At 52.4% G+C, this 230,686-nt stretch carries 196 protein-coding genes and 8 tRNA genes (2 of these 204 cut by a window edge); 114 read left to right on the plus strand and 90 right to left on the minus strand.

What is annotated here, in order from left to right; translation table 11 throughout:
• On the minus strand, positions 1-649 hold the 5' portion of the coding sequence (locus SK35_RS04685) for a TerC family protein (protein WP_003033961.1). Its footprint begins 65 nt before the window's first position; the window shows 649 of its 714 coding nt (coding positions 1-649); it begins with the start codon at positions 647-649; its stop codon lies off the left edge, out of view.
• A 75-nt stretch (positions 650-724) separates the two neighbouring features.
• The gene (gene mutH / locus SK35_RS04690; RefSeq protein ID WP_003033965.1) at positions 725-1,420 is read right to left on the minus strand and encodes a DNA mismatch repair endonuclease MutH; all 696 of its coding nucleotides are present in this window, start codon (positions 1,418-1,420) and stop codon (positions 725-727) included.
• Positions 1,421-2,104: 684 nt separating this feature from the next.
• On the opposite strand from mutH, the gene rppH reads away from it, so the two are divergent.
• From rppH to recD, 12 genes are all read left to right on the plus strand, one after another.
• Entirely contained in the window at positions 2,105-2,635 is a 531-nt protein-coding gene (rppH, locus tag SK35_RS04695) for an RNA pyrophosphohydrolase (RefSeq protein WP_003825602.1), read from the plus strand.
• A 12-nt stretch (positions 2,636-2,647) separates the two neighbouring features.
• On the plus strand, positions 2,648-4,894 hold the full coding sequence (gene ptsP / locus SK35_RS04700) for a phosphoenolpyruvate--protein phosphotransferase (protein ID WP_003825604.1): 2,247 nt from the start codon (positions 2,648-2,650) through the stop codon (positions 4,892-4,894).
• A 190-nt stretch (positions 4,895-5,084) separates the two neighbouring features.
• Positions 5,085-5,960, plus strand: coding sequence for a prolipoprotein diacylglyceryl transferase (lgt, locus tag SK35_RS04705; RefSeq protein WP_003825606.1), 876 nt, complete (start codon positions 5,085-5,087; stop codon positions 5,958-5,960).
• 6 nt (positions 5,961-5,966) lie between these two features.
• On the plus strand, positions 5,967-6,761 hold the full coding sequence (gene thyA, locus SK35_RS04710) for a thymidylate synthase (protein ID WP_048215627.1): 795 nt from the start codon (positions 5,967-5,969) through the stop codon (positions 6,759-6,761).
• A 183-nt stretch (positions 6,762-6,944) separates the two neighbouring features.
• Entirely contained in the window at positions 6,945-7,415 is a 471-nt protein-coding gene (locus SK35_RS04715) for a prepilin peptidase-dependent protein (RefSeq protein ID WP_048215628.1), read from the plus strand.
• The gene (locus tag SK35_RS04720; RefSeq protein ID WP_048215629.1) at positions 7,406-7,969 is read left to right on the plus strand and encodes a prepilin peptidase-dependent protein; all 564 of its coding nucleotides are present in this window, start codon (positions 7,406-7,408) and stop codon (positions 7,967-7,969) included. Before SK35_RS04715 ends, SK35_RS04720 begins: the two co-directional genes overlap by 10 nt.
• Entirely contained in the window at positions 7,966-8,373 is a 408-nt protein-coding gene (locus tag SK35_RS04725) for a DUF2509 family protein (RefSeq protein WP_048215630.1), read from the plus strand. The genes SK35_RS04720 and SK35_RS04725 overlap by 4 nt, the downstream gene beginning before the upstream one ends.
• Positions 8,358-8,681, plus strand: coding sequence for a prepilin-type N-terminal cleavage/methylation domain-containing protein (locus SK35_RS04730; protein ID WP_003825617.1), 324 nt, complete (start codon positions 8,358-8,360; stop codon positions 8,679-8,681). Before SK35_RS04725 ends, SK35_RS04730 begins: the two co-directional genes overlap by 16 nt.
• Before the next feature lie 12 nt (positions 8,682-8,693).
• Positions 8,694-12,062 (plus strand): exodeoxyribonuclease V subunit gamma, encoded by a 3,369-nt coding sequence (recC, locus tag SK35_RS04735; RefSeq protein ID WP_048215631.1) that lies wholly within the window; start codon positions 8,694-8,696, stop codon positions 12,060-12,062.
• Positions 12,063-12,241: 179 nt separating this feature from the next.
• The gene (ptrA, locus tag SK35_RS04740; RefSeq protein WP_032944851.1) at positions 12,242-15,130 is read left to right on the plus strand and encodes a pitrilysin; all 2,889 of its coding nucleotides are present in this window, start codon (positions 12,242-12,244) and stop codon (positions 15,128-15,130) included.
• Positions 15,123-18,668, plus strand: a complete 3,546-nt coding sequence (recB, locus tag SK35_RS04745; RefSeq protein ID WP_048215632.1) for an exodeoxyribonuclease V subunit beta — start codon at positions 15,123-15,125, stop codon at positions 18,666-18,668. Before ptrA ends, recB begins: the two co-directional genes overlap by 8 nt.
• Entirely contained in the window at positions 18,665-20,494 is a 1,830-nt protein-coding gene (recD, locus tag SK35_RS04750) for an exodeoxyribonuclease V subunit alpha (RefSeq protein WP_048215633.1), read from the plus strand. Before recB ends, recD begins: the two co-directional genes overlap by 4 nt.
• Positions 20,495-20,538: 44 nt before the next feature.
• On the opposite strand, the gene argA is transcribed toward recD, so the two are convergent.
• On the minus strand, positions 20,539-21,870 hold the full coding sequence (argA, locus tag SK35_RS04755; RefSeq protein WP_048215634.1) for an amino-acid N-acetyltransferase: 1,332 nt from the start codon (positions 21,868-21,870) through the stop codon (positions 20,539-20,541).
• 234 nt (positions 21,871-22,104) lie between these two features.
• Here argA and amiC point away from each other — a divergent pair, with 234 nt between their 5' ends.
• Complete coding sequence (gene amiC / locus SK35_RS04760; RefSeq protein ID WP_048215635.1) at positions 22,105-23,358, plus strand: N-acetylmuramoyl-L-alanine amidase AmiC; 1,254 nt, start codon at positions 22,105-22,107, stop codon at positions 23,356-23,358.
• 74 nt (positions 23,359-23,432) lie between these two features.
• On the opposite strand, the gene SK35_RS04765 is transcribed toward amiC, so the two are convergent.
• The 3 genes from SK35_RS04765 to SK35_RS04775 all read right to left on the minus strand — a co-directional run bounded on the left by SK35_RS04765 (position 23,433) and on the right by SK35_RS04775 (position 23,848).
• Positions 23,433-23,509 (minus strand) — tRNA-Met (locus SK35_RS04765).
• Positions 23,510-23,542: 33 nt separating this feature from the next.
• Positions 23,543-23,619: transfer RNA gene (locus tag SK35_RS04770), tRNA-Met, on the minus strand.
• 152 nt (positions 23,620-23,771) lie between these two features.
• A tRNA-Met gene (locus SK35_RS04775) sits at positions 23,772-23,848 on the minus strand.
• A gap of 205 nt (positions 23,849-24,053) precedes the next feature.
• On the opposite strand from SK35_RS04775, the gene mltA reads away from it, so the two are divergent.
• Both mltA and tcdA read left to right on the plus strand, forming a co-directional pair.
• A complete protein-coding gene (gene mltA, locus SK35_RS04780; protein ID WP_048215636.1) occupies positions 24,054-25,151 on the plus strand; it encodes a murein transglycosylase A in 1,098 nt (365 codons plus the stop codon).
• Positions 25,152-25,259: 108 nt separating this feature from the next.
• Positions 25,260-26,066: a tRNA cyclic N6-threonylcarbamoyladenosine(37) synthase TcdA gene (tcdA, locus tag SK35_RS04785; protein WP_003825630.1), complete on the plus strand. Its 807-nt coding sequence runs from the start codon at positions 25,260-25,262 to the stop codon at positions 26,064-26,066.
• A 77-nt stretch (positions 26,067-26,143) separates the two neighbouring features.
• Here tcdA and csdE read toward each other — a convergent pair whose 3' ends face one another.
• Positions 26,144-26,590, minus strand: coding sequence for a cysteine desulfurase sulfur acceptor subunit CsdE (csdE, locus tag SK35_RS04790; RefSeq protein ID WP_048215637.1), 447 nt, complete (start codon positions 26,588-26,590; stop codon positions 26,144-26,146).
• Positions 26,590-27,795: a cysteine desulfurase CsdA gene (gene csdA / locus SK35_RS04795; protein WP_048215638.1), complete on the minus strand. Its 1,206-nt coding sequence runs from the start codon at positions 27,793-27,795 to the stop codon at positions 26,590-26,592. The genes csdE and csdA overlap by 1 nt, the downstream gene beginning before the upstream one ends.
• Positions 27,796-27,986: 191 nt before the next feature.
• Here csdA and SK35_RS04800 point away from each other — a divergent pair, with 191 nt between their 5' ends.
• The 4 genes from SK35_RS04800 (at position 27,987) to rlmM (ending at position 31,003) form a co-directional block, all read left to right on the plus strand.
• On the plus strand, positions 27,987-28,214 hold the full coding sequence (locus SK35_RS04800; protein WP_003840386.1) for a YgdI/YgdR family lipoprotein: 228 nt from the start codon (positions 27,987-27,989) through the stop codon (positions 28,212-28,214).
• A 364-nt stretch (positions 28,215-28,578) separates the two neighbouring features.
• The gene (gcvA, locus tag SK35_RS04805) at positions 28,579-29,496 is read left to right on the plus strand and encodes a glycine cleavage system transcriptional regulator GcvA (protein WP_003034035.1); all 918 of its coding nucleotides are present in this window, start codon (positions 28,579-28,581) and stop codon (positions 29,494-29,496) included.
• A gap of 18 nt (positions 29,497-29,514) precedes the next feature.
• Positions 29,515-29,910: a DUF423 domain-containing protein gene (locus tag SK35_RS04810; protein WP_003034037.1), complete on the plus strand. Its 396-nt coding sequence runs from the start codon at positions 29,515-29,517 to the stop codon at positions 29,908-29,910.
• A complete protein-coding gene (gene rlmM, locus SK35_RS04815; RefSeq protein WP_003034040.1) occupies positions 29,903-31,003 on the plus strand; it encodes a 23S rRNA (cytidine(2498)-2'-O)-methyltransferase RlmM in 1,101 nt (366 codons plus the stop codon). The genes SK35_RS04810 and rlmM overlap by 8 nt, the downstream gene beginning before the upstream one ends.
• A gap of 35 nt (positions 31,004-31,038) precedes the next feature.
• Here the strand turns inward: rlmM and fucR are convergent, their stop codons facing one another.
• The 5 genes from fucR to fucP all read right to left on the minus strand — a co-directional run bounded on the left by fucR (position 31,039) and on the right by fucP (position 36,892).
• A complete protein-coding gene (gene fucR, locus SK35_RS04820; RefSeq protein WP_048215639.1) occupies positions 31,039-31,767 on the minus strand; it encodes an L-fucose operon activator in 729 nt (242 codons plus the stop codon).
• A 57-nt stretch (positions 31,768-31,824) separates the two neighbouring features.
• A complete protein-coding gene (fucU, locus tag SK35_RS04825) occupies positions 31,825-32,247 on the minus strand; it encodes an L-fucose mutarotase (protein WP_048215640.1) in 423 nt (140 codons plus the stop codon).
• A gap of 1 nt (position 32,248) precedes the next feature.
• Positions 32,249-33,667, minus strand: a complete 1,419-nt coding sequence (fucK, locus tag SK35_RS04830) for an L-fuculokinase (protein ID WP_008785697.1) — start codon at positions 33,665-33,667, stop codon at positions 32,249-32,251.
• A 107-nt stretch (positions 33,668-33,774) separates the two neighbouring features.
• Positions 33,775-35,550: an L-fucose isomerase gene (gene fucI / locus SK35_RS04835; RefSeq protein ID WP_003825648.1), complete on the minus strand. Its 1,776-nt coding sequence runs from the start codon at positions 35,548-35,550 to the stop codon at positions 33,775-33,777.
• 31 nt (positions 35,551-35,581) lie between these two features.
• The gene (gene fucP, locus SK35_RS04840; RefSeq protein WP_048215641.1) at positions 35,582-36,892 is read right to left on the minus strand and encodes an L-fucose:H+ symporter permease; all 1,311 of its coding nucleotides are present in this window, start codon (positions 36,890-36,892) and stop codon (positions 35,582-35,584) included.
• A gap of 563 nt (positions 36,893-37,455) precedes the next feature.
• Here fucP and fucA point away from each other — a divergent pair.
• Entirely contained in the window at positions 37,456-38,103 is a 648-nt protein-coding gene (fucA, locus tag SK35_RS04845) for an L-fuculose-phosphate aldolase (RefSeq protein ID WP_003825656.1), read from the plus strand.
• A gap of 11 nt (positions 38,104-38,114) precedes the next feature.
• Positions 38,115-39,263: a lactaldehyde reductase gene (fucO, locus tag SK35_RS04850; RefSeq protein ID WP_048215642.1), complete on the plus strand. Its 1,149-nt coding sequence runs from the start codon at positions 38,115-38,117 to the stop codon at positions 39,261-39,263.
• A 76-nt stretch (positions 39,264-39,339) separates the two neighbouring features.
• On the opposite strand, the gene xni is transcribed toward fucO, so the two are convergent.
• The 5 genes from xni to queF all read right to left on the minus strand — a co-directional run bounded on the left by xni (position 39,340) and on the right by queF (position 45,863).
• Positions 39,340-40,095 (minus strand): flap endonuclease Xni, encoded by a 756-nt coding sequence (xni, locus tag SK35_RS04855; RefSeq protein ID WP_048215643.1) that lies wholly within the window; start codon positions 40,093-40,095, stop codon positions 39,340-39,342.
• 169 nt (positions 40,096-40,264) lie between these two features.
• Positions 40,265-41,632 carry an L-serine ammonia-lyase gene (locus SK35_RS04860; RefSeq protein WP_003034070.1) on the minus strand — a complete coding sequence of 456 codons (1,368 nt, stop codon included), beginning with the start codon at positions 41,630-41,632 and terminating at the stop codon, positions 40,265-40,267.
• A gap of 53 nt (positions 41,633-41,685) precedes the next feature.
• Positions 41,686-42,975: an HAAAP family serine/threonine permease gene (locus tag SK35_RS04865; RefSeq protein WP_003034073.1), complete on the minus strand. Its 1,290-nt coding sequence runs from the start codon at positions 42,973-42,975 to the stop codon at positions 41,686-41,688.
• A gap of 561 nt (positions 42,976-43,536) precedes the next feature.
• Entirely contained in the window at positions 43,537-44,901 is a 1,365-nt protein-coding gene (ppnN, locus tag SK35_RS04870; protein WP_003840366.1) for a nucleotide 5'-monophosphate nucleosidase PpnN, read from the minus strand.
• A gap of 113 nt (positions 44,902-45,014) precedes the next feature.
• Positions 45,015-45,863 carry an NADPH-dependent 7-cyano-7-deazaguanine reductase QueF gene (queF, locus tag SK35_RS04875; RefSeq protein WP_048215644.1) on the minus strand — a complete coding sequence of 283 codons (849 nt, stop codon included), beginning with the start codon at positions 45,861-45,863 and terminating at the stop codon, positions 45,015-45,017.
• Positions 45,864-45,931: 68 nt separating this feature from the next.
• Here queF and syd point away from each other — a divergent pair, with 68 nt between their 5' ends.
• The 8 genes from syd to SK35_RS04915 all read left to right on the plus strand — a co-directional run bounded on the left by syd (position 45,932) and on the right by SK35_RS04915 (position 54,315).
• The gene (gene syd / locus SK35_RS04880) at positions 45,932-46,477 is read left to right on the plus strand and encodes a SecY-interacting protein (protein WP_048215645.1); all 546 of its coding nucleotides are present in this window, start codon (positions 45,932-45,934) and stop codon (positions 46,475-46,477) included.
• 632 nt (positions 46,478-47,109) lie between these two features.
• On the plus strand, positions 47,110-47,439 hold the full coding sequence (locus tag SK35_RS04885; protein ID WP_003825670.1) for a YqcC family protein: 330 nt from the start codon (positions 47,110-47,112) through the stop codon (positions 47,437-47,439).
• Positions 47,439-48,221 (plus strand): tRNA pseudouridine(65) synthase TruC, encoded by a 783-nt coding sequence (gene truC / locus SK35_RS04890; protein WP_003825671.1) that lies wholly within the window; start codon positions 47,439-47,441, stop codon positions 48,219-48,221. Before SK35_RS04885 ends, truC begins: the two co-directional genes overlap by 1 nt.
• Positions 48,222-48,240: 19 nt before the next feature.
• Positions 48,241-48,690 carry a flavodoxin gene (locus SK35_RS04895; RefSeq protein WP_048215646.1) on the plus strand — a complete coding sequence of 150 codons (450 nt, stop codon included), beginning with the start codon at positions 48,241-48,243 and terminating at the stop codon, positions 48,688-48,690.
• 343 nt (positions 48,691-49,033) lie between these two features.
• A complete protein-coding gene (gene gudP, locus SK35_RS04900; protein ID WP_048215647.1) occupies positions 49,034-50,386 on the plus strand; it encodes a galactarate/glucarate/glycerate transporter GudP in 1,353 nt (450 codons plus the stop codon).
• Positions 50,387-50,388: 2 nt separating this feature from the next.
• Positions 50,389-51,729 (plus strand): enolase C-terminal domain-like protein, encoded by a 1,341-nt coding sequence (locus tag SK35_RS04905; RefSeq protein ID WP_048215648.1) that lies wholly within the window; start codon positions 50,389-50,391, stop codon positions 51,727-51,729.
• Positions 51,730-51,749: 20 nt separating this feature from the next.
• Positions 51,750-53,090: a glucarate dehydratase gene (gudD, locus tag SK35_RS04910; protein WP_003034111.1), complete on the plus strand. Its 1,341-nt coding sequence runs from the start codon at positions 51,750-51,752 to the stop codon at positions 53,088-53,090.
• A gap of 82 nt (positions 53,091-53,172) precedes the next feature.
• Entirely contained in the window at positions 53,173-54,315 is a 1,143-nt protein-coding gene (locus SK35_RS04915; protein ID WP_048215649.1) for a glycerate kinase, read from the plus strand.
• Here SK35_RS04915 and SK35_RS04920 read toward each other — a convergent pair.
• Entirely contained in the window at positions 54,207-54,842 is a 636-nt protein-coding gene (locus tag SK35_RS04920) for a hypothetical protein (protein ID WP_187426978.1), read from the minus strand. The genes SK35_RS04915 and SK35_RS04920 overlap by 109 nt on opposite strands.
• The gene (barA, locus tag SK35_RS04925; RefSeq protein WP_048215651.1) at positions 54,839-57,595 is read right to left on the minus strand and encodes a two-component sensor histidine kinase BarA; all 2,757 of its coding nucleotides are present in this window, start codon (positions 57,593-57,595) and stop codon (positions 54,839-54,841) included. Before barA ends, SK35_RS04920 begins: the two co-directional genes overlap by 4 nt.
• Before the next feature lie 57 nt (positions 57,596-57,652).
• Between barA and rlmD the strand changes: the two genes are divergently transcribed.
• The 5 genes from rlmD (at position 57,653) to eno (ending at position 65,582) form a co-directional block, all read left to right on the plus strand.
• Positions 57,653-58,951: a 23S rRNA (uracil(1939)-C(5))-methyltransferase RlmD gene (gene rlmD / locus SK35_RS04930; protein WP_008785684.1), complete on the plus strand. Its 1,299-nt coding sequence runs from the start codon at positions 57,653-57,655 to the stop codon at positions 58,949-58,951.
• A gap of 100 nt (positions 58,952-59,051) precedes the next feature.
• Positions 59,052-61,286: a GTP diphosphokinase gene (gene relA, locus SK35_RS04935; RefSeq protein WP_003825690.1), complete on the plus strand. Its 2,235-nt coding sequence runs from the start codon at positions 59,052-59,054 to the stop codon at positions 61,284-61,286.
• Positions 61,287-61,416: 130 nt separating this feature from the next.
• Positions 61,417-62,208 (plus strand): nucleoside triphosphate pyrophosphohydrolase, encoded by a 792-nt coding sequence (gene mazG, locus SK35_RS04940; protein ID WP_003825693.1) that lies wholly within the window; start codon positions 61,417-61,419, stop codon positions 62,206-62,208.
• A gap of 350 nt (positions 62,209-62,558) precedes the next feature.
• Entirely contained in the window at positions 62,559-64,196 is a 1,638-nt protein-coding gene (gene pyrG, locus SK35_RS04945; RefSeq protein WP_003034127.1) for a glutamine hydrolyzing CTP synthase, read from the plus strand.
• Positions 64,197-64,283: 87 nt separating this feature from the next.
• A complete protein-coding gene (eno, locus tag SK35_RS04950) occupies positions 64,284-65,582 on the plus strand; it encodes a phosphopyruvate hydratase (protein WP_003034129.1) in 1,299 nt (432 codons plus the stop codon).
• A gap of 56 nt (positions 65,583-65,638) precedes the next feature.
• On the opposite strand, the gene SK35_RS04955 is transcribed toward eno, so the two are convergent.
• Positions 65,639-66,463 (minus strand): MurR/RpiR family transcriptional regulator, encoded by an 825-nt coding sequence (locus SK35_RS04955; RefSeq protein WP_048215652.1) that lies wholly within the window; start codon positions 66,461-66,463, stop codon positions 65,639-65,641.
• A 165-nt stretch (positions 66,464-66,628) separates the two neighbouring features.
• On the opposite strand from SK35_RS04955, the gene SK35_RS04960 reads away from it, so the two are divergent.
• The 3 genes from SK35_RS04960 to queE all read left to right on the plus strand — a co-directional run bounded on the left by SK35_RS04960 (position 66,629) and on the right by queE (position 69,617).
• The gene (locus tag SK35_RS04960) at positions 66,629-68,185 is read left to right on the plus strand and encodes a maltose/glucose-specific PTS transporter subunit IIC (RefSeq protein WP_003034134.1); all 1,557 of its coding nucleotides are present in this window, start codon (positions 66,629-66,631) and stop codon (positions 68,183-68,185) included.
• Positions 68,185-68,874, plus strand: a complete 690-nt coding sequence (locus SK35_RS04965; protein ID WP_032944829.1) for an N-acetylmannosamine-6-phosphate 2-epimerase — start codon at positions 68,185-68,187, stop codon at positions 68,872-68,874. The genes SK35_RS04960 and SK35_RS04965 overlap by 1 nt, the downstream gene beginning before the upstream one ends.
• A 71-nt stretch (positions 68,875-68,945) precedes the next feature.
• The gene (gene queE, locus SK35_RS04970) at positions 68,946-69,617 is read left to right on the plus strand and encodes a 7-carboxy-7-deazaguanine synthase QueE (protein ID WP_003034139.1); all 672 of its coding nucleotides are present in this window, start codon (positions 68,946-68,948) and stop codon (positions 69,615-69,617) included.
• A gap of 91 nt (positions 69,618-69,708) precedes the next feature.
• Here the strand turns inward: queE and queD are convergent, their stop codons facing one another.
• Positions 69,709-70,071 carry a 6-carboxytetrahydropterin synthase QueD gene (queD, locus tag SK35_RS04975; RefSeq protein ID WP_003825707.1) on the minus strand — a complete coding sequence of 121 codons (363 nt, stop codon included), beginning with the start codon at positions 70,069-70,071 and terminating at the stop codon, positions 69,709-69,711.
• Between the two features lie 430 nt (positions 70,072-70,501).
• Between queD and cysJ the strand changes: the two genes are divergently transcribed.
• The 3 genes from cysJ to cysH all read left to right on the plus strand — a co-directional run bounded on the left by cysJ (position 70,502) and on the right by cysH (position 74,831).
• Positions 70,502-72,301 carry an NADPH-dependent assimilatory sulfite reductase flavoprotein subunit gene (gene cysJ, locus SK35_RS04980; RefSeq protein WP_048215653.1) on the plus strand — a complete coding sequence of 600 codons (1,800 nt, stop codon included), beginning with the start codon at positions 70,502-70,504 and terminating at the stop codon, positions 72,299-72,301.
• A complete protein-coding gene (cysI, locus tag SK35_RS04985) occupies positions 72,301-74,013 on the plus strand; it encodes an assimilatory sulfite reductase (NADPH) hemoprotein subunit (protein WP_003034148.1) in 1,713 nt (570 codons plus the stop codon). Before cysJ ends, cysI begins: the two co-directional genes overlap by 1 nt.
• An 83-nt stretch (positions 74,014-74,096) precedes the next feature.
• On the plus strand, positions 74,097-74,831 hold the full coding sequence (gene cysH, locus SK35_RS04990) for a phosphoadenosine phosphosulfate reductase (RefSeq protein ID WP_048215654.1): 735 nt from the start codon (positions 74,097-74,099) through the stop codon (positions 74,829-74,831).
• A 45-nt stretch (positions 74,832-74,876) separates the two neighbouring features.
• Here the strand turns inward: cysH and SK35_RS04995 are convergent, their stop codons facing one another.
• Positions 74,877-75,920: an aminopeptidase gene (locus SK35_RS04995; RefSeq protein WP_032944823.1), complete on the minus strand. Its 1,044-nt coding sequence runs from the start codon at positions 75,918-75,920 to the stop codon at positions 74,877-74,879.
• Between the two features lie 254 nt (positions 75,921-76,174).
• Between SK35_RS04995 and cysD the strand changes: the two genes are divergently transcribed.
• The 12 genes from cysD (at position 76,175) to rpoS (ending at position 86,001) form a co-directional block, all read left to right on the plus strand.
• The gene (gene cysD / locus SK35_RS05000) at positions 76,175-77,083 is read left to right on the plus strand and encodes a sulfate adenylyltransferase subunit CysD (RefSeq protein WP_003034152.1); all 909 of its coding nucleotides are present in this window, start codon (positions 76,175-76,177) and stop codon (positions 77,081-77,083) included.
• A gap of 9 nt (positions 77,084-77,092) precedes the next feature.
• A complete protein-coding gene (gene cysN, locus SK35_RS05005; RefSeq protein WP_008785677.1) occupies positions 77,093-78,520 on the plus strand; it encodes a sulfate adenylyltransferase subunit CysN in 1,428 nt (475 codons plus the stop codon).
• Positions 78,520-79,125: an adenylyl-sulfate kinase gene (gene cysC / locus SK35_RS05010; protein WP_003034157.1), complete on the plus strand. Its 606-nt coding sequence runs from the start codon at positions 78,520-78,522 to the stop codon at positions 79,123-79,125. The genes cysN and cysC overlap by 1 nt, the downstream gene beginning before the upstream one ends.
• Positions 79,126-79,172: 47 nt before the next feature.
• On the plus strand, positions 79,173-79,496 hold the full coding sequence (locus SK35_RS05015; RefSeq protein ID WP_020996298.1) for a DUF3561 family protein: 324 nt from the start codon (positions 79,173-79,175) through the stop codon (positions 79,494-79,496).
• A 214-nt stretch (positions 79,497-79,710) separates the two neighbouring features.
• Positions 79,711-80,022, plus strand: a complete 312-nt coding sequence (gene ftsB, locus SK35_RS05020) for a cell division protein FtsB (protein ID WP_003034163.1) — start codon at positions 79,711-79,713, stop codon at positions 80,020-80,022.
• A gap of 18 nt (positions 80,023-80,040) precedes the next feature.
• Entirely contained in the window at positions 80,041-80,736 is a 696-nt protein-coding gene (gene ispD / locus SK35_RS05025; protein ID WP_008785675.1) for a 2-C-methyl-D-erythritol 4-phosphate cytidylyltransferase, read from the plus strand.
• Between the two features lie 55 nt (positions 80,737-80,791).
• Complete coding sequence (ispF, locus tag SK35_RS05030; protein WP_048215655.1) at positions 80,792-81,271, plus strand: 2-C-methyl-D-erythritol 2,4-cyclodiphosphate synthase; 480 nt, start codon at positions 80,792-80,794, stop codon at positions 81,269-81,271.
• Complete coding sequence (gene truD / locus SK35_RS05035; RefSeq protein WP_048215656.1) at positions 81,268-82,317, plus strand: tRNA pseudouridine(13) synthase TruD; 1,050 nt, start codon at positions 81,268-81,270, stop codon at positions 82,315-82,317. Before ispF ends, truD begins: the two co-directional genes overlap by 4 nt.
• Positions 82,298-83,059: a 5'/3'-nucleotidase SurE gene (surE, locus tag SK35_RS05040; RefSeq protein WP_003825728.1), complete on the plus strand. Its 762-nt coding sequence runs from the start codon at positions 82,298-82,300 to the stop codon at positions 83,057-83,059. The genes truD and surE overlap by 20 nt, the downstream gene beginning before the upstream one ends.
• The gene (locus SK35_RS05045) at positions 83,053-83,679 is read left to right on the plus strand and encodes a protein-L-isoaspartate(D-aspartate) O-methyltransferase (protein WP_003034172.1); all 627 of its coding nucleotides are present in this window, start codon (positions 83,053-83,055) and stop codon (positions 83,677-83,679) included. Before surE ends, SK35_RS05045 begins: the two co-directional genes overlap by 7 nt.
• Before the next feature lie 184 nt (positions 83,680-83,863).
• A complete protein-coding gene (gene nlpD, locus SK35_RS05050; RefSeq protein ID WP_223849051.1) occupies positions 83,864-84,946 on the plus strand; it encodes a murein hydrolase activator NlpD in 1,083 nt (360 codons plus the stop codon).
• Between the two features lie 62 nt (positions 84,947-85,008).
• Positions 85,009-86,001 carry an RNA polymerase sigma factor RpoS gene (gene rpoS / locus SK35_RS05055; RefSeq protein WP_000081498.1) on the plus strand — a complete coding sequence of 331 codons (993 nt, stop codon included), beginning with the start codon at positions 85,009-85,011 and terminating at the stop codon, positions 85,999-86,001.
• Between the two features lie 142 nt (positions 86,002-86,143).
• Here the strand turns inward: rpoS and SK35_RS05060 are convergent, their stop codons facing one another.
• The gene (locus SK35_RS05060; RefSeq protein ID WP_032944816.1) at positions 86,144-86,548 is read right to left on the minus strand and encodes a MarR family winged helix-turn-helix transcriptional regulator; all 405 of its coding nucleotides are present in this window, start codon (positions 86,546-86,548) and stop codon (positions 86,144-86,146) included.
• 160 nt (positions 86,549-86,708) lie between these two features.
• Between SK35_RS05060 and SK35_RS05065 the strand changes: the two genes are divergently transcribed.
• From SK35_RS05065 to SK35_RS05075, 3 genes are read left to right on the plus strand one after another with little or no spacing between them, the layout of a single operon-like run.
• The gene (locus SK35_RS05065; RefSeq protein ID WP_048215657.1) at positions 86,709-87,302 is read left to right on the plus strand and encodes a non-oxidative hydroxyarylic acid decarboxylases subunit B; all 594 of its coding nucleotides are present in this window, start codon (positions 86,709-86,711) and stop codon (positions 87,300-87,302) included.
• On the plus strand, positions 87,302-88,729 hold the full coding sequence (locus tag SK35_RS05070) for a non-oxidative hydroxyarylic acid decarboxylases subunit C (protein WP_048215658.1): 1,428 nt from the start codon (positions 87,302-87,304) through the stop codon (positions 88,727-88,729). Before SK35_RS05065 ends, SK35_RS05070 begins: the two co-directional genes overlap by 1 nt.
• A 10-nt stretch (positions 88,730-88,739) precedes the next feature.
• Complete coding sequence (locus SK35_RS05075) at positions 88,740-88,976, plus strand: non-oxidative hydroxyarylic acid decarboxylases subunit D (protein ID WP_032944812.1); 237 nt, start codon at positions 88,740-88,742, stop codon at positions 88,974-88,976.
• Between the two features lie 92 nt (positions 88,977-89,068).
• On the opposite strand, the gene mutS is transcribed toward SK35_RS05075, so the two are convergent.
• The 3 genes from mutS to SK35_RS05090 form a co-directional block, all read right to left on the minus strand.
• Positions 89,069-91,636: a DNA mismatch repair protein MutS gene (gene mutS / locus SK35_RS05080; RefSeq protein WP_048215659.1), complete on the minus strand. Its 2,568-nt coding sequence runs from the start codon at positions 91,634-91,636 to the stop codon at positions 89,069-89,071.
• 206 nt (positions 91,637-91,842) lie between these two features.
• On the minus strand, positions 91,843-92,355 hold the full coding sequence (locus SK35_RS05085) for a hypothetical protein (RefSeq protein WP_003825820.1): 513 nt from the start codon (positions 92,353-92,355) through the stop codon (positions 91,843-91,845).
• Positions 92,355-93,140, minus strand: a complete 786-nt coding sequence (locus tag SK35_RS05090; protein ID WP_048215660.1) for a winged helix-turn-helix domain-containing protein — start codon at positions 93,138-93,140, stop codon at positions 92,355-92,357. Before SK35_RS05090 ends, SK35_RS05085 begins: the two co-directional genes overlap by 1 nt.
• A 455-nt stretch (positions 93,141-93,595) precedes the next feature.
• Here SK35_RS05090 and SK35_RS05095 point away from each other — a divergent pair, with 455 nt between their 5' ends.
• Positions 93,596-94,201 (plus strand): helix-turn-helix domain-containing protein, encoded by a 606-nt coding sequence (locus SK35_RS05095; protein WP_048215661.1) that lies wholly within the window; start codon positions 93,596-93,598, stop codon positions 94,199-94,201.
• Positions 94,202-94,242: 41 nt separating this feature from the next.
• On the opposite strand, the gene SK35_RS05100 is transcribed toward SK35_RS05095, so the two are convergent.
• From SK35_RS05100 to SK35_RS05110, 3 genes are all read right to left on the minus strand, one after another.
• Positions 94,243-95,616, minus strand: coding sequence for an HlyD family type I secretion periplasmic adaptor subunit (locus SK35_RS05100; RefSeq protein WP_053069286.1), 1,374 nt, complete (start codon positions 95,614-95,616; stop codon positions 94,243-94,245).
• Entirely contained in the window at positions 95,603-97,795 is a 2,193-nt protein-coding gene (locus SK35_RS05105; RefSeq protein ID WP_048215662.1) for a type I secretion system permease/ATPase, read from the minus strand. Before SK35_RS05105 ends, SK35_RS05100 begins: the two co-directional genes overlap by 14 nt.
• A gap of 89 nt (positions 97,796-97,884) precedes the next feature.
• Positions 97,885-99,228 carry a TolC family outer membrane protein gene (locus tag SK35_RS05110; protein WP_048215663.1) on the minus strand — a complete coding sequence of 448 codons (1,344 nt, stop codon included), beginning with the start codon at positions 99,226-99,228 and terminating at the stop codon, positions 97,885-97,887.
• 332 nt (positions 99,229-99,560) lie between these two features.
• Here SK35_RS05110 and SK35_RS05115 point away from each other — a divergent pair, with 332 nt between their 5' ends.
• The 3 genes from SK35_RS05115 (at position 99,561) to SK35_RS05125 (ending at position 111,231) form a co-directional block, all read left to right on the plus strand.
• Positions 99,561-104,273 (plus strand): retention module-containing protein, encoded by a 4,713-nt coding sequence (locus SK35_RS05115; RefSeq protein ID WP_251365184.1) that lies wholly within the window; start codon positions 99,561-99,563, stop codon positions 104,271-104,273.
• The gene (locus SK35_RS05120) at positions 104,231-110,893 is read left to right on the plus strand and encodes an Ig-like domain-containing protein (RefSeq protein ID WP_251365191.1); all 6,663 of its coding nucleotides are present in this window, start codon (positions 104,231-104,233) and stop codon (positions 110,891-110,893) included. The genes SK35_RS05115 and SK35_RS05120 overlap by 43 nt, the downstream gene beginning before the upstream one ends.
• A 62-nt stretch (positions 110,894-110,955) precedes the next feature.
• Complete coding sequence (locus SK35_RS05125; RefSeq protein ID WP_048215665.1) at positions 110,956-111,231, plus strand: hypothetical protein; 276 nt, start codon at positions 110,956-110,958, stop codon at positions 111,229-111,231.
• Between the two features lie 77 nt (positions 111,232-111,308).
• Here SK35_RS05125 and SK35_RS05130 read toward each other — a convergent pair whose 3' ends face one another.
• The 5 genes from SK35_RS05130 to SK35_RS05150 are packed head-to-tail and all read right to left on the minus strand — an operon-like array spanning position 111,309 to position 117,942.
• Positions 111,309-113,243 carry a bifunctional diguanylate cyclase/phosphodiesterase gene (locus tag SK35_RS05130; protein ID WP_048215666.1) on the minus strand — a complete coding sequence of 645 codons (1,935 nt, stop codon included), beginning with the start codon at positions 113,241-113,243 and terminating at the stop codon, positions 111,309-111,311.
• A gap of 9 nt (positions 113,244-113,252) precedes the next feature.
• Complete coding sequence (gene lapG / locus SK35_RS05135; RefSeq protein ID WP_071446384.1) at positions 113,253-113,945, minus strand: cysteine protease LapG; 693 nt, start codon at positions 113,943-113,945, stop codon at positions 113,253-113,255.
• 2 nt (positions 113,946-113,947) lie between these two features.
• A complete protein-coding gene (locus SK35_RS05140) occupies positions 113,948-114,841 on the minus strand; it encodes a transporter substrate-binding domain-containing protein (protein ID WP_048215667.1) in 894 nt (297 codons plus the stop codon).
• Positions 114,825-115,727, minus strand: a complete 903-nt coding sequence (locus SK35_RS05145) for an amino acid ABC transporter substrate-binding protein (RefSeq protein ID WP_230320008.1) — start codon at positions 115,725-115,727, stop codon at positions 114,825-114,827. Before SK35_RS05145 ends, SK35_RS05140 begins: the two co-directional genes overlap by 17 nt.
• 22 nt (positions 115,728-115,749) lie before the next feature.
• Positions 115,750-117,942 carry a putative bifunctional diguanylate cyclase/phosphodiesterase gene (locus SK35_RS05150; RefSeq protein ID WP_048215669.1) on the minus strand — a complete coding sequence of 731 codons (2,193 nt, stop codon included), beginning with the start codon at positions 117,940-117,942 and terminating at the stop codon, positions 115,750-115,752.
• A 610-nt stretch (positions 117,943-118,552) separates the two neighbouring features.
• Between SK35_RS05150 and SK35_RS05155 the strand changes: the two genes are divergently transcribed.
• From SK35_RS05155 to SK35_RS05195, 9 genes are read left to right on the plus strand one after another with little or no spacing between them, the layout of a single operon-like run.
• A complete protein-coding gene (locus SK35_RS05155; RefSeq protein WP_048215670.1) occupies positions 118,553-120,763 on the plus strand; it encodes a sensor domain-containing phosphodiesterase in 2,211 nt (736 codons plus the stop codon).
• A gap of 46 nt (positions 120,764-120,809) precedes the next feature.
• Complete coding sequence (locus SK35_RS05160; protein ID WP_048215671.1) at positions 120,810-122,900, plus strand: methyl-accepting chemotaxis protein; 2,091 nt, start codon at positions 120,810-120,812, stop codon at positions 122,898-122,900.
• Complete coding sequence (locus SK35_RS05165; protein WP_048215672.1) at positions 122,897-123,964, plus strand: chemotaxis protein CheB; 1,068 nt, start codon at positions 122,897-122,899, stop codon at positions 123,962-123,964. The genes SK35_RS05160 and SK35_RS05165 overlap by 4 nt, the downstream gene beginning before the upstream one ends.
• A complete protein-coding gene (locus SK35_RS05170; RefSeq protein WP_032944776.1) occupies positions 123,961-125,373 on the plus strand; it encodes a CheR family methyltransferase in 1,413 nt (470 codons plus the stop codon). Before SK35_RS05165 ends, SK35_RS05170 begins: the two co-directional genes overlap by 4 nt.
• Positions 125,374-125,384: 11 nt before the next feature.
• Positions 125,385-127,517, plus strand: coding sequence for a hybrid sensor histidine kinase/response regulator (locus tag SK35_RS05175; RefSeq protein WP_048215673.1), 2,133 nt, complete (start codon positions 125,385-125,387; stop codon positions 127,515-127,517).
• A 22-nt stretch (positions 127,518-127,539) separates the two neighbouring features.
• Positions 127,540-127,899, plus strand: coding sequence for a response regulator (locus SK35_RS05180; protein ID WP_008785648.1), 360 nt, complete (start codon positions 127,540-127,542; stop codon positions 127,897-127,899).
• Positions 127,900-127,916: 17 nt separating this feature from the next.
• Positions 127,917-129,593 (plus strand): diguanylate cyclase, encoded by a 1,677-nt coding sequence (locus SK35_RS05185; protein WP_048215674.1) that lies wholly within the window; start codon positions 127,917-127,919, stop codon positions 129,591-129,593.
• 11 nt (positions 129,594-129,604) lie between these two features.
• Positions 129,605-130,129, plus strand: a complete 525-nt coding sequence (locus tag SK35_RS05190; protein WP_032944769.1) for a chemotaxis protein CheW — start codon at positions 129,605-129,607, stop codon at positions 130,127-130,129.
• On the plus strand, positions 130,113-130,472 hold the full coding sequence (locus SK35_RS05195; protein ID WP_003825861.1) for a hypothetical protein: 360 nt from the start codon (positions 130,113-130,115) through the stop codon (positions 130,470-130,472). Before SK35_RS05190 ends, SK35_RS05195 begins: the two co-directional genes overlap by 17 nt.
• A 59-nt stretch (positions 130,473-130,531) precedes the next feature.
• On the opposite strand, the gene SK35_RS05200 is transcribed toward SK35_RS05195, so the two are convergent.
• The 8 genes from SK35_RS05200 to SK35_RS05235 all read right to left on the minus strand — a co-directional run bounded on the left by SK35_RS05200 (position 130,532) and on the right by SK35_RS05235 (position 138,579).
• Complete coding sequence (locus SK35_RS05200; protein WP_048215675.1) at positions 130,532-132,154, minus strand: serine hydrolase; 1,623 nt, start codon at positions 132,152-132,154, stop codon at positions 130,532-130,534.
• Between the two features lie 94 nt (positions 132,155-132,248).
• On the minus strand, positions 132,249-132,971 hold the full coding sequence (locus SK35_RS05205) for an isochorismatase family cysteine hydrolase (protein WP_082193812.1): 723 nt from the start codon (positions 132,969-132,971) through the stop codon (positions 132,249-132,251).
• 163 nt (positions 132,972-133,134) lie between these two features.
• Positions 133,135-133,986 (minus strand): iron/manganese ABC transporter permease subunit SitD, encoded by an 852-nt coding sequence (gene sitD, locus SK35_RS05210; RefSeq protein WP_032944764.1) that lies wholly within the window; start codon positions 133,984-133,986, stop codon positions 133,135-133,137.
• The gene (gene sitC, locus SK35_RS05215; RefSeq protein ID WP_008785642.1) at positions 133,983-134,840 is read right to left on the minus strand and encodes an iron/manganese ABC transporter permease subunit SitC; all 858 of its coding nucleotides are present in this window, start codon (positions 134,838-134,840) and stop codon (positions 133,983-133,985) included. Before sitC ends, sitD begins: the two co-directional genes overlap by 4 nt.
• Before the next feature lie 2 nt (positions 134,841-134,842).
• Positions 134,843-135,658: an iron/manganese ABC transporter ATP-binding protein SitB gene (gene sitB / locus SK35_RS05220; protein WP_003825870.1), complete on the minus strand. Its 816-nt coding sequence runs from the start codon at positions 135,656-135,658 to the stop codon at positions 134,843-134,845.
• The gene (locus SK35_RS05225) at positions 135,655-136,572 is read right to left on the minus strand and encodes a metal ABC transporter substrate-binding protein (protein WP_048215676.1); all 918 of its coding nucleotides are present in this window, start codon (positions 136,570-136,572) and stop codon (positions 135,655-135,657) included. The genes sitB and SK35_RS05225 overlap by 4 nt, the downstream gene beginning before the upstream one ends.
• A 182-nt stretch (positions 136,573-136,754) precedes the next feature.
• Entirely contained in the window at positions 136,755-137,528 is a 774-nt protein-coding gene (locus tag SK35_RS05230; protein ID WP_048215677.1) for an SGNH/GDSL hydrolase family protein, read from the minus strand.
• A gap of 10 nt (positions 137,529-137,538) precedes the next feature.
• A complete protein-coding gene (locus SK35_RS05235) occupies positions 137,539-138,579 on the minus strand; it encodes a porin (RefSeq protein ID WP_032944758.1) in 1,041 nt (346 codons plus the stop codon).
• Between the two features lie 406 nt (positions 138,580-138,985).
• Here SK35_RS05235 and SK35_RS05240 point away from each other — a divergent pair, with 406 nt between their 5' ends.
• Positions 138,986-140,356 carry a class-II fumarase/aspartase family protein gene (locus SK35_RS05240; protein WP_048215678.1) on the plus strand — a complete coding sequence of 457 codons (1,371 nt, stop codon included), beginning with the start codon at positions 138,986-138,988 and terminating at the stop codon, positions 140,354-140,356.
• A gap of 46 nt (positions 140,357-140,402) precedes the next feature.
• On the opposite strand, the gene SK35_RS05245 is transcribed toward SK35_RS05240, so the two are convergent.
• Positions 140,403-141,296, minus strand: coding sequence for a MurR/RpiR family transcriptional regulator (locus SK35_RS05245; protein WP_003825882.1), 894 nt, complete (start codon positions 141,294-141,296; stop codon positions 140,403-140,405).
• A gap of 354 nt (positions 141,297-141,650) precedes the next feature.
• Between SK35_RS05245 and dcuC the strand changes: the two genes are divergently transcribed.
• The 3 genes from dcuC (at position 141,651) to SK35_RS05260 (ending at position 145,195) form a co-directional block, all read left to right on the plus strand.
• On the plus strand, positions 141,651-143,018 hold the full coding sequence (gene dcuC / locus SK35_RS05250; protein WP_003825883.1) for a C4-dicarboxylate transporter DcuC: 1,368 nt from the start codon (positions 141,651-141,653) through the stop codon (positions 143,016-143,018).
• A 51-nt stretch (positions 143,019-143,069) separates the two neighbouring features.
• A complete protein-coding gene (locus SK35_RS05255) occupies positions 143,070-144,764 on the plus strand; it encodes an NAD-dependent malic enzyme (protein WP_048215679.1) in 1,695 nt (564 codons plus the stop codon).
• A gap of 86 nt (positions 144,765-144,850) precedes the next feature.
• The gene (locus SK35_RS05260) at positions 144,851-145,195 is read left to right on the plus strand and encodes a nitrous oxide-stimulated promoter family protein (protein WP_048215680.1); all 345 of its coding nucleotides are present in this window, start codon (positions 144,851-144,853) and stop codon (positions 145,193-145,195) included.
• Between the two features lie 94 nt (positions 145,196-145,289).
• Here SK35_RS05260 and flhA read toward each other — a convergent pair whose 3' ends face one another.
• The 6 genes from flhA to hypA form a co-directional block, all read right to left on the minus strand.
• On the minus strand, positions 145,290-147,368 hold the full coding sequence (flhA, locus tag SK35_RS05265) for a formate hydrogenlyase transcriptional activator FlhA (protein WP_032944751.1): 2,079 nt from the start codon (positions 147,366-147,368) through the stop codon (positions 145,290-145,292).
• A gap of 218 nt (positions 147,369-147,586) precedes the next feature.
• Positions 147,587-148,597 carry a hydrogenase maturation carbamoyl dehydratase HypE gene (gene hypE, locus SK35_RS05270; RefSeq protein ID WP_048215681.1) on the minus strand — a complete coding sequence of 337 codons (1,011 nt, stop codon included), beginning with the start codon at positions 148,595-148,597 and terminating at the stop codon, positions 147,587-147,589.
• Positions 148,594-149,715, minus strand: a complete 1,122-nt coding sequence (hypD, locus tag SK35_RS05275) for a hydrogenase formation protein HypD (RefSeq protein ID WP_003825899.1) — start codon at positions 149,713-149,715, stop codon at positions 148,594-148,596. The genes hypE and hypD overlap by 4 nt, the downstream gene beginning before the upstream one ends.
• Positions 149,716-149,988, minus strand: a complete 273-nt coding sequence (gene hypC / locus SK35_RS05280; protein ID WP_003037411.1) for a hydrogenase 3 maturation protein HypC — start codon at positions 149,986-149,988, stop codon at positions 149,716-149,718.
• Entirely contained in the window at positions 149,979-150,851 is an 873-nt protein-coding gene (hypB, locus tag SK35_RS05285; RefSeq protein WP_003037409.1) for a hydrogenase nickel incorporation protein HypB, read from the minus strand. Before hypB ends, hypC begins: the two co-directional genes overlap by 10 nt.
• Positions 150,852-150,954: 103 nt before the next feature.
• Positions 150,955-151,326, minus strand: coding sequence for a hydrogenase maturation nickel metallochaperone HypA (gene hypA, locus SK35_RS05290; RefSeq protein WP_008785634.1), 372 nt, complete (start codon positions 151,324-151,326; stop codon positions 150,955-150,957).
• A gap of 198 nt (positions 151,327-151,524) precedes the next feature.
• Here hypA and hycA point away from each other — a divergent pair, with 198 nt between their 5' ends.
• The 9 genes from hycA (at position 151,525) to hycI (ending at position 159,403) form a co-directional block, all read left to right on the plus strand.
• The gene (gene hycA, locus SK35_RS05295; protein ID WP_008785633.1) at positions 151,525-151,983 is read left to right on the plus strand and encodes a formate hydrogenlyase regulator HycA; all 459 of its coding nucleotides are present in this window, start codon (positions 151,525-151,527) and stop codon (positions 151,981-151,983) included.
• A gap of 143 nt (positions 151,984-152,126) precedes the next feature.
• Complete coding sequence (gene hycB / locus SK35_RS05300) at positions 152,127-152,738, plus strand: formate hydrogenlyase subunit HycB (protein ID WP_003825909.1); 612 nt, start codon at positions 152,127-152,129, stop codon at positions 152,736-152,738.
• Positions 152,735-154,561, plus strand: a complete 1,827-nt coding sequence (gene hycC / locus SK35_RS05305; protein ID WP_048215682.1) for a formate hydrogenlyase subunit 3 — start codon at positions 152,735-152,737, stop codon at positions 154,559-154,561. The genes hycB and hycC overlap by 4 nt, the downstream gene beginning before the upstream one ends.
• A 2-nt stretch (positions 154,562-154,563) precedes the next feature.
• Positions 154,564-155,487 carry a respiratory chain complex I subunit 1 family protein gene (locus SK35_RS05310; protein ID WP_048215683.1) on the plus strand — a complete coding sequence of 308 codons (924 nt, stop codon included), beginning with the start codon at positions 154,564-154,566 and terminating at the stop codon, positions 155,485-155,487.
• Positions 155,488-155,504: 17 nt separating this feature from the next.
• A complete protein-coding gene (hycE, locus tag SK35_RS05315) occupies positions 155,505-157,214 on the plus strand; it encodes a formate hydrogenlyase subunit HycE (protein WP_048215684.1) in 1,710 nt (569 codons plus the stop codon).
• 9 nt (positions 157,215-157,223) lie between these two features.
• A complete protein-coding gene (locus SK35_RS05320; RefSeq protein ID WP_032944742.1) occupies positions 157,224-157,766 on the plus strand; it encodes a formate hydrogenlyase complex iron-sulfur subunit in 543 nt (180 codons plus the stop codon).
• Positions 157,766-158,533 carry a formate hydrogenlyase subunit HycG gene (gene hycG / locus SK35_RS05325; RefSeq protein ID WP_003037388.1) on the plus strand — a complete coding sequence of 256 codons (768 nt, stop codon included), beginning with the start codon at positions 157,766-157,768 and terminating at the stop codon, positions 158,531-158,533. Before SK35_RS05320 ends, hycG begins: the two co-directional genes overlap by 1 nt.
• Entirely contained in the window at positions 158,530-158,940 is a 411-nt protein-coding gene (locus SK35_RS05330) for a formate hydrogenlyase maturation HycH family protein (protein WP_048215685.1), read from the plus strand. The genes hycG and SK35_RS05330 overlap by 4 nt, the downstream gene beginning before the upstream one ends.
• Positions 158,933-159,403, plus strand: a complete 471-nt coding sequence (gene hycI, locus SK35_RS05335) for a hydrogenase maturation peptidase HycI (RefSeq protein ID WP_048215686.1) — start codon at positions 158,933-158,935, stop codon at positions 159,401-159,403. Before SK35_RS05330 ends, hycI begins: the two co-directional genes overlap by 8 nt.
• Positions 159,404-159,459: 56 nt before the next feature.
• Here the strand turns inward: hycI and SK35_RS05340 are convergent, their stop codons facing one another.
• The 3 genes from SK35_RS05340 to ascF form a co-directional block, all read right to left on the minus strand.
• Entirely contained in the window at positions 159,460-159,699 is a 240-nt protein-coding gene (locus tag SK35_RS05340) for a SymE family type I addiction module toxin (protein WP_008785630.1), read from the minus strand.
• Positions 159,700-159,871: 172 nt separating this feature from the next.
• Complete coding sequence (locus SK35_RS05345) at positions 159,872-161,296, minus strand: 6-phospho-beta-glucosidase (RefSeq protein WP_048216395.1); 1,425 nt, start codon at positions 161,294-161,296, stop codon at positions 159,872-159,874.
• A 22-nt stretch (positions 161,297-161,318) separates the two neighbouring features.
• Positions 161,319-162,773 carry a PTS cellobiose/arbutin/salicin transporter subunit IIBC gene (gene ascF / locus SK35_RS05350; protein WP_048215687.1) on the minus strand — a complete coding sequence of 485 codons (1,455 nt, stop codon included), beginning with the start codon at positions 162,771-162,773 and terminating at the stop codon, positions 161,319-161,321.
• Positions 162,774-163,037: 264 nt separating this feature from the next.
• On the opposite strand from ascF, the gene SK35_RS05355 reads away from it, so the two are divergent.
• The 3 genes from SK35_RS05355 (at position 163,038) to hypF (ending at position 167,126) form a co-directional block, all read left to right on the plus strand.
• Complete coding sequence (locus SK35_RS05355; RefSeq protein WP_048215688.1) at positions 163,038-164,051, plus strand: LacI family DNA-binding transcriptional regulator; 1,014 nt, start codon at positions 163,038-163,040, stop codon at positions 164,049-164,051.
• Positions 164,052-164,196: 145 nt separating this feature from the next.
• On the plus strand, positions 164,197-164,742 hold the full coding sequence (gene hydN / locus SK35_RS05360) for an electron transport protein HydN (RefSeq protein WP_003037366.1): 546 nt from the start codon (positions 164,197-164,199) through the stop codon (positions 164,740-164,742).
• A 143-nt stretch (positions 164,743-164,885) separates the two neighbouring features.
• Positions 164,886-167,126, plus strand: coding sequence for a carbamoyltransferase HypF (gene hypF / locus SK35_RS05365; RefSeq protein WP_048215689.1), 2,241 nt, complete (start codon positions 164,886-164,888; stop codon positions 167,124-167,126).
• Between the two features lie 161 nt (positions 167,127-167,287).
• Here the strand turns inward: hypF and norW are convergent, their stop codons facing one another.
• Together norW and norV are read right to left on the minus strand one after the other, a co-directional pair.
• Entirely contained in the window at positions 167,288-168,421 is a 1,134-nt protein-coding gene (gene norW / locus SK35_RS05370; RefSeq protein WP_048215690.1) for an NADH:flavorubredoxin reductase NorW, read from the minus strand.
• Positions 168,418-169,866: an anaerobic nitric oxide reductase flavorubredoxin gene (gene norV, locus SK35_RS05375; RefSeq protein ID WP_008785624.1), complete on the minus strand. Its 1,449-nt coding sequence runs from the start codon at positions 169,864-169,866 to the stop codon at positions 168,418-168,420. The genes norW and norV overlap by 4 nt, the downstream gene beginning before the upstream one ends.
• Before the next feature lie 191 nt (positions 169,867-170,057).
• Here norV and norR point away from each other — a divergent pair, with 191 nt between their 5' ends.
• Positions 170,058-171,578, plus strand: coding sequence for a nitric oxide reductase transcriptional regulator NorR (gene norR, locus SK35_RS05380; protein ID WP_048215691.1), 1,521 nt, complete (start codon positions 170,058-170,060; stop codon positions 171,576-171,578).
• Here norR and gutQ read toward each other — a convergent pair.
• From gutQ to srlA, 7 genes are all read right to left on the minus strand, one after another.
• Positions 171,575-172,540, minus strand: a complete 966-nt coding sequence (gutQ, locus tag SK35_RS05385; RefSeq protein WP_003825938.1) for an arabinose-5-phosphate isomerase GutQ — start codon at positions 172,538-172,540, stop codon at positions 171,575-171,577. The genes norR and gutQ overlap by 4 nt on opposite strands.
• Positions 172,533-173,306 carry a glucitol operon DNA-binding transcriptional repressor SrlR gene (srlR, locus tag SK35_RS05390; protein WP_003037350.1) on the minus strand — a complete coding sequence of 258 codons (774 nt, stop codon included), beginning with the start codon at positions 173,304-173,306 and terminating at the stop codon, positions 172,533-172,535. The genes gutQ and srlR overlap by 8 nt, the downstream gene beginning before the upstream one ends.
• 70 nt (positions 173,307-173,376) lie before the next feature.
• Complete coding sequence (gene gutM, locus SK35_RS05395) at positions 173,377-173,736, minus strand: transcriptional regulator GutM (protein ID WP_008785622.1); 360 nt, start codon at positions 173,734-173,736, stop codon at positions 173,377-173,379.
• Between the two features lie 55 nt (positions 173,737-173,791).
• Entirely contained in the window at positions 173,792-174,571 is a 780-nt protein-coding gene (gene srlD, locus SK35_RS05400; RefSeq protein ID WP_048215692.1) for a sorbitol-6-phosphate dehydrogenase, read from the minus strand.
• A 17-nt stretch (positions 174,572-174,588) separates the two neighbouring features.
• Positions 174,589-174,951, minus strand: a complete 363-nt coding sequence (gene srlB / locus SK35_RS05405) for a PTS glucitol/sorbitol transporter subunit IIA (RefSeq protein WP_008785621.1) — start codon at positions 174,949-174,951, stop codon at positions 174,589-174,591.
• 13 nt (positions 174,952-174,964) lie between these two features.
• Positions 174,965-175,936, minus strand: a complete 972-nt coding sequence (gene srlE / locus SK35_RS05410; RefSeq protein ID WP_048215693.1) for a PTS glucitol/sorbitol transporter subunit IIB — start codon at positions 175,934-175,936, stop codon at positions 174,965-174,967.
• Positions 175,933-176,496 carry a PTS glucitol/sorbitol transporter subunit IIC gene (gene srlA, locus SK35_RS05415; RefSeq protein WP_003037339.1) on the minus strand — a complete coding sequence of 188 codons (564 nt, stop codon included), beginning with the start codon at positions 176,494-176,496 and terminating at the stop codon, positions 175,933-175,935. The genes srlE and srlA overlap by 4 nt, the downstream gene beginning before the upstream one ends.
• Before the next feature lie 264 nt (positions 176,497-176,760).
• Here srlA and mltB point away from each other — a divergent pair, with 264 nt between their 5' ends.
• The 16 genes from mltB to SK35_RS05495 all read left to right on the plus strand — a co-directional run bounded on the left by mltB (position 176,761) and on the right by SK35_RS05495 (position 189,828).
• Positions 176,761-177,840 carry a lytic murein transglycosylase B gene (gene mltB / locus SK35_RS05420; protein WP_003037336.1) on the plus strand — a complete coding sequence of 360 codons (1,080 nt, stop codon included), beginning with the start codon at positions 176,761-176,763 and terminating at the stop codon, positions 177,838-177,840.
• Positions 177,841-178,031: 191 nt separating this feature from the next.
• Positions 178,032-178,529 (plus strand): nicotinamide-nucleotide amidase, encoded by a 498-nt coding sequence (pncC, locus tag SK35_RS05425; protein WP_003825955.1) that lies wholly within the window; start codon positions 178,032-178,034, stop codon positions 178,527-178,529.
• Positions 178,530-178,621: 92 nt separating this feature from the next.
• Entirely contained in the window at positions 178,622-179,686 is a 1,065-nt protein-coding gene (recA, locus tag SK35_RS05430) for a recombinase RecA (RefSeq protein WP_003037330.1), read from the plus strand.
• A gap of 86 nt (positions 179,687-179,772) precedes the next feature.
• Positions 179,773-180,273 carry a recombination regulator RecX gene (gene recX, locus SK35_RS05435; RefSeq protein WP_048215694.1) on the plus strand — a complete coding sequence of 167 codons (501 nt, stop codon included), beginning with the start codon at positions 179,773-179,775 and terminating at the stop codon, positions 180,271-180,273.
• A 128-nt stretch (positions 180,274-180,401) separates the two neighbouring features.
• The gene (alaS, locus tag SK35_RS05440) at positions 180,402-183,029 is read left to right on the plus strand and encodes an alanine--tRNA ligase (protein ID WP_048215695.1); all 2,628 of its coding nucleotides are present in this window, start codon (positions 180,402-180,404) and stop codon (positions 183,027-183,029) included.
• A gap of 238 nt (positions 183,030-183,267) precedes the next feature.
• Complete coding sequence (gene csrA / locus SK35_RS05445; protein ID WP_000906486.1) at positions 183,268-183,453, plus strand: carbon storage regulator CsrA; 186 nt, start codon at positions 183,268-183,270, stop codon at positions 183,451-183,453.
• A 366-nt stretch (positions 183,454-183,819) separates the two neighbouring features.
• Positions 183,820-183,912: transfer RNA gene (locus SK35_RS05450), tRNA-Ser, on the plus strand.
• Positions 183,913-183,915: 3 nt separating this feature from the next.
• Positions 183,916-183,992 (plus strand) — tRNA-Arg (locus SK35_RS05455).
• A 60-nt stretch (positions 183,993-184,052) separates the two neighbouring features.
• Positions 184,053-184,129 (plus strand) — tRNA-Arg (locus SK35_RS05460).
• 191 nt (positions 184,130-184,320) lie between these two features.
• Positions 184,321-184,397: transfer RNA gene (locus SK35_RS05465), tRNA-Arg, on the plus strand.
• A gap of 171 nt (positions 184,398-184,568) precedes the next feature.
• Positions 184,569-184,645, plus strand: a tRNA-Arg gene (locus tag SK35_RS05470).
• 176 nt (positions 184,646-184,821) lie between these two features.
• A complete protein-coding gene (gene yqaB / locus SK35_RS05475; protein ID WP_003825960.1) occupies positions 184,822-185,388 on the plus strand; it encodes a fructose-1-phosphate/6-phosphogluconate phosphatase in 567 nt (188 codons plus the stop codon).
• On the plus strand, positions 185,385-185,813 hold the full coding sequence (locus SK35_RS05480; protein ID WP_003825961.1) for a YqaA family protein: 429 nt from the start codon (positions 185,385-185,387) through the stop codon (positions 185,811-185,813). The genes yqaB and SK35_RS05480 overlap by 4 nt, the downstream gene beginning before the upstream one ends.
• A gap of 77 nt (positions 185,814-185,890) precedes the next feature.
• Positions 185,891-187,447: a glutamate--cysteine ligase gene (gene gshA / locus SK35_RS05485; protein ID WP_032944711.1), complete on the plus strand. Its 1,557-nt coding sequence runs from the start codon at positions 185,891-185,893 to the stop codon at positions 187,445-187,447.
• A gap of 149 nt (positions 187,448-187,596) precedes the next feature.
• Positions 187,597-188,112: an S-ribosylhomocysteine lyase gene (luxS, locus tag SK35_RS05490; protein WP_003037312.1), complete on the plus strand. Its 516-nt coding sequence runs from the start codon at positions 187,597-187,599 to the stop codon at positions 188,110-188,112.
• Between the two features lie 345 nt (positions 188,113-188,457).
• Positions 188,458-189,828 carry a carbohydrate porin gene (locus tag SK35_RS05495; RefSeq protein ID WP_008785614.1) on the plus strand — a complete coding sequence of 457 codons (1,371 nt, stop codon included), beginning with the start codon at positions 188,458-188,460 and terminating at the stop codon, positions 189,826-189,828.
• Between the two features lie 48 nt (positions 189,829-189,876).
• Here SK35_RS05495 and emrB read toward each other — a convergent pair whose 3' ends face one another.
• The 14 genes from emrB to SK35_RS05565 all read right to left on the minus strand — a co-directional run bounded on the left by emrB (position 189,877) and on the right by SK35_RS05565 (position 204,165).
• Complete coding sequence (gene emrB / locus SK35_RS05500) at positions 189,877-191,415, minus strand: multidrug efflux MFS transporter permease subunit EmrB (protein ID WP_003825966.1); 1,539 nt, start codon at positions 191,413-191,415, stop codon at positions 189,877-189,879.
• Positions 191,416-191,431: 16 nt separating this feature from the next.
• Complete coding sequence (emrA, locus tag SK35_RS05505; protein WP_003825968.1) at positions 191,432-192,604, minus strand: multidrug efflux MFS transporter periplasmic adaptor subunit EmrA; 1,173 nt, start codon at positions 192,602-192,604, stop codon at positions 191,432-191,434.
• Between the two features lie 129 nt (positions 192,605-192,733).
• A complete protein-coding gene (emrR, locus tag SK35_RS05510; RefSeq protein WP_003037300.1) occupies positions 192,734-193,264 on the minus strand; it encodes a multidrug efflux transporter EmrAB transcriptional repressor EmrR in 531 nt (176 codons plus the stop codon).
• Between the two features lie 90 nt (positions 193,265-193,354).
• On the minus strand, positions 193,355-193,690 hold the full coding sequence (ygaH, locus tag SK35_RS05515) for an L-valine transporter subunit YgaH (protein ID WP_048215696.1): 336 nt from the start codon (positions 193,688-193,690) through the stop codon (positions 193,355-193,357).
• Positions 193,680-194,417 (minus strand): AzlC family ABC transporter permease, encoded by a 738-nt coding sequence (locus SK35_RS05520; RefSeq protein ID WP_003825971.1) that lies wholly within the window; start codon positions 194,415-194,417, stop codon positions 193,680-193,682. The genes ygaH and SK35_RS05520 overlap by 11 nt, the downstream gene beginning before the upstream one ends.
• A gap of 122 nt (positions 194,418-194,539) precedes the next feature.
• Positions 194,540-195,724, minus strand: a complete 1,185-nt coding sequence (locus SK35_RS05525) for an MFS transporter (RefSeq protein ID WP_048215697.1) — start codon at positions 195,722-195,724, stop codon at positions 194,540-194,542.
• A gap of 190 nt (positions 195,725-195,914) precedes the next feature.
• On the minus strand, positions 195,915-196,910 hold the full coding sequence (proX, locus tag SK35_RS05530) for a glycine betaine/L-proline ABC transporter substrate-binding protein ProX (protein ID WP_048215698.1): 996 nt from the start codon (positions 196,908-196,910) through the stop codon (positions 195,915-195,917).
• 188 nt (positions 196,911-197,098) lie between these two features.
• Entirely contained in the window at positions 197,099-198,163 is a 1,065-nt protein-coding gene (gene proW, locus SK35_RS05535; RefSeq protein WP_008785611.1) for a glycine betaine/L-proline ABC transporter permease ProW, read from the minus strand.
• Positions 198,156-199,358, minus strand: a complete 1,203-nt coding sequence (proV, locus tag SK35_RS05540) for a glycine betaine/L-proline ABC transporter ATP-binding protein ProV (protein WP_003825980.1) — start codon at positions 199,356-199,358, stop codon at positions 198,156-198,158. Before proV ends, proW begins: the two co-directional genes overlap by 8 nt.
• A gap of 354 nt (positions 199,359-199,712) precedes the next feature.
• A complete protein-coding gene (gene nrdF / locus SK35_RS05545) occupies positions 199,713-200,672 on the minus strand; it encodes a class 1b ribonucleoside-diphosphate reductase subunit beta (RefSeq protein WP_048215699.1) in 960 nt (319 codons plus the stop codon).
• A 10-nt stretch (positions 200,673-200,682) separates the two neighbouring features.
• Positions 200,683-202,827: a class 1b ribonucleoside-diphosphate reductase subunit alpha gene (nrdE, locus tag SK35_RS05550; protein ID WP_048215700.1), complete on the minus strand. Its 2,145-nt coding sequence runs from the start codon at positions 202,825-202,827 to the stop codon at positions 200,683-200,685.
• Entirely contained in the window at positions 202,800-203,210 is a 411-nt protein-coding gene (gene nrdI, locus SK35_RS05555) for a class Ib ribonucleoside-diphosphate reductase assembly flavoprotein NrdI (protein WP_048215701.1), read from the minus strand. The genes nrdE and nrdI overlap by 28 nt, the downstream gene beginning before the upstream one ends.
• Positions 203,207-203,452 (minus strand): glutaredoxin-like protein NrdH, encoded by a 246-nt coding sequence (gene nrdH / locus SK35_RS05560; RefSeq protein WP_032944700.1) that lies wholly within the window; start codon positions 203,450-203,452, stop codon positions 203,207-203,209. The genes nrdI and nrdH overlap by 4 nt, the downstream gene beginning before the upstream one ends.
• A 281-nt stretch (positions 203,453-203,733) precedes the next feature.
• Positions 203,734-204,165, minus strand: a complete 432-nt coding sequence (locus tag SK35_RS05565; RefSeq protein ID WP_003825991.1) for a carboxymuconolactone decarboxylase family protein — start codon at positions 204,163-204,165, stop codon at positions 203,734-203,736.
• A 90-nt stretch (positions 204,166-204,255) separates the two neighbouring features.
• On the opposite strand from SK35_RS05565, the gene pdxR reads away from it, so the two are divergent.
• Both pdxR and SK35_RS05575 read left to right on the plus strand, forming a co-directional pair.
• Positions 204,256-205,590 carry a MocR-like pyridoxine biosynthesis transcription factor PdxR gene (gene pdxR, locus SK35_RS05570; RefSeq protein ID WP_048215702.1) on the plus strand — a complete coding sequence of 445 codons (1,335 nt, stop codon included), beginning with the start codon at positions 204,256-204,258 and terminating at the stop codon, positions 205,588-205,590.
• A 123-nt stretch (positions 205,591-205,713) separates the two neighbouring features.
• The gene (locus SK35_RS05575; protein ID WP_003037262.1) at positions 205,714-206,064 is read left to right on the plus strand and encodes a DUF2002 family protein; all 351 of its coding nucleotides are present in this window, start codon (positions 205,714-205,716) and stop codon (positions 206,062-206,064) included.
• Positions 206,065-206,100: 36 nt separating this feature from the next.
• Here SK35_RS05575 and alaE read toward each other — a convergent pair whose 3' ends face one another.
• Entirely contained in the window at positions 206,101-206,550 is a 450-nt protein-coding gene (gene alaE, locus SK35_RS05580; protein WP_003037259.1) for an L-alanine exporter AlaE, read from the minus strand.
• A gap of 557 nt (positions 206,551-207,107) precedes the next feature.
• On the opposite strand from alaE, the gene stpA reads away from it, so the two are divergent.
• On the plus strand, positions 207,108-207,509 hold the full coding sequence (gene stpA, locus SK35_RS05585; protein WP_008785604.1) for a DNA-binding protein StpA: 402 nt from the start codon (positions 207,108-207,110) through the stop codon (positions 207,507-207,509).
• 35 nt (positions 207,510-207,544) lie between these two features.
• Here the strand turns inward: stpA and SK35_RS05590 are convergent, their stop codons facing one another.
• The 3 genes from SK35_RS05590 to SK35_RS05600 all read right to left on the minus strand — a co-directional run bounded on the left by SK35_RS05590 (position 207,545) and on the right by SK35_RS05600 (position 208,651).
• Positions 207,545-207,724 carry a hypothetical protein gene (locus SK35_RS05590; RefSeq protein WP_003825999.1) on the minus strand — a complete coding sequence of 60 codons (180 nt, stop codon included), beginning with the start codon at positions 207,722-207,724 and terminating at the stop codon, positions 207,545-207,547.
• Positions 207,725-207,814: 90 nt separating this feature from the next.
• Positions 207,815-208,342 carry a rhodanese family protein gene (locus SK35_RS05595; RefSeq protein WP_048215703.1) on the minus strand — a complete coding sequence of 176 codons (528 nt, stop codon included), beginning with the start codon at positions 208,340-208,342 and terminating at the stop codon, positions 207,815-207,817.
• Between the two features lie 9 nt (positions 208,343-208,351).
• Positions 208,352-208,651 carry an ArsR/SmtB family transcription factor gene (locus SK35_RS05600; RefSeq protein WP_003037247.1) on the minus strand — a complete coding sequence of 100 codons (300 nt, stop codon included), beginning with the start codon at positions 208,649-208,651 and terminating at the stop codon, positions 208,352-208,354.
• A 183-nt stretch (positions 208,652-208,834) separates the two neighbouring features.
• Between SK35_RS05600 and SK35_RS05605 the strand changes: the two genes are divergently transcribed.
• Together SK35_RS05605 and lysM are read left to right on the plus strand one after the other, a co-directional pair.
• Positions 208,835-208,993 (plus strand): YqaE/Pmp3 family membrane protein, encoded by a 159-nt coding sequence (locus SK35_RS05605; RefSeq protein WP_003037242.1) that lies wholly within the window; start codon positions 208,835-208,837, stop codon positions 208,991-208,993.
• A gap of 95 nt (positions 208,994-209,088) precedes the next feature.
• A complete protein-coding gene (lysM, locus tag SK35_RS05610) occupies positions 209,089-209,538 on the plus strand; it encodes a peptidoglycan-binding protein LysM (RefSeq protein WP_048215704.1) in 450 nt (149 codons plus the stop codon).
• A 12-nt stretch (positions 209,539-209,550) separates the two neighbouring features.
• Here lysM and csiR read toward each other — a convergent pair whose 3' ends face one another.
• From csiR to SK35_RS05645, 7 genes are all read right to left on the minus strand, one after another.
• Positions 209,551-210,237 (minus strand): DNA-binding transcriptional regulator CsiR, encoded by a 687-nt coding sequence (csiR, locus tag SK35_RS05615; RefSeq protein WP_020996289.1) that lies wholly within the window; start codon positions 210,235-210,237, stop codon positions 209,551-209,553.
• Positions 210,238-210,282: 45 nt separating this feature from the next.
• Positions 210,283-211,683 (minus strand): GABA permease, encoded by a 1,401-nt coding sequence (gabP, locus tag SK35_RS05620; RefSeq protein WP_032944690.1) that lies wholly within the window; start codon positions 211,681-211,683, stop codon positions 210,283-210,285.
• A gap of 147 nt (positions 211,684-211,830) precedes the next feature.
• Positions 211,831-213,114, minus strand: a complete 1,284-nt coding sequence (gene gabT, locus SK35_RS05625; RefSeq protein WP_048215705.1) for a 4-aminobutyrate--2-oxoglutarate transaminase — start codon at positions 213,112-213,114, stop codon at positions 211,831-211,833.
• Positions 213,115-213,139: 25 nt separating this feature from the next.
• Positions 213,140-214,588, minus strand: coding sequence for an NADP-dependent succinate-semialdehyde dehydrogenase (gene gabD / locus SK35_RS05630; RefSeq protein WP_032944689.1), 1,449 nt, complete (start codon positions 214,586-214,588; stop codon positions 213,140-213,142).
• Between the two features lie 23 nt (positions 214,589-214,611).
• Positions 214,612-215,880, minus strand: coding sequence for an L-2-hydroxyglutarate oxidase (gene lhgO / locus SK35_RS05635; protein ID WP_048215706.1), 1,269 nt, complete (start codon positions 215,878-215,880; stop codon positions 214,612-214,614).
• Between the two features lie 17 nt (positions 215,881-215,897).
• Positions 215,898-216,875: a glutarate dioxygenase GlaH gene (gene glaH / locus SK35_RS05640; protein ID WP_048215707.1), complete on the minus strand. Its 978-nt coding sequence runs from the start codon at positions 216,873-216,875 to the stop codon at positions 215,898-215,900.
• 248 nt (positions 216,876-217,123) lie between these two features.
• Positions 217,124-217,726 (minus strand): short chain dehydrogenase, encoded by a 603-nt coding sequence (locus tag SK35_RS05645; protein WP_048215708.1) that lies wholly within the window; start codon positions 217,724-217,726, stop codon positions 217,124-217,126.
• A gap of 98 nt (positions 217,727-217,824) precedes the next feature.
• On the opposite strand from SK35_RS05645, the gene SK35_RS05650 reads away from it, so the two are divergent.
• The gene (locus tag SK35_RS05650; protein ID WP_048215709.1) at positions 217,825-218,721 is read left to right on the plus strand and encodes a LysR family transcriptional regulator; all 897 of its coding nucleotides are present in this window, start codon (positions 217,825-217,827) and stop codon (positions 218,719-218,721) included.
• A gap of 91 nt (positions 218,722-218,812) precedes the next feature.
• On the opposite strand, the gene SK35_RS05655 is transcribed toward SK35_RS05650, so the two are convergent.
• The 3 genes from SK35_RS05655 to SK35_RS05665 are packed head-to-tail and all read right to left on the minus strand — an operon-like array spanning position 218,813 to position 221,764.
• Positions 218,813-220,327: a tripartite tricarboxylate transporter permease gene (locus tag SK35_RS05655; RefSeq protein ID WP_003846009.1), complete on the minus strand. Its 1,515-nt coding sequence runs from the start codon at positions 220,325-220,327 to the stop codon at positions 218,813-218,815.
• Positions 220,328-220,337: 10 nt separating this feature from the next.
• The gene (locus SK35_RS05660; RefSeq protein WP_008321484.1) at positions 220,338-220,772 is read right to left on the minus strand and encodes a tripartite tricarboxylate transporter TctB family protein; all 435 of its coding nucleotides are present in this window, start codon (positions 220,770-220,772) and stop codon (positions 220,338-220,340) included.
• 14 nt (positions 220,773-220,786) lie between these two features.
• Positions 220,787-221,764: a Bug family tripartite tricarboxylate transporter substrate binding protein gene (locus tag SK35_RS05665; protein WP_048215710.1), complete on the minus strand. Its 978-nt coding sequence runs from the start codon at positions 221,762-221,764 to the stop codon at positions 220,787-220,789.
• 153 nt (positions 221,765-221,917) lie between these two features.
• Between SK35_RS05665 and tctD the strand changes: the two genes are divergently transcribed.
• The 7 genes from tctD to SK35_RS05700 all read left to right on the plus strand — a co-directional run.
• The gene (gene tctD, locus SK35_RS05670) at positions 221,918-222,592 is read left to right on the plus strand and encodes a transcriptional regulator TctD (protein WP_048215711.1); all 675 of its coding nucleotides are present in this window, start codon (positions 221,918-221,920) and stop codon (positions 222,590-222,592) included.
• Entirely contained in the window at positions 222,579-223,991 is a 1,413-nt protein-coding gene (locus tag SK35_RS05675) for a sensor histidine kinase (protein WP_048215712.1), read from the plus strand. Before tctD ends, SK35_RS05675 begins: the two co-directional genes overlap by 14 nt.
• A 454-nt stretch (positions 223,992-224,445) precedes the next feature.
• Positions 224,446-225,861, plus strand: a complete 1,416-nt coding sequence (locus tag SK35_RS05680; protein ID WP_008785590.1) for an undecaprenyl-phosphate glucose phosphotransferase — start codon at positions 224,446-224,448, stop codon at positions 225,859-225,861.
• A complete protein-coding gene (locus tag SK35_RS05685) occupies positions 225,851-227,137 on the plus strand; it encodes an outer membrane beta-barrel protein (RefSeq protein ID WP_008785589.1) in 1,287 nt (428 codons plus the stop codon). Before SK35_RS05680 ends, SK35_RS05685 begins: the two co-directional genes overlap by 11 nt.
• Position 227,138: 1 nt before the next feature.
• The gene (locus SK35_RS05690; RefSeq protein ID WP_003826038.1) at positions 227,139-227,696 is read left to right on the plus strand and encodes a polysaccharide biosynthesis/export family protein; all 558 of its coding nucleotides are present in this window, start codon (positions 227,139-227,141) and stop codon (positions 227,694-227,696) included.
• Positions 227,697-227,698: 2 nt separating this feature from the next.
• On the plus strand, positions 227,699-229,828 hold the full coding sequence (locus tag SK35_RS05695; protein ID WP_048215713.1) for a GumC family protein: 2,130 nt from the start codon (positions 227,699-227,701) through the stop codon (positions 229,826-229,828).
• A protein-coding gene (locus SK35_RS05700; protein WP_048215714.1) for a lipopolysaccharide biosynthesis protein crosses the window boundary here: on the plus strand, positions 229,825-230,686 show its 5' portion. The gene runs 350 nt beyond the window's last position; only the first 862 of its 1,212 coding nucleotides appear in the window; it begins with the start codon at positions 229,825-229,827; its stop codon lies beyond the right edge, outside the window. Before SK35_RS05695 ends, SK35_RS05700 begins: the two co-directional genes overlap by 4 nt.

The following is a 230,686-nucleotide window of genomic DNA, read 5'->3' on the forward strand; positions in this document are numbered from 1 at the left end:
CGAAATAGATATATCCTTTCGGAACGTGGACGTCGAAACTTTCCAGAATCAGCGTAAAACCGACCAGAATCAGAAACGAGAGCGCCAGCATTTTCACCGAAGGGTGGCGATCGACAAACTCGCCAATTGGGCGCGCGGCAAACATCATCACGCCTACGGCAATCACCACCGCCGCCATCATGATAAACAGATGATCGGACAAACCAACCGCAGTAATCACGGAATCCAGACTGAAGATAATGTCTAACAACATGATCTGTACAATCGCGCCCAGGAAAGAAGATACGCGGGTTTTTAACCCCTCTTCCTCACCTTCAATGGATTCGTGGATCTCCTTGCTGGCTTTCCAGATCAGGAACAATCCCCCCAGCAGAAGGATCAGGTCACGTGCTGATATCGCCTCGCCAAACAGCTCGAATAACGGGTTTGTCAGCCGCGTTACCCAGGCGATAGAAGCCAGCAGTGCCAGACGCATGATCATCGCCGCCGCCAGCCCAATACGTCGGGCATGATTGCGTTGCGCTGTCGGGAGTTTGGCTACAACCAGAGAAAGGAAAATAATATTGTCGATCCCAAGAACGATCTCCAGCAGCGTCAGCGTACCGAGCGCAAGCCAGGCGTTAGGATCGGTTATCCATGCAAATAACATCGAACAAAGTCCTGCCAAAAAAAAGAAGCGGTAATTATAGGCCCGTAACGCGGCGGGTGAAAGGCCGGACGGTGCCTATTGCGCCTGGAACAAGAAATGTCGCTCAAGCAATGCGCGGGTGAAGTTCTTTTTCAGGTAAAAGCCGCGTGGCAGGGTCAGGATGGGTTCGCCGTTGGCGCCAATGGCCTCGGTAAGCGCGCGGGCGTTGGCGGCTTTAGGACGCAGTTGCAGTACTTCCCCATGGCGAGCGGTGATGCGTTCGACATGACCTAACACAATCATGTCCATTAACTCTTCCCAGTCCAGACGCAATTGCCGGTCTTCTTCTTCATTCGGGCTCCACAGCAGGGGAGAGCCGACGCGGCGCTCAGCCAGAGGGATGCTGCGTTCGCCTTCTACCGGGATCCACAGAACACGTTTGAGTTTGTGTCGTACATGGCTGGTTTCCCAGGTGACGCCGGTATTGCCGGTTAACGGCGCCACACACACAAAGGTGGTTTCCAGCGGTCTGCCAAGACTGTCCACAGGGATCGTTTTCAGCTCCACGCCCAGCGCCGCAAAATCCTGCTCTGGTTTACTGCCCGCGCTGGCACCGAGCCAGATTTCCAGCAGGACGCCAATCCAGCCTTTATCGCGCTTAAGATCCTTCGGCGTAACGATTCCCGCCATTGCCGCTAATTCTCCTAACGCGTAGCCCGAAAGCTGCCGTGCCTGGCTCAGCAACTGGGCTTCAGATTCAGGGGGAGAAAGCAACGGACGGAGTTCTGGCATCGGGTTAACCCTTAGGTGAAAAAATGAGCAATGATTTTATACCGTGTGGACAGAGTTTATCTTTTTCCACATGCTTTATTCAATTCTATGATTTATATTGGTTTTTAGATTCACGTTCGCGGAGTTGCGCAACAGCGAAGCGGGTTTTCCAATTCTGGTCACTGACAATGAACAGGATCTTACACCATGTTATCCACAGAAAGATGGGATAACTGTGAAAAACCCCCACTACTGTTTCAATTTACAGCCTTGACGTGCGACGAAAATCGAATTTTCACACAAATTGTGCCTAACTTATTGGCATAATCTGTGGATAAAACCAACGCTGGTCGATCTTTCATCAGCGTGAAGATCGTATGCGTGATGCACATCACATTTCTGTGTGTTTATCTGCGTGGATCGGTTTTAACTTTATGAATGTATAAGAGTATTTTTGATATGTGACGAATGTCTTATTCGGACTGTTCTGGGTTTTCCCATAGTAATTCCGTACTTCTTCACAACTATATCCACAGAAAAGGTGAATAAAATCGCCTTGCTTGCCCTTCTTCTGTTTATAACTCGGCCTTTAACTGTGAGTTATTCAATTGTTATTAGAATATCGCACCCTTAACAGAGTGGTTTACCGCCCCTCAGGAGTGTGAAACAATCGTTTGTATATAAGGTTTATGTTGAGGTAGTCCGGTGATTGATGACGATGGCTACCGCCCGAATGTAGGGATAGTAATTTGTAACCGCCAGGGGCAGGTCATGTGGGCCCGGCGATTTGGTCAGCACTCCTGGCAATTCCCACAAGGTGGGATCAACGCAGGAGAGACAGCAGAGCAGGCGATGTACCGGGAACTCTTTGAAGAAGTGGGTCTCAGTCGTAAAGATGTACGGATCCTTGCTTCTACTCGTAACTGGTTGCGTTACAAGTTACCGAAACGTTTGGTGCGTTGGGACACGAAGCCGGTTTGTATCGGCCAGAAACAAAAATGGTTTCTTCTGCAATTGGTCAGCAGCGATGCTGAAATCAATATGCAAACCAGCAGTACACCTGAGTTCGACGGCTGGCGCTGGGTGAGTTACTGGTATCCGGTTCGACAGGTGGTGTCATTTAAACGCGATGTCTATCGCAGGGTGATGAAAGAATTCGCAAGTGTTGTCATGGCGCTTCAGGAGAGCACTCCTAAACCGCAAAGCGCACCTGCGTACAGACGTAAAAGAGGTTAAGCTACGCAAATTATGCTCACCCGCCTGCGCGAAATAGTCGAAAAGGTGGCCAGTGCTCCGCGTCTGAACGAAGCGCTGAATATACTGGTTACCGACATCTGTCTTGCGATGGATACAGAGGTCTGTTCGGTCTATCTGGCCGATCACGATCGACGTTGTTATTACCTCATGGCGACCCGGGGACTAAAAAAACCACGTGGTCGCACTGTCGCACTCGCGTTTGATGAAGGTATCGTTGGCCTGGTTGGCAGGCTGGCGGAACCTATCAACCTCGCCGATGCGCAAAAACATCCCAGCTTTAAATACATTCCTTCAGTAAAAGAAGAGCGTTTTCGTGCATTCTTAGGCGTACCGATCATTCAGCGTCGCCAGCTTTTAGGTGTGCTGGTGGTGCAGCAGCGTGAACTGCGTCAGTACGATGAAAGTGAAGAGTCTTTCCTCGTCACGCTCGCCACGCAAATGGCGGCCATACTTTCGCAGTCGCAGCTAAACGCGCTGTTCGGCCAGTACCGTCAAACGCGCATCCGTGCGCTGCCTGCCGCTCCCGGTGTGGCGATAGCCGAAGGTTGGCAGGATGCGACGCTGCCGTTGATGGAACAGGTCTACCAGGCTTCAACGCTGGATCCTGTGCTTGAGCGCGAGCGACTGACCGGTGCGCTGGAAGAGGCGGCGAACGAATTCCGCCGCTACAGCAAGCGTTTTACCGCTGGGGCGCAGAAAGAAACGGCGGCGATCTTTGATCTTTACTCGCACTTACTTTCCGATACCCGTCTGCGCCGCGAGCTGTTTGCGGAAGTGGATAACGGTTCGGTGGCCGAGTGGGCGGTTAAAACGATCATCGAAAAGTTTGCCGAACAGTTCGCCGCGCTGAGCGATAACTACCTCAAAGAGCGGGCCGGAGATTTACGCGCGCTGGGCCAGCGTCTGCTGTTCCACCTTGATGACTCTATCCAGGGGCCAAATGCCTGGCCGGAACGCTTTGTGCTGGTGGCGGACGAACTTTCGGCGACCACGCTGGCGGAGCTTCCTCAGGACCGGTTAGTTGGCGTGGTTGTCCGGGACGGCGCAGCCAACTCTCATGCGGCAATTATGGTGCGTGCGCTGGGTATCCCTACCGTTATGGGGGCCGATATCCAGCCGTCGGTGCTGCATCGCCGTACGCTGGTGGTGGACGGTTATCGCGGTGAACTGCTGGTCGATCCGGAACCGGTATTGATCCAGGAATACCAGCGTCTTATCAGTGAAGAAATTGAGCTGAGCCGCCTGGCGGAAGACGACGTCAACCAGCCAGCACAGCTGAAAAGCGGCGAGCGCGTGAAGGTGATGCTCAATGCGGGCCTCAGCCCGGAACATGAAGAAAAGCTGGGTAGCCGAATCGACGGCATTGGCCTGTATCGCACCGAAATTCCGTTCATGCTGCAAAGCGGTTTTCCTTCGGAAGAAGAACAGGTTGCGCAGTATCAGGGGATGCTGCAAATGTTTAACGACAAGCCGGTGACCCTGCGTACGCTGGATGTCGGCGCCGATAAACAGCTGCCCTATATGCCGATCAGTGAAGAGAACCCCTGCCTTGGCTGGCGAGGGATCCGCATAACGCTCGATCAGCCGGAGATCTTTTTGATCCAGGTTCGCGCTATGCTGCGTGCGAATGCGGCAACCGGAAACCTGAGCATTTTGCTGCCGATGGTAACCAGCATCGATGAAGTGGACGAAGCGCGACGTTTGATTGAACGCGCCGGACGCGAAGTGGAGGAGATGATCGGTTACGAGATCCCGAAACCGCGCATTGGCATCATGCTGGAAGTTCCGTCGATGGTGTTCATGCTGCCGCATCTGACAAACCGGATAGACTTTATCTCGGTTGGAACCAACGACCTTACCCAGTACATACTGGCCGTCGATCGTAACAACACACGGGTAGCCAGCATTTATGACAGCCTGCATCCGGGGATGTTGCGTGCGCTGGCGATGATTGCGCAGGAAGCCGAAAGAAGCGGTATCGATTTGCGCCTGTGTGGTGAAATGGCGGGCGACCCGATGTGCGTGGCTATTCTGATCGGTCTCGGTTTCCGTCATTTGTCGATGAACGGTCGTTCTGTCGCTCGCGTAAAATATCTGCTGCGCCATATCGATTTTGATGAGGCGCAAACGCTGGCGCAGCGCAGCCTGGAGGCACAGATGGCAACAGAAGTACGCCATCAGGTAGCGGCCTTCATGGAGCGTCGTGGCATGGGGGGCTTGATTCGCGGGGGATTGTAGGTCTGACAAGCGTAGCGCTATCAGGTATTACGGGGGATAGAGATTACCTATACAGATCTTTTACATCTTCCCGGCATCCGCTTCTAACCCCTTGTGCTATCATTCGCACCTTTGGAGCGCCTGCATTATGCAGGCGCGCTTATCAATTGCTGTCTGACTTCAGCGAAATAACAAGAACTTGTGGTGACAGATGACCAGTAGCTATCTGCATTTTCCGGATTTCGATCCGGTCATTTTCTCAATCGGACCCGTCGCGCTTCACTGGTACGGCTTAATGTATTTGGTGGGGTTTATTTTCGCGATGTGGCTGGCGACGCGCCGCGCGAATCGTCCGGGCAGTGGCTGGACCAAAAATGAAGTAGAAAACTTACTGTATGCGGGCTTCCTCGGGGTTTTCCTCGGTGGGCGTATTGGTTACGTACTGTTCTATAACTTCCCGTTATTCCTCGATAATCCCCTGTATCTGTTCCGCGTCTGGGACGGCGGTATGTCCTTCCACGGTGGACTTATCGGTGTGATCCTGGTGATGATTATCTTCGCCAAACGCACTAAGCGTTCGTTCTTCCAGGTTTCTGATTTCATTGCCCCGCTGATTCCGTTTGGCTTGGGTGCAGGGCGTCTGGGCAACTTTATCAATGGTGAGCTGTGGGGACGCGTTGACCCGAACTTCAAGTACGCCATGCTGTTCCCCGGCTCCCGTACCGAAGATATTTTACTGCTGCAAACTAACCCGCAATGGCAGTCTATTTTTGATACCTACGGCTCGCTGCCACGCCACGCCTCACAGCTTTATGAGATGGCGTTGGAAGGCGTTGTGCTGTTTATCATTCTGAACTTGTACATTCGCAAACCGCGCCCGATGGGTTCGGTATCCGGTCTGTTCCTGATTGGTTATGGCGCGTTTCGTATTATTGTTGAATTCTTCCGCCAGCCGGATGCGCAGTTTACCGGCACCTGGGTACAGTACATCAGCATGGGGCAGATCCTCTCTATCCCGATGATTGTCGCAGGCATTATTATGATGGTTTGGGCGTACCGCCGCAGCCCACAGCAACACGTTTCCTGAGGAACCATGAAACAGTATTTAGAACTGATGCAAAAAGTGCTGGATGAAGGCACACAGAAAAACGACCGTACCGGAACCGGAACGCTTTCCATTTTTGGTCATCAGATGCGTTTTAATCTGCAGGAAGGGTTCCCGCTGGTTACGACTAAACGCTGCCATTTACGCTCGATCATTCATGAGCTGCTGTGGTTCTTGCAGGGCGATACTAACGTTGCCTACCTGCATGAAAACAACGTCTCAATCTGGGACGAATGGGCGGATGAAAACGGTAATTTAGGCCCGGTTTACGGCAAACAATGGCGCGCGTGGCCTACGCCAGATGGTCGCCATATCGACCAGATCACCACCGTGCTAAACCAGCTGAAAAATGATCCGGACTCTCGCCGCATCATCGTTTCCGCATGGAACGTCGGTGAGCTGGATAAAATGGCGCTGGCACCGTGCCATGCGTTCTTCCAGTTCTACGTGGCGGATGGCAAGCTCTCCTGCCAGCTGTATCAGCGTTCGTGCGATGTGTTTCTCGGCCTGCCGTTTAACATTGCCAGCTACGCTTTGCTGGTACACATGATGGCGCAGCAGTGCGATCTGGAAGTGGGTGATTTTGTCTGGACCGGCGGCGACACGCACCTGTACAGCAACCATATGGATCAAACGCATCTGCAGCTTAGCCGTGAACCGCGCGTGCTGCCGAAACTGGTTATCAAACGTAAGCCTGAATCAATCTTTGACTATCGCTTCGAAGACTTCGAAATTGAAGGCTACGATCCGCACCCGGGTATTAAAGCACCAGTAGCTATCTAACCTGTTTCATGCTGTCACAACCGACGCCCATGTGCGTCGGTTTTTTTTGTCTCAAATCGCGTTCTTCGGCGTGGATTCCTGAAATATTGCAACGGCCTGTAACGTGCTAAATATTCCCCATAGCTCGCCGTAGAAACCGAATTTCCCGCTCGTTATTCATTTTCCTCACGCCATACTGGCGACATGAAAAAACAACAAGGTTACACGCTTCTCGAAACCCTGATTGCGATGCTGATTGTCGCGGCGCTTGGTGCATCTGGACTGTATGGTTGGCAGCGCTGGCAGCAGCAACAGCGGCTGTGGCAGACCGCCTGCCAGGTGCGGGACTACCTGCTGCAACTGCGTGAAGATGCTAACTGGCGTAACCGCGATCATGTGATAAGCGTGATTCGGGATGGCACATCATGGTGTTTTGTCAGCTCTGCGGCTTCGCAAACCACGTGTCGACCCGCTTCGTCTTTGGTTTTTACATCGCCCTGGGACGACGTCGAAATGGCAGAGATAACACCTTCACTGGCCTTTTTTGGACTGCGCAATACGGCATGGGCCGGACATATACGCCTGAAAAATACGGCAGGGGAATGGCGCGTGGTGGTGTCTGGCTGGGGACGAATCAGGCTTTGCGAGCGCGATGAGGCCAGATTATGTCAGTAAATGAACGGGGATTTTCACTGCTGGAGATGCTCATTGCCATGGCGATTAGCAGTATTTTATTGCTTAGCTCAGCACGATTTTTACCGGCGCTACAGCGAGAGATTCTGCGTAACACACGCCAGTTAGTACTGGAAGATGAAATATGGCAGCGGGTCTACACCGTGGCGAAGCATCTTCAGCGGGCGGGGTATTGCCGGGGACACTGTGTCGGAGAGGGACTGGTGATATCGGCTAAGGGAGACTGTGTTATTGCCCGCTGGGATGCCAACAGCAATGGCGTTTGGGAAAACAGTCCCGTGAAAGAGGCTGATTCTATTGGGTTTCGTTTACAGGACAAGGTGTTGGAAACCGTGCGTGGAGCCACCGGCTGCACTGGCAAAGGATGGGAGAAAATGACCGATCCGGTCACGATGCAGATTGAGGCATTCCAGGTTGAAAGGCTGAATTTCAGCGGATATTCCCCGCTTCTTACGCTGCGTTTGCGTGGAGTGAGCAATGACCAACCACAAAAAGTTGTTGAAGCGGTCTACAGCGTTACGGGATTCAACCTGTGAACCGTGAGAGAGGCGTATCCTCTCTGGCAATGGTCCTGTTGCTGCTGGTGCTCGGTAGTCTGCTGCTGCAAGGCGTTAGCAGACAGGAGGCCAGTTTTGCTGCGCGTGTGGCCACACAAAGTCAGGCGCTGCAGCGTCAGGCGGTAGTGCAATCCGCGATGGAATGGGGGCGTATGCAGCCCTGGCGCTTACAACCCCCCGTACAGTGTCGGCGCGTTCCCACGCAGGATGCCGCGGTTTGCCTGCGCCGGCTTACCAATAATTATGTGCTGCTTATTGCCCACTATGAAGGGATATCGTTATGGCGTCAGGGGGCGTTTATTGATGGCAACATAGAATTCTCGGCGCGTGGCTGGAGCGATTTTTGTCCGCTAAAGGAGCAGACGTTATGCCAGATCCCCTGAACAGACAGCGTGGCTTTAGTCTGCCGGAAGTGATGCTGGCAATGGTACTAATGGTAATGATTGTGACCGCGTTGTCAGGATACCAGCGGGTGCTAATGAACAGCTTTATCATCAGAAACCAGTATCAGCAACTCTGGCGCCACGCCTGGCAGCAAACCCAGCTATACCCGTTTTCATCGCCTGTGAACTGGCAGGTTAACCGAATGCAGACAACGAGAGCGGGATGTGTCAGCATCAACGTTATAATTTCTTCACCCCTCGGCAGGCAGGGTCAGATGACGCGTCTGCATTGCCCGAATCGTCAGTAGTCAGGAGTCGCTATGTTAAGGGTCTACCACTCCAACCGTCTGGATGTGCTGGAAGCGTTAATGGAATTTATCGTTGAGCGCGAGCGGCTGGACGACCCCTTTGAACCTGAGATGATCCTGGTTCAAAGTACCGGTATGGCGCAGTGGCTACAAATGACTCTTGCACAGAAGTTTAGTATTGCCGCCAATATCGATTTTCCGCTGCCCGCGAGTTTTATCTGGGATATGTTTGTGCGCGTGCTGCCGGATATCCCGAAAGAGAGTGCGTTCAGCAAACAGAGTATGAGCTGGAAGTTGATGACGCTGTTGCCACAATTGCTGGATAGCGATGACTTCGCATTGCTACGCCACTATCTGACGGACGATACTGATAAACGTAAGCTTTTTCAGCTTTCCTCGCGCGCGGCTGACCTTTTCGACCAGTATTTAGTCTACCGCCCTGATTGGTTGACCCAGTGGGAATCGGGGCGACTGGTTGAGGGACTCGGCGAGTCTCAGGCCTGGCAGGCACCGTTGTGGAAAGCGCTGGTGGAATACACCGCGGAATTGGGCCAGCCGCGCTGGCATCGTGCCAATTTATACCAACGATTTATTCAGACCCTGGAAAATGCGTCTGAATGTCCGCAGGGGCTGCCTTCTCGCGTCTTTATTTGCGGAATTTCGGCGCTACCGCCGGTTTACCTGCAGGCCTTGCAGGCGTTGGGTAAGCACATTGATATTCATCTGCTGTTTACCAACCCTTGTCGCTACTATTGGGGCGACATTAAAGATCCTGCCTGGCTGGCGAAGCTGATGGCTCGTCAGCGTCGGCACAGCTTTGAAGAACGGCATCTGCCGCTGTTTCGTGATAACCAGAAAGCCGAAGGATTATTTAACAGCGATGGCGAACAGGATGTGGGCAACCCGATGCTGGCCTCGTGGGGCAAGCTGGGGCGTGATTACATTTATTTGCTTTCGGAGCTGGAAAACAGTCAGGAACTGGATGCGTTTGTCGATATTACGCCTGACAACCTTTTGCATAATATTCAATCAGATATTCTGGAACTCGAAAGTAATGCCGTGGCGGGCGTTACGCTGGAAGAATATTCCCGTAGCGACAATAAACGCCGGCTTGAGCTGAACGACACCAGTGTGACTTTCCATGTCTGCCATAGCCCACAGCGCGAGGTGGAAATTCTTCATGACCGGCTGTTGGCCATGCTGGAAGCGGACCCAACGCTGACGCCGCGCGATATTATTGTGATGGTGGCGGACATCGACAGCTACAGCCCATTCATTCAGTCGGTCTTTGGTAGCGCGCCAGCCGAGCGTTACTTACCTTATGCAATATCTGACCGTCGGGCACGCCAGTCTCATCCCGTCTTACAGGCCTTTATCAGCCTGCTGTCGCTGCCGGATAGCCGTTTTGTCTCAGAGGATGTCCTGGCGTTACTGGATGTTCCCGTGCTGGCGGCGCGTTTCAACATTGATGAAGAAGGGTTGCGCTATCTTCGCTTATGGGTCAATGAATCCGGGATTCGTTGGGGAATTGACGACGATAACGTGCGTGAACTGGAACTTCCACCTACAGGTCAGCATACATGGCAATTTGGTTTAACGCGTATGCTGCTCGGCTACGCGATGGAAAGCTCGCAGGGCGAGTGGCAATCGGTATTGCCTTACGATGAGTCCAGCGGCCTGATTGCCGAACTGGTAGGGCATCTGGCCTCGTTGCTGATGCAGCTTAATCTCTGGCGTAGAGGGTTAGCGCAGGAACGACCGCTGGAAGAGTGGCTACCCATTTGTCGGGAAATGCTTAATGATTTCTTCCTACCGGACGCGGACACCGAAGCTGCAATGACGCTGATTGAACAGCAGTGGCAGGCCATTATTACCGAAGGTTTAGGGGCCGAGTACGGCGATGCTATACCGCTCTCTCTGTTGCGTGATGAGCTAGCCCAGCGCCTTGACCAGGAACGCATCAGCCAGCGCTTCCTGGCGGGGCCCGTTAACATTTGTACGCTGATGCCGATGCGCTCCATTCCGTTCAAAGTGGTGTGCCTGCTGGGTATGAACGATGGGGTTTATCCGCGTCAACTTGCGCCGCTGGGCTTTGATTTAATGAGCCAAAAACCGATGCTGGGCGATCGCAGTCGTCGAGATGATGACCGCTATCTGTTCCTCGAAGCATTAATTTCGGCACAGCAGACGCTCTACATCAGCTACATTGGCCGCTCTATTCAGGATAACAGCGAGCGCTTCCCGTCGGTGCTGGTGCAAGAACTGATGGACTACATCGGGCAAAGCCACTACCTGCCGGGCGATGAATCGTTGACCTGCGATCAAAGCGAGGCAAGGGTAAAAGCGCACATAACCCGTTTGCATACCCGTATGCCCTTTGATGCACAAAACTATTTGCCGGGCGAACAGCAAAGCTATGCCCGGGAATGGCTGCCTGCGGCGAGTCTGTCAGGAAAAGCGCACACGGATTTTGTGCAGCCTCTTCCCTTTGAAATGCCAGAAACGCTAACGCTGGAAACGCTGCAGCGATTTTGGGCACATCCGGTACGCGCCTTTTTCCAGATGCGTTTAAGGGTCAACTTCCGCTCTGAAGAGAGTGAGATCCCGGATACGGAACCTTTCACTCTTGAAGGGGTGACCCGCTACCAGCTTAATCAGCAATTGCTTAATACGCTGGTTGAAGAGAACGATGCTGAACGACTGTTCCGCCGTTTTCGTGCGGCGGGCGCGCTACCCTATGGGCCGTTTGGCGAAATTCTGTGGGATACGCAGCGTCAGGAAATGCAGTCGCTGGCTGAACGCATTATCGCCTGTCGTCAGCCCTGTCAGAGCATGGAAATCGATCTTAACTGTCACGGCGTGCAAATCACCGGCTGGCTGCCGCAGGTGCAAGAAGACGGTTTGTTGCGCTGGCGCCCATCTTTGATAAGCATTGCGCAGGGGGTGCAACTTTGGCTGGAACATCTTGTCTATTGTGCCAGTGGCGGTAGGGGAGAGAGCCGATTGTTCCTGCGTAAAGATGGAGAATGGCGTTTTCCGCCGCTGGATGCAGAACAGGCGCTGCTGTACCTGTCGCAACTCATTGAGGGGTATCGGGAAGGCATGTCGTCACCGTTGCTGGTATTACCCGAAAGCAGTGGTGCATGGATAAAAACCTGTTATGACGCCGCAAATGATGCCATGTTAGATGACGATGCAACGTTGCAAAAAGCGCGCAGTAAGTTTCTGCAAGCCTATGAAGGCAACATGATGGTACGTGGCGAAGGTGATGATATCTGGTATCAGCGTCTTTGGCGTCAACTGGATGCTGATACGCTGGAGGCTATTGTTTTACAGTCTCAGCGCTACCTGTTACCGATTTTTCGCTTTAATCAGTCATGATGATTGTATAAAAATTGCGCAATTCGATGGCTTCCACTATGATGCGCATTCTGTCACGGACTGATTCTTACAAAGAGAAGATGCTGGCTCGTTCAGCACATAGTCTTGCCCTGTTCAGATCATGTATTTATGCGTGGTTTGTAGTGAACAGGTGAATTCGTTAATGATGAGGTTTGTGAATGCCCCGCAGCACCTGGTTCAGCGCATTACTGTTGTTCGTCGCCCTTTGGGTTCCCGTAAGTCAGGCAGATACCGGTTGGCAGCCTTTAGCTGAAACCATCCGTAAAAGCGATAAAGACACCCGTCAGTATCAGGCCGTGCGCCTTGATAACGGCATGGTTGTGCTGCTGGTATCCGATCCTCAGGCCGTGAAATCCCTTTCTGCACTGGTAGTCCCCGTGGGCTCGCTGGAAGATCCGGACGATCATCAGGGACTGGCGCACTATCTCGAACACATGTGTCTGATGGGCTCGAAAAAATACCCACAGCCGGACAGCCTGGCTGAATTCCTGAAAATGCACGGCGGTAGCCACAATGCCAGCACTGCGCCTTATCGTACGGCCTTCTATCTTGAAGTCGAAAACGACGCGCTGGTGGGGGCGGTGGATCGCCTGGCGGATGCTATTGCCGATCCATTGCTGGATAAAAAATATGCCGACCGCGAGCGTAACGCGGTTAACTCCGAGCTGACACTGGCGCGTACCCGAGACGGGATGCGTATGGCGCAGGTGAGCGCTGAGACGATCAACCCGGCGCACCCAGGTTCGCGTTTCTCTGGCGGGAATCTTGAGACATTAAGCGATAAACCGGGCAACCCGGTGCTGCAAGCATTACAAAAATTTCATGAAAAGTACTACTCTGCGAACCTGATGAAGGCGGTGATTTATAGCAATAAACCGCTGCCAGAGCTGGCGCGGATAGCGGCTGACACCTTTGGGCGCGTACCGAACAGGAATATCGCAAAGCCTGAGATTACCGTCCCGGTCGTCACTGATGCGCAAAAGGGCATCATCATCCACTATGTTCCGGCAATGCCGCGTAAAGTATTGCGCGTCGAGTTTCGTATCGATAACAACAGCGCGCAGTTCCGCAGTAAAACCGATGAACTGGTGACCTACCTGATTGGCAATCGTAGCCCGGGCACGTTGTCTGACTGGCTGCAAAAGCAGGGCCTGGTTGAAGGTATTCGCGCAGACTCCGATCCGGTGGTCAACGGGAACAGCGGCGTATTAGCCATTTCCGCGACGTTAACCGACAAGGGGCTGGCGAACCGCGATGAAGTTGTCGCGGCAATCTTTAGCTACCTCAATTTGTTACGCGAGAAAGGTGTCGATAAACGCTATTTTGACGAGCTGGCGCACGTGCTGGATCTCGATTTCCGTTATCCCTCCATCACCCGTGATATGGACTACGTGGAATGGCTGGCTGATACCATGATCCGCGTTCCCGTCGAGCATACGCTGGATGCGGTGAATATTGCTGACCAATATGATGCGAAAGCCGTTGAGCAACGTCTGGCAATGATGACGCCGCAGAATGCGCGTATCTGGTATATCAGCGCGAAAGAGCCACATAATAAAACCGCTTATTTTGTCGATGCGCCTTACCAGGTGGATAAAATCAGCGACAAAACCTTTGCCGACTGGCAGCAAAAAGCGCAGGGCATTGCGCTGTCGTTACCGGAGTTGAACCCCTACATTCCGGATGATTTCACGCTGATAAAGACGGATAAAAAATACGCTCACCCAGAGCTGATTGTTGATGAGCCGGATTTACGCGTGGTGTATGCCCCGAGCCAGTATTTTGCCAGCGAGCCGAAGGCTGACGTCAGCGTGATCCTGCGTAACCCGAAAGCCATGGACAGCGCCCGCAACCAGGTCTTATTCGCCCTGAACGATTACCTGGCAGGGATTGCGCTCGATCAGTTAAGTAACCAGGCATCGGTAGGTGGAATTGGTTTCTCTACCAACGCTAACAATGGGTTGATGCTTAACGCCAACGGCTACACTCAACGTCTGCCGCAGCTTTTTCAGGCGCTGCTGAGTGGCTATTTCAGCTATACCTCAACGGACGAACAGCTGGAACAGGCGAAATCCTGGTATGCCCAGATGATGGATTCCGCAGAAAAGGGTAAAGCTTACGATCAGGCTATTATGCCGGTGCAGATGCTTTCTCAGGTGCCGTACTTCTCCCGCGACGAGCGCCGTAAGCTGCTGCCTTCCATCACCCTGAAAGAGGTGATGACCTACCGCGACGCTTTAAAAACCGGTGCGCGACCTGAATTCCTGGTCATTGGCAATATGAGCGAAGCTCAGACGACGAGCATGGCGCGGGATATCCAAAAACAGCTTGGTGCGAACGGATCACAGTGGTGTCGCAACAAAGATGTGGTTGTGGACAAGAAGCAGTCCGTCATCTTTGAAAAAGCAGGCAGCAGCACGGATTCAGCGCTGGCCGCGGTATTTGTGCCAACCGGATACGATGAATACGCCAGTTCAGCCTACAGCGCTATGTTAGGTCAGATTGTTCAGCCGTGGTTCTACAATCAGCTGCGTACTGAAGAACAGTTAGGCTACGCCGTATTTGCTTTCCCGATGAGTGTTGGCCGTCAGTGGGGAATGGGGTTCCTGCTGCAAAGCAGTGATAAGCAGCCGTCTTACCTCTGGGAGCGTTATAAAGCGTTCTTCCCGACGGCGGAAGCGAAGCTGCGGGCGATGAAACCTGAAGAGTTCGCGCAAATTCAGCAGGCGATTATTGCGCAAATGCTGCAGGCGCCGCAAACGCTGGGGGCAGAAGCCTCACAGTTAAGCAAAGATTTTGATCGCGGCAATATGCGCTTCGATTCACGTGATAAAATAGTGGCTCAGATTAAACTGCTGACGCCGCAAAAACTTGCCGACTTCTTCCATCAGGCGGTGGTTGAGCCGCAAGGCATGGCGATATTGTCACAGGTTTCCGGCAGTCAGAATGGGAAAGCAGAATATGTGCACCCGGAAGGCTGGAAAGTGTGGCAGACCGTCAGCGCGTTGCAGCAAACCTTACCCCTGATGAGTGATAAGAATGAATGATGCCGCTGAGTCCCTTGATCCACTGCGCTTGCCCCTGACGGGCGAGCGCCTGATTGAAGCCTCTGCGGGCACCGGTAAAACCTTTACCATCGCCGCCCTATATTTACGTTTACTGCTTGGACTGGGCGGCTCTGCCGCCTTTCCTCGTCCTCTTACCGTCGAAGAACTGCTGGTGGTCACCTTCACCGAGGCGGCTACCGAAGAGTTGCGCGGTCGAATTCGTAGCAATATTCATGAACTGCGAATTGCCTGTCTGCGTGAAACCACCGACAACCCGCTATATGCCCGTTTGTTAGATGAAATTGCCGATAAAAAACAGGCCGCGCAGTGGCTGCTATTGGCTGAAAGACAGATGGATGAAGCGGCGGTGTTTACCATCCACGGCTTTTGTCAGCGTATGCTCAGTCTCAATGCCTTTGAGTCAGGCATGCTGTTCGAACAGCAACTGATAGAAGATGAATCGCTGCTGCGCTATCAGGCCTGCGCGGACTTCTGGCGTCGGCACTGCTACCCGCTGCCCCGCGACATTGCGCAGGTGGTTTTTGAAACGTGGAAAGGACCGCAAGCGCTGCTGAGAGATATCGATCGCTATCTGCAGGGGGAAGCGCCGGTTATCAAGGCGCCACCGTCTGATGACGAAACGCTGGCCTCCCGGCATGAACAAATTCTCGCGCGCATTAACCAGATCAAGCAGCAATGGTGTGATTCTGTTGATGAGCTGGATGGCCTGATGGAAGCCTCCGGAATTGACCGGCGTAAATTTAATCGCGGTAATCAGGGCAAGTGGATCGAAAAGATCAGCGCGTGGGCGCAGGAAGAAACACAAAGTTACCAGCTTCCTGACGCGTTGGAGAAATTCTCACAGCGTTTTCTGGAAGAGCGCACCAAAGCGGGCGGGATAACCCCTCAGCACCCGCTGTTTGTCGCTATTGATGAACTGCTTAGCGAACCGTTAACTCTCCGCGATCTGGTGATCACCCGGGCGCTGGCGGAGATCCGCTCGGCAGTTGCCGAGGAAAAACGTCGCCGTGGCGAGCTGGGTTTTGACGATATGCTCAGCCGTCTGGATGCGGCGTTGCGCAGTGAAAGCGGCGATGCGCTGGCGACGGCTATTCGTACTCGTTTCCCGGTCGCCATGATCGATGAATTCCAGGATACCGATCCACAGCAGTACCGTATTTTTCGTCGGATCTGGCAGCATCAGCCGGATACCGCACTGCTGCTAATTGGTGATCCGAAACAGGCAATTTACGCGTTTCGCGGCGCGGATATCTTCACCTATATGAAGGCGCGCAGCGAAGTCAGCGCACACTATACGCTTGATACCAACTGGCGTTCGGCCCCCGGCATGGTCAATAGCGTGAATACGCTTTTCAGCCAGATGGACGACGCCTTTATGTTCCGCGAAATCCCTTTCAGCCCGGTAAAATCCGCAGAAAAAAACCAGGCGTTACGGTTTGTTTTGCACGGCGAAACGCAGCCAGCTATGAGTATGTGGCTGATGGATGGAGAAAGTTGCGGCGTAGGCGATTATCAGAGCTACATGGCCCAGGTGTGCGCCACACAAATTCGCGACTGGCTTAAGGCCGGGCATTCTGGCGCAGCGCAACTGGTCAGTGGCAAAGCATCCAGCCCGGTACGCGCGTCAGATATCAGCGTACTAGTGAGAAGCCGCCAGGAGGCGGCGCTGGTCCGTGATGCGCTGACGCAACTGGCCATTCCCTCTGTCTACCTCTCCAACCGTGACAGCGTATTTGAAACGCTGGAAGCGCAGGAGTTGCTATGGGTGCTGCAGGCGGTGATGACGCCGGAACGTGAGAACACGTTGCGTAGCGCGCTGGCGACCTCAATGATGGGGTTGAATGCGCAGGATATTGAAGCGTTAAATAACGACGAGAATGCCTGGGATGCGGTGGTCGAAGAATTCGACGGCTATCGTCAGATCTGGCATAAACGCGGCGTGATGCCGATGCTACGTGCGCTGATGACGGCTCGCCAGATTGCAGAGAACCTGCTGGCGACGGCGGGAGGCGAACGTCGACTGACCGACATTTTACATATCAGCGAACTGTTGCAGGAAGCGGGCTCGCAGCTGGAAAGCGAGCATGCGCTGGTGCGCTGGTTGTCCCAGCATATTCTTGAACCCGACAGCAACGCGTCCAGCCAGCAGCTCAGGCTGGAAAGCGACAAGCATCTGGTTAAAATCGTCACCATCCATAAATCGAAAGGGCTGGAGTATCCGCTGGTCTGGCTGCCGTTTATCACCAATTTCCGCGTTCAGGATCAGGCTTTCTACCACGATCGTAGCTCTTTTGAAGCCGTGCTGGATCTCAGCGATGCTGAGGAGAGCGTTGAGCTAGCCGAAGCAGAGCGTCTGGCGGAAGACCTGCGTTTGCTGTATGTCGCGCTAACCCGTTCGGTATGGCACTGCAGCCTTGGCGTTGCGCCGTTGGTACGACGTCGGAGCGATAAAAAAGGGGATACCGATGTGCATCAGAGCGCCCTTGGTCGCCTGTTGCAAAAAGGTGAGCCGATGGATGCCGTGGGTCTGCGTAGCGCGATTGAAGCGCTTTGTAGCAACGATATTGCTTGCCAGACTCCCGCGCAGCCTGACGGTGAACCCTGGCAGGTTGTGCAGGCTGTTAGCAGCGAACTGAGTGCGAAAATACTGCAGCGTAAGCCCGGCGATAGCTGGCGCGTGACCAGTTATTCCGGTCTGCAACAGCGTGGACAGGGTATCGCGCAGGATCTGATCCCGCGACTGGATATCGATGCCGCAGGCGTCGGTGAGGTTATTGAAGAGTCAGGACTTACACCGCATCAGTTCCCGCGCGGCGCTTCGCCGGGTACGTTCTTGCATAGCCTGTTTGAAGATCTCGATTTTACGCAACCGGTGGATCCGCATTGGGTCGAGGAGCAACTGGCGTTGGGCGGTTATGACGCACACTGGACGCCGGTTTTGACCGAATGGCTGGACGCTATTTTGCAGGCGCCTCTCAACGAGACGGGCGTGAGTTTGAGCCAACTTTCCGCGCGAGAAAAACAGGTGGAGATGGAGTTTTATCTGCCGATTTCGCAGCCGTTGATGGCCAACCAGCTTGATGCGTTAATTCGCCAATACGATCCGCTATCGGCGGGGTGCCCTACGTTGGACTTTATGCAGGTTCGCGGCATGCTGAAAGGCTTTATTGACCTGGTATTCCGCCACCAGGGGCGTTATTACCTGCTCGATTACAAATCGAACTGGCTGGGCGAAGACAGCTCCGCCTATACGCAGCAGGCAATGGCCTCTGCCATGCAGGCGCATCGCTACGACCTTCAATACCAACTTTATACCCTCGCGCTGCATCGCTACTTACGCCATCGCATTGCTGATTACGATTATGAACGCCATTTTGGCGGCGTTATCTATCTCTTCCTGCGCGGCGTTGACAGTGAAAATCCGCAGCAGGGAATTTACGCGACCCGACCTGACGGAGAGTTGATTGCGTTGATGGACGAGATGTTTGCCGGTGCGGTGCAGGAGACGATGTTATGACAATCCAGAAACGATTTCTGGAGGCTGTTGAGCAAAAACAGCTCCGGCCTCTGGATGCTCAGTTCGCGCTGGCGGTTGCCGGAAGTGACAACCCTGCCGTTGCGCTGGCTGCGGCGTTGCTCAGTCGTGAAGCGGGAGAAGGGCACGTCTGCTTACCGCTTTCACGGTTATCTCTGAGCGAGGACGCGCATCCTCTGTTAAGCGCCTGGCTCGCTGAAACGGGCGAGCCAGAAGACTGGGCGGAATGTCTGCTGGCTTCCAGTGCGGTAAGCCGTGGCGAGCAACCCACGCCGCTGGTGCTGTACGGCGATCGCTTGTATCTGAACCGGATGTGGCACAACGAACGTACGGTAGCTCGCTTTTTCAGTGAAGTGAACCACGCCATTGAAGTGGATGAACAACGGTTGACCCACACGCTGGCGGCGCTGTTTCCGCCATCGGAGGGGGTTAACTGGCAAAAAGTAGCCGCTGCTGTTGCGCTCACCCGCCGGATATCGGTGATCTCAGGCGGACCGGGGACGGGAAAAACGACAACGGTCGCAAGGCTGCTGGCGGCGTTGATTCAAATGGCAGACGGTGAGCGCTGTCGTATTCGACTGGCGGCGCCAACGGGAAAAGCGGCTGCGCGCCTGACCGCCTCACTAGGCGCGGCGCTACGAGAACTACCGCTAACCGATGAGCAAAAGAAACGCATCCCCGATGACGCCAGTACGCTGCATCGATTATTAGGCGCTCAGCCTGGCAGTCAGCGCCTGCGTCATCATGCGGGAAACCCGCTGCATTTGGATGTGCTGGTGGTGGATGAAGCCTCGATGATTGATTTGCCGATGATGTCGCGCCTTATCGATGCGCTGCCGCCGCACGGACGGGTGATTTTTCTGGGCGATCGCGACCAGCTCGCTTCCGTCGAAGCGGGGGCCGTGCTGGGGGATATCTGTGCTTTCGTTGGTGACGGGTTTACCCCGGAACGCGCCCGCCAGCTCAGTCGCCTGACCGGGAGCGCTATTCCTGCCGGTTCGGGAATTCAGGCAGCAGCGTTGCGCGACAGTCTGTGCCTGCTGCAAAAGAGCTACCGTTTCGGCAGCGATTCCGGAATCGGTCAGTTGGCTGCGGCAATTAATCGCGGCGACAAAACTGCGATAAAAACGGTGTTCCAGCAGGGATTTAGCGACATCGAAAAAAGCACGCTACACAGCAGCGAGGATTATGCCGCGATGCTGGATGAGGCGCTGGCGGGATATGGGCACTACCTGGATTTGTTGCACGAGGGTGCGGAGCCGGGGGCTGTCATTCAGGCCTTCAATGAGTATCAACTGCTATGCGCCCTGCGGGAAGGTCCGTTTGGCGTTAGTGGTTTGAATGAACGCATTGAGCAGGTGATGGCGCAAAAACGTAAAATTCATCGTTCGACGCATAGCCGCTGGTATGAGGGAAGGCCGGTGATGATCGCGCGCAATGACAGTTCGCTGGGATTATTTAACGGTGATATCGGCATTGCCCTCGACCGTGGACAGGGCCTGAGGGTGTGGTTTGCGCTGCCGGATGGTTCTATCAAATCGGTGCAGCCCAGCCGCTTGCCTGAACATGAAACCACCTGGGCGATGACGGTGCACAAATCGCAGGGATCTGAGTTTGACCACGCGGCGTTGATTTTACCCAGCCAGCATTCACCCGTGGTTACCCGCGAGCTGGTTTATACCGCTGTTACCCGTGCGCGTCGTCGTCTGTCGCTGTACGCCGATGAGCGGATATTAAGCCGCGCCATTGCCACCCGCACTGAACGCCGCAGCGGGCTGTCAGCATTATTTAATGACGGCATGATGTAGATGTAGGCCGGATAAGGCAGTTATGCCGCATCCGGCAACCACTCCTATGCCAAATCCGCCATCAGCACTTTTGACCGCCGCTGATAGTTGTACATCTCTTTCTTGCTTTCCGGCAGCAGGTCGATATCCACCGGCGTGAAGCCGCGCTCCTGGAACCAGTGGATGCTGCGTGTGGTTAACACAAACAGCTTGCTCAACCCCATTTGCCGGGCCTGCGCGGCGATTCGTTCCAGCAACACTTCCCCGCGTGACGAGCTACGGTAGTCCGGATGCACTGCTACACACGCCATTTCGCCAATCCTCTCTTCCGGGAAAGGGTACAGAGCGGCGCAGGCGATGGTCAGGTTATCGCGCTGAATAATGGTGAATTTGTCGATCTCCATTTCCAGTTGTTCGCGGGAGCGGCGGACCAGAATGCCTTGTTGTTCCAGCGGGCGGATAAGCTCCAGAATCCCGCCGATATCGTTAATGGTAGCGCGACGGATCTGCTCGGCGCTTTCCATTACGATCTGCGTACCGATCCCGTCGCGGGAGAACAGTTCCTGCAGCAATGCGCCATCTTCCTGATAGCTGATCAGATGGCAACGGCGTACGCCACTGCGACAGGCCTTCACTGCCCCGCGCAGGAAGCGCACCGTGCCGGAGCTGTAATCGCCTTTCTCTTCCTGCAACTCAACGCGAGCCTGAGCTTCGTTAGGGAACAGCTCGGAAATAATATCGCCGTCATCGTTGGTGACACCCTGAGAGGAGCAAAAGCCGATCATTTTCTCGGCCTTCAGTTTGATAGCCAACTGCGTGGCGACCTCTTCTGACGTCAGGTTAAAGCTCTCACCGGTGACGGAAACGGCAACCGGGCCCATCAGCACAATTGCGCCGCTGTCTAACTGGCGGTGAATGGCCTCTTCATCAATACGACGAATACGCCCGCTATGGCAGTAATCTACGCCGTCATCAACACCCAGCGGCTGAGAGATAATAAAATTACCGCTGACCACATTGATGTGAGCACCCTGCAATGGCGTATTATTCAGGCTCATCGACAGACGGGCGGTAATATCAAGCTGAAGTAACCCCGCAGCCTGTTTGACCAGTTCCAGCGTTTTAGCGTCGGTAACGCGCGTATTTTTGTGGTACACCGGTTCATGATGATGTGCCGCAAGATTGGCATCAATCTGCGGTCGTGCGCCATAGACCACGACCAGGCGGATGCCGAGGCTATGAAGAAGCCCAATGTCATTGACGATACTGGAAAAGTTTTCATGCTCGATGGCTTCGCCGCCCAGCATAATGACAAACGTTTTTCCCCGATGGGTATTGATATAGGGAACAGAATGGCGGAATCCCTGTACCAGTTCGGTTCTACGCTCCTTCACCACGGCACACCCTCATTGCATGATTATTCGTAATTTGTGTATTTTTATTCTGTTTTTGCGCTGTGCGCAAGCGTAATTTTTACCCATGCCGAAGATTTTTCTCAGTAATGCCGTGAATATAAAAAGAATGTTTACCCTTTTATAGATGACAGATTATGCGTCATTCGCTAAAGTTTCCGGTCAATTCGGACGTTTTACGTATTACCTCTAAAAAAGATTTCTTTGCTCGGGAGAAGCATGTCGGGATCCAATTCAGCAATCAGTCGCCGCCGTTTATTGAAAGGTGCGGGTGCTATGTGGCTTTTGAGCGTCAGCCAGGTGGGTCTGGCGGCCGTGAGTCAGGTCGTTGCCGTACGTATCTGGCCTGCGTCCAGCTACACTCGCGTCACGGTAGAATCTAACCGTCTGCTGAAATACAAACAGTTTGCCCTGAGTAATCCTGAGCGTGTGGTTGTGGATATTGAAGACGTTAATTTGAACTCGGTGCTCAAGGGCATTGGGACGCAGATTCGTCCTGACGATCCGTATATTAAGTCGGCGCGCGTTGGCCAGTTTGATCCAAAGACCGTGCGGATGGTGTTCGAGCTGAAACAGAATGTGAAGCCGCAACTTTTTGCGCTGGCTCCGGTGGCAGGCTTTAAAGAACGTCTGGTGATGGATCTCTATCCCGCGAATGCCCAGGACGTTCAGGATCCGCTGCTGGCATTGCTGGAAGATTACAATAAGGGCGATCTGGATAAACAGGTGCCACCTGCACAAAGTGGCCCGCAGCCGGGTAAAGCGGGGCGCGATCGTCCCATTGTCATTATGCTGGATCCAGGCCACGGCGGAGAAGACTCCGGTGCGGTGGGGAAATACAAGACGCGTGAAAAGGATGTGGTGCTGCAGATTGCCCGCCGCCTGCGAGCCCTCATAGAGAAAGAGGGCAACATGAAGGTCTTTATGACACGAAATGAAGATATCTTCATTCCGCTTAAAGTCCGCGTGGCGAAAGCGCAGAAGCAGCGTGCTGACCTGTTTGTCTCTATTCACGCCGATGCCTTTACCAGTCGACAACCCAGCGGTTCGTCGGTGTTTGCGCTCTCGACCAAAGGTGCGACCAGTACCGCCGCGAAATATCTGGCGCAGACCCAGAACGCCTCGGATCTCATTGGTGGTGTCAGTAAGAGCGGTGACCGCTACGTCGACCACACCATGTTCGACATGGTGCAGTCGCTGACCATCGCCGACAGCCTGAAGTTTGGTAAAGCGGTATTGAGTAAGCTTGGCAAAATCAACAATCTGCACAAGAACCAGGTTGAACAGGCCGGGTTTGCGGTACTAAAAGCGCCGGATATCCCGTCTATTCTGGTCGAAACGGCATTTATCAGTAACGTTGAGGAAGAGCGCAAACTCAAAACGGCGACCTTCCAGCAGGAAGTTGCAGAGTCTATTCTGGCAGGGATTAAAGCCTACTTCGCCGATGGGGCGACGCTGGCGAGAAGGGGATAACAAAAAAGCGCTGAAAAGCGCTTTTTTTATGGGCGGCAGAAACAAAAAAACACCCGTTAAGGTGTTTAATGTGTTGGTTGCGGGGGCCGGATTTGAACCGACGACCTTCGGGTTATGAGCCCGACGAGCTACCAGGCTGCTCCACCCCGCGTCACCGTACTGCTTATATTTTATCAAATTTGATTGGTTGCGGGGGCCAGATTTGAACTGACGACCTTCGGGTTATGAGCCCGACGAGCTACCAGGCTGCTCCACCCCGCGTCCGTCTTTTTGCTTCGTATTTCAAACCACATCAGCGTTGGCTTTCCTCGTTCACCTCAGTCACTTACTGGAGTAAGCTCCTAAGGATTCACTGCGTCGCCGCCTTGCTGTGATTCGAACTACTTTGCAAAAATCTTACATCAAATTTTAATTGGTTGCGGGGGCCAGATTTGAACTGACGACCTTCGGGTTATGAGCCCGACGAGCTACCAGGCTGCTCCACCCCGCGTCCGTGGATGCGCACTATACTCTGCTCGCATTTTCATGCAACCCTTTTTTCACCTTGATCACGTTTTTAGGGTGAAAATGAACAAAAACAACGCATTCTGGATTATTTTTTGCTCGAAATTTGCGTTCGGGTATGTATACGCATTTCATTAGGTTCGGGGGTTTGTTATCTTCGTCTCGCATTCAGGCAACATAAGACGAGAACAATGAAAGGACGTTGGGCAAAATATCTTCTGGCGGGAGCTGTAGTCGCGATGCTCGCCGCGTGTTCCTCAAAACCCACCGATCGTGGGCAGCAGTATAAAGACGGGAAATTTACCCAGCCTTTCTCACTGGTGAACCAGCCTGATGCGGTTGGCGCGCCAATCAATGCCGGTGATTTCGCCGAGCAGGTTAATCAAATTCGCAGCGCTTCGCCACGTTTGTACGGCAACCAGAGCGACGTCTACAACGCTATCCAGCAATGGTTACGTGCGGGCGGTGATACGCGCAGTATGCGCCAGTTTGGTATTGATGCCTGGCAAATGGAAGGGGCGGACAACTACGGTAACGTCCAGTTTACCGGTTACTACACACCGGTTATCCAGGCGCGCCATACGCGCCAGGGCAAGTTTCAGTATCCTATCTATCGCATGCCGCCAAAACGTGGGCGCTTACCCTCTCGTGCCGAGATCTACGCGGGCGCGCTAAGCGACAATTATATTCTGGCATACAGCAACTCCCTGATGGATAACTTCATTATGGATGTTCAGGGCAGTGGTTACATCGATTTTGGCGATGGCAGCCCGCTCAACTTCTTTAGCTATGCCGGGAAAAACGGCCACGCCTATCGCAGTATCGGTAAAGTGCTTATCGATCGTGGCGAAGTGAAAAAAGAAGATATGTCGATGCAGGCTATTCGCCACTGGGGTGAAACGCACAGCGAAGCCGAAGTGCGTGAGCTGCTGGAGCAGAACCCATCGTTTGTCTTCTTTAAACCGCAATCTTTTGCTCCGGTAAAAGGGGCCAGCGCGGTGCCGCTGATTGGCCGCGCGTCCGTAGCTTCTGACCGTAGTATCATTCCTGCGGGCACAACGTTACTGGCAGAAGTCCCGTTACTGGACAATAACGGCAAGTTTACTGGCCAGTACGAACTGCGCCTGATGGTGGCGTTAGATGTGGGTGGGGCTATTAAAGGGCAACACTTCGATATCTATCAGGGTATTGGCGCTGACGCCGGACACCGTGCCGGGTGGTATAATCACTACGGTCGCGTATGGGTACTAAAAACAGCGCCGGGTGCGGGTAACGTGTTCAGCGGTTAATTGCCGGATGGCGCTTCGCTTATTAAGCCTACATTATTGAGTAGGCCTGATAAGGCGTAGCCGACATCAGGCAGTCAGACTGCTCGGTATTAATGAATTTGAGGTTCTATGTCTGTGGTTATTAGCGATGCCTGGCGCCAACGTTTTGGCGGTACGGCACGTCTGTATGGCGAAAATGCGTTGCAGCTGTTTGCCCAATCGCACGTTTGCGTGGTTGGGATTGGCGGAGTAGGGTCATGGGCGGCGGAAGCGCTGGCGCGAACCGGTATTGGCGCTATCACACTCATTGATATGGATGATGTGTGCGTCACCAATACAAACCGCCAGATCCATGCGCTGCGTGATAACGTCGGTCTGGCAAAAGCTGAAGTGATGGCGGAGCGTATCCGACAAATTAACCCGGAGTGCCGGGTGAACGTGGTCGATGATTTTGTTACGCCAGATAACGTTGCTGAATATATGAACGCGGGATTTTCGTACGTCATCGATGCGATTGATAGCGTGCGCCCAAAAGCGGCACTGATCGCGTACTGTCGGCGTAACAAAATTCCGCTGGTGACCACCGGTGGTGCTGGCGGACAGATCGATCCTACGCAGATTCAGGTCGTTGATTTGGCAAAAACCATCCAGGATCCGCTGGCGGCCAAGCTACGTGAGCGGCTGAAAAGCGATTTTGGCGTGGTGAAAAACAGCAAAGGCAAGCTGGGCGTGGACTGTGTGTTCTCGACCGAAGCGCTGGTTTACCCGCAGGCGGATGGCTCGGTATGTGCGATGAAAGCGACGGCGGAAGGGCCGAAGCGTATGGATTGCGCGTCCGGGTTTGGCGCGGCCACCATGGTGACAGCCACCTTTGGCTTTGTTGCTGTCTCCCATGCGCTGAAGAAGATGATGGCGAAGGCCGCGCGTCAGGCCTGATTGTGTCGGATGTCGCTACGCTTATCCGACCTACGGTTCGTGCAGTGTTGTAGGCCGGATAAGACGTATCTGCGTCGTCATCCGGTTTTCTGGGCCGCCTCGAGAATCGCCTCGTTCAGAGCATGTAGTCCCTGGCTACGCGAGGCGCTGAGCTGAGCGCGTAAACCCAGTTCATCAAATAACGCCATCGGCGCACGCGCCAGTAACTCGGCTGCCGTTTTACCTTCGACCGCGGTGAGTAATACCGCCAACAGCCCACGTACTATTCGACCTTCGCTGTCGCCGAAGAAATGCAGAGTGCCATTCTCATGAAGAGTATGCCCCAGCCAGACGCGGTTTTCGCAGCCCGCAATTTCTTTGGCCTGCGCCTTTAGCGCATCCGGGAGCGCCGGCAACTGCTTACCCAGCAGAATCAACTGGCGATATTTATCTTCCCACTGAGTAAGCGGGATAAAGGTATTGCGTAACGTCTCTTCGGTTACGGTTGTGCCAAACGGGTGTCCGGCGAACAGAGGGCTTGTCATTAATCCACCAATATTTCCAGCGCGCGGTCGACGGCTGCGACCAACGCTTCCACATCGCTTTGGGTATTATAAGGGGCAAATGAGGCGCGTAGTGTTCCGGATACGCCAAGTTCCGCCAGCAGCGGCTGTGCGCAGTGTTGCCCCGCGCGCAGCGCAATGCCATATTCGGCCAGCAGAGTGACCATATCGCTGTGATGAACACCCGCGAAATCAAAGGCTAACAGACTGGAGTCCTGGCAGCGGAAGGAACGAAAGCCAGGGCGTTTCGCCAGGGCATCTTCTGCCAGCGTCGCCAGACCCCGGCTCCAGTTTTCGGCCTGCGCAACGTCGACGTCCGCCAGCCATTCGAGCGCCGCGCTTAGCCCGATAACGCCTGCAACGTTAGGCGTACCGGCTTCCAGCTTCCATGGTGCGGGCTGAGTGGTGAAACCGTCAAAACTGACTTCGCTAATCATCTTACCGCCCCCAAGCCAGGGAGACATGGCTTCCAACAGTTCCGGCTTACCGTACAGCACGCCAATACCGGTGGGGCCATATAGCTTGTGGCCTGAAAACGCATAGAAATCAATATCCAACTGCTGTACATCGGCAGGGTAATGCACAATCCCCTGGGCACCATCAACCATCACCACCATGCCAGCCGCATGGGCGAGCGTAATGGCGCGGGCCAGATCCGGGCAGCCACCGGTGACGTTCGACATTTGCCCGAGCGCCAGAATGCGGCTGCGCGGGGTAATGAGCTGCGTGAGGCGCTCAACGTCTGGCAATAAATGGGGGGTGAGTGGGAGTTTGACGACCTTAGCCCCCGTTTGCTCCGCGACCATCAGCCAGGGAACGAGGTTGGCGTGATGTTCCGCTGCGCTAACGATAATCTCATCACCCGGTTGAAGGCGTGGACGCGCATAGCTTTGGGCAACCATGTTGATCGCTTCCGTTGTGCCGCGGGTCCAGACGATGGTTTTGTCATCCGACGCATTAATCAGGTGTGCGACTTTTTCCCGCGCGGCTTCATAGCGTGCGGTCAGGCGCTGGGCTTCAGCAAACTGGCTGCGATGGACGTTCCCGGCACTCAGGCTATAAAACTGATGGGTAGCCTCAATGACCGCCTGCGGCTTCAGCGCCGTAGCAGCGCTGTCGAGATAAACGCCAGCATCGTTGAGTGCGGGAAATTGTGCGCGAAAGTGCGCGGGGTTAAAAGCGTTCATGGTATTCCTCAGTTCAGTAAACCGATCGTGGCGCAAAAAGGGCATTGATACAAGGGTTGTGCTAACCATCGGAATACTCTGGATATCCTGGCAAAGCCCGTTCAGTGTCTTATGCTAAATAGTGTTAGGCGAATACTTTTGCCTGTTATGGAATTCATTTTTTTAGCATAAATCGCTTTAAGGAGAAGAAGATGAAAAAGACTGCCGCCATTATTTCTGCCTGTATGCTGACTTTTGCCCTGAGCGCCTGTTCTGGTTCGAATTACGTGATGCACACCAATGATGGCCGCTCAATCGTAGCTGATGGTAAACCACAGACCGATAATGAGACGGGGATGATTTCGTATAAAGACGCTAACGGCAACAAACAGCAGATTAACCGTACTGATGTGAAAGAGATGGTAGAACTGGATAACTAACCGGTCGTCCATCGACAAAGAGTCGGACAAAAAAAAAGCACCGCAATTTGGCGGTGCTACATTAATCACTATGGACAGACAGGGTAAATGTACAGGAAGTGAAAAAGGGTAGCTTTGCTACCATGGTCTGAATCGCAGACCAATTGCAAACACAACAACACAACATCACAACCGTAAGCCAAAAGCCCACCAGAACACGCATTCCGATAAAACTTTTCGTTCCGGCTTCAGGAAGTGCCGCCACTATAGGTATTTGCTGGTAGAACCTCAACGGACAATTTATAATGGCTCAGATAAAAAAAACTAATAGGTTACAGCCTGTTAGCTAATTGTTAAATTCATTTAACATCAAAGCCTAAAAGTCATGTCAAAACGATTACCACCCTTAAATGCGTTACGTGTTTTTGATGCTGCAGCGCGTCATTTAAGCTTTACTCGCGCAGCAGAAGAGCTTTTTGTGACGCAGGCCGCAGTAAGTCACCAAATCAAGTCACTTGAGGATTTTTTGGGGCTAAAACTGTTTCGTCGACGCAATCGATCTTTGCTGTTAACGGAAGAAGGTCAAAGCTACTTTCTCGACATTAAAGAGATTTTTTCGCAATTAACCGACGCGACGCGTAAACTTCAGGCACGCAGTGCAAAAGGTGCGCTTACCGTTAGTTTATTGCCCAGTTTTGCGATCCAATGGCTGGTGCCCAGACTCTCTAGCTTTAACTCAGCTTATCCGGGAATCGATGTCAGGATCCAGGCGGTGGACCGTCAGGAAGACAAACTGGCTGATGATGTTGATGTGGCGATTTTCTACGGACGCGGCAACTGGCCGGGTCTGCGCGTTGAAAAATTGTACGCAGAATATTTATTGCCGGTCTGCTCTCCGCTGTTGCTTACCGGTGATAAACCGCTAAAGACACCGGACGACCTGGCAAAACACACGTTATTGCATGATGCGTCGCGACGAGACTGGCAAGCCTATACGCGCCAGCTTGGCCTGAATCATATCAACGTACAGCAGGGACCTATCTTCAGCCATAGCGCCATGGTGCTACAGGCTGCAATCCATGGACAGGGGATCGCGCTGGCTAACAACGTCATGGCGCAGTCCGAAATTGAAGCCGGACGTCTGGTCTGTCCGTTTAACGATGTTCTGGTCAGCAAAAACGCATTTTATCTGGTTTGTCATGACAGTCAGGCAGAACTGGGTAAAATAGCCGCCTTCCGTCAGTGGATTCTGGCGAAAGCGGCCACGGAACAAGAAAAATTCCGCTTTCGTTATGAACAATAATTTACGTAGGGTATTCAAATGACCAGCCGTTTTATGCTGATTTTTGCCGCCGTAAGTGGCTTTATTTTTGTGGCGTTGGGCGCCTTTGGGGCACATGTTCTGAGCAAAACCCTCGGTGTTGTTGAAATGGGGTGGATTCAGACCGGCCTTGAGTATCAGGCGTTTCATACGCTGGCTATCTTTGGCCTGGCCGTCGCCATGCAACGGCGCATTAGTATTTGGTTTTACTGGAGTAGCGTGTTTCTGGCATTAGGTACAGTGCTGTTTAGCGGCAGCCTGTATTGTCTCGCGCTCTCTCATTTACGCCTGTGGGCGTTTGTTACCCCTGTCGGCGGCTTCAGCTTCCTCGTAGGCTGGGCGCTGATGTTAGTGGGCGCTATTCGATTGAAACGTAAGGGCGTTAGCCATGAATAAGGTTGTATTGTTGTGTCGCCCAGGTTTTGAAAAAGAGTGCGCCGCAGAAATTACGGATAAAGCAGGACGCCGGGAAATCTTCGGTTTTGCCCGCGTGAAAGACAATGCGGGTTACGTCATCTTCGAATGCTATCAGCAGGACGATGCTGAAAAGTTAGTGAAAGAGCTGCCGTTTAGTTCGCTGATTTTTGCGCGTCAAATGTTTGTGGTGGGCGAGCTGCTGCAATACTTACCGCCGGAAGATCGTATTACACCGATCGTTGGCATGTTGCAGGGCGTGGTGGAAAAGGGTGGCGATCTGCGAGTAGAAGTTGCCGACACCAATGAAAGCAAAGAGCTGGTTAAATTTTGCCGTAAATTTACCGTACCGTTGCGTGCAGCGCTGCGCGAAGCAGGCGTACTGGCAAAGTATGAAACGCCAAAGCGTCCGGTGGTTCACGTCTTCTTTATCGCCCCTGGTTGTTGTTATACCGGCTATTCCTGGCCTGACAATAACTCACCGTTTTACATGGGGATTCCGCGTCTGAAGTTTCCAGCCGATGCGCCGAGCCGTTCAACGCTCAAGCTGGAAGAAGCGCTGCACGTGTTTATCCCTGCCGATGAATGGGATGAGCGTCTGGCGAACGGAATGTATGCGGTGGATTTAGGCGCCTGCCCGGGCGGATGGACCTATCAGCTGGTTAAACGCAACATGTGGGTTTATTCCGTGGATAACGGCCCGATGGCGCAAAGCCTGATGGATACCGGGCAGGTCACCTGGCTACGTGAAGACGGATTTAAGTACCGTCCGAATCGTAACAACATTTCGTGGATGGTCTGTGACATGGTGGAGAAGCCGGCGAAGGTTGCCGCGCTGATGGCACAATGGCTGGTCAACGGCTGGTGTCGTGAGACGATCTTCAACCTCAAGCTGCCGATGAAAAAACGCTACGAAGAGGTATCACAGAACCTGGCTTACATTCAGGCCCAGCTTGATGAACATGGCGTAAATGCCCAGATTCAGGCGCGTCAGCTGTATCATGACCGTGAAGAAGTAACCGTTCACGTACGTCGTCTGTGGGCTGCCGTCGGCGGTCGTCGCGACGAGCGATAAGGCTACAACCCAGGCCGGATGGCGGCGTAATCGCCCTATTCGGCCTGGATTGCTTCAACCAGCTGTGTATCTGAAACAATATGCGTCACATCATCCAGATGCCCAATTCTGGCCTCTCCCGAACGATTAAATTTACTTTTATCGATCAGTAATAAAGACTGCGATGCACGCTTAAGCAGAATGGATTTGAAGTCTGCGTTGGTTGCATTTGAGTCCCAGAGCGCACCGTCGCTGTCGATCCCTTCGCAGGAAAAAATAAACAGGTCAATCTCGAGTGGTTTTAGCTGCGAGATAAGCGAGGGATTAACGTAGCAACCGTATTTGCGCTCAAGGTGACCGCCGGAGCTGATAAGCTGAATGTGTTCACGTTTAGCCAATTCCTGGCAGATGGGCTGGCTGTTGGTAAAAACGTGAATGTTGATGTCCGGTAACTGTCGCGCCAGATACCAGCAGGTAGAGCTGGCGTCTAAGGCAATCACCATACCTTCTTCGATCCATGCCAACGCTTCACGGGCGATATCCGCTTTGTGCGCATAGTGGCTTTTGAGTCGAATATGAAATGGGTCACCGCTGTCCTGATTTTCCCGGTGAATAACTTTGGCCCGACCGTGGTTGCGTAACACTTTTCCCTGGGTCTGTAACTCGCTGAGATCGCGGCGGATGGTCTCTTTGCTGACGTTAAGCTGCAAAGCCAGGGCTTCGGTTGTCAGGCTTTTGTGGTTAGTAAGCAGATCTACGATTGCCTGCTGGCGCGCCGCTTTCATGTTCTGATCCTCATCTAATGATGAATGCCCGTACCTGACGGGCATTCTGACCAGAGATTACGGCGTTACCCCTTTTTTTAAAAGAATATTCCCGTACTTTGCCCGCTCTCCTGTGATAACGATCGCAAACGCCTTTTGTGCTCGTTCGTAAAAGGCATAGCGGTCAATACGCGTGATGTCCGGGCAGGGGGTCTGTAATGAAAGCGCCTGACGATAGCGAGCCTCAACGTCAGGGTCGAGAGTGTCGCCTTCAACCGCAGCCATCATCACCAGCGGTGGGGCGTAGCTGTCCAGTTCAAATAGCGGAATAAGCGCCCGCAGCAGATCGCTGACCAGCAGACCGTCAGCGCGGATGACCTGTGGCCCCATGCTGTTGGCCGGGAAGTGGGCATCGGAAAAGATAATCTCATCGCCGTGTCCCATTTCGGCCAGCACTTTCAGTAAGTCGGGGGAAATTAAGGGAGATATCGTTTTAAGCATGTTACTCGACTCCTGTGAGTTCGGATTCGGTTTGCGGATAGAAGTAACGGTACTGATAGCGCACCTGTTCGCGCGCCTGCTCCGGGGAGGTAAATTCCCCGATGCCTGACCAGGCAAACATTGCGGCGCCTGCCACGGTGGTTTCGGCATCATCCAGCACTTTGACAGGGATCCCGAGAACGTTCGCTTTGATTTGGTTCCACAAGATGTTGCGGCTGCCCCCGCCAACTAATAGCAGTTCAGTGGCCTGGAAATGGCCGATTTTTTCCAGCGTTTGCAGATTCCGCTGCAGCTGTTCTGTCAGTCCTTCCAGCGCGGCGCGATAAAAGTGTCCACGGGTAGTATTGAGGGTAACCCCTTGCCAGCCCGCATTCTGACAGGCCAGCAGGTCGCAGTGCATCTTCACCCCTTCGGCACCAGCGGGAATATCCCGAGCTTCATCAATCAACGTTTGCCAGGGCGTGTCCGCGGTCCATAACAGCTTTCGAACCCATTCAAGCACGCCGGAGGCCAGCCACTGCATACCGGGATTGTTAAGCCCAGCCTGACTATCCAGCTCACAGGTGGAGCCCGCATAATGACTGAGCAGGGAGGTATTTACCTGCGCACTGCGTACCATCAGAATTTCCCATGTGCCGGAAGAGAGTACCGGTTCATCCTGTTGGGCTCCTGCGCCAAATAGCGCAAACTGTGTGTCGTGTCCGGCAGAGATGACTGGAATACCCTCTGGAAGTCCGAGCTGGCTGGCGGCCTCGCGTTGCAGTACCCCAATTTGTTCGCCTGCTTCAACCAGGCGCGGAAACAGGCGACGCGGTATGCCTGTTGCCTGCAAAATGTCCTGGCTGAAATCACGTTGCTGGATATCCAGCATCTGGCTGGTTCCCGCCATGGTGATGTCAGTTGTGAACTCGCCGGTTAAACGTTGGTTGATAAGCGACGAGATAAACAGCCAGGCGTGCGCCTGTTCCAGTAATTGCGGGTGGTTCTCTTTCAGCCACACCAGTTTGTACAGCGTATTGAAGCTAAACGCCCCAACGCCGGAGATTTCCTGCAGCTGCTGCGGTGACATGTAGCGATGGATATTCTCCATTACCGCTGCGGTACGTGGGCATTTCCAGCTGATCACCGGGTACAGTTGTTTACCGTTCTTATCCACCAGCGCGCCGTCCACGCCGAAGGTGGTGACGGCGATCCCGCGAATTTGGCAGGCGGCCAATTGTGAGGAAAGCCGCTGACAGCAGTCGGCAAAGCGTTGCAGAATGGCCTCCAGCGACCATTGGTGCCAGGCACTGTTTTCTGCGGCGATGTCACTGGCGTTCGGGGTCGCTGCGCGGGCGACAATCTTCCCCTGTCGGTCAACGGCAATGGCCCGTACGTTGGTCGCGCCACAGTCGAGAACCAGAATAACCTCTTGTTTCATAATTGCTCCTGGGAGATTACCTATTACCTGATGGCGGCTTCGCCTTATCCGGCCTACAAAACCGTGTGCTTCGTAGGCCTCGCCGCCATCAGGCAATCGCTCGATGTTTAACGCTTATACAGCGGACCGTAGTTCTGACAAGCGCGGTAATCCTGACCTTCCGTATCCATACCGTGGGCGGCCCAGGAGGAAGGACGATAAATTTTCTCGTCTTCCACGTTGTGCATGCACACCGGGATACGCAGCATGGCAGCCAGAGTGATAAAGTCCGCACCTACGTGACCAATTGTCAGCACCCCGTGGTTAGCGCCCCAGTTAGCCATGACGGAATAGACATCGCTGAACGGGCCCTTGCCGGTTAAGCGCGGAGCAAACCAGGTGGTTGGCCATGTGGAGTTGGTACGCGCATCAAGCTGGTCGTGCATATCTTTCGGCAATTCCACGCTCCAGCCTTCCGCGATTTGCAGCACCGGTCCCAACCCTTTGATGATGTTGATACGGCTCATGGTGAACGGCACACCGCCTTCAGTCAGGAAGCGAGATGAGTAACCGCCCCCGCGGAAGTATTCGTGAATAGCCGGGCACCATTCGGTTGCCGCCAGGCATTCATCCGCCTCTTTCTGCGAGATTTCCCAGTGTGGTTTCATGGTCGGTTTACCTTCGCTGTCGCGCTGTTTGCAGGAACCGTCCAGTGCCGCAGAACCGGAGTTAATCAAGTGAATGATGCCGTGCTCAGCAAGGCCGGTCAGCGGTTTACCCGTCACGCGTTCAACCGCCTCTGGCGACCAGTAGGTGCGCACATCGGCAAAGACCTGGGCCGTGCCGGTGAGTTGATGGCCGAACAGCATCGCTACGCCGTTCAGGCTGTCGTTTTCGGTTGCGACAACGAACGGTTCACGAACGCCATTCCAGTCAAAGGAACTGTTGAGCAACGCTTCGGCGGTATCGCCATTTGGGTATTGATCGGTCCAGTGACGTTGCCCCTGGAAGCCCGCGGCGATCGCGTTATAGCCCAGGGATTCTTCGACCAGACCTTTGTCTGCCAGCTTTTTGTTACCCTGCATCATGTCGCGAATGCACATAGCCATCAGCAGGCTTTCTTTCAGCACTGCGCGGCTTTGTTCAGCGTTACGCTTATATTGCTGCGCGTTCTGATCTTCGCCGTAGCGGAAGTTTTTGTCCGCCCACGCCAGCGCCATTTCCAGCTCGGTTTCATCATAGATTTTCTGGTCAATGCGACGACGCAGCTCGGTCATATCAACCGCCTGCACCTTCATACCCAGCCAGGATTCAAAGAAGTTATGGTCGACGATAGAACCGGCGATGCCCATTGATACACCACCGACAGACAGGTAGCTTTTCCCTTTCATACTGGCGACCGCTAAGCCGGCACGGGCAAAGCGCAGCAGTTTTTCTTCAACATCGGCAGGAATAGATGTGTCGTCTGCATCCTGTACGTCATGACCATAGATGGAGAAGGCAGGAAGGCCTTTTTGGCTGTGAGCTGCCAGTGCGGCGGCAAGGTAAACCGCCCCTGGACGTTCCGTGCCGTTGAAGCCCCAGATCGCTTTTGGGCGCATCGGATCCATGTCGATGGTTTCACTGCCGTAGCACCAACATGGGGTAACGGTAATCGTCACGCCAACATTCTGGCTGCTGAATTTTTCTTCACAGGCTGCGGATTCCGCCATGCCGGCGATACAGGTATCGGCAATCACACATTCAATTTGTGCGCCGCAGGCATGACGAAGTTTTTCAGTGATAAGCGCTGCGGTAGCTTTAGCCATATTCATGGTTTGCTCTTCGAGCGACTCACGTACACCCATACGACGTCCGTCAATAACCGGGCGAATACCAATTTTTGGTAAGCTGATTTTTTTCATCACAGATTCCTCACGTTATTCGGATAAATATTCAGTTGGCTGCCGTTTGTGAACGGAAGCGGGCAAAAATAAAGATGATGGCGAAGCAAAGCGCCGGGACCAGTTCAGCGGTCGGGATATTGCCAGCGGCATCGCTGACAAAGCCCATCACCGGGGTCACAATGCCGCCGCCAATGATGGTCATGACGATAAAAGACGAGCCGTATTTGGTGTCTTGTCCCAGATTTTTGATCCCCAGAGAAAAAATGGTTGGGTACTGAATCGACATAAATGCGCTGCACAACGTCAGGGCCAGCAGGCCGATCTGGCCACCGGTGAAGGCGGAAATCAGGCACAGAATCATGGCAAGCAGGGCATATGCGGCCAGCACTTTATGCGGCGCAAAGCGACTGATAAGCCAGGTGCCGGAGAAACGACCGATAAAGAAGCACACCATGGTGCCGGTCAGGTAGTTGGCGGCGAAACCTGGCGTCATGCCTGGGATCTCTTCGATTGCGTAGCGAATCAGGTAGCTCCAGCAGGCAGTTTGTGCACCGACGTAGCAGAACTGCGCCAGTACCGCCCAACGCCAGTGACGAATGCGCACCAGGCGGGAAAGAGACGCGGAGAATGAACTCTGAGCGTTGTCACTGTGATCGTCACTTTGCAGGGTCGGAAACTTGGTAAACATGATCAGCAGGGCGACCAGCAAAACGACCGCGACGATGATCATATAAGGGGTTTGAACCGATAACACCAGGCTGTGATTGTAGGCGCTTAGCTGTTCTGGCGCCATCTTATCGAGTACGTCTTGAGATTGATGTGGCACATTAGACAAAATAAGACTTTGCCCAAAAACAACCGCAATAATGGCACCAAATGAGTTAAAAGTTTGCGCGAGATTTAATCGGAAATGACCGCCGCTTTCCGGGCCCAGTACGGTTACAAAGGGGTTGGCAGCCGTTTCCAGACAACCTAAGCCCGCCGCAATAATAAATAGGCCAATCAGGAATAAGGTGTAATTCATTACCTCTGCCGCTGGCCAGAATAATGCTGCGCCGATGGCATATAAGAATAATCCGGTAATAATGCCTGCTTTATAACTTAGTTTTTTCATCAAGATCCCGGCTGGGATTGGAATGACGAAATAACCAAAATAAAAAGCAGATTGAATCAGACCAGCCTGAAAGTTTGTTAATGTAAAAGCTTGCTGAAATTGTGGTAATAAAATGTCATTAAGATTATTGGCAACCGCCCAAAGGAAAAACAGTGAACAGAGCAACGCGAAGGGAATGACATAATTTTTTGTCTGCCCCCGCTCTACCGCATGAAAACTTTGTGTTTGTATTGATGTGTTTCCCATAGCATCCTCATCAGTTCATAAGCATGTTCAACAGCTTAAGAGTACGATTGGTGATTTTTACCAACCTGCTAATCCAGGTGAGTTCCGGTAACCTGCCAGATAAAATTGGCCTTCATGAATGAACTCATGAATTCATTTTCAAATAAAAACCGGCCATTAATATGATGGTGGTCACATTTATGCTCAGGGTGTGGGTTTATGTGATTATCATCACTTTAATTTCTTTAAAACAATGACCGTTTGAGAAAAATAAATTAAAAAGCCACAGGGATAATGCCCGAATTAATTAGTTAAGTGGAAAACGGGCAATGGTAACAATTTATTCGCAAATGACCGTTTTACAATGGTTTTATTAAGAACGGACATTTTGCAATTGTAATATTATGCCTGCATGTTTTTATTCAGCGTTATTAGTTGATGAACATCACAAAATCCAGTGCTAAAAATTCCCTTCTCTTTATTCAGCATGATGATAGTTAGCAAATACCCGCTTAAATCAACAGAGCGTCGAGGTATTAGCAATGTTCTGTTGTCGCATTTTGACTCACTGAGAGAGGTAAGTAATGGAACGAAATACGCTGGCACGGCAGATTATCAATACCTGCCTGGAAATGACCCGTCTGGGGTTGAATCAGGGGACTGCGGGTAATGTAAGTGTGCGTTACCAGGACGGGATGTTAATTACCCCGACGGGTATTCCGTATGACAAACTCACCGAATCCCACATTGTGTACATCAATGCTGAGGGGCAGCACGAAGAAGGGAAATTACCTTCCAGCGAGTGGCGGTTCCATATGGCCGCTTATCAGACGCGTCCCGATGCTCAGGCGGTGGTCCATAATCATGCCGTGCATTGTACTGCTGTTTCTATTCTCAACCGGCCAATCCCGGCAATCCATTACATGATTGCGGCGGCTGGCGGTAACTCAATTCCCTGTGCGCCATATGCGACATTTGGCACGCGTGAGCTTTCCGAGCACGTTGCGGTGGCGCTGAAAAACCGAAAAGCAACGCTGTTGCAGCATCATGGGCTGATCGCCTGCGAGGAAAATCTGGAAAAAGCCCTGTGGTTAGCGCATGAAGTGGAAGTGCTGGCGCAGCTTTATCTCAGCACGCTGGCGATTACCGATCCGGTTCCGGTACTGGACGATGAGGCTATCGCTATTGTGCTGGAAAAATTCAAAACATATGGATTGCGTATTGAAGAATAGGAGATAAAACGATGGCGAACAGAATGATTCTGAACGAAACGGCATGGTTTGGCCGGGGAGCTGTTGGCGCATTAACCGATGAAGTTATTCGTCGTGGTTATCGCAAAGCGTTGATTGTGACTGATAAAAATCTGGTGCAGTGCGGCGTTGTTGAGAAGGTGACTTCCCGAATGGATGCTGCAGGTCTGGCATGGGAAATCTATTCAGGCGTTATTCCTAATCCAACCATTGCGGTAGTGCAGGAAGGATTGAGTGTCTTTCAGCAAAGCGGCGCAGACTATCTGGTCGCCATTGGTGGAGGCTCCCCGCAGGATACCTGTAAAGCGATTGGCATTATTAACAATAACCCGGAGTTTGCGGATGTACGCAGCCTTGAAGGGTTATCGCCGACACGCTTCCCGAGCGTGCCAGTTATGGCTATCCCAACCACTGCGGGAACGGCGGCGGAAGTGACCATTAACTACGTGATCACTGACGAAGAGAATCGGCGTAAGTTTGTTTGTGTCGATCCACATGACATCCCGCAGGTGGCGTTCATTGATGCTGACATGATGGACGGCATGCCTGCTGCATTAAAAGCGGCTACTGGCGTAGATGCACTGACTCATGCCATTGAAGGCTACATTACGCGGGCTGCTTGGGCGCTTACCGATGCGCTGCACATTAAAGCCATCGAAATTATTGCCGGGTCATTACGCGGTTCTGTTGCGGGCGACAGCAAGGCGGGGGAAGCGATGGCTCTGGGCCAGTACGTTGCCGGGATGGGTTTCTCCAACGTAGGTCTGGGATTAGTGCATGGCATGGCACACCCGTTAGGCGCGTTCTACAACACGCCGCACGGCGTCGCGAATGCCATTTTGCTGCCGCACGTGATGCACTATAACGCCGAATTCACCGGGGAAAAATTCCGCGATATCGCCCGGATAATGGGGGTTAAGGTTGAAGGACTGACGCTGGCAGAGGCACGCAAAGCGGCGGTGGATGCCGTCTTCGCCCTTAATCGCGATGTAGGTATCCCACTGCATCTACGCGATGTTGGCGTCCGTAAAGAGGATATTCCTGCGCTGGCGCAAGCCGCATTTGACGATGTTTGTACCGGGGGAAACCCGCGTGAAGCGAGCCTTGGGGATATCGTTGAGCTGTACCATACCGCCTGGTAATCACCTGGTGTTTATCTGGCCTACAGGGTTGTACAATAAGTAGGCCGGATAAGCGCAGCGCCATCAGGAAATAAGGCTACCGCGCCAGCCGTAGCTGTTGTAGGTTTCCGTCGATATGTAAGTCTGTTTGCAGCCGCGCGATATCGCGGCACAAAAACGCCATCTCCCGATGTTCTTCGAGTTTCTTACGCCATTTCTCCGGTACGTCATCCAGATGTTCATACAGCGCTTCCAGCGTTGGAAACTGTGCCAGCAGTTGTGTGGCACTTTTAGGACCAATACCGGCAACCCCCGGTATTTTAGAACTGCTGATCCCGGCCAGTCCCCAGTAATCTGGCAGCTGTTGCGGTAGTACGCCAAACTCTTTCTCGATAAACGGCGCATCCAGCCAGCGTTTCTGGAAATAATCACGAATACGCAGCGTCGGGGAGAGTAGCTGGCAGTAGCCTTTATCGGTTGAGACGATAGTCGCCTGGTGTCCCGCCTGGCTAACTTTCACCGCCAGAGTGGCGGCTAAATCATCGGCTTCATTCCCGCTGGATACCCAGCAGCAGACGCCGCGCTGTTCAAAAGCGGCGCGTAAGGCGGGCATTTCCTGGTGTAAATCGTCAGGCATCGGCGGGCGACCGGCTTTGTAGTCAAGTAACCGTTGGTGACGCCAGCCGCTGTTACGCGCTTCGTCATCAAATACCGCCACGGCGTGCGTGGGCTGACTGTGCATAATCAGCTGATCGAGCGCGTGCTGGCATGCCTCCACGCAGGGGGAGCCCTGTACGGCGTGAATACGGCGGATGAGATTCAGTGCATCAACAATGAGTAGGTGGACGGCCACGGTGTTCTCCCTAACAAATTAGTCTGTAGGGTAACATTCACGACGAGTGGAGACGAGCATTGCGAAAGAGCGCTATCCGTAAGCCTGATAAGCGAAGCGCCATCAGGCAATAAAAGCCGGATGCGGCGAGCGCCTTATCCGGCCTACAGATACGAAAATGTGCTGAGAATTAATCGCAGGTGACAATCTTCATCGCCAGACCACCACGAGAGGTTTCGCGGTATTTGGCGTTCATGTCTTTACCGGTTTCGTACATGGTCTCGATAACTTTATCGAGGCACACGCGTGGTTCACTGGTACGGCGCAGCGCCATACGTGCAGCGTTCACCGCTTTAACCGAAGCAATGGCATTACGCTCAATGCACGGTACCTGAACCTGGCCGGCAACCGGGTCGCAGGTCAGACCCAGGTTGTGTTCCATACCGATTTCTGCCGCGATGCACACCTGCATTGGGCTACCACCCAGCAGTTCAGCCAGACCAGCCGCTGCCATGGAGCAGGCGACGCCAACTTCACCCTGACAACCGACTTCGGCACCAGAGATAGAGGCGTTCATCTTGTACAGTGAACCAATGGCGCTCGCGACCAGCATGTAGCGTGCCAGCGAGTTAGCGTTCACTTCACGGATAAACTTGTCGTAATACGCCAGTACGGCAGGAACAATCCCGCATGCACCGTTGGTTGGTGCAGTCACCACGCGTCCACCGGCTGCGTTTTCTTCGTTCACGGCCAGCGCGAACATGTTGATCCAGTCAACAACCGCCATCGGGTCGGTGGTGGTTTTGTCGCTGCTGACCAGCATGCGACGCAGCGCAGCAGCACGACGCGGAACGCGCAGTTTGCCCGGCAATACACCTTCGGTGGTGATGCCGCGTTCAATCCCGCTACGCATCACTTCCCAGACGTTAGCAAAGTGCTGTTCCAGCTCTTCTTTGCTGTGCAGCGCCAGTTCATTTTGCATCATCAGACCGGAAAGCGACAGGCCGGTTTCCTGGCAATGACGTTGCAAATCAGCTGCGGATTTATACGGATATGGCACGTTTACCGGAGAGTTGTTCGGTAAACCAAAGTGTTCTTCATCAACGATGAACCCACCGCCAATGGAATAGTAAGTCTGGCTGTAAATGGCCTTTTCGCCCGCCAGTGCGGTAATGCGCATCCCGTTTTCGTGCAGGGACAGATTGTCCGCATGGAAATTCATGCACTTGTCGACCGGGAACTCGACCTCATGTTGACCGTCTGCCAGCAGCAAACGCCCATGAGTATTCACATCCTGGATAAAGGACGGAATGGCATCAATGTCTACGGTATCCGGCAGATTACCCGCCAGGCCCATAATAATCGCGATGTCGGTATGGTGACCTTTCCCCGTCAGAGATAAAGAGCCATAGACATCAACCACTACGCGGGTTACGTCAGTGAGAATTCCGCGTGCAATCAGGTCATCCGTGAATTGTTTGCCTGCTTTCATCGGGCCAACAGTGTGGGAGCTGGAAGGGCCAATGCCGATTTTGAAAATATCGAATACGCTAATCATGAGGCGTCCATTGTGTATCGAGGTGCGCCGCCCCGAGGAGCGGCGCAGGGGAATTAACTGAACAGAGAGTAGAAAATAGCGGAGATAGCGATCAGGCCCATAATCACAACGAAGACGTTGCTGATATGGCCGCTGTACTTACGCATTGCCGGTACTTTCTGAATGGCATACATCGGCATCAGGAACAGAATCATCGCGATGATTGGGCCACCCAGGGTCTCAATCATGCCGAGGATGCTTGGGTTCAGCGTCGCCACAATCCAGGTGGTTACCAGCATGAACAGAGCAGTGATTTTGTTCAGTTTGTTGATTTCGATGGATTTGCCTTTGCCACGCAGAGACTTAATCACCATACCATTGAAGCCTTCACGCGCGCCCAGGTAGTGGCCCAGGAAGGATTTGGTGATAGCGATAATCGCGATGATAGGTGCCATCCAGGCAATAATCGGCGCGTTAAAGTGGTTCGCCAGGTAAGACAGAATCGAGATGTTCTGCTCTTTCGCTGCTGCCAGGTCTGCCGGAGTCAGGCTGAACACGCAGCTGAAGACGAAGAACATAACGGTCAGTACCATCATGATGTGAGCGAATGCCAGAATCTTGGAGCATTTTTTCTCTGCTTCATCACCGTACTCTTCACGCTTCGCCACGGCGAAGGAGGAGATGATCGGAGAGTGGTTGAAGGAGAAAACCATTACCGGAATTGCCAGCCACAGGGTCAACAGCAGGCCGTTGCCGGTGGTTGCCGCAGAGTCAAATGACATGGTTTCCAGAATCGCACCGCTCCACTGAGGGATCAGGTACAGCGCCAGCAGCATCAGAGCCGCAACGAACGGGAATACCAGGATGCTCATCGCCTTAACGATCATCTGCTCACCGAAGCGCACGATGGTCATCATGCCGACAATCAGGATCAGTGACAGGATTGCGCGCGGCGGCGGCGTAATCGCCAGCTGGTGGGTCAGGAAGCTTTCAACCGTGTTGGTGATTGCTACGCTGTAAACCAACAGAATCGGGTAGATAGCGAAGAAGTAGAGTAGGGTAATCAGTTTACCTGCACCAACACCAAAGTGTTCTTCTACAACTTCGGTGATGTCTTCACCCGGATTTTTACCGGACAGCACAAAGCGAGTCAGGCCGCGGTGTGCAAAGAAAGTCATTGGGAAGGCAAGGATCGCCATGATGATCAGCGGGATCATACCGCCTACGCCTGCGTTAATCGGCAGGAACAATACACCCGCGCCAATCGCCGTGCCGTAAAGGCCCAGCATCCACATGGTGTCTGTCTTGCGCCATGCGCTGCGGGTCTGGCCCGTAACGATAGTGCTGGTTTGAGTGTTTTCCATCTATTTCTCCTGGAGGAAGCTTAAAAAGTCGGGTTTGGGTTCAATCCAATGAGAAAGCACCCGACTGTAAATCGAAATTCGTTGAGCGATTTTTTATATAATTTTTCGCCGTAATAATTTGCGGGCGGAAAGATACATTTTAGTAATGAATGTATCAGTGATCGGGATCCCAAATGCAATAATCCACCTTTTATGTGGATAAATTTGGGCCATTAATCTGTTAAAAAATAGTCAAAGCGAATTTACGGGCGCGAAGGCTAACATTAACGACATATCTCATGAAAGCGAAGGCGCGAAGATACGAGCGTTGCGCTGTAAAAACTGTTGTTTTTAGATGATTTCGGCGACTAATAATAATTTTCTAAGATAAATCACGGTTGGTTTTTCAAGGTAATCGTTTGCGTATCGCGTTATATTTAACGACATATCATTGGTATTTATATAATCGTCTGAGCTATGTGACTGGTATCACTAAAAAAAGCCGGGAGGCGCATGCGCCAAACCCGGCTTTGATATGGACAAAACTGTCACCGCTATAGCGCTGCTAGCGGGTGTTGAAGGTCAGGCGCAGATCTCGTAGCAAGGGATGTACGCGGAGCCTGGCAACTTCATGCGATGTTGTGCAACAAAGCCCTGCAGGAGATCGTCCATGCGGCGCATCATTTCGCGGTCACCGTGGATTTTGTACGGGCCAAACTCTTCGATGGCGCGAATGCCGACCTCCTTCACGTTACCGGCCACAATACCCGAGAATGCACGACGCAGGTCGGCGGCCAATACTTCAACGGGTTGATCCGGGTACAGCTTCAGGTTGGCCATGTTTTCATGGGACGGCTCGAACGGCATCTGCAAATCAGGTGCGATACGAATCGACCAGTTAAAACTGTAGGCATCTCCGGTGTCGCGACGGTTTTCTTTCACCAGCGGCATCGCTTTTTTCATCAGACGCGCCACTTCTGCCGCATCGTCAATGATAATGCGATAGTGGCGACGCGCATCTTCCCCCAGCGTGTGCACGATAAATTCGTCCAACACGCGGAAGTAATCCGCACTCTCTTTTGGTCCGGTCAGGATCAGCGGCAGCACTTGATCTTTGTTGGCCGGATTCATCAGGATCCCCAGCAGATACAGCAGCTCTTCTGCTGTCCCTACGCCACCCGGGAAGATGATAATACCGTGGGCGATACGCACGAACGCTTCCAGACGTTTTTCAATGTCCGGCATGATGATCAGTTCGTTTACCAGCGGGTTAGGCGGTTCAGCGGCGATGATTGACGGTTCGGTCATGCCAATAAAGCGGCTGTCTTTGTATCGCTGCTGGGCGTGGCCGACCGCAGCGCCTTTCATTGGCGCTTCCATCGCCCCCGGACCGCAGCCGGTACAGATGTTCAGTTCGCGCAGACCCAGTTGGGTGCCGACGCGACGGGCATACAGGTACTCATTTTCGTTGATTGAGTGACCGCCCCAGCAGACGACCATGTTCGGCGCTTCACCGACGTGCAGCGCCCGGGCATTACGCAGGATCGAGAATACGAGGTTGGTAATATGCACCGAGCTTTCGAGATCCAGATGCTGAAAACGACCGGCGTTATGGATCTGTCCATTTACGAACAGAATGTCGCGCAGTACGGCAAACAGGTTAGCCTGTAGCGCACGAATAATGCGTCCATCAACAAACGCATCTTCAGGTGGGTTGATCAGTTCCAGCTTCACGCCCCGTTCGCGGCGCAGTACGTTAATATCGAAACTTTCAAAGCGGGACAGCAGTTCTTTACTGTTGTCAGTCAAACTGCCGGAGTTCAGAACGGCAAGCGAACAGTTACGAAACAGTTGATACAGGTCGCTGCTGGCCGTGCGTTTAAGCATATCGACTTCCAGCTGCGACAACATGTCCATTGAGCCAAGCGGGCTAATATGTGTAATCAAGTAAACTCCTTATGGGACGCAACACGTCATTCCCTATTGATTACAATAGCCCTGGCTTATGACCTTTCACAACCTTGCGCGCGGAATCCGGCACGCAAAATTGAGAAAAAAGATTACTGACGTACCAGACGACCGGTTGCCGGAGTGAAATCGGTGTTGGTGCGCCATGGGTTAATGTCCAGACCACCACGTCGCGTGTAGCGTGCATAGACGCTCAGTTTCTCTGGCTGGCAGAAGCGCAGAATGTCATTGAAAATACGTTCCACGCACTGCTCATGAAATTCATTATGGTGGCGGAAGGAGACCAGATAACGCAGCAGCATCTCTCTGTCGATTTTCCGTCCACGATACTGAATTTGTATGGAGCCCCAGTCGGGCTGATGGGTGATCAGACAGTTGGATTTCAGCAGGTGGCTGACCAGCGTCTCTTCGACTGCCTTTTCACCGCTCACGGCATTTTCCAGATACGCAGTGCTGAACTGATAGTTGTCGATGACGATATCCTGATTGTCGATACAGGTCCCATTAAAGTGGGCTATCGGCTGCCCTTCCAGTTCGTCAAGGCGGTACAGCGCCACGCTGACATCGCCCTGAGCGCAGGCGCGAAGATCGTTTTCCAGTGTCTGGCGTACCGCGTCCCAGGAATCAAAACGCGTCTGGTTAAAACTGTTCAGGTAAAGCTTAAAGCTTTTCGACTCAATCAGATTTACGCTGGTGTAATCCAGTTCCACGTGACCGATCGCGACTTGTGGTAAGCCGTTGGCATTCAGCCACGACAGTTCATACAGCGTCCAGATATCCGCACCGTGAAAAGGCAAGTTATCGGCCTTTAAATCCAGCGGGTCGCGATTCAGGCTGCGCGGAACGCCCTGCAACAGACTTGCATCGTAACTGTCTCGGTAATCCGTTGATTTACCGAGAGTCAGGCCGTTAAGCGCCTGATGATTTTCATAAGAGGACATGTTTCACCGTCATAAACCAGATACACTATGCGACAAGTGTATCCTGGCTTTTGTGAAGAGAGAAATCAGTGAACGAATTGACAGCGCAGGCGTTGATAGCCTTTACGACGCGTTATTGCGACGCATGGCATGAAAAAAACAACAGTTGGCCGCTCAGCGAAGAGCTGTATGGCGTACCTTCTCCGTGCATCATTTCTTCCACAGACGATGCCGTATTTTGGCAGCCTCAACCTTTTGTCGGCGAAAATAACCTCAATGCGGTTGAACGGGCCTTTGATATTGTGGTACAATCTGCCGTTCACGCTTTTTACACCACTCAGTTTGCTGGTGATATGCACGCGCAGTTTGCGGATGAAAAGCTCACGCTGCTGCAAACCTGGAGTGAAGATGACTTCAGGCGCGTTCAGGAAAACCTGATTGGTCATCTGGTTACGCAAAAGCGCCTCAAGCTATCACCTACGCTTTTTATTGCCACACAAGATAATGAGCTTGACGTCATTTCGGTGTGCAATCTGTCCGGTGAAGTGTGCAAAGAAACGCTGGGAACCCGTAAACGAACGGTGCTGGCGGCCTCACTTGCGGAATTCCTCACTCAACTTAAGCCAGTTCTGTAATCCAGTTTGCCCTGAACCTTGTGAGAGATCTCTTACAAACCCTGTAGGACATTGCCAGGTGATAAGTAAAGACTTAATGAATTGATAAAATAATAATTTATTATTATTCAATTGGTTAGTGTTTTATTGTCAACTTTCATACGAAAATAATCGTAAGGGTAAGCCTGTAAGCATCTTGTAAGACAAAGCGAAACAGGCGATTCTATATCTGTCGACAAGGAGTCGCACAACGAAGAGAACATCAGGATGATGGCTCTTCGCCAGGACACACCAGGACGGTGTTGCAAGGACAGGTTTCAGGACGAAGCAAAGAGGAAGACGCTGGATGCGTTAAAGGACACCTCCAGGATGGAGAATGAGAGCCGGTCAGGATGTTCGGCGGGTCTGGATGGCCAGGATACTTCAGGATGAAGTTTTCACATCGGGGTGATGTGAGCAGGATGCAAAAGTTCAGGATGAACACGGTCGCAAGACCACAGGAAAAGTTGTCACGGATGAGCAGGGAGCACTAAAAGTAGCTGGAATGCTGCGAAACGAACCGGGAGCACTGTTTTTACAGTGCTCCCTTTTTTTATTTCCCTTCACTAGTGCTATTCTTCGCGCCAGATTTTTTCATCATTGAGGTTAATTTCATGACGACTCATGACCGTGTGCGCCAGCAGTTACACGCACTTGAAGCGCTACTGCGTGAACATCATCACTGGCGGATGGATGAGCCAGCAGAGCATCTGTTTACCAGTACGCAGCCTTTTTGTATGGATACCATGGAGCCGGTCGAGTGGCTGCAGTGGGTGTTGATTCCCCGCATGCATACGTTGATTGATAACGCGCAGCCGCTTCCGCAAGCTTTTGCCGTCGCACCGTATTACGAAATGGCGCTGGCAGCCGATCACCCGCAACGCGACATTCTTCTGGCGGCATTGCAGGAGCTGGATGCGCTGTTTACAAGTGATAACGCCTGATGCTGGAAATTCTTTATCAGGACGAATGGCTGGTCGCCGTCAATAAACCTTCGGGCTGGTTGGTTCACCGCAGTTGGCTTGACCGGGATGAGAAAGTGGTGGTGATGCAAACGGTGCGCGACCAAATTGGTCAGCACGTATTTACCGCCCATCGTCTCGACAGACCAACCTCCGGCGTGCTGCTGATGGGACTGTCCAGCGAAGCCGGGCGTTTGCTGTCCCAGCAGTTTGAACATCATCAAATTCAGAAACGCTATCATGCGATTGTGCGTGGCTGGCTGATGGATGATGCCGTGCTGGATTACCCGCTGGTCGAAGAGCTGGATAAGATTGCCGATAAGTTTGCCCGTGATGATAAAGGCCCGCAGCCTGCTGTCACCCATTATCGTGGCCTGGCAACGGTAGAAATGCCGGTAGCGACCGGGCGTTATCCGACTACCCGTTACGGGCTGGTGGAACTGGACCCTAAAACCGGTCGCAAGCACCAGCTCAGACGCCATCTGGCGCACTTGCGCCATCCGATTATCGGCGACAGCAAGCACGGTGATTTGCGGCAAAACCGCAGCGCCGCAGAGCATTTCGGTTGCCAGAGATTGATGCTGCATGCCAGCCAGCTTGCGCTGACCCATCCTTTCACCGGCGAACCGCTGGTTATTCGAGCCGGACTGGATGACGTCTGGATGCAGGCGTTATCACAGTTTGGCTGGCGTGGACTTCTCCCTGAGAATGAAAGGGTTGAGTTCAGCGGGCTGTCAGGTCAGGATGAGCAGATAGATTCTTAAGTCCCAGGAGATTACGGTTATGGCGGAAATTGGAATTTTTGTCGGCACGATGTACGGAAACGCGCTGCTGGTTGCCGAAGAGGCCGAAGCTATTTTGACGGCGCAGGGTCATAAAGCTACGGTGTTCGAAGATCCGGAGCTTAGCGACTGGCAGGCATATCAGGATAAATATGTACTGGTGGTGACTTCCACGACCGGGCAGGGCGATCTGCCGGATAGCATCGTGCCGCTGTTTCAAGGGATCAAAGATAATCTCGGTTTCCAGCCAAATCTGCATTACGGGGTAATTGGGCTGGGCGACAGTAGCTACGTTAATTTCTGCAATGGCGGCAAACAGTTCGATGCCTTGTTGCAGGAACAAAGCGCCCACCGTGTAGGAGAAATGCTGCTGATTGATGCCAGCGAGCATCCTGAACCGGAAAGCGAATCCAATCCCTGGGTAAAAAACTGGGGAACCTTGCTTAAATAACTCCCTCGCTCGTACGGGCATGCAACCCCCCTTTGAACCGCAAGCCGGGCCAGGCGAAGCCGCCACCCGGCAATAAAACCCTAATTACGTGAACTAACTTCCACTACTTTGGGCTTATGCCCCAAACAACTTCTCACTGCCTCCCTAATGTTGTGTTCATGCACGGTGAGGGCAAGTGGCACTCCTTCATATACTTTTCCCGTCAGTTCCCGGAATGGCAGCGAGTCAGAATAAAACGGCCCTGAGCTGTACCAACACTGCCACACACTAACCTCTCATTCTGATCACCCTACAGGTGCTGTACAGAATGAACTGGCGAAAGCCAGGATTCAGGAGTGCAACAATGAGTTCATTAAGTCAGGCGGCGAGCAGCGCGGAAAAACGCACTAACGCTCGCTACTGGATAGTGGTGATGCTGTTTATCGTCACATCCTTCAACTACGGCGATCGCGCCACCTTATCCATTGCCGGTTCGGAGATGGCCAAAGACATTGGTCTGGATGCGGTAGGGATGGGGTATGTATTCTCCGCTTTCTCATGGGCCTATGTTATCGGCCAGATCCCCGGCGGCTGGTTGCTCGACCGCTTTGGTTCAAAACGCGTTTATTTCTGGTCCATCTTTATTTGGTCCATGTTTACCCTGCTGCAGGGTTTTGTCGATATCTTCAGTGGTTTCGGCATTATCGTTGCGCTGTTTACTTTGCGCTTCCTCGTTGGTTTAGCTGAAGCGCCCTCCTTCCCCGGCAACAGTCGTATTGTGGCGGCGTGGTTCCCGGCACAGGAAAGGGGCACAGCGGTCGCTATCTTTAACTCTGCGCAATACTTTGCCACCGTTATCTTCGCGCCAATCATGGGTTGGCTGACCCACGAAGTGGGTTGGTCGCACGTGTTCTTCTTTATGGGCGGTCTTGGGATTGTTATCAGCTTCGTCTGGCTGAAGGTGATTCATGAACCGAACCAGCACCCGGGCGTAAACCAAAAAGAGCTGGAGTACATTGCCGAAGGTGGGGCGCTGATCAACATGGATCAGGCGGCAGCCAAAACAAAAGTGCCGTTTAGCGTGAAGTGGGGGCAAATCAAACAGCTGCTGGGTTCACGGATGATGATCGGGATTTACATCGGCCAATACTGCATTAACGCGCTGACCTACTTCTTTATCACCTGGTTCCCGGTTTATCTGGTGCAGGCTCGCGGTATGTCGATTTTGAAAGCCGGTTTTGTTGCTTCGGTTCCGGCCATTTGCGGATTCGCCGGCGGCGTGCTCGGCGGCATTATTTCCGACTGGTTGATGCGCCGTACCGGTTCGCTGAATATCGCCCGTAAAACGCCAATCGTACTCGGTATGCTGCTGTCGATGGTGATGGTGTTCTGTAACTACGTCAATGTGGAGTGGATGATCATCGGCTTTATGGCGCTGGCCTTCTTCGGCAAAGGTATCGGCGCGTTGGGATGGGCAGTGATGGCTGATACCGCACCTAAAGAGATCAGCGGTCTGAGCGGCGGTTTGTTCAACATGTTTGGCAACATCTCCGGCATCGTCACGCCAATTGCTATCGGCTACATCGTCGGGACTACCGGCTCGTTTAACGGCGCGTTGATTTACGTCGGGGTACATGCGCTGATTGCGGTGGTGAGCTATCTGGTGCTGGTGGGCGATATTAAACGTATCGAACTGAAACCTGTCGCAGGACAATGATGATGACAACACAATCGAGTCCCGTTATTACCGATATGAAGGTCATCCCGGTGGCCGGTCATGACAGCATGCTGCTCAATATTGGCGGCGCGCATAACGCATACTTTACTCGTAATATCGTGGTGCTCACCGATAATGCCGGAAACACCGGTGTCGGTGAAGCGCCTGGTGGTGAAGTGATTTATCAGACGCTGGTGGATGCGATTCCGCAGGTGCTGGGCCAGGAAGTGGCGCGCCTGAATAAGGTGGTGCAGCAGGTGCATAAAGGCAACCAGGCCGCTGATTTTGACACCTTTGGCAAAGGCGCCTGGACCTTTGAACTGCGGGTCAATGCGGTAGCGGCGCTGGAAGCCGCATTGCTCGACCTGCTGGGTAAGGCGCTGAACGTGCCGGTTTGTGAACTGTTAGGGCCGGGCAAGCAGCGCGATGCGGTCACCGTACTCGGCTATCTGTTCTACGTGGGCGATCGCACAAAGACCGATTTACCGTATCTGGAAAGTACGCCGGGAAACCATGAGTGGTATCACCTGCGTCATCAGCAAGCGATGAACAGTGAGGCTGTGGTACGTCTGGCTCAGGCTTCGCAGGATCGCTACGGCTTTAAAGATTTCAAACTCAAGGGCGGTGTACTGCCTGGCGAGCAGGAAATCGACACCGCTCGTGCGCTGAAAAAATGCTTCCCGGATGCGCGTATTACGGTTGATCCCAACGGTGCCTGGCTGCTGGATGAAGCCATCTCCCTGTGTAAAGGGCTGAACGATGTTCTGACCTACGCCGAAGATCCATGCGGCGCTGAACAGGGTTTTTCTGGCCGTGAAGTGATGGCCGAGTTCCGCCGTGCAACCGGTCTGCCGGTAGCAACGAACATGATAGCTACCAACTGGCGTGAAATGGGCCATGCGGTGATGCTGAATTCAGTAGATATTCCGCTGGCCGATCCGCACTTCTGGACCCTTTCTGGCGCGGTACGCGTGGCACAGTTATGCGATGACTGGGGCCTGACCTGGGGCTGCCATTCTAACAATCATTTTGATATTTCCCTGGCGATGTTCACCCACGTTGGTGCGGCTGCACCGGGTAATCCAACGGCTATTGATACCCACTGGATCTGGCAGGAGGGCGATTGCCGTCTGACCAAAAATCCGCTGGAGATTAAAAACGGAAAAATTGCGGTACCCGATGCGCCCGGTCTGGGCGTGGAACTGGACTGGGATCAGGTACAGAAAGCGCATGAAGCCTATAAGGCGCTGCCCGGCGGCGCGCGTAATGACGCAGGCCCAATGCAGTATCTGATCCCCGGATGGACTTTTGACCGTAAACGTCCCGTTTTCGGCCGCCACTAATTTTGAATAAGGACTTAATTATGAGCGCACAATTTTCTACCCCATTGGTTACCTCTATGCAGGTTATTCCGGTTGCGGGTCATGACAGCATGTTGATGAACCTGAGCGGCGCACATGCTCCGTTCTTCACGCGCAATATTGTGATTATTAAAGATAACTCCGGTCATACCGGCGTGGGTGAAATTCCCGGCGGCGAAAAAATCCGCAAAACGCTGGAAGATGCGATCCCGCTGGTGGTAGGCAAAACGTTAGGTGAATACAAAAATGTGCTGAATGCAGTACGCAATACTTTTGCCGATCGTGATGCGGGCGGTCGCGGTTTGCAGACCTTCGATTTACGTACCACTATTCATGTGGTTACAGGGATCGAAGCGGCGATGTTGGATCTGTTAGGTCAGCATCTGGGCGTAAACGTCGCCTCTTTGCTGGGGGATGGCCAGCAGCGTAGCGAAGTTGAAATGTTGGGTTATCTGTTCTTCGTGGGTAACCGTAAGGCAACGCCGCTGCCGTACCAGAGTCAGCCGGATGAGAAATGCGACTGGTATCGTCTGCGTCATGAAGAAGCGATGACCCCGGATGCGGTAGTGCGCCTGGCGGAAGCCGCGTATGAGAAGTATGGTTTCAACGACTTTAAACTGAAAGGCGGTGTGCTGGCCGGGGAAGAGGAAGCAGAATCTATCGTTGCGCTGGCGAAGCGCTTCCCGCAGGCCCGCGTCACGCTGGATCCGAACGGCGCGTGGTCGCTAAATGAAGCGATTAAGATCGGCAAATATCTGAAGGGGTCTCTGGCCTATGCGGAAGATCCGTGCGGTGCCGAGCAGGGTTTCTCCGGTCGTGAAGTGATGGCGGAGTTCCGCCGCGCCACCGGTCTGCCGACCGCCACCAACATGATCGCCACCGACTGGCGTCAGATGGGGCATACACTGTCGTTACAGTCCGTGGATATACCACTGGCGGACCCGCACTTCTGGACTATGCAGGGTTCTGTCCGTGTGGCGCAGATGTGCCATGAGTTCGGGCTGACCTGGGGATCGCACTCTAACAACCATTTTGATATTTCGCTGGCGATGTTTACGCATGTCGCGGCGGCGGCTCCGGGAAAAATTACCGCTATCGACACCCACTGGATCTGGCAGGAAGGCAACCAGCGCTTGACCAAAGAGCCGTTTGAAATCAAAGGCGGCATGGTGCAGGTTCCGGCAAAACCGGGTCTGGGCGTGGAACTGGATATGGATCAGGTCATGAAAGCGCATGAGCTGTACCAGCAACATGGACTGGGGGCTCGTGATGATGCGATGGGAATGCAGTATCTGATCCCGAACTGGACGTTTGATAATAAGCGTCCGTGCATGGTACGCTAAGCGAACTGGGACCGCTCCCATAAAGTGAGCGGTTTTTCTCCTGGTGTATGCTTAACACAGTCAACATGCGTAAGGATGCTTTATGAAAATAGTAATCGCACCGGATTCCTATAAGGAAAGTTTGAGTGCGCTTGAAGTGGCAACGGCTATTGAGCAGGGGTTTCGTGAGATCTGGCCCGATGCGGATTACGTGAAGATCCCAGTCGCGGACGGCGGTGAAGGAACGGTCGAAGCGATGGTTGCCGCAACGCAAGGTCACCTTGTGCATGTTGATGTTACCGGCCCTTTGGGCAACACAATTCAGGCATTTTATGGTTTATCTGGTGATGAGCGCTCGGCGTTTATCGAAATGGCGGCCGCCAGCGGACTGGAACAGGTTCCTGTGGGTTTACGCGATCCGCTGAAAACGACGTCCTGGGGAACCGGGGAGTTAATCCGTCATGCGCTGGACGCTGGCGTTGAGCATATCATCATTGGGATTGGCGGTAGCGCCACCAATGATGGCGGTGCCGGGATGGTGCAAGCGCTGGGAGCAAAACTGCTGGATGCGCAAAATAACGAAATTGCGCAAGGCGGAATCGGTCTGGAATCTCTGTCCCAGATTGATATTTCTCAGTTAGACAGCCGTCTTGCCGGGTGCCTTATAGAAGTGGCTTGCGATGTGACCAACCCGTTGACTGGAAAAGAGGGCGCATCCGCGGTTTTTGGTCCGCAAAAAGGGGCGACGCCGGAGATGATTACCCGCCTGGATCGGGCGCTCACGCACTATGCGCGACTTATTGCCCGCGATCTGGACATCAACGTGCTGGATCTGGCCGGTGGTGGTGCGGCGGGTGGTATGGGGGCGGCGCTGTATGCGTTTTGCGGCGCACAGTTACGCTGCGGTATTGAGATAGTGACCGATGCGTTACACCTTGATGCCTGCGTTGCGGATGCGGATTTAGTGGTCACAGGTGAAGGGCGCATTGATAGTCAGACCATTCACGGTAAGGTTCCGGTTGGCGTGGCGAAGGTCGCAAAGCGTTACAACAAGCCGGTTATCGGTATCGCAGGTAGCCTGACGGCCGATGTGGGGGTCGTACACGAGCATGGACTGGATGCGGTTTTCAGCGTCATCTATACCATCTGTACCCTGGATGAGGCGCTAAAGAACGCGAGCGACAACGTACGAATGACGGCGCGAAACGTAGCCGCAACGCTTAAAGCAGGGCAGCAATTACGCTGAATTGTTAGCCGCATTCGTCGATGTGCCCGATGCGCGACGCTTATCGGGCCTACGGCAAACAGCGAAACCTGTAGGCCGGATAAGGCGTTTACTGCCCGATGCGCGACGCTTATCGGGCCTACGGCAAACAGCGAAACCTGTAGGCCGGATAAGGCGTTTACTGCCCGATGCGCGACGCTTATCGGGCCTACGGCAAACAGCGAAACCTGTAGGCCGGATAAGGCGTTTACTGCCCGATGCGCGACGCTTATCGGGCCTACGGCAAACAGCGAAACCTGTAGGCCGGATAAGGCGTTTACTGCCCGATGCGCGACGCTTATCGGCTCTACGGTAAACAGTGAAACCTGTAGGCCGGATAAGGCGTTTACTGCCCGATGCGCGACGCTTATCGGGCCTACGGCAAACAGCGAAGCCTGTAGGCTGGATAAGGCGTTTACTGCCCGATGCGCGATGCTTATTGGGCCTACGGCAAACAGCGAAACCTGTAGGCCGGATAAGGCGTTTACGCCGCATCCGGCGAATATCACCCCAATATCCGTTTCGCTTCGCGTGCAACGTTGTCCATTTCATCCAGAAGCTCTAAAAACTCAGGTTCCAGCTCTTCTTCTTTGGTTCCACTGCGTAGCTGTTGTTCAATGAGCTGACACAGGTTTTTCATGCGGGGGACACCACTATAACCGCAACTGCCGTGCAGCTTGTGAATCATATCCACCAGCCCTTCGGGGTTCTCTCCGACCAGTTGCTCTTCGATTTTGTTACGCACCTCAGGCAGAAAATCGATCAGCATTTGCAGCATATCCCGCGCCAAATCGTTCTTACCCGCGGCTTGCCTTAATGCCAGTTGCCAGTCGAGCGTCGTGTTCGGATTGACGACCGGCTCAAGAGGTTCTGCTGTGAGTGCCCGCAGCGATGTGCTTGCGCCCGGTTTGTAACGTAACAGCAGATTATGCAGCTTATCTTCCTCGATAGGCTTCGCCAGGTAATCGTTCATCCCGGCGCTGAGCAGCTTCTCTTTCTGCCCGGCCATGGCGTGTGCGGTGACCGCAATGACCGGTGTCTGCTGTTGATGAGGAAGCTGGTGGATCAGTTCGCAGGCACGAATACCGTCCATGTCTGGCATCTGAATATCCATCAGGATCAGGTCAAACGGCATTTGTCTGGCGCGATCCACCGCCTGATGCCCGCTGTCACACAGCACGACGTGCTGTACCTTATCTTCCAGCAATGCGCCAATCAGCTTGAGGTTCGCCGGGTTGTCGTCTACCGCCATGACGGTCATCGCAATTTTGCTTTCATCTAACAGCAGCGGATCCGCGCTGTGGTTTAGCTGACAATACTCTGTCAGCGCAGGCAGTAAGCGGGTTGAGGTGAGAGGTTTCAACAGACACGCCGCCGCGCCGCCCTGTTTCAATTTCTCAGCGTTAATTTGTGCATGACAAGGCAAGGCTAGCAACAAGAAGTCGGTCATCGCTGCTGCGCTTGCCAGCCGCTCATGCTGCATGGTGAGTGGTTCGCGCAAAGTGACCGGAATGCCGAGCAGCAGAATGTCGTAGTGCTCCGCTGGCAACCCGGAGAACGAAGGGCTGTAAATCACCTCCAGCGGTGTTTCACTCAAGATATCTAACGTGCATTGTGCGGCGGTGGCGTTAGGTTCGACGTAGGCCAGTCGTTTACCGGCAAGGCATCGGGTTGTCGAACGATCAATAAGCACGTTAGGGTTGAGATCGAGGCTGATATGGAACCAGAACGTGGAACCCCGATTAGGTTGGCTGTGGAAGGAGATATCTCCACCCATTTCGTTGACCAGTTTTTGCGTAATGACCAGACCTAGCCCGGTTCCGCCATGACGCCGGGAAATACTGGCATCCGCCTGACGGAAAGCCTGGAACAGGCGTGACTGATCGCGCTCAGGAATACCGATCCCGGTATCGCGGATTTGCACTTCAATTTGCACTTTCGTGTTACTGAGGGCTCGCTTCTCGACCAGAATGTCGATGTTGCCGCCTTCGGTAAATTTGATGGCATTGCCGACCAGATTGGTGATCACCTGCTGTAAACGCAGCGGGTCACCGATGACGTTGTCCGGTACGTCATTCTTAATATTCAGCGTCAGCTCAAGCCCTTTATCATGGGATGAATGCGCTAACAGCGTAACGACGTCATCCAGCGTGCTGCGCAGCGGGAACGGAATGCTTTCCAGAATCAGCTTGCCCGCCTCAAGTTTGGAGAAGTCGAGTACATCATTGATGATGGCCAGCAGATTGTTAGCCGAGCGTTCAATGGTATTCAGGTGATCGCGCTGTGTGGTGTTGAGCTCGGTTTTTAGCGTCAGACGGGTGAAGCCAATCACGCCATTCAGCGGTGTTCGCAGCTCGTGGGACATGTTTGCCAGAAACTCAGACTTAATACGTGCCGCTTCCTGGGCGCGTTTCTTCGCCAGATCCAGCTCGACGTTCTGGATTTCCATCTGCTCCAGCGTTTCGCGCAGGTCAGAGGTGGCCTGATCGATGTTGTGCTGCATCTCTTCATGGTAAGCAGCGAGAGACATAGCCATCGAGTTGATGCCATTTTTAAGCATATCCAGCTCGCCCAGCATGAAACCTTCCACGCGGCTGTCGAGCTGTCCTCTACGTATTCGGTCAACGGTATTCACCATATTGCGAATCGGGCCGGTCACGTCGCGCATCAGACGCCAGCCGAAAATTAACGCAATACCAATACAAAACAGCATCATTACGCTGGAGATAAAGATCTCTTTGTACTGCTGCAATCGTACGGACTTAAGGTCCAGCTCAAGCGCCACATACCCCAGCATATTTTTGGTGTTTTTGGCGTCGCTTACGGCGGATTCATCCGGTGAATAGCTTTCCGATATAATAGGGGTTCGCAGGATCATGATATCCCCGTGCCGGGTGACGCTCAGCTTCCGGGGAAACGGTGAACCTGTCGCCAACTGCATTTCAGACGGATCGAGATGAAAATTAGAGGTGACGAACAGTCGGTTATTTTCGTCATAAACAGAAATTGCCCGCACAATATCGGAATGGCGACGATGCAGCACGCTGATAAGCTGGCCGATGGATTCCCTGTTTTGCAGGTTCATGCCATATTCGCTGGAGACCGCGAGTGGTTCAATGATGCTGGCACCAGCATCTTCCAGTTGACGCTGCAAGTCGTTATAGCGATGCACAACAAAAAAGATACTGAGCAACAAACCTATCAGGACGGTCGGGGCCAGGATCAGAATCATCATGCGTGCGCGCAGGCTGTAGTTGGTCATGGAGTTCCGTTATGGGACAATTAGGGTCACACTGTTAAATAGAGAAATATCTCGTCGATGGCGCAATTCTACTCTGCAAAACGACGCGTGACGACGCGTCAGATCATAACCGTTACCGTCAATGACCTTGATCCTTTCGGTCAGGGCGTCGCTCGCCATAACGGAAAGGCGTTGTTTATACCGGAATTGCTACCCCAGGAAAGCGCCGAGGTGGTGATTACCGAAGATAAAAAACAGTTTGCCCGCGCGCAAGTAAAACGACGTTTAAACGACAGCCCACAGCGTGAAGTGCCACGTTGTCCGCATTTTGGCGTGTGCGGCGGTTGCCAGCAGCAGCATGCCAGCATCTCATTGCAGCAGCGTAGCAAAAGCGCGGCGTTGTCGCGTTTAATGAAATGTGAGGTGTCTGATGTTATAGCTGATGCCCCATGGGGCTATCGTCGTCGCGCACGTTTGAGTCTGAACTATCGGCCAAAAGAACAAAAATTGCAGATGGGGTTTCGCAAATCCGGTTCCAGCGACATTATCGATGTCAAACAATGCCCTATTTTGGTGCCCCAGCTTGAGGCGTTATTGCCCCATCTCAGAGCGTGTCTGGAAAGTCTGCAAGGGTTACGCCATCTAGGCCATGTTGAGCTGGTACAGGCGGGAAGCGGAACCCTGATGATTTTGCGCCACACGGCGCCATTGAGTGCTGCGGATAAAGAAAAACTGGAATGCTTTTCGCATTCTCAGGGGCTGTCTTTGTTTCTGGCCCCGCAAAGCGAGATACTGGAATCAATATCAGAAGAATCGCCCTGGTATGATTCAAATGGACTACGGTTAACCTTCAGCCCGCGCGATTTTATTCAGGTCAATGAAGGGGTAAACCAACAAATGGTCGCCCGTGCGCTGGAATGGCTGGATGTGCAACCTGAAGATCGTGTACTCGATCTGTTCTGTGGAATGGGAAATTTTACCCTACCGCTGGCAACTCGGGCAGCAAGCGTGGTTGGCGTGGAAGGTGTTCCGGCGTTGGTGGAAAAAGGCCGAGAAAACGCGCTGAATAACGGATTACACAATGTGACATTCTTTCATGAAAACCTTGAGGAAGATGTTACCCGACAGCCGTGGGCGAAAAACGGATTTGACAAAGTATTGCTCGATCCTGCGCGTGCGGGGGCTGCAGGTGTGATGCAACATATTATAAAATTAGAACCTATACGCGTTGTTTATGTATCCTGTAACCCAGCAACGCTGGCTCGTGACAGCGATGCTTTGCTCAACGCTGGATACGCCATACGGCGACTGGCGATGCTCGATATGTTTCCGCACACTGGACACCTGGAATCAATGGTCCTGTTTGAGCGTTTGTAATGAATTTTGTACCCATTGGATTTCGGGTTGTAATGCAGCATGAAAGACAATGGGTAGGGCTTGTCGACTTCGACAGGCCTGGCCCCTTAAGGAGAGGACAATGGTTGCGGTAAGAAGTGCACATATAAATAAAGCTGGTGAGTTTGATCCAAAGAAATGGATCGCGAGTCTGGGGATCTCCAGCCAGCAGTCGTGTGAACGCTTAGCCGAAACCTGGGCGTACTGCCTCCAGCAGACACAGGGGCATCCGGATGCGGATCTGCTGCTGTGGCGTGGCGTGGAGATGGTAGAAATTCTCTCCATGTTGAGCATGGATATCGACACGCTGCGTGCAGCAATGCTGTTCCCTCTGGCTGATGCCAACGTGGTCAGTGAAGACATCCTGCGCGAGAGCGTGGGCAAATCCATTGTTCATCTTATCCACGGTGTGCGTGATATGGCGGCAATACGCCAGCTTAAAGCCACGCATACCGATTCAGTTTCTTCCGAGCAGGTCGATAACGTCCGCCGTATGCTGCTGGCAATGGTAGATGACTTCCGCTGTGTGGTCATCAAGCTGGCAGAGCGGATTGCCCATCTGCGTGAAGTGAAAGACGCGCCGGAAGATGAACGCGTTCTGGCGGCAAAAGAGTGCACCAATATCTATGCGCCGCTGGCCAACCGTTTGGGAATCGGGCAATTAAAATGGGAGCTGGAAGATTATTGCTTCCGTTATCTGCACCCGGCTGAATACAAACGCATAGCCAAGCTGCTGCATGAACGTCGTATCGACAGGGAACATTACATTGATGAGTTCGTCGGTCATTTGCGCTCAGAGATGAAAACGGAAGGCGTCAAAGCCGAAGTGTATGGACGTCCGAAGCATATCTACAGCATCTGGCGCAAAATGCAGAAAAAGCAGTTGGCCTTCGATGAACTGTTCGATGTACGCGCAGTGCGTATCGTGGCAGAGCGTTTACAGGACTGCTATGCCGCACTCGGGATAGTACATACTCACTATCGCCATCTGCCGGATGAGTTCGATGATTACGTTGCTAATCCGAAACCCAATGGCTACCAGTCAATCCATACGGTTGTACTGGGGCCGGGCGGGAAAACCATCGAAATTCAGATCCGTACCAAACAGATGCACGAAGATGCCGAACTGGGCGTCGCGGCGCACTGGAAGTACAAGGAGGGCACCGCTTCAGGCGCGGCGCGTTCTGGTCATGAAGATCGCATTGCGTGGCTGCGTAAGCTGATTGCCTGGCAGGAAGAGATGGCGGATTCCGGTGAAATGCTGGATGAAGTCCGTAGCCAGGTCTTTGATGACCGCGTGTACGTCTTTACGCCAAAAGGGGACGTTGTAGACTTACCTGCGGGCTCCACGCCGCTCGATTTTGCTTACCACATTCATAGCGATGTGGGGCATCGTTGCATTGGCGCGAAAATTGGTGGGCGCATCGTACCGTTTACTTACCAGCTGCAGATGGGCGATCAAATTGAAATTATCACCCAGAAACAGCCAAACCCAAGCCGCGACTGGCTGAATCCTAACCTTGGCTACGTAACCACCAGTCGTGGGCGTTCGAAGATCCACGCCTGGTTCCGTAAACAGGACCGCGACAAAAACATCCTTGCTGGTCGCCAGATCCTCGACGATGAGCTGGCGCATTTAGGTATCAGCCTGAAAGAGGCGGAAAAACACCTGCTACCGCGCTACAGCTTCAATGAGCTGGACGAGTTGCTGGCGGCGATTGGCGGAGGAGACATCCGCCTCAACCAAATGGTGAACTTCCTGCAGGCGCAGTTTAATAAGCCAAGCGCTGCCGAACAGGATGCCGCCGCGCTGAAACAGCTTCAGCAGAAAACGCAAGCACCGCAGAGCCGTCGTAAAGACGACGGTCGTGTGGTGGTGGAAGGGGTAGGTAACCTGATGCACCACATCGCCCGCTGCTGCCAGCCGATTCCTGGCGATGAGATTGTCGGGTTTATTACCCAGGGACGCGGTATTTCCGTGCACCGGGCGGATTGTGAACAGCTGGCTGAGCTGCGCTCCCATGCGCCGGAACGTATTGTTGATGCAGTCTGGGGCGAAAGCTACTCGGCAGGGTATTCGCTGGTGGTTCGCGTCCAGGCCAACGATCGCAGCGGCTTGTTACGTGATATCACTACGATTCTCGCCAACGAGAAGGTGAACGTGCTGGGCGTTGCCAGCCGAAGTGATACCAAACAACAGCTGGCCACTATCGATATGACCATCGAAATTTATAACCTGCAGGTGCTCGGGCGCGTGCTTGGCAAGCTGAACCAGGTACCGGATGTGATCGACGCACGTCGCTTGCACGGTAATTAATTATTTTGTAGGCCGGATAACCTTGTAGGCCTGATAAGACGCGTTAGCGTTGCCATCAGGCATTGCTATGTTGCCGGATGTCGGCTATCGCCTTATCCGGTCTACTGTATTGAAATTTCAGGATATCCCAATGAATCAAATCGACCGACTGCTCGGTATTATGCAGCGCCTGCGCGACCCGGAAAACGGCTGTCCGTGGGACAAAGAGCAGACATTCTCCACTATTGCCCCTTACACCCTCGAAGAAACCTATGAAGTGCTGGACGCGATTGCGCGTGAAGACTTTGACGACCTGCGCGGAGAGCTGGGCGACCTGCTGTTCCAGGTTGTGTTTTACGCCCAGATGGCGCAGGAAGAAGGACGCTTCAACTTTGATGATATTTGTGCTGCGATAAGCGATAAACTTGAACGCCGTCACCCACATGTTTTTGCTGATGTTTCTGCCAGTAACAGTACTGAGGTTTTGACCCGTTGGGAAAAAATCAAAAGTGAAGAACGCGCCCAGAAGGCACAGCATTCCGCACTCGACGATATTCCCCGCAGTTTACCGGCATTAATGCGCGCCCAAAAAATCCAGAAACGCTGCTCAAATGTTGGCTTTGACTGGAAAACGTTAGGACCGGTTGTCGACAAGGTTTACGAAGAGATCGACGAAGTCATGTTTGAGGCTAAGCAGGCTGTTGTCGACCAGGCTAAACTGGAGGAGGAAATGGGCGATCTGCTGTTTGCTACGGTTAATATGGCCCGGCATTTAGGCACTAAAGCAGAGACCGCATTGCAGAAAGCGAACGAGAAGTTTGAGCGGCGTTTTCGTGAAGTTGAGCGAATTGTGGCTTCGCGCGGTCTGGAAATGACTGGTGTTGATTTGGAAACTATGGAAGAAGTCTGGCAACAGGTAAAACGGCAGGAAATTGATCTCTAAGGGATTTCGTCGGTCAAGGGCGATTTGTGTGATTTTTTAAATAACAAGCGCTTGATTTACGTCAAAAACATTTACCCAAAAGAGGCTATTTTCTCTTCCCGTTATGTTGATGAAACACCTTGTATACTGCCTCTTCGAGTTATTCGAGTCGCAACAAGGCGGCGACTGAAAGAATCTCCAGGAACATAGAAATGCTATGTGACTGGGGTGAGTGAAGGAAGCCAACACCGGTGCGGCTTGAAGAACGAAGGAGAGGGGATAATGAAAGTTTGTGGCGCTCGTCATGTTCGGGTATACTACTTTCCCGTCTTGGTAATTCCATCGTTTCACCCTAACTTCTCAGGTCCAGCATGACAACGAACTATATTTTTGTGACCGGCGGGGTCGTATCCTCTCTGGGAAAAGGCATTGCCGCAGCCTCCCTGGCAGCCATTCTTGAAGCCCGTGGCCTCAATGTAACCATGATGAAACTGGATCCGTACATCAACGTCGATCCAGGTACTATGAGCCCAATCCAACACGGGGAAGTGTTCGTTACCGAAGACGGCGCTGAAACCGACCTGGACCTGGGTCACTATGAGCGTTTCATTCGTACCAAAATGAGCCGCCGCAACAACTTCACTACGGGTCGTATCTACTCCGACGTTCTGCGTAAAGAGCGCCGTGGCGACTACCTGGGCGCAACAGTTCAGGTTATCCCGCACATCACGAATGCCATTAAAGAGCGCGTTCTGGAAGGCGGTGAAGGTCATGATGTTGTTCTGGTCGAAATCGGCGGAACCGTTGGGGATATCGAATCTCTGCCGTTCCTTGAAGCGATTCGCCAGATGGCCGTAGAAATTGGCCGTGAGCACACGCTGTTTATGCATCTGACGCTGGTTCCGTACATGGCGGCGGCAGGTGAAGTCAAAACTAAACCGACTCAGCACTCTGTAAAAGAGCTGCTTTCTATCGGTATTCAGCCAGATATCCTGATTTGCCGCTCCGATCGCGCAGTTCCGGCTAATGAACGTGCAAAAATTGCATTGTTCTGTAACGTTCCAGAAAAAGCGGTGATTTCTCTGAAAGATGTCGATTCCATCTATAAAATCCCGGGCCTGTTGAAATCTCAGGGCCTTGACGATTATATTTGTAAACGATTCAGCTTGAACTGTCCGGAAGCTAATCTGTCAGAATGGGAACAGGTTATCTACGAAGAAGCGAATCCGGCAGGCGAAGTGACTATCGGTATGGTCGGCAAGTACATTGAACTGCCGGATGCCTATAAGTCAGTTATCGAAGCGCTGAAGCACGGTGGTCTGAAGAATCGTGTCACCGTCAACATCAAGCTGATCGATTCGCAAGATGTCGAAACGCGTGGCGTTGAGATCCTGAAAGGTCTTGATGCAATCCTGATCCCAGGCGGCTTCGGCTACCGTGGTGTTGAAGGTAAAATCGCGACGGCGCGCTTTGCGCGTGAGAACAATATTCCTTATCTGGGCATTTGCCTGGGTATGCAGGTTGCGTTGATTGAGTTTGCACGTAACGTAGTGGGTATGGACAACGCCAACTCCACGGAATTTGTGCCAGACTGTAAGTACCCGGTGGTGGCCCTGATTACCGAATGGCGCGATGAAGACGGCAACGTCGAAGTCCGTACCGAGAAGAGCGATCTGGGCGGCACAATGCGCCTTGGCGCGCAGCAGTGTCAGTTGAGCGACGATAGCCTGGTTCGTCAGCTGTACGGCGCGCCGACAATTGTTGAACGCCATCGCCACCGTTACGAAGTCAACAATATGCTGTTGAAACAGATTGAAGCTGCGGGTCTGCGTATTGCAGGCCGTTCCGGTGATGATCAGTTGGTCGAGATCATTGAGGTACCGAATCATCCGTGGTTCGTGGCCTGTCAGTTCCACCCGGAATTTACTTCCACGCCACGTGATGGGCACCCGCTGTTTGCCGGCTTTGTGAAAGCCGCCAGTGAACATCAGAAGCGTCAGGCGAAGTAAGAAGTAAATAAGTTAGAACGGCAATGCACCCATTAGGGTGCATTGTTTGTCTGGAGTTTTAGTTTAACTTGTACTGAGGAAAATCTAATGTCCAAAATCGTTAAAATCATCGGTCGTGAAATCATCGACTCCCGTGGTAACCCGACTGTTGAAGCCGAAGTACACCTGGAAGGTGGTTTCGTTGGTATGGCAGCAGCTCCGTCAGGTGCTTCTACTGGTTCCCGCGAAGCACTGGAACTGCGCGATGGCGACAAATCCCGTTTCATGGGTAAAGGCGTACTGAAAGCTGTTGCAGCTGTTAACGGCCCAATTGCTCAGGCTCTGCTGGGTAAAGATGCTAAAGATCAGGCTGGCATCGACAAGATCATGATCGATCTGGACGGTACTGAAAACAAATCCAACTTCGGTGCAAACGCCATCCTGGCTGTGTCCCTGGCTAACGCCAAAGCAGCAGCTGCTGCAAAAGGCCTGCCGCTGTATGCACACATCGCTGAACTGAACGGTACTCCTGGTAAATACTCCATGCCGGTTCCGATGATGAACATCATCAACGGTGGTGAGCACGCTGACAACAACGTCGACATCCAGGAATTCATGATTCAGCCGGTTGGCGCTAAGACTCTGAAAGAAGCCGTTCGTATGGGTTCTGAAGTGTTCCACAACCTGGCTAAAGTTCTGAAAGCTAAAGGTATGAACACTGCAGTTGGTGACGAAGGTGGCTACGCGCCGAACCTGGGTTCCAACGCTGAAGCTCTGGCTGTAATCGCTGAAGCGGTTAAAGCAGCTGGCTACGAGCTGGGCAAAGACATCACCCTGGCGATGGACTGTGCAGCTTCTGAATTCTACAAAGACGGTAAATACGTTCTGGCTGGCGAAGGCAACAAAGCATTCACCTCCGAAGAATTCACTCACTTCCTGGAAGAACTGACCAAACAGTACCCGATCGTATCCATCGAAGATGGTCTGGACGAGTCTGACTGGGACGGTTTCGCATACCAGACTAAAGTACTGGGCGACAAAATCCAGCTGGTTGGTGACGATCTGTTCGTAACTAACACCAAGATCCTGAAAGAAGGCATCGAAAAAGGCATCGTTAACTCCATCCTGATCAAATTCAACCAGATCGGTTCTCTGACCGAAACTCTGGCTGCGATCAAAATGGCGAAAGACGCTGGCTACACCGCTGTCATCTCTCACCGTTCTGGCGAAACTGAAGACGCTACCATCGCTGACCTGGCTGTTGGTACCGCTGCAGGCCAGATCAAAACTGGTTCTATGAGCCGTTCTGACCGCGTTGCTAAGTACAACCAGCTGATTCGTATCGAAGAAGCTCTGGGTGAACAAGCACCGTACAACGGTCGTAAAGAGATCAAAGGTCAGGCGTAATCCTGTTCTTTAACTCTTAACGTAAAAACCCGCTGCGGCGGGTTTTTTTTATGCTCTTAAAGCAGTAGAGGAAGGGTTGCGCTGGCGGTTTGCTGGCTCACATCGCTGTACTTTTCATCCAGTCCAATCAGCGACGTGGTGAGCAGTTCCACTAACAGCATGACACCCACCTTGGCGTTTAGCGCGCCGGCGCTCAACGGACCTTCTGGTTTGGCTGCGACCAGTTGAATATCACTCAGCGAAGCCAGCGGACTGCGTGGTGTATTACTCAGCGCCAGTACGCGTACGCCTTGCTTACGCGCCAGCTTTACGACATGCAGCAGATCGCGCGTGGATCCCGAACTGGATATCGCCACTACCAGCGTATCTTTGCTTAGCGTTGTAGCGTTCATAGCAGCACGATGCATGTCACTGAACAATTGTGCAGGTTTGCCGAGGCGCAGGAGTTTGTAATGTAAATACTCACCCAGAATAGCGCTGGCCGCTACGCCATAAATCTGTACCGACTGGGCCTGATGCAGTGCCAAAGCGGCGGATTCCAGTAATGTCCTGTCGAGTAATTTTGCTGTGTCCTGCAGTGCTTGTACGGATTCATTGACCACATTGTCAATTTCATCCCCGCTGTGTTCTACCGGCTGTCCTTGCTGGAGATCGAGTGCCAGCGCCATTTTGAATTCGTTATAACCCTTACACCCAAGTGCGCGGCACAGACGTGTGACGCTCGCCTCGCTGGTGTCACTTTCACGCGCCAGTTCGGTAATCGTCAGGTAGACAACTTTTGCCGGATCGCTGAGCACAAACTCTCCCAGCTTCTGCTGTGTTCGGCTATATCCGTCAACGCCCTGGCGCAATCTCAGCAGCAGGTTTTCATTTTCTGACATGCAAAATCCTTAATGCGTTTATCTGTTGATAGTGTGGCGGAAAGCAGGGGAGAGATGCCAGTCATTTTAAAAAAGTATGATCGGCTTCCTGGATTTTGATGATAATTTTCATTTTATATATTAAATATGGTAAAAATTTTCATCATTAATCGGGGAGATGAAAAAATGATGCAAATGTTTAGCGGCGCTTCATCGGGCGCATGGTTCGAAAAGGCACAGCGGTTCGGCAAATCGTTCATGCTGCCGATTGCGGTACTGCCCGCTGCGGGGCTGTTGTTAGGGATTGGCGGCGCGCTGTCGAATCCAAACACATTGACTGCTTATCCGTTTTTGGACGTTGACTGGTTACAGGCAATCTTCACGATCATGACCAGCGCAGGTTCTATTGTGTTTGCCAACCTGTCGGTGCTCTTTGCGGTAGGTGTCGCAGTGGGACTGGCGAAAACGGATAAAGGCACCGCCGGGCTTGCGGCATTGCTGGCATTTCTGGTGATGAACGCCACCATCAACGCTTTATTGACGCTCAACGGAACGCTGGCACACGAGAATCCCGGTGCCGTAGGCCAGGGGATGACGCTGGGTATTCAGACACTGGAAACGGGTGTGTTCGGTGGGGTGGTGATTGGGCTTGTCACCTGCGCGCTGCATAGCCGTTTCAATAAAGTCTCATTACCTCAGTTCCTTGGTTTCTTCAGCGGTTCGCGCTTTGTACCGATTATTAGCTCCCTTGCCGCGATTGTCGTGGGTGCGGTCATGACGGTGGTTTGGCCGCATTTCCAGAAACTCATTTTTGGACTGGGTGGTCTGGTGGATGCGACAGGCTATCTGGGGACGCTGTTGTACGGCTTCATCCTGCGTATGCTTGGCCCACTGGGTTTACACCATATCTTTTATTTGCCGTTCTGGACGACAGCGCTTGGCGGTAGTGAAATCGTCAACGGCCAGTTAGTTGAAGGTACGCAGCGTATTTTCTTCGCGCAACTTGCCGATCCGAATACGCAGCAGTTCTATGCGGGCACCTCGCGCTTTATGTCCGGGCGCTTCATCACCATGATGTTTGGCCTGCTTGGCGCATGTCTGGCGATGTACCACACCGCCAAGCCTGAGAACAGAAAACTTGTCGCTGGTCTGCTGTTGTCAGCGGCCCTGACCTCTTTCCTGACAGGCATCACTGAGCCTATCGAGTTCTCCTTCCTGTTTGTCGCACCCGTGTTATACGTCATTCACGCCTTCTTCGATGGGCTGGCGTTTATGATGGCGCATATTTTACATATCACCATCGGGCAAACCTTTTCGGGTGGGCTTATCGATTTCCTCCTTTTCGGCGTGCTACAGGGGGAAGCTAAAACCAACTGGATGTACGTCCCCATGGTGGGGATCCCGTGGTTCTTCCTTTACTACTTCACCTTCCGCTATTTGATTAACCGCTTTAACTGGTTGACACCAGGTCGTGAAAACGCAGCGCCGACTGAATCCGGCCTGCCGCAAAGTGAGCGAGCAGCGGCAGTGATCGCCGGGCTGGGAGGCAAAGAGAATCTGGAAGAGGTGGATTGTTGTGCCACACGCCTGCGCGTGACGGTGAAAGAGAGCAGCAAGGTCGATGAAGCGGCGCTGAAAGCGACCGGAGCCCGTGGCGTAATTATTCGCGGTAACGGTGTTCAGGTGATTTATGGTCCGCATGTCACCATCATTAAAAACGAAGTCGAAGAGATCTTATCGTAATGAAAACTGTACTGGATTCCCTGAAAGGTAAATTAATTGTTTCCTGTCAGGCGCTGGAAAATGAGCCCCTGCACAGCCCGTTTATTATGTCACGTATGGCGCTGGCGGCAGCGCAGGGCGGTGCGGTAGGTATTCGTGCGAACAGCGTGGTGGACATTCGCGCGATCAAAGAGAGCGTCTCCCTGCCGGTGATTGGGATTATCAAGCGTGATTATCCGGGTAGCGATGTCTTTATCACGGCCACTTTACAGGAAGTCGATGAACTGATGACCGTTGAGCCGGAAATTATTGCTCTGGATGCGACAGCGCGCCCGCGCCCCGGTGGGCAAACGCTGGAAGAACTGGTCACGCAGATCCGCGCTCGCTATCCGTCCGTACTGCTGATGGCGGATATTGCCACTGTAGACGAAGCGGTGACCGCTGAGCGCCTGGGTTTTGACTGTGTGGGCACCACGCTCTACGGTTATACCGCTGACACTGCCGGGCATGTGCTGGCGGAAAACGACTGCGGTTTTTTACGTGATGTGTTGGCTGCAGTTAGCGTACCGGTTGTGGCAGAAGGAAACGTCGATACTCCGGAACGTGCTGCACGATGCCTGGCATTAGGCGCCCATACCGTGGTGGTTGGTGGGGCTATCACCCGTCCGCAGCAGATAACGGCACGCTTTGTCGCAGCGATCGCCTCGTAAAGCATCGATGGGGCATGATACTTTGGCGGGGATCTGCGATAATTATCGTTTATCCCCATATTGAGAGCGCTATGCAGTACCCGATTAACGAGATGTTCCAGACCCTGCAAGGTGAGGGTTACTTTACCGGCGTCCCCGCCATTTTTATTCGTTTACAGGGATGCCCGGTTGGCTGTGCCTGGTGCGATACCAAACATACCTGGGATAAGCTTGAGGATCGGGAAGTCTCCCTGTACAGCATCCTGGCCAAGACCAAAGAAAGCGATAAATGGGGTGCTGCGAGCAGCGAAGATCTGCTGGCGGTCATTTCGCGTCAGGGCTATACCGCCCGTCACGTGGTGATCACCGGTGGCGAGCCCTGCATTCATGACCTGATGCCGCTGACTGACCTGCTGGAAAAGAACGGTTTTAGCTGCCAGATTGAGACCAGCGGCACGCACGAAGTACGCTGTACGCCGAATACCTGGGTGACCGTATCGCCGAAGGTGAATATGCGCGGTGGCTATGATGTGCTGTCACAGGCGCTGGAGCGCGCGAATGAAATCAAGCATCCGGTTGGCCGTGTCCGCGATATTGAAGCACTGGATGAACTGCTGGCGACGTTGAGTGACGACAAACCGCGAATCATCGCCTTACAGCCAATCAGCCAGAAAGAAGATGCGACGCGTTTGTGCATTGATACCTGTATTGCGCGTAACTGGCGTCTGTCGATGCAGACCCATAAGTATCTGAATATTGCCTGATAACTTTGCCGGGGGCGTTTCGCTTACCCGGCCATAGTTTATTGCTCAATGCAGGCCGGAGAAGATGCGTTGCCATCCGGCAAGCCTAAAATCACTCGCCGCGATAAACGCAGCCCGCTGTGCAGGTTTCTTTCACCATTACAGCACTCAGCAGAGGGACCACAGGTTTAACCTGATCCCAAATCCATTTGGCCAGCACTTCGCTGGTTGGATTTTCTAAGCCAGGAATATCGTTCAAATAGTAGTGATCGAGTCTGTCGTAAGTCGGCTTAAACGCGGCTTTTAACTCAGCAAAATCCATGATCCAACCGGTATGCGGATCGACTTCACCGGTAATTTCAAGACGCACCATAAATGAGTGACCATGCAGACGGCCACACTTATGCCCTTCCGGTACATGCGGCAGGTGGTGAGCGGCTTCGAAGGTGAAATCTTTAAACAAGGTGGTGGACATTTTTTACTCTCAAGAATGCGAAAAACCGCGGTAGGGTACCGTAAAGAGCAAATTTTATCATTATTTATACACGTCATTCTTTAAGCTGCTTCTTTGTTGGCTGCCTTTGCTCGCCCCAGTCACTTACTCATGTAAGCTCCCGGGGACTTGCTCAGTTGCCGCCTCGATGCATCTTAAATTATTTTGTGTATAAAAGGATGCTCAGCACCAAAGCTACATATTCATACAATCAATATTGATTAATTATTTATATATCAAATGTTTATGTAATCTGTTTTGCTGTTAATAACTATAACTAAAACAGGTTAGTCCATTTGGTTATTTGTTATTTCCATCCCTTCTTTAATTGTTACTATCCCCGCCGTTAACCTTATCTTCAGTTTGGGTTTTATTGCTGAAATCCGCTTTGCTTACTGGAACATGACAACGCATGACGACACAGGCCCCACCTTCCGCTTTGCTACCGCTAAACCCGGAGCAACTGGCACGCCTTCAGGCGGCCACGACCGATTTCACTCCCGCACAGCTTGCGTGGGTTTCTGGCTATTTTTGGGGCGTGCTGAATCAGCAGCCTGGCAGCAATGTGGTGGCGACTGCGCCTGTCGCTGAAATGCCTGGCATTACGCTTATCTCCGCCTCGCAAACTGGTAATGCGCGTCGTGTGGCGGAAGCCCTGCGCGATGATCTGATCGCCGCGAAGCTCAACGTCACTCTCATCAACGCTGGCGACTATAAATTCAAACAAATCGCCAATGAAAAACTGCTGATCGTGGTGGCGTCGACGCAAGGGGAAGGTGAACCGGCGGAAGAAGCCGTGGCGTTGCATAAATTCCTGTTCTCGAAAAAAGCGCCGAAGCTTGATAACACCGCTTTTGCCGTATTTGGTCTTGGCGATACCTCTTATGAGTTTTTCTGCCAGGCAGGAAAAGACTTCGATGCGAAACTGGCTGAGCTGGGCGGTGAACGTCTGCTCGACCGCGTCGACGCCGACGTCGAATACCAGGCCGCCGCCGCGCAGTGGCGTGCTCGTCTGGTTGATGTCCTGAAAGCGCGTGCGCCTGCGGCACCGTCTGTGCAAGTTGCCGCCAGCGGTGCAGTAAATGAAGTACACACCAGCCCATACACCAAAGAAGCGCCGCTAACGGCGTCCATTGCGGTGAATCAGAAAATTACCGGCCGCGACTCTGAAAAAGATGTGCGCCATATTGAAATTGATTTAGGCGATTCCGGACTGCGTTATCAGCCGGGCGATGCGCTGGGCGTCTGGTATCAGAATGACCCGGCTCTGGTTAAAGAGCTGGTTGAACTGCTGTGGCTGAAAGGTGATGAGCCGGTCACGGTTGAAGGCAAAACCCTGTCGCTCGCTGAAGCGTTGCAGTGGCATTTCGAGCTGACGGTTAACACCGGCAATATCGTAGAAAACTATGCCACCTTAACCCGCAGCGAAACTTTGCTGCCGTTAGTGGGTGACAAAGCACAGTTGCAGCATTACGCCGCAACCACGCCCATCGTCGATATGGTGCGCTTCTCTCCGGCGCAACTGGATGCTCAGGCGTTAGTTGATCTTCTGCGTCCGCTGACGCCGCGTTTGTACTCCATTGCTTCTTCCCAGGCGGAAGTGGAAAGCGAAGTGCACGTCACCGTGGGCGTGGTGCGTTATGAGATAGAAGGTCGCGCCCGTGCTGGTGGCGCTTCCAGTTTCCTCGCCGACCGCGTGGAAGAAGAAGGTGAAGTTCGCGTGTTCATTGAACACAACGACAACTTCCGTCTGCCGGCGAACCCGCAGACACCGGTAATTATGATTGGACCGGGTACGGGGATTGCGCCGTTTCGTGCATTCATGCAGCAACGTGCGGCTGACGGAGCCGAAGGCAAAAACTGGCTGTTTTTTGGTAACCCACACTTTACCGAAGATTTCCTGTATCAGGTGGAATGGCAGCGTTACGTCAAAGAGGGCGTACTGAGCCGTATCGATCTCGCCTGGTCCCGCGATCAAAAAGAAAAAGTCTACGTACAAGATAAACTGCGCCAACAGGGCGCGGAACTGTGGCGCTGGATTAACGACGGTGCGCACATTTATGTCTGCGGCGACGCCAATCGCATGGCGAAAGACGTTGAGCAGGCGTTGTTGGAAGTGATTGCCGAATTCGGTGGTATGGATATCGAAGCGGCGGATGAATTTTTAAGTGAGCTGCGCATTGAGCGCCGTTATCAGCGAGATGTCTACTAATGAGCGAAAAACATCCAGGACCATTGGTGGTCGAAGGCAAACTGTCCGACGCTGAGCGTATGAAGCTGGAAAGCAACTATCTGCGCGGTACCATTGCCGAAGATTTAAACGACGGCCTGACCGGCGGGTTTAAAGGCGACAACTTCCTGCTGATCCGTTTTCACGGTATGTACCAGCAGGACGACCGCGATATCCGCGCCGAACGTGCCGAGCAAAAGCTGGAGCCGCGTCACGCGATGCTGCTGCGCTGTCGTCTGCCGGGTGGGGTGATCACCACCAAACAGTGGCAGGCGATCGACAAGTTCGCCCATGACAACACCATATACGGCAGCATTCGTCTGACCAACCGTCAGACCTTCCAGTTTCACGGTATTCTGAAGAAGAACGTTAAGCCGGTACACCAGATGCTGCATTCAGTCGGGCTTGACGCTCTGGCGACCGCCAACGACATGAACCGTAACGTGCTGTGCACCTCGAATCCGTATGAATCTGAGCTGCATGCCGAAGCCTATGAATGGGCGAAGAAAATTTCCGAGCACCTGTTGCCGCGCACCCGCGCCTATGCAGAGATCTGGCTCGATCAGGAAAAAGTCGCGACCACCGACGAAGAGCCGATCCTCGGTCAAACCTATCTGCCGCGTAAGTTTAAAACCACGGTCGTGATCCCACCGCAGAATGACATCGATCTGCACGCCAACGACATGAACTTCGTGGCGATTGCGGAAAACGGCAAGCTGGTGGGCTTTAACCTGCTGGTGGGCGGTGGTTTATCGATTGAGCACGGCAACAAGAAAACCTATGCCCGTACGGCAAGCGAGTTTGGTTATCTGCCGCTTGAGCATACGCTGGCCGTGGCGGAGGCTGTGGTGACCACGCAGCGTGACTGGGGTAACCGTACCGATCGTAAAAACGCGAAAACCAAATACACGCTGGAACGCGTAGGCGTTGAGACCTTTAAAGCTGAAGTTGAGCGCCGGGCGGGGATCAAATTTGAGCCGATCCGTCCGTACGAGTTCACCGGTCGCGGCGATCGTATCGGCTGGGTGAAAGGGATCGACAATAAATGGCATCTGACGTTGTTTATTGAAAACGGACGAATCCTCGATTATCCGGGCCGACCGCTGAAAACCGGTCTGCTTGAGATCGCGAAGATCCACAAAGGTGAGTTCCGCATTACCGCGAACCAGAACCTGATCATTGCCGGTGTTCCTGAGAGTGAAAAGGCGAAGATCGAGAAGATTGCGCAGAAGAGTGGCTTAATGAACGCGGTCACTCCGCAGCGTGAAAACTCGATGGCCTGCGTCTCGTTCCCGACCTGTCCGCTGGCGATGGCGGAAGCCGAGCGCTTCCTGCCAACGTTTATCGACAACATCGACACGCTGATGGCGAAGCACAGCCTGAGTGATGAAAACATTGTCATGCGTGTGACCGGCTGCCCTAACGGCTGCGGCCGCGCGATGCTGGCGGAAGTTGGTCTGGTGGGTAAAGCACCCGGGCGTTATAACCTCCATTTAGGGGGGAACCGTATCGGAACCCGTATTCCCCGGATGTTTAAAGAGAACATCACCGAGCCGGAAATTCTGGCATCGCTGGATGAACTGATTGGGCGCTGGGCGAAAGAGCGCGAAGCGGGTGAAGGCTTCGGTGACTTTACGGTGCGTGCGGGCATTATTCGCCCGGTGCTCGATCCCGCCCGGGATTTCTGGGAATAATGTGAAATTGACTTATCGGGTCTGCTGAATCGGTAGGCCTGATAAGCGCAGCGCCATCAGGCAAGGCAAACAGTGAGGAACTTATGTCCAAACTCGATCTCAACGCGTTGAACGAACTGCCGAAAGTTGAACGCGTTATGGCGTTGGCACAAACCAACGACCAACTGGAAAAATTGAGCGCCGAGGATCGCGTAGCGTGGGCGCTGGAAAACCTGCCTGGTGAATATGTACTGTCATCAAGTTTTGGTATCCAGGCGGCAGTGAGCCTGCATCTGGTAAATCAGATTCGCCCGGATATCCCGGTGATCCTCACCGATACTGGCTACCTGTTCCCGGAAACCTATCAGTTTATTGATGAGTTAACGGACAAGCTTAAGCTTAATTTGCAAGTCTACCGGGCAAAGGAAAGTGCGGCCTGGCAGGAAGCACGCTACGGCAAACTGTGGGAGCAGGGCGTTGAAGGCATTGAAAAATACAATGACATCAACAAGGTCGAGCCGATGAACCGGGCGCTGCAGGAGCTGAACGCGCAAACCTGGTTTGCCGGTCTGCGTCGAGAGCAATCGGGCAGTCGTGCGCATTTGCCGGTGCTGGCTATCCAGCGCGGCGTGTTTAAAGTTCTCCCAATCATCGACTGGGATAACCGTACTGTTTACCAGTATCTGCAAAAACACGGTTTGAAATACCATCCGTTGTGGGATCAGGGCTATCTGTCGGTAGGCGATACCCACACCACCCGCAAATGGGAGCCGGGTATGGCGGAAGAAGAGACGCGCTTCTTCGGATTGAAGCGTGAGTGCGGACTGCACGAAGGGTAACAGGAAAGTGGTCCGGTAAGATTTACATCCTACCGGACCACTTCTTCAGGATTTACCCGCTTTTGCCAGTTCTTTTACCAGTGGCAGCATAATGCGTACCACGTCGCGGCTACGGTGCTCTATCCGGCCTGGTAACGCTTTATCAATGTGCTGCTGGTTATCCAGTCGCACATCGTGCCAGCTGTTGCCTGCCGGGAATGAGGCGCTTTTGGCGCGCTGTTGATAGCCATCTTTCTTACCCAGGTTCCAGTTGGTCGCTTCAACTGAAAGAACGGCAATCCCCGCGTTGTCGAAGACCTCTGCATCGTTACAACATCCAGTGCCTTTCGGATAGTCTTTGTTCAGACCTGGATTGGTGCTGGCAACGATACCGCGGCTGTGCGCGATAGCCAGTGCCCGGTCGCGCGTCAGTTTTCGCACCGCTTCCGGGGTTTTCTTACCGCTATTGAAATAGAGCTTATCGCCGACGATCAGGTTATCGAGGTTGATAACCAGCAGCGTGTTTTTCTTCTCGGCGGCGCTCATTCGCTTCAGGATGTTCTCCGCGCCCAGTTTGCCTTCTTCCTCGCCGCTGGTGGCGATAAATCGAATACCGTACTGCGTCGGCACGTTTTTGAGTTTTTCCGCCAGTTCCAGCATTACGCCAACACCTGCGGCGTTGTCATCGATACCTTGCAGGGTTAATCCACCCAGATTGGCATCGGAGTCGGCGTCGCTTTGTGCGGCGTAGGTGTCGAGGTGCGCCATAATAATAATCTGCTGCGGCGCTTTGCCTTCATGTGCAGCAATAACGGTGCTTCCCGTTACGTTATGCCAGTTTTTACGGTTATCTTTGGCGGTATAAACATAACGGCTATTAAACGTCCGAATATCGCTGCTATAACCCATCTGCTGAAATTGTTGACGTATATAATCAGCAGACAACATTTCTGCCGGAGATCCCGTCACGCGGCCTGGGAAAAACGTTGCGATATATCGAGCCTGGGTATTTGCGATATCTCCGGGCTTCGAAGATGTTGCCTGTGCGGGAAGGATGAAGCACGCGCCGAGCGCCATGGCTGCAAGAAGGTGGCGCAATGCGAGAAACATGATGAGTCCTTAAATACCAAGCAGAAATTTTCAGCCGCTAGTATGAAACCGTGATCGAGGTAAAACAATTTCATTTGCTCCTAAATGCCCGAATTCCGGTAGCTTAAGCACTTTTTGATATTTGCTTTTCCGGATCGTTATTCCTTTGAGGAACTACTCATTCCAATTCGTAATTTCATTCGCCCTCTTGCCCTCCCTATAGTCAGGTTATCTGAGCATCGTTAGCAAAATAACGGCATTACATAGGAACGGTTATGGATCAAAAACGACTTACCCACCTGCGGCAACTGGAAGCGGAAAGCATCCATATCATTCGCGAGGTGGCCGCCGAGTTTTCTAATCCGGTGATGATGTATTCCATCGGCAAAGATTCCAGCGTAATGCTGCATCTGGCGCGTAAAGCGTTTTATCCGGGCACGCTGCCGTTCCCATTGCTGCACGTTGACACCGGCTGGAAATTCAGCGAAATGTACGAGTTTCGTGACCGCACGGCGAAAGCCTACGGCTGCGAACTGCTGGTGCATAAAAACCCGGAAGGGGTGGCGATGGGTATCAACCCGTTTGTCCACGGTAGCGCCAAGCATACCGACATTATGAAAACTGAAGGGCTGAAGCAGGCACTGAATAAATACGGTTTCGATGCCGCGTTTGGCGGTGCTCGTCGTGACGAAGAGAAATCGCGTGCCAAAGAGCGTATTTACTCTTTCCGCGATCGTTTTCATCGCTGGGATCCTAAAAATCAGCGCCCGGAGCTGTGGCACAACTACAACGGGCAGATTAACAAAGGCGAAAGTATTCGCGTCTTCCCGCTCTCTAACTGGACTGAACAGGATATCTGGCAGTACATCTGGCTGGAAAATATCGATATCGTGCCGCTGTATCTGGCGGCGGAGCGTCCGGTGCTGGAACGCGACGGCATGCTGATGATGATTGATGACGACAGAATCGATCTGCAACCCGGTGAAGTGATTAAAAAACGCATGGTGCGTTTCCGTACGCTCGGTTGCTGGCCGCTGACAGGCGCGGTGGAGTCGAATGCGCAGACGCTGCCGGAAATCATCGAAGAGATGCTGGTTTCAACCACCAGTGAACGTCAGGGCCGCGTGATTGACCGCGACCAGGCGGGCTCCATGGAGCTGAAGAAACGTCAGGGGTATTTCTAAGGAGCCGCCATGAATACGACACTTGCACAACAAATTGCTAATGAAGGCGGCGTTGAAGCTTGGATGGTTGCCCAGCAACACAAAAGTCTGCTGCGCTTTTTAACCTGCGGTAGCGTGGATGATGGGAAAAGTACCCTGATTGGCCGCCTGCTGCACGACACGCGTCAGATTTATGAAGACCAGCTTTCATCGCTGCACAATGACAGTAAACGTCACGGCACTCAGGGCGAAAAGCTTGATCTGGCGTTATTGGTTGACGGCTTGCAGGCCGAGCGTGAGCAGGGCATCACCATCGACGTGGCGTATCGTTATTTCTCTACCGAGAAGCGTAAATTTATTATTGCGGACACTCCCGGGCATGAGCAGTACACCCGTAACATGGCGACCGGTGCGTCGACCTGCGACCTGGCGATCCTACTGATCGATGCGCGTAAAGGCGTGCTGGATCAGACTCGTCGTCATAGCTTTATCTCCACGCTGCTTGGGATCAAACACCTGGTGGTGGCGATCAACAAAATGGATCTGGTGGACTTTAGCGAAGAGACATTTAACCGCATTCGCGAAGACTATCTTACTTTTGCTGAACAACTGCCGGGCAACCTGGATATCCGGTTTGTGCCGCTCTCTGCGCTGGAAGGCGATAACGTGGCTTCGCAAAGCGCCAGTATGCCGTGGTACAGCGGTCCGACGCTGCTGGAAGTGCTGGAAACCGTTGAGATCCAGCGCATTGTTGATACTCAGCCGATGCGCTTCCCGGTGCAGTATGTGAACCGACCGAATCTGGATTTCCGTGGTTATGCCGGAACGCTGGCCTCCGGTAGCGTGAAGGTTGGACAGCGCGTCAAAGTGTTGCCGTCCGGCGTGGAGTCGAGCGTGGCGCGGATCGTAACCTTTGATGGCGATTTACAGGAAGCGCATGCGGGTGAAGCGATCACCCTGGTGCTGAAAGATGAGATCGATATCAGCCGGGGCGACCTGCTGCTTGATGCCGGTGAAACGCTGCCGACAGTACAAAGCGCTGCAGTTGATGTGGTGTGGATGGCGGAACAACCGTTGTCGCCCGGGCAGAGCTACGACATAAAAGTCGCAGGCAAGAAGACCCGCGCACGCGTTGATAGCGTGCAGTATCAGGTCGATATAAACAACCTGACCCAACGTGACGTTGAAGCGCTGCCGCTGAACGGCATCGGTCTGGTTAATCTGACTTTTGATGAGCCGCTGGTGCTGGATACCTATCAGCAGAATCCGGTTACGGGCGGGCTGATTATCATTGACCGCCTGACTAACGTTACCGTTGGCGCGGGACTGGTGCGTGAGCCAATCGTCCAGGAGCTTGCCACAGCTTCTCAGTTCAGCGCGTTTGAGCTGGAGCTTAATGCACTGGTGCGTCGCCACTTCCCACACTGGGGTGCGCGCGATCTGCTGGGAGGAAAATAATGGCGCTGCATGACGAAAACGTCGTCTGGCATGCCCATCCTGTTACACCGCAACAGCGGGAACAACGCCACGGTCATCGTGGTGTTGTGCTGTGGTTTACCGGGCTGTCAGGTTCCGGTAAATCCACGGTAGCAGGGGCGCTGGAAGAGGCGCTGCATAAGCTAGGGGTGAGCACCTATCTGCTGGATGGCGATAACGTGCGTCACGGTCTGTGCAGCGATCTTGGGTTTAGCGATGCCGATCGTAAGGAGAATATTCGTCGGGTTGGTGAAGTGGCTAACCTAATGGTAGACGCCGGCCTGGTGGTGTTGACTGCGTTTATCTCTCCACATCGCGCCGAGCGAAAAATGGTTCGCGAGCGCGTGGGTGAAGGGCGTTTTATTGAGGTTTTTGTCGATACGCCATTAGCAACGTGCGAAGCTCGCGATCCAAAAGGGCTGTATAAAAAAGCGCGTGCGGGAGAGTTGCGCAATTTCACCGGAATTGACTCGGTTTACGAAGCGCCTGAATCGCCAGAGATTCATCTTGATGGTGAACAATTGGTAACAAATTTGGTTCCTCAATTATTAGACCTGCTGAGGCAGGAAGATATTATCAGATCCTGAGACACCCGAGCTTGCACGCCCGGTCAGTCACGGTCACAGGATTAGATATGCGTAACAGCCATAACATTACTATTACAGAGTCAGATACCTTCGCCGCCGACGACGAAACTACCTGGTCACTCCCAGGAGCCGTGGTCGGTTTTGTCGCATGGTTGCTGGCGCTGGGATTCCCGTGTCTGATGTATGGCCCTAACACACTGTTTTTCTTCCTCTATACCTGGCCCTTTTTCCTTGCGTTGTTGCCCGTGGCGATTGTCGCGGGTATTGCCCTGCATTCGCTATTGAAGGGGAGATTGCTGCTGAGTATTGCCTGTACCCTGCTGGTGGTTGGCGCAATGTTTGGCGCACTGTTCCTGTGGCTACTGGGTTAGGCATACATCCTTTCACGCGATCGCCGCTGTTGTTCACTGTCTGGCCATAATTCAAACCGTAACCAACAATGAGATTATGTTCTCCTTACATGGGGTATACGTAACAACGGGCAAATGTGGTACATTTGCCCGCGTTGTCGCGGCATTCCCGTCCGTTGATGTAAAGTTGTCAGCGGAGTTTATGGGATGTTGATGCCGTTTTTCAGGGGGCAGGATGGGTAAACTTACGTTGCTGTTGCTGGCTTTATTAGTCTGGCTACAGTATTCGCTGTGGTTCGGTAAGAACGGCATACATGACTATAGTCGCGTCAACGATGATGTTGCGGCGCAGCAAGCTACAAACGCGAAACTGAAAGCGCGTAACGATCAGCTTTTTGCCGAAATTGACGATCTCAATGGCGGGCAAGAGGCTATCGAAGAGCGCGCGCGTAACGAACTCAGTATGACTAAGCCAGGCGAAACCTTTTATCGTCTGGTGCCTGACGCGTCTAAACGCGCTCAGACTGCAGGGCAAAACAATCGATAAACCGTCCAGGGATTTAACATGGCAGCCACTTTAATGGACGTTTGCGCCGTGGTGCCGGCTGCCGGGTTTGGCCGCCGAATGCAAACAGAGTGTCCTAAGCAGTACCTCTCTATTGGCAATAAAACCATTCTCGAACACTCGGTTGATGCGCTGCTGGCTCATCCCCGGGTGACGCGAGTCGTCATCGCTATTAGCCCAGGCGACAGTCGCTTTGCCCAACTTCCACTCGCAGCGCACCCGCAAATTACCGTGGTGGATGGTGGCAACGAGCGTGCCGATTCTGTCCTTGCTGGTTTGCAAGCCGCAGGTGAGGCCAGTTGGGTTCTGGTGCATGATGCCGCGCGTCCGTGTCTGCATCAGGAAGATTTATCTCGTTTGCTGGCAATAAGTGAAACCAGCCGCATCGGCGGGATCCTTGCTGCGCCGGTGCGCGACACGATGAAACGCGCGGAGCCGGGCCGAACAGACATCGCCCATACGGTCGATCGCACCGATTTATGGCATGCGTTGACGCCGCAGTTTTTCCCTCGCGAGCTGTTGCATGACTGTCTGACCCGTGCGCTAAACGAAGGCGCAACCATTACGGACGAAGCCTCGGCGCTGGAATATTGCGGTTTTCATCCGCAGCTGGTCGAAGGACGCGCTGACAACATCAAAGTCACCCGCCCGGAAGATCTGGCTCTGGCGGAATTTTATCTGACCCGAACTATCTAGATACATCATTCTTCAGGCTGCCTGGAGGATGTTGTGTATATCAGGAGAAGGCATAATGCGAATTGGACACGGTTTCGACGTACACGCTTTTGGCGGAGTTGGCCCAATTATCATTGGTGGTGTGCGCATCCCGTATGAAAAAGGATTGCTGGCGCATTCTGATGGCGACGTGGCGTTACACGCGTTAACCGATGCACTGCTGGGCGCGGCTGCGCTGGGGGATATCGGTAAACTCTTCCCGGACACCGACCCGGCCTTTAAAGGTGCAGATAGTCGTGAATTATTGCGTGAAGCCTGGCGGCGTATTCAGGCCAAAGGCTATACGCTTGGTAATGTGGATGTGACGATTATTGCTCAGGCGCCGAAGATGCTGCCGCACATTCCGCAAATGCGCGTGTTTATTGCCGAAGATCTCGGCTGCCATATGGATGATGTTAACGTGAAAGCGACCACCACGGAAAAACTCGGTTTTACCGGGCGTGGGGAAGGGGTTGCCTGTGAAGCGGTGGCGTTACTCATTAAGGCAACGAAATGACTGCGTTTGAAGATCTGACGTATCTCCATGGCAAACCACAAGGCCATGGCGTTCTGAAAGCGAATCCGGAAGACTTTGTCGTCGTCGAAGATTTAGGCTTCGAACCGGATGGCGAAGGTGAGCACATTTTGGTGCGTATCCTGAAAAACGGCTGTAATACCCGTTTTGTGGCTGACGCGCTAGCGAAGTTCCTGAAAATTCACGCCCGTGAAGTGAGCTTTGCTGGCCAGAAAGACAAGCATGCAGTCACGGAACAGTGGCTGTGCGCGCGCGTGCCGGGCAATGCAATGCCTGATTTAAGCAAATTTGAACTCGAAGGCTGTAAAGTGCTGGAGTACGCGCGCCACAAGCGTAAGCTGCGTTTAGGGGCGCTGAAAGGTAACGAATTTACGCTGGTGCTGCGTGAAGTGAGCCAGCGAAATGACGTTGAAGCGCGTTTGCAGGCGATTAGCGAGCGCGGCGTACCGAACTATTTTGGCGCTCAGCGTTTTGGTATTGGCGGCAGCAACCTGCAAGGGGCGCTGCGTTGGGCGCAAAGCGATGCGCCGGTGCGCGATCGAAATAAGCGCAGTTTTTGGTTGTCGGCGGCCCGTAGTGCGTTGTTTAATCAGATAGTCAGTGAACGCTTGAAAAAAACAGACTTTAATCAAGTTGTTGACGGCGATGCGCTACAATTGTCGGGACGCGGAAGTTGGTTTGTCGCCACGCAGGAAGAACAGACCGAATTACAGCGTCGCGTCGATGATAAAGAATTGATGATTACAGCAGCATTACCGGGCAGCGGTGAGTGGGGAACTCAGCGCGACGCACTGGCGTTTGAAGAAGCCGCTATTGCTGATGAAACCGCGCTGCAGTCGCTGTTGTTGCGCGAGAAAGTCGACGCATCGCGTCGTGCTATGTTGCTGTATCCACAACAATTAAGCTGGAACTGGTGGGATGATGTAACCGTTGAGTTACGTTTCTGGCTACCGGCAGGTAGCTTCGCCACCAGTGTTGTAAGGGAACTTATTAACACAATGGGTGATTATGCGTATATTGCTGAGTAACGATGATGGGGTCCACGCACCCGGTATACAAACGCTGGCGAAAGCGCTGCGTGAGTTTGCTGACGTACAGGTGGTTGCCCCGGATCGTAACCGCAGTGGCGCGTCTAACTCGCTGACGCTGGAATCCTCACTTCGCACGTTCACCTATGATAACGGTGATATCGCCGTACAAATGGGTACACCTACCGATTGCGTCTATCTGGGCGTGAACGCATTAATGCGTCCGCGTCCGGACATTGTCGTGTCTGGTATTAACGCAGGTCCTAATCTGGGCGATGATGTTATCTATTCCGGTACCGTTGCGGCGGCGATGGAAGGTCGTCACCTGGGCTTTCCTGCGCTGGCGGTCTCACTTGATGGGCATAAACACTACGATACTGCTGCCGCAGTAACCTGCCGTATCTTAAGGGCGCTGAGTCGCGAACCGCTGCGCACCGGGCGCATTTTGAATATCAACGTGCCGGATTTACCGCTGGATCAGATTAAAGGTATCCGCGTCACCCGCTGCGGTAGCCGCCATCCTGCGGATCAGGTGATACCACAGCAGGACCCGCGCGGTAATACGCTGTACTGGATCGGGCCGCCGGGCGAAAAGTGCGACGCCGGACCGGATACAGATTTTGCCGCCGTCGATGAAGGCTATGTTTCCATTACGCCGCTGCATGTCGATTTAACCGCATATGGCGCGCATGAAGTTGTTTCTGACTGGTTAGACAGCGTGGGAGCCGACACGCAATGGTAAGCAGACGCGTACACACTCTTCTTGAACAATTACGTGCGCAGGGCATCAGAGATGAGCTTGTTCTCGATGCACTTGCCGCCGTGCCGCGTGAAAAATTCATTGATGAGGCGTTTGAACATAAGGCCTGGGACAATATTGCTCTGCCGATTGGTCAGGGGCAGACGATTTCGCAGCCCTATATGGTTGCGCGGATGACCGAGCTGCTTGAGTTAACGCCGCAGTCTCGGGTGCTGGAAATTGGTACCGGCTCTGGCTACCAAACGGCGATTCTGGCACACCTGGTGCACCATGTGTGCTCTGTTGAGCGCATTAAAGGTTTGCAGTGGCAGGCGCGTCGTCGACTTAAACAGCTTGATTTACATAATGTTTCTACCCGTCATGGTGATGGATGGCAGGGCTGGCAAGCGCGAGCCCCGTTTGACGCTATCATTGTTACGGCAGCGCCGCCTGAGATTCCAACTGCGCTAATGATGCAGTTGGATGAAGGCGGTATTCTCGTCTTACCCGTGGGCGACGAGCACCAGTTTCTGAAACGGGTGCGTCGTCGGGGAGGCGAATTTATTATCGATACCGTGGAGGCCGTACGTTTCGTTCCCTTAGTAAAAGGGGAGCTTGCGTAGATACTGGCTCTGAATACCTGGAGTTTTCCTGGATATTCTGGAATTAGTAAGCGTATCGTGGTCACGTTTCCAGTGCCCAGTCCGATGCCTTGCACGGTGATTACGTCACTGGTTTTAACCAAATTTTCCTGGGGGATAAATGAGCGCGGGAAGCCACAAATTTACCGTTCGCCGCATTGCGGCATTGTCACTGGTTTCATTATGGCTGGCAGGTTGTTCAAATACCTCGAATCCACCTGCACCGGTCAGTTCCGTTGATGGCGGTGCATCAACGAACACCAATTCCGGCATGCTGATTACGCCTCCACCAAAAATGGGCTCGACGTCGACAGTACAGCAAACGCCACAGATCCAGCCGGTGCAGCGTCCGACCACACAGTCAACACAGATCCAGCCTGTTGCGGAACAGCCTGTGCAGATGGAAAACGGTCGTATTGTGTACAACCGTAAGTATGGGAACATTCCGAAAGGTAGCTATACGGGCGGCAGTACCTATACTGTTAAGAAAGGCGATACCCTTTTCTATATCGCCTGGATTACCGGGAACGATTTCCGTGATCTCGCACAACGCAATAACGTTCCGGCCCCGTATGGCCTGAATGTTGGTCAAACTCTGCAAGTGGGCAACGCGTCGGGTACACCGATTACTGGTGGGAATGCCATCACCCAGGCGGATGCAGCACAGCAAGGAGTTGTGACCAACCCTGCACAAAATTCCACCGTTGCTGTTGCTTCGAAACCAACAATTACGTATTCTGAGGATTCAGGTGAACAAAGTGCTAATAAAATGTTGCCGAACAACAAGCCTGCTGGGACCGTTGTCACAGCGCCTGTAACGGCTCCAGCAGTTAGCGCAACCGAATCAACTGCAAGCTCAACGTCAACCAGCTCGCCAATCTCTACCTGGCGCTGGCCGACTGACGGCAAAGTAATCGAAAACTTCGCGGCTACTGAAGGTGGCAATAAAGGGATCGATATTGCAGGCAGTAAAGGACAGGCTATTGTCGCGACCGCAGATGGACGCGTCGTATATGCCGGTAACGCACTGCGCGGTTACGGTAATCTTATTATCATCAAACACAACGATGATTACCTGAGTGCCTACGCCCATAACGATACAATGCTGGTCCGGGAACAACAAGAAATCAAGGCGGGGCAGAAAATAGCTACCATGGGTAGCACCGGAACCAGTTCAACACGCTTGCATTTTGAAATTCGTTACAAGGGGAAATCCGTAAACCCGCTGCGCTATTTACCGCAGCGATAATTCGGCGGAACCAGGCTTTCACGTGCTAGTTCCGTTAGGGATCACGGGTAGGAGCCACCTTTATGAGTCAGAATACGCTGAAAGTTCATGATTTAAATGAAGATGCGGAATTTGATGAGAACGGAGTAGAGGCTTTTGATGAAAAAGCCTTGAGTGAAGAGGAACCCAGTGATAACGACCTGGCTGAAGAAGAGCTGTTATCGCAGGGGGCCACACAGCGTGTGTTGGACGCGACTCAGCTTTACCTTGGTGAGATTGGTTATTCACCACTGTTAACAGCCGAAGAAGAAGTTTATTTTGCGCGTCGCGCACTGCGTGGGGATGTCGCTTCTCGCCGTCGCATGATTGAAAGTAACCTGCGTCTGGTGGTGAAAATTGCTCGTCGTTATGGCAATCGTGGTCTGGCATTGCTGGACCTGATTGAAGAGGGCAATCTGGGACTGATCCGTGCAGTCGAGAAGTTTGACCCGGAACGCGGGTTCCGCTTCTCAACATACGCAACCTGGTGGATCCGCCAGACGATCGAACGGGCGATTATGAACCAAACCCGTACGATCCGACTGCCGATTCATATTGTAAAAGAGCTGAACGTCTATCTGCGTACCGCGCGTGAGTTGTCGCATAAACTGGACCACGAACCGAGCGCAGAAGAGATTGCTGAACAACTGGATAAACCGGTTGATGACGTCAGCCGTATGCTCCGACTCAACGAGCGTATTACCTCGGTAGACACCCCGCTGGGTGGCGATTCCGAAAAAGCGTTGCTGGATATTCTGGCCGATGAAAAAGAAAACGGCCCGGAAGACACCACGCAAGACGATGATATGAAACAGAGCATCGTCAAATGGCTGTTCGAACTGAACGCCAAACAGCGTGAAGTGCTGGCACGTCGTTTTGGTCTGCTGGGGTACGAAGCTGCGACACTGGAAGATGTGGGCCGTGAAATTGGTCTCACCCGTGAACGTGTTCGCCAGATTCAGGTTGAAGGTCTGCGTCGTCTGCGTGAAATCCTGCAGACTCAGGGACTGAATATCGAAGCGTTATTCCGCGAGTAAGCACAAGTTCTATCAAGAAAGGCCAGTCTCATTGGGACTGGCCTTTTTCTATGTTTGTTGCCTGATGGCACTGCGTTTATCAGGCCTACGGGGAGCTGGACTTTGTAGGCCGGATAAGACATTTATGTCGCCATCCGGCAGATTAGTTCATCATCTTACGCACCAGACGTGTGAACTGCTCACGTTCTTCTTCGCTAAGTCTGCCCAGAAACTCATCATCCACGCTATCGCCTAACGGAGTTGCGCTGGCCAGTAATGCTTCTCCTTGCGCGGTCAAATAAACAAACCGTCGACGCTTATCTGCCGGGTCATGTTCACGCCTGACCAGCTCCCGTTTTTCCATTCGGCTCAGCATTTCCGCAAGGGTTGCCTTGGTACAGACTGCGGCTTCGGTCAGGTCAACCTGCTCAATGCCGGGACGTTCAGCAATGGCGCGCATTACCGCATACTGTGGTTTGGTCAGGTCCGGTAATTCATGTTGCCAGCGGGATGTATGCTGCTGGAAGAGCTGACGTAAAAGGTGAAATGCTTTATTTCGTAACGGCATGAGCGCTCCGGAATTCCTGTCAGTCTCTATCATAGCGGGTTACGCATCTTTTTTTAACAATTGCGGCTTTAGCGATCTGTGCTCGATGACCTTGCCCGAAATGTTATGTGAGAGTATTTTAATCAAAACGTTCGTATACGAACAAAAATTGAGAGGCTAAATGAGACTAATTGTCGGAATGACCGGGGCAACCGGCGCTCCCCTTGGTGTGTCGCTATTGCAGGCGCTGCGAGAAATGCCCGAGGTGGAAACCCATCTGGTGCTGTCAAAGTGGGCCAAAACCACTATTGAACTGGAAACGCCGTACAGCGTCCGCGATGTGTCTGCGTTGGCCGATTTTTGCCACAACCCGGCGGACCAGGCGGCGACCATCTCCTCTGGATCGTTTCGCACTGACGGCATGATCATTATCCCCTGCAGTATGAAAACCCTGGCCGGTATTCGTGCAGGCTACGCGGAAGGGCTGGTGGGGCGCGCTGCCGATGTGGTGCTGAAAGAAGGGCGCAAGCTGGTGCTGGTTCCGCGTGAAATGCCGCTTAGCACTATTCATCTGGAAAACATGCTCGCGCTTTCCCGCATGGGCGTGGCGATGGTCCCGCCCATGCCCGCGTATTACAACCACCCGCAAACGGTCGATGACATCACTCAGCATATCGTTGCGCGTGTGCTCGATCAGTTTGGTCTGGAACACCCCAACGCCCGTCGCTGGCAGGGTTTACGGCAGGCGCAGAATTTTTCACAGGAGAATGAATAATGGCATTTGATGATTTGCGCAGCTTTTTACAAGCGCTGGACGACCAGGGACAATTGCTGAAAATCAGTGAAGAAGTTAACGCCGAGCCGGATCTGGCTGCGGCAGCCAATGCGACCGGACGCATTGGTGACGGTGCGCCAGCGCTGTGGTTTGACAATATTCGTGGTTTTACCGACGCCCGTGTGGCGATGAACACTATTGGTTCGTGGCAGAATCACGCCATCTCTTTAGGCCTGCCGCCAAATACCCCAGTGAAAAAACAGATTGATGAGTTTATTCGCCGTTGGGATAAATTTCCGGTTACGCCGGAGCGTCGCGCCAATCCGGCGTGGGCTGAAAACTGTGTTGATGGTGATGAGATCAACCTGTTTGATATTCTGCCGCTGTTTCGCCTGAACGATGGCGACGGCGGTTTCTATCTTGATAAAGCCTGCGTGGTGTCGCGCGATCCGCTGGATCCGGACAACTTTGGCAAACAGAACGTCGGCATTTATCGTATGGAAGTGAAGGGTAAACGCAAGCTTGGCCTGCAGCCGGTGCCGATGCACGATATCGCGCTGCACCTGCATAAAGCCGAAGAGCGTGGTGAAGATCTGCCGATTGCCATCACGCTGGGTAACGATCCGATCATCACCCTGATGGGGGCCACGCCGCTGAAGTACGATCAGTCGGAATACGAAATGGCGGGAGCACTGCGTGAAAGCCCGTATCCGATCGCTACCGCGCCGCTCACCGGCTTTGACGTGCCATGGGGTTCAGAAGTGATCCTCGAAGGGGTCATTGAAGGTCGTAAGCGTGAAATCGAAGGGCCGTTTGGCGAGTTTACCGGGCACTATTCCGGTGGACGTAATATGACGGTCGTGCGTATCGATAAAGTCTCTTATCGCACCAAACCTATTTTTGAATCGCTGTATCTGGGGATGCCGTGGACGGAGATTGACTACCTGATGGGGCCGGCAACCTGCGTACCGCTTTATCAACAGTTGAAAGCCGAATTCCCGGAAGTGCAGGCGGTGAATGCCATGTATACCCACGGTTTGCTGGCGATTATCTCCACCAAAAAACGCTACGGTGGCTTTGCCCGCGCGGTGGGGCTGCGCGCAATGACGACGCCGCATGGCCTGGGTTACGTGAAAATGGTGATTATGGTTGATGAGGATGTAGATCCGTTCAACCTGCCGCAGGTGATGTGGGCGCTGTCTTCGAAGGTCAATCCGGCGGGCGATCTGGTGCAATTGCCGAATATGTCGGTGCTGGAGCTTGATCCGGGTTCCAGTCCGGCGGGGATTACCGACAAGTTAATTATTGATGCGACCACGCCGGTTGCGCCGGATAACCGTGGGCACTACAGCCAGCCGGTATGCGATTTACCGGAAACGAAAGCTTGGGCAGAAAAACTGACCGCCATGCTGGCCAACCGTAAATAAGGAGTAGCAGATGATTTGTCCACGTTGTGCCGATGAACATATTGAAGTGATGGCAAACTCGCCGGTAAAAGGTGTCTGGACGGTATATCAGTGCCAGCATTGTCTATACACCTGGCGTGATACTGAGCCGCTACGCCGTACCAGCCGCGAGCACTACCCGCAAGCGTTTCGCATGACGCAGAAGGATATTGATGACGCACCGATGGTGCCAAGTATTCCACCGCTGCTGGCAGAAGATAAGCGCTAATCAACACGCTGGGTGCGGCTTCGCCTTACCCGGCCTAAATACAGCGATATTTTGCAGGCCCGATAAGTGTATCACTATCGGGCATTACGGCGTTACACCAGACTCTTCAACCGGTAGATCCACTCCAGCGCCTGGCGAGGCGTTAGCGAATCCGGGTCGAGATTTTCCAGTGCTTCAACAGCGGGCGACGTTTCTTCCGGAGCTGTCAGGAGCGACATCTGTGTGCCGTCGACCTGGGTCGCAGCAACATTCGGCGCGATGCTTTCCAGTTCGCGCAGTTTTTGCCGCGCGCGTTTGATAACCTCTTTTGGTACACCTGCCAGGGCAGCTACCGCCAGACCATAGCTCTTGCTCGCCGCACCATCTTGTACGCTGTGCATGAAGGCGATGGTATCGCCGTGCTCTAACGCATCAAGATGCACATTTGCGACGCCTTCCATTTTCTCCGGTAACTGAGTCAGTTCGAAGTAGTGGGTGGCAAACAACGTTAATGCTTTGATTTTATTGGCCAGATTTTCCGCACACGCCCACGCCAGCGACAGGCCGTCGTAGGTGGAGGTGCCGCGTCCAATCTCATCCATCAGCACCAGGCTGTTCTCGGTGGCGTTATGCAGAATGTTGGCGGTTTCGGTCATTTCTACCATGAAGGTGGAACGGCCGGAGGCCAGATCATCTGCCGCGCCCACGCGGGTAAAGATGCGGTCGATAGGCCCAATCTCTACTTTCTGCGCCGGAACGTAGCTGCCGATGTAGGCCAGCAGCGCAATTAACGCAGTCTGGCGCATATAGGTACTTTTACCCCCCATGTTCGGGCCGGTGATGATCAGCATCCGTCGCTGAGGCGAGAGGTTAAGTGGGTTGGCGATAAACGGCTCGGTCAGCACCTGTTCAACCACCGGATGACGTCCCTCGGCAATACGAATACCTGGCTTGTCGGTGAAGGTTGGGCAGGTGTAATTCAGGGTATAAGCGCGTTCCGCAAGGTTGACCAGTACGTCCAGTTCTGCCAGCGCGCTGGCGCTTTGTTGCAAATCAGCCAGGTGCGGCAGCAGCATATCGAACAGCTCATCGTACAGCTGTTTTTCCAGCGCCAGCGCTTTACCTTTTGATGTCAGAACTTTGTCTTCGTACTCTTTCAGCTCCGGAATAATGTAGCGTTCGGCGTTTTTCAGCGTCTGGCGACGCACATAGTTAATCGGCGCCAGATGACTTTGCCCGCGACTGATCTGAATGTAGTAGCCGTGAACGGCGTTAAACCCAACCTTCAGCGTATCAAGGCCGGTGCGCTCGCGCTCACGGATTTCCAGTCTGTCCAGATAGTCAGTTGCGCCATCAGCCAGCGCTCGCCACTCGTCCAGCTCTTCGTTATAGCCGGGGGCGATGACGCCACCGTCGCGAACCAGCACAGGTGGAGCTTCCACTACGGCACGTTCCAGCAGTTCACGCAGCTCAGCAAACTCACCCATTTTCTCGCGCAGCATCTGCACGGGGGCACTGTCTACGCTTTCCAGTTGTGCGCGCAGTTCTGGTAATTGCTGGAAGGCATGACGCATACGGGCCAGATCGCGCGGGCGCGCGGTACGCAGGGCCAGACGAGCAAGGATACGTTCCAGATCGCCGACCTGACGCAGCACGGGTTGCAATTCACCGGTGGAATCCTGTAGCGCGCCGATGGTCTGTTGGCGCTCAGTGAGGACTTTGGTGTCACGGACCGGCATATGCAGCCAGCGTTTGAGCATACGGCTGCCCATCGGCGTCACGGTGCAGTCGAGTACTGAAGCCAGCGTGTTTTCAACACCGCCCGCCAGGTTCTGGGTAATTTCCAGATTGCGGCGCGTGGCGGCATCCATAATGATGCTGTCCTGCTGACGTTCCATGGTGATGGAACGAATATGCGGCAGCGAGGTACGCTGGGTATCTTTTACGTATTGCAGCAGGCAGCCAGCCGCGCATAATCCACGCGGGGCGTTTTCCACGCCAAAGCCAATCAGATCCCGTGTGCCAAACTGCAGGTTTAGCTGCTGGCGAGCGGTATCGATTTCAAATTCCCATAGTGGACGACGACGTAATCCTCGACGTCCCTCAATCAGTGAAGTTTCAGCGAAATCTTCGGCATACAGCAGTTCAGCTGGATTGGTGCGCTGCAATTCTGCGGCCATGGTCTCGCGGTCGGCGGGTTCGCTAACACGAAAACGCCCGGAGCTGATATCCAGCGTGGCGTAACCATAACCTTTACTGTCCTGCCAGATAGCGGCCAGCAGGTTGTCCTGGCGTTCCTGTAACAGCGCTTCATCACTGATGGTGCCTGGCGTGACAATACGCACCACTTTGCGCTCAACTGGACCTTTGCTGGTCGCCGGATCGCCAATCTGTTCACAAATAGCGACTGATTCACCCTGGTTGACCAGCTTGGCGAGGTAGTTTTCTACCGCATGGTGAGGAATGCCCGCCATCGGGATTGGCTCGCCCGCAGACGCGCCGCGTTTGGTCAGGGAAATATCAAGCAGCTGAGATGCACGTTTCGCATCGTCATAAAACAGTTCGTAAAAGTCGCCCATGCGGTAAAACAACAGTATCTCCGGGTGCTGGGCTTTCAGCTTGAGATACTGCTGCATCATTGGGGTGTGGTTCGTGAAGTCCGTATCAAGTGACTCTTTCATATCGCTTTTGCTCTTTTTTTAATCTTTTTGGGGACCTGGGCAGTCTCACGTGAGCCCCTGGAAACTCACATAAACCCACAAATTTGTCATTCGAAAGCCGCCTGAAGGGCAGTAACGACGAGCGTTGGCTCGGCCTGAATGGTCTATCTTATCACCGACAACGACTGAGATTCATCCGTAGGTTTTGCCGCCAGAACGCTTATTGATTATTCATTTTCCGGCAAAGCATAATTCTGGCAGTACAGATAGGGGATCCCCTCTTTGGTAATCAGGTATGTCGCGCTGTTCAGCGCAAAAAAATCGACGTTGGATACGCTGGTGTTGGTCAGGAAAAAGTCGGGGAGGAGTTCCTGAATAAGGCTGGCGGGAGCCGTTTCTCGATTGGAAATTTGGATTTTCTGTGAAATCCAGACCGGGCTTGAGCCGTAGCTGGATTGTGTAAAAAGTACCATGCGTTGCACGGTTTGCTCATTATTTTCGGCATCTTTGATAATACCATCAATATTCACAATACCTTTACTGCCCCCGGTTTTAATATCAATAATCCCTCGGAACGAGCTTGTATTGCGTACAATTTCGATGGCAGAGCGGCAGGTGAGATCATGTAACTCGCCATTGTTCTTACTGTACCGATAGACGACAGTAAGAATAAGCGCAGCAAAACAAAGCAGCAGGATAATACCTGTCTGGATGCGGGACGTTCGGGGATATAAGTTCATTAGCTATCATACCGTGGGTAATATACCGACTGACAGGCATTTTCTTGCCTGGCTTTTATCGGTGAGCGACACACCAGTACGGACAGTTTCTTAGACTCAGGATAGGTCGTGATATAGATAAATTTATGGCTCTGACACAGTCCTGGGTTTTTGTCGATAAACGCGGTATGCCGGGAGAAATTACTGGCATCGTTATTGAAATAATACTGACAGTCAGTGGGTGCTTTATCCGTAGTGATATAGCCGGAGAAATAATCATCGCTGGCTTGCCACGGATATAATATCAGCACACAAATTATCAGGGTAAGTGCCAACATTACTGTTTCTGCAGCCGTTATCAAAGGTTGACGCGGTCTGTCAGCCAAAAATTCCTCAATGGTGGCATCTGGCGCTAAGGATTCTTCAGCAGAAGCTGAGTTCTCCTCGAGTGTTTCAATGACCTGAATATCAAACTCTTCTTGAATGATCAGCCCTTTGCGGGGGATCGTTGTGATCAGCGGTTGTTCAAGCTCCAGCTGCAGTAAGCTTTTACGCAACGAGAGAATGCTTTGATAAAAGGCGTTGAAACTCACCTGCCGGTGATTTTTACCCCAACCGAATTCCAGTAATTCGTTTTGAGAAACCACTTGCCCGCGATGTTGAATAAGTAATAAAAGACATAACGACGCTGAGTGTTTGAGTTTTATCCGCTGATTGGGGTGATCTACCCGCGCCAGACATTGTGTGGCTGGCGTAAATATTATTCTATTTTCAATCAGATAACTGACATTGCCAGTCTCAGACATATTGTCTCTACTCTTGATGATGCGTCTGGTGGTTGTTTAGTCATGATACCACTGAGCCTATAAAGACCACCAGCATGGACCTGATTCCACAGCGAGAACCGCGAAGTGTTGCAAATTGGTATCATGATATAACAAGAATGAAAACTTTTTAATGAAAATAAAATCCATTAAAATCAATTGATTGTATCTTTTTGGCTACTCTGCAAAGAACAGAAAGATGAAAAAATGTCGACAAAGATGATTGCCATTAATTCTTTATGGACAGCGCCATATACTGCCTGGCACCACCACGCGAAAACAGCATGAACCTTAACGCGTCAATGGCACCAGGGAATGCCGGTGGTAGATGTAGATGGGAATAAATGTCAGCTTGTTTGCGAGCTGACATTTATTTTTAGTGCCGAGTAAATTTAACCATCTTTTTGACTAAGCCATAATTTGCGGTAGAGAGTCCCATGTTCCAGAAAGAAATTGAAAATGCTGTAGTGCTCGTTGGCGATGAAATGAAGAAGTCGGATAATGCCTGGCTGTCATTACGTAAAAAACGTCAGCGTATTGATTTGAAGACCGATGGACATATCTTATTTCTGGAGAAAGGGACTGTCTCTGTTTATCGTGTGGAAAACGATTTAGTCACGGTGAGTATTTCTGCACCTGCTATTCTCGGCCTGCCACAAATGCGTACGGAAGTGGCTGGTCACTATTTACGTTGTGATACCGATTGTGAAATGTGGGCGATGAGCGTACAAAATGCCGATCACCTGTTTACGACAAAAAACTTATGGAAGCAGGCGTTTGATATCTTAACGCATCATCTTCAACGTTATTTTCAGCGTGAAGCGTTGCAGTCGCACCGTACTATTCGTGAGCAGATTATTGAACACGTAAAATATATCTGGTCGATGGAGCCAGAGGTTCGCGAGAAAACATCCGTGTATACTTTTATTTTGACCCGTAACCATATTTCACGTAGTGCCATCCATAAGGTGTTACAGGAGCTGGTTAATGACGGGAAAATCACCCTGAATCGTGGGAAGCTCTCTTTTTGCACGCCGTTATAAATTCATGCGCTCCCCGGCAAAATGTAAGGGAGCGCATCCGATCAACGTTCTCTGAGTGCTTCCGCGCGTGCGCGAATAATCGGTTTTAACAGGTAGCTCAGAATCGTTTTCTTGCCGGTGAGAATATCGACGCTCGCCACCATGCCGGGAATGATCAGCATCGGATGCTCTTTTGTTCCCAGGTAATTTTTGTCCGTCTGCAAACGCACAATATAAAAGCTTCGCCCCTGCTTGTCGGTAACGGTGTCCGGGCTTATCTGCACTACTTCGCCTTGCAGACCGCCATAGATGGTGTAATCGTAAGCGGTAAATTTCACCATCGCATGTTGACCCGGATGGAGGAAGGCGATATCGCGCGGCTGGATTTTGGCTTCGATTAACAGTTTGTCATCCAGCGGAACGATTTCCACCAGATCGCTGCCCGGTTGAATGACGCCGCCGATAGTATTCACCATCACCTGCTGGACGATACCCCGCACCGGTGAGGTGACCATGGTACGGTTCACCCGATCCTCCAGTGCTTTAACGCTTGCCTGGGTTTTACTCAGATTGGTGCGAGCTTCATTGAGTTGGGCCAGCGCATCGCTCTGGAAACGGCCACGGCTTTCACCGATTTTATTCTCAATCTCTTTAATTTCTGACGTGGCCTTGGGCAGCGACAGGCTAATAGAATTGAGCTGCCCGGCGGTTTCCACTTCGGTACGACGCAGGCGCAGCAGTTCGACTTTTGAAATGGCGCCTGAAGCGAGCAGCGGCTCGGACATTTTGATTTCCTGACGGATTAACCCGAGGCTGTGCTTAAACTGATCCTCCTTTGACTCAAAGTCGCGCAGCTCCTGTTTTTTCTGTACCAGCTGTTCTTCAAGCCCGGAAATTTCGTTGTGAAATTGTTCCCGACGGCTGTTGTACAGCTCGGTTTCTCCCCGGGCGACATCCGGCGCCTGGCTGGCTATCTCGGGTGAAATCACAAAGTCCCGGCTTTCAACCTCAGCCGTCAGGCGTTCTACCTTGGCGCGCAGACCGAGTTTGTCGGCTTCAGTTTCGCCAACGTTGGAGGCGAAGCGCGTGTCATCGAGGTGCAGTAGTGGAGTTCCGGCGTTAACGATTTGCCCTTCATGCACGTACAGCTCGGTGACAATTCCCCCTTCCAGGTTCTGGATTTTTTGCAGTTTTGATGAAGGGATCGCTTTGCCTTCACCGCGTGTCACTTCATCAATTTTTGCAAAACCAGCCCAGATGAAGGACAGCACCACCAGCGCGAGGATCACCCACAACGTCAGTCGTATCACTCTTGGGGCATCATCAATTATGGCCTGGCTAACCTCATTAATACTGTCGGTTTGATTTTCATCACGACCGCGAAAATAGTGCTGCATGTGACTGCGGGCACGAGTCAGGAGATCAGCGAGACGCATTAATTTGCCCCTTTTTCAACGCATCCATCACTACCCCTTTCGGACCGTCTGCGATGATGCGACCTTTATCAACAATAATCAGACGGTCAACCAGCGACAGCATGGAAGCGCGGTGCGTGACCAGTAATAACGTTTTTCCCGCAATACAGGGGGCCAGCGCGTGTTTGATCTTCTCTTCGCTGGTGTTGTCCATTGAACTGGTGGGTTCATCCAGTAGCAGGAGAGGAGGATCAAGCAACAGTGCACGCGCGAGCGCCACCGCCTGCCGTTGCCCACCGGAAAGCTGGGAGCCGCGTTCGCCGACCTGCAGGTTATAGCCGTCGGGATGCAGGCGTGCGAATTCGTTGACGCCAGCCAGTTCTGCCGCTCGCAACATAGTTTCGTCATCGACATAGCGCGCTCCGCACAGCAGGTTATCGCGCAGCGTGCCGTTGAATAGCTGGATGTCCTGCGGCACGTAGCCGATGCTGTGGCGCAGATCGTTCACATCCAGCTGGCGAGAGTCGATACCATCGATCAGCAGGTTCCCGGCGCTCGGCTGGTATAAATTGACGATAAGTTTACTCAGTGAACTTTTACCGGAACCGCTGCGCCCGATAATGCCGATGCGCTCACCGGGCTGAATGGTCAGGTTAATTTTGTGCAGCGACAGGTTTTGTTGCTCCGGGTAGCTGAAATCCACATCGCGAAATTCAATGCTGCCCTGTAACTGTTCACGCTTGAGCGGGTTTTCATCCGCACGGCGCTCCTGCGTCAGCGACATCATTTTCTCAGTATTTTTGATGGTCAGCTTCGCCTGCTGATAGCGGGCGATAAGGCCGGTGAGCTGACCCAGCGGCATCAAGGCGCGACCATTGAGCATGTAGCAGGCGATCAAGCCACCCATGCTCAGTTTGCCGTCGATAATCATGTACACCCCGACGATGATCATCACCACGCCTGAAATTTGCTGGAACCAGCCGGTAAGGTTGCTGGCCAGGCTGGATAAGGTTTTCACCCGCAGTTCGAGACGGCTCAGGCTGCCCAGCGTTTGTTCCCACTGGAACTGGCGTTCGCTTTGGGCATTATTCACTTTGATGGCATCCAGACTGCTCAGGGTTTCAATCAGTAGCGCCTGACGTTCGCTGGCGAGGCTCATGGTTTTTGCCACAGCAGCGTTGACCGGCTTTTGTAGTGCCCAACTGCACAATAGGGCAATCGGTAATGTCAGTACCGGGATCCATGCCAGCGCGCCGCCGATAATGCCAATAACAATCAGCAGTAACAGGGTGAAGGGCAAATCGATAATCGTCGTCAAAGTGAGGGATGAGAGGAAATCACGCAGTGACTGAAACTCGTGAATGTTTTGTGCAAAGCTGCCCACGCGTGCCGGGCGCTCTTTCATCTCCATACCGACAATGCGCTCAAACAGGGTCGAAGAGATGATGAGATCGCTTTTCTTACCTGCAATATCAAGGCAGATACCGCGCAGCATTTTTAAAATCAGATCAAAGACAAAAGCCAGGCAGATGCCGACTGCCAGCACCCATAATGTGACCGTTGCCTGGTTTGGCACGACGCGGTCATACACATTCATGGTAAAGAGCGGTGTGCCGAGCGCAATCAGGTTGATTAACAGACTGGCCAATACCGCATCCATATACAGAAAACGCGACAGCTTCAGCGTGTCTTTAAACCAGGATTTGGTGCGCGGCAAAAAGGCCTCTGCCTGCAAATCGAATTCGTGGCGCGGATGCGCAAAAATGACTTTGCCCGCATAGTTTTGCTCAAGCGTGGCAGCATCAACGCAAATTTCCCCACCTTCGCTTTCGCTGGGCATAAAACGGGCGCTACCGTCATCGTTCCAGGCCAACAACACCCCGGTTCCCCCTGCATTCAATAACAAGACAGCAGGCAGAGACATTGCCGGAATTTTATCGAGCGTGCGCGTGACGACTCGCGCCTTTAAACCGGCCCTTGCCGCCGCGCGTGGAAATATATTTAGCGTGAGCCGATCGTTTTCTAATGGCAGGCCACTGCTTAATGTTGAACGACTCGCCGGTTTACCGTGCAGAGAACACAGAATCAGTAAGCTATCTAATAACGGGTCGTCATTATGGCTACGTGGGTCGTGATGTTGAGAATTAGGGGTAGCGTAATTCTCAGGGACGTCATTTAATAATTCGGCTTGTGCACTCATTTTCGCAACCATTCTGACCGTGCACTATTAAATAATAGCAAGCTAATAATAAGCGTGCAGGTCAGAGATTTATTGGGGATTAATAATTATTAATGAAGTTCCGGTAAGCTATTTTCTTCTGCTGAATCTACCGGTTGTCCTGAAGGCGGCGGTGTGATTTTTAGAATGTTCATTAATTCCCCGGTGCGTTCGCTAATACGGTAGCCACTGGTCATGGCCAGATAACGTAATTCAACAAGACGGCGTTTAGAGGAGAACACTTCATTTTCACTATCGAGTAAATCCAGCAGCGTACGCTCGCCAAGACTAAATTGATCCTGATAAGCCGTGCGTACTTTGACGCTGCGGTCAGCATATTCTTCCGCCGAAGGAATCTGAGCGCGTGCGTTTTGCAGTGCGGTCCAGGCCAGGCGCAGCTCCTGATTCAGCTGGCGCAGTGTGTTATTACGTACATCCTGAGCCTGCTTGTGCAGATAAGCGCGGGAGTTCATGTTGGCTTTGTCGCTGCCGCCCTGGTACAGGTTGTAGTGCAGTTTTACCATCGCTTCCCACTCTTCGGTGTGTGCGCGAGTGGTATCGGTGTTGTTGCTAATCCCGCGGGAAAGCTCAACGTCCACACGTGGATAGAAGGTTGATTTCGACGCTTCATACTGCTGGTGCGCAGCTTCGATATCCGCATTGGCAGACTTCAGTAATGGATTATTTTTTTCCATCCGACTTTTGGCATCTTCCAGCGAGGTTGGCAACTGAGAGTCAATGCTCTCTGGCTGGCTTAAGCCCTGCGGATCCATGCCCGTCACGCTGACAAAGGTGGTTTTCGCATCTTCAAGGTTAGTCTGCTCGGTCAGCAGGTTGTTTCGCGCCTGCGCCAGACGCGCTTCGGCCTGCATAAAATCCCCGGAGCGCCCAACGCCCTGATCGGTACGCAGTTTTATCTGGTCATAAATGCGCTCGTGGTTCGCCAGATCGTCTTCAGCAAGGCGCACAAATTCTTCGCGTTGCAGCACGTCGAAATAGGCCTGAATCACCGCATAAGCGGTGCTTTCGCTGGTGTTCATCACGCTGTAAGCGCGTGAGTCTACGGTCGCTTTTTGTCGCGCCACTTCGCTGTTGGTCGCAAAGCCGTTAAACACATTTTGCTCGAGGCTGATAGTCGCCTCGTTAGGTGATTGAGTCAGACCGTTATTGCGTCCTGCAGCGCGGGTAGTTGCATCATCAACATTTTTGCGCCCGGCCTCGGCATTTAAATTCAGTGATGGCAAATAGCCACCTTGTGCCGCACGCAGATCTTGCTCCGAGGAATAACGGCTATTTATTGCAGCATTAACTTCAGGATGATTCGCTAATGCATCTTTAACGGTATTTTGTAAGTCTTCTGCGTTTACTGCATTTATTGAAAAACATGAAAGCAGAAAAACTAAAAACTTCTTCATGACATGAATGCCCTATATCTCACGGTTATGACATCCAGGTGTCGTCGCTATCATCCATTTTTACAAACACGTTATATTAATTAACAAATATGAATTGTCTTAATTGATGGCTGTAATCAGCTATTCAGCGACATGTTTTGTCACATCGTGTTTTATTTTTGGTTATTTTTTATTATATTCATTTGCCAGTCAAGTCTCATGTAATTGCATTCTATAAAATGTGTTTTTTTCTACATTGAGATATTAATGTTTACATTAATTGAATGTGATATTTGTTCGTTAATGTATTAACAAGTTTATAAAAATAATGATGGTAATTAAGTGAGGTTACGGTGAGCAAATTACTCGGTGTGATCAAAGCAATTATTGGACAGGTTTACGTAGTTGATGCCAATGGTGCACAACGACTGGTTCATGAAGGCGACAGGGTATATAGCGGTGAAGAAATTGTGACCGGTGCCAGCGGCGCGGTAAGTATCTCTTTACCAGACGGAAAAACGCTGGATATAGGCCGTAATAGCCATTGGGGTGAGCACGGGCTACAGGTTAGCCATCATCCGGAAAGTAGTGCTCAGGATATTGCCGCCGCACAAAAGGCCATTGCCGATGGCGCTGACCCGACGCAGGTGCTGGAAGCCACCGCGGCGGGTAATGAAGCACCGGCAACATTAGAAGGTGGCGGCGGGGGGCACACTCTGGTTCAGCTTGAATTGACCGGGCAGGTGGTTGATCCGACAGCAGGTTTTAACACTAAAGGTCTGGGAAGCCCGAACTGGGATATCAATCTGCCGATAGGGGGAGTTACCGCAGGTTCCGCGAGTGTTTTCCCGCCTGAGGTACAAATTACCGAGTTTGCCGGCAACGACGGTTTCATTAACAAAAGCGAATTCCATCAGACCCATTTAAGCGGCACCAGTAATCAAAATCACATCACACTCACCTTCACCGATAGCCAAAAAAACACATTCACCGTTACTGTTCCGGTGAGCAACGGGCACTGGAATATTGATACCGATCTGGGGGGACTGGTCCCGGGAAATGTAACAGTGGTGGCAATAGCCACCGATGTGACGGGACGAACGGCAGAAAGTTTTGATCATGCGCTGATTGATATTACCGGACCACACATCGACATTACCGTTGATAACGTCACGCCGGATAACCTCATTAACTACGAAGAGTCGCGTCAACCGCAAACCCTGATCCACGGGTCGGTCGGCGGCGATACTAAACCCGGCGATATCGTTACTTTATTGGTTGATGGTAAAGAATATACCGGTGTTGTTACCGACCCCGGAAATGGGACTCTGACTTATACCATCCCGGTACTGACCCAGGGGTTACTGCATGACCCGAACATTCACGCCACATTAATTTCTACTGACGACGCAGGAAACACCACCATTGTTTCCACGGATCATCACGTCAATAACGACCTGTATGCGCAAAATGCCGTGACCATTGAAACGGTGGCGAATGATGATGTCGTCAACGCTAATGAGTCTCGTATGCCGACCATTATTTCTGGCATTGCCAGCGGTGATGCGAAAGCGGGTGATCCGGTTACGTTGACCATTCAGGGCAAAGCGTTTCACGGCACGGTTTTCGACGATCATGGCCAGCTACGCTATGAAATCGTTGTGCCTTCCGCAACTCTCAAAGAGGGGGCTAACGATGTGCAGGTGACGCTGGTAAGCCATGACGCGGTAGGCAATGAAGCCACTGCAGTGACGCACCGCACCGTGGTGCTTGATACCCAGGCGGCCAACGCCATCAGCATTGATACCGTGGCAGGGGATAATATCGTGAACCGCAGTGAATCGCGGATGCCGACGCTGATCAGCGGGGCGGTGACCGGGGATGCGCAGCCGGGCGATAACGTTGCGGTGGCGGTGAACGGCAGGACCTTTACCGGCCTGGTGGTGACCGATGAACACGGGGCGCTGCGCTATGAAGTGGCGGTGGACTCGTCGGTACTGACCGAAGGCAGTAACAATGTAGAAGTGACAGTGACCGGGGTGGATACGGCAGGCAACACCGCGGTGGCGGTGCAGCACACCACGGTGGTACTGGATACCCAGGCGGCCAACGCCATCAGCATTGATACCGTGGCAGGGGATAATGTCGTGAACCGCAGTGAGTCGCGGATGCCGACGCTGATCAGCGGGGCGGTGACCGGGGATGCGCAGCCGGGCGATAACGTTGCGGTGGCGGTGAACGGCAGGACCTTTACCGGCCTGGTGGTGACCGATGAACACGGGGCGCTGCGCTATGAAGTGGCGGTGGACTCGTCGGTACTGACCGAAGGCAGTAACAATGTAGAAGTGACAGTGACCGGGGTGGATACGGCAGGCAACACCGCGGTGGCGGTGCAGCACACCACGGTGGTACTGGATACCCAGGCGGCCAACGCCATCAGCATTGATACCGTGGCAGGGGATAATGTCGTGAACCGCAGTGAGTCGCGGATGCCGACGCTGATCAGCGGGGCGGTGACCGGGGATGCGCAGCCGGGCGATAACGTTGCGGTGGCGGTGAACGGCAGGACCTTTACCGGCCTGGTGGTGACCGATGAACACGGGGCGCTGCGCTATGAAGTGGCGGTGGACTCGTCGGTACTGACCGAAGGCAGTAACAATGTAGAAGTGACAGTGACCGGGGTGGATACGGCAGGCAACACCGCGGTGGCGGTGCAGCACACCACGGTGGTACTGGATACCCAGGCGGCCAACGCCATCAGCATTGATACCGTGGCAGGGGATAATGTCGTGAACCGCAGTGAGTCGCGGATGCCGACGCTGATCAGCGGGGCGGTGACCGGGGATGCGCAGCCGGGCGATAACGTTGCGGTGGCGGTGAACGGCAGGACCTTTACCGGCCTGGTGGTGACCGATGAACACGGGGCGCTGCGCTATGAAGTGGCGGTGGACTCGTCGGTACTGACCGAAGGCAGTAACAATGTAGAAGTGACAGTGACCGGGGTGGATACGGCAGGCAACACCGCGGTGGCGGTACAGCACACCACGGTGGTACTGGATACCCAGGCGGCCAACGCCATCAGCATTGATACCGTGGCAGGGAATAATGTCGTGAACCGCAGTGAGTCGCGGATGCCGACGCTGATCAGCGGGGCCGTGACCGGGGATGCACAGCCGGGCGATAACGTTGCGGTGGCGGTGAACGGCAGGACCTTTACCGGCCTGGTGGTGACTGATGAACACGGGGCGCTGCGCTATGAAGTGGCGGTGGACTCGTCGGTACTGACCGAAGGCAGTAACAATGTAGAAGTGACAGTGACCGGGGTGGATACGGCAGGCAACACCGCGGTGGCGGTGCAGCACACCACGGTGGTACTGGACACCCAGGCGGCCAACGCCATCAGCATTGATACCGTGGCAGGGGATAATGTCGTGAACCGCAGTGAGTCGCGGATGCCGACGCTGATCAGCGGGGCGGTGACCGGGGATGCGCAGCCGGGCGATAACGTTGCGGTGGCGGTGAACGGCAGGACCTTTACCGGCCTGGTGGTGACCGATGAACACGGGGCGCTGCGCTATGAAGTGGCGGTGGACTCGTCGGTACTGACCGAAGGCAGTAACAATGTAGAAGTGACAGTGACCGGGGTGGATACGGCAGGCAACACCGCGGTGGCGGTGCAGCACACCACGGTGGTACTGGATACCCAGGCGGCCAACGCCATCAGCATTGATACCGTGGCAGGGGATAATGTCGTGAACCGCAGTGAGTCGCGGATGCCGACGCTGATCAGCGGGGCGGTGACCGGGGATGCGCAGCCGGGCGATAACGTTGCGGTGGCGGTGAACGGCAGGACCTTTACCGGCCTGGTGGTGACCGATGAACACGGGGCGCTGCGCTATGAAGTGGCGGTGGACTCGTCGGTACTGACCGAAGGCAGTAACAATGTAGAAGTGACAGTGACCGGGGTGGATACGGCAGGCAACACCGCGGTGGCGGTGCAGCACACCACGGTGGTACTGGACACTAAAGCACATAACACCGTCAATATTCATGATGTCACTGCCGACAACACCCTGAACTTTACTGAGCTGTCGGCGGCGAAGCAGGTGATTACCGGAAACGTGCGCGGGGAAGACGCGAAAGCGGGCGACCCGGTGCTGGTGGAGATTAACGGCCACCAGTATCACGGCCAGGTGATTGATACCGGGAAAAATACCCTCGGTTATCGCATCGAGGTGGATTCTGCGGCGTTTTCTGACAACGTCGGTCATGTGCTGAAAGAGGTGACGGTCCATGTCAGCGTCACCTCCCACGATGCGGCGGGCAACCTGGCGATTGCCACCGACACCCACAGCGTGCATGTCGACAATTTCGCGGAAAACACGGTACATATCGATACCGTCGCGAACGACAATGTGGTCAACGCCATTGAAAACCGCATGACCACGCTGATAAGCGGCGTGGCAGGCGGCGATGCCAAAGCGGGGGATACCGTTACCGTCAGCGTGCGGGGGCAGAATTTTACCGGAACGGTGGTCGATGATAACGGCGAACTGCGCTACGAAGTGGCGGTGCCGGTCGGCACGCTGAAGGAAGGTAAAAATGCGGTGGTGGTGACGCTGGTCAGCCACGATGCGGTGGGTAACGAAGTGACCGCGCTGGCGCACCGTACCGTGGTGCTGGACACTAAAGCGCATAACACCGTCAATATTCATGATGTCACCGCCGACAACACCCTGAACTTTACTGAGCTGTCGGCGGCGAAGCAGACGATTACCGGAAACGTGCGCGGGGAAGACGCGAAAGCGGGCGACCCGGTTCTGGTGGAGATTAACGGCCACCAGTATCACGGCCAGGTGATTGATACCGGGAAAAATACCCTCGGTTATCGCATCGAGGTGGATTCTGCGGCGTTCTCTGACAACGTCGGTCATGTGCTGAAAGAGGCGACGGTCCATGTCAGCGTCACCTCCCACGATGCAGCGGGCAACCTGCGATCGCCACCAGCAGCCACGACGTACACATTGATAACTTCGCCACTAACCAGCTCAGCATCGACACGGTAGCGACGGAGGATGTGGTGAATGCTATTGAAAACCGCATGACCACGCTGATCAGCGGTGCCGTTGGCGGCGATGCGTCCGTCAACGATCCGGTGACCGTTAGTGTACAGGGGCAAGACTTTACCGGCAAAGTCGTCAACATAAATGGCGAACTGCGCTACGAAGTGGCGGTGCCGGTCGGTACGCTGCAGGAAGGTAAAAATGCGGTGGTGGTGACGCTGATCAGCCACGATGCGGTGGGTAATGAAGTGACCACTCTGGCGCATCACGCCATCACGTTGGACACTCAGGCACATAATACTGTCCGTATACATGATGTCACTGCCGATAACACATTGAATTACCAAGAGCTACTTGCGGCTAAACAGACCATTACCGGTTTTGTTGGCGGTGAGGATGCGAAGGTCAACGATCCTGTCTTACTGGAGATAAATGGCCATCAGTACAGCGGTAAGGTGGTTGATTTTGGCCGCGGTAAGCTGGGTTATAGCATTGATGTGGACTCTTCTGCATTTGCCGATAACAGCGGCCATGTGCTGACGAATGTGAAAATTACCGCGATGGTGACATCTCATGACGCCGCGGGTAACCTGGCGATCGCGACGGATTCCCATAAAGTTCATATCGATAACTACGCGGAAAACACCATCAAGATTGACGCAGTGGCGACGGACAATGTGGTTAACGCCAGTGAAAACCGGATGCCGACGATTATTAGCATCGTCGCCGGTGGCGATGCCAAAGTGGGCGATGCGGTAAAAATAAGCGTTCATGGGCAAGACTTTAACGGCACGGTGATCAACGATAACGGTCAGTTACGCTATGAAGTGGTTCTGCCGCATGGAACCTTGCATGAAGGAAAGAACGCGGTGGTCGCGACGCTAGTCAGCCATGACGCGCTGGGCAATGAAGTGACCAGTGAGTCGCACCGTATTATCACTCTTGATACTCATGCGCAAAACACCATCTCGCTGGATAACATTGCTACAGACAATGTTATCAATTACCAGGAACTGTCCGCGGCGACTCAGCGCATTACCGGCATCGTTGATGGTGAAGATGCGAAGGTCGGCGATCCCATTCAGCTGGAAGTTAATGGCCATCAGTACGGTAGCCAGGTCATTGACCTTGGTAACGGGCATCTGGGTTACCGCATTGATGTGGACTCATCGGCCTTTGCGAACAATGGCGTCCATGTGTTGACGGATGTCGACGTGCACGTCACGGTCACCTCTCATGACGCGGCGGGGAACCTCGCCATCGCTACCGATAGCCATAAAGTTCATATTGATAACTTTGCCAAAAACGTGGTGACGACTGATGTGGTGGCATCGGATGATGTGGTGAACGCCATTGAAAACCGCATGCCGACGCTGATTAGCGGTATCGCGAAAGGCCTGGATGCCAAAGTGGGCGATGTGGTGACCATCCACGTACAGGGACATAATCAGGACTTTAGCGGCACGGTAGTTAACGATCACGGCGTTCTGCGCTACGAAGTGTTTGTTCCAACAGGTGTGTTGCAGGAAGGCAGCAACGACGTAATGGTTAAGCTGGTCAGCCACGATGCTGCGGGCAATCAGGCAGTGGCGGTGGAGCATCGAACCGTTACGCTGGATACCCAGGCGCACAGCACTGTGACTATTGATCATGTGACTGACGATAACACGCTCAACCACTTAGAGTTGGATACACCGATGCAGCTCATCAGCGGTAAGGTGGATGGTGATGCGCAGGTTGGCGATGCGGTGATCGTAGAAATCAATCACCAGACGTTTAACGGCAAGGTGATTGATCTTGGCGGCGGTCAGTTAGGTTATCAGGTCCCGGTCAAATCAACGGCGTTCAGCGATAACAAAGGCACCCAGGATAAAAACGTGACCGTGAGCGTCACGATTATCTCCCACGATGCGGTGCAAAATGAGATCATTACCACCGCAACCCATGATGTACATATTGATAACCATGCCGCGGCTAAAATCACCGTTGATACGGTGGCGGGCGATGACAAGCTGAACGGCGCAGAAGCTGCGAAACACCTCACAGAGATCATGGGGACGGTTTCGGGCGATGTGCATGTAGGGACTAAAGTTCAGGTTATCGTCAACGGCCATACTTACGACACAACTGTTCAGCGACTCCCGGAACATAATAATGCGCTGGGATATAAGCTGGACGTTCTGAGCCGCGATCTGGTCAAAGACCCGCATATCGTGGCCCGCGTAGTCGGCGAAGATAATGTGCATAATTTCCAGAAAGCGGAGATATCGCACGATCTGGTGGTTGATTTACATGCTAAGGCAATGCTGACGATCGATCCCGTTACTGGCGATAACATGGTCAATGGCGATGAATCAAAACAGCCATTCACCTGGATAACCGGGAAAGTGGCAGGGGATGTTCACGTAAATGACGTCGTTTACCTCACCGTTAATGGTCACGTTCTTACAGGGAAAGTGCACGATGTGGGGGGCGGGGTTCTCGGCTACAGCATTAAAGTCAGCACCGCAGATCTGATCTCCGATCCGCATTTAACCGCGACGGTGAGCACTACCGATGGTGCGGGCAACCCAGCCACGGCCAATGCAGAAACCACCGTTATTATCGATACCCGTGTCGATGCGCAGATAACCATTGATGCCGTGACGCCGGATAATACGCTGAACCTCGCTGAGCAAATGCATGGCTATACGATAGTGAGCGGTACGGTGAGCGGTGAAGTTCATCCGGGCGATTCATTCACCATGACCATCAACGGCCACAACTATGCCGGGGTGGTGGAAGATCGTGGCAATCATCAGATGGGTTTCCACGTACCCGTTGCTACGGCCGATCTGGTTGCCGATCCGCATATCGACGTCACCATGGATATCACGGACGATGCCCTGAACCATGCACAAATTACAGCGCATCATACCGTTACGCTGGACGCTGACGCGAAGGCCTCTATCACTATCGATCCGGTAACGGGCGATGATGTATTGAATAAGATTGAATTGGGGCAAAAGACGACAGTTGTCAGTGGTACAGTCGGTGGCGATGCGAAAATTGATGATGTGGTGCACCTGAATATTGGTGGCCATATGGTTGATGCTATAGTGGTGGACCTGCCGAATCTGGGAACGTTGGGTTACTCCATCAAGGTGGATACGCATTGGCTGCAAAACGATCCGCATATTACTGCAACAATCACCACTACCGATGCGGCGGGTAATAACGCGACGGCAGATGCGCACAGTACCGTGGTCATTGATGAAAAGATTGACGCGATTGTGCATATTGATCCGATTGTTACCGATAGCGGTGATGCGGTGATTAACCATGACGAGGCCCTGAAGCAGCAAACGACGGTTACGGGGACGGTAGGCGGGGATGTCAAAATCGGTGATATGGTTGAACTGACCATCAACCATCAGACCTATTTTGCGCGGGTGGAAAATCAAAACGGTCAGCATGTATTCAGTACAAAGGTTTCGACCTTAGATCTGCTCATGGATCCGAATATTCATGCTGAAGTGACGGCAAAAGACGACGCAGGTAACATCGCGCGTGGGTACGATGATATGCCGGTGCTGGTTGATACCGTTGCTGATGCCGGGATAACGATTGATTCTGCTGTTTCCGAGGGCAACCAAGCCTTGGATCCCGGAAGCCGCCCCGAATTCGTCACGGTAACGGGACATGTTGCTCCAGATGCACAGTCTGGCGATGTGGTTACGGTCGATGTCGGCGGTAGCCAACTGCAAACAAATGTGATCACTCTGCCGGATGGAAAGCTGGGTTACACGTTTAATGTTGTTTCAGGGGGCTGGCATGATGACGGTAATATCACGGTATCCATCACCACACATGATGATCATGGCAATACAGCAACTGCGGTAGAACATAAGTTTATTGACCTTCCGTGGTTAGGCAATATCGCTATTCCAGCCAACACTCCTTATGGTATGCACAACCCGCTGACAACACCGGGCACCGGAACCACACAACCTCACCAACCGACCGTGCATCTCACCGTTGATCAAGTGGCGGGCGATGACGTTCTCAACCACGATGAAGCGCAAAAAGGAACGACAGCAATTCGTGGTCTGGTCACCGGCGACGTTCAGGCCGGGGACGAAGTGATTGTTACCATCAATTATGTGCAGTACTCCGGGCACGTCATGACTATCCCGACGATGCCGGGACAGCTGGCATACGAAGTGGATGTGCCAACGAATGAACTGCAGGCGCACCCAACGTTTGATGTCTCCATCAAGGCGGGAACAGCGACAGATTCGGTGCAGAAAACCATCACTGTCGATACGGATAACCCGCTGCAGATAACGATGGATAAGGTTGCTGGTGATGATGTTATCAATGCTGCCGAGGCGCAAAGCGGTAAAACAACCATCAGCGGCACGGTAAGCGGTGAAGGGATCCATGACGGCAGCGTGGTGAGTCTGCAGGTCAATGGCAATACGCTAACTGCAGTCGTGCATGATGATAAACATGGTCACCAGGCCTGGTCGACGAAGGTCAGTATCAACGATCTGCACAATGATCCACATATTGTCGCGACGGTATTGGCGACGGATGATCATGGTAACCTGGGGAGTGCCTCTGCCAGCAGCAATGTCGTGGTCGATCTGAGCGCTAATGCTGGCGTGACGATAGATAACATTGCCGGTGACAATGTGCTGAACGCGCGGGAATCGCTGCAACCTAAGATGACAGTAACGGGGTCGGTATCCGGAGATGTGCACCCCGGCGATAAGGTGACTCTGACGGTTAACGGAAACCCTTATGCGGCGACTGTCGATAATAATCATCGCTACTCCGTTGATATCTACACCAAAGACCTGTTGGCCGATCACGCTATTGTCGCGACAGTCTTAGGATATGACGATCACGGCAATGTACAGCCAGCCAGTTTCACGCAGGGCTATTCGATTGATAAAACGGCAAGCGGCAGCATTACCATCAATACCGTTGGTGGTGACGATGTTATCAATGCCGATGAGGTAAAAGCAGGAAGCGTAGAGGTGAGTGGTACGGTGGATGGCGACGTGCATCTCGGTGATAAAGTCGCCATTCTCGTCGATGGCGTCACAGTACATACGCGTGTCATTGAGCTGCCGCATATGAACGGGCAACTGGGCTACAAAGCGATGGTGAGTACGGTCGGGTTGCAAAATGACCCGAATATTCACGTCAGCGTAGAAGGGCAGGATTCGGCGTTGAACCCAATGCATGCCGTAAACGACAAAACGGTCACTATCGATACGCAGGTTGATGCCAGCATCGTGCTGGATAAGGTGTCAGTCGATGATGTGCTGAATAACGAGGAAACTCAGCATGCGAAAACCACCATCAGCGGTTATGTGACCGGGGACGTGGATGTTGGCGATCAGGTGACCATCACCGTTAATGGTAAAGATCTGGTTGCTGATGTGAAAAATAGCGGTGGTCAGAAGGTATTTAGCGTGGATGCTAGTACGATTGACCTGATTCACGATCAAAAGATCCTTGCTCACGTTATCGCCCATGACGACGCCGGTAACCGCGATAAGGTCGATATCGATAAGACCATTACCATCGACAGAACCGCTGTGGGAACGATGGGTATTGATAATGTTACCCATGATAACGTCCTGAATCATCAGGAACTCCAGGGAGCGACGGTGAGGGTAACCGGGCCTCTTGGCGGTGATGTGGATGTGTGGGATTCGATCAAATTAAAAATTGGCGGTCAGGAATTTAGCGGTTCGGTAGACACGTTGAGCAATGGCGATCGGGTTTATCACGTAGATGTGGACAGTCATATCATGGAAGTGAACACCACATTTTCGGTTGAGGTTAAAGGTCATGATACGCCGGGCAACCCATATTCACAGACAACTTCCCACAGCTATTCGGTTGATCAGCAGGCAGACGCCACGCTTATCGTCGATAAGGTTACCGGGGATAACCATATTTCACGTGCGGAATCACAGGACACCGTCACGCATATTACCGGCAGCGTGAGCGGTGATGTGAATGATGGCGATCATATTAAAGCGCTGGTAAATGGTCATCAGTACGATGCCATTCTTCATCAGGGCAATAATGGGTTGACCTATGATATTGAGGTTGAGACTTCCGCATTCCGGGCAGGTCATAACCGGGTGAACGTATTGGTTGAGGCGAATGATAACCACGGCAATATTACGCCTTATACCCAAACGCTGAACGTGACGATGGACGATCCCGCGCCAGTGAAAGGGCATACGGTGGATAAAGGAAATCATGCTGCGATGCAACATGCGCTGCACAACCTGTTCGATGACAACGCATTATCTCTGTCTTACGCACCAGCTGCGACCGGACACGGCCAGACGACAGCGGTACTCAGCGCTGACGATAAGGCGAAGGGGGTGCTTGAAAAAGTCGATCTCAGCGATCTGGCCCGTGAACTGCATGAAGGCGTGGATATTGCGAAGTACATTCAAAGCGGCGGCGATCATCACCTGATCGCCAGTCCGGCGAAAGTGGCGCATGGCATTGATACTGCGCTGTCGACTCCGACAAGCGGCGATCTGCATTCTCCGACCTACTCGTTGGATCACCTGATTGCTAAACCCGATCAAAACCACACTCACTAACGATTGCCTGCTGCCCTGTGTAAACAGGGCAGCAGCATCGTGCAAAATGAAAAGGCACTGATATGAATTCTGATTCATCTGCTGCAAACGTGCAGGCAGAAGGCGTGGCAAAAAGTCCTGAAAATGACAATCAGCAGGCTTTAGCGATGCTGCAAAAAAGCGACCTGGAGATGGTTCGCGTGCTCGACGACCTGATTAACCTGTTGATTCGTAAGGGCGTGATTGCCATTACCGATCTTCCGCCGATGGCGCAGGTTAAATTAATGAATCGCGCAAACGCGCGCCAGGAACTTGGCGGGTTAGAACAGCTGCTTGGTAACGATGAACGTATATTTTAGCTGATGCAGGCAGTTTGTAGGCCGGATAAGCGCAGCGCCATCCGGCTATACAAAGGCGTATCAAGACGCCAGTTTTATCACAATGGCGCGGGCTCACCTAATAATTGCCCCATTGCACCATCAATCCCTAATTCTTGCAGCACCATAAGCTCACCTTTCGTTTCAACACGTTCAGCAATGAGCGGCAAATCAATACTGCGCGTGGCGTTGGATAACACTTCAATAAATAACCGTTTATCGTTTTCTTCATTAATATTGCGGATATAGCTGCTGTCGATTTTCAGATAAGCCAGTCCCCACTGCGACAGATGACCAATCATATCGAAACGGCTGCCGAAGTGTTGCAGACCCAGCGAGCAGCGATGCTGACCGACGGTTTTAACAAATGCCGCCATCTGATGGGGACCGGGTAACTGATTTTCATCCAGTTCCAGAATCAACTGACTGGCTAATTTCGGTGAATAGCGCAGCGGGGTGAGTAGCTCAGCAGTGGCGGCCGCACTGGCGACAGAACTGCCGGAGATACTCAACGCCAATTTTCCGGGCGCGGTTTTCAACTGGTTCAATGTCAGTTTCAACATGGCTTTATCGAGGCGATGACTCCAGCCAAAGCGGTGGATCCAGGGCAGGAACCGTCCCGCGGTAATGGCGTTACCCTGCTCATCAAAAATGCGCGACAGCACCTTGTAATGCAGGATTTTGTCCGGCTGGCGGCAATCGACTACCGGCTGATAAACCAGCTGGAACTGCTGATTTTCCAGTGCATGCTCCAGACGCACAAACCACAAATGCTGATCTTCTGTACTCGCAGGAACTTCAGTGGTGGGAACCACCTGATGGTCGGTGTGTGTTTCCGCTTCAACCAGCAGGCGATCGGCCTGGATCAGCAATGATTGAGCATTATCTCCGGCGTTAAACGGCACCATGCTGGTATAGGCCACCGGCTGTTGGTCTGACATTCCGGTGGCGTAAAAGGCTGTCAGTTTTTGGCACAGCGAATTGCACAAATCCAACATCTCACCATGTGTGACGCCAGGGCAGAGTAGGGCGAACTCACCGCCGCGAATGCGGGCAAGCGTGCTGTCGAGAGGGGCATACTTTTCTCTGTGCGCGTTCAGCAGGTTGGCGATGTTGAGCAACAGCTTATCAGTATGCGGTCCGCCAAAGCGCTGATTCAGACCGCCTAAATCCTGAACGCGGACCAGCATCAGATATCCCGGTGCGGTATCGGCATCGCTTAGCCGCGCCTGGAGCTGCATATCGAAAGCCCGGCGATTGGCAATTCCGGTTTGGCTGTCGAGATAAGCTTCATTATGCAGGCGTTCGCTGTAGATAGCTTGTTCTTCAAATAACGATTTAAGCTTCGCGGCCATTAAATTCATGGCGCCTACAACGCGGCGTAATTCCGGCGTTTTGGGTAACTCGTGGAGCGTCAGAAACTCGCGACGAGTAATAGCTTCGGATTGTTTTGCCATGTAATTGAGTGGGCGCAGCAGTTTGCGCAGCAGCAGAATACCGGCGATTAAGCTGGCGAGGCTACAGGACAGCATCCACAGCAGGTTGCCTAAGGTATTGTCCCACAGACGCTGCACGGCAAAGATAGGATCGCTGGTCACTTCCACGCGAGCTGCCTGCTGCCAGCCGCGCATAATCGTTGCTTCACCGGTTTGCGGGGTAACATCCACCAGATCGACGAACCAGGCCGGGACGTTGGGAATTGACGCTGCCGCACTGCGCTCAAGCATTATTTTGCCGTTCGCCAGATCGACAATGCGGATTTTTTTGTAGTAACCACTATCGAAAATGGAACTGACCATCAGCTCGATCATTGCCGGGTCGTTGACGTTGGGCGTTAGCGAAACGCCTAGCGCCGTTGCGGCATCCTGGGCATGTGAAAGGAGTTGGTTATTGGACTGATTGCGAGAACTCTCCAGCGTCACAATAAAATTGCCGCTGAACACAACCATCATAAAGAGAGAGATTGCCAGAAGTAACTGTTTAAAAAGAGACACGGGCGATTCCTATTTATCCATCGGGAAGCCTTCTTCCCGCATTTTGGTGAAAACTTGCTGCCAGCGAGAAAGCCTCTTGCTGTCCCCAACGCGTTTATTGTTTTGATTGCCGGGAAGCCAAAGGCCGGTGTTGTTAAAGGAGTAGACGGGTAATAGATCCATGCGCTGCGTCGCAGGAGAAATAGTGCTGGTCAGACTGTCGAGTACCAGAGGAATCGCCTCAGGGGTGGCGTACCAGGTCAGCACCATGTGTGCGCGGTTTAAACGCAGGGCTTTAACATAGGTGATGCGAAGTTTGTCTTCTGATACTCCCAACTGGCGGAGGGTGAAATATTTGGCGATCGCGTAGTCTTCACAATCTGCCTCACCCTTGCGCAGCGACTCGATAGGGGTTGCCCAGTAATCGACGTTATGCCAGACATCAATGTCTTCGGTATAGCGGATCTTATCGTTAAAAAATTGATTTACAGCGCGTAATTGCGTTTGCTCGTCAGCATTACGCAACTGGAGCAGAAGCTGTTGCCAGGCGTGGATCCGTTGCTGCGCTTCTGGCGTTGCCGGGCCATAAAGCGCATCGGATTTTTGTTGAATATTGGCAAAATCCCAGGCCGCGCGCAGCGAATGGACTGACAGCAATAGCAGCAGCGCCCCGGGGATTTTCCACAGGCGCAGCAGGCGGTGGCGTAAGCAGCGGCGGATAATGTTCAATGGCTATGCTGACAACTGCCCGGTGACGGGTTTTTCAGCTTTTCGCAGGACCAGGGAGACAACCACTTTTTACGTAATTGCACGTTGGCCGGCGAGGCAAAAAAATCTTTCAGCGTACTGTCAACAAACGTCACAAACTGCTGATCGTTTTTCCTCATCATAATGGCATAGTGCATATCATTACCGATGCTCTCAGAAGAGACGCTGAACAGTTCAGGTTGCTCGCTATGATTAATTAGCGGCCAGGCCAGAATATCATCAATAAAGAAAGCGGCGGATTCATTATGCGCCATCTTCTCAAATGCGCCCTTAATGGTGGTGCTGGTAATCGTTGAAATATTAAGATGTTGCTCTCTGTTGGCTTTATTAAATTCCAGCAAATCTTTTGAACTTCCGGTCAGACTCACCGTGCGACCTTTAAGATCGGAAATTGACCGTATATTATTTTTACGTAAAGAGATGATGCGCATTTTTGCGGTGTAATAGTTTTCAGAAAACGACACGCTGGCGGTCCGCTCCGGCGCATTGGTATTTACGCCACAGTCCATATCTATTTTACGCGAGTTTAATGCGGAGAAACGTTCGGCAAAATTCACGGGAATGTAATGAATGGTTAAATTGTTGAGCTTCAGATACTGGCGCAATTTATCGGCAATCATGTTGCATACCGCAATGGTATAACCCGTGACTTTGCCATTGTGGTCAGTAAAAGAAAACGGCGGCAGCTGGCGGTAACCCACGTTGAGCACGCTGCTACTCTGAATATGATCGAGTGTCGCAGCGTTCTGTTGCGCCATCAGCGCGGGGGTGATACCGATGCCTGCCAGTAAAAACAGCCATTGCGTCGTACGCTTCACCCTTGTCATCTCACGATTAATTATATTTTTCATAATCAAAACTGATCTTCTTTTTAGCAGACGTTAATGCTTTCAGGTTATCTGACATGGGAATCTTTAAATTAATGGCCTTCGGCGGAATCGGTGACTGAAACCATTTATTGTACAGCGCAGTAAATTCGTTGCTGGTCATCAGGGAAGAGAGCGTGTCATCAACAAATTCTTTAAATTCTTTATCGTGTAACGGGAGTAACAAGCCGGCCGGCAACGGGGCGCTGAGCGCAATATCGGAAAGTTTATAGTCTTCAGGATTTTGTGTTTGCGCGATCATCCCTTTGAGTAGAACCGTACTGGAGATCAGTGCAGAATACTCACCACTCTTCAGTTCATTGAATGCGGTAATATTGTTGGTATCGAGTTGAATATTAATATCCAGGTCATTGGCAGTATTCACTTTTTGCAACTGTTCAACGTAAATCGTGCCGCTTTTTACCAGTACGCTATGTCCAGAAAGTTCTGTCAGATTGTCGTTGCTCTCATTTTTACGCATGACGAAACGGGTACTTGAAAAATAAAACGGCAGCGAGAACTCGCTAACGCTGTGGCGACTTTTCGAATAAAAGGCCGGGATACACATGATATCTGCCATGTGATTTTTAATCAGGACAAATTGCGATGCCGAGTTAGCTTTTACCCACTCGACCTTCAGATTTTTAAGCTGAAGTTTTGTCTTGAGTGCGCTGACGATACTGTTGCAAATATCAATGGAATAGCCGGCTGGTACGTTGCCATTCTGCCAGGAGAAAGGAAACGCATCATCCTGATAACCAAGGGTAATGCTTTTCTTGCTGGCGATCTGCTCCAGCGTGTGCAACGGCAGGGCAGAGCCTGCTAAGCATGGCGTTGCTGAAACTATTAACAGGGCAAAAATCGTCAGCATGCGCTTTACCGGGCGAAAGAAGTCAGACATTGCACAGTCCTTCTTCAATGGCCTCTTTAGTAAATGCGGAAAGCACTTCACGCTCGCGCAGCGGATAGCTAAAGAAATAGCCCTGAACATTCTGGCACTCAATGTCGCGCAGAATGTCGCGTTGCTGCGCGGTTTCTACCCCTTCAGCGGTGACCGACATATTGTACTTATGGGCAAACTGAATCAGCATCACAATCAAATACTGACTGGCATTATCCTGCTGCAGTTTATCGACCAGCGTGCGCGCTATCTTGATGCGAGTGAAAGGATAGATCAGCAGATAATCCAGTGCCGCGTAGCCGGTGCCTAAATCATCCATCGCAATTTCAATGCCCAGAGAGCGGATCTCTTGCAGCACGGGTAAGGCAATCGACTTATCCAGCTTTTCGGATTCGGTAATTTCTATTTCAAGACGTTCGGCTGAAAGTTGACTGATGCGTAACGCATCTTTGATCACGTCAACCAGTCCTGGGCTGTGCAGCTGGTAGGCCGATATATTGACGGCTACCCTGATACGTTCCGGCCATTTGGCAGCGGCTTCACAGGACTGACGAATAATCCATTCGCCCAAACGCACGATCAGACCGGAGTTCTCGGCAATGTTGATAAAATAATCAGGGTAAATCAGTCCTTTAGTTGGATGATTCCAGCGGATCAGTGATTCGTAGCCATACACGCTTTCATCTTCCAGATTGATGATTGGCTGGTAATGAAGTTCGAACTCCTTGTTATCAATACCATCGATAATTTCCTGATTAATAAACAGGCTGTGAGTTTGCATCATCACCATGCCGTCTTCGAAGAAATGGAAGCAACCCCGGCCGTGATGTTTAGACGCGTACATGGCAAGGTCGGCATTAATCATGAGCGTAGAGCTATTATTGCCCTGCCTGGGCGCGGTGGTAATACCGATGCTGCAGCTGATGGAAAAAGTATGCGTGCTCCAGGTAAATGGGGTGCTCAGCGCGCGGATGATTCGCTTCGCCAGGCGATGTGCTTCTTTGATGGCGTTGTCATCGACATGTTGCAAAATGGCGAATTCATCACCGCCCAGACGCGCCACGATATCGTTGGGTCCCAGCAAGAGCTGCAGGCGCTGGGCAACGCTGATTAACAGTTCATCGCCCGCTTTATGGCCAAAGGTGTCGTTCACCGGCTTGAAGTTGTCGAGGTCAATCAACAGCAGGTTGAACGCTCTGTCCTCCTGATGAAGTTCACTGACGCGCTTATCTAAAGCCAGACCAAACGATACGCGGTTGGGCAATCCGGTCAGCGAATCATGATGGGCCATATGCTCCATCTTTTGCGACATTTCATGCATACGTTGCAGATAGCCGCGTTCTTTCATGGCGACGCGCAATTTTTCAATCGCCCCGGCCAGATGTCCAATCTCATCGTCCTGATCGAGATAGGGCGTTATACAGTCCGTCTCTTCATGGGCGATGCGGGTAAGGGAGTTAATTAGCAGCGGAACCGGACGGAATAAACGGCGCATAAATATCGTGACCAGCGCCAGCGTTACCAGCAAAATCAGGACAAAAATGATACTGCTCTTTTTCAGCATCGCATCGTAGGTGGCGTACAGATCGCTTTTTTTACCGATGCTGCTTATCAGGCTACCGAGGATCTCACCTGAAGGCGTCAGAATAGGGACGGCGCTGATAAAGCACTCTTCGCCATTAATCTGGGCGAAGCCAACATAGTAGTTACCCAGCACATCGCGCGGCAGACGACCGGGGAAAGAGATGATCCCATCACCCTCTTCTGACTTGTTGTTGATGCCAACAAACCCTTTCTCCGGCGTATACAGAAACAACCATGTAGGGCTATGGGTCTGTACTGAAGCCAGTGCCAGAACGTCAACCGGGTTATAACCGGTTTGCATAATAGAGTCGGTGTCACCAATCTGTCTGTCGGAGACAATGCGGGATATCTGCCCTGCATCGCTGGTTTCGACCGAAACGGTGGTATACACGTTGCGGATGATGTAGGTCATAATCTGTGCATTCGCCTCAGCCCGTTGCACCCACTGCTGATAAGAAAAGTTATCTATCAGGCTCCAGTTGGTAAACGCGCCAGCACTAAACGCAATAACGATACCCGCCAGCAAGAATTGCGTTATTTTGCCAGTGATTGAATGTTGCCACCCTTTTATTGCTTTAAGGGAAAACAGAGACTTTGCCACGGATTATGTTAATTCCTGAAAAGATTATTCGGTGCTAAAATTAATTTCTGTTATTACTTGATGGAATATTATTGTTGCAAATAAGTAGATGAAAGATGTGAAACGTAATGACGTAACAAATAACTAACATTGAACCATGGTGAGTAATGACAAAAATAACGGTATGCGAATATAGATAACGCAGCTCTTTTCGTCAATAGGCAAAAGTGTACATAAAAATACATTTTCTGAATGCCCCTTTCAGGATATTAATGTTGACATTCATGGCGCCTGAGAAGGTTTTTTATACGTACTGGTTGGAGGTGTTGGGAAACTGACAAAGGCTTTTTTGTTTTTTAATAAACATCAATGAATTAGCTGTTTTTCTGACAAGCGTTTTAGTGATTTCATCCCCGCCGGATGTCCATTTTTGTCTATAAATGGGTATTTATTTCCTTATTTGATATGAATAATATGCTCTCTTCATTATAGAACCTTATTTTATTTTCTCAGTGCGCGGTCAATGTTGACAATTTTGCTATGGTTCATCGGCTGACCCAAAAGGATTTGTTTGTGACATTCGAGTCTGGATTAAAGTCCTATTGGTATAGTGCATAGCGGATAAATTGATTTGGACGCAATAATAAATTCAAACACGATAAAAAACATTCGGGAATGGTGCCTGCCACTTGTCTTACCTGGCCTTTTTTACCCGCTGGCACAATATCTTAACGGTTATAGCATTCTCAATAATACTATTTTAACAGTTTACGATCTCAAGCTAGCCGTATTTTCTGCCGCATTGGTCTTGTTTGGTTTTCGGGTGTTGCCGGGATTTCTTCTGTTCCTGACGGTCATGTTTGTGGTCGGTCCGCAAAATGAACGGGTAGATGCGTTGTGCCTGATCATCGCGTCGACCTTAAGTTATGCCGCGTACCGCAAATTCACCGGCAGACGCAGCTGCGTTAGCTTTGGTCGCATCAAAATTAGCTTTAATCGTCTGCTCTGGCTTTGTGGCTACAACGTCCTGCTGTATCTGGTGTTCAGCAAACTCTTTGCAATGTTTGTCGCCCACGGACAACGCCCCGATGTGGATAACATTCCGGCGTTGAGTCTGGGCATGCTGGTACGTATTCAGGGGATCATCAACGGTTGCCTGACGGGGATCCCTTTATTTTACAAGATTTACCGCATCATTCGTCGACCGTCTTTCCTGCTGACCTTTCTGCGGGCCATTGCCGAACAGTGTAAAGGCAATGTTGGCGTCTACGGCGTTATATCCTGGTGCATCTTGCTGTTTTTTCTGATGTTCTTCTTAACATCACCGGATAATTTGGATGTTTTTTTCTCTATCTATAGCCTGATCCTGTTATTTCCGTTGATGCTGTGGGGAGCAATCAAGATTGGCCACTTGTTCACAATGCTGGTGTGGACGATCGTATTAATCATCTTAGGCAAACATAACGACAGCTATATCGCCAGCAATGTTAACTTCATGCTGCATCAGGCGCTGGTTTCGACGTTGATCTTTGTCTTTTCACTCACCATTGTGATCATGGGGGTACTGGCAAAATTTACCCGTCAGCGTTTTAACCAAGCGCTGCTGCTGGGGCTGACTGACCCGATGACAGGCATGGCAAATTTACGGGCGCTGAAGACGGAGCTATTTACCACTGAACGTGCGACCGTATGTCTGATACAGATCCCCGAGCTGGAGCTTTTTTCGCGTCGCTATGGTTTTCATTTCCGCGCCCGCTACCAGAAGATCCTTGCTGAGCATTTGCGCAGACATCTGGTGAAAAGCGAGAAAGTCTATTACCACGCGGGTTATGATCTGCTCATCCGGCTGGAAAATGGCACCTGGGAGCGGCTATGCGATCTGTATCAGGCCGCCAACAGTTTTCGTCTCTTTTACAACAACCATCGGTTGGGTTTTCGCAGTGGTTTGGGCTATTGCCTGATTAACGATCTGAGTGATGATATTTATCAGCTGGTGGGGAAACTGGGCATGGTGGCGGGTTTATCTCTCACCAACGGCAGGCCGGAAAACCTTGAGGCGCAGCATAGCCGGATCCTTGGCAACCACATTGTTGATAAAACGGAAATTCGCACTGCGCTGCAAAATGCGCTGGATAACAATGCGTTTGTCCTGATGGCACAGCCAATAGTCAGTACCCACGGTGAAGCGCCGTATCATGAAATATTGATCCGTATGCTTAACGAACGGGGAGAATTTATTCCACCGAACAGTTTCCTGCCGGTTGCTCATGATGCGGGGCTGGCACCGGATATCGATCTCTGGGTTATCGAAAACACCCTCAAATTTATGCGTAGCCACCCGCAGCGTTGTTTTTCTATTAACCTGGCACCAGTAACGGTGTGTCGTTCAAATATTGTTACGAAGATCACCCAACTCCTGCACGACTACGCGGTGGAGCCACAGCGGATTATTTTTGAAATAACGGAAGCAGATACGTTATCAGACAAAGAACAAACCGTGGAAACGCTACGTTTAATACGTCAGCTGGGATGTCGGGTGGCAATTGATGACTTTGGCACCGGGTTTGCGAGTCATGCGCGCTTGATGAATATCGAAGCAGATATCCTGAAAATAGATGGCTCTTTTATTCGACGGATCACCGAAAGTGAAATTAGTTACTACATCGTTGAGTCATTCTGCCGCGTTGCTGAAATGAAAAAAATGCAGGTGGTCGCTGAATTTGTCGAGAACGCCACTATTCAGGCCTGTCTGGAAAAAATGAATGTGGGCTGGTTACAGGGATATCACATTGGCAAACCTACGCCGCTGTTCACACTCGAATCACAGGGCGCTAGCTCCTGATGACCAAAAAAAAGAGTAATTTCTTCTCAGGTAGAGAATAAAAATCATGAGTGACATTATTAAAGTAAAAAATCGAACGGCGAATACCACCAGTGAGGGACCGCGCGCTCGACTATTGTCCTGGCTGCACAACATCCATCCCGGTGTGGCGATGAAGCTCGGTATGATTTTGGTTGTTTGTATCGCAACGTTGCTGATTGGCGCCTCTTTTATATTATCGTCTTATCTTTCCAGAGAATTGCAGGTCAATGCGCTGGAGATGATTAAAACCAACACGCGGATATTCCACAACAGTATTTCTAACGAGTTTCAGCGCGTGACTCGCGATGCGGAACATTACAGCAATGTTTATATTAATAATTATCAAAACGTTGCCAATAAACCGCTGCGTTATATGGACTCTACTGAATTAAAAACGGTGCTGAGCAACCCAAATACTAACTCACATTTCACCGAGTTAACCAGCGTATTTGCCAGTACGTTTATTCTGCAAGGCGAGCAATTTGTGCGTGTCAGCAGTACGTTACTGGCGAGTTCAGGCAATACGGCAACAGCAACAGCGCTAGGGCATGATAATCCGGCATTGCCGCTGCTTTTGAAAAATAAACCTTTTTCCGGTGTGGTCACACTGTTCGGTAAACAGTTTATTAGTCACTACGAACCGATTGCCGACAAATATGGTCAGGTCGTGGGGGCCGTCGCGGTGGGTTTCGACGTCAAACAGAGTTTGCAACCAATCATTCAGCGTTTGTTGAATGTGCATATTGGTAAAGATGGCTACGCCTATGTGCTGGATGCCGGATTTGAACCAGGTCGTATGCTGGTCCATCCCTCGTTGAGCAACCAGCAGGCAATTAATATTACCGATGCTAATGGTTTTAAGCTGTTTGCCGACATGCTCGAACACAAGAATGGCATCACTTACTACAACTGGGTGAGCGGTTATGGCGCATTGCCGAAGACCAAAGTTGCCGTTTATGAATACGTTGAAGGGATTAACTGGATAATCGCCACCACCAACTATGTTGATGATGTCGCCAAGAGCAGCAATCTGGTGCGTAACGGTCTGCTGCTGTTCACCGCGCTGCTGCTGCCCATCATTTTACTGCTGATTGCTGTGGCCAGCCGTTTCCTGATTTCCCGGCGCTTAAACCGTGTCCTGGGGATTGCACAAACCATTGCCGAAGGCGACTTAACGGTGGATGTTCAGGTTGATCACCACGATGAGATCGGCGAACTGCTGAGTGCGGTGGAGATGATGCGTCAGCGTCTGCACTCGTTGGTAGGCGGTATGGTTTCTCATGCAAATTCGGTACATCAGGCATCTTTGCATATTACCGAAGCGGTCGATGGGCAGGCATCAACCAGCGTGGAAACCTCATCTTCAGTAGCTGAAATTACCTCCACCATGGAAGAGCTGTCTGCCTCATCGACACAGATAGCCGAACACTCACGGGCGGTTGTGGATATTGCCAACCAGACGCTCGAGGATTGCAATAAAGGCTCCGAGTCGATGTCGCAATTGCTGATGCGTATGACGGATATTGATACCGACAATCAGCAAAACATGCGTGAAATCATGATGCTCGGTAGTAAGTCGACGGAAATCAGTCGCGTGATGGTGATCATTAACAGCGTCGCGGATCAGACGAAACTTATCGCCTTTAACGCAGCGCTCGAAGCTGCCAGCGCCGGGGAAGCCGGTAAGCGTTTCTCGGTTGTGGCGGCTGAAATCCGCCGTCTGGCGGATTCGGTGACGGAATCGACGGTTGAAATTGAAAATAAGATCAGCGAGATCCAAAACGCGATTAATCGTCTGGTGCTGAACGCGGAAAAAGGCGGCGAGAGCATTAAAGCGGGCGCAATAGCCTGTAAAGTCAGTGCCGAGCATCTGAACGATATCGTTGTTACGGCCGAGCAAACCTCTACGGCTGCGCTGCAAATATCGCTTTCAACACAGCAACAGAAAACGGCGAGTAATCAGGTGGTCATGGCGCTGCGTGAGATAGTTGTTGCCAGTAACTATACCTCGCAATCTATCAAAGACATTCTGGTTGTCAGTCAGGATATGACACAACTGTCGAAAGCGCTGAAAGAGGCTTCGTCCTCATTCACACTGACGGAAACAGATGCATGAATAGCAGCAACATTCGGGTGCTGATCCTCGACCTGGGCAGCGCATCGCGTAATGAGCTGGTCAGGCAACTGGAGGATCACCCGCACATTAAGGTGGTAGGGCAAGCAGCCCATCGCAGGCAGGCGATCCGACTGTTGCAACAGCTGATGCCTGACCTGCTGATTCTGACGCTGGATATTTCGGGCGCCGATAACGTCGAAATCGTGGAAACGATCATGGCAACCAGCGCAATCCCGATCCTTGTCATGAGATTTTGTCCAGAGAATCAATGGGATGATGACTACATTTCCCGTGGTGCGTTGGCGGTGTTGCACCATAGCAGTGATTCACCACTCTCAACGGATGCTTTGCATCGTAAAGTAGAATTATTGGTCGGTGTGAAAGTCATTCGACATATCAAGGGATTACGCTATCCAGGCGAACCGGTAATCCCCACTGCACGACCGATGATAGACGTTGTAAAAACGCCACAGGACTGGCCTTTTGTGCTGGCGATTGCCTGCTCGACGGGCGGGCCGCAGGCGCTCAGTAAACTGTTACAGAAGCTGCCCGGTACGTTCCCGTGCCCGGTACTTATTGCCCAACATATTGCCGATGGCTTCGCGAAAAATATGGTGCATTGGCTGGATAGCGTGACCGATCTGAAGGTGCGACTGGCGCAGGAGGACGATCGGGTGGAAGCGGGGTATGTGTATATATTGCCGCCGGAGCAGCACCTGATCGTCAAAAGCAACCAGCGTTTAGCGGCGATCCCAAGACAGGAAAGCGACGTTTACCATCCCAGTTGCAACCTGTTGCTGGAGTCGGTGGCTGAGGTGTTTCGCGAAAAAGCCGTCGGACTGATTATGACCGGCATGGGCAGCGATGGCTGCCGCGGCATTGAGCTTATTGTCCGCCGTGGCGGAACAACGCTGGCGCAGGACGAAGAAAGTTCGGTGGTATTCGGTATGAATAAGAACGCGATCGACAAGCAACTGATACACCGCACGATCCCCCTGGATGGTCTTGCTGCGGTACTGCTTTCGATGGCTTGCCACGGGCATGTTGAGAGTAAATTGCCATGATCCCTAATCTTCCTGATTACGCTCGCCTGATCAAAGAACGGGTCGGTTTGCACTTCGATAACGCCATGGAAGCATTGCTGAAAACGGCGCTGGGTCGGCGAATGGCCGAGCGAAAAATCAATGATTACTATGAATACTATGAACAACTGCGTAGCTCGCAGAATGAGTTTGATAGTTTCATCACGCTGATTACGATTAACGAAACCTATTTTTTCCGTGAAAGCGATACGCTGGATTTAATCTGCGATAAATGGATCCCGCGTCTGTTGCAACAGCGCAGCGGCCCGGTGCGTATTCTGAGTGCCGGATGCTCTTCCGGAGAGGAAGCCTACTCGTTGGCGATCAAGCTGCATGAGAAATACCTCGGCGGGATGGCCCAGCGCATCGAAATTTACGGCTGTGATATTGACCCGGCAATCCTGGCAAAAGCCCGCAACGCCTGCTATTCAAGCTACTCGTTTCGCGGCGTCGACCCGAGTATTCAGCAACGCTACTTTACCCGCTCGGGAAACCTCTACCGGCTGCATGATGAGATCCGTGAGAAGGTCTCCTTCCATCGCACCAACATTATAAAAGAACAGTTACTGCCGGAAGTGGACATCATTTTGCTGCGCAATGTGTCCATCTATTTTGATACGCCAACGCGTCGCGAGCTGCACGGTAATTTGCTGAAGATGTTGCAACCACAGGGAGCCTTATTTTTTGGCAATGCGGAAACGCTGGCTAACAATTTCGACATTCTGAAGCTGGAGCAGGAAGAGGGGATTTTCTATTTTTGCCACCATCGTGAAGCGGCAAGGGTTGTGCCTGTCCCCAGAGTTGCGGTGCGCATTCCGCAGTCGAGAGCGGTGGTTGAACAGGTTCCTCTGGTGCCCACGGCGCAGCAGAGTAATGACTGGCTGAAGAAAGCACGCGCCAGCCTGGATGAAAAATGTTTTTCTGAAGCTGAAAAGTGTATCGCCTGTGTGTTACGTGACGATCCCCGTAATCAGGATGCGCTTTTGATCCAGGGCGTTATTGCCCTCGAGCAGCGTGAATTTTCTCAAACAGCCGGAAACGCACAGCAGATCCTCGCCCAGGATGAGTGGTCGGCAGAGGCCAAAATGCTGCTCGGCCTGGCGATGATGTGGCAACACCAGACCCAGCAGGCCATCGCCTGGTTCAAGCAGGTGGTTTATCAGGAACCCGGCTACTGGCCTGCGCACTATTATCTGGCTGAAATGTACCGGCAAAGCGAGTTATACCAGCCTGCTCAACGGACTTATCGTGTGGTGATGCAGTTACTGAACGACGAGATAAACAATCCGTCATCGGTTTGTCGTCTGCGTTTGCCAATGGTATTTCCTGGCAATACGTTTCGTTTCCTGTGTGAACATCAACTGGCGCAATTCGCCCATCAAAGTGGCTAATAAGAGCGATTATGGCTATCGATCTGAAAAAATTCGTTCTGCGCTTTATTGATGAAGGGAGAGGTCATTTGCAGACGATCAGCGAAGGGGCGTTTCTCCTCTCCGCTGATGAACATACCGACGCCTGGATAGGTGAGATGTTTCGCGCTGCGCATACCCTGAAAGGGGGCGCGCGGATGCTGAAGCTGCAAAGTATTGCCGATGTCACGCATCATCTTGAAGATGTATTGAGTGAACTACGTGATAACAAACTGACGCCGGACAGGGCGCTGGGCAATCTAATCCATGAGTCTGTGGAATATCTTTCTGGTCAGCTTACCCAGCTTTTTGTCAGCGAAGGGGATAATCAGTTGCCACCGGCGGATGCCGGGCTGTGCGAACGTCTTGCCCGCGCCAGTCGGGGAGAGGATATCACGCTGGCTGTTGAAACTGCCGGGGCAACAGAAAAACCGGTAGTCCCTGCGCCCGCGACGCTAGCCAGTATAGATTCCGGTATTAAGCAGGCTGATTTCGTTCGGGTAAAACTGAACAAGCTCGATGGCCTGATCGACATTCTGGGGGAGGTGCTCGCCGGACATGATCGCCTGGAACAGCAGATACAAAACCTGAGTCAACTGGTACCACGGTTACCGGGATTAAGCGCTGAACAGCTTCGCCAGCAGATCCATGACTTTAGCGCCCAGCTAAAAGAAAGCGTTCAGCTCCAGCATTTGCAGATGTTTGAACTATACGATGTGGCGGCGCGGATCCGTATGCTGCCACTTTCAACGTTGTTTGAACCCATTTCGCTGCAGGTCAGCGAACTGGCTTCCACACTGAACAAGCAGGTGGTGTGCCGCTTTGTTGGCGGAGAAGTGGAAATCGACCGCCAGCTCATTGATCGGCTTTCGGAGTCGCTGACTCATCTACTGCGTAATGCCGTCGATCACGGGATTGGTGAGATCGACGAACGTCTGGCGCTCGGTAAATCCACTCGCGGCACGATTACCATAACCACCCAGCAGGACGGCAGCGGGATACTACTGCGTATCGAAGATGATGGCCGTGGTCTGAACTATGAGGCCATCAGCGCGAAGGCGGTCAGTAAAGGTCTTGTTCCTGCTTCAATGGCCGGGCAGCTCTCCGAGCAGGAATGTAATGAGCTGATTTTTCATCCCGGCTTTTCGACCAGCAAGATAGTCTCCGAGCTTTCTGGTCGCGGCGTTGGTCTTGATGTGGTGCGCAAAACGGTGGTGACTGACCTGCAAGGCGATTTGCAGGTTTATAGCCGTCCGGGAGTCGGAACCAGCTTTAACCTGCGGTTGCCTGTTTCGTTAACCATGATGCGGATTCTGCAATTTGAAGAGCAGGGGCACCTGTTTGGACTGGCTGCGCAGTATGTGGTTGAGGTGGTGGAATGCACGCCACAGGGGATCAGCGATATCGCCGGACGTCCTGCCATTATCTTACATAACGAGTTTATCCCAGTGGTTTGCGTAGGCAGCTTGCTGGGCATTCATGAACGCCAGAGCAGCTTTTCAACGCCTGGACAGCGATTAATCGTGGTACAGAACCAGTACAGCAAAATGGCGCTGCAGGTGGATAAGCTGCTCGATGAACGCAAGATGATGATCAAACCGTTACCGAAACATATGCAACAGCAGTCGCTGGTCTCCGGGATGGTACAAACACCGGATAACCAACTGGTCAGCATCCTGCACGTTCCCGCGCTGATGGCGATGGCGCAACAATCACGGCAAACCAGCACACCAGCGCCCGCCACGAGCGTAACGCAGGATGCCTGGCATGTGCTGGTGGTTGATGACTCACTGAATACCCGTGAGATAGAAAAGAACGTGCTGGAAGCGCACGGCTATCAGGTGACTCTGGCAGAAGACGGGCTGTCGGGGCTGCAAAAAGCGAAGCTGACCCAGTTTGATGCCGTACTGACGGATGTCGAAATGCCGTTTATGGATGGTTTCACCTTCACCAAATCGTTGCGTGGGGAGAAAAACTACCAGCATACGCCAATCATCATCGTGACGTCCCGCGCGAAGGAAGAAGACCGGCGACGGGGGATTCAGGTGGGTGCGGATGCCTACATCGCCAAGGGCGATTTCGAGCAGGACAGTTTGATAAAAACATTAAAAATGCTTTTGTGCTGATGGAGCAAAATCGAGAGAGAAAATGCGAATTTTATTAGTTGATGATGATCTTTTTGCGGCTGAACTGGCATCCATATTTTTGCAAATGGACGGCTACGATGTGGTGATTGTGGAAAGCGCGATTTCCGCCCTGGCGTGCCTGGACTCGGATAACAACATCGACCTGGTGATTAGCGATCTGCATATGCCAGAGATCAGTGGTTTGGATTTGCTGGCGCTGTTACGCGCTCAGGATTGGGCTAAGCCTTTTATTTTACTAAGTGCCAATGAAGTAACGGGCAGCGACGCTCTGTACGACCGTTGGGTGAAAAAAGATGAAAACCTCGCGGAAAATCTGGGGGCTGCTGTCAATGCGCTACTGCAACCATCTGCGATTAACTGAATAAGCCTACGTGTTTGATGAAACAAGAAAATAAGCATATAGCGATGGCGGCAGCGCAGGAAAAAATAGCGCGTTTGCGGCAGGGGTTTCTACGCCGAATTCCCGACATGCTGGCACAAGCGGAAAGATTACTCGTTCAACTGGTCGCAGAGCCTAGCGAAGCCTGTCGCAAACAGCTACATATCCTGCTGCACAGTATTCACGGTTCGGCAGGGTCCTTTGGCTTTAGCCCGCTGGCGAATGCCTCAGCAGAAGGTGAGCGTTTACTAATAGAGCCGGAAACAGAGCAAAGCACATTGCATTACGATGAGCTGCGACGAATCATCAGGTGGTTGTACACCCTGACCCAGGAGCAGCTCAATCTTGAACATCGTATCAGCGATACGGAGTTCACATTACCGATCACCGAGCAGCGCCCGGAAGAGGGATATGTTCGGCGGGCCAGTAAGCCTATCTACCTGTGTGATGATGATATTGACCAGGTCGAGCTGCTCGCGACCCAACTGCGCTGTTTTGGTTTTACCTGCCATGTGTTCGCGAACACGCAGGATTTCACTCAGGCCGTATTGTCGCAACCGCCCGCCGTGGTGATTATGGATGTTAGCTTTCCGGACAACGCCTACGGTGGACCGCTGGCAATGTCGGATTTGAAACAAAAAGTGGGCAAACCTTTCCCTGTGCTGTTCCTCTCGTGTCATAGCGATTTCAATGCCCGCGTCAACGCCATCAAATCTGGCTGCGATGGCTACTACGTAAAACCTGCGTCTATCACCGATTTAGTCCAGGAACTTCATCGCCTGACTCAACCGTCGCTGAAAAAGCCTTACCAGGTATTGTTGATTGATGACGAACCCGCGGTGGCGGAATACAACGCGGAGATGCTGCGCATGGCGGGCATGGAAGTGCATGTGCTGGAAAAACCTCACTATCTACTGCATGTACTGAATGCGCAGCCGATCGATCTGGTGTTGATGGATTATCACATGCCGGAGTTCAGCGGTGAGGAACTGACAAAACTGATTCGCCAAATACCGCAGCATATTGGCCTGCCTATCGCCTATCTCTCCAGCGAGACCAACAAGCATGCGCAGTTAGGAGCAATGAGCATCGGCGCGGAGGATTTTATCCTCAAACAGAGCGACCCGGAGGAGCTGATCCGCGCTGTATCGATCCGCGCGGAAAGAATGCGCGTCCTGCGTGCCCGCATGTCGCAGGACAGTCTGAGCGGGTTATATAACCACTCAACGACCACCCATTTTCTCAAAAGCGCGATTGCCGAGTCGAACTACAGCGGCAACCCATTTTGTATGGTAATGGTGGACCTGGATCGCTTCAAAAGCGTTAACGATACCTACGGTCATGCGGTCGGTGACCAGGTAATTGTCGGTATTTCGCAGTTGTTCTCCCATCGATTACGCAGCACCGATATCGTTGGCCGTTACGGTGGTGAAGAGTTTGTCATCATTATGCCCAATACCAGCAGTGACAAGGCTGCTCGCGTGGTCGAACGATTGCGCAGGGATTACGAGCAGGTCACGTTTTCCGTTAGCGACGCCAGTTTTCACAGTACCTTCAGCGCGGGCATTGCCCAGTGGCAGTTTGGCGATCGGATTGAAACGCTGCGCGAGCGTGCCGATCAGGCGCTGTATGCCGCGAAGCAAAATGGCCGTAACACTTTCTGCATTGCCGAGTAAAAGGAGTCAATATGAGCCAACAGCTGGAGCAGATTCTTGCGCTGAACCATGGTGAAAAGCCGGAGTGTGAAAACGTTGATGAACCCCAGCGTACGCTGGTGTTATTTCAACTGGCGGGTAAAAATTTTGCCTTCTATGGGGCGCAAATTAAAGAGATCCTTGCTGAGCGCCCGATCTCCTGGGTTCCCTGTTGCGCGCCAATGCTTGAAGGGGTCATCAACTATCGTGGACGGGTGGAATCGGTAATGAGACTGGACAGCCTGATCGATAAACCTACCGTCAATTCGGCAGGTAAGCGCACTATTTTGATTGGATGCGCCGAGAAAATGCAAAGTGGGATCCTGATAGATAAACTGATTGATGTGTTGGAAGTCGCCGAAAGCCAGATTCATTTGCCAGGAGATTCGTTGCCCCCGGCGTTACAAAGCATCGCTGTGGGGGTGGTTAACGTGATGGAAACCTGGTACACGCTGCTCGATCTGAATCTGGTCTTTGAGCGTTATCAGGAGACCAGCGGTTATGACGGCTCCCACTAATCTGGCGGCGGTACGTATTACTTTGGGAGCGCTAACGTTGTATATACCGGCAAACCAGGTTGGTGTGTGTTCGTTAGTGACTCAGGTTGTGCCTGAAATCCCCCGATTTAGCCAATGGCTGGGGATTGCTGATGAGCCGCAGGAGGGATGGCATTTGCATTTACGCGTCCCGGACAGTGGCGTTGAAACCGGCTGGTACCTATGGGGACAACTTGAGAATGTGATGCTCTCCGGCGACATTATTTTTGCCGTACCTCCGCTTCTGGCGCGTAACTGTCATCTGCCTGCGCTTCGTGCCCTGGTGGGCCGCGAGGCGTTTAGCCCGCTATTAAGCTGGCGCTGACACGCTGCGGGAGCTTTAACGGTCCCGCAGCATGAGAAGACTGGGAGTGCTATATCCCGTTACTGGATATAAGCATCAACAGCCCGACTGACCAGCTTAGTCATAAAGTTGTCAATCTTATCAATGGTCTGCTTGTCCTGAAGATCATAGGTTTTTGCTACGTCATCCAGGTTTTCATAACCGACCCAAACTCGCCCGATCTTATCCTGCCATACGGAGACACGTAACGGCAGATCCAGCGCGACACCCTGTTTATCCTGCATCAGTTTTGTGCCGACTTTAGGGTTACCAAATACCAGGACTTTCGTTGGCCTCAGGTTCATTCCCGCGCCCTCGGCATTTTTCTCGTGATCAATTTCAGTGAATACCGGAACGCCTTCGCTTTTCAGAATGGCTTTCAGTCGGGAGACCGTCTCATCGACAGAGAATTTACTTTCCTGGTTTTTGATCTTCTCTGAATTTAACCCAGAACCCAGCCCGATTTTATAGGCTTCAGCGATATCACGAGCCACCTGAGTCATGTCTACGCCTTCTTTATTGGTCAGCATTGTCACGCAAACCAGTTCATCACCGGCGGTAAAGCGGCTCAGATAGGCACTAAAGCCACCTGTGGTTCCTTTGATTTCCAGAAAACCAGGATGGCGGGTAAATTCCCAGCCGGCCATGGCAGGCACGACTTTGCCATTTTTCAGTTTTGCCGGGCTATAGATAATGTCGCGTAGCTTTTTGTCTTTAACCAGCGTGCTGCCGGCAAGACCGATATCCCACTTACTGATGTCTTCCGCTGACGACCACAGACCACCGTAGGCGAACAGATTATCAGTGGCGATCGCGCTGACAGGCGCCAGTTTGTCACCCGCTGCGACGTAACCTGTTGCAGGCTCAACAGGGTTGATCCAGTCAATTTCTGACTTAAATTTCGAATGCTGATTATGTTGCTTATCAGGCGTCGGGCGATCAAGGAATGCTTTCGTTGGCATGTCTTTTGCAAACATGGTGCTTTGCAGACCTAACGGCGCAATTTGGTATTTGTTGACGAAGTCTACGTAACTCATTCCGCTGACTTTCTCGATAGCCATTCCTAACAGGATAAAGTCAGTTGCGCTGGAGTTGATGTCCGTGCCATTTTTAAATTCGAGCGGTTTATCTTTAACAAGATCAACCAGCTGCGCAGGTGTATATTTTTGCTCTTGTTTATAGCCGAAAGATCTGAAATCAGGGATCCCGGATGAGTGCTGCATTAATTCCAGAATCGTAATGTTATGCCAGCTTTCCGGCAGGCCAGGCAAATAAACACTCACAGGAGTATTAAGATCCAATTTACCTTGCTCTACCAGTTGCATTACTGCGACTGCAGTAAAAGCTTGCGTGATAGGGCCAATTCCCCACATGGTTTTGGTGGAAGCAAGCTCATCATTGGCTGCCGTTGCCAGACCGTATCCCGCTGAGCGCGGAATATAAGGCGCCTGAACAATCGCCATGGATAAACCCGGCAGATTATTTTTCGCCATTACCTCGGCAATGATCTGATCGATATATTTGCCGTTGACCTTTAATTGTGGATCACCACGGTTAACTAAGTAAGTAGTCTCATTTGTATTGGCAGCGGCCAACACCTGAGTAGCTGAAACTGACATGGAAAGTAAAATACATGCCGAAATAACCTTTAACTTAAGATTCATGGAAAAGCTCCGCGCTTAATGAAATTTATTTTGATGGCTAATGGATGAGCGATGTTGTACATACAATTACCCTCGGTAACCGTACTCATAGCTATTACTTAGCTGCTGCCTTTACCTTTTCAACCGTGGTGTCGGTGTCCCATAAATCATTGGCAATGATGCGGTAGTTGGTTAGAGCGGCGAGATAACCGTCACCTTCCGGAATGCGCGGACCCGCTGTCGCATCTTTAACGACGACAACTTCAAAACCTTGCTCAATCAATTCACGCATATGGGATTCAATACACAGATTGGCAGCCATACCGGCGAGAATGACCTGTGAGACACCGCGTTTTCTTAATTGCAGTACCAGGTCGTTGGTTTCTGGTCCGAAAATCTTATGCGGTGAGGCAATGACCGTTTCGCCATCATAAATATATGGCTTAAACTGCGGTAAAAAATCTGCGCCGGAATTTTCAAAATTCTCCATCGTCAGTGGACCTTTACGATTGAACATTCCAGTGCCGTGCATAAATGTTTCTCCCGGTGCGGTAGATTGCCATTTATGGTCGTGCGGAAAGTAATAATGTGGAGAAATAAAAACAGGCATTTGTGATTCTTTTGCCATTTTGAACAACGTCTCGAGATTTTCTACAGTATTATTTTCAATGATGCTGTTTTTAAAAACCTCCCAGCCAATACCCTGAGGACTTAAAAAATCGTTCTGTGGATCGACTACCACCAACGCAGCTTCCTTATTATTAAGTGTTATACCTTTGCGTGGTAAGCCATAGGCCTCTGGTTCAGAATAGATTTCAGACATGCTCATCTTGCTCATAAAATTTACCTGTATTTTTATCTAATGTGATAGTGACTATCTGATTATTAAATAGCGCTGGTAAATATGGCATGGTTTCAGAACGGGGCATTTGTTCAGGACGCTGGGAATATTGTCATTACGTATTCTAATAACGATAGCGGGCATATCACTGCCCACTCCGTCAGAGGTCGTATTGCTGGCGTCGCCGTTCTAAACGACGATCGCGCAGGGTGGAATAAATAAAGGTCATCACAAACAGTAGTGAAAATAGTACGACGATGGTGGGGGCCGGTGCACTGTCGATGAAAAAAGACAGGTACACGCCCATAAACGAGGTAACGACCGACATAATCACCGCCAGCCACAAGGCGTGGGAAAATTTCCGCGTCATTAAAATCGCAATGGCGCCAGGCGCAATCAGTAAGGAGATCGACAAAATAATCCCTACTGATTTTAGCGTGGCGACAATCGTCAGGGCGATCATGCACAGTAGGCCGTAATGTAGCAGTGCAGTGTTAAGCCCACTGGCCTTTGCCTGATGCGGGTCGAACGCATGCAGAAGCAGATCTTTCCACTTAAGCCCAATAATAAGCGCTATCCCAAGCGTAATAACCGCGGTTTGTATGATGTCGCTGAACGATACGCCCAGCATGTCGCCGAACAGAATATGATCGAGATGGACCTCTGACTGGATAGAGACGTACAGCACCAGCCCTGCGCCAAACATGCCGGAAAAGACGATTCCCATCAGGGTATCGCGTTTGATGCGGCTGTTATCGTCGAGATAACCCGTCGCCACCGCACAGAACAGCCCGGCGATAAATGCGCCAATTGCCAGTGGGATGCCCGCAATCCACGCCAGTACAATTCCCGGGAAAACCGCGTGGCTCATTGCATCGCCCATCAGCGCCCAGCCTTTGAGTACTAAAAATACAGACAGCAGCGCGCAGGGCACGGCGACAATGGTGGAGATGACCAGCGCATTGACCATAAAACCAAACTGAAAGGGTTCCAGCAGCGTTGTTAAGATCATACTGACTCCTTGTTCACCAGACGGGCGCGGCGGCGATTCGCCAGCAGACCGTGTTTTGGCGCGAAGACAAATGCCAGCAGGAACAGCAGCGTTTGCAGAACGACAATAATTCCGCCGGTTGCACCGTCCAGCCAGTAGCTCAGCCAGGCGCCGAAAAAGCTGGTCAGGCTGCCAATAGCTACGGCGATAGTGAGCAGGCGTGGAAAACGATCGGTCAGCAGCCAGGCCGTTGCACCGGGCGTAACCACCAGGCAAATCACCAGAAATGCGCCGACGGTTTGCAGCGCGGCGACCGTGGAAACGGAGAGCAGCGTAAAAAATAACAGCTTCAACCGGCCCGGATTCAGACCGATAGAGCGCGCGTGGTTTTCATCAAAAAAAACCACCATCAGATCTTTCCACTTCAAAAACAGGATGGTTAGCGAAATAACCCCGATGATGGCCAGTTGTAGAATATCTTCTGGCGCAATCGCCAGCACGTTGCCGAGAATGATGGTCTGAATGTTCACCGACATCGGATTGAGCGACACCATAAACAGCCCGATACCGAAAAAAGACGAAAAAATCAGTCCGATAATCGCATCTTCCTTCAGGCGCGAACGTTGATTAAGAAACAGCATACTGCCCGCCGCCAGTCCGCCGGAAAGGAATGCGCCAAGCGCGAAGGGAAGCCCTAACATATAAGCGCCTGCCACGCCCGGCACGATAGAGTGCGACAGTGCATCGCCAATCAGCGACCAGCCTTTGAGCATCAGATAGCAGGAGAGAAACGCACACAGGCCACCGACCATCGCCGAGACCCACATGGCGTTGAGCATGTACTGGTAGCCAAACGGCTCCGTTAGCCAGTTCATGGTTATTCCCCCTCGTTTGCCGTGCGTCGCGAAATAAACGGGCGTTCATCATCGGTAATTACGTGCTGTTCACCGCCGCTCAGCGCAACGTGACGCAGTACGCCGCTGAATGCCAGTTCGAGATTCTCGGGGGTAAAGGTGGTTTCGGTGGGGCCACTTGCCAGCACCGTGCCCTTAATCATCACCGTGTAATCACAAAACTCGGTGACGGATCCCAAATTATGGGTAGAGACCAGCATGGTTCGACCCTCATCACGCAGTTCACGCAGCAGGTCGATGATCCGGGCCTCGGTTTTTACATCCACACCGGTAAAGGGTTCATCCAGTAAAATAACCTGTCCGTCCTGTGCGATGGCCCTTGCCAGAAAAACACGCTTTTTCTGCCCACCGGACAGTTCACCTATCTGACGATGGCGATAATCCAGCATATCAACCCGCGCCAGCGCCGCATCTACGCAGGCGTGGTCAATTTGTTTTGGTCGACGCAGCCAGCCCATATGGCCAAAGCGTCCCATCATCACCACATCTTCCACCAGTACCGGAAACGACCAGTCCACCTCTTCTGACTGGGGGACATAGGCGATCAGATTCTGTTTGAGCGCCTTATTTACCGGCTGTTGCAGAATTGAGATTTCCCCCTGCGCCAGGCGGACAAAACCCATCAGCGCTTTAAAAAGCGTTGATTTTCCCGAACCGTTTACGCCGACCAGAGCGGCAATTGAGCCGCCCGGAACCTGAAAAGTGGCGTCCCGCAATGCGGTATGACCGTTGCGATACGTCACCGTAACCTGATTTACGGTAATCGCAGAGTGACTCATGGTTGGCTCTCCAGACCCTTGTTGATGCCGTTAACAATGGTTTGCGTGGTGACGCGCAGTAAATCCAGATAGGTCGGTACCGGACCATCGGTAGCGCTGAGCGAATCGACATACAGCACGCCGCCGTAATGCGCGCCAGACTCACGGGCAACCTGACGCGCTGGTTTGTCGGACACGGTGCTTTCGCTAAATACCGTTGGGATATGATGCTCTCTGATGGCATCGATAACCTTGCGTACCTGCTTGGGCGTACCCTGCTGATCGGCATTGATCGGCCACAGATACAGCTCCTTGAGATTGTTATCACGAGCTAAATAAGAGAATGCGCCTTCGCTGGTGACCAGCCAGCGTTTTTCAGCAGGGAGCTTTGCCAGTTCTGTATGTAGTGGCGCCAGGGTCTGCTGGATTTTCGCTTTATAATTCTGCGCATTATTCTGGTAGGTTGCGGCATTGTCCGGATCGTATTTGATCAGCGCATCACGAATGTTATCCACGTAGATAAGCGCGTTCTCTGCTGACATCCAGGCATGCGGGTTTGGTTTACCGTTGTACGGCCCTTCGCTGATGCCCATTGGCTGCACGCCGTTTGAGACCATCACTTCCGGTACGCCGGACAAATTTTGGTAGAAGCGGGCAAACCATAGTTCGAGGTTTAGACCGTTGGAGAGAATAAGCTGTGCGCCTTGCGCCCGTTTGATATCGCCTGGGGTTGGTTGATATTCGTGAATTTCAGCCCCCGGTTTGGTGATAGAACTAACGTCCGCCGCGTCACCTGCTACATTGCTTGCCATATCGGCAATCACCGTAAAGGTGGTTACCACTTTGAATTTTTCTTTCGCCCAGGCGGGTGACAGCGTCAGCGCTGTTAACACGCTGGCAAGGAGAAATGACTTCAGATGGGGCAGATGCGGCATAGTATCCCTCGCAACAAGGTGGTTAATTTATCATCGAATATAGCCTTTGCTATGTTATATAGCACATGGCATAAACAAATGAAAATAATTCTTATTTGTGTAGGTTGCTAAGGAATAGAGGGGGGATAATGTATTTTACGCCGGCACGATTGCCGGCGTGTTGGGGATGAATAACCCGGTGATTATGACTTTTGGAACTCAGTAACGGTTTCCCATGCTACCTGTTGTAACGCTTTGGCGGTGGCAGGGGTCATGTCCGTATCAACAGGAAGCGCGCCGCCGACAGGAGACTGGTTGTACAGGGTGGCGAAGAATACGCAAGCGGCGAGATATGTACCAGAAATAGAAGGGTGTACACCATCATGATAATACAAGTTAATTTCCGGATGGGTCTTGCGCGCTTTCACGAAAGCGAGACCTACCGGAGCCACATATCCCCCCGTTTTTTGCGCAATGGAGATATAAGCATCCGCCAGCTTTTGGCTATCTTCGGGTTTAGCTTTCTTCGGCCAGGTCATGAAATAGACAACTTTTGCACCTGCTTTATGCGCCATCTCAGCCATTTGGGTTGCAGAGTCAACGAAATTTTTCCGGGTACTTTCTTTCTTTGAAATTGTTTCTGTGGAGTTCCCCTGTAATACCACTACATCCCATTTCTGTAACGTGTTCTGGTAGCGCATATTCTCAATTTGCCAGCCTAAATGACCGCTGGAAATCGTGATCCCCCGATATTTATAGCCTTTGGCATGGTCAGGCAGTAAAGACTGCGTCAAATCCCGTAATCGGGTATTGATATTATTGTTATAGAACGTGAACGAGTTACCATAAAGCGCGACGATTTTATTCTCGCCATCCATTTTAGCATGTGCGGAAGGCGCTAATAACGTATCAGCGTGAGCGCAGATACTACTCAGTGCCAGGACCGTTGCTGCGGCAAGCAAAGTTATCTTTTTCATCGATTATCTCTTAGAAGTCGTAACGGAGTCCAACGATGAGCGCATCATCATTGGTTTTTTTGTTCTTACTGGCGAATTCTTTATCGTAAGTAAATGATAACCACGTATCCTCAGCCAATGTTAATTGCGCCTCAGCACGCCAGTCTTCTTTTTCAGCAATATCTTTACCATCTTCATTTAAAAAACTATATCCGGTGAGAACCTTGACGGTGCCAAAATTGTAGGAAATGAGTGAATCCATCCCTTTATAATTATTATCGCTTTTGTTATCGCGAGAAATAGAAGTACGCAATGCGGTTACCGCGACTTCATAGGCTTTATAACTGAGTTGTAATCCTCCCATAATTTGATCGTTTTGATTACGCCCATCGGTGGTCACTACGCCATCCTGTCGTTTGTAACGACTGGCCGCGAGTGCGGGTGTAATTCTAAAATCACCAAATTTGAAAGACTTGCGGTAGCTGGCCATCGCGCCGTAATCCAGGGCTTCGTTATCGCTGTTGCCATTACCGGAGACCCATGCCAGTTGAATTTCGTTACCGGCAAATTTGGCATTCCACTGGACGGTGCCGTCCTGGCGGTTGAACTGGTATGAATCATCAATGGTTGTAATGCCATAGCTATAGATATTAGGGGTGAAATTTTTGTACTTATCGGTCATTTTCATTACCTGATACAACGGATTTTTGGTTCTCCCGGTGATCAGTTCACCCCATGTTTTATTTGACAGACCGACATAGGAATAACGGGCCTCCATATCGCTTTCACCGGTATTGTTATCATTTTTTTCGGTACGCACCTGCCATTCCAGTCGACCCACGATTTTGGTATCTGGCAGAAGATCCAGATCTCGGGTGAGGTAAATACCTACACGGCCACCCAGATCGCTTCGGCTTTCACTGCCAGCAAATGAATTCTGACCACTTGCTATTTTTCCCTCAACGCGGCCATAGATATCCAGAGTATTGCCATCCTTATTATAGACGTTTAAGGCGAACGCCGAGGAACTCATACCCATAAGTAATATTAGTGAATAATTTTTTAGCTTCATGTCATCCCTCAAACCAGCATTAGTTTCCTGACCATAAAATAAAGTTCACAGCGAGGTAATTGTTTGTGGAAAAAGAGTGTCAGCGGTATGGGAATTATTTTTTCTCGTAATGAAATGTGATTATTCACGCATAAATATCACTAATTTCACTATTGTATTAATGGTTCTTATATTTAATGCGCATTTCTGCTGAAATATTACGCCTGCTTGGAATGTAATTCACAAATTACTGTGAAGTACATCTCATTTCTACTTGGTGGAAAAAACGAAAATGGGAATATTGTATTCTCATGGCCGTTTTTTGGGTGGGAATACTATTTTCCCCTATAATCTGGAAAACAGATCCTGCAAAATTGATTAATCACATTTTCGATTATGATGCATTCATTGGCCGGAGAGGCGCTGTATGTTCGGTAAGCAAACAACGGTATTTGATTCTGATCTTTATTCTTCATTGTTCACCCAAGGTCGGATGCGGGAAATATGGTCTGACGACAATCTGCTGCGGTGTTGGTTGCGATTTGAGGCAACTGTCGCTCGAGTGCAAGGTGAGCAGGGGATTATCCCTGAGCAAGCCGCCGTCGAAATTGAAAAAACGTGCAGGGAAATACGGATAGATTGGCCGGCTCTTGCACAGGAAACACAGACGGTTGGTATGGCGATAAAACCGCTGATCGATCAGATCTCTGCTTGCGGTACACCTTTAGTAAGTCAGTTTTTGCACTGGGGATGTACTACCCAGGATCTGCTGGACTCTGGCATGGCGATGAGACTGCAACAAACGTTGCAGCTGCTGCGCGAGCAATTGCTCGATGTTGGCGAGGCAATGAAAGCGATGGCAATACGTCATACCCGAACGGTGATGGTTGCACGCACCAATTCAGTGGATGCTTCTGCGACAACGTGGGGGCTGCATGTTTGCAGTTATCTGGCAGAGATTAACCGCCATCTGATAAGACTTCAGCAGCTGTACCCGCGAGCTGTAACCGGGCTCTTTGGCGGCGCGGTAGGTAATTTGGCCTCCGTAGGAGAGCAGGGAATGGAAACACGTGAACGACTGATGTTGGCACTGGGTCTGAACGTACCCTGCGGCATTAATAATGCCAGCCAGGATGCGGTTGTTGAAGTTGTGCAGTTTTTTGCCCTTGTTCACGGCACGCTATGTCGTCTGGCCAACGATGTCGAAACAATGGGACGCACGCCGATTGCTGAAGTGCTTGAGGGAGAAGGTGGTGGAGGGTCGAGCACGATGCCGCACAAGGTTAATCCGCGCGCCAGTAACATGATGCAAACGCTGGCAAGGATGGGATGGATGTATGCGTCTGGCGCCCCAGCAATGCTGGATCAACAGGATGTGCGAGCCGCCTCAATGAGGGTATTAAACTGGACAATCCTCCCGGAGGCCTCAAATGCTTTATCGACCAGCCTGACACGCGCAAAGAATCTGCTTTCGCATCTCATCATTAATGAAGAGAAGATGCGTGCTAATTTCGATTGCTCAAAGCACTTTATTATGTCGGAATCACTGACGATGAGACTTGCCGCCAAAATCGGCAGAGAGTCCGCCTATAACTTAGTGAAAAACCTGCTAAAGCATGCAACTGGAGAGCACAGCTTCATGGAGATCGTGCAGGCTAGCCCGGAAATCCGCGCATCATTGTCTGTAGAGGAAATTACCGCCGCCTGCGAGCCGCTGTCATATATCGGGGCTAACGACGCGCTAATCGCTGAAACTTTAGCTGAGTTCGAGCGCGTGAAAACGGTAGAGATTGCCTGATTTGTCTTGCTGCCGGGAGGGATAACTCTCCTGGCGGCTGGCGGTGCTAAGTGTTGTGTGCTGATGCAGAAAACGTTTCGAAAAAGACAAATAACTCTTCCAGTTGTGCAAAATTCCCCTCGTTATCTCCTTTCTCATAAGCCAGATGCAATATGAGTTCGATAAAAAAGAAGCCGAGTATACGGCTTTGAAAAATGGACTGTACGTCGCTGGGAAGAACAAACTGCAGATCGCAAAATTTACCGTAAGGGTTCGCTTCTGAGTTGGTAACCAGTACCACGACGGCGTTCTTTTTTCTGAACCACTTTGCAATATTGAGGGCAACCCGATTAAATCGATAGTAGGAGAACACAATCAGGACATCCTCTTCCTCAATATTGATGAGACATTTGGGGAGTTCGCTGATGTCCGTCGGTAAAAGGGTGATGTCACTGCGAAAGTACTTTAACAGTGTACAAAAATGCGTTGCCATTGCATGAGATGATGACGGACCGACGACATAAATATGACGTTGATTGTTCAGTACCAGATCGATAAACGCATTAAGGCTTTCAATGTCGATATTATTTTTAAATTGATTAAATAATTCTGATACTTTATGGGTGAAATCAGTAACGATACTTTCAGTGGTAATGCTGGGATTGTTACGTAGTTTGATGTTTTTCTCAAAAGGTGCGGATATTTTATTTTTTGACAGCGTAATGTCTAATGCTTTGCGAAAAGCGGCGTAACCCGTAAACCCAATCTTATTTAAAAATCGGCCAATGGTTGCTTTGCTTACCATCGCATTTTGCGAGAGGTCAACAATGCCATGATAGGGAAGTTCATTGAAGTGTTTATTAATGTACTCATTGAGTCGGCACTCAGATTCAGTTAGATCACCCATATTAAGAGTAAGTAAGTTATACTCATCCAGACTTAACGTGTTTTTTTTGTACATGGATAACACCCGATGACTATTGTATATCAACGTTGTTATAGGGTAATACACTTTCGACGTCAATCATAGAATGAATATGTTGGAAACCCGCATCCAGCCTTTTCTGAGGTCTGCGACTACATTCAGATGTAGTTGCGATCTTACTCACAAAAAGAGGTGGGAAAACACCTTTCCCGTATTTTACAACCACACAACCCATTACAATTAAATCTCAATATTTGAGTATGTAATACGATAAATTTACGTACATATTATAGCTGCTTATATATGGGGTTGATTTTTTACTATCCTATATAAGCTATGATGATATGACAGGTAACCCTACCCGATTTGTATGGCATAGGAATTGTTATTATGACAGCGTTTATTATAGCAATAGTGATAACAGTTATTGCTGCATGGTTAATTGTGAAAAATTATCAGCCGCAAACTGTTTTATTACTCGCTGGACTGGCATTATTGACCATTACCGTACTGTTTTATCCTGAAAACAGCATTCTCTACGATAAAGCAAAATCCACGGGGTCAACCTGGTTGGATATCTTTAGCTTTGCAAAAGAATCGCTCACCACACAAATTGCAGGTATTGGTCTTATCATCATGGCTGCGGGTGGATTTGCCAGCTATATGGATCACATTAAAGCGTCGAATGCGATGGTCAATATGTGCATTCGACCGCTGCAGGTGATTAAAGCGCCTTACCTGATCCTTGCGCTGGGGTATATCTGCGCACAGCTTCTGCATGTGGCAATTTCAAGTGCGGCGGGACTGGCGATGTTGCTGCTGGTGACATTCTTCCCGGTTCTGGTTCGTCTGGGGGTCAGTAAAGCCTCTGCGGCCGCGATGATTGGTCTGTGCGCGTTTATGGATCTAGGGCCCGCGGTAGGTACTGCGAATCTGGCGGCTAAACATGCTGGCATGGAAAGCGCGATCTACTTTGCGCATTACCAGATGCCGGTGGCGGTGGTGGTGATGCTGGCCGTTGCGGTGGTGATTTACTTTACCGCGAAGTATTTCGACAAAAAAGATGGCTTCGTACCGGGGGCGCAAAGCGTGGCGCAAGCGGAAGAAGAAGGCCGAAAGGTACCCGCTATTTACGCGCTGTTACCCGTCCTGCCTGTCGTACTGGTGCTGGTCTTTAGCCCTTTGGTTATCAAGTCCATCAAAATAGACGTGGTCACAGCGATGATCCTTGGCGCTGTCGTCGCATTTTTCTTTGAATTGGTGGCTACCCGAGATTTCAAAAGCTGCTGCAAAGGGATACAGGTCTTTTTCAAAGGGATGGGCAGCATGTTTACCAGCATCGTTTCCTTGCTGGTGTGTGCGGATATCTATGCCCAGGGGCTGCAGAAAATTGGCGCGGTGGACTACCTGTTACAGTCAGTGCAAAACGCAGGACTGGGCTTTACCAGCATGACCCTGGTGATGACCGCACTGGTGGGTGTAACCGCCGTCCTGACGGGCTCTGGCGTTGCCGCCTTTTTCTCCTTCTCCGGCCTGGCCCCCTCCATTGCAGCAAAATTTGGTGAGAGTGCAGTCAATATGATCCTGCCTATGCAGTTAATGGCGGGAATGGGGCGCTCAATGTCCCCAGTGGCTGGAATCATTATTGCGGTGAGTAAAGCAGGAGAATGTTCACCGTTTATGATCGTCAGAAGAACGCTGCTTCCAGCGCTGGCCGGTATCGCGGCGATGCTGGTTGCCAACTATGTCCTGATTTGAATCCCTGGAGCCTGCTAATGCAGGCTCTTATTTTTTATCTGGTTGTAATTTATGGATGGCAACGTGACAAACGATGTTTTATACGTCCCGTTTACGGGGAAGTTACTGCTTGAATCTCCGTTATTAAACAAGGGAAGCAGCTTCACGCAGCAAGAAAGGTATGACTTTAACCTGAGTGGGCTACTGCCTTGTGCCATTGAGAATATTGATGAACAAGCCGAACGGGCGTATCAACAATATCTTGAGGCTGAATCCCACAACGCTCGACATATTTACTTGCGTAATATCCAGGATACTAACGAAACGTTATTTTATTACCTGTTGAAAAAGCATCTTCCAGAGATGCTGCCCATCGTTTATACCCCGGTAGTCGGGGCCGCCTGTGAAAAATTCTCGTGGATATATCGTCGTGCACGCGGTGTCTTTATCTCCTGGCCCGATCGCGATCGTATTGACGATATTTTGCATGATATTCCACGGCACGATATCAAGGTCATCGTCGTCACCGATGGTGAGCGCATTCTGGGGCTAGGTGACCAGGGCGTTGGCGGTATGGGGATTCCTATCGGGAAACTGTCGCTCTATACCGTCTGTGGCGGGGTAAATCCGGCGAATACGCTACCTATTTTACTGGATGTCGGCACGAATAATGCGCGACTGCTGGACGATCCGCGCTATATCGGCTGGCGTCATCCGCGCATAACTGGTGAAGACTATTTCGCATTTATTGGAATGTTTATTGCCGCCGTAAAACGGCGCTGGCCTAACGTTCTGCTGCAGTTTGAAGATTTTGCCCAGCATACTGCGGTGCCGCTGCTGGACCGTTATCGCGATGAGATGTGCTGTTTTAACGATGACATTCAGGGCACGGCGTCGGTGGCTCTGGCGACTCTGGTTGCGGCCTGCCGAGGCAGCGGTCGTGACTTCCGTCAGCAATCAATCGTAATTGTGGGGGCGGGGGCTGCAGGATGTGGGATCGCCCGGCATATTATTGCCTGCCGCATCAGTGAAGGAATGAGCGAGGCCGAAGCCAGACGGACCATTTTTATGGTGGATCGCGACGGTCTGGTGATGACCACCAATAATGCCTTAGCTGATTTCCAGCAACCGCTGGCGCAGTCTCCCGAGGCCGTATCTGACTGGCAGTTTGAGGGGCTGGCACCGTCGCTACTGGAGGTTATCCACAATGCCAAACCCACGGTGATGCTGGGTGTGTCGGGTCAGGCTGGATTGTTCTCGCAGGAGGTCATTAGCACGATGTACCAATACTGCGGCCGCCCGATCGTTATGCCGTTGTCGAATCCCACTTCGAGAATGGAAGCGCGACCAGAAGATATCATTCGCTGGACCGAGGGACAGGCCATTATCGCGACCGGTAGTCCCTGCGGTGTGATTGAATTTAATGGACGCTCCATTCCGGTGGCGCAGTGTAATAACGTGTATGTTTTCCCGGCCATCGGTCTGGGGGCTATCGCCAGTGGTGCGACACGCGTAACAGAGGCTATGCTGATGGCGGCAAGCCGTGCGCTAGCCGATGCTTCCCCGTTGGTGCGTAACGGGGAAGGTGCTCTGTTGCCGGAGATTGAGACAATCTGTGAGGTGACCCGCAGCATTGCCTTTGAGGTCGGTAAGGCAGCGCAGCTGTCGGGCGTGGCAGAGAAGATGAGCGACGACGCGCTGTTGCAAAGCATAAAAGATAACTTTTGGTTACCACACTACCGTCCTTATAAACGCAGGGCAATTTAGCCGTTGTGACGAGTAAGTGGTACTCGGGTCTTGGTTGCCTTCATGATTAAGGTGTATTATTTATGCAACTTAATTGTGGAGGCATCATGTCCGGCAAACGCATTGCACGTGAAAAAATGACGATCCAGAGAATGATTTCGCTCTACGAGAGCCAGTGTCCGCAGGCTTCAGACGAGCCGGGGCATTACGATGCGTTATTTGCCTATGCGCAAAAACGCCTCGACAAGTGCGTATTTGGTGAGGAAAAACCGGCCTGTAAACAGTGTCCTGTGCACTGTTATCAACCTGCTAAACGCGAAGAGATGAAGCAAATTATGCGTTGGGCTGGACCGAGAATGCTCTGGCGTCACCCGATTCTGACCGTACGTCACCTGATTGATGACAAACGTCCAGTGCCGGCGTTACCGGAGAAGTACCAGCGGAAGAAGTAATTCTATGCCGGATGGCGGCGATGCCTTATCCGGCCTACGAGGTAAACGCCTCCGTCATGTAGGCCCGATAAGCGTAGCGCTATCGGGCAATCAGTTAAACCAGTGCATCCTTATCAATGCCTAATCTCTTCATGCGTGAGAGTAACGTTGTACGTTTCAGCCCCAGCCTTTGTGCCGCGCCTTTGGGACCGGCAACCACCCCGTTGGTTTCTTTCAGTACGCGCATAATCAACTGGTATTCATCTTCACCGTCCTGTGCGACTTCGGTTGCCACCGGAGGCGTAGACGGCGTCAAAGGGGCAATATCCGGAAGGGATAGTTGCAGCACGTTGCCCCGGGTAAGCAGAACCGCACGTTCTACCACGTTTTCCAGCTCACGCACGTTACCCGGCCATTCCATACAGCTCAGCGTGCGCAGAGCCTCGGCAGGAATACTGTCGATATTGCGTCCCATCCGACGAGCAATTTTAAAGGTGAAGGCTTTTACCAGCAGCGGAATATCTTCCGGGCGCTCACGCAGCGGCGGCAGATGGATCGGGAAGACGTTCAGTCGGTAATACAGATCGTTACGAAATTCGCGATCGGCAACCATCTTCTTCAGATCGCGGTTGGTGGCGGCGATCAAACGGACATCGGTCTGGATCAGCTTATTACTGCCCAGACGTTCAAATTCCTGCTCTTGCAGAACCCGCAGTAGCTTAGGCTGAAGCTCCAGCGGCATATCGCCAACTTCATCGAGGAACAGCGAACTTTTATCTGCCAGCTCGAAACGACCAATCCGCTGCGTGCTGGCACCGGTAAACGCGCCACGCTCATGACCAAACAGATCGCTTTCCAGTAATCCGGCAGGCATTGCCGCGCAGTTCATCTTCACCATCCGGCGGGCGTTACGTCCGCTCAGGTTGTGAATGGCTCGTGCGATCAGCTCTTTACCCGTTCCGGTCTCACCCAGAATCAAGACGGTGCTGTCGCTTTGCGCCACCATTTCGACCTGCTTGAGTACGCTGTACATAGCTTCGCTGCGACCAATGATTTCGCCGAACTCACTCTCTACGTTGTTGAGTTGTTCAGTCAACGCCAGGTTTTCATCGACCAGACGTTCCTTCAGGCGGTGAATTTCCTGGTAGGCTAGCGCGTTATCCACGGCAATTGCCACACGCTCGGCAATCTGGCGCAATAGCTTGAGGTTGGCGGTAGTGAAAACTTTCTCTTCGCACTGTGCCAGCTTGAGTACGCCGAGCATAGTATTGCCGGACATCAGCGGTAGCAGACACAGGGTTTGTAGCTGGTTGCCCCAGGTTTCGAACAGCATCCGTTCGTAAGGGGCAAGGATGTCACGTTCGCTCAGGTTGATCAGCAGCATCTCTTTGCTTTTGAAGACCCGTTCAGAGAGCGTTCCCGCTTCGTCCACTTCACTCTGTTCGTGTGCCGGATGATGTTCATCCAGATAGTGAGTGGAATAGATACTGAGTTTATTTTTGCGATCGCTGCGTAACACGATGCTGATGGCATCGATGTCGAAGTAGTGGTGGATCTCTTTGGCGACTTCGCTGACCAGCTCATCAATATCCAGTCGGGAGAGCACGGCATTGGTGATGGCGACCAGGATGCGAAAGTTGTCACGCTCACGACACAGCAGATCGTAATCGACGTTGTTGCTGACTCTGCTTTGAATTTGTTCAGCAACGACGCCGACTATCTGAGTGAAGGTCTGTAGACGGTTATATTCTTTTTCACTCCACGGACGGTCTTCGTTACGGATGAATTCGCAACCGCCAAAGATGCGCCCATCTGCCGCCAGTGGCAGCAGGCAGTAGTGGCCAAATTCAGAATACAGTCCACCTGAAGCCAATTGTGGCCATGTTTCCGTAAACTCATGATAGTTGCAGTGCAACGCATCAGGGCGAGACAAAATGCGGCGTACCGGACCATGTGCCAGCACCGTTTCGTCTTCATAATCGATGGGTTTACCATTTTCACGCGTTGCAAAATAACGCGCACGTTGCGTTTGTGCCTGCCATAAGACAATAGCCGCGCAGTCGGCCAGCGCTGAACGCTTGACCAGCTGCGAAAGCGCCTCGCTAAGAGACGGGAGATCGGGCTGCTGTAATAATGTACGAGTAATATCGAACAGGCCTTGCTGTCCGAGGTCACTCATCGGTGTATACGACATATTGCTTTTCCAGGGAAAGCACCGCAGAACGGTGCGAAAACGGTAAATGAATTATAGGTATAAGTCGTAAATTATTGCCGGATGGCTGACCGCAAACTCGCTGGTCACGCAATCCGTAGGCCTGATAAGCAAAGCGCCATCAGGCGTTATGCAGCGTTAATGCCGGATAGTGACACAAATGCGTCTTATCCGGCCTACAGCATGCTGCCAACCGGCTGCTAGCATATACGAGGTAATGGTTCGGCGTGTGGTAAATCGAGGGTTCGTTTCACGCCGTAGAGTCCGGCAAGACGAACACCTTTGCGTTCGACCACTTCACCAATCATTGCAGCATCGCACCCTAACGGATGCGCGCGCAGCGCGGCAAGCACGGTTTCAGCGGCCTGGCGTTCAACGGCAATCACCAGTTTGCCTTCGTTGGCAAAGTTGAGCGCATCCAGACCCAGCAGCTCGCAAACGCCACGCACCGCTGGCTTCACGGGCAGGGCAGCTTCAGACAACTCAATACCAAATCCACATGCAGCGGCAAATTCATGCGTGACCGCATTCACGCCGCCACGGGTGGCGTCACGAAGCGCCTTCACGCCAGGAATATCACGCAGCGTCTGGATAAGAGGTGTTAACACCGCGCAGTCGCTGACCAGTTCGCCATCCAGACCCAATTGCTCGCGTAGGTTAAGGATAGTTGCGCCGTGATCGCCAAGCGAACCACTGACCAGCAGCACATCACCCACACCGAGAGTCTGTGCACCCCAGTGAATGTTGGCGGGAATTGCCCCCATTCCGGCAGTGTTAATGAACAGCTTGTCTGCTGCACCACGCTGCACGACTTTGGTATCGCCAGTCACGATGGCGATACCTGCTTCGCGCGCGGTTGCTGCCATGCTGTTAACAACGGTTTTCAGTGTCTCCATCGGCAGGCCCTCTTCGAGGATAAAACCGCAGGAGAGGTAGCGTGGAATAGCTCCGCTGACCGCCACGTCGTTAGCCGTACCGCAGATGGCCAGCTTGCCAATATTGCCGCCGGGGAAGAACAACGGATCGATAACGTAGCTGTCAGTTGAAAACGCCAGACGGTCGCCTTCTGCCACCAGTTGTGCCAGTTCCAGACGCGCCTGATCTTCTTGTTCCGCCAGCCACGGATTCGCGAAAGCCTCCATAAACAGACTGTTGATCAACTGCTGCATAGCCTGACCGCCGCTACCGTGGGCGAGTTGTACGCTGCTCATGCTTCACACTCCTGCTGACGATACTGATACCAGGCGGCACATGCGCCTTCTGAGGAGACCATCAGGGCGCCAAACGCGGTCTCCGGGTTACACGTTTTGCCAAATAACGGGCACTGATGTGGTTTACATCTGCCCGTCAGCACTTCCCCACAACGCGCGCGCGGATCGTCATACACCTGCTGCGGCGCTGGCTGGAAATGTGCTTCGGCATCAAAGCGCTGATAGTCCGGCGTCAGGTGAACGCCAGAGGATTCGATAACGCCCAGACCGCGCCATTCGCTGTCACCATTGACGCAGAACACCTCGGCAATGGCCTGTTGCGCTAACGCGTTACCGGCATCCGGTACCACGCGGCGGTACTGGTTTTCTACCTGGCTTTGGGCTGCAATTTTCTGCTCAATTAACATCACTACGCCTTGCAGGAGATCAAGCGGTTCGAAACCGGCGACCACCAGCGGGCGATGGAAATCTGAAGCAATGAAGTTGTAGGCGTCGGTGCCAATCACCATGCTGACGTGGCCCGGCGCTAAAAAGGCGTCGATACCGTTGTCCGGCTGTTCCAGCAGGCTGCGCAGCGTAGGGATAAGCGTGATGTGCTGGCAGAAAAAGTAAAAGTTCTGCACGTCACGCTGCTTTGCCTGTTGCAGGGTGATAGCGGTCGTTGGCATTGTGGTTTCAAAACCCAGGCCAAAGAACACCACTTTACGCGTTGGGTTTTCCTGCGCCAGCTTCAGTGCATCCATCGGTGAATAGACGATGCGGATATCCGCGCCGCGCGCTTTGGCCTGTAGTAGTGAGCCTTGTTTTCCTGGCACGCGCATGGCGTCGCCAAAGGTGCAGAAAATTACTTCTGGATGGCTGGCAATTTCTACACAGCTGTCGATTCTGCCCATCGGCAGAACGCAAACCGGGCAACCCGGACCATGAATAAACTCCACGTTTTCCGGTAACAACTGGTCGAGCCCGAATTTGAAGATAGCGTGGGTATGACCACCACAAACTTCCATGATCCGCAGCGGGCGTTCAGCCGTGTAGGAGAGGTGGGCGGCACGTTCACACAGGTGCTCTATCAACTGCATCACCTGTTCTGGTGCGCGGTATTCGTCAACAAAACGCATTTATTTTTCCTCGCCGTACAGCAACGCGCCGACATCCGGCTCAACGTCAAACATGTTTTGCAGCGCGTCGAGCGTATCGCGCGCTTCAGCTTCATTAATGATGCTCATGGCAAAACCGACGTGGACCAGTACCCACTGGCCGAGGCGCGGTTGGCCATGTTCATCACAGCTACCGACCAGCGTCAGGTCGACGTCGCGCTGAATACCGCAAACGTCGACTTTGGCCTGGTTGCCATCAATGGTGCGGATTTGACCCGGAACACCTATGCACATCGCTGCGTCTCCAGCCAGGAGAGCCATTGATCCATCCCTTCACCACTGGTGGCGGAAATTAGGATAATCTCAATCCCCGGGTTCACTTCCCGGGCGCTGGCAATGCATTTTTCAACGTCAAAATTGAGGTACGGCAGTAGATCCACTTTGTTGAGCAGCATCAGCGATGCGGCGGCAAACATATGCGGGTATTTCAGCGGTTTGTCTTCACCTTCGGTTACTGAAAGCACGGCCACTTTATGGCGCTCGCCGAGGTCGAAGCTGGCCGGGCAGACCAGGTTGCCGACGTTTTCAATGAACAGAATACCGTTATCGTCAAGCGGCAAACGCGGCGCGGCGTCAGCAATCATTTGTGCGTCAAGGTGGCAACCTTTACCTGTGTTGACCTGAATGGCGGGCGTGCCTGTGGCGCGAATACGGGCGGCATCGTTCACCGTCTGCTGGTCACCTTCGATAACGGCGCACGGCACGCTATCTTTCAGCTTCATCAGCGTTTCGGTCAGCAGGGTAGTTTTACCAGAGCCCGGGCTTGAAACAAGGTTCAGCACCAGATGCTGACGGGCCGCAAAGCGGGCACGGTTGCGCTCGGCGAGGCGGTTGTTTTTGTCCAGTACGTCAATTTCCACTTCCAGCATACGGCGTTGGCTCATACCTGGTGCGTGGGTTCCGGCCTCACCGTGACCGTAGTGCAAATCGCCTTCTTCGGTCTGGCTCGGTGTGAAATTTGAGGTCTTCACACCGGTAATATTCAGCGCCGGACGAGCCGCCGGGGCAAATGGCGCGCTGCGAAACGCCGAGTGGGGATTATGCTCATCACCCTCTATATATAGGTTGCCTTCAGCGCAACCACATGTCGTACACATCGCTCACTCCTGATCTTTTTACTTGCGATACATCTGTTGCCGGATGGCTACGTTGCCTTATCCGGCCTACAAACGAGCTCTTTCTGTAGGCTGGATAAGACGCTTAAGCGTCGCCATCCGGCGCTGGAGTTTCATCTATTTCAATACGTCGAATCTGTAAGCCGTCATCGGCCACAATTCTCAGCATATCGCTGTTGCATTGCGGACATCGGCGCACGCGTTGCGTCAGTAACGTGACGTATTGCTGACAAGATTCGCACCAACATTCGGCTTCTTGTTCTTCGAGGTGGAGTTTACAACCTTCTGCAAGGGTCCCGCGGCATACCAGATCAAAACAAAAGGAGAGAGCGCTGGTTTCTACGCAAGAAAATGCGCCAATTTTGAGCCAGACCCCAGTTACTCGCTTAGCACCGTGTTGCGTGGCCTGTTGTTCAATCAATTCCAGTGCCCGTTGGCAGAGGGTTATTTCGTGCATACCGCCTCCTGTGAAGTTGCCGTAGTAAAAGCAATAAGCATGCCAGGTTGATTTTTTTCATTCGTGACAATGACGACGATGACGAAATGACATGTCGTCACCCGCCTTTGATTTTTTATCTATATGAAAATTAAGTAATTTAATTTTGGCATGAAATGTGCTTAAGGCTGTTCATCTCTGCTAAACGGGTAACCTGACATGACTATTTGGGAAATAAGCGAAAAAGCCGATTACATCGCTGAACGGCATCGTCGCCTACAGGACCAGTGGCGTATTTACTGCAACTCGCTGGTTCAGGGGATCACCCTGTCAAAAGCGCGTTTGCATCATGCGATGAGCTGCGCACCGGACAAGGATCTCTGCTTCGTCCTTTTTGAACACTTCACTATCTACGTCACGCTGGCGGACGGCTTTAACAGCCATACCATCGAATACTACGTCGAAACGAAAGACGGTGATGATAAGCAGCTGATTGCACAGGCAGAATTGACTATCGACGGTAAGGTCGATGAGCGTATTAGCAACCGCGATCGCGAGCAGGTGCTGGAGCACTATCTCGAAAAAATCGCCACCGTCTACGACAGCCTGTACACCGCGGTTGAGAACAATATGCCGGTGAATTTAAGCCAGCTGGTTGAGGGACATAGCCCGGCTTAAGCCTCGGGTGCTGCCCACTTTGTCATGGTGCGGTCTACATACTGCGTCACGACGTTTTAGGGAATGGGCATGTCGAAAAATGTCGAAATGACATTTGGTAGACATGTTTTCGTCAAAAATGACTATCACCTGAGGAATGCCTGGTGAATCGTTTTGTAATTGCTGACTCCACTCTTTGTATTGGCTGCCACACCTGTGAAGCCGCCTGCTCAGAGACACATCGCCAGCATGGCCTGCAGTCAATGCCGCGCCTGAAAGTGATGTTAAATGAAAAAGAATCCGCGCCGCAGCTTTGCCACCAGTGTGAAGATGCGCCTTGCGCCACCGTGTGTCCGGTTAATGCCATTAACCGCGTTGATGGCGCCGTACAGCTGAACGAAAGCCTGTGCGTAAGCTGCAAACTGTGCGGGATCGCTTGTCCGTTTGGCGCGATAGAGTTTTCCGGTAGCCGTCCGCTACACATTCCGGCAAACGCCAATACGCCAAAAGCGCCTCCGGCTCCGCCAGCGCCTGCTCGCGTGAGTTCGCTGTTGGACTGGGTTCCTGGCGTTCGTGCCATCGCGGTGAAATGCGATCTGTGTAGTTTTGACGAGCAAGGTCCTGCCTGCGTGCGCATGTGTCCGACCAAAGCCCTGCATCTGGTGAGCAACATGGATATCGCCCGCGCCAGCAAACGTAAGCGTGAGCTGACTTTCAATACCGATTTCGGCGATCTCACCTTGTTTCAGCAGGCTCAGAGTGGGGATGCAAAATGAGCGCAATTTCACTGATTAACAGCGGCGTGGCCTGGTTTACAGCGGCTGCGGTTCTGGCATTTCTGTTTTCATTTCATAAATCGCTGAGCGGCTGGATTGCTGGGGTTGGCGGTGCGGTCGGCAGCCTGTGTACGGCAGCCGCGGGTTTTACCGTTCTGACTAATGCGCTGGCAGTGAGCGGCGTGATGCCGTTTATTGGTCACAGTCTGCAAATTACTCCGCTGAATGCTATCTGGCTGATTACACTGGGCCTGTGCGGCCTGTTTGTCAGCCTGTACAACATTGACTGGCATCGTCATCCGCAGGTGAAAGCTAACGGCCTGCTGGTGAATCTGCTGATGGCCGCGGCGGTATGTGCGGTGGTTGCCAGTAACCTCGGTACGCTGGTGGTGATGGAGGAAATCATGGCGCTGTGTGCCGTGTTCCTCACCGGATGCAGTAAAGAAGGCAAACTGTGGTTTGCGCTGGGGCGTATTGGTACGCTGCTGCTGGCGGTCGCCTGCTACCTGGTGTGGCAACGTTACGGCACTCTGGAGCTGCGTCTGCTAGACCTGCGCACCCAGGAGCTGCCGCTCGGATCTGACATCTGGCTGCTGGGCGTGGCAGGTTTTGGCCTGCTGGCCGGGATTATTCCGCTCCACGGTTGGGTGCCACAGGCACACGCCAATGCCAGCGCACCGGCTGCGGCGCTGTTCTCTACCGTCGTCATGAAGGTTGGTCTGCTGGGTATTCTCTCCCTGTCGCTGCTGGGCGGTAACGCGCCGCTGTGGTGGGGGATTACGCTGCTGGTGCTGGGCATGATCACCGCGTTTGTTGGCGGTCTGTATGCGCTGATGGAACACAACATCCAGCGCCTGCTGGCGTACCACACGCTGGAAAACATCGGCATTATTCTGCTGGGTCTGGGCGCTGGCGTGACCGGAATTTCCCTGAATCAACCGGCGCTGATCGCGCTGGGTTTGACCGGCGGTCTGTACCACCTGGTAAACCACAGCCTGTTCAAAAGCGTTCTGTTCCTGGGTGCAGGCAGCATCTGGTTCCGTACCGGTCATCGTGATATCGAAAAACTGGGCGGTATCGGTAAACGTATGCCGGTTATCTCGCTGGCGATGCTGGTTGGTCTGATGGCGATGGCCGCACTGCCGCCGCTGAACGGTTTTGCCGGTGAGTGGGTTATCTACCAATCCTTCTTTAAGCTTGGCAACAGCGGCGCGTTTGTCGGTAGCCTGTTAGGACCGTTGCTTGCGGTAGGGCTGGCAATTACCGGCGCGCTGGCGGTGATGTGTATGGCGAAAGTCTATGGCGTTACGTTCCTTGGCGCACCGCGCACGAAGGAAGCTGAAAATGCCTGCTGCGCGCCAATCCTGATGGGAGTGAGCGTCGTCGCGCTGGCTATCTGCTGCGTGATTGGCGGCGTTGCTGCGCCGTGGCTGCTGCCGATGATCTCCTCTGCCGTTCCGCTGCCGTTGGAAACCGCGAACACCACCGTTTCTCAGCCAATGATCACGCTGCTGCTGATCGCGTGTCCGCTGCTGCCGTTCATCATCATGGCCATTTTCAAAGGCAACCGTCTGCCGTCGCGTTCACGCGGTGCGGCATGGGTGTGTGGTTACGATCACGAGCAGTCAATGGTGATTACCGCGCACGGTTTTGCCATGCCGGTGAAAGAAGCCTTTGCCCCGGTACTCAAACTGCGTAAATGGCTGAACCCGGTATCACTGGTTCCGGGCTGGCATAATGCGGCTGCACCGGTGCTGTTCCGTCGCCTGGCGCTGATTGAGCTGGCGGTGCTGGTGGTGATTGTGGTTTCACGAGGAGCCTGAGAATGAGTGTTTTATATCCGTTAATTCAGGCGCTGGTGCTGTTTGCCGTTGCGCCGCTGCTGTCCGGTGTTACCCGCGTGGCGCGTGCGCGTTTGCACAATCGCCGCGGTCCGGGCGTTTTGCAGGAATACCGCGACATTATCAAACTGCTGGGCCGTCAGAGCATTGCGCCTGCGGATTCCAGCTGGGTTTTCCGCCTGACGCCGTTTGTGATGGTGGGCGTGATGCTGACTATCGCCACTGCGTTGCCGGTAGTGACCGTTGGCTCGCCGCTGCCACAACTTGGCGATCTGATCACCTTAATTTACCTGTTCGCCATCGCCCGTTTCTTCTTCTCTATCGCGGGACTGGATACCGGTAGCCCGTTTACCGCCATTGGCGCCAGCCGTGAAGCGATGCTCGGTGTGCTGGTTGAACCTATCCTGCTGCTGGGGCTGTGGGTAGCGGCACAGGTTGCGGGTTCAACCCATATCAGCAATATCGCCGATACCATTTACCACTGGCCTGCTGCGCGCAGCATCCCGCTGATTCTGGCACTGTGCGCCTGTGCTTTCGCCACCTTTATCGAAATGGGCAAACTGCCGTTCGATCTGGCGGAAGCAGAGCAGGAGCTGCAGGAAGGTCCATTGACTGAATACAGCGGCAGCGGTTTTGCCGTGCTGAAGTGGGGCATTAGCCTCAAACAGCTGGTCGTTCTGCAAATGTTCGTTGGCGTGTTCCTGCCGTGGGGACAGATGGAAACCTTCACCGCCGGTGGACTGCTGCTGGCGCTGGTGATTGCCGTCGTCAAGCTGGTCCTCGGCGTGCTGGTCATCGCCCTGTTCGAAAACAGCATGGCGCGTCTGCGTTTTTGCGCCACTTCACGCGTGACCTGGGCCGGTTTTGGGTTTTCGTTTTTAGCGTTCGTCTCCTTGCTGGTGGCGTGATTTAAGAGAGTTTGAGCATGTCTGAAGAAAAATTAGGTCAACAATATCTCGCTGCGCTGCACCAGGCCTTTCCGGGCGTGGTGCTGGATGAAGCCTGGCAGACCAAAGATCAGCTGACGATCACCGTCAAGGTGAACTACCTGCCGGAAGTGGTGGAGTTCCTGTACTACAAACAGGGCGGCTGGTTATCCGTGCTGTTTGGTAACGACGAACGTCAGCTGTGCGGTCATTACGCCGTTTATTACGTGATGTCGATGGAGCAGGGCACCAAGTGCTGGATAACCGTCCGCGTTGAAGTCGATGCCAATAAACTGGAGTTCCCGTCCGTCACGCCGCGCGTTCCAGCAGCGGTCTGGGGCGAGCGTGAAGTGCGCGACATGTACGGTTTGATCCCGGTTGGTTTACCGGATGAGCGCCGTCTGGTGTTACCGGATGACTGGCCGGACGAACTCTATCCGCTGCGTAAAGACAGCATGGATTATCGTCAGCGCCCAGCGCCGACTACCGATGCTGAAACCTACGAGTTCATCAACGAACTGGGCGACAAGAAAAATAACGTGGTGCCGATTGGCCCGTTGCACGTCACCTCCGATGAACCCGGTCACTTCCGCCTGTTTGTTGACGGCGAGAACATCATCGACGCCGACTATCGTCTGTTCTATGTCCACCGCGGCATGGAGAAACTGGCGGAAACCCGTATGGGTTACAACGAAGTGACGTTCCTGTCGGACCGTGTGTGCGGCATCTGCGGTTTTGCCCACAGCACCGCCTATACCACCTCCGTAGAGAATGCGATGGGTATCGTGGTGCCGGAACGCGCGCAGATGATCCGCGCCATTCTGCTGGAAGTGGAGCGTTTGCACTCGCATCTGCTGAACCTCGGCCTGGCCTGTCACTTCACCGGTTTTGACTCCGGCTTTATGCAGTTCTTCCGCGTGCGTGAAACGTCGATGAAGATGGCGGAGATCCTCACCGGGGCGCGTAAAACTTACGGTATGAACCTGATCGGCGGTATCCGTCGTGACCTGCTGAAAGACGATATGATCCAGACCCGTCAACTGGCGCAGCAGATGCGTCGTGAGGTGCAGGAACTGGTCGATATGCTGCTCAGTACGCCGAACATGGAACAGCGTACCGTGGGTATTGGTCGTTTGGATCCAGAAATCGCTCGCGACTTTAGTAACGTCGGTCCGATGGTTCGCGCCAGCGGTCACGCGCGTGACACCCGCGCCGATCACCCGTTTGTAGGCTATGGCCTGCTGCCGATGGAAGTTCACAGCGAGCAGGGCTGCGACGTTATTTCTCGCCTGAAAGTCCGTATCAATGAAGTCTATACCGCACTGAACATGATCGACTTTGGTCTGGACAACCTGCCGGGCGGACCGCTGGCGGTGGAAGGCTTTACCTATATTCCTCACCGTTTTGCACTGGGCTTTGCTGAAGCGCCGCGTGGAGATGACATCCACTGGAGCATGACCGGCGACAACCAGAAACTGTATCGCTGGCGCTGCCGTGCGGCGACTTACGCCAACTGGCCGACGCTGCGCTACATGCTGCGTGGCAATACCGTTTCCGATGCCCCGCTGATTATCGGTAGCCTCGATCCTTGCTACTCCTGTACTGACCGTATGACTGTGGTCGATGTGCGTAAGAAGAAGAGCAAAGTCGTGCCGTACAAAGAACTTGAGCGCTACAGCATCGAGCGTAAAAACTCGCCGCTGAAATAAGGAATCGCCATGTTTACCTTTATCAAAAAAGTCATCAAAACCGGGGCGCCGACGTCGTCGTATCCGCTGGAGCCAATTGCGGTCGATAAAAATTTCCGCGGTAAACCCGAGCACAATCCGCAGCAGTGCATCGGCTGTGCGGCCTGTGTCAATGCGTGCCCGTCGAACGCTCTGACGGTAGAAACCGATCTGGTCACCAATGAGCTGGCGTGGCAGTTCAACCTTGGGCGCTGCATTTTCTGCGCCCGCTGCGAAGAAGTCTGCCCGACAGCGGCAATCAAGCTGTCGCAGGAGTATGAGCTGGCGGTGTGGAAGAAAGATGATTTCCTGCAGCAGTCTCGTTTTGCGCTGTGCAATTGCCGCGTATGTAACCGTCCGTTTGCGGTGCAAAAAGAGATTGATTACGCCATTGCGCTGCTTAAGCACAACGGTGATACCCGCGCGGAAAACCACCGTGAAAGCTTTGAGACCTGCCCGGATTGTAAGCGCCAGAAATGCCTGGTGCCGTCTGACCGTATTGAACTGACTCGCCATATGAAAGAGGCCAGCTGATGAGCAATTTATTAGGCCCACGTGACGCCAACGGTATTCCGGTACCGATGACGGTGGATGAATCCATTGCCAGCATGAAAGCATCGCTGCTGAAAAGCATCAAGCGTTCAGCGTATGTTTACCGCGTGGACTGCGGCGGCTGCAACGGTTGCGAAATCGAAATCTTTGCTACGCTTTCTCCGCTGTTTGATGCCGAACGTTTTGGCATCAAAGTCGTACCGTCACCGCGCCATGCGGATATTCTGCTGTTTACCGGCGCGGTAACCCGTGCCATGCGCTCTCCGGCGCTGCGTGCCTGGCAGTCTGCGCCAGATCCGAAAATTTGTATCTCTTACGGTGCCTGCGGTAACAGCGGCGGTATCTTCCACGACTTATATTGCGTATGGGGCGGCACGGACAAAATCGTACCGGTGGACGTGTATATTCCAGGTTGTCCGCCGACGCCTGCGGCAACGCTGTATGGTTTTGCCATGGCGCTGGGTCTGCTGGAGCAAAAAATTCACGCGCGTGCGCCGGGTGAACTGGACGAACAGCCGGCGGAAATTCTGCATCCGGACATGGTTCAGCCGCTGCGCGTCAAGGTAGACCGCGAAGCTCGCCGTCTGGCGGGATACCGCTACGGCCGTCAGATTGCTGATGACTATATGACGCAGTTAGGGCAGGGTGAACATCAGGTGGCGCGCTGGCTGGAAGCGGAAAACGATCCGCGTCTGACCGAGATCGTCACGCATCTTAACCATGTTGTCGAAGAGGCGCGTATCCGATGAGTGAAACGGTGGTGTTCAGTCAACTGAGCCGTAAATTTATTGATGAGAACGATGCGACGCCCGCTGAGGCGCAGCAGGTTGTCTATTACAGCCTGGCGATTGGTCACCACCTTGGGATCATCGATTGCCTGGAATCGGCGTTAACTTGTCCATGGGACGAATATTTGGCATGGATTGCTACCCTTGCAGAGGGAAGCGAAGCCCGCCGGAAAATGGAAGGCGTGCCGAAATACGGCGAGATCGTTATCGATTTCAACCATGTACAAATGCTGGCGCGCGCGTTCGATGATGCGCGTGCCGTGCAGACCCCGCAGCAGCAGGAGTGGAGCAAGCTGATGCTTAGCATGCTGCACGACATACACCAGGAAAGCGCCATCTATCTGATGGTGAGGAGACACCGTGACTGACGTTTTATTATGTGTGGGTAACAGCATGATGGGCGATGACGGCGCGGGCCCGCTGCTGGCTGAAATGTGTGCTGCAAATCCTCAAGGCAACTGGGTTGTCATCGACGGCGGTAGCGCGCCGGAGAACGATATTATCGCCATCCGAGAACTGCGTCCGCAACGTTTGTTGATTGTTGATGCCACCGATATGGGGCTGAACCCCGGTGAAATCCGCATTATCGATCCCGATGACATTGCCGAGATGTTCATGATGACCACCCACAACATGCCGCTGAACTACCTGGTAGATCAGCTGAAAGACGATGTTGGTGAGGTAATTTTCCTCGGCATTCAACCGGACATCGTCGGTTTTTACTACCCGATGACACAGCCGATCAAAGATGCTGTTGATACCGTCTATCAGCGATTAGCCGGTTGGGAAGGACACGGTGGATTCTCCGAGCTGGAAGCACCAGAAGAGTAAACCGTATCAGTGCCGGATGTGAACGACATCCGGCCTGTTTTCCCAGTGTATCCTCGTCATTCAATTGCCTGCTCAATAATTAATTTCCCCTGCATCACTGATACATTCACTGCTGTACCGGTCGGAAATCCAGCTTGTTCCAGCCAGTCGCCGTTCAGCGTGAGTGAGGCGTGACGACTGATTCGTCGCGTATAACCCGTTTTTGGATCTTCATGGCGTTTTCTGACATAGCTGACTTTCAAGCGACGTACCGGTTTGGTGATTGCCACCGCTGTTTTGCCCTTTTTATCAAACATGCACGCTTCCTTGTGGTGAACGGCCTGGATTAAAAACTACTGAATAAAATGCCAGTAAAAAAGGGGGAGGGCAAACCTGAAACTGGAAGGACGATTCCAAATCTGGAATGTAATAAATGAAATGAAAATAAGCACTTCTGCCGGAAGGCTGTAACCCCCTCCGGCAGATTCGTCATGCCAGATCGGCACCGTTACTGGCGATGACTTTTTTGTACCACCAGAATGATTTCTTACGGGTACGTGCCAGCGTGCCGTTGCCCGCGTCATCGCGGTCCACATAGACAAAACCGTAGCGTTTGCTCATCTCACCGGTTGAGGCAGAAACCAGATCGATACAGCCCCAGGAGGTGTAACCCATCAGCGGCACGCCATCTTCAATCGCGTCTGCCATGGCGCGAATATGTTCGCGTAAATAGCTGATGCGATAGTCGTCATTGATCTCACCGTTAGCATCGATTTCATCTTTCGCTCCCAGCCCGTTTTCCACCAGAAACAGCGGCTTCTGGTAGCGGTCATACATCATATTCATGGTGATGCGCAGGCCGAGCGGATCGATTCCCCAGCCCCATTCACTGGCGGCAATGTACGGATTACGCAGCGACTTCACCACGTTGGCGGCGCTGGTATTGCCCGTGTTCATTTCAGCGGAGGCGCAGCGCGATGCGTAATAGCTGAACGAGACGAAATCGACGGTGTTTTTCAGGATGTCGTCGTCTTCCGGGGCTTTTTCGATTACCACGCCTTTTTCGCGAAACACGCGGGCAGAGTAAGCCGGGTAGGCCCCGCGCGCCTGCACATCAATAAAGAACAGGTTTTCACGGTCTTTTTCCAGTGCGGTCCACACATCTTCCGGCTTACACGAGTAAGGATAAAAATTACCGCCAGCCAGCATACAACCGACCTGGTTTTGCGGATTAATTTCATGGGCTATTTTAGTCGCCAGGGCGCTGGCTATCAGTTCGTGGTGAGCGGACTGATATTTCACCTGATCCTGATTTTCACCTTCTTCAAATACCAGCCCGGCGCCTGAAAAGGGGCTGTGCAGCATAATGTTGATTTCGTTGAACGTCAGCCAGTACTTCACCAGACCGTCAAAGGCCTCGAAGCAGGTACGGGCGTAGCGGGTAAAGAACTCCACCATTTTGCGGTTACGCCAGGAGCCGTACTCGGTGACCAGATGCATAGGCACATCGAAGTGACACAGCGTGACTAATGGCTCAATACCGTATTTTTTACACTCTGCAAACACGGCCCGATAAAACGCGATTCCGTCTTCATTCGGCGTCAGCTCGTCGCCGTTAGGGTAGAGGCGGCTCCAGGCAATGGAAGTACGAAAAACCGTAAACCCCATTTCCGCCATCAGCGCGATATCTTCTTTATAGCGATGATAAAAGTCGATCGCCTGATGGCTGGGATAAAATTCTTCATCCCGCAGCGTAAGGCGCTTTTCCTGACCCAGTTTGACGGGCATGCGGTGTGTGCCGTGGGGGATCATATCGACGGTAGTCAGCCCTTTGCCGCCTTCCCGGTATGCCCCTTCAGACTGGTTGGCGGCCAGTGCGCCGCCCCATAAAAATCCTTGCGGAAAAACAGACATAATTAACCTCAGTTCATACCAGTCAAATGCTGGCTCCATTGATATTGCCCGGTTGTGCGGCCTGGTTTTTTCTGGCCTGCGCGGCTGCATCTTCGACAGGAATATCTTCAAAGCCGAGAATCAGCGTTAGTACAAAAGAAAGCACTACCGCCAGTGCCATCACGCCAAATACCCAAACGATGGTCATCGGATTGGCCGGATCGAAAAACTGGACGCTGGTGAACAGACCTGGAGCCGCCATGGAGTGGCTTGCAAGCCCGGCCATTCCAGCAACAGCACCGCAGATAAAACCGCTGATAAGGCTCGCAATCAGCGGACGTTTCAAGCGGATTGCCACGCCATATAGCGCGGGTTCGGAAATGCCCGCCATGATGGCTGAGGCGGCAGCTGCTAACGCAGTCTGGCGCAGCTCCGGGTTTTTGGTTTTCCATGCCACTGCCAGCGATGAACCACCTAACGACAAATTGGCGCCAATTTCCGATGGCATTACCATGCCTTCTTTTCCGGTTTCGGCAATCGTCTGAATAATGGTTGGCGTAAAGACACGGTGCATACCGGTCATTACCAGCAGCGGCCACAGCGCGCCCATAATGGCCACTGACAGCCAGCCGAGATAGCCGTGGATGGTATAGACCAGCGCTGAAATCGCGCTACCGATCCAGATACCGATCGGGCCAATGATGACGATGGCGAGCGGGGCAGCGATCAGCACGATCAGCATCGGTTTGAGGAAGTTTTTGGTCACCGCCGGAGTTATACGATCGACCCTGCGTTCGATGTATGACAAGCACCAGGTCATGACCAGCGCCGGGATCACCGTGTAGGTGTATTTCACCGCCGTCACTGGGATCAGGGCAAACTCAACGTGCTCACCCTGCGCGGCTTTTGCCATCAGATCGATAAAGCTGGGATGGACCAGCACACCCGCAATAGCAATTGCCAGCGACATGTTGGTTTTGAATTTAATGGCTGCCGAAGCGGCGACCATCAGCGGCAGGAAGAAAAATGCGCCGTCGCCGATAACGGTCAGAATGGTGAGGGTGGACGATCCTTTCACCAGCACGCCGGTCATTTCCAGAACCATTGCCAGCAGCTTGAGCATTGATCCACCGATAATTGCCGGGATCAGCGGTGACATCGTGCCGATCAGCGCATCAAGGATCCCCGCGCCAATTCGCTTCAGCGTCAGTCGGGGTTTGATTTGCGGCTCAGCAGGCTGCATGTTGGCAGGCAACAGGCTGACCACTTCACGATATGCCTGCGAAACGGTGTTGCCGATAATCACCTGACACTGGTTCTCGTTGCGCACCACGCCCAGCACGCCAGTGAGGGTTTTCAGCGTCGCGCTGTCGACCTGCGAGTCATCTTTGATAACGAAACGCAAACGGGTCATACAGTGGGTCACTGCTGTGATGTTGTCGACGCCTCCCAGAGCCGTCACAACGGAGCGCGCCAGCGCTGCATAATTCTTGGACATCGGATTTAATCCTGTTTTATCAGTAGAGTACGTTATTTTTTATCCGTTTACGTGGGTCGCTTTTCTGGGTTGATGAAACGCAGATAGGAAACCGGTTCCACAAAAGCATGTTTAAATTGAATTAACTGATCAAGATTTAATTTTGATCAATTTTTGTAATTGTGACGCAGATCACCAGATGTCAGCGTCTGCGATTTAGCAGCAAGGACAGCGGCAAAACGGTGCAGTACACTGCGTCACATTGAGAGAAAAGGGATGAGTAATATGACCACGATGCTGGAGGTGGCGAAGCGGGCCGGAGTGTCGAAAGCGACGGTTTCCCGGGTGCTTTCCGGAAACGGCTATGTCAGCCAGGAAACCAAAGACCGGGTGTTTCAGGCTATTGAAGAGAGTGGTTACCGCCCAAATTTGCTGGCGCGCAGTCTCGCGGCGAAAACCACGCAGACACTGGGTCTGGTGGTAACAAACACCCTTTATCACGGCGTCTATTTCAGCGAACTGCTGTTTCATACCGCGCGGATGGCGGAAGATAAAGGGCGCCAGCTGTTACTGGCTGACGGTAAGCATAGCGCTGAGGAAGAGCGCCAGGCGATCCAGTATCTGCTCGACCTGCGCTGTGACGCGATTATGATATATCCGCGTTTTCTCAGCGTGGATGAGATAGATGACATCATCGATGCCCACAGCCAGCCGATTATGGTGCTTAATCGACGCCTGCGGAAAAACAGTAGCCACAGCGTATGGTGCGATCAAAAGCAGACCAGCTTTAACGCCGTTACTCAGCTCATTGCCACCGGGCATAAAGAGATTGGTTTTATTACCGGCTCGATGGATTCGCCAACCGGCGTGGAGCGACTTTCAGGCTATAAAGACGCGCTGGCACATCATGGGATCGCGCTAAATAATGATCTGATTGTTAAAGGAAAATGGACGCCAGCCTGCGGCGCAGCGGGTGTGGATACTTTGCTTTCGCGCAAGGTCAATTTTACCGCATTGGTGGCCAGCAATGACGATATGGCGATCGGCGCGATGAAGCAGTTGCACGAGCATGGTGTGAGTGTTCCCGCACAGGTGTCGGTGATTGGCTTTGATGATATCGCCCTCGCGCCATACACTATTCCGGCGCTTTCCAGCGTTAAAATTCCGGTAACAGAAATGATTCAGGAAACGATTGGGCGCCTGATCTTTATGTTAGGTGACGGGGCGTTTACGCCGTCAAAGACCTTCACCGGTGAACTCATTGCGCGCGACTCAGTTGCGCCGCCCGTTTCGCGCTGACAGCTGTCATTTGTCATCGTCACTAGTGACGATGACACGCCCTTCTTGCGTTCTTCAGAATAAAACACCTTTAAAAACAGTAAATTAAATTCTGGCACGATTTGTGTATGCTTCGGCAGATATTCTGTCATTGCTGGAGAAATTGATGAACCGTTTCATCATTGCAGACGCCAATAAATGCATTGGTTGCCGTACCTGTGAAGTGGCCTGCGTGGTATCCCATCAGGATAACCAGGACTGCGCATCGCTGACCCCTGAAACCTTTTTACCCCGCATTCACGTCATCAAAGGTGTTAATGTCTCCACGGCGACGCTGTGCCGCCAGTGCGAAGACGCGCCGTGCGCTAACGTCTGTCCGAACGGTGCGATCAGCCGTGATAAAGGTTTTGTCCACGTAATGCAGGAACGCTGCATTGGCTGTAAAACCTGCGTTGTGGCTTGTCCTTACGGCGCAATGGAAGTGGTCGTGCGTCCGGTCGTGCGTAACAGCGGCGCAGGTCTGAACGTCCGTGCAGAAAAAGCTGAAGCCAATAAGTGCGACCTGTGCCACCATCGTGAGGCCGGTCCTGCCTGTATGGAAGTGTGCCCGACTCACGCACTGATATATGTGGATCGCAATAAGCTTGAGCAACTGAGCGCGGAAAAACGTCGTCGCGCCGCGCTGGATTCCACCGCATCTTTGCTGTTCTGATATCTGAAAATCCGCGTAAAATACGGTAGTACTTATGCCGGATGGCGGCTTTGCCTTATCCGGCCTACTGTTCGCATCCACGTAGGCCTGATAAGCGTAGCGCCATCAGGCAAACCGGGATAGATGACTGCGGGAACGACTTAATGACAATAAACAACCACTCCGGCGTACAGCTGCGTATTCGCGGCAAAGTACAGGGCGTCGGATTTCGCCCCTACGTCTGGCAACTGGCGCAGCGCTTACAACTGCATGGCGATGTGTGTAACGACGGTGACGGTGTGGTTGTGCGCTTACAGGAAGATCCGGCGGAGTTTATTGCGCAGTTGCATCAACACTGCCCACCGCTGGCGCGCATTGACAGCGTTGAGAGTGAACCATTCGCCTGGACGCAGCAGCCTGCCGATTTCTCGATTCGTCAAAGTGCTGCCGGTACGATGAATACGCAAATCGTTCCGGACGCCGCGACCTGTCCCGAATGCCTTGTTGAAATGAACACCCACGGTGAACGTCGTTACCGATACCCCTTTATCAACTGCACCCACTGTGGTCCGCGTTTTACGATTATCCGCGCGATGCCCTACGATCGTCCGTTTACCGTAATGGCGTCATTCCCACTCTGCGCGCAATGTGACAAAGAGTATCGCGATCCGTACGACCGTCGCTTCCACGCCCAGCCAGTGGCTTGTCCGGCATGCGGCCCTCATCTGGAGTGGTTCTGTGCAGGTGAGCGAGCGGAGAAAGAAGAGGCGCTGCAGGCGGCGGTAACGCGGCTGAAAGCAGGCGGTATTGTGGCGGTTAAAGGCATTGGTGGGTTTCATCTGGTGTGCGATGCGCGAAATGATAACGCCGTAGCGCTACTCAGGCTGCGCAAACACCGTCCGGCGAAACCTCTGGCAGTGATGCTGCCCTCTGATGAAGGATTGTCTGAACCCGCTCGTCGTTTGCTGACTACCCCTGCTGCGCCGATCGTGCTGGTGCAGAAACGCTATGTCGCTGCATTGAGCGAGGGCATTGCGCCGGGGTTAACGGAGGTTGGCGTCATGCTGCCAGCGAATCCGTTACAGCATTTGCTCTTACAAGAGATGAATTGTCCGCTGGTGATGACGTCTGGCAACCTCAGCGGCAGGCCTCCGGCCATTACCAACGCCCAGGCGCTGGAAGATTTACACGACATTGCCGACGGTTTCCTGCTGCATAATCGCGAAATTGTGCAGCGGATGGATGACTCCGTGGTGCGTGACAGTGGGGAAATGCTGCGTCGTTCCCGGGGTTATGTGCCGGATGCGGTCGCACTACCACCAGGATTTCTCGACGTGCCGCCGATGCTGTGCTTAGGTGCGGATCTGAAAAATACTTTCTGTCTGGTGCGCGGCGAGCAGGCGGTTATCAGCCAGCATTTGGGCGATCTTAGCGATGACGGCATTCAGCAACAGTGGCGTGATGCGCTACGCCTGATCCAGAACATTTATGACTTTACGCCGCAGCGTATCGTGCATGATGCACACCCTGGCTATGTTTCCAGCCAGTGGGCCAGTGAAATGGAGCTGCCAACTGAAACGGTGCTGCATCACCATGCGCATGCCGCTGCGTGTCTTGCGGAGCACGGCTGGCCGCTCAATGGCGGTGATGTGATTGCTCTGACGCTAGACGGTATCGGTATGGGGGAAAACGGCGCGCTGTGGGGGGGAGAGTGTTTGCGGGTCAACTATCGTGAATGCGAACACCTTGGCGGCTTACCGGCGGTAGCGCTGGCGGGCGGCGATCTGGCGGCAAAACAGCCGTGGCGTAATCTGCTCGCGCAGTGCCTGCGTTTTGTTCCTGACTGGCAGCGTTATCCGGAAACATCGGTGCTGCAACATCAAAACTGGAACGTGCTGGCGCGCGCTATTGAACGGGGAGTTAACGCTCCGCTGGCGTCATCGTGCGGACGACTGTTTGATGCCGTTGCCGCCGCGTTGCAATGTGCACCGGAATCATTGAGTTATGAAGGTGAAGCGGCCTGTGCGCTTGAGGCGATGGCATCGCAATGTAATGGCGTTGATCACCCAGTCACGGTGCCGCTTGATGACAATCAGCTGGACTTAGCGGTTTTTTGGCAGCAATGGCTTAACTGGCAGGCCAAACCAGCAGAAAGGGCATGGGCGTTTCACGACGCGCTGGCGCGTGGTTTTGCCACTCTGATGCGAATGCAGGCCGAAGCGCGCGGGATTAAGACGTTAGTATTTAGCGGTGGCGTGATGCATAACCGCTTATTGTCGGCCCGTCTGGCGTTTTATCTGCGTGATTTTACCTTACTGTTCCCGCAGCGTTTACCGGCGGGCGACGGCGGGTTGTCATTGGGGCAGGGCGTGATTGCCGCGGCGCGAGCGTTGGCGCAAAAATAAAAAAAGCCCCGGGACTGGCGGGGCAAGAAAAACATGTCGGGGCATACCGACAAGTGGCAACGCACATCCATGTGCGTGAGGTTAATAAATCAGTAGCAGCGTTGCCGGGCAAAGTCGTAGGCCGGATAAGACGCGAAGCGGCGCCATCCGGTATCCCAGACTTACACAGGCAACGTTTTCAGCAGCGCAAAGGCCTCTTTCATGCGGTCTTCACTGACGACAAACGCACACAGCTGGCCTTCGTCGTTCATCCCTCTGGCAACCATTCCCTGCGCTTCGGCGGCGATGTGCCAGTTCAGATCGCGGCGCTGGGTTTCCCCGGCCAAATGCAGAGGCAGTTCTGGCGTTTTGACTTTTACCAGCATGGCTGGCAGTTTCAATGGCGCATTGCCGCCGAGCAGGTTTTTCGCCAGATACATGGCGCTCAGCTGAATCGGCTGCAGGAACGGGAGCACCTGACCGTTAATCTCCGCACAGTCGCCGAGAGCATAAATGTCCGGGTGGCTGGTTTGCAGGTAGCTATCGACGCAGACGCCACGATTGATGTTCAATCCGGCACGACGCGCCAGTGCGGTCTCCGGGCGTAAGCCGGTGGCGGCGATCACCGCATCGACTTCTACGCTGCGGCTACGATCGAGCGTGGCACGAATACCTGACGCCGTTTTCTCCAGCCCCTGAAGCTGTGATTTCAGCAGCAGGTGTACGCCCATATCGGTCAGACGATGCTGTAAGCGACTGCTGACTTCCGGCGGCATCAGCGAAGCCAGAATGCTGGCGGCGTTGTCGATAAGCGTTACCGCTTTACCGGCACGACAAAAATCCATCGCCAGTTCACTGCCAATCAAGCCGCCGCCGACTATCAGTACCCGCTGGGCGTCACGCAGCTGCGTTTCACAAGCGCGATACTCTTGTTGGCTGTTCAACGTGAGCATTAACTCACGTCCGGTAACCGGCGGTACAAAGGCTGAAGCGCCCGTCGCCAGCACCAGTTTGTCATACTGCCACTGCTGATCCTGGCTTTTCACTACGTGGGCATCAGCATCGATGTCGGTTACCCAGGTGTGCGGGAACAGGCGCAAATTAAACTGTTCGGCAAACTCCCCCGCCGACTGGCGGGTGAGGTCGTCTGCACGCTGTGACTGACTGATAACATGGCTGAGATCGGGCTTGTTGTACTCATCCATGCTGTCCGCAGCAATCAGGGTCAGCGGGACATTTGCATCCTGCTTACGGATATTTTTGACTAACTGGCGGGCGGCGAAGCCCGAACCAATAATGACAATTCCGCGGCTCATTTTGCCTCCGTTGCCAGGACGTCGAAGACGTCTTTACCTAATGAACATTCCGGGCACAGGAAGTTGTCAGGCACGTCGCTCCACGGCGTTCCCGGCGCAACATCCTGCAGCGGTTCACCTTTTGCCGGGTCGTAAATCCACTGGCACACGCTGCACTGCATGCTAGGGCCAAGATCGGCGGCAGCCGCAGCGGCGCAAGCGCATTCTTCTTCTTTGGATGCGGCTTTTACGGTTGTTTCCGGCAGTGGAGCAAGCGCCCACTGACGCGCGATTTCACGGCCGTGCTGGCGGCATAGTTCCAGCGCATCCAGGTCCGGACGCCATTTCGCTTTCAGGCTCAGCGACATTTCGAAACCAGCATCCTGCAAACGCGTAGACAAACGGTCTACTGCGCCGCCGCTCCAGCCGTGTGAGCCAAAGGCGCTGGCGCGTTTGTTACGAAAACGCAGGCCGGTCATCTCTTCCACCAAACCGGCGATTTTTGGCATCATCACGTTGTTCATCGTCGAAGTACCGACCAGCACGCCTTTAGAGCGGAAGACGTTAGTCAGAACTTCGTTCTTATCGCTACGGGCGACGTTAAAGATTTTCACCGCCACGTTCGGGTCAACTTCGTTGATGCCCTGGGCTATGGCGTCCGCCATCATGCGGGTGTTGTTGGACATGGTGTCGTAGAAAATGGTGATGCGGTCTTCCTGATAATCCGCCGCCCATTTCAGATACATTTCCACGATTTGCGTCGGGTTGTCGCGCCAAACCACGCCGTGGGAAGTAGCAATCATATCGACAGGCAGGTTGAAGCCGAGGATCTCAGTAATTTTCGGTGTAACCAGACGGCTGAACGGCGTCAGAATGTTGGCGTAGTAACGCTGGCACTGTTCGAACAGTTCGGTCTGGTCAACTTCGTCGTTAAACAGACGTTCGTCGCAGTAGTGCTGACCGAAGGCGTCGTTACTGAACAGCACCGCGTCGCCGGTCATGTAGGTCATCATGCTGTCAGGCCAGTGCAGCATTGGCGTTTCAACGAAGATCAGCTGTTTGCCGTTACCAATGTCCAGTGAATCACCGGTTTTCACCACGTTAAAGTTCCACTCCGGGTGATGGTGATGCCCGTTGATGGAGTCAATGGCGTTGGCTGTGCAGTAAATCGGCGTGTCCGGGATGCAGGACATCAGCTCAGTCAGCGCCCCTGCATGGTCTTCTTCCGCGTGGTTAATGATGATGTAGTCGATATCCGCGAGGTCAATTTCACTGCGCAGGTTCTGCACGAATTCACGGCTAAACTTGTGGTCTACTGTATCGATCAGGACATTTTTTTCTTCACGGATGAGATAGCTGTTGTAGCTGCTGCCGCGCAGCGTTTTGTATTCAGTCCCGTGGAAATCACGAACTTCCCAGTCACGTTGGCCAACCCAATGAATGTTATTTTTAACCAGAATAGACATAGCAACCTCAGTAATTAATTCAGCGTTTTTCTAAAAAAGATGTTTTGCTTATTGCAGGTTGCGTGCCAACTTTTTATCTTTTTGATTTTAATGGTTTTATTGTTTCCTGCTTATTAAGTGGTAGTCAAAATGACTATTCATTTTATTGTCAATATGACAATATGAATTGTCAAAATGACAATGAGGTAGTCATGAGCTTTTCCGTAGACGTGCTGGCGGGCATCGCCATTGAATTACAAAGCGGTATTGGACATCAGGACCGTTTTCAACGTCTGATAACCACTTTGCGTCAGGTGCTGGAGTGCGACGCGTCGGCACTGCTGCGCTATGAGTCGCGACAGTTTATTCCGCTGGCGATCGATGGGCTGGCGCAGGATGTTCTCGGCAGACGCTTTACTCTGGAAGGGCATCCGCGTCTGGAGGCGATTGCCCGCGCCGGAGACGTGGTTCGTTTCCCTGCCGACAGCGATTTGCCAGACCCATATGATGGTCTGATTCCGGGGCAGGAGAGTCTGAAGGTGCATGCCTGTATTGGGCTGCCGTTGTTCGCCGGTCAAAATTTGATTGGTGCGTTAACCCTGGATGGCATGGAGCCCGATCAGTTCGATGTTTTCAGCGATGAGGAACTTAGGCTGATTGCCGCGCTGGCGGCGGGTGCGCTGAGCAATGCGCTGCTGATTGAACAACTGGAAAGCCAGAATATGCTGCCAGGTTCGTCAACCAACTTTGAGCAGGTGACGGAAACCCAGATGATTGGCCTGTCGCCCAATATGATGCAGTTGAAAAAAGAAATTGAGATTGTGGCGGGGTCCGATCTCAACGTGCTGATTAGCGGCGAAACAGGAACCGGGAAGGAGCTGGTGGCTAAAGCTATCCATGAAGGTTCGCCGCGCGCGGTGAATCCACTGGTGTATCTGAACTGCGCGGCGTTGCCGGAAACCGTAGCCGAAAGTGAGCTGTTTGGTCACGTAAAAGGTGCATTTACCGGGGCTATCAGCAATCGTAGCGGTAAGTTTGAAATGGCCGACAATGGGACGCTGTTTCTCGACGAGATAGGCGAACTCTCGCTGGCGCTACAGGCTAAGCTGCTGCGCGTATTGCAGTACGGCGATATTCAGCGCGTGGGTGACGATCGCAGCCTGCGCGTGGATGTGCGGGTGCTGGCGGCGACGAACCGTGATTTACGCGAAGAGGTGCTGGCCGGGAATTTCCGCGCGGATTTGTTCCACCGTCTGAGCGTTTTCCCCCTTTCTGTACCGCCTCTTCGTGAGCGCGGCGAAGATGTGGTGCTGCTGGCCGGCTATTTTTGCGAGCAATGCCGACTACGGCTGGGTCTTTCCCGCGTGGTGCTAAGCCCCGGAGCGCGTAGTCATCTGCTGAATTACGGCTGGCCCGGAAACGTGCGCGAGCTGGAACATGCCATTCACCGGGCGGTTGTTCTGGCCAGGGCTACCAGGGCAGGGGATGAAGTGGTGCTGGAGGCGCAGCATTTTGCCTTGCAGGATGAAGGTCCGGCTCCGCAGGTGGCGGAAGTTGTTGCGGAGATCCCACAACATCACAATCTGCGTGAAGCAACAGAGTCGTTCCAGCGGGAGATGATCCGCCGGGCACTGGCGCAAAATAATCACAGTTGGGCGGCAAGCGCGCGGGCGCTGGAAACAGACGTCGCCAACCTGCACCGGCTGGCGAAACGTCTGGGTCTGAAGGATTAGATAATACCGGCCTGATAGAAATCCTGCAGGTTGATAGCACCGGTGAGTTTACCGTTTTCATCGACAACCGGTGCGGCAGTGATTTTACGCTTCATCAGGATCTCTTTGGCGTCAATCGCGCGGCTCTGCGCCTGTAGCGTAATGCCATTCTGAGTCATAGCTTCGCTAACCTGGGTGGTGAGCGCTCCGCCGCCAACCAGCCAGCGGCGCAGGTCACCGTCGGTAAAGACCCCTTTCACCAGTGACTGGTCGTCGCAGACCGCGACCAGGCCAAGACCCGTGCGGCTGAGTTCCAGCATCGCGTCCATAACGCTGGTGGTGAGCTTCACCTGAGGTATGGCATCGTCACGGCGCATCAGATGATGCACTTTATTTAACAGACGAGCGCCCAGCGCACCTGCCGGATGTGAGCGGGCAAAATCTTCTTCGTTAAAGCCGCGCGCCTGCATTACGGCGATCGCCAGCGCGTCGCCCATCATCAACGTATTTACGGTGCTGGACGTCGGTGCCAGGCGCATCGGACAGGCTTCGCGCTCAACGGAAATATCCAGCACGGCTTTGGCTGCCAGACCCAACGGTGAGGTCGGTTTTCCGGTCATTGCCAGCAGTGCGACGGATTTGTCTTCCAGGCGTGGGATGATGAGATCCAGCTCTTTCGCACCGCCGGAGTAGGAGATAAACAGCATGACATCACGGCTTTCGATCATCCCTAAGTCACCGTGCAGCGCTTCCGCCGGATGCACAAAAAAGGCGGGCGTGCCGGTACTGGCGAGGGTCGCCGCAATTTTTTTGCCAATATGACCTGATTTACCAATACCGGAGACAATGACTTTGCCTTCACAGTGGATAATCGTATTAGCGGCGCGGACAAAATCATCGCCCAGGCGTTCTGGCAGTCGGCTGGCTTCCTGTAGTTCCAGCATTAACGTCTGACGGCCCGCGTTCAGTAGTGCATCACTCATTGGTTTCTCCGGTTATGATCACTTCAATCCCTTTTGCTTCCAGCGCCTGACGAAACGCAGGGTCTATGCCCGCATCGGTAATCAGCTTGTCGACGCTTTCCAGACTGCATACAACATTAGGGCTTTTGCGCCCAAATTTTGACGAGTCAGCCATCAGAATCACTTCGCGAGCGGCATTGCACATCGCTTTACTGACGCTAAACACCTCATTAAAGGTGGTCACGCCGGCATTGAGGTCAATGCCGTCGGTGCCCATGAAGAGTTTATCAAAGCTGAACTGCTCAAAGGCGTTTTCTGCCAGCTGACCGTGAAATGACGCAGATTTTTTGCGAAAGGTCCCGCCGGGCATCAGGATAGTTTGCTCGTTGTCCAGCTCCGAAAGGGCGTTAACAATGTGCAGACTGTTGGTCATGACGGTGATGTTGCTAAAGCGCGTGAGCATCGGCACCATCTGCAGTACGGTGCTACCTGCATCCAGAATAATAGAGTCGCCATCGTGTATAAAACGGACGGCGGCCTCGGCAATCTGCTCTTTTTTATGCGTATTGATTAGCGTTTTGTGATCGATTGGCGGGTCGGATTCGTCTTTATTTAATACCACACCGCCATAGGTACGAATGACGGTTCCGGCATTTTCCAGAATGACCAGGTCTTTGCGAATGGTCGTGCCGGTCGTGTCAAAGTAGTGGGCCAGTTCTTCAACCGAGCATTTGCCCTGCTTTTGCAGATGCTCCAGTATGGCAGCCTGACGCTGACGAGGTTTCATAGGCGTGATTACCCTGACTTAATAAGTTGCAAAATGATAATTTCGCAAGCTATTAGCATTCACAACGAAATTACCCATGTTTCAGTTTAAGCGCCAATGATAGTGCATTCTGTGATAACGGATCATGGGGAAAGATCACATCAGGCTGTAAATCATCAAGATGTTTGCCCATTATCGTGGCAATTTTGCCTGGTCGGGCGAATACCGTAAGACCTTTCATAAATAACGTGTCGGTCACCCGTTGCTGCTCATCCAGCGCGATGGCTACCACCACGCGCGGTTTAAAACGCCCACCGGAGCGACCAACACCAACCCGACCTTGCTGGCAGAGTTGATCAAACGCCCGGTTAAAGCGGGATATTTGCCAGCCACCAAGCGCCAGTTGCAGGCACCAGGCGATAGCGGCGACGGTAATCAGTGCGGAAACCATTATGTACTCCTTTGATTTTGCCGGATAAGCGCAGCCGCCATCCGGCAATTCAACATTAAAACATCACCTGACCGCCGGTCACGTTGATGGACTGCCCGGTGCAGTAAGAGGCTTTTGGACTGGCGTAAAACAGCAGCATGTTCAGTACGTCCTGATAATCGCAGCCGCGTTTAAGCGGAACCTTATCAATGTAGTACTGCTCCACCTCATCTGGCTTAAGGCCCAGCTTGGTTGCATATTGCGGTAATAACGACTGAAACATTGGTGATTTCAGCAGGTTGCCGAGCATCAGCGAATGTACGGTGATCCCATACTCCGCCAGATCCAGTGCCAGCGACTGGGTTAAGCCCACGCCGCCAAATTTTGCCGCGCTGTAGCCTGAATTGTGTTTGCTGCCCACTTTCCCTGATTTTGAGTTGATCTGGATAATGCGTCCCTGCACGCCATCGCGGATCATCAGGCGTGAAAATTCACGAGCACAGAGGAAGTAGCCGACCAGATTGACCTGCAGCGAGCGGTCGAAATCCCCAAGCTGAAAGTCGCTGATAAACGCGGCTTTAGCGATACCCGCGCTGTAAACCAGCAGATCGGCACGACCGAATATTTCATCCACTCCGCGCGACAGCGCCAGCACGCTCTGTTCGCTGGTGGCATCTGCGCCAAAACCGTACGCGGTACCTTCGCCAAACTCGGCGTTAATTTCTTGCGCGACGTTGGCAGCTTTATCGCTTTGAATATCCACCACCGCGACGCGGTATCCTTCTGTCGCAAGCCCACGGCAAAGGAATGCCCCCAGGGTCTGGCCTCCACCAATGACAACGGCAACCTGATTCATTTTTATCTCCTTCAATCTTAAGCAACAAACTTCAAAATACAGCCCGGGGTGATACCGTCCGGGACGGGGCCCGCAACGTGTACAGTGCCGGGGAATTCCGCTTCGCTCTGCCCGTCAAAGCGCAGGGTGATATGCCCGAGTTCACGTAAGTTTTGTTCCGCCACGCTGCCAACGGCGGTGACCGGGTAGTGGTGCTGGCCCAGTTCAAACTGGATCCCGGCTTGTAAAGAGCCGTTCAGGTCCCCGTGGCAATGGATGAAACAAAACTCTTCGATATCCGCTGGCGCGCCTTCACGAAAGGTAATCAGCATCTGGTCGCACAGTGCATCCGGGGCGCTCTGGCCGATACGGGTGATGGTGGTTTGATAAATGACGGTCATTTTTGAGTGCCCCTTATTGGTAAATAAAGCCAGAAACAAACCAGGCGATGAGAACGGTAGGTGCGCCGGTCAGAAAACGGCTCACCAGTACGGATGGCACGCCGACGCGGACCGTGTCCTGACGTGCTTCGGCCAGCGACAATCCGACCGGAATAAAGTCACATGCAGCCTGGGCGTTAATGGCGAACAGGGCAGGTAGCGCCAGATGCGGAGGAATGTTCCCCAGACCAATCTGTACACCGATCAGCACGCCGATAACCTGGGCGATAACCGCACCGGGGCCGAGGAAAGGCGACAGCAGCGGGAAAGAGCAGATCAGCGCCAGAGTAACCAGTCCCAACGGATGGCTGGCCAGCGGCGCGAGTCCATGGGCAATCCAGTCTCCCAGACCCGAAGCCATAATGATGCCGATCAGTGCCGAGACGAACGCCATAAATGGCAGAATAGTTTTCAGGACGGTATCGATGGTGTCACGTCCGGACTGGAACAGAACCGCAACGGCTGAACCCATGCCCATTCCCACTTTTGCCAACAGGCCGTCGCTTTGTTCGGTAATCTTTTTACTGGTGTCGTAATCGCGACCGATAGTGCTGCTTGCAGGTTGCGGCGCAGCGGATGCCTCGCCGACAATCGTGATGTTTTCTTCTTTCACGCCAGAGACATAGATATCTTCGACAATGTACTGAGCCAGCGGGCCGGATTTACCCGTAGCGTGAATATTCACCGTCGGTATACGGCGTTTGGGATAGATACCACAGCGCAGCGTGCCGCCGCAGTCGATGATCGCCACACCAATTTCGTTCTCCGGCGGCTCGCCTTCTTTGAAGCCATCAACTGCCTGCCAACCGGTCAGGCTTGCTATCCTGTCGACTATTACGGGGCGAGTTCCGGCGGTGATATAGACAATTTTCTTGCCCGGTACAGCATCCAGTTCAAGGGGGCCACCCCAGCCACCGGTGCCTTTTTCAATACGAATACGTGTCATGATGTTGCTCCCGCCAGATGCACCTTCTGCTCAAGTTGAATGCCCATTTTTTTCTCGAAGATAGTGGTGGTGAAATCGGTCACCCAGCCGCGGAAGAAGTTAGTCACCAAACCGACCAGCAGGTAGCTCACCGCCAGTGGGCCAAGCGGAAGCCCCAGCGTGGTCAGGCCGCTGGCGATCCCCAGATAGACAAACAGTTCGCCGGGGTTGATGTGCGGGAATAAGCCGTTCATGGAATGGCAACTGTAAGAGGCGGCGGCGTAGTAGCTGGGCTTGTATTTTTCTGGCATAAAGCGACCCAGACTCAGCGTCATCGGGTTACAAAATACAAATGTGCCGATGCACGGCAGTAGCAAATAGCGGGACAGTGGATTTCCGGCGCAGCGCTGAGCAAAACGTTCAATACGTTGCTGGCCGATAAAGTTAATCAGCGCATTCATGATGACCAGCAGGCTAATCAGCAGGGGAAGAATACCGGTCACCATACCGGTAAACACTTCTCCGCCTTTCTGGAACAGCCCGATAAACCACTCAGCACCGAGTGTGATGGTGTCGATCATTATTCTCTCCTGTAGGGATTTTAGTTATCTTGCCAAACGGTGGTTAATTTTAATCAGATCGAAAGATATAAAAGTGTTATTTTGATCTCAAAATGAAAGATAAATATTTTAATTTGAAAGTTATTACGTGAAAGCTCGCAAATGTGAAGGTCAGAGATGAAAGGGGATGTAAATTCTGTGAAGGAGAGCGACTACCGCTTCCTTGTATGGCGGAGGATGCTTTACCATACTTCTCCCAGGCTGAATTTGTTTAATGGATGTCTCATGTTCAAGCGTCGTTATGTAGCGTTACTCCCCCTTTTCGTACTGCTCGCTGCCTGTAGCAGCAAACCTAAACCTTCAGAGACTCAAACGACTACGGGGGCGCCATCCGGCGGCTTCCTGCTTGAGCCACAGCACAACGTCATGCAAACGGGCGGTGATTTTGCCAATAATCCGAACGCGCAGCAGTTCATCGAGAAAATGGTCAACAAGCACGGCTTTGACCGCCAGCAGCTGCAGGAGATCCTGTCGCAGGCCAAGCGTCTGGACTCGGTATTGCGTTTGATGGATCGCCAGGCACCGACGACTCAGCCGCCAGCCGGTCCTAACGGTGCATGGCTGCGCTACCGCAAACAGTTCATCACACCTGACAACGTGCAAAATGGCGTGGCCTTCTGGAATCAATATGAAGATGCGCTGAACCGTGCGTGGCAGGTCTATGGTGTTCCGCCGGAAATTATCGTTGGCATTATCGGCGTTGAAACGCGCTGGGGCCGCGTGATGGGCAAAACCCGTATTCTGGATGCGCTGGCGACGCTGTCGTTTAACTATCCTCGTCGTGCGGAATACTTCTCTGGTGAACTGGAAACCTTCCTGCTGATGGCGCGAGATGAAAGCGACGATCCGCTCGATTTGAAAGGTTCTTTTGCCGGCGCGATGGGTTACGGCCAGTTTATGCCGTCTTCCTATAAACAATATGCCGTTGATTTTAATGGTGATGGCCACATTAACCTGTGGGATCCGGTTGATGCCATCGGTAGCGTGGCGAATTACTTCAAGGGCCACGGCTGGGTGAAAGGCGATACGGTCGCGGTGCCGGCAAATGGTCAGGCACCTGGGCTGGCGAACGGCTTTAAAACCCAGTACAGCATTTCTCAGCTTGCTGCCGCGGGTCTGACGCCACAGCAGTCGTTGGGTAATCATCAGCAGGCCAGCCTGCTGCGCCTGGATATTGGTACCGGCTATCAGTACTGGTATGGACTGCCGAACTTCTACACCATCACCCGCTACAACCACAGTACCCACTATGCGATGGCCGTGTGGCAGTTGGGTCAGGCGGTCGCGCTGGCGCGCGTGCAGTAATCGCTCCACCGGCCTACAGGAAGAAATCTCTTGTAGGCCGGATAAGATGCCCTGACATCGTCATCCGGCAGGTCTTATTTATGCAACGGAGCAATTTTTGGAATCCCCCTCGTAAAACGTTCTCTCCATCCCCACATTGGTTATGAAAGTGCTATCTTGTCCGGCATATTTTTTAACTGACAGAGGCTGAAATGACCGACAGTGAACTGATGCAGTTAAGTGAGCAGGTTGGCCTGGCACTGAAAGCGCGTGGGGCGACCGTTACGACGGCGGAGTCCTGCACCGGCGGCTGGGTGGCCAAAGCGATTACGGATATTGCCGGAAGCTCCGCCTGGTTTGAACGCGGGTTTGTGACCTACAGCAACGAAGCTAAAGCACAAATGATTGGCGTGCGCGAAGAGACGCTGGCCCAGCATGGGGCGGTGAGCGAGCCTGTGGTGGTGGAGATGGCGATTGGCGCGCTAAAAGCTGCCCGCGCGCATTTCGCAGTCTCGATCAGCGGTATTGCCGGGCCGGATGGCGGCAGTGAAGAAAAGCCCGTAGGTACCGTATGGTTCGCCTTTGCCAGCGTGAGCGGTGAGGGGATTACGCGTAGGGAATGCTTCAGCGGCGATCGCGACGCGGTACGTCGACAGGCGACCGTCTACGCGTTACAAACCCTGTGGCAACAATTTCTACAAAATACTTGATACTGTATGAGCATACAGTATAATTGCTTCAACAGAACATTATCTATCACGTTTCGCGGTTTAACCCGAAAGCGGCATGACAGGAGTAATTAATGGCTATCGACGAAAACAAACAGAAAGCGTTGGCTGCAGCGCTGGGTCAGATCGAAAAGCAATTCGGTAAAGGCTCCATCATGCGCCTGGGTGAAGACCGTTCCATGGATGTGGAAACTATCTCCACCGGTTCGCTGTCTCTGGATATCGCATTGGGCGCGGGCGGTTTGCCAATGGGCCGTATCGTCGAAATCTACGGGCCTGAATCCTCCGGTAAAACAACGCTGACCCTGCAGGTTATTGCCGCTGCGCAGCGTGAAGGTAAAACCTGTGCATTTATCGATGCGGAACACGCGCTGGATCCGGTCTATGCCCGTAAGCTTGGCGTTGATATCGACAACCTGCTGTGTTCTCAGCCGGATACCGGTGAACAAGCGCTGGAAATCTGTGATGCGCTGGCGCGCTCCGGTGCGGTTGACGTTATCGTTGTCGACTCCGTTGCCGCATTGACGCCGAAGGCAGAAATCGAAGGCGAGATTGGCGACTCTCACATGGGCCTTGCGGCGCGTATGATGAGCCAGGCAATGCGTAAGCTGGCCGGTAACCTGAAGCAGTCCAACACGCTGCTGATTTTCATCAACCAGATCCGTATGAAGATTGGCGTTATGTTTGGTAACCCGGAAACCACCACCGGTGGTAACGCCCTGAAATTCTATGCGTCTGTTCGTCTGGACATCCGTCGTATTGGCGCGGTGAAAGAAGGCGACAACGTGGTCGGCAGCGAAACCCGCGTTAAGGTTGTGAAAAACAAAATTGCAGCGCCGTTCAAACAGGCTGAATTCCAGATCCTTTACGGTGAAGGCATCAACTTCTACGGCGAACTGGTTGACCTGGGCGTGAAAGAGAAGCTGATTGAAAAAGCCGGTGCATGGTACAGCTACAACGGTGAGAAAATCGGTCAGGGTAAAGCGAATGCGACCAACTGGCTGAAAGAAAATCCGGCAACTGCGAAAGAAATTGAGAAGAAATTGCGTGAGTTACTGCTCAATAACCAGGATTCAACGCCTGATTTCTCCGTTGATGACAGCGGCGAAGACGTAAAAGAAACGAACGAAGATTTCTGATAATCTGTTTTGAATCGCATGTTGTGAATCACATATAGTAAAGGGCTGCATATCATGCAGCCCTTTTTCATTTCTGAAGGCTTACTATGACAGAAGCAACTTCCCGCCGTTCCGCTTATTCCCGACTGCTTGACCGCGCTGTACGTATTCTGGCGATGCGCGACCACAGCGAGCAGGAACTGCGGCGCAAGCTGGCCGCTCCGGTGATGGGGAAAAATGGACCAGAAGAAATTGATGCCACGCCGGAGGATTACGACAAGGTCATCGCCTGGTGTATTGAAAGTCGTTATCTGGATGATGATCGTTTCGTGCGGCAGTTTATCGCCAGCCGTAGCCGCAAAGGTTATGGACCAGCCCGAGTGCGCCAGGAATTAAACCAAAAAGGGATCGCGCGTGAAGCTATCGAGCGGGCCATGCGTGAGTGCGAAATTGACTGGGCAGTGCTTGCACGCGAGCAGGCCATTCGGAAGTACGGTGAACCTTTACCTGTCGATTTTTCAGATAAAGTAAAGGTCCAGCGTTTTTTGCTCTATCGCGGCTATCTGATGGAAGATATTCTGGCAATATGGCGAAATTTTGACGATTGACCGCATACGGGATTTTACTTCCCAGTAAAGAAAACTTATCTTATTCCCACTTTTCGATTGCCAGAGGCGCAGTTTGCGTGCCGATGCTGGTAATGACATTTCGTTAGCTTGATTTCTTCAGGATAATTATGAGCAAGAGCACCGCTGAGATCCGTCAGGCGTTTCTCGATTTTTTCCATAGTAAAGGACACCAGGTAGTTGCCAGCAGCTCCCTGGTACCGAACAATGACCCTACTTTGTTGTTTACCAACGCCGGGATGAACCAGTTCAAGGATGTTTTCCTTGGCCTCGACAAGCGTAATTATTCCCGCGCAACCACCTCGCAGCGTTGTGTACGTGCGGGCGGTAAACACAATGACCTGGAAAACGTCGGTTACACTGCACGTCACCACACTTTCTTCGAAATGCTGGGCAACTTCAGCTTCGGCGATTACTTCAAACACGACGCTATTCAATATGCATGGGAACTGCTGACCGGTGAAAACTGGTTTGCTCTGCCAAAAGAGCGTCTGTGGGTAACCGTCTATGAAACTGACGATGAAGCCTATGAAATCTGGGAAAAAGAAGTCGGTATTCCGCGCGAACGTATCATCCGTATCGGTGATAACAAAGGTGCGGCTTATGCTTCAGACAACTTCTGGCAGATGGGTGATACCGGTCCTTGCGGTCCATGTACCGAAATTTTCTACGACCACGGTGACCATATCTGGGGTGGACCTCCGGGAAGCGCAGAAGAGGATGGGGATCGCTACATTGAGATCTGGAACATCGTCTTCATGCAGTTCAACCGTCAGGCTGACGGCACCATGGAACCGCTGCCGAAACCGTCCGTGGATACCGGTATGGGTCTGGAGCGTATTGCGGCCGTGCTGCAACACGTTAACTCCAACTATGAAATCGACCTGTTCCGCTCACTGATTGAATCCGTGGCGAAAGTCACTGGCGCAACCGATCTGAGCAACAAGTCTCTGCGCGTTATCGCTGACCATATCCGTTCCTGTGCATTCCTGATTGCCGATGGCGTTGTCCCGTCGAATGAAAACCGTGGCTATGTGCTGCGCCGTATCATTCGTCGTGCGGTACGTCATGGCAACATGCTGGGCGCGAAGGATACCTTCTTCTACAAGCTGGTTGGTCCGTTGGTGGACGTGATGGGCTCTGCAGGTGAAGAACTGAAGCGTCAGCAGGCTATGGTTGAACAGGTTCTGAAAACCGAAGAAGAGCAGTTTGCGCGTACTCTGGAGCGTGGTCTGGCGCTGCTGGACGAAGAACTGGCAAAACTGTCTGGCGATACGCTGGATGGCGAAACCGCATTCCGTCTGTATGACACCTACGGTTTCCCGGTTGATCTGACGGCAGACGTTTGCCGCGAGCGTAACATTAAGGTTGACGAAGCAGGCTTTGAAGCTGCAATGGAAGAACAGCGCCGTCGTGCGCGTGAAGCCAGCGGCTTCGGCGCAGACTACAATGCGATGATTCGCGTTGATGGCGCCTCTGAATTTAAAGGCTACGAGCACCTGGAACTGAACGGCAAAGTGACCGCGCTGTTTGTTGATGGTAAAGCGGTAGACGCAATTAACGCAGGTCAGGAAGCCGTTGTCGTACTGGATCAGACGCCGTTCTATGCGGAATCTGGTGGTCAGGTTGGCGACAAGGGTGAACTGAAAGGCGCAGGCTTCGCGTTTGCCGTTAGCGACACGCAGAAATATGGCCAGGCCATTGGTCACATTGGCAAGCTGTCTGCGGGTTCTCTGAAAATTGGTGATGCGGTACAGGCTGATGTGGATGAAGCCCGTCGTGCGCGTATTCGTTTGAACCACTCCGCAACGCATCTGATGCACGCGGCGCTGCGCCAGGTTCTGGGCACGCATGTGGCACAGAAAGGTTCGTTGGTTAACGATAAACTGCTGCGCTTCGACTTCTCTCATACCGAAGCAATGAAGCCTGCTGAAATCCGTGCCGTTGAAGATCTGGTGAACGCGCAAATCCGTCGCAACTTGCCGATTGAAACGAACATCATGGATCTCGAAGCGGCAAAAGCCAAAGGCGCAATGGCACTGTTTGGCGAGAAATATGACGACCATGTGCGCGTTCTGAGCATGGGTGATTTCTCTACCGAGTTGTGTGGCGGTACTCACGCCAGCCGTACGGGTGATATCGGTCTGTTCCGCATTGTGTCCGAGTCAGGTACTGCGGCAGGCGTTCGTCGTATTGAAGCCGTAACCGGTGAAGGTGCTATCCAAACCGTGCATGCTGAGAGCGATCGCTTAAGCGATATTGCGCAGCTGCTGAAAGGCGATAGCCAGAATATCGGTGACAAAGTTCGTTCCGTGCTGGAGCGTACACGTCAACTGGAAAAAGAATTGCAGCAATTGAAGGAACAGGCTGCGGCGCAGGAGAGTGCAAATCTTTCCAGCAAAGCGGTTGATATCAACGGCGTGAAGCTGCTGGTCAGCGAACTCGCGGACGTTGAGCCGAAAATGTTGCGTACCATGGTTGATGATCTGAAAAATCAACTGGGGTCTACCGTTATCGTTCTGGCAACGGTAGTGGAAGGTAAGGTTTCTCTGATTGCGGGTGTGTCTAAGGACGTGACAGATCGCGTGAAAGCAGGGGAACTGGTTGGAATGGTCGCTCAGCAGGTCGGCGGTAAGGGTGGCGGTCGTCCGGACATGGCGCAAGCCGGTGGTACGGATGCAGCGGCTCTGCCTGCAGCGTTAGCCAGTGTGAAAGGCTGGGTCAGCGCAAAACTGTAATAATTATAAGCGTAAGTCGACGCTGCGGACTTCAATCCGCAGCGTTTGTATCAACGCTATCGACAACGATAAAGTCAGGTTGAAGTTGTGTATATCGGCTAAACTTAGGTTTAACAGAATGTGATGCCGTGACTGCTTACACTTAGGTGTTTGTCATCGCTTACTTTTTGGCGTTATATGATGGATAATGCCGGGATACAGAGAGACCCGACTCTTTTAATCTTTCAAGGAGCAAAGAATGCTGATTCTGACTCGTCGAGTTGGTGAGACCCTCATGATAGGCGATGAGGTCACCGTGACAGTTTTAGGGGTGAAGGGCAACCAGGTACGCATTGGCGTAAACGCCCCGAAAGAAGTTTCTGTCCATCGTGAAGAGATCTACCAGCGTATCCAGGCTGAAAAATCCCAGCAGTCCAGTTACTAAGGTTTTCGCGTCTCACCTTTCTGGTGAGGCGCAACCTGATTGAGTTACTCTTTTTCTTCTCTTTTCTTCTCTTTTCTTCTCTTTTCTTCTCTTTTCTTCTTCGTCTTCCCCATTTTTTCGATTCCACTGCGCGTAATGCCTTTTCCTGCGAAGTTTCCGTTTGTTCACTCCTTCAGGAAATTGCCAATTTATCTGTTGATAAAACACTCTTTTTGCCGTTTTTGCAGACTAATTGCGCGTGAAATGTGCAAACGATAAAAGCTCTGGAAAAATTGTTTGACTTATAAGTCCCAGAAAGTAATATGTGCGCCACGCAGCGACGATGAGCAGAAACAAGTTCTTCGAAGCACTCGCAAGAGGCGTGTTGGTGAGGTGGCCGAGAGGCTGAAGGCGCTCCCCTGCTAAGGGAGTATGCGGTCAAAAGCTGCATCCGGGGTTCGAATCCCCGCCTCACCGCCATTTGCATCCGTAGCTCAGCTGGATAGAGTACTCGGCTACGAACCGAGCGGTCGGAGGTTCGAATCCTCCCGGATGCACCATATTACTTGATAGCGCTTTAGCAGCGACATCAAATCTGCAGTAAAGTAAGTTTCCCTGATGCATCCGTAGCTCAGCTGGATAGAGTACTCGGCTACGAACCGAGCGGTCGGAGGTTCGAATCCTCCCGGATGCACCATCTTCTCCGAGGCAACAGCAAACTGTTGTTTCATGGTCTGCGAGATAATCGCGAGCACCGGGGAGGATAACGTTGCTTTAGTAACGGCCCGCAGGGCGAGGCGCAGCCGAGTAATCCTCCCGGATGCACCATCTCTTACTTGATATCGCTTATCACGATATCAATATCGGCAGTAAAGCAAGTTTTCCGATGCATCCGTAGCTCAGCTGGATAGAGTACTCGGCTACGAACCGAGCGGTCGGAGGTTCGAATCCTCCCGGATGCACCATATTCTCCGAGACAACAGCAAAACTGTTGTTTCATGGTCTGCGCGATAATCGCGAGCACCAGGGAGGATAACGTTGCTTCAGCAACGGCCCGCAGGGCGAGGCGCAGCCGAGTAATCCTCCCGGATGCACCATCTTCTTTGCAGTATCAGTAGTAATCAGCAATTCCCGATGCATCCGTAGCTCAGCTGGATAGAGTACTCGGCTACGAACCGAGCGGTCGGAGGTTCGAATCCTCCCGGATGCACCATCTTCTCCTGAATAATAGCGAAACTGTTGTTTCACGGTCTGCGAGATAATCGGCAGCACCATCTCCCCCTCAAATCATTTCCACATACTCTCTGAACACCCCTCAATTCGCTGTCAGCGACAAAATCAATCAATTACGATAAAATAACGTCTGGTCACTCGGCTTGTGAGAAGACGATGTACGAACGTTATGCGGGTTTGATTTTTGATATGGATGGTACCATCCTGGATACCGAGCCTACGCATCGTAAGGCGTGGCATGAGGTATTGGGGCATTATGGACTACGGTTTGATGAACATGCCATGGTCGCTCTTAATGGTTCCCCAACGTGGCGTATTGCGCAGTCGGTAATTGAATTGAACCATGCCGATCTTGATCCTCATGCACTGGCACGTGAAAAAACCGACAAGGTGAGAAGCATGCTGCTGGATAGCGTCCAGCCTTTGCCGTTGGTTGATGTCGTGAAAGCCTGGCATGGTCGTCGTCCTATGTCGGTAGGTACGGGGAGTGAAAGCGCAATTGCAGAAGCGCTGCTCGCTCACCTTGGTCTGCGTCGCTATTTTGATGCTGTAGTCGCAGCCGATCACGTACAACACCATAAACCGGCTCCTGATACGTTTTTGCTTTGTGCCGAACGTATGGGGGTTGTTCCGGCTCGTTGCGTCGTGTTTGAAGATGCCGATTTTGGAATACAGGCGGCGCATGCCGCGGGAATGGATGCCGTGGATGTCCGGTTATTGTGAGTGATGGACTGTCGCTCCTGTCACTGTTTGCCAGCAGTTTTCTCAGTGCCACGCTATTACCCGGCAATTCTGAAGTTGTTCTGGTTGCTTTGTTGGTTTCCGGGGTCAGTCATCCCTGGGTCTTAGTCTTAACAGCAACAATGGGTAATAGCCTTGGAGGGTTAACTAACGTTATCCTTGGGCGTTTCTTTCCATTGCGTAAAACATCGCGCTGGCAAGAAAAAGCCACAGGCTGGTTGCGGCGCTATGGCGCTGTCACACTATTATTAAGCTGGATGCCGGTTGTGGGGGATTTGCTGTGCCTGTTAGCCGGGTGGATGCGCATCTCGTGGGGCCCAGTTCTCTTTTTCTTATGCCTTGGCAAGGCGCTGCGCTATGTTGTTGTCGCAGCGGTTACGACACAAGGCATTATGTGGTGGCACTAATTGTGTTGTGGGATAGCCTTCAGGGTAACCAATACCATTATGCTAATTAAAACGATTTTGACAGGCGGGAGGTCAATTTGATCCCGGACGTATCACAGGCGCTGGCCTGGCTGGAAAACCATCCTCAGGCGTTAAAGGGGATTCAACGTGGTCTGGAGCGCGAAACGCTGCGTGTTAATGCAGATGGGTCATTAGCAACGACAGGCCATCCTGAGGTGTTAGGCTCAGCGCTAACGCATAAGTGGATAACCACTGACTTTGCCGAAGCATTGCTGGAGTTCATTACTCCTCCCGGTGACGACATTGAGAAAATGCTCACGTTCATGCGCGACTTACATCGTTATACCGCCAGAAACCTTGGCGACGAGCGTATGTGGCCGTTGAGCATGCCTTGCTATATTGCCGAAGGTCAGGATATCGAACTGGCGCAGTATGGTACGTCAAATACCGGTCGCCTGAAGACGCTGTACCGTGAAGGCCTCAAAAACCGTTACGGCGCGTTGATGCAGACAATCTCGGGCGTACACTACAATTTCTCGCTGCCTATGGCTTTCTGGCAGGCGAAATGCGGTGTAACCGAAGGTGAGGATGCAAAAGAGAAGATCTCCGCGGGCTACTTCCGTCTGATCCGCAACTACTACCGTTTTGGTTGGGTGATCCCGTATTTGTTTGGTGCCTCTCCGGCCATTTGTTCCTCATTCCTGCAAGGAAAACCGACAACTCTGCCGTTTGAAAAAACCGACTGTGGGATGTATTACCTGCCGTACGCAACGTCGCTGCGTCTGAGTGATTTGGGCTATACCAATAAGTCGCAAAGCAATCTCGGAATTACGTTTAACGATTTGCATGAGTATGTGGCAGGATTAAAGCGCGCGATTAAGACGCCTTCCGAGGAGTACGCGGCGATCGGTCTGGAGAAAGACGGTAAGCGTCTGCAAATCAACAGCAACGTTCTGCAGATTGAAAATGAGCTGTATGCGCCTATTCGCCCGAAACGCGTCACTCGTCGTGGAGAAACGCCATCAGATGCGCTTCTACGTGGCGGTATCGAGTACATCGAAGTACGCTCGCTGGATATCAACCCGTTCTCGCCTATCGGCGTGGACGAGCAGCAGGTGCGTTTCCTCGATCTGTTTATGGTCTGGTGTGCACTGGCTGATGCCCCGGAAATGAGCAGCGATGAATTGCTGTGTACGCGTAAAAACTGGAATCGCGTGATTCTCGAAGGGCGTAAGCCTGGGCTGACGTTAGGTATTGGCTGTGAAACAGCCCAGTTCCCGCTGCCGAAGGTTGGGAAAGATTTGTTCCGCGATCTGAAACGCGTGGCACAAACGCTGGACAGCATCGATGGGGGAGAGGAGTATCAGAAGGTCTGTGATGAACTGGTTGCCTGTTTTGACAATCCTGAACTGACTTTCTCTGCCCGGATCCTACGGTCTATGATTGATGAAGGCATTGGCGGCACGGGCAAAGCGTTGGGTGAGGCTTACCGAAATCTGCTGCGTGAAGAGCCGTTAGAAATAGTGCAGGAAGCTGAATTTATTGCTGAAACCGAGGCTTCAAAGCGTCGTCAGCAGGAGATCGAAGCGGCTGATACTGAGCCGTTTAGCGTGTGGCTGGAAAAGCACGCTTGATACAAAAGAAAAAGGCCACTCGGGAGTGGCCAAAATTTCATCTCTGAAAACAGGGATGATGATAACAAATGCGCGTCTTTCATATACTCAGACTCGCCCCGGAACAAAGAGTTCAGATTATTTTTAAAAAATTTATCGGAGGTGGCTAAATGCCGTTGTTAGATAGTTTTACTGTCGATCACACCCGGATGGAAGCTCCCGCGGTCCGGGTTGCAAAAACGATGAACACCCCGCATGGCGACGCAATCACCGTGTTTGATCTGCGTTTCTGCATTCCGAACAAAGAAGTGATGCCTGAGAAAGGTATCCATACGCTGGAACACCTGTTTGCAGGTTTTATGCGTAACCACCTTAACGGTAACGGCGTTGAGATTATTGATATCTCTCCGATGGGATGCCGTACTGGCTTCTACATGAGCCTGATTGGTACGCCGGACGAACAGCGTGTAGCCGACGCGTGGAAAGCGGCAATGGCGGACGTGCTGAAAGTACAGGATCAGAACCAGATCCCGGAGCTGAACGTTTACCAGTGCGGTACGTATCAGATGCACTCTCTTAGCGAAGCACAGGATATCGCGCGTCATATTCTGGAGCGTGATGTACGCGTGAACAGCAATGAAGAGCTGGCGCTACCGAAAGAGAAACTGCAGGAACTGCATATTTAGTCTTATTGATTAGCTGTTCCAGTATTTAAATTAACCCCGGTTTATGTCCGGGGTTTTTTATTGCTTAATATAATGTGCGTTTATTATATTTGCGGCGAGAATATATTTTAATTTAAATGATGCCTGACCTGTTAAATAATAAAATGTGATCTGGCAAGCAGAAAGAGGTGGATAATTAACGATGCCAGAGTGTATTGATCACATAAACTAAAAAACATAAATAATTAATAGAAAAACATAATGGAATACGCCAGATATCCGGGTAATAACAAGACTCTTTTAATAGCCGGTAGATAGGGTTTTTATCAAATCTTATCTGGTATACATTAAACTTTAGGGATGAAAATGAAGGCTAAATATTTGGCGCTGATGATCGGTGCTTGCTTTTCTCATAACCTTTGGGCAGCAAATAATATCACTATTGAGCAGCGTCTGGCTGAACTGGAGCAACGTGTTGTTAATGCCGAAAAACGGGCATCCGATGCTGAGGCACAAATTCGCTCACTGAAGCAGCAGCAGGTCGCCGCTACGCCGACGGTGAATGTCCAGTCTGCCGAGCCGATTGCAGCAGGTGAAACTCCGCCTAAGCTGACATTATCTGGCTTCAGCGATATTAAGTTCTATGGCGATGTCGAATTTAATATGGATGCGGCAAGCCGTTCCGGTAGCCTGACATCGACGAGAACGTCAGCGAATAAAGATTGGGCACCAGGAACCAATGAACGCTGGGATATTAACGGACGCCTGTTGCTGGGCTTTGATGGCTACCAGCGGCGGGACAACGGTAATTTTGCAGGGTTCTCGGTACAGCCTCTGGCGGACCTGACCGGAAAAATGAACCTCGATGATGCCGTTTTCTTCTTTGGTCGTGAGAATGACTGGAAAATTAAGGTTGGTCGTTTTGAAGCCTACGATATGTTCCCGCTGAATCAGGATACGTTTGTTGAATATTCGGGGAATACAGCGAACGATCTCTACAGTGACGGTTACGGCTATATCTATATGATGAAAGAAGGACGGGGACGTAGCGACAGCGGGGGTAACTTCCTGCTGAGCAAAACCATCGACAACTGGTATTTCGAAGTTAACACATTGCTGGAAAATGGCAGTACGTTATATACCGAGAAGCAGTACCACGGAATGGATTTAACCAACGATAAAAACGTGGCTTACGTCCGTCCGGTTATCGCCTGGCAAAATGGGCGTTTTTCAACGGCGATAGCGATGGAAAGTAACGTCGTTAACAACGCCTACGGTTATTACCAAAATGGGACGTGGATCGATCAGTCAGATCGTACGGGCTATGGTTTTACCATGACCTGGAATGGTCAAAAAACGGACCCGGAAGATGGCGCAGTGATTAACCTGAATACCGCCTATATGGATGCGACCGATGAGACAGATTTTACCGCTGGGGTGAATGCGTTGTGGCATCGATTTGAACTGGGTTATATCTATGCGCATAACAAAATCGAAGCTTTCAATGCTACCAATATCGATGCCGTTTGTGAGGACGATTGCTGGATCACCGATCCCGGCAATTATGACATTCACACTATTCATGCCTCATATTTATTCCCCAATGTGATGGATATGAAAAACTTTAACATCTACCTCGGTGCCTATGCTTCATGGGTAGAGGCCAATCCGAATAATGGTGATAACAGCGAAGATGCGCGTTACGGCGGGCGTCTGAGATTCAAATATTACTTCTGATTGTAGGTCTAATAAAAAAGGGATCCGCAGATCCCTTTTATCAGATAGTTAGTGTGCGCCACCACCGCCGCCGCCCGCACCGAAGGGCGGTTTGGCGAACCACACCAGGCCAAGCAGGACCAGGAAGATCCCCGCCGACATCCAGAAGATTTCGTTAGCGGAAATAATCAGCCCCTGATTAGTGATCTGCTGAGCTATCCAACCTGAAGCCTGCTGGTGCGTCATCCCTAAATCCTGCAGCTTATCGTACATAGCCTGTGCATTTGGGTTGTAGGGGTTAACAGATTCCGTTAGCTGAGCATGGTGCAGCGACTCGCGGTTTGTCCACATTGTCGTCGTAATCGATGTGCCAATGGAACCTGCCAGCGTTCGCGTAAAGTTCGACAAGCTGGACGCCGCCGCCAGACGCTCTGGTGGTAAGCCGGACAGCGTAATGGTGGTTAGCGGCATAAAGAAGCAGGCTACCGCGAACCCCTGAATAAACTGCGGCCAGGCCGATGCGCCAAAGTCCATACCCGGCTCGAACGTCCACGCACGCCAGTAGAAACAGACGGCGTACATAATAAAACTGAACGTTACCAGCCGACGCATATCCAGCTTGTGCGCGAAGCGGCCGATAATCGGAGACAGGATCACCGGAATCACCCCAACCGGCGCTGACGCCAGACCAGCCCAGGTTGCTGTATAGCCGTATACCTCCTGCAACAGCTGCGGCAGCAGGACGATTGCGCCGAAGTAAAGCATATAGGCCAGGCTGATACACAGGCAGCCGATGGTAAAGTTGCGCGACTTAAACAGCGAGAGATCGACAATGGGGTGCTCGTCGGTAAGCTCCCAGACGATCAGGAAGCTGATAGCAACCACGGCAACCACAGTCAGGATGATAATCTCCTGCGAGGCGAACCAGTCCAGCTCTTTGCCGCGGTCGAGCATAATCTGCAAACTGCCGATACCGATGACCAGCAGTGCCAGACCAATGGCGTCAATGCGCCGCTGCTCGGTTTTGGTTTCCCGACCGCGCAGGGTTTGCAGTGTCATCAATACCACCACAGCCCCGATTGGCACGTTGATAAAAAATATCCAGCCCCAGTGATAGTTGTCGCTGATATAGCCCCCAAGAATAGGACCACATATCGGGGCAACAATCACCGTCATTGACCATAGCGCGAGGGCGATGGAACGCTTGGCGGGTGGATAGTTATTCAGCAACAGGCTCTGTGACAGCGGAATTAATGGACCGGCGACAATACCCTGGATTACGCGGAAGAAAATCAGCATGTTCAGGCTGGTGGACATCCCGCATGCCCATGACGCAATGACGAAGGCGATAGTTGACCACATAAAGAGTCTTACTTCGCCAAAGCGTTTTGCCAGCCAGCCGGTGATCGGAATAGAGATAGCGTTCGCCACCCCGAATGAGGTGATCACCCAGGTCCCCTGGCTCAGTGAAGAGCCGAGGTTCCCGGCGATAGTGGGGATCGCCACGTTAGCAATGGTGGAGTCCAGCACCTGCATGAATGTCGCCAGGGACAGCGCGATCGTCATAATGACGAGCTGCGCGCCTTCCAGCGGTTTTTGCTGTTGCATCACACGCACCTTTGAATTAACCCGCGTTGGCCCGCACGATCTCTTCGATCATCTTATTGACCGGAGCAAGGTTGATTTCACGTGCATTACTTTCTGATACCGGCGTGGTGCGAACCTGGCTTGCCAGAATTTGTCCGTCACGATTTGAGGTGTCTACCGTAACCAGCGTAGACAAACCAATACGTAATGGATGCTGTGCCAGTTGCTGCGCATCCAGTTCGATACGTACCGGCAGACGCTGGACGACTTTGATCCAGTTGCCGGTTGCGTTTTGCGCTGGCAGCAGGGAGAAGGCGCTGCCCGTACCCATATCGAGACCGACAACTTTACCGGTATATTTTACGTCATCGCCGTAAATATCGCTGATAACGGTCGCCGGTTGGCCGATACGCATGTGCGCGAGCTGTGTTTCTTTGAAGTTGGCATCTACCCACAGGTTAGTGGCCGGAACAACCGCCATCAGCGGCGTGGTTGGGCTAATTTGCGCACCAGGCTGTACGGCGCGACGGGATACATAACCGGTCATTGGGCTGACAATTCTGGTACGTTCCAGCGCCAGCCAGGCATTGCGCACTTCGGTGGCAGCCTGTTGCACAGCGGGCTGATCTTCCAGCTTGCTACCCAGAATCATCGCCTGGTTAGCATTATATTGTTGGATCGCGACATCAAGCTGGGCCTGAGCGCTGGCGACGGCATCACGAGCGTGTTGCAGCTCTTCGCGGCCAATCAGGTTGGCATTACCCAGCGGAACTCGGCGATTAAAGTCGCTTTGTGCCTGCGCCAGTGCGGTTTTCTGCACTTCAATACTTGCCTGTAACTGCTTGCTGTTGATCATCAACTGGTGCGTCTGACGCACGCTGGAAGCCAGCGCAGTTTTGGCTTTTTCAAATGCCTGCTTTGCGTCTGTCTGGTCGAGGGTGACCAGCACATCGCCTTGTTTTACAAAGTCAGTGTTATCAGCCCAGACTTTCGTCACGCTGCCTGATACCTGAGCCATGATTTGAACCTGGTTCCCTGCCACGTAAGCATCGTCTGTCTCTTCGACATGACGAAGTACTAAAAACCAATAAATCCCATATGCCACGGCAATGATAATAAAGAGCAAGGTCAGAAGGAGCAGCATACTTTTACGTTTGCCATTCTTCTTGACCGGTTGCTGCGGGGTTTGAGTCTCCGCATTTGCGCTCATGTTGTTCTCCACGATCTTATTTTTTTCACATCGGCTGAGCCGACCTGTTTATCAGACAGGCCAGCAGTATGCGTGCTGGCCTGTCGGTTTTTTCATTTATAAATCTGGATTTCTGAGCGAGTCGGCGCGTTAGCGCAGCGCTTCTAACACCGCGCCATCCTGCTCCATCTGATCAAGACGGGTCAGAAGTTTACGGGTAATTTGCTCAAGCTGATCTTTTTCGGTGGTGCTAAGAGACGACCAGAGCTGATGCAGGCAGTTATGCTGAGGCGGTAACACCTCTTGCAAAAATGCATGGCCTTTCTCGGTCAATTGCAGATGCAGACAGCGGCGATCGTTATCGCTTTCACGACGTTCGATCCAGCCACGTTTTTCTAACTCATCCGCAATGCGGGTAGCGTTAGTGCGTGACGAGCCAAGCGCACAACTCAGTTCAGAAGGCTGAATACTGTGGTTTTCCTGAGACTCCAGCGTAATCAACGCCATAAACAACGTCTCGTTAATCCCTTGAGCTTTCAGCATCTTATTGCGGTTTTCCAGCAGCTTGCCCTGCATGTGCATGCATAGGCGGGTCAGAAGCACTTCCTGATAAGGGAACTCTTCGTAGCGGCTGGCGCGAAATTTTAGCATTTGTTCAATGGGCGTAAACGAACTATCCATTTGGGTATAACCTCATTAATTTCAGCCGATATAGTAACGACAGTGACAAATAAAGTAAATGTATTATTTATTTAAAATGATTGTTTTTATCTATAAGACAACCAGCATTTTCCAGGCTAATCCATAGCCCAGAGCACTCAGTAACGTTGGAATGATGATGCTGCGGGTCTTATAGAAGCTTGCGCCCAGTATGACAAACCCCACCAGCGTAGGCACGAACCGACGAGCGTCGTGCATAACTTCTGGTGCGGTAGACACCACCAGCAGGGCGCAAATAGATGCAATGCCAATAGTGTCGAGTAGTATGCCCGTCGCGCCGTGCTTCGTCGGGCGAACATTGCCTACCCCAAGACGGAGCGGCAAATAACGAAAACAGTAATTAACGCAGCCGACCAACAGGCCAAGTAGCAGAACCTCATAGCTCATCAGGACCTCCCTGCCAAAATGACTGGATGAGCGCCGTCAGGCATCCGCAGACAATACCTGCAAGGATAGCGGCAGGTATGGAAAACAGCATGACGCCAGCCAGCGCCCCGGCCAGGGAGGCAGTCACGCAGAGCGCTTGTTTACGTTGGAATGACGCGAGCAGGAAGCTCATAAACAGCGCCGGGAGCATGAATCCCAGTGCCGCTTCAACCGCCGGGTAATCCTTGAGTAAACCACTGCCGGAAAACGCGCCGATCACCGTACCAAACACCCAGGAGGCCCAAGAGCACAGTGCGATGCCGATCATCCAGTTTTCACTCCAGCGCCGATTATCCCGGACCAGTTTTGCCGTTGCGGCGGCAAAGACTTCATCGGTAAGGCCAAAAGCCCAGAGTGCACTTTTGGGTTTACTCAGTCGCTGGGCTATTCGGCTGCGCAGGGAAGGGCCGTACAAAACATGACGGACATCCATGGCCATGACGGTAAGGGCGGCGACCCACAGCGAACTGCCCGCAGCGAGCATGGTGGTAATGACAAACTGGCTGGCTCCCGCATAGATAATGCAGGAGAAAAAGACGCTTTCAACCGGCGTAAAGCCAAGGCGAGTGGCATTGAGACCAAATGCAAAAGCGACCGGAATATAGCTGATGACTATTGGCAGGCTGTCTTTGAATCCTTCCGTTAACGTTGCCGAACAGGATTCAGACTGGGGTACAGGGCTTTCCATAGGGTTATAGGTTTCATTACCGAAATTAATATAACTTGGTTCAATGAGTTATAACCTTAGCAGACTGATGGGCTCCTTAACACCCTGTGGAGCCCAATCAGCGGTAAACATGCGCTATACGCTTAATTTACGGCTTCCTGACGGTGAAAACCTCGCCACCAGACCACCAGGTTGAGTACGGCAACGGTCGTACCCGCCAGACAAACGCCAGCCCACCCGGCATGCTGCCAGGCAGAGGCTGAAATTAGCGAACCTGCCGCTCCGCCAATAAAATAGCTGGTCATGTATCCGGCGGTCAGGCGATTACGCGCATCCGGATGAATGCGATAGATAACCGTCTGGTTGGTGATGTGTACTCCCTGAACGGTGAGGTCCAACACCAGAATACCGATAATCAGCATGGGGACTGAAGTGTGCCCAAACCAAATAGCAAGCCAGGAAAGCAGCAGTAAGAGCAGCCCCATGGTTGTGGTCAGGTGGGATTTACCTTTATCGGCAAAACCGCCCGCAGGACGTGCGCCTAACGCCCCTGCGGCACCCGCCAGACCGAACAGACCAATCATTCCTTCCGAATAGTTAAACGGCGGCGCGGCGAGCAAAAACGCCATCGAGGTCCACAGGATACTGAAATTGGCAAAAGTCAGGCAGCCCAGCATCGCGCGGGTACGCAGCAATTTATCGTGAATAAACAGGCTGAATACCGAGCCTAACAGCTGAGGATAGTTAAGATGAGTATCGGATTTCATCTTCGGCAGGCCGCGCCACAGCGCAACCGCCATCAGCGCCATTAATACTGATGCGACCCAAAATACGGTGCGCCAGCCGCCAAGATTCGCCAGTAATCCCGCCACGGTGCGCGCCAGCAGAATACCCAGCAGCAGGCCGCTCATAATCGTGCCGACAACCTTCCCGCGCTTGTCCGGTGTGGCAAGCGTTGCCGCCAGCGGAACCAAAATCTGTGCCACTACCGAGAACAACCCGGTCAGAGCGGTGCCGAGAATCAGCATACCCAGCGACTGGCTGCTGGCGGTGATCAGCATGCCGCCAGCCGCGAGCAACGTCATGGAGACAATCAGCATCCGACGTTCAAACATATCGCCGAGCGGCACTAAGAACAGCAGGCCGGCAGCGTAGCCGAGCTGGGCCGCAGTGACGATAAACCCTGCAGTACTGGCAGATAGCGAAAAGTTGCGCGCGATGGTGTCGAGCAGCGGTTGCGCGTAATAGTTACTGGCGACGGCAAGGCCGGTGGCGATAGACATTAACAGGATCAGCGAAGGGCTAAGTCCCTGAGTGGTTTTCGTCATGGTTTTCAACTGAATAATGGGTTGCAGAAAACAATCATAACGGAAGTGATTAACTGTTGCTGATTTGTTGAGTGATGGATTGTGCGATTGGGGGAGGGAGGATAGGCCGGATTAGGTGCATCGCGCCACCATCCGGCATTTATGCGGTTACAGGCCTGATGGCGCTACACTCATCAGGCCTGCGAGTGGGTTATTTCTGCGCGGCCAGCGCTTCGTTCACCCAGCCGTCAAACTGCTGCTGGTGGGCTTTGATCCAGCCGTCAACGTGACCCTGTACGTCGGCTTCAGACGCTTTCCCGTCGTGCATCATTGCGTTCTGCGCGTTGATATCCGCCAGCGGCAGCTTCATGATGGCAAACAGTTTCGCCGCAGCCGGGTTTTTCTCCGCCCAGGCTTTATTGGCGACAATATGCATAGTGTTCACCGGGAAGCCGTAGTTGGCGCCGTTTGGCAGTTTGGTATCAATATCTTTCTGCTCGCCTGGCAGGGAAGAGAACGGCACCTGCAGCCAGACCACATCTTTACCTGGTTTCATGACGTCGCTCACCCAGTACGGTGTCCAGGTGTAGTAAAGAATGGGTTTACCTTCTTTGAAGCGGGTAATGGTGTCGGCCATCATCGCCGCATAGTTACCGTGGCTGACCTCGACGGTTTTTTCCAGATCGAAAGCTTTGTTCTGGTGGTTGATTACTGCTTCACAGCCCCAGCCCGGTGAACAGCCCATCATATCGGCTTTTCCGTCACCGTTGGTGTCAAAGATTTTGGCGATCTTCGGATCTTTTAACTGGGCGATATTGGTGATTTTATACTGCTCAGCGGTTTTCTTGTCGATCAGATAACCCTGCGCGGCACCCGTAACGAATACCCCCTCGCGATAAAACTTTTTGTCTCCGCCCGCAGCGGCGTACATATCATCATGCAGCGGCTGCCAGTTCACGGCGGTAAAAGTTGCATCGCCAGAGGCAATGGAGGTATAGCCGACGTTGTAGTCAACTTCGCTGGTTTTGTTAACGGTGTAACCCAGTTTCTCCAGCGCACGGGCGACTAACTGCGTCTGGAAGGATTCTTCAGAGATAGTGCTCTGGATTGGCTGTACGGTGATGCCTTTGCCCGGCAGGTCGGCAGCGAAAGCGCTGGTGGAGACAAGGGTGGCAAACGCTGTGGCAATAATTACTTTCTGTCGCATCGTTGTTCCTTATTACACTTCATCCTTCAAGCGGCCTCTTTGTTGGCTGCACTCATGCACCCCAGTCACGTACTACTTGTACGCTCCTGGAGATACATTCGTTTGCCGCCGCGATGCAACTTGAATGATTTTGTGTAAGTTAATGAATTGTAAGCCCGGTAAGCATGCGTCACCGGGCAACGGGTGTATTACTTCGTGAAAGGGCGAGTGATAAGCCCAATGGGACCGGTGGTATACCAGCGACGGTTGCCACGACTACGCGAGTCGCGACCGACGGCCTGCGTCAGGCGGTCGAGAATGATAGCGAGGATCACAATCCCAACCCCGCCGACGGTGGCAAGCCCCATATCCAGACGACCGATTCCGCGCAGAACCATCTGGCCCAGTCCGCCGACGGCAATCATCGATGCGATGACGACCATTGAGAGCGCCAGCATCAGCGTCTGGTTAACCCCAGCCATAATGGTGGGCATTGCCAGCGGGAGCTGCACTTTAAACAGCATCTGACGCGGGCTGGCGCCAAACGAGCGCGAGGCTTCAATCAGATCGGCTGGCACCTGGTTAATCCCCAGAATAGTCAGACGCACGATTGGCGGCAGGGCGAAGATAATCGTCACCACTACGCCCGGGACGTTACCAATACCGAACAGCATGACAATCGGCACCAGATAGACAAACGCGGGTGTGGTTTGCATGGCGTCCAGCAGCGGGCGAACAATTTTTGCTGCCCGTGGACTGCGCGCCAACCAGATCCCCATCGGCAGACCGATAACCACGCAGAACAGCAGCGCGGTCAACACCAGCGCCAGGGTTATCATGGCCTGCGACCACGCGCCGATGGCACCGATGGCAATTAAGGAAATCAGCGTAGCAACGCCCATCCCCACGCCGGAAATCTGCCAGGCAATCAGCGCGAACAGGATAATCGCTACCGGGGCTGGCATACCTAACAGCAGCTGTTGAAAGCCGTTGAGAATGTAATCCACCGGGACACGAATGCCCTGGAAGACCGGACGGAAATGGGTAACGACCCAGTCGATCCCCTCTGTGACCCAACTGTCCAGCGGGATCAGCGTTTTATGGAACGGATCCATAATATTGAAATGCTCTGGTGCCGGCGCGGGTGCGCTGGTCAGCCAGTCCGCGCCACCACCGTCAGTGGGTGCGCCTGATGGCGTACTCCAGGCATCAGCATTTTGTGCGGCACTATCGGCCGCTGGTGTGGTGTCCCACGGATTAGTTTGATCAGCCATTGTTTACCCCCTCACGATCTAAAGCCTGTAACAGCATGCGTTTTGAAATGACGCCCACATACTGCTGTTCCTCATCTACAACCGGCACCGCGCACGGGGCCTGACCGACATGAGAAAGCAACTCGCTGAGAGGGGTTTGTGCATCTACGGCTAACGGCTCATCGATCAATGCCGCTTCAATACCTTGCGCCTGACTTAACGCTGTTTTTAATGAGTCGATAGAGACAACGCCAACGAATTTATTGCCGCGTTCGATCACGTAACCATATTCGCGATCTTTGTCCTGCAATAATTGCAGCGCAGAACGTGGACCCACCCCGGGGTTTTTACGAATCAAACCTTCAGGACTACGGCGTGAAATATCTTTCGCGCTAAAGACCTGGCTAATATCGACGCCACGGAAGAAGGTGCGTACATAATCATTGGCCGGATTATTCAGGATTTCATCTGGCGTGCCGACCTGGACCACTTCACCGTTTTGCATAATGGCAATTCTGTCGCCAATACGCATGGCTTCGTCGAGGTCATGCGATATAAAGACCACGGTACGTTGATGCTTCGCCTGTAGTTTTACCAGTTCATCCTGCATCTCAGTACGAATTAATGGATCGAGGGCTGAGAAGGCCTCATCCATTAATAAGATGTCAGGGTTAATGGCTAATGCGCGGGCGAGGCCTACACGCTGGCGCATCCCCCCGGAAAGTTCATCCGGGTAGCCGTGAGCATAATTCTCCAGACCAACCTGACGCAGTGCATCTAACGCTTTTTCACGACGTTCATCTGCACCTACGCCGGCTAATTCCATGCCAAATGCCGTATTGTCGAGAACCGTCATGTGCGGCATCAGGGCAAAGGACTGGAACACCATCGCAATCTTTTTTCTGCGCACCTCGCGAAGCTCAGCATCGGATATCCGGGCGATGTCTACGCCGTCAATCAATACCTGTCCGCGGGTGGGTTCAATCAGGCGATTGAGAAGGCGTACCATTGTGGATTTACCCGAACCGGATAATCCCATGATGACAAATATCTCGCCTTCTTCAATGGCCAGACTGGCGTTCTTAACGCCAAGCGATAGCCCCGTTTTATCCAGAATCTGCTCTTTTGAAAGTCCTTTTTCAATATATTTGAAGGCTCTCTGGGGATGCTCTCCAAATATCTTATAGAGATTTTTAACTTCTAATTTAATTGCCATGCAATAGAATGATTCCTGTTATTTGTTTATATCGATATATTACCTGATGGAAATAGTGACCTTTTTCTACCCTAACATACTGAGAATCTGAGACAACCCTGAATTTGGTTGTGGCATGAATATTGCCAAAGGCCAAGTGGCGGGACTTCCCGTGATATAAGGGCTGAGCGCGAATGTGAACGGGGTAATATTTTTTGTAAATGGCAATGAAAAATCGCCTGAATTGCTGGAATGCAGGCGAATAATGCGGCTGATATTGAGTGTAGATCACACAATTATATTTGCACGACAAAAGTGTGATCCTGTTAAAATATTTCCGCGAAAAATGTACGGTATTTCCCGCGAAAATGAGCGCTAGAAATTCCAGTCGTCATCTTCGGTTTCGACCGCTTTTCCCATCACATAAGATGAGCCGGAGCCCGAGAAGAAATCGTGGTTTTCATCAGCGTTGGGCGACAGTGCGGCAAGGATTGCCGGGTTAACTTCCGCCATTTCAGGCGGAAATAGCGCCTCATATCCCAAATTCATTAATGCCTTATTGGCGTTGTAACAAAGGAAGGCTTTGACGTCATCCACCCAGCCGGTTTCTGCATACAACTCTTCCGTATAACGCGCTTCGTTATCATACAATTCCATCAGCAGGTCAAAGGCAAAATTCTTTAACTCCTCGCGTGCGGATTCGGAAATATGCTCCAGACCTTTTTGATATTTATAACCAATGTAATACCCATGAACCGCTTCATCACGAATGATCAGACGAATGAGATCGGCGGTATTGGTCAGTTTACCGCGGCTGGAGAAATACATCGGTAACCAGAAGCCAGAATAGAAGAGGAAGGATTCCAGAAACACGCTGGCTATTTTTTTCTTCAACGGTTCGTCGCTGGCGTAATGTGTCAAAACGATCTGCGCTTTGCGCTGGAGTGGGGTATTTTCTTCACTCCAGGCGTAGGCTGCATCCACGTCTTTGGTCTGGCAAAGGGTGGAGAATATTGAGCTGTATGAACGGGCGTGCACCGCCTCCATAAAGCTGATATTCGACAGCACCGCCTCTTCATGCGGCGTTAACGAATCAGCCATTAACGCTGGCGCTCCGGCAACATTCTGAATGGTGTCGAGCAGCGTCAGCCCGGTAAAAACGCGGATTGTTAACTGCTGTTCGGCGGCGTTCAAAGTTTGCCAGGCCGGAATGTCATTGGAGAGCGGGACCTTTTCCGGGAGCCAGAAGTTACTGGTCAGACGGTTCCATACCTCAAGATCTTTATCATCCTCAATCTTGTTCCAGTTGATGGCGCTCACGCGGGATAATGTCATTTTCTCCTCCTTACAGCGCGCATGACACGCAGCCTTCGATTTCGGTGCCTTCCAGCGCCAGCTGGCGTAGTCGGATGTAGTACAGGGATTTGATGCCCTTACGCCAGGCGTAAATCTGCGCTTTATTGATATCGCGCGTGGTGGCGGTATCGGGGAAAAAGAGCGTCAGTGAAAGCCCCTGATCGACATGGCGAGTAGCTTCTGCGTAGGTATCAATGATTTTTTGTGGGCCGATCTCGTAGGCATCCTGATACAAGGCCAGATTCTCATTGGTCATAAATGGGGCAGGGTAGTAAACGCGCCCGGTTTTGCCCTCTTTGCGAATCTCCACTTTCGACACGATCGGGTGAATGCTTGACGTGGCATGATTGATGTAGGAGATAGAACCGGTGGGGGGAACCGCCTGTAAATTCTGGTTATAAATGCCGTAGTGCATCACATCTTCACGCAGCTGTGACCACATCTCGCGCGTCGGCAGCGTAATGCCGCTGGCGGCAAACAGGACGCGAACCTTGTCGGTTTTTGGCTGCCAGTCGCCCTGCAGATACTGCTTAAAATACTCACCGCTGGCGTAGCGCGACTGTTTGAATCCGGCAAAGGTTTGGCCGCGCTCGCGGGCGATCTTCATTGACGTATTCAGAGCATGCCAGGTGATGGTATAGAAATAGAGATTGGTAAAATCCAGCCCTTCCGGTGAACCGTAGGCGATCCCTTCCCGCGCCAGATACCCGTGCAGATTCATCTGCCCAAGACCAATTGCGTGCGATGCGTTGTTCCCGGCCTCAATCGAGGGCACGCTGCGGATATGGCTCATGTCCGAAACGGCGGTTAAGCCACGAACCGCCGTTTCCACGGTACGACCAAAGTCGGGTGAATCCATAGTATGGGCAATGTTCAACGAGCCGAGATTGCAGCAAATATCGTGCCCGGTCTGCGCGTAATTGAGATTTTCATCGTAGGTGGAGGCACTGTTAACCTGCAAAATCTCCGAGCACAGGTTGCTCATATTGATCCGACCGGCAATTGGATTGGCGCGATTCACCGTATCTTCAAACATGATATAAGGATAGCCAGACTCAAACTGGATCTCGGCCAGCCGCTGGAAGAAATCGCGGGCGTTAATGAATTTTTTGCGCACACGTTCGTCGGCAAGCAGTTCGTCATAGCGTTCACTGACGGCGATATCGCCGAACGCTTTGCCGTAAATGCGTTCCACGTCATAGGGTGAGAACAGCGCCATGTCGGCATTCTCTTTGGCCAGCTTAAAGGTGATATCCGGGATCACCACGCCAAGCGACAGGGTTTTGATGCGGATTTTCTCGTCGGCGTTTTCACGTTTGGTATCCAGAAAACGTAAAATATCCGGATGGTGTGCGTGCAGGTACACTGCGCCCGCACCCTGACGCGCGCCGAGTTGATTGGCATAAGAAAACGCATCTTCCAGCATTTTCATTACCGGGATTACGCCGGAGGACTGATTCTCAATGCGTTTAATCGGCGCACCTGCTTCGCGCAGGTTGGAGAGCAAAAATGCCACGCCGCCACCGCGTTTGGAGAGCTGAAGAGCGGAGTTGACCGCCCGACCAATAGACTCCATGTTGTCTTCAATGCGTAACAGGAAGCAGGAGACCAGCTCACCGCGTTGCTGTTTGCCGCAGTTTAAAAAGGTTGGTGTGGCGGGCTGAAAGCGCCCGGAGAGCATTTCATCGGTCAGCTGCATCGCGAGCGTTTCATCTCCCTGCGCCAGCGTGAGCGCCACCATCGTGACCCGATCCTCAAAGTCTTCGAGATAGCGCTTACCGTCGAACGTTTTCAGCGTATAGCTGGTGTAGAACTTCCATGCGCCGAGGAACGTCTGGAAACGGAATCCGCTGGCGTGGGCGTGGTCGAATAGCTTCAGCACGAACCCGCGATCGTAGCGGGCTAACACGCTGGCATCGTAATAGCCTTCATCCACCAACGTTTCCAGGCGCTCCTGCTGGCTGGCAAACGCCACCGAGTTTGGGCGGACGTGGGCGGCAAAGAAAGCCTCCACCGCCTGATGGTCTTTGTCGAACTGAATGCGCCCGGCTTTATCGTACAGATTTAGCATGGCGTTCAGGGCGTGATAATCCAGCGTTGGCTGCATTACACGTTCTGCGGTTGTCGTTGCCAAAATTCGCTCACTCCTTTTCGAACGTTGTCGATATCGCCTTGGGTGCCCATCAGCTCAAAGCGATAGAGCCACGGCACGCCGCATTTTTGTGAGATGACATCACCCGCGCGACCGTAGGCGTCACCGAAATTACGATTGCCGGAGGCGATCACCCCACGGATTAACGCCCGGTTGTGCGTATCGTTTAAAAAGCGGATCACCTGTCTTGGGACCGCGCCAGCAGTGCCGCCACCGCCGTAGGATGGCACGATTAATATGTAAGGTTCGTCTACCCGGATCCGCTCGCGTTCGTTAAGCGGAATGCGGATGGCTGGCAGCCCCAGACGCTGCATAAAGCGGTGCGTATTTTCGGAGCTGCTGGAGAAGTAGACGAGCTGACTCATGCGCTGGCCACACGGTGTTCCGGATGCAGACGGTTGATCATGTCCGGGCGAAACCCTGACCAACTGGTTTCACCCGCGACCACGACCGGTAGCTGGCGAAACCCTTGATCGCGCAGGCTATCAGCCAAATCGGGTTGTAAATCGACGTTTACCATCTCAAAGTCAAAACCACGGCTTTCCATTGCCCGTTTGGTGGCGTGGCACTGAACACAGTTATTGCGAGTGTAAATAATAATGCTCATGATTCGTATTTCCATTTAAAAATAAAGGATCGGCGCGATAGAGGGCGTCGGGTTGTGTGTGTCCTGATAGGAAAGATACTAGATGTAGTTTTAAAAAGATTCAACCATACAAGATATGGGAATTTTAGATTGATAATGAGCAAGGTGATGAGCGTGGCGGGGGAAGGCTAACGGGTGGTTATAAATTGCCCGATGGCGCTAAGCTTATCGGGCCTACGGGCAACAGGAGAGCACAACGTAGGCCGGATAAGGCATTTATGCCGCCATCCGGCAGCGCAAAATCACATGCGCATCCCCACCGCCAGACGGTTAAAGCAGTTCATCAGACTAATGGCAAATGTCAGGTCGCTAATTTCTTTCGCGCTGAAATGGTCTAGCAGCGGCAGATAAACGTCATCTTCGGCGTGAGTAGTGGCAATCTGGGTGACCGATTCGGCCCACGCCAGCGCCGCACGTTCCTGTTCGCTGAAATGGTGACTCACCCGCCAGCCTGCCAGTGCGTCCAGTTTGGCCTGCGCAACACCGGATTTGCGCAGTGCTTTACTGTGCATTTCCAGACAAAAGGCGCAGCCGTTGATTTGCGAGACCCGCAGGTAAATCAGTTCCGTCAACGTAGGTTCCAGCGCGCAGTTTTCCAGCGCTTGGCTTGCCTGAACCAGAGCGTTATAGATTTCGGGACTGAGTTCGTAATAGGGCTGGCGTAACATTGTCATGGTATTTCTCCTCGTTTGGATGACCCGCAATGTAGCACTATAATGGACTGCAACAGAGAGCCATATTGTTGCCAAAAAAGCAGACCATAAATGCCACGTTATCAGCAAATCGCCCGTCAGTTAAAAAACGCAATTGAGAAAGGTGAACTCAAGCCCGGTACCAGATTGCCCTCCAGCAGGACCTGGGCCCAGGAGCTGGGAGTATCACGCTCGACGGTGGAAAATGCCTATGCCGAGCTGGTGGCGCAGGGCTGGCTCGCGCGGCGTGGACAGGCAGGGACGTTTGTCAGTGAGCAACTGCGACCAGAAAGGGCGCCTGCATCGCCTGCCATCTTCGCCGGAGAAAATCCCAGACCGCAACCTTTTCAGATGGGATTACCCGCACTCGATCTTTTTCCGCGTGAAGTCTGGGCACGGGTGATGGGACGGCGTTTACGCACCCAAACGCGTTTTGATCTGGCGGTGGGCGATGTATGTGGCGAACGGGTGTTACGCCAGGCAATTGTTGATTATCTGCGCGTTTCACGCAGCATTGAATGCCAGCCAGAGCAGATTTTTATCACTTCAGGCTATGCGGCATCAATGACGTTAATCCTGCGCGCTCTGGCGCATCCCGGTGAGGGAATGTGGGTCGAAGATCCCGGTTTTCCGCTGATCCGGCCCGTGGTGGCTCAGGAACGCATTGAGTTGATGCCGGTAGTGGTGGATGCCGATGGTCTGGATGTCAGCGCCGGGATCCGCGACTACCCGCAGGCGCGTTTTGTACTGCTCACTCCCGCTCATCAAAGCCCTCTGGGGGTAGCACTGTCTTTGGACCGTCGCCACCAGTTGCTGGAGTGGGCGACTCGTGCGCAGGCGTGGGTAATCGAAGATGACTATGACAGTGAATTTCGTTACCACGGTAAGCCGTTGCCGCCGCTAAAAAGTCTGGATGCGCCTCAGCGGGTGATTTATGCCGGAACGTTCAGCAAATCGATGTTTCCGGCTTTGCGTACGGCATGGCTGGTGGTGCCTCTGACCCAGGTTGAACGCTTTCGCCAACAAGCGGCGCTAACGGCCTGTAGCGTCCCGGTTCTATGGCAGCAAACGCTGGCGGATTTCATGCGAGACGGCCACTTCTGGCGACACTTAAAACGTATGCGACAGCATTATGCCGAACGACGACAATGGATGGAAAACGCCCTGACCGAACAAGGATTTAGCGTCATTCCTCAGGAAGGTGGGATTCAACTGGTGATGAGTGTAGACGGAGATGATACTGCGCTGGTGCGCAAAGCGAATCAGGCCGGGTTAGCGGTTCAGGCGCTAAGCCGCTGGCGAATAACGTCAGAAGGAAAGGGGGGAATATTGCTGTCATTTACTAATATCAGCTCGGCGGAAATGGCGCAACAGGCGGCCTACCAACTGAGGTTGGCGCTGACATAAATCTGTACGTTACTTAAGATATTCGTCTCATCGTGTTCACTCGTTTATGGACTTTTCTGAAAGCGTTGCTAATGCTGAATCAGGTAAGGTAAGCCCGCAGTAAAAGATAACGAGGAAAATAATATGTATTTACGACCTGATGAGGTGGCGCGCGTACTTGAAAAAGTGGGCTTTACCGTTGATGTAGTGACGCAGAAAACGTACGGCTATCGGCGTGGCGAAAATTATGTGTATGTTAATCGTGAAGCTCGCATGGGGCGTACCGCATTAATTATCCATCCCACGTTGAAAGAGCGTAGCTCTTCGCTGGCGGAACCGGCAACGGATATTAAAACTTGCGATCATTACCAGCAATTCCCGCTGTATTTAGCCGGAGAGACTCATGAGCATTATGGTATTCCGCACGGCTTTAGCTCGCGTATTGCGCTTGAACGTTATCTGAGCGGGCTGTTTGGCGACGTTAATTCTAACTAATAACGCGACTGGCAGTGCCAGTCGCGAAGAAGCGTGTCAGGCTTTAGCCTGATGATAGCTGCTGACCTTAAACAAGCGGCGGCAATAATCAAGAAAGTAGCCATAGACAGCGCCCATCAGCATTGACACCACGATGTTCGAACTTACTGCAGCCGTAATCTGATGCCAGTCTGCGCCAACCGTCAGTAGAATAATCACATACACCGGCGACTGGAAGGTGACATAAGCCAGCACATCCGCCAGATTTTTTGCCCATCCTGCCTGCGTGGCTTTACGGGCCGCGCGCATGAACAAATCACGATACATGCCGTATGGCCACGCGATCAGTATGTTGACAGGGATAGCGACTAATCTGGAATACAGCGACTGTTCGAAGCTCATTCCAGAAAGGAATATTTCGATCAACATGTTCACGACAGAACAATAAACAACCATCGCGAACGTGTCTGCTACTGCATGACGCAAGCGTGACTGCGGAGAGAACATGTTAATGCTCCTTGTAAAAAGGGGAAAAAAGGTTTTGAATACCTTAACTGCTAGTGATTTGTCTTGCTGCTTTTGCGTTTTAATAGGATATCTGCCTGGATAATAACTAGCAACTAGCTTAAAATTTTTATTTATTGTCTTTTTGTCGATAAAATGCTCTGCAATGGTTTGTTTTTTGTTCGTTTTGGTGTTTTCGTTGCTGTGTTAATTAAAGTCTTTTTAGATCAAAGAGTTATTGTTGCTTGTTTTTCTGAATTTTTTGCGCTCCTTTTCTGAATGTTGACTGATGTGCAATAGGTATACTCGTTGGTTCCACGAGATACTGTGGCTTGTTTCTTAAGTGACGCGCTGAGATACCTTGCAGGTATATTCAAAGCTGCAATCAGGGTAATAGAATATATTTTCTGGGCGATAGCAGAATGGATGCTATAAATATCAGAGTTGGCTATTTGTTTAATGATAAACGAATAAATTAGACTGGAATTATAATAATCAGTTGCATACAATATTTAGCGTAATACCATTTTTATGTTTTACGTTAAAGAGGTTTTGTTAATATGAGTTCAATGTTAAAAAACTTAAATAATATCCGCTCGCTGCGTGCAATGGCGCGTGAATTTTCCGTTGATGTACTGGAAGATATGCTTGAAAAATTCAGGGTAGTGACCAAAGAACGACGCGATGAAGAAGAACAGCTACAGCGCCAACGGGCAGAACAGCAGGCAAAAATTAATGCCTTGCTGGCACAGATGCAGGCAGACGGGATCAGCCCGGAGGAGCTGCTGAGCATAACACCTGCGACGGCACGTTCAGTTAAAAAACGCCAACCGCGCCCGGCGAAATATCGTTTTATCGATCTCAATGGTGAAACGAAAACATGGACCGGACAAGGTCGCACACCGAAGCCAATTGCCCAGGCGCTGGCGGCCGGCAAATCTCTTGATGACTTTTTGATCTAATTGCGAAGGCGGTGAGGAGATCTCACCGCTTATTTTCAGCAAACTCCGAAATCACCCTCTTCGGTATATCGCGTGACATCAGCTGCTTTCAGCGTGAATTTATCACCGCTTTCATTACTGGCTTGTACCGCCACAATTTGATCGTCATTGACTTCAACAACCTTCAGTTTTGGACCGCCCATACGCGGTTGAACCAGATCGCCAGGTTTAAACATATTGTTGTGCTCCTTTATTTATCATTTATCGCAGAACTCACCATAGATCACGTCAACCGGCGGGTACAGTGCTGTTTCAATGATTACCGCTTAATGAGTACGTCGGTTCCAGGGCATGATGTCCAGTAATCGCGCCATACCGCAAAAGCCAGTTACACCAGCGAGTATCAGCCCGGCGCCCACAAAACCGCTCAGCAGGAAGAAGGCGCTACTAACGCTATAGCCCAGAATAACGCCGAGTAGGGCAAGGCTGCCTGCGGCTATCTGCACCTGACGCATCAGCGGTAACGGTTGTGAACTGTCTTTCGCCACCGGCAACCCTGCGGCTTTCCAGCCGTCAATTCCACCTTCCAGCAACCAGACCTGCGCGGGTGCGGCGATGGCGCTTAGTTTTGTTGCTGTATTTTGTGTACGTTTGCCTGACTGGCAGTGAAAAATCACCTGCTCGGCGCGTAAATTCGCAGGCAGCGATCCCTGCTCAAGCGCGGGTAATGGCGCCAGATGTGCCTCAGGAATATGCTCGTGCAGATACTCGTCAGCATCGCGGATATCAATCAGTTTTGCACCCTGCGCGACCAGTGTCTGCGCCTCGTGTGGGGAAATCGTCCCAATAGTCATGATGGCTCCTTATGGGCAATACAGTGTTTTTAATGTGGCGATCAGCGAATTCACGGCCGCATTTTTAATGGAGTAGAGGATGCGCTGGGCATCGCGCTGGCTTTCTATCAGACCTTCTTCACGCATACGCGCCAGATGCTGGGAAGTGGCGGAAGGACTAAGGCCGGTAACACGGGCTAACTCACCCGCGCTGGTACCGGGTGAACCACAGAGCATGCACAAAATCAGCAACCGTTTCGGGTTACTCATCGCTTTGAGCAGGGCGGCAGCCTGTTCAGCGCTGGCCTGGAGTTGTTCAAGTTCAGTCATATGTATTTAAGTGTTGTCTAAATTAAGTATATTCTAAAATAAACGGCCAACGTACGCCAGCGTAAAGAGCGTAAAGGAGGGTAAAACAGCAGGGCGAGACGGGAGGAGTTAGCTACACTGATTAATCTTAGAGATAAAATCTCTTTTTAAACAATGATTAATTTTTGCTTGTAGGGAGTGTGTATGGGTTTCTGGAGAATCGTTTTTACTATTATTCTGCCCCCGCTTGGCGTGCTGCTGGGGAAGGGATTCGGCTGGGCATTTATCCTCAATATCGTTCTGACGCTGCTGGGCTACATTCCTGGTTTGATCCATGCCTTCTGGATACAGACGCGTAATTAATTCCTTTCTACTACGGCGCTTCGGCGCCGTTTTCTTTGTGTCCCTTTCTCCTCTGCTACACTTTTGGGTGTTGATTGTTAATTACCGAGGTGGATATGGGACTCTTCAATTTCGTAAAAGATGCAGGTGAAAAACTGTGGGATGCGGTCACTGGAAACCATGACACAGCCGATCTGGCAAAAAGAGTGCAGGAACACCTGAACAAAACCGGCATCCCTGATGCGGATAAAGTGGACGTGCAAATTAATGAAGGCAAAGCCACTGTTTCTGGTGATGGATTAAGTCAGGAAGCGAAAGAAAAAATTCTGATCGCGATTGGTAATATCTCTGGTATCGCCAGCGTAGATGATCAGGTTAAAACTTCTGCACCCGCGAGCGAAAGCCAGTTTTATACCGTGAAATCAGGGGATACCCTGAGCGCTATTGCCAAACAGGTTTACGGTAATGCCAACCTGTATAACCAGATATTTGAAGCGAATAAACCAATGCTGAAAAGCCCGGATAAAATCTATCCTGGGCAGGTTTTACGTATTCCGGAACAGTAATATTATTCAGGCTTATTGCGTCAGCAATTTACCGCTCATAGCCTGTTGAATAATCGGAATCGGCGTCAGCAAGTGCTGGCGCATTAATTCGCTGGCGCGCGCGGCATCACGTGCCAGAATCGCTTCGGTCAGCGTCTTGTGCTGATCGTGTTTGTCTTCCAGCATTTCAACCGACAGCACCGTTTTACGTAGCCAGATAAACCGGTAGCGCGCCGCCAGAGAGAACAGCCGTTCGCGCATTTGCAGCAGATATTGTGAACCACAGCCAGCGACAATCGCCGAGTGAAATGCCTGATGGCGCTGATCCCACTCGTCGAGCATCTGTTCGCTGGCGTCAATGGCTTCAAGCTTACTGAGCATATGCGCGCGCGCCAGAATTTCAGCTTCCCAGGCGTCGTCGCCGCGTTCAATGGCCAGCGCGACCAGCATGGCTTCCATATTGGCGCGGGCATCGAAAATATCGAGCAACTCCTGCTCTGACATCGGGGCGACACGATACCCTTTCTGATTAACCACTGTCACTAACCGCTCGGCAACTAACTGCGAAAGCGCTTCGCGCAGCGGTCCCACGCCTAGCTCATAGCGGGAGGTTAGCAGACTCATACGCAGTTTTTCATCAGGCTGATACACACCGCGGATGATGTCGTTCTTCAGCCAGCGGTATCCATCAATGGCCGTCGGTTGGGGAATGGCGGTCATGGTCATACTCCTGAAAGGATTTCCCGGCCTGCGCCGGGAACAGGTTTAATGCGTATTTTGCAATGGTGCTTTTTGCCACGATAGCAGTTTTTTCCAGCGTGACATAATGGGCACGGTGCAAATAATTCCTATGGCTAACAACCCGGTAGAGATAACTTCCAGCTGTTGGGCCGGGCGAAACAGCATGACCACCAGCACAAAGATAATAAACGCGATGACCAGCCAGGTAAGCCACGGATAGAGCCACATTTTCAGTTTAATTTCACCGCCTCGCGCCAGCAGGATTTTGCGCATCCGCAGTTGAGAAACGGCAATGACCAGATACACCAGCAGCGCGATGGCACCGGAGCTGTCGATCAGGAATTTAAACACCTTGGCCGGGGCGTAATAGTTGACGATGACGGTGAGGAACGCAGCACCTGTCGACAGTAATACCGCCACATAAGGTGTTTTGCTGCGGTTCGTTTTACCCATAAAGGCGGGGGCATCGCCACGGCGGCTCAGGGAGTAGAGCATACGCGATGACGTATACAGCGCGGAGTTAAGACAGCTGGTCACCGACAGCAAAATGACGCAGTCCATGATCAATTTCGCGTGCGGGATATGCAGTAGCTCCAGCACCGAGCGGTAAGAACCGACTTCTTTCAGGCCCGGCATGTTCCACGGGATCAGCGCCACCACCACAAAAATAGAGCACAGATAGAAGATAGAGATACGCCAGATAACCGAGTTGGTGGCGCGAACGATATGTTTATCCGGGGTATCGGATTCGGCGGCGGCGATGGTAACTATCTCTGCGCCCATAAAGGAGAACATGGTGATTAACATCGCGCTGATCACGGCGCCAAAACCGTTGGGCATAAAGCCGCCCTGATCCCACAGGCGTGAAACTCCGCTAACCTCGGCATAAGGGTAGAAACCGCTAATCGCCGCCGCACCGAGGGTAATAAACGCCAGAATGGCAACCACTTTGCACAGCGCCAGCCAGAACTCGAACTCACCGTAATTTTTGACGCTCAGCAAATTACTGCCGGTTAACGCCAGCGTGATAACCAGAGAAAACAGCCAGATAGGAATACCTGGTACCCAGGAGTGCAGAATGATGGCGGCGATATTCGCTTCCAGAGGGATAACTAACACCCAGAACCACCAGTACAGCCAGCCGATGGTATAACCTGCCCACGGGCCAATGGCCTTATCGGCGTAAGTGGAAAAAGAACCGGTATCCGGGGTGGCAACGGCCATTTCGGCCAGCATGCGCATAATCATCACCACCAGCAATCCGGCGAACAGATAGGCTAATAATACTGCGGGACCGGCCTCTGCAATCGCCACACTTGAACCGACGAACAGACTTGCGCCGATTACCCCGGCAATAGACAGCATGGTGACGTGGCGTGATTTCAGCCCGCCCCCTAAATCATGTGATTGTGACACTTGCCCCATCTTTAAACCTCGTTATTGTTATTGACGTCGCTTCCTGCACCTTACCCGTAGGCCCGGTAAGCGTAGCGCCACCGGGCATCACAACATTGCCGGATGGCAGCGTTTGCGCTTTATCCGGCCTACAATTTCCCGTTTTTATTCGGGGGTTTAACTCTGCTTTGCCTCGGCAAAACACTGGGCGATAATGTCCAGCCCCTGGCTGATTTGCGCATCTTCAATAGTCAGCGGGACAAGAATGCGCAGCACGTTGTAGTAAGGTCCGCAGGAGAGCAGGATCAGTCCTTTCTCGCGTGCACGCGCCACCACTTCCGCAGTCAGTTTGGCGTCTGGTTTCGTGTGGTCGCCGTTTTCGAACAGTTCGATAGCAATCATCGCGCCCAGCCCGCGTACGTCGCCAATCTCGCGATGGGTTTCCGCGATAGCCAGCAGGCCTTCGCGCAGGGTTTGCCCCAGCTCGTTGGCTTTTTGCAGCAGATTTTCCTGTTCAAAAATGTTCAGTACCGCCAGCGCGGCGGCGCAGGCAATTGGGTTACCGGCATAGGTACCGCCCAGACCGCCCGGTGGGATTGCGTCCATGACTTCGGCGCGTCCGGTCACGCCCGCCAGCGGGAAGCCTCCGGCGATGGATTTGGCGAAGGTGGTGAGATCGGGCGCAACGCCCATCTGCTCCATGGCAAACAGCGTACCGGTACGGCCCGCACCGCTCTGTACTTCATCGGCAATCAGCATGATCCCGTGTTCGTCACAAATGGCGCGCAGCCGTTGCATAAAGGAAGGAGAGGCTGCGTAAAAGCCACCTTCGCCCTGAACGGGTTCAATCACGATGGCGGCGACGTCTTCTGGCGCGGCATCGTTTTTGAAAATGCGGTGAATGCTGGCGATAGCATCATCTTCACTGATGCCGTGCAGAGGGCAAGGATAAAGCGCGCGATAGACGTGACCCGGCATCAGCCCCATTCCGGCGGAGTACGGATTGACTTTCCCGGTCAGTGACAGGGTGTAGTGGGTACGACCGTGGTAAGCGCCGCTAAAGGCGATAGTCCCCGTACGCTTGGTGGCGGCGCGGGCGATTTTCACCGCGTTTTCTACCGCTTCAGAACCGGTGGTCACCAGCAGGGTTTTCTTGGCGAAATCACCCGGCACTTTCTTATTCATGATTTCACACAGCTCCAGGTACGGCTCATAGGCCAGCACCTGGAAACAGGTATGGGACAGCTTTTTCAACTGCGCTTCTACCGCAGAGACGATCTGCGGATGCAGGTGACCGGTGTTCAGTACCGCAATACCGCCAGCAAAGTCGAGGAATTCCCGGCCTTCAACGTCCCAGACCCGACAGTTTTCTGCCCGCTCGGCAAAAATAGGGTGGATCTGTCCTACGCCACGGGGAACGGCGTTGCTGCGACGTTGCATAAGTTCTTTGTTGGTGCTCATCAGGTGTTCTCCAGTATTTGTTTTATTAAAGGCCGATGCACATATATTTGATTTCTAAGTAGTCTTCGATGCCGTATTTCGATCCTTCACGGCCAAGACCGGAGGCTTTTATCCCCCCAAACGGGGCGACTTCGTTGGAGATAATGCCGGTGTTAATCCCGACGATGCCGTACTCCAGCGCTTCGCCAACGCGGAAGACGCGGCTTAAATCACGGGCGTAGAAATAGGCGGCCAGACCAAACTCGGTGTCGTTGGCCTGAGCGATGACGTCAGCTTCGTCTTTAAAACGAAACAGCGGAGCCAGCGGGCCGAAGGTTTCCTCTTTGGCGACCTTCGCGTTATCAGGCACATCTACCAGAATGGTGGGCTGGAAGAAGTTACCGCCGAGCGCATGAGGTTTACCGCCCGCGATAATGCGTGCGCCTTTATCCAGAGCGTCGGCGATGTGTTCCTGCACTTTGGCAACCGCTTTCTCGTCGATCAGCGGTCCGGTGGTGACGTCAGGTTGCAGACCATCGCCGAGATGCAGCTTGCTCACCGCCTGCTGGAGTTTTTCAGCAAAGCGCTCATACACGCCGTCCTGCACGTACAGGCGGTTGGCGCAGACGCAGGTTTGACCAGCGTTACGGAACTTCGATGCCAGCGCGCCTTCCACGGCTTTATCAAGATCGGCATCGTCAAAGACGATAAACGGCGCATTGCCGCCCAGCTCCAGCGATACTTTTTTGATGTCTTTGGCGCACTGCTGCATTAACTGACGGCCGATTTCGGTCGAGCCGGTAAATGACAGCTTGCGTACCAGCGGGTTGCCTGTTAGCTCGTTGCCGACCGCGCTCGCAGAACCAGTCACCACGCTGAAAACGCCAGCCGGGATCCCGGCGCGATTAGCCAGTTCTGCCAGCGCCAGTGCGGAGTAGGGGGTTTGACTGGCGGGTTTAAGCACCATCGTACAGCCTGCTGCCAGCGCCGGACCGGCTTTACGGGTGATCATCGCTGAGGGGAAGTTCCACGGCGTAATCGCGGCGGTAACGCCGATCGGCTGCTTAATGACGATCAGGCGTTTATCAGCCTGATGGCCAGGGATCGTATCGCCATAGATGCGTTTGCCCTCTTCGGCAAACCACTCAATAAATGAGGCTGCATAGGTGATTTCGCCTTTGGCCTCCGCCAGCGGTTTACCCTGTTCCAGGGTCATCAAGCGGGCGAGATCGTCCTGATGCTCAATCATCAGGTTGAACCAGCGGCGCAGGATATTGGCTCGCTCTTTGGCGGTCAGCGCACGCCAAGCCGGCAGGGCGCGGTTAGCGGCGTTAATCGCTTCGCGGGTTTCATCTGCCCCCATTTTAGGTACGCTACCCAATTGCTGACCGTTGGCGGGATTGGTCACCGCGATGGTCTCGCCGCTGTTGGCGTCACGCCAGTTGCCGTCGATCAGTGCCTGCTGGCGAAATAAGGTTGGATCGTTAAGTTGCATGATTGCTTCCTGTCTTAATCGGTTTAACGGGTAAATGCGGCGTGTAATGTCTCCACGCTACGTGCCGCACGCAGCGTGCGTCCGGGGTTACTCTGGTTCTCCAGCAGCGCATGAACTTTGCTGACAATATGTGCGCCGATAGGGATTGCCGACGTTGCTGCCGGAGAAGGGGCGTTACAGGTGTGAATTGAGCGTGGCGTGGTGACAAACAGAAAATCGTCGATAAGCTTGCCATCAGGTGACACCGCCTGTGCCCGTACGCCCGCAGGCCACGGTTGCAGATCCTTAAGCGTCAGGCTCGGGCAGTACTTTTGTACCAGCCGCAGATAACCGCTTTTGCACAGCGAATTCTTCATTTCGCCAAGCCCTGAGCGCAGGTTGTTTTGCAGCACGCGGCGAATACCAGAAGAGCCGAGGATCTCCAGCGTATCGCTGAGCGAGAAGTCACGTTTACGATAGCCTTCACGTTTAAATGCCAGTACCGCGTTGGGGCCGACGGTGACGCTGCCGTCAATCATCCGGGTCAGATGAACGCCGAGAAACGGCATCGCCGGGTCGGGGATGGGGTAGATCAAATGGTTAACTATCTGATTATGTTCTGGCGCCAGGCGGAAATATTCGCCCCGGAACGGACAGATGATAAAGCCAGGTTCAACGCCGAGCATTTTTACCAGTCGGTCCGCCATCAGGCCAGAACAGCTAATCAGAGTCGCGCCTTCATATTCCTGGCCCTGACGGGTACGGACAATCACGCCCGCAGCATGCTCTTTCAGCGCGGTGACCTCGGCGTTGTAAATAATCTCACCGCCTTTGGCCTGGAAAATCTTCGCCATCGCGGCGGTGACTTCGCGATAGCTGACAATCCCGCTCGACGGGACAAAAATGCCGCCCAGTCCGGTGATATTGGGTTCACGCTCGCGAAGTTCCTGCGCATTTAGCCATTCGCGCTCCAGACCGTTAGCGGCGGTGCGATCCCAAAGCGCGCGCATGCGCTCCATTTCCAGAGCGGAGGTGGCAACCAGCATTTTTCCGCAGACGTCGTAGCGGATGCCGTTTTGGTCGCAAAAGGCTTTTGTGGCGCGATTTCCGGCCAGGCAAAATTGTGCCTTCAGGCTGCCGGGGGTGTAATAGACCCCGGCATGAATGACGCCGCTGTTGTGGCCCGTCTGGTGGCAGGCCGGGCCGGACTCTTTTTCCAGTAGCGCGATTCTGGCGTCCGGATAGACATCAATCAGTTGCATGGCGGTCGACATGCCGATAATGCCGCCGCCAATAATCACAAAATCATACATCCGCTTTTCCTTCGCGCTTACTGATGGGTCTGGTAGTGGTTGGTCGCGTACGCAAAATAACCACGCTGGCGCATCAGTTCGCGGCGCAAGTCCGGATGCGAAGTGAAACGATCGCGCCCGTGCAGCCAGAACAGGTTGTTGATCAGCAGGAATTTACCTACTGAAACCGGAACGGAAATAATGTTCTTGCTGGTTTCCAGCGCATCGGACAGGTCGCTCAGCCAGACGCCTTCTTCATAGTCTTTTGGCTGGACGAACTGGTCGATGTAGCGCATTACCGGGCGGCCCTGCTGGTCAACGTCAAATACCGGATGGAACACTTCCTGACTGACGTTTTTGCTTGGCGGTGCGGCAAAGCGCATGGCGCGACGTGCCAGAGGATGGGTAAAGTACTGCTCCAGATGCTCCCAGTCGTCGAGGTGCAGCAGCAGCGAGTTACCGCCGGTCATGTTCTGCTCGTCGATCTTCATCATCAGCACGTAATCGGTGATTTCTTCGAGGTAGGTTCCGTCGTTGTGCAATTCCATCACTCGATGAGGCTGGCGCAGATAGCTGTCTGAGTTATCGACGTTTTTCACCACAAAACGTGCGTAATATTGACCGCTCATCGCATCAAAATTAGAGCGTCCGATGAGGTGCGCTACCGCCGTTGCCAGCTTGACCATCTCTTCCGCCTGCGCCACGTCGTCTACGCCAACGGCATTGATTAGCAGTGCGCCTTCGGCACGATCGAGCAGGGTTTTCAGCAGCAGGGGCTGTAACTGATTGCCGCACAGGTCGTCGAGGATCTTGCCCACTTTGAAGCGCAAGAAGGATTTGTATTCCAGAGCCTGAACCGGCCACTGTGCGACGGCCTGCAGAAATTGCTCAGTGGTCTCAGCAGAAAAAGTCAGCTCCAGCAGGCGTGGGGATTGGGCTGACGGTTTCAGCGTGAAACCGCTGTAGTGCTGGGCTGGATCTTCAGCGTTCGGTTTTACGGCAGTCAGTGCGTTCATCAAATCGTTCCTCTCAGTAGATTGTCAGGGAGATATGGCGCAGCTCGTTTCGTAGCCATAAATTAAAAATATCTACATTTTTGAAAAACGCGCACAGAATGAGCTTGTTTGTTTATTATTTGTGATCAAAAACAACAAATATTTAACATTATGAAGGGTGTGGGTTAATGCGAGGGAAAAGATAAAGTATTTTAAAACAGTGGGTTAATCACGCTGCCGTGGGTGATGTGTCAACGGCAGCGGCAAAGTCAGTAACCGACTTTATAAATACGCCCGGTTTGGATGCCTTCCACACTGCGGCGGTAGGCGTTGGCGACGGTGGTGGCGGGCACGCTTTCAAAGCCCGGGAAGAAACTGTCGTAAGCTTCGGCGGACTCACTCAGCACGGTCGGACTTATCAGGTTAATGCGTTGACCATGGCCCAGTTCACAGGCCGCGGCGCGAACAAACCCTTCCAGCCCGGCATTGATCGTTGCGGCGTTTGTCCCCTGGGCGATGGGCTCGTGGGCGATAATGCCGCTAATTAACGTTATCGATCCGCCATCATTCAGGAAATGCTGCCCGGTTAATGCCAGGCGTATCTGGCCTAATAGTTTATCCTGAAGCCCCTGATTAAAGTCCTGGTCGGTCATTGTCGACAGCGGCCCAAAGAACAGATTACCGGTGGCGGAAACGATCGCATCTACCCGACCGACTTTTTCAAACAAGGCCTTGACACTCTCCTGCGAGGTGATATCGACCTGGTAATCACCCTGAGTGCGACCCACGCGGACCACCTCATGTTTACGGCTCAATGCTTGCGTAACTGCGCGACCCACTGTACCACTGGCACCAATAATGACGATTTTCATAACCACCTCCGCAATAGTGTGAGCCGCTATTCTTTAATGAAAATGAAATCAGATAAACTGGCTAAAAGTTAGATGATTACTAACCAGGGGTTTGTAATATGGATAAACTGCGCGGCATGGAAACGTTTGTCGCCGTGGTAGAGAGTGGGAGCTTTACTTCTGCGGCGACGAGGCTCGAAATGTCTGCGGTGATGGTGGGAAAATATATCACCCAACTGGAAGCGCAGCTCGGCACGCGTTTGCTGGAGCGCAATACGCGCCGCCAGAGTCTGACCGATGCCGGACGCGTCTATTTTGAAGAAGCCCGTCGCGTGCTGGAGCAAGTATCGATAGCCGAACGTTCGGTAGAGCGTCTGCGGCTGGCACCTGCGGGGACGCTGCGCATTAGCGCGCCCACTTCTTTTGGCGCTTGCGTGATCTCGCCGCTGGCCGCTGCGTTTTTACAGACCTGGCCAGAGGTGCGCATTGAACTGGATCTCACCAACCGGATGGTTGATCTGGTGAATGAAGGTGTCGATCTGGCGATCCGCATTGGCGATATCCATCAGACTGACGTGGTGGCGAAATACCTGTGTCCCTACCGTATGGCAATTTGTGCTTCGCCAGATTATCTTGCCCGTCATGGCACCCCCCGGACACCCGTGGATCTGGTGGATCATCTGTGCCTGTCCCATACCGTGTGGACGGCTCGCAACGAGTGGATACTGCCTGGCGTGACGGGGGAGGTCAGATGGAAGCGCGATGCGATCCTGCGCTGTAACGATGGTCATGGCCTGCGTATGGCAGCGGTAGCGGGGGCTGGGCTGTTATTGCAACCTGAGGTGCTGCTGGCGCAAGAACTGGCTACGGGGAAATTGATTCGGATCCTGGAAGGGTTTACGCCGCAGCCGCGGCCAATTCATTTGCTGTGGCGACAGGATTTGCGTCCTTTGCCTAAGCTGACACGGTTTGTTGAACATGTGCTGGAAGGAACGCAGGGGCTGCGCGGAAAATAAAAATGCCGGATGGCGTTGCACTTATCCGGCCTACAACCGAGCCAAATTGTAGGCCGGATAGGGCGCAATAGCGCCGCCATCCGGCATATTATTAACTGATATCCACCTGCGGTTTGCTGTTGCGTTTACGGATCATGCGCAGCACCGGCGGGACCACGATAACCAGTACCGCCATCACCAGCAGCACTTTCGCCACGCCGCTGGCCCAAAGAATATCCATACTGCCGTTACTGATAGACAGCGCCCGGCGCAGGTTCTGCTCCAGCATTTCCCCGAGAACGAAGCCCAGAATCAATGGCGACATTGGGAAGTGCATTTTACGCAGGATGTAGCCCAGCACGCCGAGGGCGACCATCAATACCAAATCGAAGGTGGTGCTGTGAACGGCGTACACGCCAACCGCGGAAACTGCCGCGATAGCCGGTACCAAAAACCAAAGCGGGATGGTCAGCATGCGGGTAAACAGACCGATCAGCGGAATGTTCATCACCAGCAGCATTACGTTAGCAATCAGCAGCGCCGCAATCAGCCCCCAAACGATATCCGGCTGCTCGGTAAACATGGCTGGACCCGGGGTGATGTTGTACAGCGTCAGCGCGCCCATCATCACCGCCGTAGTACCGGAGCCCGGCACGCCGAGCGTCAGCATCGGAATAAAAGAGCCGCAGGCCGAGGCGTTATTGGCGGCTTCTGGCGCCGCTACGCCACGAATATCCCCCTTGCCAAAGCTGTCGCTGTTGCCGCTGAGCTTTTTCTCGGTCATGTAGGTGATGGCACTGGCAATGGTGGCGCCAGCGCCAGGCAGAACGCCGACGAAAAAGCCGATCACTGATGAACGCAGGGTGGCCCCTACGCACTGTGCGCCTTCTTTGGCGTTGAACAACATGCGGCCCGTTTTACGCACCAGCGTCTGGCCACTGCTGGTATGTTCCAGCATTAACAATATTTCAGAGACAGAGAACAGCCCAATTACCACCACGATAAACTGCACACCGTCGGAGAGATGGACACTGTCAAAAGTAAAGCGATAAACCCCGGTGTTGGCGTCTACGCCGACGGTCGCAAGTCCGAGACCGATAAGCGCTGCCAGAAATGATTTCAGCGGATTTTGCGCCATCATGCTGCCGAGACAGGCAATGGCGAAAACCATTAAGGCAAAGTATTCCGCCGGACCGAAGGCCAGCGACCATTGGGCTAGCGCTGGGGCAAACAGAATGATGCCGCCGATGGCGATAAGCGAACCAAAGAAAGAGCTGACCGCCGAGATAGAGAGCGCCACGCCACCGCGCCCTTGCTGCGCCATCGGGTAGCCATCCAGCGCGGTCATAATTGCTGCCGCATCGCCGGGCACGTTCAGCAGGATGGAGGAGATGCGCCCGCCATATTCACAGCCAATGTAGACCGTAGCCAGCAGGATCAGCGCGGATTCTGCGGGCAGATGCAGCGCAAAGGCCAACGGCAGCAGAATCGCCACGCCGTTGATCGGCCCAAGGCCAGGCAACAAACCCACAATGGTGCCAACAAAACAGCCTATCAAGGCGATGACCAGGTTTTCCGGCGTCATTGCCACCGCGAAACCCTGAGAAAGATAAATCCAGGTATCCATCGTTTCTCCGTTAACCCAGCCAGGCGCCGAGTGGTAAGGTGACGTCAAGCAGTCTGTCAAAGGCATACCACAGCAGAATGCCTAGCACCGCGCCGGAAATTCCTGCAGCCGGGATGGTTGCGCCGAACAGCATGCCAATCACCACGGTGAGAATGGCGGTGGCGATGGGAAAACCGAGCCACTCAAAACCCCAGGCGTACATCAACAGAACAATCACCATCGTCAGCAGCTTTTGCAGCACGTGGCGACGGGGCCAACTGATGGTGTCCGGATGGCGCAACAGCAGCGCCACGGCGCAGACCAGCATCAGACTGATAATGCCAAGCGGGAAGGGACGCGGGCCAACCGGCTCATAGCTGTATTCGCTGCTGATTTGCCAGGCTACGAACAGCCCGGCTATGCAGAGCAACAGCCAGATACCTGCGAAAATACGATCGCTCATCATCTTTGCCTCTGCGTTTACTTCGCCAGACCGAAGGCTTTAGCCTGCTCACGATAATCCGTGACCTGCTTTTTCACGTAGTCGTCGAGCTGTTTGCCGCTCATGTTGAACTCAAACAGACCGCGTAGATCGCGCTGCTTTTTAAACTCATCGGTCTGCTGGAGTTTGTTAAAGGCATCAACCCACCACTGGTATTCGGCATCGCTGACTTTTGGTCCAACGTAGAAGCCACGAATGATCGGCCACACCAGGTCGTAACCCTGCTCTTTGGCGGTTGGCACATTGGCTAACTGACCCGGCAGGCGTTCTTCAGAGAACACCGCGAGCACGCGTATTTTGTCGCCGCTGAGGTAAGGCACCATCTCACTGAGATCGCCGGAAACCACCTGGACGTGATTTCCCATCAATGCGGTAACCGGTTCGCCACCGCCTTCAAAGGCCACGTAGCGCATCTTGTGCGGATCGACATTGGCTTTTTGCGCCAGCAGCGCCGACTTCATCCAGTCCTGGCTACCGATAGAGGCACCTGCGCCAATGACCACGCTGTTGGGATCTTTTTCCATTGCTGTCAGCAGATCTTTCAGCGTCTTCCACGGTGAGTCCTGGCGTACGGCAATCATGCCGTAGTCGGTGCCGACACTTGCCAGCCAGCGGACATCATCCACACCGTAGCGGCCAAATTTACCTTGTGACAGATTCAGCAAGGAGCCGCCGGAGAAGGCCACCACGGTGCCCGCTTCTGCCGGGCGTTGGGCAACAATCGCGTTATAGGCCACAGCGCCAACGCCGCCGGGCATGTAGGTTACGCGCATCGGTTTTTCGATAGCGCCGGTTTCCATCAAACTCACCTGAATCAGCTTACAGGTGAGATCGAAACCGCCGCCGGGTTTAGCAGGAGCGATACATTCAGTGCGCGACGGCGCTTGTTCCGCCAGTACAGAGGTACTCATCAATAAAATGCTTGCAGTAAGGGTACGAAATAACTGTTTTTTCATTGTTTATCCTCACACCGGAAAACCGGATTTTCAGGTACGGAAGAAGATTTTTGTGATTATGTGAGCCGATGTGTAGCAGTTCGGTTGCGTGATTGTTAAAACATTAACCTTTCAATTCCCTTTCAATGCGGCAGAAACTTTACAGGATGTGATATGCGTCTCTTATTAGCGGAAGATAACCGTGAGTTAGCTCACTGGCTGGAGAAAGCGCTAGTGCAAAACGGTTTTGCCGTTGACTGCGTGTTTGATGGCCTGGCAGCCGACCATCTTTTACATAGCGAAACGTATGCGCTGGCGGTGCTGGACATCAATATGCCGGGGCTGGATGGCCTGGAAGTCGTTCAGCGGCTGCGCAAACGCGGGCAGACGCTTCCTGTCCTGCTGCTGACGGCGCGTAGCGCGGTGGCCGATAGGGTGAAAGGGTTGAACGTCGGAGCCGATGATTATCTGGCAAAGCCGTTTGAAATCGAGGAACTGGATGCCCGGCTGCGGGCCTTGCTGCGTCGCAGTGCGAGACAGGTGCAAGGCATACAGCAACTGGGGGAGCTGGCGTTTCACGATGAAGGCTATTTTCTGTTGCAGGGGCAGCCGTTGGCGCTCACGCCACGTGAACAGGCGCTGTTGACGGTGCTGATGTACCGTCGGTTGCGGCCGGTTTCACGTCAGCAGTTGTTTGAGCAGGTCTTCAGCCTGAGTGATGAGGTTAGTCCCGAAAGCATTGAGCTGTATATCCATCGCTTACGTAAAAAGCTACAGGGAAGCGATGTGCGTATTGCTACGCTGCGTGGTCTGGGCTATGTGCTGGAGCGTAGCGATGAAGTGGGTTAAACCCCAATCGTTGTACCTGCAACTGCTGATGTTTCTGGGCCTGCCGCTAATGTTGCTGTGGGGACTATCGGCATTTAACAGCTATGTCAGTGCGCTACAAGCGGCGACCCAGGCGTATGACCGGACGCTGCTTTCATCCGCCAGGACCGTCTCCGAGCGGCTGGTGGTGCGCAATAAACAGCTGGAAGTGAACGTGCCATGGGTGGTGCTGGACAGCTTTGAACTGAATATGAACGACCGACTGTATTACAAAGTGGTTGATCCGGCGGGGAAGGTTATCTCGGGTTATGACGATTTACCGGCGATGCCGCCTGCTACCTCGCGCACGCGGTTTTATCCGGCGCTGGCATGGTTTTATCACACCGAATATCGCGGTGAGGCAATCCGCGTGGCACGTCTTCTGCAGCCCGTCAACGAAGGCGGCATTGTCGGCATGGCGGAGATTTATGTTGCTGAAACGCTGCAATCGCGGCGTTATCTGGCGCGACAGCTGCTGTTTTCCTCGTGGGTTTCGCAAGGGCTGCTGGTGCTACTGACTCTGGTGCTGGTTGGCTGGCTGCTGCGCCGGGTGCTACGCCCGATGCGCCAGCTGTCATCGCTGATGGTGCGTCGTGAGCCTGGCCTGCTGACGCCGCTGCCGGAGCTGCTGCCATGGTCGGAAACCCGTCTGCTGATTGTGGCTTTCAACCGTTATCTGGACCGACTTCGCGGTCTGATCTCTCGTCAGGAGCGCTTCAGCGCGGATGCTTCCCATCAGCTCAAAACGCCGTTGGCGGTACTGAAAACTCAGGCATCGGTGGCTCTCGCCAGCACCGAACCGCGGCAATGGTATGAGAGTTTACAAGCCATGAGTAGCACGCTCGATAATACCATTCAACTGACGGAGAGGCTGTTGCAGCTGTCTGCGGTGAAGCGCAAGGAGCAGGGGGAAAGGCATTTCTCGCCGGTTAATCTGTATGAGGTGGTGCAAACCAGCTGTTTTACCCGACTGGCGCAGTCGCGTAGTAAAGGGATCGATCTGGGCTATGAGGGGGTACAGGACGCGGTGTGGGTCGAGGGAGATGAAGTGCTGCTCGGCGAGCTGTGTGGGAATCTGCTGGATAACGCACTGAAATACACGCCGTCGCAGGGGATGGTGACCGCCCGGCTGCAACGAGAAGGAGAGGCCGTGGTGCTGGTGGTCGAAGATAGCGGGCCGGGCATAGATGAGCAGATGGTTCATCAGGCCCTGCTACCGTTTCATCGTCTTGATAACGTAGGCAATGTCCCAGGCGCCGGGATCGGCCTGGCGCTGGTCAATGATATTGCTCGTCTGCATCGCACGCATCCTCAGCTAACGCGTAGTGAGACATTAGGTGGGCTGAGGGTTCGGGTACGCTTTTTAAGCGTTACCGTATGAGGTATTCATGATGATGATATTTGTTGTTTAATTATAATAAAAGGTAATTAATTGTATTATTAATATCATTTGAAATGTTTTCGTAAGGCAGCTGTTTTTATTTTAATTACTGTATTAAACAGCACCTCTAAGGTGATTCAACGTCACTGAAACAATACTTTTGTGCAATTTATCATACATAAAACACTTTTTCATAGACCATGTGATGTTATCTGTCAATAGCGAAAATGTTGTTAAAGGTTATCTTTTTTGCTGAGGTAGATAAAACTTCTATTGATATCATCTGCATTAAAATCATATAGATACGATTTCACTGGGGAGTATTGTCACAGTAATGAGTATTATTTTTTACATTTACTGACAATGTACCATTGCGTTTTTTAGACTTGTGATATAATTAGCAACATGAAATGAGAAAAAAACAATTAAAGATCAATAAATAATGGGCTGAGATATGCTTAAAAAATCGCTAAAGATTAGCAGCCAAGGATATCCAGTCTTTTTAAAACTGGTCGATTTCATTGTTATCAATGTGACGTTAATTTTTAGCGCCCATCTGCTGGGTTTGGTGCCCTTTAACACCATTGCCATTTTGAGTCTTCTCTTCTCAATCTTTTTCTTGCTGTTTGCTGAATACATTAAAATGTACCAGCAAAAGATTAAGACGATCGGTTTACGTAATCAAAAGCGCTTGGTTTTTTGTACGCTGCTGGCGATTTTTTTTAACGAACTGGTCAGTATGACGGTGGCTGAACCTGAGTCACTGGGCTACTTAGACAGACTGCCTTCCCCTTTTTATTCAGCCATTATTTACTGGTACTTCATTCCATTACCTTTTCTTTACTACATTCGTTTTTTTATTTTTAAGTATTCAACGAAAAAGAGTATCCGTGTGGCGATTATTGGTCTGACCGACAATGGTCTGGCCGCAGAAACCGCTCTAATGAATGAATACGCCAATATCACATTAGATCTGGCCTTTTATGATGAGCGCGCCTTATCTCGCTGTGGCGATGTCGTTGATAAGGTTAAAAGCCCCTTTCGTGGTCCGGTGATCAATCTGGTCGAGGAAGCCAAGAAGGGAAACATAGACGAAATCTATATTGCTTTACCGATGGTTGCTTTACATCGCATTCGTCACTTTTTGGCCATGATGTCAGACACCACCGTAGATACCTATATTGTCCCTGACTTTTATACCTACAGTAACAACATGTCCAAGTTACGCTCCATCCACAATCTGCAAACTATCGGTATTTTCAGTTCACCATTCGAAGGGGCGGGCTCGTTTATTAAGCGGGCGGAAGATTTGGTTCTTGGCAGCATCATTATGGTGATGATTTCCTCCCTGATGCTGGCGATTGCCATTGGTATCAAACTCACGTCCCGTGGGCCGGTTTTTTTCAAACAGGACCGCTATGGCTTGAGTGGGCAAAAAATTAAGGTCTGGAAGTTTCGTTCTATGCGCGTCATGGAGAATTCCGATACGGTTATTCAGGCCACTAAAAACGATCCGCGGGTAACCAAATTCGGGAGCTTTTTGCGCCGCACTTCGCTGGATGAACTCCCTCAATTTATTAATGTTTTGCAGGGAAGTATGTCGATTGTCGGTCCCAGGCCTCATGCGGTTACGCATAATGAGCAGTACCGAAAACAGGTCGAAAATTACATGATTCGCCATAAAGTTAAGCCAGGGATCACTGGGCTTGCGCAGATCAACGGGTTCCGCGGGGAGATCGATGCGCTTTATAAGATGGAAAAAAGGGTTCAGTACGATATTGAGTACATTCAAAACTGGTCGTTATGGCTGGATATAAAAATTATTATTAAAACTATTTTCAAAGGATTTGTCGGTAAGAATGCATACTAAATTACTCGTTATTACCGGAATCGTGATATCGCAGTCCGCATGGGCTGATTTAACACCGAAATCACACATTGGCTTTGCGGGGATAGACTTCCAGGGCAAGGTCGCTGTGGACTATGGTTATAATGATAACGTGTCTTATCAGCCACATAGCAGCGATGCTATCGGTTCCTCGTTTCAGAGTGCGGCGCCCGTTCTGAGTATGATTGGAGAGCGTGGTCAGGATAAGTATTTGCTGATGTACTCTGGGGATTATCGTAACTACTCAAGCGATTCTGCTGATAACTACAACGATCATTTTTTCCGTTTTAACGGTGCCTGGCGGTATGGGCTCAAGCATGGCTTAACCCTCAATCTGGAGGATTCGCTTGGGCATGAATCCCGCGGTCGTGACATCACCGAGGGTTTTTTACCTAGTCAGTTCGAGCAGTATGGGATTAAATCTCCGCTGACGACGAATTTTATCAATAGTGAATTACGCTACAGCTACGGTGCGCCTGATGGTCGCGGCAAAGCGGAACTGGCGTTGTTATACAAAAAACTGACTTTCGGTAACACCTCTGATGTTCGGGACAGCAGTGAGGACTTCTACAATTATATTCAGGAACAGGAATGGCATGAAAATAGCCTGATAGCGGAAGTTTTTGACCAATACTCATCCAGAACGCGCTTTCGCTATAGCTTTATTACTAACCAGCGTCGCTATGATAACAACTCAGAAAAAGACACTAATGAGTATTATTTACTGTATGGCCTGAAGTCGCAGTTGACGGGGAAAACCAATGTCGACATGAATATTTCATGGTTGTATAAAACATTTGAAAACAACGCAAACTCGCATGATTTTAATGGTCTAAACTGGGACATAAAAGCGGAGTGGAAGCCGTTACAACAGTCTGTTTTCACGGCCCACTCTGCGCAAAGCATTAAAGACCCATCGGAAGTTGGGGGATATATTTTAGTGACCCAGTATGGCCTTTCTTACCAGCATTTCTGGTTAGGCACTCGTTTTTCTACTTTATTGGACTACTCATTCACTTCGGAAGACTATAAAAAACAGAACAAGGATCGACATGATAAAGATGGCGTGTTTAGCGTCACCATGAGCTATGACTACACACCGTCGGTTAATTTTGAGATTAAATATCAGATAGATACATTAAATTCGAATAAGGATACTGACTCGTTTTATATCGGTCCCAACGACAATCAGGAAGTCATTAGAACGTTGGGTTATGATAATTCTATGATTATGCTTAAAGCTAAGGTTCAGATCTAAAATGAAAATAATAGAACTGTGCGCGGTTTTGCTATTCAGTATCCTGTTGGTCGGATGCACAGCGTCCAGCCCGCGATTAATGGACGATCCTGCTACTGTTCAGCAGGATTACCGACTTGGGGCGGGGGATACGGTCAATATCGCTGTTCATGGTCAACCCGATATGACGATGCGGTTTATTTTGGATAAGAGCGGGGAAATTAATTTCCCGTTTGTTGGTGCTCTTAAATTACAAGATAAAACCGTTGATCAAGTGACTAAAGAATTAACTCAACGCCTGACCGGAGATTATTTTACATCTCCAATGGTGACGGTGAGTATTGCTGAGTTCCGCAAATACTATGTTTCAGGTGAGGTAAAAAGTCCAAATGGCTTCGCTTATGAGCCAGGGCTTACCGTCGAGAAATCTATTGCGCAGGCGGGTGGATTTACAGATCGTGCTGACCGAAAAGATATCAACATTCGCCTGTCAGGGAGCAATCAGCTGCTTGAGAATGTCGATTTAACGCACTCTGTTCATCCTGGGGATGTCGTGATTATTGGCATGGGGTTCTTCTGACGATGAAACTATCAATAGTGGAAAACGGCAAAAAACGAGAAAGCAGTGTCGAATTCTCCCGTTTTGCCAAAGAGCTGAAAAAGAACGCCTGGAAAATCGCGCTGGCGGGTATCGTTGCCGGGGTCGTCGCGTATCCGTTAATCAGCATGATGTCCTCAAAGTATGTTTCAACGGCGACGGTGCTGATTAAGGCGCAGGCTGATAACGTTTCTCCGTTTCCACAGGTTGATGGTTTCGATTCAACACGCAGTGGTTACTACGAAACACAATATGCGTTGATGCATTCACGTATTGTGCTGGAGCAAGCCGTACGTGATATGAAGTTGGATGAAAACCCGGAGTTTACCGGGGAAAAAGCCGGTGCTCAGGGGGCTGATAGCAATGAAAGTCGGCAACTGAGAATGGAGCAAGCGCTGAAAACGCTGGCGAAAAATCTGAATGTCATTGGTATTCGTACGACGAACCTGGCGTCTATTACCTATGAATCAACGTCCCCACAGGTAGCGGCTGACATTGCGAATGGCGTCGCGCAGGCTTTCATCAACTACACGGTGGAGCAGAAACGTCTGAAGGTGGAGAAAGCTCGCGAACTGAATTTTGAAAAAATGGAAGAGATTCAGAAGTCGATAGCTAAGCAAAAAGACGAGATGGACAGCTATCTGAAAAATGCCGGGCTGCTGACCTTCCGCGGTATCGATGGTTTTGAAACCGAGCAGTTAAGTATCGTAACTAATCGCCTGGCCGATGCGACCCAGCGTCGGGTTGCCGCTGAATCCGTCTATAACGAGGTGAACGGGGGAGGTAAGTCCCTTGAGAGCATTATCTCGCTGCCTTCGGTCTCTAACCACGCTCAGATCCAGGATTTGCGCATTGCGTTGATTCAGGCACAACGAACGTTGTCCGAACAGCGTAAAGTCTATGGGCCAAAAAATCCCGCTATTTTAAAAGCCGAGGCCGATGTTCAGTCGATCCAAAGCCAGACCGGACGAGTGTTGGGCGAGCTGAAAGTCGGTTTACGTCAGCAATATCTGGCGGCGCTGGCGGACGAAAAAAACTATCAACAGCAAGTGATTGAGCAGAAAGAGATCTTCCAGAAAATGGCGTCAAAACGGGATGCCTGGAACAGTCAAAAGCTGTCGTTAGATAAAATGGAAGACCTGTATAAATCGCTTTATCAACGTACTCAGGAGCTGTCGCTGTCCGGCGTGAATGCCGATGCGGTGTTATACGACCCTGCGGTACCCGCGTTAAAACCGGCGAAACCGAATAAATCTTTATTGTTGCTGATGGTGGTCATGCTGGTGGTGGTGTTCAGCATCATGTATTTCATTGTCAAAGCGGCAATGGATAACTCAATCGGTACCCTCAGTCGCATGAAAAAACGGCTCAATGTTGTTCCGTTGGGTGAAATTCGTCGTTTTAGCGGAACCTCAGGGCGCGCACAGGTGCGGGACATGATCATGAAGAACCCGCTTAATGCCGATATTGTGCACGGTATCCGTACCCGGATTATGCTGGATAATCGACCTTTACAGACGCTCGCCGTGGCGTCGACGGAGCACGGCGATGGGCGTTCTTTGTTGGCGAATCTGTTAGCGAACTCTTTTAGTTTCGACCAGAAAACACTGCTTATTGATGCAGATTTCTTTAACAGTGGTGGGCTCACATCCGAACTGGCGTCAGCTACATCCGCAGGCTTAGCGGAACTGCTGCGCGGGGAAACAGAGCTTGAACAGGCGAGGATCAAACTCAGTGATAATCTCGACTTTATTCCACACGGCAAGAACACCATCTCATCTTTACTGATGCTGTCGTCGGAGCATGTTGAACTCTTAATGCGCGAGTTGAAATCGCATTATCAGCGCATCATTATTGATGTTGCTGCTGTGAATCAGAGCCAGGATGTTCAACTGATCAAACGTGCCGTCGATGGCGTTGTTTTCATTGTGAAAGCCGGGGCGGGGTCGGCGGGACAAATCGCCAACGCGCTGGATAAGATCGAGGAAAATAACGGCGTGGTGATTGGTGCGGTGCTCAATGCAGTTGAAGAAAAGGATCTTGAGACGCAAGAGGGTCTGCGTTCACTGAACTTCAGTACCGATCAACTGATGGCAACGCCAGGCCGCGTATGAGTCTACTGAAGAGCGCTTCCACGATAGCCGGTTCATCAGTCATCTCGCAGTTGATTGGTGCACTGTCTATTTGGTTGATTTCACACAAGTACGATATGGCTGAAGTGGGGCTTTATGCGCTCAACTACAGCATCGCCGTGGTGGGCGCTCAGGTGTGTACCTTTGCATCACAGCTGTTAATTCCTAAACAGCAGGATGATGAACTGGTGCAGAATGTCGTGTTTTGCCTAATACAAAGCACGATCATTGCCTTACCTTACGCCGTACTCACCGCGTGGCTGTTTCACCAGAACATCCTGTTCCTCTATTTACTGACGCTGGCAACGGCGTGGGTTTTAATCTCGGAAAACCTGTCGCTACGCACGGCTAACTTTCGTTTTCTGATCTTCCAGCGCATTTCTGTTTCTGTGGTCGTTGTACTTTCCGTCCTTCTTACGCACCATGTACAACTATTTTATTGGTCGTGGGCCTGCGTGACGATGGTGCTGACCATAAGCTGTATTTTGCATTCGTTTGATATTCGTTCGGTGGCGGCCAGACATCTGCGACCCGCCAGTAATTGGCATTTTTTCAAACAGAATATTCATCACATAACCAAAGTGGGCAGCGCGGAAGTGTTGGCGATGGCCAGCAGCAATTTGCCTATTATGCTGATTAACTTTTGGTTCTCGGCGCTGACGGCGGGTTATTTTTCCGTGGTTAGCCGCTTTTGCCTGGCGCCGGTGGTGATCATCGGGAATGCGGTGCGTAATACTATTTTTTCCAAGTGGTCTATCGATTTTAGAAATAACACCTTTAATTATCAGGAATATACCCGGGTACGGATGCTGTTATTGGTGCTGGGGGTTATCTGTACTC

The sequence above is a fragment of the Citrobacter sp. MGH105 genome (assembly GCF_001037485.2).
Classification (GTDB): domain Bacteria; phylum Pseudomonadota; class Gammaproteobacteria; order Enterobacterales; family Enterobacteriaceae; genus Citrobacter; species Citrobacter portucalensis.

Coding starts and splice junctions, on each gene's coding strand:
- mutH (WP_003033965.1), bottom strand. CDS start 1,420: ATGCCAGAACTCCGTCCGTTGCTTTCTCCCCCTGAATCTGAAGCCCAG.
- ptsP (WP_003825604.1), top strand. CDS start 2,648: ATGCTCACCCGCCTGCGCGAAATAGTCGAAAAGGTGGCCAGTGCTCCG.
- lgt (WP_003825606.1), top strand. CDS start 5,085: ATGACCAGTAGCTATCTGCATTTTCCGGATTTCGATCCGGTCATTTTC.
- thyA (WP_048215627.1), top strand. CDS start 5,967: ATGAAACAGTATTTAGAACTGATGCAAAAAGTGCTGGATGAAGGCACA.
- SK35_RS04715 (WP_048215628.1), top strand. CDS start 6,945: ATGAAAAAACAACAAGGTTACACGCTTCTCGAAACCCTGATTGCGATG.
- SK35_RS04720 (WP_048215629.1), top strand. CDS start 7,406: ATGTCAGTAAATGAACGGGGATTTTCACTGCTGGAGATGCTCATTGCC.
- SK35_RS04730 (WP_003825617.1), top strand. CDS start 8,358: ATGCCAGATCCCCTGAACAGACAGCGTGGCTTTAGTCTGCCGGAAGTG.
- recC (WP_048215631.1), top strand. CDS start 8,694: ATGTTAAGGGTCTACCACTCCAACCGTCTGGATGTGCTGGAAGCGTTA.
- ptrA (WP_032944851.1), top strand. CDS start 12,242: ATGCCCCGCAGCACCTGGTTCAGCGCATTACTGTTGTTCGTCGCCCTT.
- recB (WP_048215632.1), top strand. CDS start 15,123: ATGAATGATGCCGCTGAGTCCCTTGATCCACTGCGCTTGCCCCTGACG.
- recD (WP_048215633.1), top strand. CDS start 18,665: ATGACAATCCAGAAACGATTTCTGGAGGCTGTTGAGCAAAAACAGCTC.
- amiC (WP_048215635.1), top strand. CDS start 22,105: ATGTCGGGATCCAATTCAGCAATCAGTCGCCGCCGTTTATTGAAAGGT.
- mltA (WP_048215636.1), top strand. CDS start 24,054: ATGAAAGGACGTTGGGCAAAATATCTTCTGGCGGGAGCTGTAGTCGCG.
- tcdA (WP_003825630.1), top strand. CDS start 25,260: ATGTCTGTGGTTATTAGCGATGCCTGGCGCCAACGTTTTGGCGGTACG.
- csdE (WP_048215637.1), bottom strand. CDS start 26,590: ATGACAAGCCCTCTGTTCGCCGGACACCCGTTTGGCACAACCGTAACC.
- csdA (WP_048215638.1), bottom strand. CDS start 27,795: ATGAACGCTTTTAACCCCGCGCACTTTCGCGCACAATTTCCCGCACTC.
- SK35_RS04800 (WP_003840386.1), top strand. CDS start 27,987: ATGAAAAAGACTGCCGCCATTATTTCTGCCTGTATGCTGACTTTTGCC.
- gcvA (WP_003034035.1), top strand. CDS start 28,579: ATGTCAAAACGATTACCACCCTTAAATGCGTTACGTGTTTTTGATGCT.
- SK35_RS04810 (WP_003034037.1), top strand. CDS start 29,515: ATGACCAGCCGTTTTATGCTGATTTTTGCCGCCGTAAGTGGCTTTATT.
- rlmM (WP_003034040.1), top strand. CDS start 29,903: ATGAATAAGGTTGTATTGTTGTGTCGCCCAGGTTTTGAAAAAGAGTGC.
- fucR (WP_048215639.1), bottom strand. CDS start 31,767: ATGAAAGCGGCGCGCCAGCAGGCAATCGTAGATCTGCTTACTAACCAC.
- fucU (WP_048215640.1), bottom strand. CDS start 32,247: ATGCTTAAAACGATATCTCCCTTAATTTCCCCCGACTTACTGAAAGTG.
- fucK (WP_008785697.1), bottom strand. CDS start 33,667: ATGAAACAAGAGGTTATTCTGGTTCTCGACTGTGGCGCGACCAACGTA.
- fucI (WP_003825648.1), bottom strand. CDS start 35,550: ATGAAAAAAATCAGCTTACCAAAAATTGGTATTCGCCCGGTTATTGAC.
- fucP (WP_048215641.1), bottom strand. CDS start 36,892: ATGGGAAACACATCAATACAAACACAAAGTTTTCATGCGGTAGAGCGG.
- fucA (WP_003825656.1), top strand. CDS start 37,456: ATGGAACGAAATACGCTGGCACGGCAGATTATCAATACCTGCCTGGAA.
- fucO (WP_048215642.1), top strand. CDS start 38,115: ATGGCGAACAGAATGATTCTGAACGAAACGGCATGGTTTGGCCGGGGA.
- SK35_RS04860 (WP_003034070.1), bottom strand. CDS start 41,632: ATGATTAGCGTATTCGATATTTTCAAAATCGGCATTGGCCCTTCCAGC.
- SK35_RS04865 (WP_003034073.1), bottom strand. CDS start 42,975: ATGGAAAACACTCAAACCAGCACTATCGTTACGGGCCAGACCCGCAGC.
- queF (WP_048215644.1), bottom strand. CDS start 45,863: ATGTCCTCTTATGAAAATCATCAGGCGCTTAACGGCCTGACTCTCGGT.
- SK35_RS04885 (WP_003825670.1), top strand. CDS start 47,110: ATGACGACTCATGACCGTGTGCGCCAGCAGTTACACGCACTTGAAGCG.
- truC (WP_003825671.1), top strand. CDS start 47,439: ATGCTGGAAATTCTTTATCAGGACGAATGGCTGGTCGCCGTCAATAAA.
- SK35_RS04895 (WP_048215646.1), top strand. CDS start 48,241: ATGGCGGAAATTGGAATTTTTGTCGGCACGATGTACGGAAACGCGCTG.
- gudP (WP_048215647.1), top strand. CDS start 49,034: ATGAGTTCATTAAGTCAGGCGGCGAGCAGCGCGGAAAAACGCACTAAC.
- SK35_RS04905 (WP_048215648.1), top strand. CDS start 50,389: ATGACAACACAATCGAGTCCCGTTATTACCGATATGAAGGTCATCCCG.
- gudD (WP_003034111.1), top strand. CDS start 51,750: ATGAGCGCACAATTTTCTACCCCATTGGTTACCTCTATGCAGGTTATT.
- SK35_RS04915 (WP_048215649.1), top strand. CDS start 53,173: ATGAAAATAGTAATCGCACCGGATTCCTATAAGGAAAGTTTGAGTGCG.
- barA (WP_048215651.1), bottom strand. CDS start 57,595: ATGACCAACTACAGCCTGCGCGCACGCATGATGATTCTGATCCTGGCC.
- rlmD (WP_008785684.1), top strand. CDS start 57,653: ATGGCGCAATTCTACTCTGCAAAACGACGCGTGACGACGCGTCAGATC.
- relA (WP_003825690.1), top strand. CDS start 59,052: ATGGTTGCGGTAAGAAGTGCACATATAAATAAAGCTGGTGAGTTTGAT.
- mazG (WP_003825693.1), top strand. CDS start 61,417: ATGAATCAAATCGACCGACTGCTCGGTATTATGCAGCGCCTGCGCGAC.
- pyrG (WP_003034127.1), top strand. CDS start 62,559: ATGACAACGAACTATATTTTTGTGACCGGCGGGGTCGTATCCTCTCTG.
- eno (WP_003034129.1), top strand. CDS start 64,284: ATGTCCAAAATCGTTAAAATCATCGGTCGTGAAATCATCGACTCCCGT.
- SK35_RS04955 (WP_048215652.1), bottom strand. CDS start 66,463: ATGTCAGAAAATGAAAACCTGCTGCTGAGATTGCGCCAGGGCGTTGAC.
- SK35_RS04960 (WP_003034134.1), top strand. CDS start 66,629: ATGATGCAAATGTTTAGCGGCGCTTCATCGGGCGCATGGTTCGAAAAG.
- SK35_RS04965 (WP_032944829.1), top strand. CDS start 68,185: ATGAAAACTGTACTGGATTCCCTGAAAGGTAAATTAATTGTTTCCTGT.
- queE (WP_003034139.1), top strand. CDS start 68,946: ATGCAGTACCCGATTAACGAGATGTTCCAGACCCTGCAAGGTGAGGGT.
- queD (WP_003825707.1), bottom strand. CDS start 70,071: ATGTCCACCACCTTGTTTAAAGATTTCACCTTCGAAGCCGCTCACCAC.
- cysJ (WP_048215653.1), top strand. CDS start 70,502: ATGACGACACAGGCCCCACCTTCCGCTTTGCTACCGCTAAACCCGGAG.
- cysI (WP_003034148.1), top strand. CDS start 72,301: ATGAGCGAAAAACATCCAGGACCATTGGTGGTCGAAGGCAAACTGTCC.
- cysH (WP_048215654.1), top strand. CDS start 74,097: ATGTCCAAACTCGATCTCAACGCGTTGAACGAACTGCCGAAAGTTGAA.
- SK35_RS04995 (WP_032944823.1), bottom strand. CDS start 75,920: ATGTTTCTCGCATTGCGCCACCTTCTTGCAGCCATGGCGCTCGGCGCG.
- cysD (WP_003034152.1), top strand. CDS start 76,175: ATGGATCAAAAACGACTTACCCACCTGCGGCAACTGGAAGCGGAAAGC.
- cysN (WP_008785677.1), top strand. CDS start 77,093: ATGAATACGACACTTGCACAACAAATTGCTAATGAAGGCGGCGTTGAA.
- cysC (WP_003034157.1), top strand. CDS start 78,520: ATGGCGCTGCATGACGAAAACGTCGTCTGGCATGCCCATCCTGTTACA.
- SK35_RS05015 (WP_020996298.1), top strand. CDS start 79,173: ATGCGTAACAGCCATAACATTACTATTACAGAGTCAGATACCTTCGCC.
- ftsB (WP_003034163.1), top strand. CDS start 79,711: ATGGGTAAACTTACGTTGCTGTTGCTGGCTTTATTAGTCTGGCTACAG.
- ispD (WP_008785675.1), top strand. CDS start 80,041: ATGGCAGCCACTTTAATGGACGTTTGCGCCGTGGTGCCGGCTGCCGGG.
- ispF (WP_048215655.1), top strand. CDS start 80,792: ATGCGAATTGGACACGGTTTCGACGTACACGCTTTTGGCGGAGTTGGC.
- truD (WP_048215656.1), top strand. CDS start 81,268: ATGACTGCGTTTGAAGATCTGACGTATCTCCATGGCAAACCACAAGGC.
- surE (WP_003825728.1), top strand. CDS start 82,298: ATGCGTATATTGCTGAGTAACGATGATGGGGTCCACGCACCCGGTATA.
- SK35_RS05045 (WP_003034172.1), top strand. CDS start 83,053: ATGGTAAGCAGACGCGTACACACTCTTCTTGAACAATTACGTGCGCAG.
- rpoS (WP_000081498.1), top strand. CDS start 85,009: ATGAGTCAGAATACGCTGAAAGTTCATGATTTAAATGAAGATGCGGAA.
- SK35_RS05060 (WP_032944816.1), bottom strand. CDS start 86,548: ATGCCGTTACGAAATAAAGCATTTCACCTTTTACGTCAGCTCTTCCAG.
- SK35_RS05065 (WP_048215657.1), top strand. CDS start 86,709: ATGAGACTAATTGTCGGAATGACCGGGGCAACCGGCGCTCCCCTTGGT.
- SK35_RS05070 (WP_048215658.1), top strand. CDS start 87,302: ATGGCATTTGATGATTTGCGCAGCTTTTTACAAGCGCTGGACGACCAG.
- SK35_RS05075 (WP_032944812.1), top strand. CDS start 88,740: ATGATTTGTCCACGTTGTGCCGATGAACATATTGAAGTGATGGCAAAC.
- mutS (WP_048215659.1), bottom strand. CDS start 91,636: ATGAAAGAGTCACTTGATACGGACTTCACGAACCACACCCCAATGATG.
- SK35_RS05085 (WP_003825820.1), bottom strand. CDS start 92,355: ATGAACTTATATCCCCGAACGTCCCGCATCCAGACAGGTATTATCCTG.
- SK35_RS05090 (WP_048215660.1), bottom strand. CDS start 93,140: ATGTCTGAGACTGGCAATGTCAGTTATCTGATTGAAAATAGAATAATA.
- SK35_RS05095 (WP_048215661.1), top strand. CDS start 93,596: ATGTTCCAGAAAGAAATTGAAAATGCTGTAGTGCTCGTTGGCGATGAA.
- SK35_RS05100 (WP_053069286.1), bottom strand. CDS start 95,616: ATGCGTCTCGCTGATCTCCTGACTCGTGCCCGCAGTCACATGCAGCAC.
- SK35_RS05105 (WP_048215662.1), bottom strand. CDS start 97,795: ATGAGTGCACAAGCCGAATTATTAAATGACGTCCCTGAGAATTACGCT.
- SK35_RS05110 (WP_048215663.1), bottom strand. CDS start 99,228: ATGAAGAAGTTTTTAGTTTTTCTGCTTTCATGTTTTTCAATAAATGCA.
- SK35_RS05125 (WP_048215665.1), top strand. CDS start 110,956: ATGAATTCTGATTCATCTGCTGCAAACGTGCAGGCAGAAGGCGTGGCA.
- SK35_RS05140 (WP_048215667.1), bottom strand. CDS start 114,841: ATGAAAAATATAATTAATCGTGAGATGACAAGGGTGAAGCGTACGACG.
- SK35_RS05145 (WP_230320008.1), bottom strand. CDS start 115,727: ATGCTGACGATTTTTGCCCTGTTAATAGTTTCAGCAACGCCATGCTTA.
- SK35_RS05160 (WP_048215671.1), top strand. CDS start 120,810: ATGAGTGACATTATTAAAGTAAAAAATCGAACGGCGAATACCACCAGT.
- SK35_RS05165 (WP_048215672.1), top strand. CDS start 122,897: ATGAATAGCAGCAACATTCGGGTGCTGATCCTCGACCTGGGCAGCGCA.
- SK35_RS05170 (WP_032944776.1), top strand. CDS start 123,961: ATGATCCCTAATCTTCCTGATTACGCTCGCCTGATCAAAGAACGGGTC.
- SK35_RS05175 (WP_048215673.1), top strand. CDS start 125,385: ATGGCTATCGATCTGAAAAAATTCGTTCTGCGCTTTATTGATGAAGGG.
- SK35_RS05180 (WP_008785648.1), top strand. CDS start 127,540: ATGCGAATTTTATTAGTTGATGATGATCTTTTTGCGGCTGAACTGGCA.
- SK35_RS05185 (WP_048215674.1), top strand. CDS start 127,917: ATGAAACAAGAAAATAAGCATATAGCGATGGCGGCAGCGCAGGAAAAA.
- SK35_RS05190 (WP_032944769.1), top strand. CDS start 129,605: ATGAGCCAACAGCTGGAGCAGATTCTTGCGCTGAACCATGGTGAAAAG.
- SK35_RS05195 (WP_003825861.1), top strand. CDS start 130,113: ATGACGGCTCCCACTAATCTGGCGGCGGTACGTATTACTTTGGGAGCG.
- SK35_RS05200 (WP_048215675.1), bottom strand. CDS start 132,154: ATGAATCTTAAGTTAAAGGTTATTTCGGCATGTATTTTACTTTCCATG.
- SK35_RS05205 (WP_082193812.1), bottom strand. CDS start 132,971: ATGAGCAAGATGAGCATGTCTGAAATCTATTCTGAACCAGAGGCCTAT.
- sitD (WP_032944764.1), bottom strand. CDS start 133,986: ATGATCTTAACAACGCTGCTGGAACCCTTTCAGTTTGGTTTTATGGTC.
- sitC (WP_008785642.1), bottom strand. CDS start 134,840: ATGAACTGGCTAACGGAGCCGTTTGGCTACCAGTACATGCTCAACGCC.
- sitB (WP_003825870.1), bottom strand. CDS start 135,658: ATGAGTCACTCTGCGATTACCGTAAATCAGGTTACGGTGACGTATCGC.
- SK35_RS05225 (WP_048215676.1), bottom strand. CDS start 136,572: ATGCCGCATCTGCCCCATCTGAAGTCATTTCTCCTTGCCAGCGTGTTA.
- SK35_RS05230 (WP_048215677.1), bottom strand. CDS start 137,528: ATGAAAAAGATAACTTTGCTTGCCGCAGCAACGGTCCTGGCACTGAGT.
- SK35_RS05235 (WP_032944758.1), bottom strand. CDS start 138,579: ATGAAGCTAAAAAATTATTCACTAATATTACTTATGGGTATGAGTTCC.
- SK35_RS05240 (WP_048215678.1), top strand. CDS start 138,986: ATGTTCGGTAAGCAAACAACGGTATTTGATTCTGATCTTTATTCTTCA.
- SK35_RS05245 (WP_003825882.1), bottom strand. CDS start 141,296: ATGTACAAAAAAAACACGTTAAGTCTGGATGAGTATAACTTACTTACT.
- dcuC (WP_003825883.1), top strand. CDS start 141,651: ATGACAGCGTTTATTATAGCAATAGTGATAACAGTTATTGCTGCATGG.
- SK35_RS05255 (WP_048215679.1), top strand. CDS start 143,070: ATGGATGGCAACGTGACAAACGATGTTTTATACGTCCCGTTTACGGGG.
- SK35_RS05260 (WP_048215680.1), top strand. CDS start 144,851: ATGTCCGGCAAACGCATTGCACGTGAAAAAATGACGATCCAGAGAATG.
- flhA (WP_032944751.1), bottom strand. CDS start 147,368: ATGTCGTATACACCGATGAGTGACCTCGGACAGCAAGGCCTGTTCGAT.
- hypE (WP_048215681.1), bottom strand. CDS start 148,597: ATGAGCAGCGTACAACTCGCCCACGGTAGCGGCGGTCAGGCTATGCAG.
- hypD (WP_003825899.1), bottom strand. CDS start 149,715: ATGCGTTTTGTTGACGAATACCGCGCACCAGAACAGGTGATGCAGTTG.
- hypC (WP_003037411.1), bottom strand. CDS start 149,988: ATGTGCATAGGTGTTCCGGGTCAAATCCGCACCATTGATGGCAACCAG.
- hypB (WP_003037409.1), bottom strand. CDS start 150,851: ATGTGTACGACATGTGGTTGCGCTGAAGGCAACCTATATATAGAGGGT.
- hypA (WP_008785634.1), bottom strand. CDS start 151,326: ATGCACGAAATAACCCTCTGCCAACGGGCACTGGAATTGATTGAACAA.
- hycA (WP_008785633.1), top strand. CDS start 151,525: ATGACTATTTGGGAAATAAGCGAAAAAGCCGATTACATCGCTGAACGG.
- hycC (WP_048215682.1), top strand. CDS start 152,735: ATGAGCGCAATTTCACTGATTAACAGCGGCGTGGCCTGGTTTACAGCG.
- SK35_RS05310 (WP_048215683.1), top strand. CDS start 154,564: ATGAGTGTTTTATATCCGTTAATTCAGGCGCTGGTGCTGTTTGCCGTT.
- hycE (WP_048215684.1), top strand. CDS start 155,505: ATGTCTGAAGAAAAATTAGGTCAACAATATCTCGCTGCGCTGCACCAG.
- SK35_RS05320 (WP_032944742.1), top strand. CDS start 157,224: ATGTTTACCTTTATCAAAAAAGTCATCAAAACCGGGGCGCCGACGTCG.
- hycG (WP_003037388.1), top strand. CDS start 157,766: ATGAGCAATTTATTAGGCCCACGTGACGCCAACGGTATTCCGGTACCG.
- SK35_RS05330 (WP_048215685.1), top strand. CDS start 158,530: ATGAGTGAAACGGTGGTGTTCAGTCAACTGAGCCGTAAATTTATTGAT.
- SK35_RS05340 (WP_008785630.1), bottom strand. CDS start 159,699: ATGTTTGATAAAAAGGGCAAAACAGCGGTGGCAATCACCAAACCGGTA.
- SK35_RS05345 (WP_048216395.1), bottom strand. CDS start 161,296: ATGTCTGTTTTTCCGCAAGGATTTTTATGGGGCGGCGCACTGGCCGCC.
- ascF (WP_048215687.1), bottom strand. CDS start 162,773: ATGTCCAAGAATTATGCAGCGCTGGCGCGCTCCGTTGTGACGGCTCTG.
- SK35_RS05355 (WP_048215688.1), top strand. CDS start 163,038: ATGACCACGATGCTGGAGGTGGCGAAGCGGGCCGGAGTGTCGAAAGCG.
- hydN (WP_003037366.1), top strand. CDS start 164,197: ATGAACCGTTTCATCATTGCAGACGCCAATAAATGCATTGGTTGCCGT.
- hypF (WP_048215689.1), top strand. CDS start 164,886: ATGACAATAAACAACCACTCCGGCGTACAGCTGCGTATTCGCGGCAAA.
- norW (WP_048215690.1), bottom strand. CDS start 168,421: ATGAGCCGCGGAATTGTCATTATTGGTTCGGGCTTCGCCGCCCGCCAG.
- norV (WP_008785624.1), bottom strand. CDS start 169,866: ATGTCTATTCTGGTTAAAAATAACATTCATTGGGTTGGCCAACGTGAC.
- norR (WP_048215691.1), top strand. CDS start 170,058: ATGAGCTTTTCCGTAGACGTGCTGGCGGGCATCGCCATTGAATTACAA.
- gutQ (WP_003825938.1), bottom strand. CDS start 172,540: ATGAGTGATGCACTACTGAACGCGGGCCGTCAGACGTTAATGCTGGAA.
- srlR (WP_003037350.1), bottom strand. CDS start 173,306: ATGAAACCTCGTCAGCGTCAGGCTGCCATACTGGAGCATCTGCAAAAG.
- gutM (WP_008785622.1), bottom strand. CDS start 173,736: ATGGTTTCCGCACTGATTACCGTCGCCGCTATCGCCTGGTGCCTGCAA.
- srlD (WP_048215692.1), bottom strand. CDS start 174,571: ATGAATCAGGTTGCCGTTGTCATTGGTGGAGGCCAGACCCTGGGGGCA.
- srlB (WP_008785621.1), bottom strand. CDS start 174,951: ATGACCGTCATTTATCAAACCACCATCACCCGTATCGGCCAGAGCGCC.
- srlE (WP_048215693.1), bottom strand. CDS start 175,936: ATGACACGTATTCGTATTGAAAAAGGCACCGGTGGCTGGGGTGGCCCC.
- srlA (WP_003037339.1), bottom strand. CDS start 176,496: ATGATCGACACCATCACACTCGGTGCTGAGTGGTTTATCGGGCTGTTC.
- mltB (WP_003037336.1), top strand. CDS start 176,761: ATGTTCAAGCGTCGTTATGTAGCGTTACTCCCCCTTTTCGTACTGCTC.
- pncC (WP_003825955.1), top strand. CDS start 178,032: ATGACCGACAGTGAACTGATGCAGTTAAGTGAGCAGGTTGGCCTGGCA.
- recA (WP_003037330.1), top strand. CDS start 178,622: ATGGCTATCGACGAAAACAAACAGAAAGCGTTGGCTGCAGCGCTGGGT.
- recX (WP_048215694.1), top strand. CDS start 179,773: ATGACAGAAGCAACTTCCCGCCGTTCCGCTTATTCCCGACTGCTTGAC.
- alaS (WP_048215695.1), top strand. CDS start 180,402: ATGAGCAAGAGCACCGCTGAGATCCGTCAGGCGTTTCTCGATTTTTTC.
- csrA (WP_000906486.1), top strand. CDS start 183,268: ATGCTGATTCTGACTCGTCGAGTTGGTGAGACCCTCATGATAGGCGAT.
- yqaB (WP_003825960.1), top strand. CDS start 184,822: ATGTACGAACGTTATGCGGGTTTGATTTTTGATATGGATGGTACCATC.
- luxS (WP_003037312.1), top strand. CDS start 187,597: ATGCCGTTGTTAGATAGTTTTACTGTCGATCACACCCGGATGGAAGCT.
- SK35_RS05495 (WP_008785614.1), top strand. CDS start 188,458: ATGAAGGCTAAATATTTGGCGCTGATGATCGGTGCTTGCTTTTCTCAT.
- emrB (WP_003825966.1), bottom strand. CDS start 191,415: ATGCAACAGCAAAAACCGCTGGAAGGCGCGCAGCTCGTCATTATGACG.
- emrA (WP_003825968.1), bottom strand. CDS start 192,604: ATGAGCGCAAATGCGGAGACTCAAACCCCGCAGCAACCGGTCAAGAAG.
- emrR (WP_003037300.1), bottom strand. CDS start 193,264: ATGGATAGTTCGTTTACGCCCATTGAACAAATGCTAAAATTTCGCGCC.
- ygaH (WP_048215696.1), bottom strand. CDS start 193,690: ATGAGCTATGAGGTTCTGCTACTTGGCCTGTTGGTCGGCTGCGTTAAT.
- SK35_RS05520 (WP_003825971.1), bottom strand. CDS start 194,417: ATGGAAAGCCCTGTACCCCAGTCTGAATCCTGTTCGGCAACGTTAACG.
- SK35_RS05525 (WP_048215697.1), bottom strand. CDS start 195,724: ATGACGAAAACCACTCAGGGACTTAGCCCTTCGCTGATCCTGTTAATG.
- proX (WP_048215698.1), bottom strand. CDS start 196,910: ATGCGACAGAAAGTAATTATTGCCACAGCGTTTGCCACCCTTGTCTCC.
- proW (WP_008785611.1), bottom strand. CDS start 198,163: ATGGCTGATCAAACTAATCCGTGGGACACCACACCAGCGGCCGATAGT.
- proV (WP_003825980.1), bottom strand. CDS start 199,358: ATGGCAATTAAATTAGAAGTTAAAAATCTCTATAAGATATTTGGAGAG.
- nrdF (WP_048215699.1), bottom strand. CDS start 200,672: ATGACATTATCCCGCGTGAGCGCCATCAACTGGAACAAGATTGAGGAT.
- nrdI (WP_048215701.1), bottom strand. CDS start 203,210: ATGAGTCAGCTCGTCTACTTCTCCAGCAGCTCCGAAAATACGCACCGC.
- nrdH (WP_032944700.1), bottom strand. CDS start 203,452: ATGAGCATTATTATTTACACTCGCAATAACTGTGTTCAGTGCCACGCC.
- SK35_RS05565 (WP_003825991.1), bottom strand. CDS start 204,165: ATGACAATGTTACGCCAGCCCTATTACGAACTCAGTCCCGAAATCTAT.
- pdxR (WP_048215702.1), top strand. CDS start 204,256: ATGCCACGTTATCAGCAAATCGCCCGTCAGTTAAAAAACGCAATTGAG.
- SK35_RS05575 (WP_003037262.1), top strand. CDS start 205,714: ATGTATTTACGACCTGATGAGGTGGCGCGCGTACTTGAAAAAGTGGGC.
- alaE (WP_003037259.1), bottom strand. CDS start 206,550: ATGTTCTCTCCGCAGTCACGCTTGCGTCATGCAGTAGCAGACACGTTC.
- stpA (WP_008785604.1), top strand. CDS start 207,108: ATGAGTTCAATGTTAAAAAACTTAAATAATATCCGCTCGCTGCGTGCA.
- SK35_RS05590 (WP_003825999.1), bottom strand. CDS start 207,724: ATGTTTAAACCTGGCGATCTGGTTCAACCGCGTATGGGCGGTCCAAAA.
- SK35_RS05595 (WP_048215703.1), bottom strand. CDS start 208,342: ATGACTATTGGGACGATTTCCCCACACGAGGCGCAGACACTGGTCGCG.
- SK35_RS05600 (WP_003037247.1), bottom strand. CDS start 208,651: ATGACTGAACTTGAACAACTCCAGGCCAGCGCTGAACAGGCTGCCGCC.
- SK35_RS05605 (WP_003037242.1), top strand. CDS start 208,835: ATGGGTTTCTGGAGAATCGTTTTTACTATTATTCTGCCCCCGCTTGGC.
- lysM (WP_048215704.1), top strand. CDS start 209,089: ATGGGACTCTTCAATTTCGTAAAAGATGCAGGTGAAAAACTGTGGGAT.
- csiR (WP_020996289.1), bottom strand. CDS start 210,237: ATGACCGCCATTCCCCAACCGACGGCCATTGATGGATACCGCTGGCTG.
- gabP (WP_032944690.1), bottom strand. CDS start 211,683: ATGGGGCAAGTGTCACAATCACATGATTTAGGGGGCGGGCTGAAATCA.
- gabT (WP_048215705.1), bottom strand. CDS start 213,114: ATGAGCACCAACAAAGAACTTATGCAACGTCGCAGCAACGCCGTTCCC.
- gabD (WP_032944689.1), bottom strand. CDS start 214,588: ATGCAACTTAACGATCCAACCTTATTTCGCCAGCAGGCACTGATCGAC.
- lhgO (WP_048215706.1), bottom strand. CDS start 215,880: ATGTATGATTTTGTGATTATTGGCGGCGGCATTATCGGCATGTCGACC.
- glaH (WP_048215707.1), bottom strand. CDS start 216,875: ATGAACGCACTGACTGCCGTAAAACCGAACGCTGAAGATCCAGCCCAG.
- SK35_RS05645 (WP_048215708.1), bottom strand. CDS start 217,726: ATGAAAATCGTCATTATTGGTGCCAGTGGTACAGTGGGTCGCGCAGTT.
- SK35_RS05650 (WP_048215709.1), top strand. CDS start 217,825: ATGGATAAACTGCGCGGCATGGAAACGTTTGTCGCCGTGGTAGAGAGT.
- SK35_RS05655 (WP_003846009.1), bottom strand. CDS start 220,327: ATGGATACCTGGATTTATCTTTCTCAGGGTTTCGCGGTGGCAATGACG.
- SK35_RS05660 (WP_008321484.1), bottom strand. CDS start 220,772: ATGATGAGCGATCGTATTTTCGCAGGTATCTGGCTGTTGCTCTGCATA.
- SK35_RS05665 (WP_048215710.1), bottom strand. CDS start 221,764: ATGAAAAAACAGTTATTTCGTACCCTTACTGCAAGCATTTTATTGATG.
- tctD (WP_048215711.1), top strand. CDS start 221,918: ATGCGTCTCTTATTAGCGGAAGATAACCGTGAGTTAGCTCACTGGCTG.
- SK35_RS05675 (WP_048215712.1), top strand. CDS start 222,579: ATGAAGTGGGTTAAACCCCAATCGTTGTACCTGCAACTGCTGATGTTT.
- SK35_RS05680 (WP_008785590.1), top strand. CDS start 224,446: ATGCTTAAAAAATCGCTAAAGATTAGCAGCCAAGGATATCCAGTCTTT.
- SK35_RS05685 (WP_008785589.1), top strand. CDS start 225,851: ATGCATACTAAATTACTCGTTATTACCGGAATCGTGATATCGCAGTCC.
- SK35_RS05690 (WP_003826038.1), top strand. CDS start 227,139: ATGAAAATAATAGAACTGTGCGCGGTTTTGCTATTCAGTATCCTGTTG.
- SK35_RS05695 (WP_048215713.1), top strand. CDS start 227,699: ATGAAACTATCAATAGTGGAAAACGGCAAAAAACGAGAAAGCAGTGTC.